Source organism: Stenotrophomonas sp. TWI602, from assembly GCF_039674045.1.
GTDB lineage: Bacteria > Pseudomonadota > Gammaproteobacteria > Xanthomonadales > Xanthomonadaceae > Stenotrophomonas.
Genome location: NZ_JBDJMT010000002.1, coordinates 1 through 229,454 on the forward strand (window position 1 = coordinate 1; position 229,454 = coordinate 229,454).

Here is a 229,454-nt window from a genome sequence, read left to right on the forward strand (position 1 = left end):
AAGTTGAAGTCCTGTTCCTTCGCGGTTGCCGCCTTGCGGTGGCCCCTGCGTCGGGGGAGGGAAAGTATGTCCCTATCCGGGGCGTTTGTGAAGGGGGGGGACGACATTTTTTCACGTCGTCTCTCCCACATTCATGCTGGAAGGGGTCCGGATCGCCCGAACCCCTTGTGCCACTTAGGCCGTGACCAGCAACACGCGTGCGAAGGTGCGCTTGCCGACCTGCAGCAGGCCTTCGAAACCGGGCACGAACACCTGCTGGGCATCCTCCACCACCTCGCCATCCACCTTCACCGCACGCTCTTTGAGCTTGCGGGAGGCCTCGGAGTTGCTCGGGGTGAGGCCGGCAGCCGTCAGCAGGGCGCCAATACGCAGGCCTTCGGCCGGAATGGTCACTTCCTGCAGCGGCAGCAGGGTCACATCGCCCTGCCCGGTCACCGCGGCATTCCAGCCGGCGATGGCCTGTTCGGCGGCCGCTGCATCGTGGAAGCGGGTGGTCAGCTCACGGGCCAGGCGCAGCTTCACCTCGCGCGGGTTCAACCCACCCGCCTCGACCTGTTCGCGCAGGGCCTTGGCCTCGGCCTGGCTGATATCAAAGGAGAGCAGCTCGATCCAGCGCCACATCAGGTCGTCGCCGATCTTCATGGTCTTGGTGACGATGTCGATGGCCGGCTCGCTGATACCAATATAGTTGTTGAGCGACTTGGACATCTTGGCCACGCCGTCCAGGCCTTCCAGCAGCGGCATGGTCAGCACGATCTGCGGCTTCTGCCCGTAGTGCTCCTGCAGGCCACGGCCCATCAGCAGGTTGAACTTCTGGTCGGTACCGCCCAGTTCGACGTCCGCTTCCAGCGCCACCGAGTCGTAGCCCTGCACCAGCGGGTACAGGAACTCGTGCAGGGCGATGGACTGCTGGGCGGCATAGCGCTTGGCGAAGTCGTCGCGCTCAAGCATGCGCGCCACGGTGTGCTGGCCGGCCAGGCGGATCATGTCGGCCGCGCCCATCTTGCCGAACCACTCCGAATTGAAGCGCACTTCGGTCTTTTCGCGGTCCAGCACCTTGAAGACCTGGTCTTCATAGGTACGCGCGTTGGCCAGCACGTCTTCCTTGGTGAGCGGCTTACGGGTGACGTTTTTGCCCGACGGGTCGCCGATCATCCCGGTGAAGTCGCCGATCAGGAAAATCACCTGGTGGCCGAGGTCCTGGAACTGGCGCAGCTTGTTCAACAGCACGGTGTGGCCCAGGTGCAGGTCCGGCGCAGTGGGGTCGAAGCCGGCCTTGACCCGCAGCGGACGGCCGCTTTCCAGACGCTGGCGCAGTTCGTCGGATTTGAGGATCTCATCGGCGCCTCGCCCGATCAGGGCAATGGCTTCTTCAATCGAGGACACGTGACAACTCCCGGCAATGCCTTATTTATATGAATGACGTTAAGTACAAGTTAACCGCAGGTGCTTCACAAAAGCCAATAGGCACAAGGGTTTGACGCGGTATTTATACCTGTCTATGTTACCGACGTTTGGGCCCGCGCTCCCGGGCCAGCCAGGAACAGACCGACGATGCTCAATTCCGATCAAGGCCGCGCGCGCAAGCAGCGCTTCAAGGAACGTCTCCACGTCCTCCACGACACCGCCCTCCATCGGAAGCTCAAACAGCATCTTCCCGCGGCCTTCAACCAGCGCTGGACCCGCCGCCACTGGATGCACGCCAGCCTGTTCGCCACCATCGGCGCCCTGGTGGCCACGATCGTCCCCGGCTTCTCGCACACCATCGACTCGCCCTACTCGGCCAGCCATTCGACCCTGGCGCTGCCGTTGCCGCCGCTGTCGCTGGAACGCCAGCAGCAGACCCCCGGCGACAGCTGGCAGGTGCTGCGCGTCCAGCGCGGCCAGACCCTGAGCAACCTCTTCGACCAGGCCGGCATCCCGGCCACGGTGATGCACCAGGTGCTGGAGCACCCCGGTGTGCGCGAATCGCTGACCAAGCTGCGCCCGGGGGCGGAGATCGCCTTCGACCTGCCGCTGTCCGGTGAGCTGCGCACGATCCGCTTCGACCGCGATGCCGACAACCGTGTAGAGCTGTCCCTGGCCGGCGACAAGATCACCGAAACGGTGAGCAAGCGCGAGAGCTCGACCCGGCGCGTGGTCGCCAGTGGCGAGATCACCAGCTCGCTGTATGCCGCCGCGCGCAAGGCGGGGTTGTCGCCCTCGGCGATCGCGACGATGACCGACGAGATCTTCAAGTACGACATCGACTTCTCCAAGGACCTGCAGCCGGGCGACCGCTTCAGCGTGGTGCTGGATGAAACCTGGCGCGAAGGCGAGAAGGTGGACACCAGCAAGATCCTCGCGGCGACCTTCAGCTCGGGCGGCAAGACCTACAGCGGCTTCCGCTTCGACCGCAACGGCAAATCCGAGTACTTCGATGCCAGCGGCCGGCCGCTGAAGAAGAGCTTCATCCGCATGCCGATCCAGTTCGCGCGCTTGAGCTCGAGCTTCGGCGCGCGCAAGCACCCGGTGCTGGGCAAGATGCGCATGCACAAGGGCGTGGATTACGCCGCGCGCACCGGCACCCCGATCATGGCCGCTGGCGATGCCCGCGTGCAGTTCGCCGGGACCCAGCGCGGTTACGGCAACGTGGTGATCCTGGATCATGGCCGCGGCCACACCACGCTGTACGGGCACATGTCGCGCTTCGGCAAGATCAAGACCGGCCAGCGCGTGGCGCAGGGCACGGTGATCGGCTATGTCGGCTCGACCGGCCTGGCGACCGGCCCGCACCTGCACTACGAATTCCGCGTCAACGGCGTGCACCGCAATCCACTGTCGGTGACGATGCCGCCGCCGGAGCCGCTGCAGGGCGCCGAGCTGGCGGCCTTCCGGGCGCAGACCGCCCCGGCCCTGGCGCGTATCCAGGGCATGGAAAAGCTGATCTACGCCGATGCCAGCCCGGCACCGGATGCCAAGGCCACCGATACGGCCACGGCGAAGGCCGGCAAGCCGGTCAAATCCACTCGCGGCTGATCGCTGCGATTGACGGCGGCAAGGGGTTGCGCGGAAGCTGCACGCAACCCGTTGGACCGCCTGACCATGACCGCTGCTGTTGACCCCACCACCCCGCTCTACCTGGGCCTGATGTCCGGCACCAGCGCCGACGGCATCGATGCCGCGCTGGTGCAGTTCCCCGCCGAGGGCGGTTGCCGCTTCGTCCATGGCCTGACCCACGACTGGGACCCGGCCATCCGCGCCGAGCTGATCGCACTGGGAGAAGGCGGCACCATCACCTCGCTTGATGCACTGGGCCGCCTTGATGCCCAGGTCGGGATCACGTTCGCCGCGGCCGCCAACCGCCTGCTGGACAGCGCGCGCATCGACCGCATCCAGGTGCAGGCGATCGGCTCGCATGGGCAGACCGTGCGCCATCGGCCGCTGGCCGACCCCGCCTTCACGATGCAGATCGGCGATGCCAACCGCATCGCCGAATTGACCGGCATCACCACCGTGGCCGATTTCCGTCGCCGCGACGTCGCCGCCGGCGGCCATGGCGCGCCGCTGATGCCGGCTTTCCACCTGGCGATGCTGGGGGACAGCGAGGAAGACCGTGCCGTGCTCAACCTGGGCGGCATCGGCAATCTCACCCTGATTCCGCGCGAGGGCACACCGCGCGGTTTCGATACCGGCCCGGCCAATGCGCTGATGGATGCGTGGTGCCAGCGCCATCGCGGCGAACCGTTCGATGCCGACGGCGCGTTCGCGGCCAGTGGCCAGGTGGATGCCGCGCTGCTGGCGCGCTGGCTGGCCGATCCGTGGTTCGCGCTGCCGCCGCCGAAGAGCACCGGGCGCGAGCAGTTCCACCTGGACTGGGCGCAGGCGCAGCTCGGCGAGGGGCAGGTGTCGGGCGCGGATGTGCAGGCCACCCTGCTGGAACTGACCGCCGCCACCGTGGCCGATGCGCTGCTGGCGCACCTGCCGGGTGCGAAGCGGGTGCTGGTGTGCGGCGGTGGGGTGCGCAACCCGCAGCTGCTGCGGCGCCTCGGCGCGCGTCTGCCGGGCGTGGTAATCGAGTCCAGCGCGATGCACGGGCTGGATCCGGATTATCTGGAGGCGATGGGGTTCGCCTGGTTGGCACAGCGCACGCTGGCCGGGCTGCCGGGCAACCTGCCGAGCGTCAGTGGCGCGCGGGGGCCGCGGATTCTCGGGGCGATCCACCTGGGCTGAGGGGCCACGGCGGGGGGCGCTGCGTGCGGCGGTGATCGCCGATGCGCCACTCGCGGCGTGCCGCCGTTACAGCCCCTGCGCGTCCGGCAACGCCTGCAGGGCGGCGATGGCATCGGCCAGCGCGTCGACCTCGGGATCGTGGAAGCCGCTGCGGACCTCCAGTTCGCTGGCGAACAGGCCTTGTTCCAGCAGCGCCACGCAGGTGTCCTCGCGGGTCCATCCGCGCGCAACCGCAATGCGGCGGATACGTTCCAGCAACAGCGGGTCCACCTCCCGCAGCAGTAGATCAGCCATCGCTCTCCCCGTTGGCGCGCCGCCATCCCCGCGGCCACTGTGCCGGCATGATCCATCAGGCGCTGCCGGCACGCAAACCCCTCAGGCCGTGCTGCGGTCCCGGATCCGTGGCCACAGCCAGACCAGCAGCAGCAGGGTCGGGATGACGGTGGTGGCGCTGAGGATGAAGAAGGTGCTGTAGGAGCTCGCCTCCACGATGTAACCGGAGACGCCGCCGACGAACTTGCCCGGCAGGTTGGCCAGCGAGACCAGCAGCGCGTACTGGGTGGCAGTGAAGTTGCGATCGGTCAGCGAGGACATGAAGGCGACCAGCACGGTGCCGGCAAAGCCCTGGAACAGGTTGTCCGCGCTCAGCGCCGCATAGAACGCCCACAGCTGGCCCGGGTTGTGCGCCATCAACAGGAACGCCAGGTTGGACAGCGCCACGCCCAGCGCGGCGACCAGCAGCATGCGGCGGAAGCCGAACGCGGCCACCGCGATGCCGCCGAGGAAGGCACCGCCGATGCCCATCCACACCCCGAACAGCTTGGAGACGGTGGCGATATCGGCTTTGGTGAAGCCCGAATCCAGATAGAACGGACCGGCCATCACCCCGATCACCTGATCCGGGAACTTGTAGAGCCCGACGAAGGCCAGCAGCACCAGCGCCAGCACCACGCCGTTGGTGCTGAAGAAGCTGGCGATCGGCTGCCAGAAGGCTCCGAAGAAATCGATCCGGCGCTGGATGCGCACTTCCGGCTGTTCCGGCTCGCGGCACAGCAGCGTGGTGATGATCGGCAGGATCATCAACGCGGCCATGGCCAGGTACGCCACGATCCAGCTCTCGAACTGGGCCAGGTACAACGCGCCCGCGCCGGCCAGGATCAGGCCGATGCGATAGCCCAGCGTGTAGGTCGCGGCGAGTGCCGCCTGCGCGCTCTCCGGTGCGATCTCGATGCGGTAGGCATCGACCACCGAATCCTGGGTGGCGCCGGCGAACGAGGCCACCAGCACCCACAGGACCAGTGGGGTGACGCCGAGTTCGGGGCGCACGAACGCCAGCGCGAACAACCCACCGGTGACCGCGATCTGCGAGGCGAGCAGCCAGGAACGGCGGCGGCCGAGGAAGCCGATCAGCGGAAACGCGTAGCGGTCGATCAGCGGCGCCCAGACGAACTTCATCAGATAGAAGAAGCTGGCCAGGCTGATCAAACCGATGCTGCCCAGGTCCAGGCCGACATCACGCAGCCGGGTGGACAGGGTCTGCGAGGCGATCAGCAGGAACGGCAAGCCGCTGCCGAAGCCCAGGAAGGCCATCGTCAGCGCCGAGGGCGTACCGAAGGCACGCTTGATCCCCGCCCAGCCCTTGTAGGACATCGGCTCGACCGCTTCACTCATGGGGCGTAGTCCACCGTGAACGGGGCATGGTCGGAGAAGCGCTCATCGCGATAGACCGAGCAGTTGCGCAGGCGCTCGCGCAGGCCCGGGCTGACGAACTGGTAATCGATGCGCCAACCGACGTTATTGGCGCGCGCCTGGCCGCGGTTGCTCCACCAGGTGTAGTCCTCGCCCTGCGGGTGCAGCAGGCGGTAGGCATCCGTCCAACCCTGGCCGGCGGCGATATCCAGCGCCTGGTCGGCATCCACGCACTGGCCGTTGAGCCAGTCGCGCTCGGGCGGCAGGCAGCCGGAGTTCTTCTGGTTGGATTTCCAGTTCTTGATGTCCAGCGCCGAGCGCACGATGTTCCAGTCGCCGCACAGGACGTAGTCGCGGCCACTGGCCAGCCACTCGGCCAGGATCGGGCGCAGCCATTCCATCACTTCGTACTTGAAGCCCTGGCGCAGGTCGCCCGAGCTGCCCGAGGGGATATAGAAGGAGACCACGCTGAGGTTGCCGTAGCGCGCCTCGATGTAACGGCCTTCATCGTCGAACGGGGCCCAGCCCAGCGAGGTGATCACCTGGTCCGGCTCGCGCTTGCTGTAGATGGCGACCCCACTGTAGCCCTTCTTGGTGATGGCGTCGCGGTAGAAGCAGTGGTGGCCGTCCGGGCGGAACATCGGGTCGGTCAGCTGGTCTTCCTGGGCCTTGGTTTCCTGGATGCACAGGACGTCGGCGTCCTGGGCGCGGAACCACTCGAGAAAGCCCTTGGTGGCGGCGGAACGGATGCCATTGGCGTTGAAACTGATGATGCGCATGCTGACCCGGGTCTGGAACGATACCCGCAAGAGCATACCGTTTCGGCCCTTGCAGGGGCTGGCTGGAAACGGACGCGATTACCGCGCGCCGGGGCCTTTGCAGGTTGTCGCACCGCCCCATGCGACACCGGGCCGCAGGGGCCGGCGAGCGGAAAAGTGCGGGCATGCATTAGGATTTGCGCTCCAAATGAATTGAATTGAGTCTTGATGAGCGACCATCGCCACCGTTTCCTGCAACTGGCCCTGACCGCCGATGCCCTGCGTTTCGGCCAGTTCACCCTGAAGTCCGGCCGTCTGAGCCCCTATTTCTTCAATGCCGGCCGGTTCGATTCCGGCGCGCGCATGTCCCAGCTGGCGGCCTGCTACGCCGATGCCGTGGAAGCGACCGGGCTGAAGTTCGACGTCGTGTTCGGCCCGGCCTACAAGGGCATTCCGCTGGCCACCGCGACCGCCTGTGAATTCGCCCAGCGCGGCCGCGACCTGCCGCTGTCGTTCAACCGCAAGGAAGCCAAGGACCACGGCGAAGGCGGCAACCTGATCGGCGCCGACATGAATGGCAAGCGCGTGCTGATCGTGGATGACGTGATCACCGCCGGCACCGCGATCCGCGAGGCACTGACGATCATCAAGGGTGCTGGTGGCACCCCGGCCGGCATCGTGGTCGCACTGGACCGCCAGGAGATCGCCTCGGAAACCGACCGCCGTTCGGCCGCGCAGTCCGTGGCCGAAGAAGCCGGCATTCCGGTGGTCGCCGTGGCCACGCTGGCCGACCTGCTTGATTTTGCCTCCGGAAATCCGGAACTTGTCGGCTACCGGCAGCCGCTGGAGGACTATCGTTCCCGCTACGGCAGCCGTCCTACGCGTTGAGAGCAGGGGGCTTTCACCATGTCCAGGTTTGCCACGTTCACCGTTGTCGGCCTGTTGCTGGCCGTGCCGCTGTTGCCTGCCCAGGCGCAGAAGCGCACGGCCGATGCGACGCCGAAGAAGCTGTACTGCTGGAACAAGGGCAGCGAGCGGATCTGCAGTGATGCCCTGCCCCAGGAGGCGGTGAACAGCGCGCGCGAGGAGTTCAACCTGCGCAGCGGCATGCGCAGTGGGCAAGTGCAGCGCGCGTTGACCGACGAGGAACGCGCCGACGCTGCTGCGCAGGCCGCGCAGCAGCGCCTGGACCTGGCGGCCGAGCAGACCCGCCAGCGCACCGAGCAGGCCATGCTGGCCACGTACGAGAACGAGGACGACCTGCGCCGGGTGTTCGCCGAGCGCAGCGGGATCCTGGACAACAACATCCACACCGCCAGTTATAACGTGGCCAGCGTGCGTGATGCGCTGGTCACGCTGCTGGCCAGCGCGGGCAACCGCGAGCTGGATGGGCAGCCGGTGCCGGACAAGCAGGCCGAGCGCATCCGTGAGCGGCATGCCGAGCTGGTGGCGCAGCGGCGCATGCAGGCATCGTTCGAGCAGCAGCGCCAGGCGCTGGATGTGGAGATCGAGAGCACGCTGCAGCGTTATCGGTTGCTGAAGGGTGTGGGGAGCGATCCGCGCGGGTAAGGGTGGATGTGCGATAGCGTTGAAACGAAGGCGGCCTTTTGGCCGCTTTTTTTGTGTTGTCCTCGCGGCAAGTGTGAAGCGCTCTGGACGTTCTCAAGCGCGGCGGTCGATGGGTCGGGCGCTGGGGCGCTATGCCCTTGTCGGCGAATGTCCCCCGGTGCCGGCCTGCGGCCGTCCCCTCCTCCTTGATTTCGCCCACAAGGGCATAGCACCCCGCGTTTACAGACCACTGGCGCCCAACAGCGAAGTCCGCTTTACCACACGCTGAGCTCCGTAGCGGCCGGCAGGTCCCTGGGCAAAATCAAGGAGGAGGCTGTCGCCGTCAGGCGGCGGCCGGGGGACATTTGCCGAGGGGCCTGCCGGTCGCTGCGGGGCGTAACGTTCGCACCAAAGACGCACCTTTTTATGCACTTTTTACGGGAGTCGCCGGTTTCGGGCGTGGAGCGTTTATGCCGGGCAGGCAGACCATGAGCGCCTGACGTGGAGTGGTTCCACCTGGACGTCCCATGCACCTGTATCTGCCTGTCTCCCCCGCCGGTGCCCCGTGCACCGCGCGCTCCCTTTCCCGCGTTTGAGGCCACGACCATGTCTGCCTGGCTTTCCCTGCTGTGCGGCGTGCTGGTGCTCGTTGCCGCCGCCTACCTGTTGTACGTCGTGCTTCGGCCCGAAACCTTCTGACCGGAGCCGACCATGACCGAGATCCTGTTGATCCTGCTGGCCAGCATCGTGCTGGCCTTTCCGCTGGGGCTGTACCTGGCCCGGGTGATGCGCGGTGGCCCGATGCGCGGCGACGCGCTGTTCGGGTGGATTGAAAAACCGCTGTACCGGCTGCTCGGGGTGAACCCGGCGCGCGGCATGTCCTGGCGTGGCTACGTGGGTGCCTTCCTGCTCAGCAACGTGGTGATCGCGGTGCTGGTGCAGGCGGTCTTCATGACCCAGGCCTGGCTGCCGTTCAATCCCGACCAGATTCCCAACATGCGCTGGGATACCGCGCTGCACACGATGGTGTCGTTCCTGACCAACACCAACCAGCAGCACTATTCCGGCCAGGCGCAGCTGTCCTACTTCGCGCAGATGACCGCGATCACCGGGCTGCAGGTGGTGACGCCGATGATGGGCCTGGCGCTCGTGGTGGCCACCCTGCGTGCACTGTTCAGTGCGCGCCCTGAGGACGTGCCGGCTGACCAGGCCGCGCTGCTCAGTGCGGACCGCCGTGTCGATGTGGGCAACTACTACGCCGATGTGGTGCGCGCGTGCGTGCGCTTCATGCTGCCGCTGTGCCTGTTGTGGGCGGTGCTGCTGACCAGCCAGGGCGTGCCCGCCACGTTCGCTGGTGGTCCGCAGGCCACGCCGATCGATGCCGCGGCCGGCGTGGACACGCAGAAGATTCCGCTCGGCCCGGTCGCGGCGATGGTCGCGGCCAAACAGCTGGGCACCAACGGCGGTGGCTGGTACGGCCCCAACAGCGCGATGCCGCTGGAGAACCCGACCCCGCTGTCCAATGCGCTGGAACTGATCGGCATCCTGCTGATCCCGATCGCGGTGATCTTCATGCTCGGCGCGTTCACCGGACGCAGGCGCCTGGCCGGGCTGGTGTTCGGCTGCATGCTGGCGATGTCCAGCGTGTCGATTGCCGCCACGGTGTGGCTGGAGGGTCACTCGGCCACGGCGGCCAGCCCGCTGCTGATGGAGGGCAAGGAAGTGCGCTTCGGTGCCGATGGCACGGGGCTGTGGGCCGCGATCACCACCCAGGTATCGAACGGTTCGGTCAACGGCATGCATGACTCGCTCAGTCCGCTGGCCGGTGCCGTGCCGATGGTCAACATGCTGGTGAATGCGATCTGGGGTGGCATCGGCTGTGGCCTGCAGCAGTTCCTCGTGTACCTGCTGCTGGGCGTGTTCCTGGCCGGGCTGATGACCGGCCGCACCCCGGAACTGTTCGGCCGCAAGCTGGAAACGCCGCAGGTGCGCCTGCTTGCGCTGCTGGTGCTGTTGCAGCCGATCACCATCCTGGGCTTCACCGCGCTGACCCTGGCGATCCCGTCGATCACCGGCACCTCCAACCCCGGCTTCCACGGCATCAGCCAGGTGTTCTACGAGTACACCTCGGCGTTCGCCAACAACGGCTCGGGCTTTGAGGGCCTCGGTGATGCCACGGTGTGGTGGAACCTGAGCTGCACCCTGGTGCTGCTGCTGGGTCGCTACCCCGTGCTGGTGATCCCGTTGATCGTGGCCGCGCAGCTGGCGGCCAAGCGGCGTGCGCCGGAATCGGCCGGCACGCTGCAGATCGAAACCCCGACCTTCGCGCTGACCCTGATCGCGCTGATCGTCATCCTCACCGTATTGCAGTTCATGCCGGCGCTGGTCCTTGGCCCGGTGGCCGACCACCTGTCGCTGACGCTGCACTGAGACCGCCTCCCATGAGTACGTATCCGTTGAACGTTTCTTCCCACCGCCGCCAGCGCCTGCTGGATGGTGCCGGCTGGCGCCGTGCCCTGCGCGATGCCGTGATCAAGCTCTCGCCGCGGCACCTGCTGCACAGCCCGGTCATGGCCGTGGTGATGGTCGGCACGGTGGTCAGCGCACTGGTGACGCTGAGCGGCAATGCGCCGCTGGGCTTCGGCCTGGCGGTCACCGCGATCCTGCTGCTGACCGTGCTGTTCGGCAACTTCGCCGAGGCTGTCGCCGAAGCGCGTGGCCGCGGCCAGGCGGCCTCGCTGCGGCGTGCCCGCCAGGACCTCACCGCGCGCCGGCTGGCCGCCGCGCATGCCGGGGCCAGTGAAACCCAGGTCCCGGCGGCCGAACTGCGCCCGGGCGATCACGTGATTGTCAGTGCCGGCGAGTTGATCCCGGCCGATGGCGAGATCGTGCAGGGCCTGGCCACGATCAACGAAGCGGCGGTGACCGGTGAATCGGCGCCCGTGCTGCGCGAGGCCGGTACCGACCGCAGTGGTGTGATTGGCGGCACCAAGGTGCTTTCCGACCAGATCATCGTGCGCATCACCGCCGAGCCGGGCCACAGCTTCCTGGACCGGATGATCGCGCTGGTGGAAGGCGCGAACCGCCAGAAGACCCCGAACGAGGTTGCCCTGACCCTGCTGCTGGCGGCGATGACGCTGACCTTCCTGGTGGTGGTGGCGACGCTGCCGGCGATCGGCGCCTTCGTGGGCGTACAGGTCGATCCGCTGCTGCTGATCGCGCTGCTGGTGTGTCTGATCCCGACCACCATCGGCGGCCTGCTGCCGGCCATCGGCATCGCCGGCATGAACCGTGCGCTGGCCGCCAACGTGCTGGCCAAGTCCGGCAAGGCGGTGGAAGTAGCTGGCGATGTGGACGTGCTGCTGCTCGACAAGACCGGCACCATCACCTACGGCGACCGCCAGGCCACGTATTTCCATGCCCTCGCCGGTATCGACGCCAGCCAGCTGCGCGAGGCGGCGCTGCTCTCCTCGCTGGCCGACCCGACCCCGGAAGGCAAGTCGGTGGTGCGGCTGGCGCGTGAGCAGGGCTGCACGACGGCCGAGCCGGACCGTGCGGACTATCTGGCCTTCAGTGCGCAGACCCGCATGTCCGGCGTCGATCTGGACGGCGGCCGCCGCATCCGCAAGGGCGCCTCCGATGCGATCACCGCGTATGTGCGTGCGCTGGGCGGCACGGTGCCGTCGGAGCTGACCGGACGCGTGGAACAGGTGGCACGCAACGGTGCGACACCGCTGGTGGTGTGCGAAGGCCGGCATGTGCTGGGCGTGATCGAGCTGTCGGACGTGGTCAAGCACGGCATGCGCGAGAAGTTCGCGCAGCTGCGCGCGATGGGCATCCGCACGGTGATGATCACCGGCGACAACCCGCTCACCGCTGCGGCGATCGCGGCCGAGGCCGGCGTGGACGATTACATCGCCGAGGCCCGCCCCGAAGACAAGCTGGCCCGCATCCGGGCCGAGCAGGCCGGTGGGCGGCTGGTGGCGATGGTCGGCGACGGCACCAACGATGCACCGGCACTGGCCCAGGCCGACATCGGGCTGGCGATGAACTCCGGTACGCAGGCGGCCAAGGAGGCCGGCAACATGGTCGACCTGGATTCGGATCCGGCCAAGCTGCTGGCGGTCGTTGAAGTGGGCAAGCAGCAGCTGATCACGCGCGGTGCGCTGACCACCTTCTCGCTGGCCAACGATGTCTCCAAGTATTTCGCGATCCTGCCGGCGCTGTTCGCCTCGACCCTGCCGGCGATGGCGGCGTTGAACGTGATGCACCTGTCCAGCCCGCGCAATGCAGTGCTGGCGGCACTGATCTTCAACGCCCTGGTGATCCCGGCGCTGATCCCGCTGGCGTTGCGCGGGGTGCGCTTCCGCCCGGCCACGGCCACGGCGCTGCTGCGCCGGAACATGCTGGTGTACGGCCTGGGCGGCGTGCTGCTGCCGTTTGCGGCCATCAAAGTGATCGACCTCTTCCTTGTCTCGGTATTCGGCGCATGAACCGCTCGCTTGCTACGTCCGTTCCCCGTTCCGCGCGCAGCCGCGCTGCTGCCCCTACCCAGCTGCAGCAGGACAGCGCCTGGCGCCCGGCCCTCGTGCTCGGCATAAGCAGCCTGCTGCTGCTCGGCCTGGCCTACGCGATGGCCACCACCAGCGTAAGCCGGCTGCTGTTTCCGGCGCAGGCCGATGGCAGCCTGCTGATCCGGGATGGACAGGTACGCGGTTCGCAGTTGATCGCCCAACCGTTCGTGGGCGACGGCTACTTCCAGGCGCGGCCGTCGGCGGCCAACTACGATCCGATGGCCGCCGCCGGCAGCAACATGGCGCGCAGCAACCCGGCGCTGCAGCAACGGGTGCAGGCGGCGATCACTGCGGTGGCCGCACGCGAAGGCGTGCCTGCCGCCCAGGTTCCCGGCGATCTGGTGACCCAGTCCGGCGCCGGCATGGACCCGGAGATCTCCCCGGCCGCCGCGCAGGTGCAGATTGCCCGGGTGGCACGCAGCCGTAGCCTGCCGGTGGAGCGCGTCGCCGCGTTGGTGCAGGCCAATACCCGGGGCCCGCAATGGGGCGTGTTCGGCCAGCCGCGGGTGAACGTGATGACGTTGAACCTGGCGCTGGATGATCTCAAGGCGCGACCGTGATGCCGGGATCGCGCGAACCGGCGCACAATCCCCGCCCATGAGCGACTCCCGTACCCGCCAGGCCGACGCCCTGGTCGACACCCTGCAGCGCGAAGCCGGCGGCAAACTCACCGTGTTCCTGGGTGCGGCACCGGGCGTGGGCAAGACCTTCAGCATGCTCACCCGCGCGCATGAGCAGCTGCGCCGCGGCGTGGATGTGGTGATCGGGCTGGTGGAAACCCACGGCCGCGCCGAGACCTCGGCGCTGCTGGCGGGCCTGCCGCAGGTGCCGTTGCTGCAGCGCGAGTATCAACAGCACGCACTGGAGGAGATGGACCTGGACGCGGTGCTGGCACGTCGCCCGGCGCTGGTGCTGGTGGACGAACTGGCGCATCGCAACGTGCCCGGCAGTCGCCACGAGCGGCGCTGGCAGGACGTGATGGAGCTGCTGGATGCCGGCATCGACGTGTGGACGACGGTCAACATCCAGCATCTGGAAAGCCTCAACGACGTGGTCATGCGGATCACCGGGGTGCGGGTCAGCGAGACCGTGGCCGATGCGGTGCTCGACCGCCTGCACGACATCGTGCTGGTGGACCTGCCGCCGCGCGAACTGATCGAGCGGCTGCAGCAGGGCAAGGTCTACGTGCCGGAGCAGGCGGCGCAGGCGTTGCAGGCGTTCTTCTCGCCGGCCAACCTGACCGCGCTGCGCGAGCTGGCCATGCAGGAAGCCGCCGATCGCGTGGACAGCAGCCTGCGCGAAACCCGTGCCGCGCGCGGCGAAGGCAACCTGCCGCTGCGCCGGCGGGTGCTGGTGGCGATCGATGGCGGCGGCCAGAGCGAGTACCTGGTGCGGGTCGGCCGGCGCATCGCCGAGCGGCGCGATGCGCCGTGGACGGTGGTGACGGTGCAGGCGCGCGCGCACGACGAGCAGACCCGGCGCGAGATCGATGCCGCCTTCGCCCTGGCCCGCCGCCTCGGGGGTGAAGCGGAGCTGCTGCATGGCTCCAGCATCGCCGATGCGCTGCTGGACCATGCCGCACACAACGGTGTCTCCACGCTGGTGCTGGGCCGCACACGCGAGCGGCCGCTGGCACGCATGCTCAACCGCACGCTGACCCAGCAGCTGATCCGACGCGGCGCGCATTTCGAGATCACCATCATCGGTACACCACAGGCACGTGCGCGGGCACGCCGGTCCGGGCTGTCGATACCCAGCCGCAGCGCCGGCAAGGATGCGCTGCTGGCAGTGGGGGCCACTGCGGCCGCCTGCCTGGTGGCGCTGGTCGCCGAACGCTGGATCGGGCTGTACGACCTGTCGATGGTCTTCATCGTGGCGGTAGTGATGGTCGCTGCGCGCAGCCGCACCAGTGCGGCGGTGATCGCCGCCGCGCTGTGTTTCCTCGCCTACAACTTCTTCTTCATCGCGCCGCGCTTCACCTTCGCGATCAGCGCGCGGCAGGGCGTGATCACGGTCTTCCTGTTCCTGGCCGCCGCCTTGGTGGCAGGGCGGTTGGCCTCGCGCCTGCGCATGCAGGTGGTGGCCTTGCGCGCCGCCAACCGGCACGCGCATGCGCGCCAGGCACTGGGCCGGCAGCTGGCCAGTGCGCCCAGCAACGAGCAGGTCGCGCAGGCCGGTCGGGAAGCGCTGGAGCAGGCGATGGATGCCCCGGCGTGGCTGCGCATCGGGCAGTACACCAGCGCCAGTGGCAGCGCCGCGCCAGGTGATACGGATCTGGCCGCGGCCGACTGGGCGCACCGGCACGGCCAGCCCAGCGGGCGCTTCACCGATACGCTGGCCGGTGCCGGCTGGTGGTTCCTGCCGCTGCTGGACGGCGACGACCGGGCGATCGGCGTGGCCGGCATGCGCTTCCCGCGCGAGGCGCCGCGGCTCACGCCCGAGCAGCGCCAGCTGGCCGAGGCGATGGTGGACGATATCGCGCAGGCTGCGCTGCGCACCCAGCTGGTGGCCGATCTGGAGAAGGCGCACGTGAGCAACGAGACCGAGCGGCTGCGCTCGGCGTTGCTGTCCTCGGTGTCGCATGACCTGCGCTCGCCGCTGGCGGCGATGATCGGCTCGGCCGACAGCCTCTCCAGCTACGCCGATGCGATGGATGCCAGTGACCGGCGCGCCCTGCTGGATACCATCCTGGTCGAAGGCGAGCGCCTGGACCGCTACATCCAGAACCTGCTGGACATGACCCGGCTCGGCCATGACGGCCTGCAGATCAACCGCGACTGGATCGGCGTGGATGAGCTGGTCGGTTCGGCCGCGCGCCGCCTGCAGCGCTATCAGCCCGACGTGCTGCTCAAGCTGGATATTCCCGCTGAACTGGCGCCGATCTGGGTGCATCCGGCGCTGGTCGAGCAGGCGGTGTTCAACGTGATGGAGAACGCGGCCAAGTTCTCCCCGCCCGGTGCGGCGGTGGAGGTGCAGGCGCGGCTGGTCGAGGGCGAATTGCGCATCGACGTGCTCGATGCCGGCCCCGGTATTCCCGACGACGAGCGGGCGCGCATCTTCGACATGTTCTACAGCGTGGAGCGCGGCGACCGTGGCCGGCATGGCACGGGCCTGGGCCTGACCATCTGCCAGGGCATGATCGGGGCGCATGGCGGCAGCGTGCAGGCGCTGCCGGGCCGCGACGGACGCGGTACCCTGATCCGCATCACCCTGCCCTTGCTGCAGCCCCACCCTGCCGATGACACCGATGATTCCTGAGGCTTCCCACGGCGTGCCCCCGGCGCGTGTGCTGGTGATCGACGATGAAGCGCAGATCCGGCGCTTCCTGGAGATCAGCCTGCGCGCGCAGGGCTACCGCGTGTCCCAGGCCGCCACCGGCCAGGCCGGGCTGGAAGCGCTGGTCGGCGAAGGGGCGGACCTGGTGATCCTGGATATCGGCCTGCCCGACATGGAAGGCCATGACGTGCTGGGCGAGCTGCGTCAGTGGAGCCAGGTGCCGGTGATCATGCTGACCGTGCGCGCCAGCGAGACCGAGAAGGTGCGGGCGCTGGATGCCGGCGCCAACGACTACGTGACCAAGCCGTTCGGCACGCAGGAGCTGATGGCGCGCGTGCGTGCCCTGCTGCGCTCGCGCACGGTCTCCAGCGAGGGCGTGCTGCCCCAGTTCGATGATGGGCACCTGCATATCGACCTGGTGCGGCGCGAAGTACATCTGGAGGGTGCGCCGGTGGCACTGACACGCAAGGAGTACGCGTTGTTGTCACTGCTGCTGCGCAATGCCGGGCGGGTCGTGACCCAGCCGCAGATCCTGCAGGACATCTGGGGGCCGACACACCAGCACGACACGCATTACCTGCGGATTCTGGTTGGCAAGCTGCGCCACAAGCTGGGCGATTCGGCGCTGGATTCGCGCTATCTGTTCACCGAGCCCGGCGTGGGGCTGCGGTTCAAGGGGTGATCAACGGCATCCACGCATGGCGTGGATCTACACGGTCCCGTGCACGACCATGCATAGGGCAGGTGCACAGGTTCCGACAGGGTAGATCCACGCCATGCGTGGATGCGCCCTCCTGGGGTCAGAAGCCCAGGTCCACACCCGGCAGCAGCGGTTGCAGCTGCGCGCGGAACAGGGCCTTGATGCGCTCCAGCGCCGCCTCGTCATCGGCCTCGAAACGCAGCACCAGCACCGGGGTCGTGTTGGACGCGCGCACCAGGCCCCAGCCATCGGGGAAATCGGCACGCAGGCCGTCGATGGTGGACAGGCGCGCGCCGGCGAACGGCGAGTCCTCCACCTGCACCGAGGACACGAACAGCGACACCAGCGCGTGCGGGGTGCCTGCGTCCACCGGCACCTTCAACTCCGGGGTGGAGACGCTGTCGGGCAGTTCGTCCAACACCTCCGAGGGGCTCTCTTCGCGCTGGGCCAGAATCTCCAGCAGGCGCGCGGCGGCGTACAGGCCATCGTCGAAGCCGAACCAGCGTTCCTTGAAGAAGAAGTGCCCGCTCATCTCGCCCGCCAGCTCGGCGTCGGTTTCGCGCATCTTCGCCTTCATCAGCGAATGGCCGGTCTTCCACATCAGCGGGCTGCCACCGTTGCGCAGCACGTAATCGGAGAGCTTGCCGCTGCACTTCACGTCGTAGATCACCAGCGCGCCCGGGTTGCGCATCAGCACATCGGCGGCGAACAGCATCAGCAAGCGATCGGCGTAGATGATCGTGCCTTCGCGGGTGACCACGCCGAGACGGTCGCCGTCGCCATCAAAGGCCAGGCCGATATCCGCATCGAAGCGCTTCACGGTCTGGATCAGGTCTTCCAGATTGCGCGGGTCACTCGGGTCCGGATGGTGGTTCGGGAAGGTGCCGTCCACATCGCAGTACAGCGGAATGACCTCCGCACCGACCGCTTCCAGCAGCGGCTGGGCAAGCTCGCCGGCCACACCATTGCCCGCGTCGGCGACCACCTTGAGCGGGCGATCCAGCTGCACGTCATCGGCGATGCGCTGGATGTAGTCGGCATTGACGTCGCGGGTCTGGAAACTGCCCGGCTCGGGGGCCACGTGCAGCTGACCATCGCGGATGCGGTGGTACAGCTCGGTGATCGCATCGCCGGACAGCGTTTCACCGCCGACCACGATCTTGAAGCCGTTGTAGTCCGGCGGGTTGTGGCTGCCGGTCACCGCCACGCAGCTGCCGGCGCGCAGGTGGTAGCTGGCGAAGTACACCACCGGCGTCGGCGCCAGGCCGATATCGGTGACGTTGCAGCCGGCGCGGCGCAGGCCTTCGATCAGGCCGGCGGTGAGCTCGGGGCCGGACAGGCGTCCATCGCGTCCCACCACGATGTCGCGCAGGCCCTGGACCTGCAGCACCGAACCGATCGCCTGGCCGATCAGGGCGGCGACCTTGGGGGTCAGCTCGCGGCCGACGATGCCGCGGATGTCGTAGGCGCGGAAGATCCCGGCCGCGACGGTCTCGCCCGGCACGGCCGGCGGCGGCGCGGCCGCTGCTGTTTCATCAACGCTCTCGACGGCGGCCACCGCGAGCGGTACCTGGGCGAGACTTTCACTCAAGGTGGGACCGGCGTCGGCACCACTGTCGGCGGCACCACGGCGACGCGGCAACGGCACCTTGCCTTTGCCCAGCACCAGCAGCACGGCAATCAGCAGCAACAACACGGCCACGATCGCACTGGAGATCGCCCCCAGGCCCAACGGGCCCGGTTCGATGTCCGGCACCGCGGCCGACAGGCGCAGGCCACTGGTGCCGATCGGACGTGCCAGCGCTTCAGCGCCGCCGGACAGCCCGCGGCTGCCCTGTTCAATCACGTTGTGATTGCCTTGGCGCAGGGCGAGATAGCCGGCGCCCGGCACGGCGACCTGGTCGAATATGCCGGTCAGCCGCAGCAGCGGCTGCCGCACGTAGACCACGGCCGCCCCCTGCGGGCCCAGCTCCACCGCCGCGGCCAGGCCGAGGCGCTGGCCGCCGGCATCGCGCACCACGCGACCGACGGGTGTGTCATCGGCGATGGCCGCCTCGAGCAGGGCCAGGCGCGAGTAACCGAAGGCCTTCGGATCGGCGTACGCCGCATCAAGATCGGCCGTGAGGATCTGGACGTCTTCCACGCCGGGCCAGCCTTCGCGGATGGCGACGGCCGCACCTTGTGCGTTGCCGCTGGCCAGTGCGCTGGCAACGCGCTCGGTCTTGAGCACCTTGCCCAGCTTGCCGAGCTGACCGGTCAGCGCCTTCTGCAGCCCCGCGACCACCTGGTCGCGGGAGTGTTCAAGCTCGGCGCCGACGGCGGCCTGGCGCCATTGGCGCACACCGCTCCACCCGAACCAGACCGCCAACAGCACCAGCAGCACGGCCAACAGCGGCACCGAGCGCCCTGTGGTCAACCGCGGCCGTCCTTCCGCCTTCGCCTTGCTCATGACGCTCCCCTGTCAGCGCACCCCGGTATGGCCGAATCCACCCGTTCCCCTGGCGCTGTCGGTGAAAGTATCCACTACCTGAAGCGCCACGCGTGCAATGGGCAGCACCACCAGCTGGGCGATGCGATCGCCGGGCTGCAGCGTGAACGGCTCGCGGCCGCGGTTCCAGGCGCTGATCAGCAGCGGGCCCTGGTAATCGGCATCGATCAGGCCGGTGCCGTTGCCCAGCACGATGCCGTGGCGATGGCCAAGCCCGGAGCGCGGCAGCACCACGGCGGCCAGGTTTGGATCGGCGATATGAATGGCGATACCACTGGGAATCAGCGCGGTGTCGCCCGGCTGCAGCGTGAGCTCGGTCTCCAGCGCAGCACGCAGATCGAGGCCGGCGCTGTGTTCGGTGGCGTAGGCCGGCAGCGGCCATTCGTCGCCGAAACGCGGATCGAGCAGCTTGACCTGCAACGGCTGGAGGGAGGAATCGATGGTCATGCGTGCAACCTCTGGGCAATCAGGGACAACAGTTGTTCGGCCAGCACGGCCTTGGAGGTGCCGGGGAACACCTGTTCGCCGCCCTGCCAGTAGGCCGTGGCCGCGTTTTCATCACTCTCGAAACCGCCGGTGCTGATCCCGACCTGGTTGGCGATCACCAGATCCAGGCGCTTGTCGACCAGCTTGCCGCGCGCGTACTTCTCCACATCGTGGGTTTCGGCGGCGAAGCCGACCACCAGCTTGAGCGCGTTGGTCTGCGTGGCCACCTCGGCCAGGATGTCCGGGGTGCGCACCAGCTCCAGGGTCAGGCTCTGGGTATCGGCGGTCTTCTTGAGTTTCTGCGGAGCGACCTGGCGCGGGGTGTAATCGGACACCGCGGCCGCACCGATATAGATGTCGGCCGGCAACGCACCGAGCACCGCTTCGCGCATCTGCGCGGCCGAGCGCACATCAACGCGCTGCACACCGGCAGGCGTGGCCAGCTGGACCGGGCCACTGACCAGCACCACCTGCGCGCCCAGGCGGGCGGCTGCGGCGGCCAGCGCGTAGCCCATCTTGCCGCTGCTGCGGTTGCCGACGTAGCGCACCGGGTCGATATCTTCATAGGTGGGGCCGGCGCTGATCAGCACGCGCAGCCCCTTCAGTTCACTGCTCGCCGGTGGCTCGGCGGGGGCCGGCGCGTGCAGCCGGGCCAGCGCGGCCACGATCGCGTTCGGTTCGGTGAGCCGACCGGGACCGGACTCGCCTTCGGCCAGCGGACCGTCTTCCGGCCCGATCACCTGGGCACCACGCTCGCGCAGCAGGGCGATGTTGGCCTGGGTGGCCGGGTGCAGCCACATGCGGTGGTTCATCGCCGGGCACACGGTCAGCGGCGCGGTCGTGGCCAGGCACAGGGTGGTGACCAGATCATCGGCGTGGCCGTTGGCCAGGCGCGCGAGCAGATCGGCGGTGGCCGGGGCGACCACGATGCGGTCGGCCCAGCGGGCCAGCTCGATATGGCCCATGGCCTGCTCGGCCGCGCTGTCCCACAGGGTGGTGCGGGTCGGCTGGCCGGACAGTGCCTGGAAGCTCAGCGGGGTGACGAACTGCTGGGCCCCGGCAGTCATCGCGACCTGCACCTGGGCCCCGGCATCGCGCAGGCGGCGCACCAGTTCCAGCGACTTGTAGGCAGCGATCCCGCCACCAACGCACAACAACAGCTTCTGGCCTTCCAACGGGCGCGCGGACGCCGGAGAAGCCTGGGGGGAGTCAGCCACCTTGGGTGTTCCTGTCGAACCGAGGCGATTAGCTTACCTGATGGGGTGCGGGCGGCTCATGCCCCAGGGGCATGAGGGGGGTGTTTTTGGTCATGAGGGTGCACGGGTGCCACCCTTGATTGTTGGCCTGCCCAGGAGATGGAACTGCCTGGGCAAGGGTGCCGACAACGGAAGGTGACTCCGTGGTTTTAGTCGTTAAAAAAGGATGCTTTAATAACGATCGCGGCTGGGAAAGGTTTCTTTCGCAGCTGAAACCGTATCCAAAGGAACCTTGTCATGCCGCGCATCACTGGGACCTGTGCCACAACCGCCGTTGGTGGCGAGAACGTTCACGCGTTCGTGCCTCACGCCCTCCCGCCCGGAGATCCGGTGCTTTCCCCCACCGCGTACGTGGAGCAGAACGCCCGCGCCGAAGTAGCGTTGACGCGCTTGTCCGGTATGGCCGGGCTGGTGGCCTCCAGCAACTGGCTGATCTATGCCGCCATCCGCAAGGAGGCCTTGCTTACCTCGCAGCTGGAAGGCACCCAGGCCACACTGACCGACGTGCTGGATGAGGAAGCCGGTATGACGGTGACCAATGCCCAGGATGTGGAAGAAGTTACGAATTACCTGCTGGCGTTCAACTACGCGCGCGAGCAGCTGCGTAGCCCTACCGGTCTGCCGGTATCACTGCGGCTGCTGACCGAGTCCCACCGGGTGCTGATGACGGGCGTGCGTGGCGCCACCAAGCAGCCACGGGCCGTGCGCACTACACAGAACTGGATTGGTGGAAGCCGACCAGGCAATGCGAGCTTCGTTCCACCGCCCGCGCAGGAAGTGGGGCCCGCACTCAGCGCGCTGGAGCGCTATATCCACCAGCCAGAGCACGCGTTGCCGCCCTTGGTGCGCGTGGCGTTGGTGCATGCGCAATTCGAAACCATCCACCCCTTCCTGGACGGCAACGGACGTATCGGCCGCCTGCTCATCGCCATGCTGTTGGAAGAGTGGAAGTTGATGCCCGAGCCGTTGCTGTATGTGTCTGGTTACCTGAAACGACACCAGCGGATGTACTACGACCGGCTTTCCGCCATTCGAAATGACGGTGACTGGGAAGGCTGGGTGAGCTTCTTTCTGGAGGCCGTGGAGGCCGCTGCTGATGAGGCGCAAAGCAGCATCGTTGCCCTTGCCGCATGCATCGCCGAGGATCGGAAGCGTGTGCTTGCGCTGGGTACCAGTACGTTGGCGACGCTTCGGTTGTTCGAGCTGCTTCCCACCATGCCGAGAATCAACATTGATCGTGCGGCGCAGGTGCTGGAGGTGAGTGCTCCAACTGCGGCGAAGGCCATCAATGGATTGCAGGTAGCTGGGGTGTTGGAGGAGACGACGGGCCGGGCGCGGAACCAGAGATTCTTGTATGCGCGGTATGTAAGGCTGTTGATGCAGTGATTGGAGTTCAATCGATCATGTGGCTTCTGATCTGCTTGAACAATTCCATATTCTGGCCACATTGAGAGACTGGAGTGACACGCCATGGATAAGAGAGTACGAATCACGAGGCCGAAGGGTGAGCTAGAGAGAGAACTGCAGGACCAAGTTGAACTGCTACAGCATGCATGCTCTTCATTCGACTCAGGCCTGGAGGCGATTGGCAAACACATCGCCCTATCACTCAGGGTCCTGTTGCACCATCGCGGAAATTCACAAGCACTGCTTGAACAACTCGGCCTACGCGACGGTCATTTTTACGATTCCGCTGGAGAACTGAATCCTCGCAATCTCCTTACCGAATGCAATTTGGTTATGTACCGAATGGATGCAAACGGCGCGGAGTATCTTCCTCTCGTCGCGGCAGGCGAATCACATAGACGCCCGAAACTCGTACCCTTCCCCACATGGTGGAACGAGCCGGTTCTGAAGGACAACAAGGGACGATTTCTTAGCAGGCGCGAGCTTGTGGGGAATGTGGCCGACACCGATGGCGGCGCGCATGTTGATCCACAGCTTGAGGAAAGGTACATGGACTTGTCACGAAACAATTCGCTGGGCTGGGTTTTTCATAGCAATGACATGGTTTCACCCCTAAAGGGACGCCCTGAGTTGGCTTGTATGAGGCAGATTGCCCATGAAGTATTACTCACGATGCGACGCAGACATCCCAAGGCTTTCAGAGATTGATATTCAAATCCGGGGATAGCACCTGCATCCATCCCTCCAGATTCTGACGCGCTATCGCGATCGCTTCTGATGGCGCCTCCACTCGTGCATCCCGACAATTGCTGATATGGCAATTAAAGACTGGCCCAAAGATGAACGCCCTCGCGAAAGGTTGCTGGCAAAAGGACCCGCTGCTTTATCTGACGTAGAGCTTCTGGTCTTATTCATGGGTACCGGCCGCAAGGGCCAGCATGTGCTGGAGAGCGCGAGTCAGCTGATGAAGATTCATGGTCCACTGCGGAAGTTATTGGACATGGATGCCGCAAAGCTCATGAAGCTTCCGGCACTGGGGCCTGCACGAGCATGCAAACTGGTGGCGGCGCTCGAACTCGCTAACCGTCACCTCCGCGCGCAATTGGATCGAGGCGACAGCATGCGCGACCCCGGCTCTGCAGCGCGTTACTTCAAGCAAAGACTGCGCTCCCGACCTCAAGAGGTATTTGCGGCCCTGTTTCTGGACACCCGCAACCGGACACTGGGCTATGAGGAGCTGTTCACCGGCACCATTGACGCGGCCGCCGTGTACCCGCGGGAGGTGGTTCGCCGGGCGTTATTGCATAACGCCGCAGCGGTCATCGTCAGCCACAACCACCCCTCCGGCAGCGCCGAGCCCTCTCGCGCGGATCGCGAGATCACCCAGCACCTCCAGAAGGCCTTGGATCTGGTCGACATCCGCCTCCTGGACCACGTAGTAGTAGGCGAAGGCACCCCCGTCTCCATGGCTGAACGAGGCTGGCTCGAACCCCCCCTCTCTTTTCGGGGCTGAACGCCCCAGTCAGTCCCAGAACCCCTGTCCGAAGCCCTGAAACCGCCCCCAACACCCCTCAAGCCCCCTGCCCCAACCCCGTTCAATGGATCGGCCCGCCATCTAGGCTAAAATTGCCGATTCCGCCGCTCCAGTCCCAAAGCAGGCCTTGTGAAAAATCTCCTCCGCGCCCTGATCAGCCAAGGCATCGAAGCCTTGCGCGCCAACGGCACTCTGCCGGCCGATACCCTGACCCCGGAATTCGTGGTCGAACGCCCGAAGACCCGTGAGCACGGCGATTTCGCCACCAATGCCGCGATGCTGCTGGCCAAGCCGGCGCGCAGCAACCCGCGCGCCCTGGCCCAGGCGCTGCTCGATGCCCTGCCCAAGAGCAATGATGTGCTGCGCGTCGAGATCGCCGGCCCGGGCTTCATCAATTTCCACCTCGCCCCCAGCGCCTACCAGCGCGAAGCGGCCGGCGTGCTCAAGGAAGGCGCCGATTACGGCCACAACCTGAGCGGCAACGGCCGCACCGTGGGCGTGGAATACGTGTCGGCCAACCCGACCGGTCCGCTGCATGTCGGCCACGGCCGCGCGGCGGCGATCGGTGACTGTCTGGCGCGCCTGCTGGAAGTAAACGGTTGGAACGCCAAGCGCGAGTTCTACTACAACGACGCCGGCGTACAGATCGAGAACCTGGCGCTGTCCACCCAGGCGCGTGCGAAGGGCCTCAAGCCCGACGACGCCGGCTGGCCGGAAGCCGGTTACCGCGGCGATTACATCGAGGATGTGGCCAAGGCCTATCTGGCCGGCGCCACGGTGGAGCTGGAAGGCCACTCGGTGGTCGGCGAGCGCGACCCGGACAATCTCGATGCGATCCGTCGCTTCGCGGTGGCCTACCTGCGCAACGAGCAGAACCAGGACCTGGCCGCGTTCGGCGTGGACTTCGACATCTACTTCCTGGAAAGCTCGCTGTACAAGGACGGCAAGGTCGAAGAGACCGTCGCCCAGCTCAACGCGGCCGGCCATACGTATGAGGAAGGCGGCGCGCTGTGGCTGCGCTCGACCGACTTCGGTGACGACAAGGACCGCGTGATGCGCAAGTCCGACGGCACCTACACCTACTTCCTGCCGGATGTGGCCTATCACCTCTCCAAGTGGCAGCGCGGCTACGAGCGCGCGATCACCGAGCTGGGCGCGGACCACCACGGTTCGCTGGCGCGCGTGCGTGCCGGCCTGCAGGCGCTGGACGTCGGCATCCCGAAGGGCTGGCCGGAATACGTGCTGCACCAGATGGTGACGGTGATGCGCGGCGGCGAGGAAGTGAAGCTGTCCAAGCGTGCCGGCAGCTACCTGACCCTGCGCGACCTGATCGAAGAGGCCGGCCGCGATGCCACCCGCTGGTTCCTGATCGCGCGCAAGCCCGATTCGCAGCTGACCTTCGATATCGATCTGGCCCGCCAGCAGAGCAACGACAATCCGGTGTTCTACGTGCAGTACGCGCATGCGCGGGTGTGCAGCCTGCTGCGCCAGGCGCAGGAGAAGAAGCTGAGCTACACGCCGGCCGAAGGGCTGACCGGGCTGTCCTCGCTCGGCGATGAGGCGTCGCTGTGGCTGATGGTGGAAATGTCGCGCTTCCCGGAAGTCGTTGAAGCGGCCGGCCTGGCGCTGGAACCGCACCTGATCGCGCAGTACCTGCGTGAATTGGCGCACGCCTTCCACACGTGGTATCACGGCACGCAGGTACTGGTGGCCGACGAAAGCGAACGCAATGCCAAGCTGACGCTGGCCTGCGCCGCGCGCCAGGTCCTGGCCAATGGTCTGAACATCCTGGGCGTTTCCGCCCCGGAAAAAATGTAAGCAGTGGAGAAGCAGTAAATGGCAGCACGACGCGGCAAGAGCCAGGCACGGCGCAACAGCAACCAGGGCACCCCGGGATGGGTGTGGCTGGTCGCGGGTGTCGCGATTGCGGCCGTGGTGTTCCTGGCGGCACCGAACCTGTTCAAGAACGACGGTGATGGCTTCCTGCGGGTCGGCCCGCAGCCGGACCCGAACGCCCAGCCGGCCCCGGTGAGCGACGCCGATACGGACGTCGGCACCGAGCTGCCCAAGCCCGGCGCCGCCAAGCCTGCCGAACCGGCCAAGCCGGCGGCGACGCAGTACGACTTCTACACCCTGCTGCCCGGCAAGGAAGTGGAAATGTCCGATGCCGAGCTGGCCGCCAGCGCACGCGCCGAAGATCAGCGCCGCGCCAAGGCCGATGCGCAGCGCGCGCAGGCGGCGCTGGAAGGCCGTCCGTTGCCGCCGGCACCGGCGCCGACCAGCACCGCCGCGACCACCACGCCTGCGCCGGTCAGTACCGCTGCGTTGCCAGCGCCGGTGAACGAACGTCCGGCCGCCACCCCGGCACCGGCGGCATCGGCACCGGCCACGGTGGCCACCGCGCCGAAGCCGGATGCAGCGGCCGCCACCGCCCCGGCTGCCGGCGCTGCAACCGCAGCGCCGGCCGCGGGCAACGTGCGTTACATCCTGCAGGCCGGTGCGTTTGGTGCCTCCGGCGACGCCGAGGCGACCAAGGCCAAGCTGGCGATGATCGGCCTGGCCGCGCGCGTGGAATCGGCCCAGATCAACGGCAAGACGGTGTACCGCGTGCGCATGGGGCCGTATGGCAGCGCGGGCGAGCTGGCCGAAGCCAAGCAGAAGCTGGATGGGACGGGGCTGCAGGCGATGGCGATCAAGGCGCAGTAAGGCGCGCTGCAACGTATACAGGAACGCCGGGCATTGCCCGGCGTTTTTTTTGATCGCCCAGAGCAGCCGACCCACGGTCGGCTCGACGGGTTATCGTCCCTGCATGTCTTCCCGCCCCGATTCTGATGACCTTCCCGGCGTTGCCGGTGCGACCGGTCGCTACCGCGAATGGGCGGCACCTGCTCCGTTGCAGGGCTGTTTCGGGCAGCTGTGGCGCAGCGATCTGCCGGTGGGCCATAGCGGTGAGGTTGCGGTGCTGCCTGATGGCTGCGTGGATATCCTGTGGCGCGAGGGGCGGCTGTATGCGGTGGGCCCGGATGTGGTGGCCGCCCACCCGCAGTTGATGCCCGGCGCGCAGGTGTTGGGCGCGCGCTTCCAGCCCGGCGCGGCGCGGGCGTGGCTGGGGGTGCCGCTGGACGAACTGGTGGGCACCGCCGTGGAGCTGGATGCGGTGCTGGGACCCCAGGCGCGGCAGTTGGCGGCGCGGTTGAATGACGTGGGCGATGGCGATGCGCGGCAGCGGTTGTTCGCGCAGGCGCTGGCTGGGTTGCCCCGCTCTACCGGTAGCCGCCACGCGGTGGCGGCGCGGGTGTTCGGGCAGGTGCGGGCCGGTGGTCATGATCTGGCCGCGATCGGTTCGGGGCTGCACATAAGCACGCGCAGCCTGCGCCGGTTGTGCCATGAGCAGTTCGGCTATGGACCGAAGATGCTGGAGCGGATTCTGCGGCTGCAGCGGTTCCTGACGCTGGCCCGGGCGAGACCGGGAGAGGGGCTGGCGGGGTTGGCGGCGGAGGTGGGCTACGCCGACCAGTCGCACCTGAGCCGCGAGGTGCGGGCGCTGGCAGGGATCGGGGCGGCGGCGTTGTGCGCGCAGTGGCGTGGCTGACTGGCCGTTTTGTTCAAGACCGGCGCGGCCGCAGTGGCGATGCTGGGGCTCCTTTCCACGAGAAGCGCCCATGAGCACCGCACACGGCAACGATCGCCGCATCGACAACATCGAATTCAATGTCACCGACATCGCGCGCAGCAAGGCGTTCTACGCTGAGGTCTTCGGCTGGACGTTCACCGATTACGGCCCGGCCTACACCGAGTTCAGCGATGGACGCCTGACCGGTGGGTTCACCACCGGCGAAGCGGTGCAACCGGGCGGACCCCTGGTGATTCTGTATGCCGATGACCTGGTCGCCACGCAGCAGCGGCTGCAGGCGGCCGGCGCGGCAATCTGCCGGGCCGCGTTTGATTTCCCGGGCGGCCGTCGGTTTCATTTCCGCGATCCGGATGGGTATGAGCTGGCGGTGTGGACGGCCGCCTGAGGTAGAGCCGACCGTTGGTCGGCTGCCAGGATGCAGGTAGAGCCGACCGTTGGTCGGCTGCCAGGATGCAGGTAGAGCCGACCGTTGGTCGGCTGCCGTCAGCGGTGGGTATGCGCCAAGGGCAGCCGACCAACGGTCGGCTCTACCGGTTTCGGGCGTGCGGCCGAGGTGTTGGCCCGTTCGGGCGTGCGGCCGAGGTGTTGGCCAGCGATGCCCTTGGATCAGTCGCGCGCGACCTGGAAGCCGGCGAACGACTGGCTGACCGGCATCACTTCGAGGCGATTGATGTTCAGGTGCGCCGGCAGCGAGGCGACCCAGAAGATCTGCTCGGCGATGTCCTCGGCGGTCATCGGGTTGGCGCCGGTGTAGAGCTTGTCCGAAGCGGCCTGGTCGCCATGGGTGCGGACCACGGTGAACTCGGTTTCAGCCATGCCCGGTTCGATCGTCGTCACACGCACGCCGCTGCCGTGCAGGTCCGAGCGCAGGCCCAGCGAGAACTGGCTGACGAAGGCCTTGGTGCCGCCGTAGGCGTTGCCGCCCGGGTACGGGTACACGCCGGCAACCGAGCTGATGTTGATGATCGCGCCCTTGCGCGCGACCAGCTGCGGCAACAGGCGATGGGTCAGCGTCACCAGGGCGGTGACGTTGGTGTCGATCATGGTGCGCCAGTCCTCCAGCGAGGCGCTCTGGGCCGGGGCGGTGCCCTGGGCCAGCCCGGCGTTGTTGACCAGCAGGTCGATGTCGGCGAACCCGGCCGGCAGGGCGGCCAGTGCCGCTTCCATCGCCACGCTGTCGCGCACGTCGAACACCGCGGCATGCACGCGCTCGGGACCGTAGGCATCGACCAGCGGCTGCAGGCGCTCGGCACGGCGACCGGTGGCGATCACGCGCCAGCCGGCCTGGGCGAAACGGTGGACAGCGGCGGCGCCAAAGCCGGAGGTGGCGCCGGTAATCAGAGCGGTACGGGTCATCGAGGTACTCCGTGGAGATCCCGACCATTTTCGCACCGATGCCCGCCCGGTGCAGCGCCGTGCGCTGCTCTGCTACCCGGTCCTGCGCGCCTTCGTCTCAGCGGATGCGGAACACCCGTGCCTTGGGCAGGTCTTCATCCACCTGCAGGAACCAGCGGCCGGCGATGCCCGGCACCACCACGATCTCGGGGTTGCTGCGGGCGGTCTTGAGCGTCATCTCGCCCTTGAGCACCTGCCACTGCTGGCCGTTGTCGAGGGTGAACACGGTGCCGGGGGCCCAGCCGCCCACCTCGCCGGTGACCTTGGCGGTGATGGGGCCGTCGTCCAGCCCGGGGAACAGGGGTGCCGGCGCCGGGGCCTCGGCCTCGGCTTGGCGCAGCAGGCGGTTCAGCGTCTGCAGCTGGGCCGGGGTCAGCCCGACCTCGGCCAGCGCCTGCGGATCCAGCCGCTGCTCCAGCGCCACATACGGAACCTGCGCCCCAGCCTGCCCCGCCAGCAACATGCCCACACACCCGAGTACCTGCCACCTGCGCATTGCCTGCTCCACTGCCTGTCGATGCCTGATCGCGGCACTGTGCTTCACTTTCATGGCAGCCAGATGACAGCGACCACCGGTCGCAGCCGGCGGCGCGCCCGGCACGGGGTAAAATGGCCGCCAGCCGCGCAGCCGCGCCGGCGGTATTGGACGTCCCATGATCAACAACGATGTACTGCGCAGCATCCGCTACATGCTCGACCTCAGCGACGGCATGATCGCCGACACCTGTGCCCTGGCCGATCCGGCCTTCGTGGTCGACAAGGCCGATGTGGCCGGCTGGCTGCGCAAGGAAGACGAAGAAGGCTTCGTGCCCTGCGACGACCGCACCCTGGCGCATTTCCTGGATGGCCTGATCGTACATTTCCGTGGCCGCGACGAGAGCCAGCCGGTCCGCCCGGTGGAAAAGCGCATCACCAACAACCTGGTGCTGAAGAAGCTGCGCGTCGCCTTCCAGCTGAAGGACGTGGACATGCACGAGGTGTTCGACGCCGCCGGTTTCTCGGTCTCCAAGCCGGAACTGTCCGCGCTGTTCCGTCAGCCGGACCACAAGAACTACCGCGCCTGCGGTGACCAGATGCTGCGCAATTTCCTCAAGGGCCTGACCCTGCGCGTGCGCGGCGCCTGAGTGAGGCCTTGGTGCGTGGCTCCGGTGCCGGGGCCACGTGCTGCAGCAGTTCCGCCATGAAGGCCCGCGCCGCCGGCGTGGGCAGGTGCGACCAGACCGCATGAACCCGCCGGGTCGGTGCACCCTGGATTGCCACACAGGCAACGCCGCTGAAACCGGCAGCGATCGCCTGCGGCACGATGCCGACCGCCAGACCCTGCTGCACGAAGCGCTCGACCAGCGCCATGTGATTGATCTCGAACGGCACCCGATGGGGCAGTCCGGCGGCGGCGAAGGCCTCGTCCGTCTGCCGACGGGCCCCACTGCCCTGCGGGAAATCCACCAGCGGCAGCTCGGCCAGCGTCGCCAGCGAGAGTCGTCTGCGCGTCGCCAATGGATGCGCCGGCGGCAGCACGGCGACCATCGCCTCCTCGGCCAGCAATCGGTGCTGGGCGCCCTCGATCGGGGTCCCCGGCGACAGGCCGACCAGCGCCACATCCAGCCGCCGCTCGCGCACGTCGGCCATCAGCACTTCGCTCTTGTCCATGCGCAGGCGGAACTCGACCTGCGGATAGCGCTGGTGAAAGGCCGCCAGGCAAGCGACCAGATCCACCGCGGTCAATGAGGTGATCTGGCCGATGTGCAGGATGCCGCGCACCTGGCCACCGACGGCGGCGACGTCATCGCGCAGATGCCGCAGTGACGCCAGCACCTGGCGTGCGTGCGTCAACAGTGCTTCACCGGCGGGCGTTACCCTGACCTGACGCGGCAGGCGCTCGAACAGCGTGGCCTGCAGTTCGTCTTCGAGATGGGCGATCTGGTGGCTCAGCGCCGACTGCACGACGTGACAGCGCTGCGCGGCTCGGGTGAAGTTGCCTTCCTCGGCCAGCGCCACCGCGAACTCGAGCTGCTTGAGGTTCATCGTGCCATCTCATTTTCAGATGCATCGGATGATAACTATTCATTTCCCTCATTTACCGATCGGGCGGACACTGGCGCCCCTTCTTTCCTGGAGCCCGTCATGACCCACGACGTGCCCTCGCCCCTCAGCCGCTGGCAGGTCCTGCTGATGGCCTTCGCCACCGGTGTGGCCGTGGCCAGCAACTATTACGCGCAGCCGCTGCTGCACACCATCGCCGGGCAGTTCGGGGTGTCCTTCGCGCGTGCCGGTACGGTGGTGACCGTGGCCCAGCTGAGCTATGCGGCGGGCCTGATCCTGCTGGTGCCGCTGGGCGATCTGTTCGAACGGCGCCGGCTGATCGTGGTGATGTCGCTGCTGTCGGCGGCGGGCCTGGTGCTGAGCGCGCTCAGCCATCAGTTCGTGTGGCTGCTGGTGGGCACCGCGCTGACCGGCCTGTTCTCGGTGGTGGCACAGGTGCTGGTGCCGTTCGCGGCGACGCTGGCGCGGCCGGAAGAGCGTGGCCAGGTGGTCGGCACGGTGATGAGCGGCCTGCTGCTCGGCATCCTGCTGGCGCGCACGGTAGCCGGGGCGCTGTCCTCGCTGGGCGATTGGCGCACCGTGTACTGGATCGCCGCGGCGGCGCTGGTGCTGACCACGGGCATGCTCTATCGGCATCTGCCGCGCTTCCATCAGACCGCCGGGCTGGGCTATCTGCAGCTGCTGCGCTCGATCGGCACGCTGTTCGCGCAGGAACCGGTGTTCCGCCTGCGCACCGTGCTGGGCGCGTTGAGCTTTGCGATGTTCGCGATCTTCTGGACGCCGTTGGCGTTCCTGCTTGCGGCCGAACCGTATGGCTACAGCGATGCGACGATCGGTCTGTTCGGGCTGGTGGGTGCGGCCGGCACGCTGGCCGCCGGTGTGGCCGGACGCATGGCCGACCGTGGCAAGGCCGCGTTGGCCACCACCGTGGCGCTGGTGCTGCTGGCCGCGTCGTGGCTGCCACTGGGCTTCTCCACGCACTCGCTGATCGCACTGGTGCTGGGCGTGATCGTGCTCGATCTGGCTGCGCAGTTGTTGCATGTGAGCAACCAGAACGTGGTGTATGCACTGCGCCCGGAAGCACGCAACCGGCTCAATGCCGGCTACATGACCGGCTATTTCATCGGTGGCTCGCTGGGCTCACTGGTCTCGGCGCAGGTGTTTGATCGCTTCGGCTGGACCGGTGTGTGCGTCACCGGTGCGGGCGTCGCGCTGGTGGCGATGGCGGTGTGGGCGGTGGCGGTGGTACGCCGGTAGAGCCAACCGTTGGTCGGCTGCATTGCGCGCCGCCTGGGGCAGCCGACCAACGGTCGGCTCTACCGCCTGGGGCAGCCGACCAACGGTCGGCTCTACCCGGGTTGACCCTACGTTAGAAGGCGGTTTGTACCGCGACCTCGACGCGCGATCCCGCGTTGCCCGGGAACAGCTGCTTCGCGGCACCGCCGGTGTCATGCCCGGTCACCCGCAGCTCCCACGGCCCGTGCACCCGCCACACCAGGCTGAGCTGGCCGTGCAGGTAATCCTCGGCCTGCGCGCTGTCCAGCCAGTAATGGCCCACCGCGCCCTCGATGCGCCACTGCCCGCCCAGCGGCAGACGCGCGCCGAGCTGCGCATAGGTGCCGCCGTGGCCACCGGCCAACGCGTTGTCGGAGACGCCGACCTGCAGCCACGCGCGTTGCCGCCAGGTCACCGTGCCGTTGAGCTCGGTCCAGTCCAGATCGACGGTGGTCGAGGGATACAGGTAGCGGGTCAGATTGACGTCCACGCTCCAGTCCGGCGTCACCGCGCCGCTCCAGCCGGCGATGAGATCGAATTCGCTGCGCGCGCCGTTGTCCGGGCGGAACGAGACGCCCGAGCCCCACGCCGAGGCATACCAGCCGGTGGCCGTACCGAGCTTCACGCCGGCCTGCGCGGCCGGATCGCCGTCGCTCTGGGAGCTGCCGCGCCAGACGTAGTCCGAGGTCAGCGTCGCATTGCCCTCCACCGCGGCCGCGGCCGCACCACTCATGACCAGCCCCACCAGCACCGCGCCGCAGCGCAGGCGCTGTTTCAAAGGTTTACCCACCACGTGCCCTGCTCCAGATGACGGCCGCGCCGTCGAGAGCGACAGTGTCGTCAGGCGGGGCGTAACGCCGCCATGGCGTACCCGGGCGATCGGCGCAACGTTTCTGTAAATCCTGCGTCAGGGTGGTGCCCGGAGGTGCGCGGTATCATGGCCGCTCTGACCTGTTGCGAGTAATGGCGTGGACGCGATCCTGACCCCGGTATCGATTGGCGAGCTGATCGACAAGATCACCATCCTGGAAATCAAGGCCGAACGCATCGCCGATGCGGGCAAGAACGCCAACGTCCGCAAGGAACTCGAGGGCCTCTGGCCGCTGTGGCAGCAGCAGGTAAGCGCCCAGCCGGGGCTGGAGGCGTTGAAGACGCAGCTCAAGGCAATCAACGAGCGCATGTGGGAGATCCAGGATCAGCTGCGCGACAAGGAAGCAGCGCAGGTGTTCGACGATGCCTTCATCCAGCTGGCGCGCGGTGTCTATGGCACCAATGGCGAGCGGGTCAAAGTCAAGAACGAGATCAACCGCATCGCCGGCTCGCAGCTGGTCGAAGAAAAGCAGTACCAGGGCGAGTAAGCCCGCGGGTACGCGCCGGGCTCAGTGCCCGGTCGCGGCCATGAAGCGTTCGCGGTCCTGCTGGGTACGCCGGCGGATTTCGGCCAGCGCTTCATTCTCGGTGGCTTCCAGCATCGATTCGAACAGCCGCTGGAAGTGGTTGCGCATGGCCGACCGCGCCGCTGCCGGGTCGCGTTGGCGCAGTGCATCCAGAATCCGGGTGTGTTCCTCGTCGCGGGTGTCATCGTCGTTGTGGCAGACGTTGGCGTAGACCTGCTTGACCCGCGGCAGCTCGTTGCGCATCCGCCAGATCAGCTGCACGCAGTGCTCCACCACCGGGTTGCCGGCGATCCGCGCGATCGACAGGTGGAACTGACGATCCGCCTCGCTGGCCGCCGCCTCGCCCGAATTCGGGTCGACCATGGCCGCGATCAGGCCGGCCAGGTCCTCCAGTTCGGCATCGGTGATGCGGCTGGCCGCCATCGCGGCGGCCTCGGCCTCGATCACCGCACGTGCCGCGGTCAGGTCGAACGCCGAGACGTCGGGCAGTGCGCCCGGCGCCTGCGACGGCTTGGCCTTCACGTAAACGCCGGAGCCGGTCTTGATGGTGATCAGGCCCTGCGCTTCCAGCGCGATTTCCGCCTCGCGCACCGTCACCCGGCTCACGCCCAGGCGTTCGGCCAGGTCGCGCTCGCCCGGCAGGCGCGAGCCCGGCGGGAATTCACCCTTCTCGATCAGCGCGACGATTTCGGCAGCAATGGACTGGTACAGACGGGGTTCGGACATCATCAAAGGCCTGCTGACAGGTGGCTGGGGACCGACACGCGACCGCGCCTTCAGAGAGCGGCGCGGTCGGGAAAACCGCGCCACTGACCTCAGAAGCGGTAGCGCACCCCCAGATAATACCGCCGCCCGTACGTGGTGTACTCGCGGAAGCTGCCGAGGATGGGCATATCCGACACCCGCGGCTCATCGGTGAGGTTGCTGGCCGACAGCGACAACGACAAGTGCTTGTTCACTTTGTAGGTGGCGCGGAAGTCCAGCGAGCCATTGTCCCGCACATAGCGGTTCTGCGACGGGTCGCCGACAAACTGCTGGTAATAGTCGGAGCGGTACTTGTAGATCGCCTGCAGATCGAGCTTGCCCAGGCCCCAGTACACCTGTGCCGACGCCACATGCTTGGACAACCCGAAGATATTGGCCGGCTCGACGATACCCGGGGTCACCACGCCGGTCGAGGGGTCGGTGGACTCGCCCAGGCGCAGGTCTTCGGTCTTGAAGTTGGAATCGGCGTAGTTGTAGCTGGCCTTCACGCCCAGTCCGGAGAAGATCCCCGGCAGGTAGGAGAAACTGTGCGAGGCGGTGAACTCCACGCCGAACAGATCGCTCTTCTGGTCGCTGGTGGCCAACTGCTCCACCGGCACGGTCACGCTCTGGCCATCGATATCGAATGATTCGTTGACGATCACCGGCATCGAGCCGCCGTTGAACTGCTTGTAGTACAGCGCACCGGACAACATGGTGTCTTCGTTGGCATACCACTCCAGCGAGAGGTCGCCGTTCCACGACATCAACGGCTTGGCGCGCGGGTTGCCGGTGGCGGTGATGCTGCGCAGCGCATCGCCCACGCTGTTGAACTCGGTATCCACCTCGCCCAGGTTGAAGGTGCGGCCAAAGCCTTCAGCGGCCAGGTCCGGACGCGACATCGCCCGATACGCGCCCACGCGCAGCAGCAGGTCCGGGCGCAGTTCGAAGGCCGCGTTGAAGCTGGGCAGCCATTCGGTATTGCTGGACTTGAGCACCTGCGAGGTGAAATCGCCGGTGGGCTCCAGGGTCACGGTGCCGTCGGGATTGTTGATCACATCCAGGCCGCTGCGCAGCCCGACCGAGCGCACCTCGGTGCGCACACCCCGCACGCCGATGTTGCCGGTCACCGGCAGGCCGAACCATTCGGCGCTGTAATCGCCCATCAGGTACAGCGCGCTGGTTTTCTCGGTGACATCGTTGTTGGCCGGGTTGCGCAGGTCCGCGCTCAGCCCGGTATCGTCCACGCCGGTGAAGGCCTTGAACAGGCAGCGGCTGTCGAAGCTGGCCCACTGGTCGATGGTGTTGCCACTGGCGTTGGCCAGGAAATCGTCCTGCGGGAACGCCTGGCGGCAGGCCAGGTTGGCAGCGCGGATCGCGGCGACATTGGTGGTGGTGACATCCACGGTGTCGGTGTAATCGGTGTATGTCGCCTCGGAGCGGCGCAGGCCCCCCTTGATCGCGGTGAAGAAGCCGCTTTCCGGGGTGAACGTGGCATCGAAGCGGCCGGCACGGATGGTGTGCTCGCGGTGCTGCTGACGTCGACGCACCAGCGCCGAATCGGTGAAGTTGTCCGGGTTGTTCACATCGAACGCCGGATCCAGGTAAATGCTCGGCACATCACCGCTGTAGTCATAGGTGTAATCGACGTAGCGGGTGTTCTTGATGCCGCCGACCGGCCTGCCGTTGACGTCGGTGCGGCCGGCACGCAGGCGGGTGCTGCGTTCGATCTGATCGCGCTCGGTGTTGGAGTAGGACAGATCGGTGGACAGCGTCCACGCCGGGCTCGGCCGGAAGATCACGTTGAGCCCGCCGCCGGTGTATTCCTCCTGGCGCTCCAGGAAATTGCCGGTGGAATCGACCGTGGTGCTGCCGGTGTGGTGCAGCAGCGCGCCATCGTCGGTGACGACGCGGTTGTTGAGGTTGCGCATCATCGAGGACAGCGACAGATCCGAGCGGTCTTCGGTGTAATCGCGCTTGGAGTGCTGGTAATCCAGGTTCACTTCCACCGTATCGCTGGGCCGCCACTGGAGTGCGGCGAACTGCGAATCGCGCTTGTCGTGCTCGATGAACTGGCGGTAGATGCGGCTGCTGGGCACCAGGTAATACGGCACGCCGTTGGCGACCTGGTTGCCGTTGACCTGGGTGCAGTTGCGCGTTGCGCCAACCACTTCACGGCCATCGCAGGCCACCCAGGTGGAGCTGCTGGAGAACATCTCTTCCGGGTTGCTGCCTTCCAGCGCCTGCACGCCGATGGAGACACCGAGCTTGCCGGCGTTGCCCATGTCGAACTGGTCGATGTAGCTGGCGGTACCGCGCCAGCCGACGCCGTCCTTGTCCTTCAGACGGTCATCGTAGTCCTGCCAGGTGCCCCGGCCATCGAGCTGGAACGTGCGCTTGCCGTACTCCAGTGGTTTGACCGTCTCCATGTTGATCGTGCCCGCCACGCCACCTTCGACGAAGTCGGCGCGCTGGGTCTTGTAGATCGCCACAGTGTTGATCAGCTCGGACGGGAACTGGTTGAAGTTCACCGAGCGGTCGCCACTGCCGTTGGTGGCCTCGCGGCCATTGAAGGTGGACGAACCGAGGAACGGGCCCAGGCCACGGATCGAGATTTCCGACGCACCGCCCTTTTCGCGGTGGGTGGAGGCACCAGTGATCGTTTCGATCGCTTCACCGATCGACAGCGCCGGCAGATCACCGATGTCGTCGGCGGCCAGCACATCGGAGACCACGGTTTCCTCGCGCTTCTTGTCGATCGAGGTCTGGATGGTGCCGCGGATGCCGGTCACCTGGACCTGATCCAGCGTGGTGGCTTGCCCCGGCGGCGAGGCCGGTGCATCGGCGTCCTGTGCGTGGGCCAGCGGCAGGGCCGCGGTGGCACACAGGGCATAGAACAGCGCGCTGTGCAGCGCGGTGCGGCGGAGGCCTCGTGGTGAGGCCGTACGGCGGTCATGCAACATCGTGATCTCCCTCCCAGGATGGATCGTCCGATTACACGGATTCGATCCGGAAGATTCACGACTGATGAACCAATGTCAATGAATTGGTACTAAAGTCTACCCCGCACCACCGTCCAGACCACTTTGCATGGAATTAATGTGCGGACGCAGCAGAAAAATGCGCAAACCACATACCACATGCACCTAAAGTGGTATGTGATCGTGGTTGACGTTCGCGCACGGCAACCTGTTAGGATCGTGGCTCGCGTCAGTCGCCACGGTTCATCTGGGAGGGTAAGCCCGTGACTTTGCAACACTCGCATGCGCCGTTGGCGCGGCGTCCTATGGCCAAGGCCTTGCTGTTGAGCCTGTCCCTGGCGGCATTCCCTGCCGTGGCGGCCGATTATCTGGTGCGCGACGCTGCTGCCTATGCCACCGCCGTACGCGCCCTCGCCCCCGGCGATACGGTGATCCTGGCGGACGGCGTCTGGCGCGACGTGGACCTGCTTTTCCGGGGAACCGGAAAAATTGGTCAACCAATTAAGTTGACGGCGCAGACCCCCGGCAAGGTGATTCTCAGCGGCCAGTCCCAGCTGCGTCTGGCCGGTGAGCACTTGGAGGTCTCCAACCTCGTCTTCCGCGATGGTTGGGCGCCGGGTGGCGAAGTGGTGTCATTCCGGCGGTCAGCCAGTGAGTGGGCCAACCACAGCCGGGTGACCGGGATCGTGATCGACCGCTACAACAAGCCGGATCGCCAGCAGTCCGATCACTGGGTGGCGCTGTACGGCCAGCACAACCGCTTCGACCACAACCAGCTGGTCGGCAAGACCAATGCGGGCACCACCCTGGTGGTGGTGCGCAACGCCACCAGCGGCCTGGACAACCAGCACCGCATCGACCACAACTGGTTCGGCCCGCGCCCCAACCTCGGTTCCAACGGCGGCGAGACGATGCGCATCGGCACCAGCCACGATTCGCAGTCCGATTCGCGCACCGTGGTGGAGAACAACTGGTTCGAGCAGTGCGATGGCGAGGTGGAGATCGTCTCCAACAAGTCCGGCGGCAACACGTACCGCGGCAACGTCTTCCAGGACTCGCGCGGCTCACTGGTACTGCGTCACGGCCATGGCAACCGGGTCGAACGCAATGTGTTCCTCGGCCATAGCAAGGCGCATACCGGCGGCGTACGCGTGATCAACCGCAACCAGACGGTACGCGACAACTACTTCGAAGGCATCGCCGGCGACAATTTCGCCGCGGCCTTGAGCGTGATGGCCGGTACCCACAACGCGCCGTTGAACCGCTACGAGCAGATCGATCACGCGGTGATCGAACGCAACAGCTTCATCCAGGTCGGCACGCTGTTGCTGGGCGCGGGGCTGGATGAGGAGCGCAACGCGATGCCAGTGAACAGCCGCATCGCCGGCAACCTGTTCATCGGCGATGGACACCGCGAGCTGCTGCGCACGCAGGGCGATCTCTCCGGCATCAGCTTCGCGGGCAATGTGCAGAGCCCTGCCGCGTCTGCCGGCTTTCCTGGTGGTGTCAGCGGCCAGACCCTGACCCTGCAGCGCGCGGCCAACGGCCTGCTCTACCCCACCGCCGCCATCGATGCCGGTGCCCCGCGCGATCTGACCCCGATTGCCCGCGACCAGGTCGGCGTGGACTGGTACCCCAAGACGCTGCCGACCACCGCCTTGGACAGCGGCGCGGTGCGCAGGGTCGCACCGGGCGAGGACACCCTCACCGCCGCCGTGGCCGCCAGCGCCCCGGGCGACCGGCTGCAGCTGCAGCGCGGCCGCTACACCGTGAGCCAGGTGCTGGCGGTGGACCATCCGCTCAGCGTGGTCGGCCCCGCACGTGGCCAGGCCAGCGTGCAGTTCTCGCGGCCGAGCCTGTTCGAGATCGGCGCGCGCGGTTCGTTGCGCCTGGCGCGGCTGGATATCGACGGCGCGCTCGCCCCGGATGCCGCCGGCAATGCGGTGATCCGCGTGCCGCCGGGCAGCCAGGCCTTCAACTACACGCTGCGCATCGAGGACAGCCGCGTACACGGGCTGACCGCCAACAAGGCCTTCGATGTGATCGCCACCGGCAAGGGCAGCCTGGCCGCGCGGATCGCACTGACCCACGTCACGGTGGAGGACATCACCGGCAGCGTGATCGCCGCGGCCGCCGAGACCGATGACCTGGGCACCTACAACGCCGAGCAGGTGGATCTGCTGGACTCCACGTTCCGCCGCATCGGCGGGCCGGTGGTGAACCTGTATCGCGGCGGCACCGACGAAAGCACCTTCGGTCCGGCGCTGCAGGTGCACGGCAACCAGTTCGAGCAGGCAGGGCTGGCCGATGACACCAGCCTGCGCCTGCATGGCGTGCAGTTCGCCAGCATCCGCGACAACCGCTTCGACCGCAGCGGCCGCATCCGTTTCAGCCATCGCGTCGGGGAACCGACCCTGCGCATGGGCGACAACCCGCTGACGGCCACCGCGCCGTTGCTGTCCGATACCCCTGTTGAGGCCCTGCCATGAATCACGCCCCGCCCCTGATGCTGCTGCTCGCCGCCACGCTTGGCGGGGCCGCGTTGCCCGCTGCGCAGGCCGCACCCGCCGCCCGGCAGGCGCCCGCGGCGTCCGCCACCGCACCGGTGCTGGTCACCGCCGCGCAGTGGACGCAGATGCGTGCCGAGGGTGCGCGCTCGCCACTGTTCGCCAAGGAACAGCAGCGTGCCGAACAGCGCGTGCGCGCGATGATGAAGGCCGGCATCGACGTGCCGGTGCCCAAGGACAAGGGCGGCGGTTACACGCACGAACAGCACAAGCGCAATTACCAGGCCATCCAGGCCGCCGGCGCGCTGTATCGGCTGACCGGCGACAAGGCCTATGCCACCTTCGCCCGCGACCTGCTGCTGGGCTACGCCAAGCTCTACCCGGGCCTGGGCGCGCACCCGCAGGGCCGCGGCCAGATTCCCGGCCGGCTGTTCTGGCAGACCCTCAACGATTCGGTGTGGCTGGTCAGCGCGGCGCAGGGCTACGACGCGATCCGCGACACGCTCAGTGAGGCCGACCGCAAGACGATCGACGACAACGTGTTCCGCGCGATGGCCGACTTCCTGTCCGGCACGCCGGAGAACTTCGACAAGATCCACAACCACGCCACCTGGGCGGTCGCTGCGGTGGGCATGACCGGCTACGTGCTGCGCGACACCAACTACGTCGACAAGGCGTTGCAGGGCAGCAAGCGCGATGGCAGTGCCGGCTTCCTGAAACAGGTTGATCAGCTGTTCTCGCCGGACGGGTATTACGAAGAAGGCCCGTACTACCAGCGCTATGCACTGGCCCCGTTCATCCTGTTCGCCAACGCCATCGAGCGCAACGAACCGCAACGCGGCATCTTCAAGCGCCGCGACGGCGTGCTGCTCAAGGCGGTCGATGCGCTGGTGCAGAGCAGCTACGGCGGCTACTTCTTCCCGATCAACGACGCCATTCTCGACAAGGGCCTGGACACCGAGGAACTGGTGGCTGGCATCGATATCGCCTACGCGCAGACCGGTGATGCACGCCTGCTGTCGGTCGCCAAAACACAGAAGCGCGTGCTGCTCTCGCCCGAAGGCCTGCAGGTGGCCCAGGCGCTGGCGGAGAACAAGGCCAAGCCGTTTGCCTTCGTACCGACCCTGCTGCGCGATGGCCCGGACGGCACCGAAGGCGCACTGGCGATCCTGCGCATGGGGGGCGAGAACGGCCAGGCGCTGGTGATGAAGAACACCAAGCAGGGCATGGGCCACGGCCACTTCGACAAGCTCAACTGGTTGTTCTACGACAACGGCCAGCGCGTGGTCACCGATTACGGCGCGGCGCGCTTCCTCAACATCGAGGCGAAGGCCGGTGGCATCTACCTGCCGGAGAACAGCAGCTGGGCCCGGCAGACCATCGCGCACAACACGCTGGTGGTGAACGAACAGAGCCACTTCGGCGGCGACTGGAAGAAGGGCCAGCCACTCGCACCGACGCCGCTGCTGTTCGCGGTCAGTGACGATACCCAGATCGCTTCGGCACGGATGGAGGGTGCCTACGACGGGGTCAGCTTCACCCGTACCCAGGCGCTGCTCTCGCACCCCTCGCTGGGCGAGCCGGTGGTACTGGATCTGCTGCGCGTCACCGGCAGCAAGGCCGCGCGCTATGACCTGCCGCTGCACTTCAACGGTCACATCATGGACGTGGGCTTCAAGAGCCAGTCCGCGCTCGCCGCACGTCCGGTGCTGGGCAAGGCCAACGGTTACCAGCACGTCTGGATCGATGCGGCGAGCGAGCCGACCCGTGACGCACGCAGCCTGACCTGGCTGCTGGACGGCCGCTTCTATACCTACCGTTTCGCCAGCACCGCGCCCTCACGTGCGTTGATCGGCGAGAGCGGCGCGAATGATCCTTCGTTCAACCTGCGCCGTGAGCCGATGCTGCTGCAGCGGGTGGATGGGCAGGCTGCCACCACGTTCTACGGCGTGCTCGAACCGCACGGCCAGTACGACGGCACCGCCGAAACCGTGCGGGGCGCCAACAGCCGCATCGACCGCCTCACCCACTACCGCGGCAAGGATGCAGACGTGCTGGTGCTCGACCTGGCCGGCGGCAAGCAGCTCGCCGTGGGCATCGCCGATGACCCGGCCAAGGGCGGATCGCATGAAGTGAGCGGCGGCGGCCACAGCTGGCGCTGGGACGGTGGCTGGAAGCGCTTCGATACCGGCACCCGCACCGGCAAGGACGGCAAATGAAGGTCACCACCCAGGCCCGCACCTATGTCCGTTGGCTGATCGTGGCACTGATCGCCATTGCCACGGTGATCAACTACATCGACCGCAACGCCCTGGCCGTGATGTGGCCGCAGATTTCCAAGGACGTCGGCGCGACCAAGGAAGACTACGCGCTGCTGGTCACGGTCTTCATGCTGTTCTATGCCGCCGGCCAGTTCGTGTTCGGCCGCCTGTTCGACATCATCGGCACGCGGCTGGGCTTTGCGCTGTCGATCGCGGTGTGGTCGATCTCGATCGCGCTGCATTCGGTCACCCACTCCATCCTGTCCTTCAGCATCGTGCGCGCCATGCTCGGCATCAGCGAAGCTGGCGCGTGGCCGGGTGCGGTCAAGGCCAATGCCGAGTGGTTCCCGGCGCGTGAGCGGGCGCTGGCGCAGGGCGTGTTCAATGCGGGCGCGTCGATCGGGGCGATCGTGTCGGCACCGCTGATCGCGGTGCTGTTCCTGTGGCTGGGCTGGCGCGGCACCTTCATCCTGATCGGTGCGATCGGCTTCATCTGGCTGCTGCCGTGGCTGATCATCTACCGCGCCGGCCCGGACAAGCACCCGTGGGTGAGCGCCGCCGAGCGCGCGTTGATCCTGGATGCGCCCACCGAACAACCGGCCGTGCCGGTCCCCGAGTACGTGCCCAGCATGCGCCAGCTGCTGGGCCATCGGCAGACCTGGGGCATCCTGATCTCGCGGTTCTTCCTGGACCCGATCTGGTGGCTGTTCGTGTCCTGGCTGCCGCTCTACCTGGCCGACACCTTCGGCTTCGACATCAAGCAGATCGGCATCTTCGCCTGGGTGCCGTATGTCGGCGCGATGATCGGCAGCCTTGGCGGCGGCTGGTTGTCCGGCCGCCTGATCGGCGCGGGCTGGAGCGTGGACAAGGCCCGCAAGGTGGTGATCACCCTGGGCGGCGCGATCATGGCCCCGGCGCTGCTGGGCGCGGTGCTGGCCACCGATCCGGTCTGGGCCGTGGTGACCATCGCCTTCGTGCTGTTCGGCTTCCAGATCGCCATCGGCAACATCCAGACCCTGCCCGGCGACATCTTCAGTGGCAAATCGGTCGGCTCGGTCGCCGGCCTGGGCGGCATGGCCGCGGTGGCCGGCACGCTGATCACCACGTGGCTGGTGCCGGCGATGACCCACGAATCCTATGCACCCATTTTCATCCTGGTGGCGGCCCTGGTGCCGGCCTCCCTGCTGGCGCTGTGGCTGGTCACCGGTCGCGTGGAAAAAATCCACGGCCCGGTCGAGCGCCGCTGAGCCCTCTTCTTCCCTTTCCCCCCAACGCATCACAGGAGTGTTTCATGACCCAATTCAAGGACAAGGTGGCCATCGTCACCGGTGGCGGCCGTGACATCGGCCGCGAGATCTCGCTCAAGCTTGCCTCGGCCGGTGCCAAGGTCTGCATCAACTACGCCAACGATGAGGCCAGCGCGCAGGAGACCCTCAAACAGGTTGAAGCCGCCGGCGGCACCGCGATCGTGCATCGCGCCGATGTCACCGATGCCAAGGCCGTGGCCGCGATGGTCGCTGCGACCCAGGCTGCGTTCGGCCCGCAGATCGATGTGCTGGTGAACGTCGCCGGTGGCATGGTCCAGCGCCGTCCGCTGGCCGAGATCGACGAGGCGTTCTTCCACAAGGTGATGGACCTCAACATGAGCTCGGTCTACCTGACCACGCATGCGGTGGTGCCGCACATGCCCGAAGGCGGCGCGATCGTGAACTTCGCCTCGCAGGCCGGGCGCGATGGCGGTGGACCGGGCGCGGCGATCTACGCCACGGCCAAGGCTGCAGTGATGACCTTCACCCGCGCCATGGCCAAGGAACTGGGCCCGCGCGGCATCCGCGTCAATGCGCTGTGCTGCGGCATGATCGCCACCCGCTTCCATGATGAATTCACCAAGCCGGAAGTGCGCACCGCGGTGGCCGGCAATACGCCGCTGCGCCGCCAGGGCCGACCGCAGGAAGCCGCCGATACCGCGGTGTACCTGGCCTCGGATGCAGCCGGTTTCATCACCGGTGCCAACGTCGACGTCAATGGCGGCACCTACTTCTCCTGATTGACCCGCTGACCGCCTGGGAGGGCCGCCATGCTGCGCTGGATCACTGCATTCTCTCTTGCACTTGCCACCAGCGCCGCGGCGCTGCCCGCCCAGGCCCAGGTCTGGGTGCCGGCCTGGACCGCCTCGCCGGCGCCGGACCGTCTTGATGGCACCCCCGAGGCCCCGGTGCAGTTCGCGAACCAGACCGTGCGCCAGGACATGCGCCTGGGCAGCTCGGCCCGCGCCCTGCGCTTCCGCATCAGCAATGAACTCGGCCAGGCCCCGCTGCATATCGGCGGGGCCTCGGCCCACCTCACCGGCACCGCCACGGCGGCCAGGCCGGTCACCTTCAATGGGCGTGGCGAGATCGTGGTGCCGGTTGGCGCTGCGCTGCTCAGCGACCCGGTCGCGATCACCGCGCCGGCGCTGGCCGACGTCTCGCTCACCGTGTATTTCCCCGATGCCACACGGCCGGCCGTGCGGCGTACCGCGCTGCGCATCGCCGATGGCCGCGCAGCTACTGTGGGCGACGCGGTCAAGCTCGCCTACCGCCAGAATGTGGTCTCCGCCGTGCTCGCCGAACGCGCCAGCAAGCCGGTGGTGGTGGTCGCCCTGGGCGACTCGATCACCGAAGGCGCCACTGCCACCCGCGGCAGCAACGGCGACTGGCCCGCACTGCTGTCCGCCCGTCTGCAGCAGGCGTGCCCGGACCAGGTGGTGGTGGTCAACGCCGGCATCAGCGGCAACAAGGTGATGGATCACGGCCGCAGCCACAGCGCGCTGGCGCGGCTGGACCGCGATGTGATCGCGCTGCCGAACGTGGACCGCGTGATCCTGTTCGAAGGCATCAACGACATCCGCCACGACGGTGGGACCCCGCCCGTGGCCGGCCGCAACGCCGAGGACATGGTGCTGGGCTACCGGCAGATCGCCGAACGCCTGCACAGCAACGGCATCCGCCCGATCGCTGCCACGATCACCCCCTTCGGTGGTTCGGACCGGTACGAGCCGATCGCCGCCGCCACCCGCACCACGCTCAACACCTGGATGCGCGGCGGGCGCAGCGGCTTCGATGGCCTGATCGACTTCGACCAGATCCTGCGCGATCCGTCCCACCCGGAGAACCTGCCCGAGGACATCACCCGCGACCACCTGCATCCCAACGATGAAGGCTACCGGCGGATGGCCGCGGGCATCGATCTGGCGCTGCTCGGGTGCCGGGCGCGATGAGTGCCCAGACCTTCCAGGTTGCGGCCGAGAACGGCCAGCGCTGGGACGCACTGGCGCTGGGCGAGGTGATGCTGCGCTTCGATCCCGGCGAAGGCCGGATCCGCAGCGCGCGCCAGTTCACCGTGTGGGAAGGCGGCGGCGAGTACAACGTCGCCCGCGGCCTGTGCAGCACCTTCGCCCATCGCACCGGGGTGCTCACCGCCCTGCCGCGCAACGAGCTCGGCCTGCTCGCCCAGCAGCTGATCCAGGCCGGCGGGGTGGATGCCAGCCAGATTGTGTGGCGCGACTACGATGGCATCGGCCGCAACACCCGGATGGGCCTGAACTTCACCGAGCGCGGCTTTGGGGTGCGTGCGCCGCTGGGTATGTCCGATCGCGCGTACTCGGCGGCCTCGCAGCTGCAGCCGGCGGCGTTCGACTGGGATGCGCTGTTCGGGCAGCACGGCGTGCGCTGGCTGCACACCGGGGGGATCTTCGCCGCGCTGTCCGAGCACAGCGCGCAGACCGCGATCACCGCGGTGCGGGCCGCGCGCCGGCACGGCGTGGCGGTCTCCTACGATCTCAACTACCGCGCCAGCCTCTGGAACAGCCATCCCGACCCGGATGCCGCGCGTCACGCCAACTGCGCCATCGCGGCCGAGTGCGACCTGTTGATCGGCGATGAGTATTCGTTCGCCGCATGCCTGGGCATGGACCTGAGCGATCTCGGTCGCCGCCACACACCGATGGATGTCGGTCCGGCCGAGGCGGCCGCCGTGCGCGCGATGACGCAGTTCCCGGCGCTGCAGGCGGTGGCGTTCACGCTGCGCGACGCCGCCAACGCCGCCCGCCACGGCTGGGCCGGTGCGCTGCGCACCCGGTCGCAACTGTATGTCTCCGCCGCACGCGAAGTAGACCTGCTCGACCGTGTCGGCGGTGGCGACGCCTTCGTGGCCGGCGTGGTGCATGCCCTGCTCAGCGGCAAGGGCGAGCAGGCAGCGGTGGAGCTGGGCGCCGCGCATGGCGCGCTGGCGATGTCCACGCCGGGCGACTGCGCTGTCACCAGCCTGGCTGAAGTGGAGGCCGTGGCGCGCGGCGATGGGGCGGCGGCACGACGCTGAGCGCCCTGCGCGCGAGGACTCAGTGCGCGATCGAGAGGTGTTCCAGGGCCTTGCGCGTAGAGAGCGTCAGCGGCGCGGGCAGTGCATCCGCGGTGAACCACCCCAGCCCGAGCAGAGCCTCGGGCTCCTGCACGGACGCGATCGTGGTGTCCTGCGCCCGCACCAGATACACCGGGGCGACCCAGTGCTGGCCAAGCGCCGGCTCGAAATGATCGACCACGCACAACAGACGCTCCACCGTCACCTGAAGTGCGGTTTCTTCCTCCACCTCACGGATCACCGCGTGTTCGACGGTTTCCATCCAATCGACCTTGCCCCCCGGCAACCCCCAATGCCCCTGCTCAGGCGGACGCCCGCGCTGGACCAGCAGGATCGCGCCGTCGGCGCGCTGGATGACGGCACCACAGCCGAGGCGAGGCTGCTGCAGATCGGTGGTTGGGGACATCGGGCATCTCCATGGAAGTGACTCATTATCCCTCGGGCCCCGTGCCTGGATAGCGCCCACGAAAAAGGCCCGGCGATGCCGGGCCTTTCCTGCCACGCCGATCAGGCACGTGGCGATGCGGTCACGCTGGAATTACCAGCTGAAGCGCGGGCCGACCGACCATTCCTTGTCACCGTGGCGATCCATCTTGATGTCGCCGTTGATGCCCCAGTTCTGGTTCAACTTCACCTGGCCACCCAGGCGGCCGTAGAACTGGCCATCCGGATTGACGCCGTGCTTCTTGCTGTAATCCTCGTAGCCGGCCATGGCATAGACTTCGGCGTGCTGGCCGAACGCGGTACGGATACCGGCTTCAGCGCTGTAGCCGTTGAAGTCCAGGCCTTCCTTCGGGTCGAACTTGTTGTAGGCAACGCGGCCCACGAAGTCGGTGCTGTTGCCGATTTCCTGGTTGTAGCCGACGCCGACGCGCCACTGGTCAACCTTGAAGTTGCCGATGTCGGTCTTCTGCTGGTTGTACTCACCGAAGGCGTGGAAGTTCGGCAGGAAGGCATAGGAACCCTTCACGCCCCAACCATCGGCCTTGCCGCCATCTGCGTCGGTCTTGACGTAGTCGGCTTCAGCGTAGTTGTAGGACAGGCCTTCAGCCGCCGAAGCGGTGAACGGGAGGGCGGCGGCCAGGGCCAGAGCAATCAACGAAGTCTTCATGGGGGTACACCTTTATGTCTTGGACTACTTGCACCCGGCATGGAGGCCGGACTGCATCGGGAATGTAAATTCTCCGTTATTCGACACAACCCGCCCTGAAGTTGACCGCGTCCACAAAAGTGAATTTTGGGGCGGCGTTCAGACGCGCTCTGGCATACGCGCGTGGCTTTTTTCAGGCGATGACGGCGTGAGTGCGGCCTGGCGGGATGATCACGCGGAGCCATCAGGCAGGGAGTCGCGGCGGGCAAGCCGGAAAGGATTCTGGTCACGACGGTGCCCTTTCGGGGCGTCACGCGCTGGGGAAGCCGCTCTTGGGGAGTTATCGGCTAACGCGTCCATCCTCCTGGATGCACCGAGGTCCGTGCCGTGGGGCGTTGGACCGCAGGGCGCCGTGGGGCGTCCTGCCCGGCAACCCCATCATGTGCTGAATACGTCAGCGCGCCTATCAGGATGTTCCGCACAATGACTCAGAGTTTTCTGACCTTTGTCCCGAAGGCGGCCGAAAATGTCCGATTGAATGCTGAATCTGTTCACCTCGTGTCCTGTCTGGACACATTCACCGGCCGCAAAGGCCACCGCGCGCAGTGTCGAGGTTCCGTCCCCCGGTTCGTCGTATGTCATGAAGGCGCCCATCCCGGCGCGTCATCTGGAGCACTGCCATGGCCTATATCGATGGTTTTGTACTTGCCGTGCCGAACGCGAACAAAGCGAAATTCCTGGAACACGCCCACATGGGCGATGCGATCTGCATCGAGCATGGCGCGCTGCGCGTGGTGGAGTGCTGGGGCGACGATGTCCCGCATGGCAAGCAGACCGACTTCCATCGTGCGGTGGCGGCCAAGGACGATGAGGCCGTGTTGTTCTCCTGGATCGAATGGCCGGACAAGGCCACGCGCGATGCCGGCATGCAGAAGATGATGGAGGATCCACGGATGAACCCGGAGAACAATCCGATGCCGTTCGACGGCAAGCGGATGATCTACGGCGGCTTCGTGCCGGTGGTGGAACTGAAGCAGTGAGCGGGGGCCAGGAGGGGCACGGCCGTTGCGGCAGCGCCGCTTGAGTGCGCGCTGGGGCACCGGCATGCTCGGTGCTCCAGGCTGACAGGGAGCACGCGCCATGATGACGATGCTGCCTGCCAGGCGACCGTCATCAGGGAGCGAGACGCATGGCCGCAGCACGTTCGGGAATGTTTCACTGCCTGCTCTTCCTGGGGCTGGCGGTCACCGCGACCGCCAGCCCGTCGGCCCACGCCGACGCGCCGGGCCTGATGCAGTACCAGCGCGCCGAACGTGTGCTCGACCAGCGGCTGCGCGGCAAGGTCCGCAATGCCACCGTCGCGCCGCGCTGGCTGGAGGACGGCCGCTTCTGGTATGCGCGCCAGGAGCACGATGGCCGCACCCGCTACCTGCTGGTCGATCCGGCGGCCTCCACGCGCACGGCGCTGTTTGACCAGGCCGTCATGCAGGCGGCACTGCAGGTTGCCGGGGTCGCCGATCCAGGCGCGGTGATGCAGCAGGTGGACCGCGTCGCCCTTAGCGGCGATGGAGTGCGGATCACGCTGCGCGTGGACCCACAGCGGGTGGTGATGTGCACGCTGCCGATGCCGTGCGAGATGCACGCGTTACCGGTCGCCGACCCGCGCGACCTGCCTGCGCCGGACGGTCGGCACAGCGTGCGGGTCGAGCAGGACAACCTCTGGCTGCGGCGCGGTACCGACGGTGAACGACGGGCGCTCACCGTGGATGGCGAGCCCTCGTACGGCTATGGGGTACTGCCCGATTTTGCATTGCGCGGAATTCCGCGGCGGGAAGGCCGGATGCAGATGCCGCCGTTCGCGGTCACCTGGTCGCCGGACAGCCAGCGCCTGTTCGGCGTGCGCTACGACGAACGTCAGGTCCTGCCCTATCCCTACCTGGCGACCGCGCCGACCACCGGGTTCCGCCCGGTCGTGCATGAAGTGCGCCTGGGCCTGCTGGGCGACGCCGAGCAGGTCCGCGATACCTGGTTCGTCACCGAGGTGGAGGGCGGCACACGCAGCATCGCCGTTCCCGAGGGCTGGCACACGTTGACCGAAGCCGGCGTGCTGGGCTGGTCGGCCGATGCCGGCAAGGTCTATACGGCGATCGTGCGCTATGACCCCCCCGCACGGCTGCGCCTGGTCGAGGTGGATGTCCGCACCGGCAGCGTGCGTACCGTGCGGGAAGAGCGCAGCGATACCCGCGTGCAGCTCAACAGCTATCCCTACAACCGGCCGGCGGTGCACGTCCTGCAGCACGACGATGGCATCGTCTGGTTCTCGCAGCGCGATGGCTGGGGCCATCTGTACCTGGTCGATCGCCGCGATGGACGTGTCGTGCGTCAGCTGACCAAGGGCGCATGGCTGGTGCGCGATGTGGTCGGCGTCGATGAGGTGCGTCGCCAGGTGCTGTTCACCGCCGGCGGGCGCGAGCCGGGCGATCCCTATCAGCGGCGCCTGTACCGCGTGTCGCTGGACGGTGGCGCCCCGGTCCTGCTCACCCCGGAGGCAGCCGATCATGCGATCGATGGCGGAACCGGCGTGCTCATGGGCGGGCGGCCCTCCCACCTGCTGTCGCCCTCCGCGGCTTACGTGGTCGACAGTTACTCGCGGGTGGACCAGGTGCCGGTCAGCGTGCTGCGCGCCACCAGCGATGGCCGTGCCTTACTGGAACTGGAACGCGCCGACGCCCACGCGGTGCAGGCCGCCGGCTGGACGCCCCCGCAACGGGTGAGCGTCCTCGCCGCCGATGGCCACACCGAACTGCAGGCCACGGTCTATCTGCCGCCCGGCTACCGCGAGGACGGACGTCATCCGGTCATCGATGCGATGTACGGCGGACCGCACATCACCAATGCGCCGGTCGGTTTCGTCGAGGCCACCGCGACGATGAATCCGGTCGCGCGCGCCAGCCTGGCCCAGCTCGGCTTCGTGGTGGTGAGCATCGATGCGCGCGGCACGCCCGGACGCTCCAGGGCCTTCCACGATGCCAGCTTCCTGACCGCAGCCGATCTGCAGCTGGATGATCACGTCGCAGCGATCGGGGACCTGGCCAAACGCTATCGGGGCATGGACCTGACACGGGTCGGCATCTACGGGCATTCCTTCGGCGGCTACAGCGCGGCGCGTGCCCTGCTGCGCCATCCGGCGTTCTACAAGGTCGGGGTGGCTTCGGCCGGCAGCCACAGCTTCCAGGGCATGTACGGTGGCGCGATCCACGGCATGGACCGCCTGGTCGGCGGCCAGCCGGTCTATGCCGACGGTACCGCGATGCGCCCACAACCGGATGCGGTGCCCGCGCTGTTCCAGCCGCTGGCCAACGATGCCCTGGCCGACCGCCTGCAGGGCCGGCTGATGCTGGTCTACGGCGACCTGGACGAGAACGCGATGCCGGCCCTGACCCTGCAGCTGGCGCGCGCCCTCACGCTGGCCAACAAGGACTACGATCTGCTGTACCTGCCCAACCAGGACCACGAACTGTTCCGCAACGATGATTACTACATGCGCCGGATGTGGGATTACTTCGTCACCCATCTGATGGGTGCGACGCCGCCACCGTACCGGATCGGGGCGGCGGCTTTGCCATGAGGTGATGCGGGCCGCTCAGCGGTGGGTATCGGTATCGTCCGGCCCGCCCCCCATGGCACCACCGCCCATTCCGCCCATTCCTCCCATACCACCGCCACCGCCGCCTTTACCGCCCCCCTTGTCACCCGCATCGCCCTTGCCCTTCGCACCGGCCGAAGGCCGTGCCGGGCCCTGGCGCGGGATGGCAACCGTGGTTGGAATCGGATCCAGGTCCAGTGCCTGACGGATGAAGTCGCGCAGCGACACCACCAGGTCGGCCGTAGGAACGACGCGGCCCTGGGCCATCTCGTTGGCGGCGTGCGCAGCCAGGCGCACCTGCTCATCCGTGCCCAGCAGCACGATGTCCGACAGGGCCGCTTCCACTGCATCACGGATCCGACGCGCACGCTCGCCACCGCTCTCGGCCTCCGCCGGCAGATGCAGCGCATCGCCTTCTTCGCTCCCCTCGGGCAGCGCGCGGAAATCGCGGCGATGGCGTGGATCGACATCGAGCGTGCCGGTGAACGATCCGCCGAGGACTTTGTAAGCCGCGATCAGCGTGCGCAGACGCTCGTTGATCTGGCGATTCTCACGCTCGCGGCGCTGCTGCATGGTCTGCATGACCAGCAGCCGGATGCCGACACCGATCAGGGTGATGACCGCCAGGCCGACCAGGGTCGAGAGCATGGCCTGCCAGGAGCTGAAATCGAGTCCGCGCATTGCGTCTTCCCGTGAACGTCTGCCGATCAGGTTAGCAAGGGACGCAGGGAGGTGATGGTGATGGCAGGGTCCGGGAGCCTGATCGCACAGTGACGCGATGCGCTCGACCGGGGATGCCGAAATGACCGGGAACGGGCAAATGACCGCGGGCGGACACAGGCCCACCCCACCATGCCGCTCCCGCCCTCAGGCAGGAGCAGCACGTTGCAACGCCTTACTTGCGGGCGCGCTTGGCCGGTGCCTTGCGGGCAACCGGCTTGGCGGCGGCACGCTTGGCGGGCGCAGCCTTGCGGGCCGGGGCCTTCTTGGCCACAGCCTTCTTGGCGGTAGCGACCTTCTTGCCGACGGTCTTCTTGGCGGCCGCGGTCTTCTTGGTCACGGCCTTCTTCGCGGTGGCGACCTTCTTGCCAACCGACTTGCGGGCGACGGCGGTCTTCTTGCCGGCCACCTTCTTGGCGGTCGCGGTCTTCCTGGTCACGGTCTTCTTGGCGGTCGCCGACTTCTTGGCAACGGCCTTCTTGGCCGTGGCGACCTTCTTGCCGACGGTCTTCTTGGCGACGGCGGTCTTCTTGCCAGCCACCTTCTTGACCGCTGCGGTCTTCTTGGTCACGGCCTTCTTGGCGGTCGCCGACTTCCTGGCAACAGCGGTCTTGGCAGCGGCGACCTTCTTGCCGACGGTCTTCTTGGCGGCAGCGGTCTTCTTGGTCACGGCCTTCTTGGCAGTCGCGGTCTTCTTGGCGACAGCCTTCTTGGCGGTGGCGACCTTCTTGGTCACGGTCTTCTTGGCAGCGGCGGCCTTCTTGGTCACGGCCTTCTTGGCGGTCGTGGCCTTCTTGCCGGCAGCCTTGGTGGTCTTGGTCACGGCCTTTTCAGCGGCGGCCTTCTTCTTGGCGACCTGCTTCTTGATGGCGGTGGCTTCAGCCTTGGCGTTCTTCTTGGCCGCTTCCAGCTTCTGCTTGGCGGTGGCCAGGGTCTTGCCGACCGACTTGGCCGCCTTGTCAGCCTTCTTGGCGACGGTCTTCTCGACCTTGGTCACGGCCTTTTTGACCTTGGCGACCTGGGTGGTGGCAGCCTTGCGTGCGCGCTTGGCGGTCTTCTTCACCGAAGCCACTGCATCCTCCGCAACGTGTGCGATGGTCTCGCCGACGTTGGTGGCGGTTTCTTTTGCATCTTCGACGGTCTGCGAGAGAACCGTGGTCACACCATTACCGTTGCTCATTGAGTGCCTCCTGAGGGGCCTGGTTAGTCAAATCGCTGGCGATGCTATACCGGCGCGGTCCATCGTGGAACGGTCTTGATGCGATGCTCGTGCCAAGCCGACAGTAGCACCCCCATCGTCGGCAGCAAGCAACGCACCAACCTCTTGCACGAAACCCCTTGAAAACAGCATCGGCGCTCCAGCGCGTGGCGCACGCGATGTGTCTCGATGCGCATGTCGGCTGCATTCAATGCGCCCATGATTGATCGTCGCACTTGATCCATTCCCTGCCCTCGTACCCGGCATTTGCGCTGGTTTCGATGACGCGGATGCGCCCTGCAGGCGCACGACCAGCGTTGCTTTGGACGTCGCCGAGCGCACTGCACCGCCCTGCTTGGCACCTCGCCACCGGCCGATTTCGGCACCGCCATCCGTGCCCAGGCTGCGTCACCGGATGGCCGACGACGCGGCGAATTTCATCCCGGGTTTAGCCGATTGCGGACACACTCATTCAGGTTGAATTACCGTATACGTGTTTTCCCTGCCCCGTCCCCTCCGACACGGAACCGCCGGACCATGCGACCGCTCCCGACCCTGCTCACGCTCGCCCTCGCCGCTGCCTTCGGCGGGTTCACCGCCACGGCCATCAACGCGCACCTGGACAACCGTGCCGAGGCGGCGCCGGCCGCATACACCATCCCGACCACAGCGGCGCTGCCCGCAGCGGTTGCCGGCCAGGCGGTGCCGTCGCTGGCACCGATGCTGGAACGGGTGATGCCGGCCGTGGTCAGCGTCAACACCAAGCAGGTGGTGCGCGTGCGCAACCCCTACTTCAACGACCCGTTCTTCCGCCGCCTGTTCCCCGAAGTTCCGCAGGAACGCATCAACGAATCGCTGGGCTCTGGCGTCATCATCGATGCCGCCGAAGGGCTGGTGTTGACCAACCACCATGTGATCGACAACGCCGACGACGTGCAGGTGACCCTGGCCGACGGGCGGACGGTGAAGGCTGAATTCATCGGCTCCGATGCCGATACCGATGTCGCGTTGATCCGCATTCCGACCGGCAACCTGACCGAGATCAAGCTCGGCGACAGCGCCCAGCTGCGCGTGGGCGACTTCGTGGTGGCGATCGGCAATCCGTTCGGTTTCAGCCAGACGGTCACCTCCGGCATCGTCTCGGCGGTGGGACGCAGCGGCATCCGCGGGCTGGGCTACCAGAACTTCATCCAGACCGATGCCTCGATCAACCCGGGCAATTCCGGCGGTGCGCTGGTCAATCTGCAGGGTCAGCTGGTCGGCATCAATACCGCCAGCTTCAATCCGCAGGGCAGCATGGCCGGCAACATCGGCCTGGGCCTGGCGATCCCTTCCAACCTGGCGCGCGATGTGGTCGACCAGCTGGTCAAACACGGCGTGGTGGTGCGTGGCACGCTCGGCATCGAGGCGCAGAACCTGACCCAGCAGATCGCGCAGGGCCTGGGCCTGACCGAGACGCGGGGCGCGCTGGTGACCCGCGTGCTGGCCGGGTCCAGTGCCGCGGCCGCCGGGCTCAAGCCGGGCGACGTGGTGGTGTCGGCCAACGGCCAGCGCGTGGACAGCGCGCAGGCGCTGCACAACGTGGAAGGCCTGCAGCCGGTCGGCAGTACGCTGACCCTGGACGTGCGCCGCGAGGGCAAGCCGCTGCAGATCAAGGCCACGCTGAAGGAACAGGCACGCGCGGTCACCGGCGAGTCGCTCGATCCGCGCCTGGGCGGGGCCACCTTCGTCGACCTGCCCGAATCGCTGCGCCAGGCCGGTGTCAGCGGGGTATTGGTCAGTGACGTCAAACGCGGCAGCCGCGCGGCAGCCTCCGGGCTGGCGCAGGGTGATGTGATCACCGCGGCAACGGCAGGTGAGTTTGCCGACCTCGCCAGCTGGCGCGCCAACTTCCAGCAGCGCCCGGCACAGCTGGTCCTCAGGATCATCCGTGGCAATGGCGGCGGCCAGCTGGTGATGCGCTGAACGCGGCGTCAGCCGTAACGTCGCTTACACCCGGCCGATGCTATTACCTTGTGTTCGTTGCCGTCGGATCGTCCGCGGTCACCTTCCCCATCGCATAGCAGGAGATACACGATGAGCCCCACCAATACCGAGAATCTGAAGGAACACCTGGGCGAAGCCGGCTCGCACCTGAAGTCGGCGGCCACCGCTGCCGGCGGTGCGATCAAGGGCGCCACCGGCGCTGCCGGTGATGAGCTGCGCATCGGCAAGGCCAACGTCAAGGCCGAACTGTCCGATACCGCGCTCTCCGGCCTGGCCGCGGCCGAGTTCGGCGGTGCCGCCGCCAAGGAACAGGTTGATGCACTGATGGACAAGGGCAAGGACCTTGTCGACAGCGCCGCTGAACTGATCCGTGAGCGTCCGCTGGCGTCGTTCGGCGTGGCCTTCGCAGCCGGCTGGATCATCGCCAAGCTGGCCCGCAGCGGCGGCGACAAGTAAGCAGCGGCGTGAGCGATCAAGCCCAGTCGAGCGCTGCCGGTGGCGCGGATATCCCGCCACCGGACAGCGGTGAAAAAGCACCGCGCCTGGACGAGAGCATCCGCCAGGTCGGTGAGGCCGGCCGTGAGACCGTCGATTCGGCCAAGCACACCCTGCGCTCCCTGCGACGGTTGGCTTCGGCCGACTTCGCACTGGCGCGCAGCGCATTTGGCCGGGCATTGGCCTGGGCGGGCGTGGCGATCGTGTTCGGCGCGTCGGCCTGGTTGTTGCTGGCCGGCACGCTGATCGCCCTGATGCAGCGCTGGGGCCTGTCCTGGTTCCATTCGCTGTTGATCACCTCGATCGTCAGCCTGCTGGTGACCGGCTACGCGATGTGGCGGGTGTCGTTCTTCTTCCGCCATACCGGCATGCATGCCACCCGCCGCCAGCTGTCGCGGTTGGGGCTGTATGACGAGCCCAGCGAGGAAGATCCCGATGCCGACGTCGATACCACGGGGGTGAAGCGATGAACTTCGAAGCCTTGCGGCAACGCGTCCAGCGCGCCGAGCTGGTGGTGGCGGTGCGGGTCGAGAAGACCCGCAGCAGCTGGTCCACCCTCAGCACCGTCTGGCGGACCGGATGGACGCCGCTGCGCATCATCACCGTGGGTCTGGCCGGCGGTTTCCTGGCCGGCAAGCTGGAGCCCACCGGCCTGGGCGCGAAGGTGCAGGGCGCGCGGTGGCTGCAGATGATCGGCTCGGTCTCCAATCTGGTGGCCAGTACCCAGGCCGCGTTCGCCTCGATGCAGGCCAGCGAAGCGGCCGATACCGCCGAGCAGGCTGCTGACAAGGTGGATGAGGCCACCGATGAGGCGCCGCGTCAGGCGGCTCCGGCTCCGAGGCCTGCGGCCCCGGCAACGCCACGGCTCAACCCGGAACGGCGTGCCGAACCGGCCTCGCCCCATCAGCCGCAACCGGCCGAAGCGGCCACGGACCTGTCCGAACGCTGATCGCAGTGCGGTCGGCAGCAACATCCGAAGGCCCTGCGGCACCCGCCGCGGGGCCTTTCTTCGTCTGCACGTACCCCACACGCCATGCGCACCCGGCTTGCCCAATAATGGCGCTCCTTTCCCGTGTGCGATCCGAATGAGCGTCCCGGTTCCCCCTTCTGCCGAAGCCGTCGTCGCACCGCCTGCGCCGCGCCCGCGCGCGCCGATGTCGCTGGTGATCCTGGCCACCCTGGCGGTAGCCTTTACCCTGTGGGCGGCACAGGACGTGGTGCTGCCGATCCTGCTGGCCATGTTCTTCGCACTGGTCGGCAACCCGATCCTGCGGATGCTGCAGAAGATCTGGATTCCCCGGTTTCTCGGCGCGGTGCTGGTGCTCGGCGTCGGCCTGAGTGGTGCCGCCGCGCTCGGCGTGCAGCTGGTCGGCCCGGCGATGGAATGGGCCCAGGAAGCACCGCAGCAGCTGCGCAAGGTCGCCCGCCAGGTGCAGAACCTGACCAAGCCGGTGCAGCAGGCCAACCAGGCCGCCGAGAACTTCGCGCGCGTCGCCGGTGGCGAAGGCAGCCGCCGCGTGCAGATCGTGCGCACCCAGCTCGATGATCCCTACAAGGTGCTGACCCGCGCGCCACGCCTGGCCGCCTCGGTGCTGGCGGTGGTGCTGTTGACCCTGTTCTTCATGATCTACGGGCAGAACCTGCAGAAGCATGCCATCGCGCTGTTCCCCAGCCGCCAGCAGCAACGTTTCACCACGGACATCCTGCGCTCGATCGAGCGCGAGGTTTCCCGATACGTCCTGACCATCACCGTGATCAACACGCTGGTCGGCCTGGTGTTCTCCGGCATCCTGCTGCTGCTCGGCATTTCGCTGCAGGAGGCGCTGCTATGGGGCACCGTGGCGGCCCTGCTGAACTTCGCGCCCTACGTCGGCCCGCTGATCGGCGTGGCCCTGATGCTGCTGATGGGGTTCGTGGAGTTCAGCGATCCCTTCAAAGCACTGCTGCCCGCGGCCTGCTACCTCGCGCTGCACACCATCGAAGGCCAGGTGGTGACCCCGATCGTACTGGGCCGGCAGATGGCGATCTCGCCGCTGATCCTGATCCTGGCGCTGATGGTGTTCGGCTGGCTGTGGGGCATGGTCGGCCTGCTGCTGGCGGTGCCGTTGCTGGTCTGCATCAAGCTGGTGCTGGCGCGGCTGGATGGCACCCAGGGCTGGGCCAAGCTGCTGGAATAAGCCGTCAAGGCCAAGGGTACGGCTGGCTGCGCGATCCCCGGTGGTGCCAGAATACCGGCACCTTTTCGGATGGATCCCGGCCCTGATGTCTTCCCTCGCTACCCGTTGCCTGGCCCTCGCCGGCCTTGTCACCCTCGCTGCCCCGACGTTGGCCGCTCCCCCACCCAGCCCCGAGGTGGCCAGCCGCCAGCTGGTCGAGGCGGTCACCTGCAAGCGCCACCTGACGCCTGCGCAGTTCGCCGCGCTGGCGAAGGTGCTCAAGCCGACCGAGCTGCAGGCGTACGGCGAACTGTCCGATGGCGAGTATGCGCTGACCACGCCGCTGCTCGTGCTGGGCCAGCCAGTGAACCGCCTGCACCTGTACGACGGTGCCAACGGCGAGGACAGCATCGACAGCTATACCGCCTACTTCAGCACAGCCGGTATCGAACAGATCGCAGCGCTGGCGAAGATTCCGCGCAACGAAGCCGGCGACTACACCCTGGAAGTGGGCCGCCACGACCTGAGCGTGCGGCAGGACGAGGGCCAGGCCTCCATCGCCTGCTCCTACGACCTGCGCTGAAGCACCTCACCTCGGCGCCTGCGCTCGCCATGAAAGCCCGCGCGCGCAGGCGTAGAATGGCGGGGTGAATTTCCCCGTCCAAGCCATCACCCTCGACCTCGACGACACCTTGTGGCCGTTCGCCCCCATCGGCGCCCGCATCGACCAGGTGTTGTACGAGTGGATGCTCCAGCACAGCCCCGCCACCGCCGCGATGTACCCGGTGGCGGCGATGCGCGAACTGCGCGAGCGCTCCTTCCATGACAACCCGCACCTGCACTACGACCTCAGCGCGCTGCGCCGGTTGACGCTGAGCGAGGCGCTGGAGAAAAGCGGCGCCGATCCGGCCCTGCTGGAACCGGCCTACGAGGCGTTCTACGCCGCGCGCAACCAGGTCGAGTTCTATCCGGATGCGATGGACGCGCTGGCCCGGATCGCCGCACGCGTACCGGTCGCCGCCCTCAGCAACGGCAATGCCGACCTGCAGCGCATCGGCGTGTCCCACCATTTCACCTTCCAGCTCGGCTCGCGCGAGCACGGCGCGGCCAAGCCCGCAGCGAGCATCTTCCATGCGGCCTGCGAGCGCCTCGCGGTGGCCCCTGCCCACGTGCTGCACGTCGGCGACCACGCCGAGATGGACGTGGTCGGTGCGATGCAGGCCGGCCTGCGCGGCTGCTGGATCAACCGCGAAGAACACCCCTGGACCCACCCTTCACTGCAGCCCGATCTGCAGTTCGACACCCTGACCGGGCTGGCCGACTGGCTGGATGCGAACGCATCCGCCCAGCACGCGTAAGCCGCCGCCCAAGGAGCACTCGAGTCCCATGTCCCAGATCAACGGTTTCACGTCCGACACCTCGCATGCGCTGCCGCTGCATGTGATGACCCGCGAGCAGTACGCCGGCTGGCGTGCGCAGCAATCCGACGCGCTCGGCGCGTGGCTGGACGCGCAGCGCTTCAACGGCAGCGGTGGCAGCGTGGTGCTGCTGCCGGGCGAGCACGGCCTGGCCGGCGCGATCGTCGGTGTTGGCGACCCGGGGGATGTCTACAGCTACGCGCACGCGCCGTTCGCGCTGCCGGAAGGCACCGTCTGGACACTGGCGGATGCACTGGCGCCGGAGATCGAGACCCTGCTGCAGATCGGCTGGGGCCTGGGCAGCTACCGCTTCGCGCGCTACCGAACGCCCAACCGCGCGCCGGCCCAGCTGGCTGCCACGCCTTCGGCCGAAGTGCGCGATGTGATCATCGCCAGCCTGCGCGTGCGCGACTGGGTCAACACCCCGACCGAGGACATGGGTCCGCAGCAGCTGGAAGATGCCGCGCGCGAACTGGCCACCGCGCATGGTGCGCAGATCGACGTGATCACCGGCGATGCGCTGCTGGAGCAGAACTTCCCGTCCATCCACGCCGTGGGCCGCGCCTCGCATCGCGCGCCCCGCCTGATCGTGCTGCGCTGGGGCAACGCAGGCCAGCCGCACGTGGCGCTGGTCGGCAAGGGCGTGTGCTTTGACACCGGCGGGCTGGACATCAAGCCGGGTGACGGCATGCGCAACATGAAAAAGGACATGGGCGGCGCCGCGCACGCACTGGGCCTGGCCGGCCTGATCATGGCCCAGCAGTTGCCGGTGCAGCTGACCCTGCTGATCCCGGCGGTGGAAAACGCGATCGGTCCGGATGCGTTCCGCCCGGGCGAAGTAATCGCCACCCGCAAGGGCCTGAGCATCGAGATCGACAACACCGATGCAGAAGGGCGCGTGATCCTCGCCGATGCGCTGACCTACGCCAGCGAGCAGCAGCCGGAGATCGTGCTCGATTTCGCCACCCTGACCGGCGCGGCCCGCATCGCGCTGGGCCCGGACCTGCCGGCACTGTTCAGCAACGACGACACCCTGGCCCAGCAGTGGCTGCAGGCCGGTGAATCGGTGCGCGATCCGGTCTGGCGCATGCCGCTGTGGCGCCCGTACCTGCGCTACCTGCACAGCAACATCGCGGATCTGGCCAACGCCGGTTCGCGCATGGCCGGCTCGGTCACCGCCGCGCTGTACCTGGAGCGGTTCATCGCCGAAGGCCAGACCTGGGCGCATCTGGATGTCTACGCCTGGAACGACGGCGAACGCCCGGGCCGTCCGGCCGGTGGCGAAGCGCTGGCGCTGCGTTCGGCGTGGGCGATGCTGAAGACGCGGTACGCCTGAGGCTGCACCGGGTAGTACCCGGAACGCGCTGTTCCCACGATCCCCGCTCCGGCGGGGATCGTCGTTTCTGCAGAGTTGGCGAAAATGTGAATATCGGCCTGCGCCGGGTTCTGACACCATGCTCCTGTCGCCCACCCACACACATCGTGAAGGCAGGAATCCGGACATGTCGCTCTTCGGCTATACCCGCGCTGGTCGCGAACCGGGCGCTCCACGCCCTCAATCACCGCTGCTGTGGATCGCGCTGATCGCCCTGATCGCGGGTGGCCTGGTGCTGGCCTTCGCCTGGCTGGCCGGCTGGATCGGCCGCGACCGCGTCACCGCGCAGACCTTCACCGATGCCATCGAGGCGACCGGCCCCCCGCAGCCCGGCTTCCGCCGCGCGCATACCAAGGGGGTCTGCGTCAGCGGTGTGTTCCAGGGCACGCCGGAAGGCGCGGCGCTGAGTTCGGCCCGCGTGTTCCGGCAGCGCCAGGTACCGGTGTTGGGCCGCCTGTCGATCGGCGGCGGCGACCCGCATGGCGCCGACAACAAGGCCCGCGTGCGCAGCATGGCGCTGCAGCTGGTCAGCGACGATGGGCAGGAATGGCGCATGGCGATGAACAGCTTCCCGTTCTTCGCGGTGCCCACCGCCGAGGCCTTCCTGGAACAGACCCGCGCCGGCACGCCGGACCCGGCCACCGGTAAACCGGACCCGGCAAAGATGGCCGCCGTGCTGGAGAAGTACCCCTCCGCGCGTGCCTTCCAGCAGTGGGCCAAGACCGCCCCGTGGTCGAACAGCTGGGCCAACACCCCCTACAACGGCGTCAACAGTTTTCGTTTCACCGCCGCCGATGGCAGCCACCACTTCGTGCGCTGGAGCATGCGCCCACAGGCGCCCTTCGAGGACATGACGCCGGAACAGCGCGCGCAGTCCGACGATGATTTCCTCAGTGAGGAGTTCGCGCAGCGGCTGGCACAGGGCCCGGTGCGCTGGGACATGTGGGTGACGATCGCCAACGACGGCGACCCGATCAATGACCCCTCGCAGGTGTGGCCGGAAGACCGCCGCCAGGTGAAGGCCGGCACGCTGACCCTGAGCAGCATGCAGCCGCAGGCCACCGGTGCCTGCCGCGACCTCAACTACGATCCGCTGATCCTGCCCAGCGGCGTGGCCGGCACGGATGATCCGATCCTGGCCGCACGCTCGGCGGTGTATTCGCAATCGTTCAATCGCCGCGAGCGCGAAATCGCCAGCGGCAAAGCGCCCGCCGCCACGGGCAAGGAAGGTGCGCGATGAACCGTGATGCCGGCCATTTCAATCTCCTCGCGCGCATCCTGCACTGGCTGATGGCGGCGATGATCCTGACCATGCTGTTCGTCGGCGTGACCATGGTCGCATCACTGCACTGGCGGCCGATGCTGATCGACCTGCATCGGCCACTCGGCATCGCCATCCTGCTGCTGGTGCTGGTGCGCCTGTACAACCGCCTGCGGCATCGCCCGCCGCCGCTGCCGGCCGACCTGCCCGCCTGGCAGGCCGCGGCGGCGCATGCCTCGCACTGGGTGCTGTACGGGCTGATGCTGGCCATGCCGCTGGTCGGCTGGGGCATGCTCTCTGCCGGCGGCTACCCGATCGTGATGGGCGGCGGCGTGCACCTGCCCGCGATCCTGCCGCACAACCCGGCGCTGTACGCGGCGCTGCGCAATGCGCACAGCCTGCTCGCCTATGTGCTTTTCGCCACGGTGGTGATGCATCTGTCAGCCGCGCTGTTCCACCTGTGGGTGCGCCGCGATGGCGTGTTCCAGGCGATGGCGAAGGGGCCGGGCCGCACCTCCCCCACCGACACCGATCCCCGGTAGCCACCGACCGTTGGTCGGTGGTATCGGATCGCATGCATCGCTGGCACCCCGGTAGTGCCGGCCGCTGGCCGGCTCCCGTTGTTCTCGACAGAGAGGGTGCAGAGCCGGCCAGCGGCCGGCACTACAGCCAGCCTTTCTGCCGCGCCAGCCGATACGCTTCGATGCGGTTGGCCACGCCGAGCTTGCCGATGCATTCGGACAGGTAGTTGCGCACCGTGCCGTGCGAGAGCCCGAGCTGGGTGGCGATCTCGCTGGCCGAGCGGCCGTCGCCGGACAGGCGCAGCACCTGGCGCTCGCGGTCGTTGAGCGGATCGGCCTGCGACCAGGCATCCAGCGCCAGCTGCGGATCGATCGCGCGGCCGCCGTGCTGCACCTGGCGCAGTGCATCGGCCAGGCGTTCGGCCGGGGCATCCTTGAGCAGATAGCCGCAGACGCCGGCATCCAGCGCGCGGCGCAGGAAGCCGGAGCGCGCGAAGGTGGTGACGATCACGACCTTGATCGGCAGGCCCTGGCGGGCGATCCGCTGCGCCAGTTCCAGCCCGGACAGACCGGGCATTTCGATATCGGTGACCAGGATGTCCGGCTGCAGCTGCTGCAGCATCCGCCACGCGGCTTCGCCATCGGCGGCGCTGCCCAGCACCTCGATGTCCGGCTCCAGCCCGAGCAGCGCGGACAAGGCGCCGCGCACCATCGCCTGGTCTTCGGCGAGCACGATGCGGATCATGATGCACCCCCGGCAGGCAGCGACGGCGCTGTCGGCACCTCCACCGGCGCCACCACGGCGGTGGTCGCGGCCGGCAAGGTGACCCGCACCGTCACGCAGGTGCCCTCCCCTTTTGCGGACTGCACCGCCAGGGTGCCACGCAGTGCAGCGACGCGTTCGCGCATCCCGGTCAGGCCGTTGCCATCGACGTGGGCACCGCCGCGCCCGTCATCACGGATCTGCATCAACAGACTGCGCCCGTCCTGCTCGAAGGTGATCCACGCCTGCCGCGCCTGTGCATGACGGGCGACATTGGTCACCGCCTCGCGCAGCACCAGCGACAGCGCACGCTCCGTATCGACCGGCATCGGCGGCGGTGGCGCGTAGTGCAGATGCACATGCTGGTACTCCAGCAGCAACCGCGCCGAGGCGAGTTCGGCCGCCAGATCGCTGGCGCGGATACCGGTGACTGCACTGCGCACTTCGGCCAGCGCCTGCCGCGCGATCGTTTCAGCCTCGTCCACTTCGCGGCGCGAGCCGGCTGGATCGCGGTCGGCCAGCTTGCGCGAGAGCTCCAGCTTCAAGGTGATCAAGGACAGCGTATGCCCCAGCAGATCGTGCAGATCGCGGCCAATGCGCTCACGTTCGGCCGTTGCCGCCAGCCGACGCACTTCGTCCTGGGACAGCTGCAGCGCTGCATCCTGTTCATGGCTCGCGGTTTCGAAATTGACCACCAGGCTGATGATCATCGCCATGCTCGGGATCCAGATCAGCGCCTGCCATGGATAGTGGGCCAACAAACCCACCACCACGAACAACGCGTTCAAGCCCACCAGCTGCAGCAGATAGCGCCCATAGCCACTGCGGCGCGAGACGCGCAGGGTGACACAGCCGAAAATGAAGTAGCTCACCGCCGAGGGGTACCACGCCAGCGGCACCAGCCCCAGTACCACCATCGACAGCGCATAGCGCGGCGCGTGGCAACGCGGTGCGAGCAGCACACCGGCGTACAGGACCAGGAACACCGGGTAGGTCAGCAGGGTCAGCGCCGCCCATCGCCACGTGTAGCCACCGCCGAACAGCGGCGTCAGGAACACCCACAGCGTCCACAGCAGGTGGATCGCATCGACCCACGGCGATCTGCCGCGCCGCAGGTTCTCGGCCACGGCCGAATCCGGCGCGGGGCGCAGCAGGGAGGCGAGCCGACTGAAGGGCACGGACGATTCCAAGGCAGAACGAACAGGCGCGATCATGCCACTTCAGCCGATCCGCCGCAGGCGGCGCCGTGACAGCCCAAGCGCCACGACGGTAATGCAAAGCAGTACGGCCACGTGGACCCAGGCACTGCCCTGCGCCGGCTGACCGACCGCCGGCAATGCCAGCTGGGCCAGATGCCAGGTCGGCCACAGCGGCGCCATGGCGCTGAACAGCGGTGGCAGCATCGACAGCGGCAGCCACAGCCCGGACAACAACGCCAACGGCAGATAGACCAGGTTGACCACCGCCGGCGCCGCGTTGGCGCTGACATGGCTGCCGATCAACAGGCCGATCGCGCCCAGCGGCAGCGCCGCGAACGCCGCCACCGCCAGCAGATGAAGCGCGGCCCAAGGGGTGACAGACACACCAGCGCCCATCGCCACCGCCATGAGCAGCATCGCCACCAGCACCGCGAACAGGACGGCCATCAGCAGACGCGCGAGCAGGGGTGCCATCGGTGGCATCGGCAGTGCACGCTTGAGTGTGAGCAGGCCGCCCTCGCGGTCCAGCGCCAACTGCACGCCGAAGCCGAACAGCGCCGGCGCCATTGCACCGAACACGCAGTAGGTGGCCAGCAGATAGATCGAGGCCTGGCCGCGACCGAGCAGCACACCGAACAAAGAATAGAACAACACCGGGAACAGCAGCGACGGCAGCACGAAGCCCGGGTAGCGCCAGGCACGCCGCAGTTCGCACACGATCTCGGCGCGGTAGATCGGCCACGCGGGCACGCGGGCGGACGTGGCGGATACGGTTTCAGTCACGGTGTTCATGCGGCCTCCCGGGTCAGTTCAACGAAGGCGTCGGCCAGCCCGCCGCCATGCACGTCCAGTTCCTGCAGCTGCGGATCTTCGGCGAGCAGCCGCGCGACCACCGGCTCGGCCGGTTCGGCCAGCAGCTGCAGGTGCAGGCCATCGCGCACCGCCTCGCGCACGCCCGGCCAGGTCTTCAGCGTCTCCACGTCCAGTGCGCTGCGGCAGCGGATGCGACGCGGCGCGAGCTGCTGGCGGAACTGCGCCAGCGGACCATCGGCCAGCACCCGGCCCTGTTCGATGACCACCACGCGCTGGGCCAGCGCCTCGGCTTCTTCCAGGTAATGCGTCGTCAGCAGCACACCGCGACCCTCGGCCGCCAGCTGCCGGATCGCCTGCCAGAGCTGCTGCCGTGCCTGGATGTCCAGGCCGGTGGTCGGCTCATCGAGGAACAGCAACTGCGGCCGCCCGCAGACCGCGATGGCGAACTGCACCCGGCGCTGCTGGCCGCCGGACAGCGTTCCGTAGCGACGCCGGGCAAGATCGGTCAGCCCGGCCAGTGCAAGGCAGTCCGCCAGTGAGCGCGGATCGACGTAACAGGTGCGCGCCAGATCAATCAGCTCCCGGACCTGCAGCACCGGTGGCAACGCGGTGGCCTGCAGCATCACCCCGATGCCGCCGCGACGGTCCCGATCCTGCGGGTCGCCGCCGAGCAGCTCCACCCGACCCGCATCCGCGCGGCGCAGGCCCAGCAGCAGCGAAATGGCCGTGCTCTTGCCGGCGCCGTTGCGGCCGAGCAGGGCCAGCACTTCACCGCGGTGCAGCGAGAAACTCACGCCCTGCAGGGCGGCGACGTCACCGTAGTGGACCTGGACGTCGTGCAGACAGGCCAGTGGCGAGGCAGTGGATTCAGTCATGGCGGACTCCCGGAGAGGACACCCACAGCTTCTGCTGCCGGCCGCGGCCACCCCAGTGGCCGTCGTCAGCCCATGCGGGTGACAGCTGTCACTGCCGCCGCCGCAGGCCGCCGGGCATGCTGTGCACCACCCCGGCCACCGTGCCGGTTTGCCCCCCGGCCGCCGATGCGGTCACACTCGGCCCGATTCCCCGTCCAGACTCACGATGAACGCATCCGCTGAACTGCTCAAGGAACTCCGCATCGACCGCAAGGCCGGTTCCCCGCCCCCGTCGCCCTCGCGACGCGGCCGCTGGATCGTGTTGGCGATCGTCCTTCTCATTGTGTTGGCCGGCCTGGCCTGGTTCGTGCTCGGTCGCGAGCGCCCGATCGCCGTGACCACCGCGCCCGTGGTGGCGATCCAGCAGGGCGGTGCCAGCAGCTCGGTGCTCGACGCCAGCGGCTATGTGGTCGCCCGGCGCATGGCCACGGTCTCGGCCAAGATCACCGGCAAGGTGCGTGAGGTGATGATCGAAGAAGGCATGCGCGTGGAAGAGGGCCAGGTGATGGCCACGCTCGACCCGATCGATGCCAACGCCCAGCGCAGCCTCTCGGCCTCGCAGCTGGAGGCGGCGCGCAGCCAGCTCGCCGGTCTCCAGGCCCAGGTGGCCCAGGCCGATGCCGAAGCCGGCCGCCTGCAGGCACTGGTCGGCCAGCAGCTGGTCTCGCGCTCGCAGTACGACCTGGCCATCGCCCAGCGCGACAACCTGCGCGCGCAACTGCGTACTGCCCAGCGCAACACCACCGTGGCCAGTGATTCGCTGGCGATCGCCGACCTCGGCGTGGACAACAACATCGTGCGCGCGCCGTTCTCTGGCGTGGTCACCGCCAAGGCCGCGCAGCCTGGCGAAATCGTCTCGCCGCTGTCGGCGGGCGGCGGGTTCACCCGGACCGGCATCGGCACCATCGTGGACATGGAGTCGCTGGAGATCGAAGTCGAGGTCGGCGAATCCTTCATCGGCCGCGTGCAGCCGAAGATGCCGGTCGAAGCCACCCTCAATGCCTACCCGGACTGGAAGATTCCGGCCGAAGTGATCGCGATCATTCCCACCGCCGACCGCGGCAAGGCCACCGTGAAAGTGCGCGTGGCGCTGAAGACGAAGGACCCGCGCATCGTTCCCGAGATGGGCGTGCGGGTCAGCTTCCTGGAAAGCGCCCAACCGGCCGAAGCGACCAAGCCGCAGGGCGTGCGCGTGCCGGCTTCGGCGATCGTGGAGCGCGAGCAGAAGACCGTCGCCTTCGTGGTCAAGGACGACGCGCGGGTGGAACAGCGCGCGATCACCGTGGGCACCACGCTCAACAACGACCGTCAGGTCACCCAAGGCCTGAGCGCCGGCGAGGTCGTGGTAACCACCCCACCGGCCGAGCTCCATGACGGCAGCAAGGTCACCGAAACCCCCTGACGGGCCAGCAGCTGCGTCACGCGAGCCGCTCTCACGCTCGCGGCAAGTGCGATTCCCTCGTGCCGTCACGGCGCGCACGGTGGCGGCTGTCCGTCACCGCGGAACCCGGCGGCCCTCGCCCGGGCGCGCCGTACGCCCTTTCTTCCCGATCCACGGAGAACCACCCATGTCCACCCTGGTTTCGCTCCGCAACATCACCAAGACCTACCAGCGCGGCCCCGAGAAAGTGCAGGTGCTGCACGGCATCGACCTGGACATCCAGGCGGGCGATTTCGTCGCGTTGATGGGCCCCTCCGGCTCGGGCAAGACGACCCTGCTGAATCTGATCGGTGGGTTGGATACGCCCACCGCCGGCGAGATCGAGATCGAAGGCGAGCGCATCGACCGCATGAGCGGCGGCCAGCTCTCGACCTGGCGCAGCCACCACGTCGGCTTCGTGTTCCAGTTCTACAACCTGATGCCGATGCTGACCGCCCAGAAGAATGTGGAGCTGCCGCTGCTGCTCACGCACCTGGGCGCAGCGCAGCGCAAGCGCAACGCCGAGATCGCGCTGACCCTGGTCGGCCTGGCCGACCGCCGCAGCCACCGCCCGAATGAACTCTCCGGTGGCCAGCAGCAGCGCGTGGCGATCGCCCGTGCGATCGTTTCCGACCCGACCTTCCTGATCTGCGATGAGCCCACCGGTGACCTGGACCGCCAGTCCGCCGAGGAGATCCTGGGGCTGCTGCAGCAGCTCAACCGCGAGCACGGCAAGACCATCATCATGGTCACCCATGATCCCAAGGCCGCCGAGTACGCCACGCACACGGTGCACCTGGACAAGGGCGAACTGGCCGACGCGCCAGCGGCCCACTGACGGAGGAGGCGGCGATGAAATACTTTTCGCTGGTCTGGGCACAGCTGTTCCGCAGCAAGACCCGCACCCTGCTGACGTTGTTGTCGGTGGTGGCGGCCTTCCTGCTGTTCGGCATGCTCGATTCGGTCCGGGTGGCGTTCAACTCCGGCGGTGACACCATCGAAGGCGCCAAGCGGCTGGTGGTCTCCTCCAAGCTCTCGATCACCCAGAGCCTGCCCCTGCGGCTGCTGCGCGATATCGAAGCCACCCCGGGCGTGCGCAAGGTCAACTACGCCATGTGGTTCGGCGGCATCTACCAGGACCAGAAGAACTTCTTCCCGAGTTTCTCGGTCTCGGACAACTACATGGACCTGTACCCGGAGTTCGAGCTGCCGCCCGAGCAGGCCGAGGCATTCAAGAACACCCGCACCGGTGCCCTGGTCGGTGAAGCCCTGGCCAAGCGCTTCGGCTGGAAGCTGGGCGACACCATTCCGATGCAGGCCACGATCTTCCCGCGCAAGGGCAGCAACGACTGGCCGCTGGAATTGACCGGCATCTTCCGGGCCAGGGACCGCAACAACGCCGGTGCGGAGAACCAGATGATGCTGCACTGGAGCTACTTCGATGAATCCAACGACTACATCAAGAACCAGGTCAGTTTCTATACCGTGCAACTGGAGAACCCTGCCCATGCCTCACGCGTGGCGCAGGCGATCGATGCGCTGTCGCTGAACTCCGATCATGAGACCAAGTCGCAGACCGAGGCCTCGTTCTCGCAGGCCTTCGCGAAACAGTTCGCCGATATCGGCCTGATCGTCACCGGCATCATGGCCGCGGTGTTCTTCACCCTGGTGCTGCTGACCGGCAACACCATGGCCCAGGCCGTGCGCGAGCGCATCCCGGAGCTGGCGATCCTCAAGACGCTGGGCTTCAAGGATGGCACCGTGCTGGTCCTGGTGATGGTCGAATCGGTGCTGCTGATCGTGCTCGGCGGGCTGATCGGCATGGGCCTGGCCTCGATCGTGATGCCGGTGATCAGCGCCAGCAGCCAGGGCATGATCAGCCTGCCCGGCGTGCCAGCGCAGACGTGGGGGGTGGCGCTGTGCCTGATGGCGGTGATCGGAATCGTGGTGGGCCTGCTGCCGGCATTGCGGGCGCAGCGGTTGAAGATCGTCGATGCATTGGCCGGGCGCTGAGGAGACCACCATGAAAACGCACTGGATGTGGAACGTAGTGACCGTGGTAGCGCTGCTGGTCGCCCTGGTGGTGTGGATCGTGCTGCCGTGGTGGATGGTGCTGGCGATCGCCGTGCTGCTGGCCGCGTGGCTGGTGCTTACCCGCAATGGCCGCTTGTCGCTGGCAGTCGCACGGATCGGCATCGCCAGCCTGCCGCAGCGCTGGGGTGCCTCCTCGGTGATCGTGGTCGGCATCGCCGGCGTGGTCGGTGTGCTGGTGGCGATGCTGGCCATGGGCGATGGCTTCAAGGCCACCCTGGAGCGCAGCGGCAGCGATGACGTGGCGATCGTGCTGCGCGGCGGCTCGCAGGCGGAAACCAACTCGGTGATCATGCGCGACCAGGTCCCGTTGATCGAGAACCTGCCCGGCGTGGCCCGTGGCAACGACGGCAAGCCGCTGATCTCCGCCGAGCTGTCGCAGGTGATCAGCCTGCTCTCGCGCAGCGACCACAGCGATACCAACGTGCAGTTCCGTGGCGTCGGCGAGCAGGCGTGGGCGGTGCGCGACAACGTGCGCATCATCGCGGGCCGCAGGTTCAAGCCCGGCCTGCGCGAAATCGTGGTCGGCAAGGGCGCGCAGGCACAGTTCGAGGGCCTGGAGATCGGCAAGACCCTGCAGCTGGGCAAGCAGGAATGGACCGTGGTGGGCGTGTTCGCCTCCAACGATGTGCACGAGTCGGAGCTGTGGTCGGACACGCAGACGCTGTCCACCACCTACAACCGCAGTGCGTATCAGTCGGTCAACGTGCGCACCGAGGGGGCGGCGGGCTTCAAGCAGTTCAAGGACGCCATGGAGGCGGACCCGCGCCTGAAGCTGGATGTGGAAACTACCCGTGACTACTACCGCAAGCAGTCCGGCGGCCTGAGCAAGCTGATCAGCATTCTGGGCACGGTGATCGGCGCGATCATGGCGATCGGCGCGGTGTTCGGTGCGCTCAACACGATGTACGCGGCCGTGGCCACGCGCGCGCGCGAGATCGCCACCATGCGCGCGATTGGATTCCGCGGCGTGCCGGTGGTGACCGCGGTGATGCTGGAGACGATGCTGCTGGCCCTGCTCGGCGGCCTGCTCGGTGGGCTGGTGGCGTGGCTGGTGTTCAACAACTACACCGTCTCCACGCTGGGCAACAACTTCAGCCAGGTGGTGTTCCAGTTCCAGGTTTCCCCGCAGCTGCTGTGGACGGGCCTGAAGTGGGCACTCGGCATCGGCCTGGTCGGCGGCCTGTTCCCGGCACTGCGCGCGGCGCGGCTGCCGATCACCACGGCATTGCGCGAGACCTGAGCGATACGTTTGAACAACGCGCGTGCGCGTGATCGCGCACGCGAAATACCAAGTCTGGAACCGCACTTGCAAGAGTGCGGTTCTTTTTTTGTGCGTGCGTGTTCACTGCACGTTTAGCTGTCGATCGCGCAGCTGTACGCGCGCTGCGACGACACGCCGCACGCACTCAAGTTGCCTCGCACGTCGCCGCTATTGCTGCCTCGGCCCACTGCGAGGGTGCTGTTGTCTTCGCGCTGCACGACGATGTGAAAAAGGTTTCGTCTGAATGCGTGGTTTTGTCAGCCATCGTTCATTTACAGCGGTTTTTACGCTTTCAAATGAAAGTAAAAAATTTGAAAAGTCATTAGACTCCCGCCCCCCACGTCGTGGTGTGTTGTTCCCCACGCCGCCCCAACGGGCGAATGTTTTTACAGAGAAAGAGAAACGCACGGATGTATTTGAAGACCAATCCGCTGCGCAACGCGATCGCCATCGCGCTTGTCGCCAGCTGCAGTGCCCCCGCCTTCGCACAGAGTGCCGATGACGGCACCACCAACCTGGATCGCATCGAGATCACCGGCTCGCGCATCCGCCAGGCCAGTGTCGAATCGGCCCAGCCGGTCGTCGCGCTGAACCGCGCCGAGATCGAGAAGAAGGGCTACGTCAACGTCGCCGACATCCTGCAGGACGTCACCGCCGCCGGTTCGCCGAGCATGAGCCGTGCCTCCTCGCTGGAATCGGGTCGCGACTTCGGCGGCATGTACGTGAGCCTGCGCAACCTGGGCCCGGAACGCAGCCTGGTGCTGATCGACGGCCGCCGCATGGGCGTCAGCGCTGGCGGTTACTCCGATCTGGCCTCGATCCCGTCCTCGATCGTGGAGCGCGTGGAAGTGCTGACCGACGGTGCCTCGGCCCTGTACGGCTCGGACGCCATTGCCGGCGTGGTCAACATCATCACCCGCAAGAACTTCGACGGTGCCGAAGTCAGCGCCTACGTCGGCCAGTACAGCGAAGGCGACGGCCAGAAGACCGCCTACAGCGCGACCTTCGGCAAGACCTTCGACCGTGGCTGGGTCACCGTGGGTGGCGAGTACACCGACGAAGATCCGGTCCTGGGCGGCGCGCGTGCGTTCACCGCATACCCGAACGGCCCGCGCCACACCGGCGACGGCCTGAGCGGCGTCACCCCGTGGGGCTACGCGACCGTGGATGGCAGGAACCTCAGCGTGGGCCCGGGCGGCGATCCGACCCAGCTGGGCAATTTCAAGCCGGCGGACAAGGCCAACGACGCCAACACCAAGACCAACATGAGCCTGGTCACCGGGCTGCAGCGCAAGTCGGTGTTCGCCAACGGTGGCTTCTCGATCACCGATGACCTGCGCCTGGTCGCCGATGCACTGTACAGCGAGCGCGAGTCCAGCAAGCAGCTGGCCGGCTACCCGTACCAGAGCACCGGTTCGCGTGCGCTGCTGTCCAAGGACAGCGCGTTCAACCCGTTCGGTCGTGACGTTGCCTTCGCGCATCGCACCGAAGAGCTGCCGCGCGGCACCGAAAACAACCTGACCACCAAGCGCGCCAGCCTGGGCCTGGAAGGCAGCTTCGAGACCGGTTCGCGGTACTGGGACTGGAACGTCAGCTACATGTACAACCGCAATGAAGGCGAGCGCATCGGCACGGGCAGCATGTACCAGCCGAACGTGAACCAGTCGGTCGGCCCGTCGTTCCTGGATGCCAACAACGTCGCCCATTGCGGTAGCGTCGGCAACGTGATTGCCGGCTGCACCCCGTGGAACCCGCTGGCCCCGATGGGCTATACCGGCCCGGGCTCGCTGAGCAACCAGGACGTGCAGGACTTCCTGTTCACCCGCTTCACCGACAAGATGCAGAGCACCACCAAGGTGGCCAGCGCCAACATCTCCGGCTCGCTGTTCAGCCTGCCGGCCGGTGACATCCTGGGTGCACTGGGCGTGGAGCACCGCAGTGAAGAAGCCAGCTACTCGCCGGACCTGATGGTCCAGAAGGGCCAGATCGCCGGCACCACCGGCCAGCCGACCCAGGGCGATTACTCGCTCAACGAGGTCTACCTGGAACTGCAGGTCCCGCTGCTGGCCGACATGGCCTTCGCGCGTGAACTGTCGCTGGACATGGCCGGTCGCTATTCGGACTACAACAACTTCGGCTCGACCACGAACACCAAGTTCGGCCTGAAGTGGAAGCCGATCGACAGCCTGCTGGTGCGCGCCACCTACGGCACCGGCTTCCGTGCACCGACCGTGGAAGATCTGTACGGCGGCACCACCAGCACGCGCGATTCGTACACCGATCCGTGCGACACCAGCTTCGGCGCGGCTGCCAACAACCCGCAGGTCCTGGCGCGCTGCCTGGCCAACGGGGTCCCGGCCAACTTCCGCCAGCTCGCCGCTGACGGCACCGCCGCGACGGTACCGGGCCAGCAGGGTGGCACGGACTTCAGCTCGGGCTCCAACGCCGCACTGAAGCCGGAAACCGCCAAGACCTGGACCGTGGGCGTGGTCTACAGCCCGGAGTTCGTCTCGGGCCTGGACCTGAGCCTGGACTGGTGGAAGATCCGCATCAACGACGTGATCGTCGGTGAGTCGGCCACGGACATGCTCAACCAGTGCTACGTGCTGGGTGTGGATGCCGCATGCGACCGCTTCACCCGTGCCAAGTCGGGCCGCACCATCGGTCAGGTCAACGGTCTGGACCGCACGCTGTTGAACGCGGGCTACCAGGAAACGGCCGGCTATGACCTGTCGGTCCGTTACCGTCTGCCGGAGCTGGCGATCGGCAAGTTCGCGGTCTCCTGGAACACTACGTACGTGGACTACCTGGAGCGCAAGAACGACAACGTCGACACCACCCCGGTGCATCAGTACACGGGCTGGGAGGGCAACTTCCGCGTGCGTTCGAACCTCAATCTGGACTATCAGTACGGCAACTTCGGCCTCGGCTGGACGGCGCGTTACTACTCCAGCATGAAGGAGAACTGTGCGTACACGACCGAGTGCAGCAATCCGGGCTTCAGTTCGGCGTACACGGGCCGCCAGGGCATCAACAAGGTGGGCTCGAACACGTTCCACGATATCCAGGTGCGTTATGTGCTGCCGTGGAATGGCACGGTCTCGATGGGCCTGAACAATGTGTTCGACCATCAGGGTCCGATCATGTACAGCCAGCCGAACAGCAGCTTCACGTACTACGGTGGGTTCGATATCGGCCGCTATATGTACATGAAGTATCAGCAGCGTTTCTGATCGGGTTCGCCTGATCACCCTTTTCTGATCTGCGGCTTACTCTCTCCAAGCCGCTGAGTGGAAGTAAGACGGCGCCTTCGGGCGCCGTCTTTTTTTTGATCTCGCGAGACTGCAGGAGGTGTGAGTTGAGACGCAACAGCAGAGCAACAGCGCAAAAGCGCAAAAGCGCGTAGGGCTGCGGTCGCGCTGGTTGGGGCGGGCACGGGTGGGTTCGCGGGACCCGCTGCAAGTACGTCCATGTAAGCTCGTATGCCGCCATCCATGGCGGCATACGGTCCCGCCAACCCACCCGTGCCCACCCTTTGACAGTGGGCTGGTGCGCAATGGAACAGCAGCACCGCGGCTGCGGCTTTTGATCTGCCCGGCTTTGATCTGCGCGGCTTTCATCTGCTCAGCGTTGATCCGCCCAGCTTGATGGGCTCAGCGTTGCTTTGCTCTGCCTCACAGACTCCGCTCCACCTGCTTGGCTACGCTCTGTCGTGGCTGCGCTCTATCCTGGCCGCCCTCTGTCTTGGCTGCGCTATGACTTCGCTACGCTTCGACGGGCGTTGCTTCCACCGGATCAATACGCTCGGCGCTGCAGCAATGGCGCCGCAGCGCCGTGCCGCCTGTCGCTTTGACTTTGGCCACCAGCCCACTGTCGGAGGCGGGGTGTGGGTGGGTGCGCGGGACCATATGCCGCCATGGATGGCGGCATATGAGCCCCCATGGATGGGTTCACGGCGGGTCCCGCGCACCCACCCACACCCCGCCTGGCCACGCACCCCGGCAAACCAGGGCTCAGGCTTTCAGGCTTTCAGCCTTCAGCGCTTCAACGCACCACCCACCCGCGACCGCCACACTCCGTCGCCGATGAACAGCAGCAACCCGGTCCAGATCGCCGCGAAGCCCACCGCCTTGGCCGTATCGAACGGCTCGCGGAAAAAGAACACGCCCAACAACAACCCGATACTGGGCGCGATGTACTGCAGAATCCCGACCAGCGACAACGGAATCCGTTTCACCCCGTACGCGAAGCCGATCAACGGCAACGCCGTCACCGCACCGCCGAAGATCAACAGCGCATCATTGCGCCAGCCCCAGCCGCTGAAGAAACCGCCCCCGTGCCCGTTCTCGCTCCACAGCGCGAACCCGATCGCCGGCAGGAACAGATACAGACTCTCCACGCCGAGGCCGGCCACCGGGTCCACCGAGATCATCTTGCGCAGCAGTCCGTACAGGCCGAACGAACAGGCCAGCCCCAGCGCGATCCAGGGCGGCGTTCCCGCATCGAGGGTCAGCCATGCCACACCGAGGGCCGCGCAGCCCACCGCGAGCCACTGCAGGCGGCGCAGGCGCTCTTTGAGCACCACCACGCCGAGCACCACGCTGACCAGCGGGTTGATGAAGTACCCCAGGCTGGTCTCGATCACGTGCCCGGCGTTGATCGCCCAGATGTACAGGCCCCAGTTGAACGCGATCGCCACGCTGCTCAGTGCCAGCGTCGGCAGCGCGCGCGGCTGCGCGGCGATGGCCTTCCACCAGCCCACTCCGTTGCTCAGCAGCAGCCAGGCCACCACCAGCACCGTGCTCCAGATGATGCGGTGCGCGATGATCTGCTGCGAAGGGACCGCCTTGAGCAGGTGCCAGTAGACCGGCACCAGGCCCCACAGGGTGAAGGTGAAGGCAGTGATCGCGAACCCGCGGCGTTGTTCCTGCAGGCTGTGTTGGGCGGGCAGGCTCACTTCGCGCGCGTCCGGGCCAGGGTCAGCACCACCACGCCGGCCAGGATCACCGCCATCGCGAGGAAGTCACGGCCGCCGAAATGCTCGTTGCCGATGATCACGCCCAGGATCACCGCGATCACCGGATTGACGTAGGCGTAGCTGGCCACCAGCGCCGGGCGCACGTTGTGCAGCAGCCACACGTAGGCGGTGAAGGCGACGATCGAACCGAACATGCACAGGTAGGCCACCGCCAGCAACCCATTCATGCTGGGCCAGGTGGTCGGGCGTTCGCCACTGAGCAGGCCGAGCACGATCAGCATCGCGCCACCGCAGAGCATCTGCCCGGCGGCGGTCATGAACGGGCTGGGCAGATCCAGGCCGCGCGCCCAGATCGAGCCGAAGGCCCAGCCGATCGGGGCGATCAGCAGCAGGATCAACCCCTGCGGCGTAGCGGTCAGGCTGCTGCCGGCGTTGAGCCAGACCACGCCGAGGAAGCCGATCGCGATGCCCAGCCACTCGCCACGGCTGGCGTTCTGCCCGCGCATCGCGCCGAACAGGGCCATCCACAGCGGCACCGAGGCCACGGCGGTCGCGGCCAGGCCCGAGGACACCGTGCGCTCGGCCAGCACCACCATGCCGTTGCCCAGCACCAGCATGGTCAGGCCCATGATCGCCAGGTTGCGCCACTGGCGCCGGGTCGGGGCAGGCGAGCCACGCCAGCGCAGCACGGCGTACATCAGCGAGCCGGCGATGATGAACCGGCCGCCGGAAACCATCGTCAGCGGCAGCGCGCCGCCCTCCAGCGCCAGCCGGATCCCGAGATAGGTGGACCCCCAGACCACGTACACCAGCAGCAGCGCCAGGACGACCAGGCCGCTGCGGGGAGCGGCCGACGGGGATTCGGGTAGGACGGCCATGGGCCACCACAGTGCGGGGGAACACGAATTCTAGGCCGTTGCCGATGGCGCGGCACCCCTTGTGCTGGCACGCTGATTTCACCGGGCCGCCTCGTGCTGCCTGACACGCACCCGTTTTTGACGTGCGGTAAGGTAACAAGAGCAATCCACGCTTCCCCGCCAGGACCCCCTACCCTGTATGAGTACATCCGTCCCCGCCACCGCGGCACCTTCCGACCGGGCCGCCCTGCGGCGTTCCATCTCCAATACCCTCAAAGGCTCGGCCGGCAATCTGGTCGAGTGGTATGACGTCTACGTCTACTCGGTCTTCGCGGTCTACTTCGAATCCCAGTTCTTCTCGGCCGCCGACAAGAACTCCACGATGTACGTGTGGGCGATCTTCGCCGCCACCTTCCTGATGCGCCCGATCGGCGCGTGGTACTTCGGCCGCTTCGCCGACCGCTACGGCCGCCGGCTGGCGCTGACGGTGTCGGTCACGGTGATGGCCGCCTGTTCGTTCCTGATCGCGATCACCCCGACCGCCTCGCAGATCGGCATCTGGGCGGCGGTGATCCTGCTGTTCGCGCGCCTGCTGCAGGGCTTCGCCACCGGCGGCGAGTACGGCACCAGCGCGACGTACATGTCCGAGGCCGCCATCCCCGGCCGGCGCGGCTTCCTGTCCTCGTTCCACTACGTCACGCTGGTCGGTGGCCACGTGCTGGCGCAGCTGACCCTGCTGGGCATGCTGACCTTCTGGGACAAGCCGGAGATCTCCGCCTGGGGCTGGCGCGTGGCGTTCGGCATCGGCGGCATCGCGGCGATCGTGGTGTTCTGGCTGCGCCGGAGCATGGACGAATCGCTGCAGACCGATTCCATCGAAGCCGCACGCGATGGCCGCGCCAAGGCCTCCGGCTCGATGCGTGAGCTGTTCGTCAACCAGTGGCGTCCGCTGCTGCTGTGCTTCCTGATCACCGCCGGCGGCACCGTCGCGTTCTATACCTATTCGGTCAACGGGCCGAAGATGATCCAGAGCGCATTCGCGGGCGATGACGTCATGACCGGCACGATGATCAACCTCGGCGTGCTGACCTTCCTGATGGTGCTGCAGCCGATCGGCGGCTGGCTGTCGGACATGGTCGGGCGCAAGAGCCTGCTGGTGTTCTTCGGCATCGGCGGCGTGCTGTACAGCTGGTACCTGATCACTGAACTGCCCAACCAGCACGATCCGTTCATGGCCTTCCTGGTGCTGGGCATCGGCTTCGTGATCCTGACCGGCTACACCTCGATCAACGCCGTGGTCAAAGCCGAACTGTTCCCCACCCATGTGCGCGCACTGGGCGTGGGCTTTGGGTATGCGATGGCCAACTCGCTGTTCGGTGGTACCGCGCCGCTGCTGTACCAGGGCGCGCTGAAGACCGGCCAGGTCGGCATGTTCGCGGTATACGTCACGGCGATCATCGCCGTCTCGCTGGTGGTCTATATGTTCTTCCTGACCAACAAGGGCCCGAACTGGCTTGATGGCACGCGCAAGTAACCGCGGCACGGCCCACCCCGCGATCGCGCGGGGTGGGGGGATGCTCGCGATGCTGGTCCCGGGCTTCGCCCAGGCCGGCACCGCTGCTCATGCAATCAGCGCCCCTGCGGGCGCTGCATTGTTATGGGGGGCTGCCCTGCTCGCCACCGGCACGACCGTGGCGTGGGTGCTGGGTCGGCCATCGGCACAGGCCCGCTGGCCGCGTATCGGTTTCGGCCTGGCGCTGCTGGCGGTGATGGTCGCCCTGGCCCTGCAACTGGCGGCCGACCTCGGCAGCGGGCACAGCGCGCTGCAGCTGCGTTTCGGCCGGCATGCCGCCAGTGCCGACACCCAGCCGGCGCGGTTCGGCTGGATGATCGCCTGTTACCTGGCCGCGCTCGTGGCCAGCGGCTGGGGCGCCTGGCGTCTGTTGCGGCGGCGCTGAGCGCCGCCGACGGTACGCCTCAACGGCGCGCCGATTCGCTCTTCTCGCGCTCGGCGCGGAATTCGGAGCCTTCTTCCCACTGCGGCCAGCGACGGCTGTTGGCCAGCTCTGCGCCCAGGTCGTAGACCAGCAGGGTATCGGCGGCGTGGCCGCTCGGATCCCAGCTCGGGGTCCACGCATCGCAGGCCTGGTGATAGCAGGCAGCGAAGTAGGCATCGCGCAGCTCTCGGCCCTTCTCGATCCCGCCCTCACGCATGTCCAGCCCCGGCCCGATGGTGATCGCCGGCACGCCGAGGCGGGCGAAGGCGAAGTGGTCGGCGCGGTAGAAGAAGCCCGCTTCCAGGTTCGGATCCGGCGAATAGGTGCGGCCACGGGCCTTGGCCACGCGCTCCAGGTCGCCTTCCAGCGACACCCGGCCCTTGCCCCACGACGCGATATCGCGGGTCGGGCCATCCGGGCTGAACATCTCGATGTTCAACACCGCGGCGGTCTTGTCCAGCGGGGCCAGCGGGTGCGCGGCGTAGTAGCTGGCACCGAGCAGGCCCTTCTCTTCGGCGGTCAGCGCCACGAAGTACAGCGTGCGCTGCGGCTGCGGGCCGGCAGCGAAGACGCGGCCCAGCTCGAGCACGGTGGCCACGCCGGTGGCGTTGTCGATCGCGCCGCGACGGATGCGGTCGCCCTTGGCATCAGGCTGGCCGATACCGAAGGCATCCCAATGCGCGGAGAAGATCACCGCTTCATCGGCATGCGCGCCGCCCGGCAGCTTGGCCACCACGTTGCGGGTGATCACCTGCTCGCGCTTGAGCTTGAAGTCCACCGAGAGCTGCGCATCGCCCAGCGCGACCGGCTTGAAGGCCGGGGTCATCGCACGGCGCTTCTCGGCCTCGAAATCCAGGCCCGCATCGCGGAACAGCTGCTCGGCCAGGCTGCGCTGCATCCAGCCGCGCACCGGCACGTGCTGGGCCAGGGCCTGCTCGCGGGTGCGTTCGATATCGAACAGCGGCGAGGTGCCCGAACTCTTCACCGTGGCCCAGCCATACGCGGCCGGCGCGGTCTCGTGCACGATCAGCACGCCCTGCGCACCGCGGCGCGCGGCCTCTTCGAATTTGTAGGTCCAGCGGCCGTAATAGGTCACCGCCTTGCCATCGAACGCGCCCGGCTGGTCGGCCTCGAAATCGGCGTCGTTGATCAGCACCACCGCGATCTTGCCGTGCAGATCGACGTCCTTGTAATCGTTCCAGTGGCGCTCGGGCGCATCGATGCCGTAGCCCACGAACACCAGCGGAGCGTTCTTGATCGCCACCGCATCCTGCGGACGCAGGCTCTGCAGGGTCACGTCTTCGCCATTGACCAGGGCGCGCTGCTTGCCCTTCTGGCGCAGCTGCGCACGCACCGGGCCATCGACCTGCGCACGCACCATCGGCACCGGCTGCACCCAGCTGCCGTCGACGCCGCCGGGCTGCAGGCCGTACGTCTTGAACTCTTCGATCAGGTACTGGACGGTGCGCTCTTCACCCGGCGTGGCCGGCGCGCGGCCTTCGAACGCGTCCGAGGCCAGGATGCGGACATGCCGCGACAGGGCCTGGGGATCGATGCCGCCACCGGGCAGGTCATTGGCGGCGTGGGCCAGGCCGCCCACGAACAGGCAGGACGACAGCAGCAGCATGCGCATCGGATTCACGGCAGACACCAGGACGGAAAACAGGACACCGGAGTGTAACGTGACACCTCCGTGACCGTGCACTAGCGCCGATCGCGATCCAGCCAGCAGGCCAGGCCCTGGGCGTTGAGTTCGATGTCCATCGCCAGCACCCGGGTCACCGCCTCATCATCGAGCGGGCAGCCATGCGCCTGCGCGCGTTCCAGGTACAGCGCGGTCAGCGCCGCGACCAGGCAGCGATGCCGATCCGGCCGACCATCGCATTGGCGACCGATCTCGACCATCGCATCGATCTGCTCGACAAGATCCGCCGCCAGTTTCCGCGGCGGTGCCACGCGCCCGTAGTGGGTCAGGTACATGGCCTGTGGATCGTAGGCCAGCATCTTCGCGATCGACTGCTTCAGCGGCTCGGGATCGAACTGCACCGGCGATGAGGTCGGCACGATGAAGGCCCCCTGCGCGCTGTCCAGCTCGCGGTAGGACAGCCCGAAGGTATCGCCGGTGAACCAGCTGCGGCTGCGTGCATCCCACACGCACAGATGATGACGCGCGTGCCCGGGCGTATCCACGCACAGCAGCGGGCGGCCGGCCAGATCCACGGTGTGGCCCTCCTCGGCAATCACCACCCGGTCGGCAGGGACCGCCAGGATCGGCCCATAACTGCGCGCGATCTCCGCTTCGCCATAGACCTCGGTGGCACCGGCGATCAGCCGGGCCGGATCGATCATGTGCGGCGCGCCGCGCGGATGCACCACCAGCGTGGCGTTGGGCAGCTGCTGCATCAGCAGGCCGGCACCCCCGGCATGGTCCAGATGCACGTGGGTGAGGATCAGCCAGTCGACCTGCTCGGGTGTGCAGCCGGCGCGCGCCAACGCGGCGAGCATCGCCGGCACGGCCAAGCCGGTACCGCAATCGATGAAGGCCGCCCGGCCGTTCTCGACAATCAGGTAGGCGGCATCGAAATCATCGCGCTGGAACGCGGTGTCAATCGTATGAATGCTGGGCTCGGAGTGCATCAACACATCCCTGGCACGAAACGCCTCCATCTTACGTCGATCAGTGCAGCGGCTTCGATGCGGCTTTGGTCGCAGTCGCGCTCAGCAGTGGCCCACGCAGCAGCACCGCGGCCACCATCACCGCCAGGAATGCACCGTAGGCATAGAGCACCGCCAGCACCTGTCGCCAGATCGGTCCGGCATCGTTCTGGACCACGCCGATGTGGTGGCCCCACAGCATCGCCAGGATGCTCAGCACGAAGGCCAGCACCAGCGCAGCACCATCGAACACGCGGCGCGCGGTGCCACGCGGCTGGCGCGGAAACAGCCAGTACAGCGTGCCCAGCAGCACGAACCAGGGCAGGAACAACAACAACGACAACCAGGCCATCGCAGTCTCCCGTGCAGGAACACGCCCCTGCGGCGTGCAGGGGCATCATGCCATAGCGGTTGCATCGACCCACGGTCGATGCCTGCGTGATGGGGCGTTCGCCTGGTTGCCGGCCAGCGGCCGGCACTACGTGATGCTGCGGTTACCTGGTCGCCGGACAGCCGCCGGCATTACCCGCGCAGCGCCTGGAGTGCGGCCAGCACCACGTCCACCTCGGCCTCGAGCTTGAACAGCTCACTCTGCAGGCCGTCGCCATGTTCGGTCTGCTTGAGCACGCCGATCAGCTGGCCGGCGTCACGCGGCGAATCAAAGCCTTCGCTCTGGATCAGCAGCGTGCCGTCACTGGCCTGCAGCTTGAAGTAGAAGCGGCCATCCTGTTCGCGGTACTGCTTGAACAGCGGCGGTGCAGCGCGTGCGGCCCCGCTTTCCTCGCTGGGCACGTCACCGGCGGTGGAGAGATCGCGCAGGCCGACCGCATGACGCAGCTCCTTGAGCAACGGCACCGCGAACTGCTCGCGCAGCTGCTGGCCACGACGACGCAGCAGCGCCTCGATCTTTTCCGGCTCGGCCATCAGCGCGTCATAGCGCTCGCGCAGCGGGGTGATCTCGCTGTCGATGCGCTCGAACAGCTGCTGCTTGGCATCGCCCCAGCTGATGCCCTCGGCGAAGGCCTGCGCGAACGCCGCGGTCTGCTCCGGGGTGGCGAACGCCTGGTACATCTGGAACAGCGCCGAGCCTTCGGTGCTCTTGGGCTCGCCGGGTGCGCGCGAATCGGTCAGGATCGAGAACACCAGCTTCTTCAGCTCCGCGCGCGGGGCGAACAGCGGAATGGTGTTGTGGTAGCTCTTGCTCATCTTGCGGCCGTCCAGGCCCGCCAGCGTGGCGACCTGCTCATCGATCACGACCTCCGGCAGCGGGAAGAACGCCTGGCCGTAGACATGGTTGAAGCGCTGCGCGAAATCGCGCGCCATCTCGATGTGCTGGATCTGGTCGCGGCCGACCGGCACGCGGTTGGCCTTGAAGATCAGGATGTCGGCGGCCATCAGCACCGGGTACATGAACAACCCCGCGCTGACCCCGGCGTCGTCATCCAGCTGCTCCTCGCGGTTCTTGTCCACGGCCGCCTTGTAGGCGTGCGCGCGGTTGAGGATGCCCTTGCTGGCGATCACGGTCAGGAACCACATCAGCTCGGTGGTTTCCGGGATGTCGCTCTGCCGGTAGAACCACACCTTGTCCGGATCCAGCCCGCACGCCAGCCAGCTTGCCGCGATCTCCAGCGTGGAGCGCTGGGTGCGCTCGGGCTCCTGCGCCTTGATCAGGCTGTGCAGGTCGGCCAGGAAGAAGAAGCTCTCGATCTCCGAGGCCTGGCTGGCGGTGATCGCCGGACGGATGGCGCCGACGTAGTTGCCCAGGTGGGGCGTGCCGGAGGGGGTGATGCCGGTAAGAACGCGGGTAGTCATGGGGAATCGATGCGGACAGATGAACCGCCCCAGTTTACCTGCCCGCGCTCGACCCCGTTGGCCGGGGCCGTGCGTTTGATCCTGCACCTGCCCTGCGGAGCCTTCCCATGAAACACCTGATCCTGCCCCTGCTTGCCGTGCTGGCCCTGTGCGGCTTCAAACCGTCGGTCCCGCTGCGTCACGACACCGGTCCGATCCACCTGACGGTGATCGACCGCGACAGCGGCCAGGCCCTGACCCAGTACCGCAAGGACGGCCAGCGCTGGATCGCGGGGCAGCAGGGCCACCGTTACAGCGTGCGCCTGCGCAACGGCAGCGCCGAGCGGGTGCTGGTGGTGCTCTCGGTGGATGGTCTGAATGCCATCAGCGGCGAGGTGGCCGCGCCCCACCAGACCGGCTACGTGCTCAACCCGTGGCAGACCACCGATATCCACGGCTGGCGCAAATCCGCCGAGGAAGTCGCGCAGTTCGTGTTCACCGATCCGGACCGCAGCTACGCCGGCCGCACCGGGCGCCCGGCCAACATCGGCGTGATCGGTGTGGCGGTCTTCCACGAAGCCGGGCGCGTGTCCTGGGACGCCGCGCCCGCCGTGGCCGGCGCGGCCGATGCCAAGGCGCGCCCCCAGGCACGGTCGTCTTCCATGGAGACCGCCCGCGTGACCGGTTCCACCACCGCGCCGGCACCGCAACTGGGCACCGGCCATGGCCAGCGCGAGCCGTCGCGGGTGCGCAACACCACATTCGAGCGCGATACCGCGTCTCCGGCGCAACAGGTGCAGGTGCGCTACGACAGCGAACGCAACCTGGTGGCACGCGGCATCATTTCGCGGGTGAACGGGCCCGTGCGTGGCGAGCCACAGGCCTTCCCCGGCCAGTACGTGCCCGATCCACCGCTGTATCGTCGCCGCTGATCGCCAAGGCACCCCAACAAAAACGGGCCGCTCTCGCGGCCCGTTCCGGTTTCAACCCCCGACGGCGGTGCCGTCGTCACGGATTACCCCTCAGTGGTAATCCGGATAATCCTTGCGCATGGCAGCTTCGAAGTCGCGGACTTCGGTTTCAGCACGGTCGCGTGCCCAGCCATAGCGTTCCTGCAGGCGGCCTGCGAGGTACTCGGCGTTGCCTTCGGCCACCTTGAAATCGTCGTCGGTCAGGTCGCCCCACTTGGCCTGCGCCTTGCCCTTGAGCTGCGTCCACTTGCCGGAAATGATGTCTTTGTTCATGGGTTCGCTTCCTCGATTGCAACGGCAATCTCGCCGTGGGATCAGAATGCGCCCGCCCGCGTTGGCACGCGGTCAAGCGACGATGAAGCGCACACTCACGAGCTTGAATGGATTCACCACACACGTTGCGCGGTCATTTTCTGGACATGAAAAAGGCCGGGAATCCCCGGCCTTTTCCGTTGACGCCTGATCCGTGGATCAGTTGCCCTTGGCAGCGCCTTCGACCGTTTCACCGGCCTTCTGCACGTCCTTGCCAGCACCAGCAACGGTGTTGCAGCCGGACAGCATGGCGACCGAGAACATCGACAACAGCATCAGTGCGATAACACGCTTCATAGGGTTCTCCTGGTTGATCAAATTCAATACCGGAATCCGGTCCCGCCTGTCAGATGAGCACGCCAGCGCAACTCCTCTTCCTGACCTGCAGCGCTGTGGGTCGAAACACACGGCGCCGCGTGACGTGCAATCTGGCGGGAGAGGCGTGCAGCGGATGTGAATGCAGGAAAACGCTGTTCAGCCAGACGTCCTCAATCACGCATCAGCGTCGACTTGCCGAACAGGCTTTCGACCAGATCCACCGCCAGCTCCGCGGTGGCGTTGCGGTTGTCCAGCAGCGGATTCAGCTCCACGATGTCCAGCGATCCCATGCGCCCGGTGTCGGCGATCATCTCCATCACCAGCTGTGCTTCGCGGTAGTTCACCCCGCCCGGCACCGTGGTGCCGACGCCGGGTGCAATGCTGGGATCCAGGAAATCCACGTCGAAGCTGACGTGCAGGTGCGTGTTGGCATCGATGCCGGCCAGCGCTGCCTCCATCGTGCGCTTCATGCCGGCTTCGTCGATGTAGCGCATGTCATAGACATCCACCTGGTGCTGCTTGATCAGGCGCTTCTCTTCCTGGTCCACCGAGCGGATGCCGATCTGGTGCACCTGCTGCGGGCGGATCGCCGGCGCATCGCCACCCAGCCGGGTCAACGCGTCCGGGCCGAGCCCGCACAGGCAGGCCACCGGCATGCCGTGCACGTTGCCTGACGGGGTGACCTCGCTGGTGTTGAAATCCGAATGCGCATCCAGCCACAGCACGCGCAGGTCCTTGCCCTGCTCGCGGCACCAGCGCGCGACCGCGGTGATCGAGCCGATGCCCAGGCAGTGGTCGCCGCCGAGCATGATCGGCATGCGCCCGGCCTGTAGTTCGCCGTAGGTCGCGTCCATCAGCGCGCGGTTCCAGGCCACCACTTCGTCAAGATGGCGGTAGCCGTGCACCGGTGCCGTCCACGGGTTGCGCGGACCGGCCAGGTTGCCAAGGTCGCGCACGTCCACGCCGCGCGCGGCCAGTGCATCCCCCAGCCCGGCAATGCGCAGGGCGTCCGGTCCCAGACCCGCGCCACGGTGGCCCGCACCGATATCGGTGGGCACGCCAATCAGGGAAACCGGGGAATACATCGCCATCGCTGTTGCCTCCGTTGCAAAGAGGCCCAGCATAGCCAGCGCGGCGTGATACGACTCGCGGCGCTGCAGCAGTCGTCATCGACCGTGCATCAATGGTGCCGGCACCCGGATTCGAACTGGGGACCTACCGCTTACAAGGCGGTTGCTCTACCAACTGAGCTATGCCGGCATCGGCATCGCGGCGGGACGACCCGTCGCGGAGCCGGGATTCTAGCGCAAGCGCGCGCATTCCAGCGAGCGGTGCTGGGCCGCGCCGCTGCGCTGGCGGGCCACGGCGGTGCCGGTACCGTCGGCCAGGGTCGCATCCAGCCACCACTGCGCGCTGCCATCGCCTCCGCTGGCGACCATGGTTGCCTTGAAACCGGCCGCGCTCAGGGCGGCCAGGCGGCGATCGGCGCCTTCGCGATTGCGGTACTGGCCCAGGGCGATGGCGTTGGTGTCCTCGCCCTGGGCAATGATGTAGTAGTCGCTCACGCCCGCTGCCACGATCCGCTTGACCGTGGCCTGCGCCGCCTCCCGGCTGGCGGCGGGCGGCAGCAGCACGCGGTAACGGGTGGCGCCGGCATCGGCCACCTCCCGCAGCTTGGCCCCACGCAGGGCAGCCCCGGCGCGCGACTGGGCGGCCTGGGCGGCAGCGCGGTCAGCGAAGGGCCCCAGGCTCACGCACTGTGCGGGTGCGGGTGCGGGCGGTGCGGTGACGGGTGCGGGTACGGCGGGCGGTGCGGGTGCGGCGGCCACCGGAGCGGGCGCAGGCACGCTGGCGGCGGGCCTGGGCGCAGAGGTGTCAGCCACGGCGGTCGCCGGCGCGGAGGCGGGCGTCACGTCCTGCAGGGCTGGCGTGGCATCCGGGGAAGCCACCATGGTCGTCGGCGCCTGGGTGGCCGGCAACACCTCCAGCTGCGCCACACCGGCCGGCGAGGCCGGCGGTTCGCTGGCCGGTTCGCCACGCAACAGCCACCACAGCGCGACACCGAGGTTGAGAATGACCAGGACGACGATCAGGGCACGGGTAAGCATCGGCTGATCCTAGCCTGCCGATGGCGGTTGATGCACGGCCCAGCGGGCCAGCCCATCAAGCACCAGCGAGGGCTGGAATTCGGCATCGCCGAGCAGCGGCAGCAACGCGGGCGCACCGCCGCCGTGCACCAGCAGATGCGGCAACGCACCGAGCCGTTCGCCGCCCTGCACGCGGCTGCGTTCGATCAGCGCCACCGCGGCCCCATCGCAGCCGGAGGCCAGCGCATCGGCGGTGTCGTTGGCGAACTCGCTGTAGTCACCGCCCGCGGCCGGCAGCTGCACGGCACGCGCGTGCAACGCTTCGCGCATGGTGGTCGGCGAGGCCGAGATGCGCCCGCCGTGGTGCTGGCCCTCGGCGTCGAGCAGATCGATGGTGAGCGCGGTGCCGACGCCGGCGATCAGCACCGCCTGGCCACGTGCAGCCACCGCCAACAGCGCCAGATAACGGTCCACGCCGAAGCGGGCGGGGTCGGCATAGGCGATCCGCACACCGGCGTACTCGGCTTCGGTACGTGCCACGCGGACATGGCGGAAGCGCGCCTGCAATACGTCCAGCATGGCCGCGGTCAACGAAGGTGCGGCGACACTGGCAACGTAGGCGGTGTCGCCTGACGGCAGCGCATCCAGTGCCGCGGCCGGCATCGCTTCAGCGCCATGCGGCCACGCCTGCACGTCGCCCGCGCGCACGCCCTGCAGCGGCGCGAACTTGAAGCGCGAATTGCCCAGATCAAACAACCAGTCGCTCATTGCGCCCTCACGCTGACTTCGCCCGCATGGAAAACCCGTTCGTTGCCGTCGATGCGCACGCGCAGCGCCCCGTCGTCGGCCAGACCCAACGCCGTGCCGGCAAACAGCACGCCGCCTTCTTCCACCTGCACCTCGCGCCCGGCCAGGCTGTCCAGCGCGGCATAGCGCGCGAGGAACGGTGCCAGGCCGTCCTGCTCGAACGCATCCAGCGCCGGCAGCAGGCCGGCCAGGATGCGCGCGACCACCACGTTGCGCGACGTCTGTGCGCCGGACAACGTGTCCAGATCGGTCCAGGGCTGAGTGATCTCCGCGGCGAACGCAGCGGGCATGCGCACGTTGACGCCCAGGCCGATCACCGCACGTGCGGGGCCGGCGAACTCACCGCCGCCCTCGATCAACAGGCCGCCGAGCTTATGCCCGTCGACGACAAGGTCATTGGGCCACTTCAGGGCGACGTCCGGATAGCCGGCCTCGCGCAGTGCCTCGGCCACCGCGACCCCGGCGACCAGGCTCAGCCCGCCCAGCCGCGACAGGCCACCGGCAAACCCCCGCAGCACCGAGAGATAGACATGCGCCGCCAGCGGTGAGGCCCATGCCCGCCCACGGCGGCCACGGCCGCGGGTCTGGCGCTCGGCCAGCAGGACGATCGCGCCGCGCTCCGGCGCGCTGCAGCGCAGCAATTCACTGTTCGTTGACGCGACCGACCAGGCCGTCTGCAGGGAGCTCAGCTGGTCGCCGACGGCGGCCGGCAACGCCGCCTGGATGGCCTCGGCGTCCAGCAGATCCAGCGGCTGCTGCAACTGGTAGCCGTCACCGGCGCGGCCGTCGATATCGACGCCAGCCGCCCTAAGTCCTTGAATCCGCTTCCAAATCGCGGCGCGGGTCTGGCCCAGTTCGCGCGCCAGCGCGTCGCCGGACAGGCGCCCGGCGCCCAGTTTGGCCAGCAGTTGGCGGTCGTCCACGGCAGCTTCCATCGGGTAAACGGGAAAAGTATGCGGGAAAGCCGCCGCCAGCGCCCGCCCGGAGGCCTTCCAATCCTCCGGCCGAATCGGGCTAGAATCGAGAACTTGACCCGCCGCTGGATGTTGACGATGCGCCCGTTCGCCCATTGCCTGCTCCTCCTGATGGCCCCGCTGGCCGCGCACGCTTCCGATGCGCTCACCACTGCGGGTCGCGGTGCGTGTGTCTATTCGGCAGGCGAGAACGAGCGCAGTGCACCGGCCTCGGCCTCGGCCGCCGCCGCACCGGCCACGGTCAAACCCAGCGCCAGCAGCGGAACCAGCACCGGCGGTGGTGGCGATGACGACGTGCTGCCGCGCCTGCGCGCACCCAAGTGGCACAGCTTCCTGCCGGGTATGTTCCGCTGATCGAACGACTGTTGGGCTGGCTGCGCCGTACGCCACGCGAGATCGACCCTACCCTCTGGGACACCACCTGCCGCCGCGCCGCCTGGCTGCAGCACTTGGACGCTGCCCGCCGCGAACGCCTGCGTGCCCTCGCCGCCCGCTTCCTGCACGAGAAGACCATCAGCCCGGCCGCCGAACTGCAGCTGGAGGACACCGATGGCGTGTTGCTGGCCGCGCTCTGCTGCCTGCCGCTGCTGGAACTGGGCGAGATCGGCCTGCGTGGCTGGTCGCAGCTGATCGTCTATCCCAACGCATTCCGCGTGCACCGCAGCCAGGTGGATGCGGCCGGCGTGCTGCACGAATGGGACGATGCGTTGATCGGCGAATCGTGGGACAGCGGTCCGCTGATTCTGTCGTGGGCCGACATCCAGGCCGACATCGCCGATCCGGAGGCCGGGTTCTGCGTGGCGGTGCATGAGATGGCGCACAAGATCGATGCGCTGGACGGGGCGATCGACGGCACGCCGCCGTTGCCGCGCGCGTGGCAGAAACAATGGGCGGCGGATTTCCAGCAGGCCTATGACGCGTTCTGCGCCGAGGTGGACCAGGGCCGCGAGACGCTGATCGATCCGTATGCGTCCGAGGCGCCGGAAGAATTCTTCGCGGTGGTGAGCGAGTACCACTTCTCCGCACCGGCTCTGCTCGCGCGCGAGATGCCGGCGGTCGCCGGGCATCTGCAGCGGTTCTATGGTCCGTCACCGCTGATGCGGTGACGCGCGCCACGACCAACGGTCGTGGGCTACCTGTCCCGTGGGAATGCCGGGGTACGGGCCATCGGCAGGTACCGACCGTTGGTCGGTACGGCGCTTACGGCCCGGGCGGCAGCTTCACTTCGAAGCGTGCACCACCCAGTTCCGGAGAACGCTTCACCTGCAGTTCGCCGCGGTAATCCTTGATCAGGTCCTGCACGATCGACAGGCCGATGCCGTGACCCTGCACCCGCTCATCGCCGCGCACGCCACGCTGCAGCACCTTGGCGATGTCTTCCGGTGCGATACCCGGGCCATCGTCATCCACCGACAGCACCAGGCCGGCGCGACGCGCACCGGGTGCCGGCAACGGATGCGCGGTCAGCAACACGCGACGCTTGGCCCACTTGAAGGCGTTCTCCAGCAGGTTGCCGAGCAGTTCCTGCAGATCGCCGGGCTCGCCGTGGAAACGCGCGGCCGGGTCGATATCGAATTCGCACAGCACGCCCTTGGACGCGTACACCTTCTCCAGACCCCGCACGATTTCTTCGGCGTTGGATTCAATCGGCAGCGGGGCGGAGAACAGCTTGTGACCGGAGGATGCCGCGCGCGCCAACTGGTAGGACACCAGGTTGTTCATGCGTCGCAGCTGCACGTCGAATTCCTCGCGCAGATCCTCATCGCGTGCGCCGCTGTCGAGCTGCGTACGCAATACCGCAAGCGGCGTCTTCAGGCTGTGCGCGAGATCGGCCAAGGTGTTGCGCTGGCGTTCGAGGTTCTCGCGCTCGCTCTCGATGAAGGCATTGATGCTGTCGGTCAGCGGTTCCAGCTCGCGCGGATGGCGTTCGCTCATGCGCTCGGTTTCACCGCGCTGGACCTTGGTCAGTTCATTGATCACGCGCCGCATCGGACGCAGGCTCCACTGCAGAATCACCGTCTGCAGCAGCAGCAGGATCAGGCCGATGCCGCCGAGGTAGAACCACACGCGCCCGCGGAATACGCGCAGCTGTGCGCCCAGCGCGCGCGAGTCTTCGAGCACGTAGATCGTGTACGGGAATTCGGTGGCCGGGTCGGCGTCGGCATCCCAGACCAGGCCCATGCCATAGCGGTAGGCCGAGCCCTCGCTGCCATCGATCTGGATCATCGGCAACGGGCCTTCGAAGACCTCCTGGCGCGGGGCCAGCATGCCGCCGCCTACCGTGGGCAGCATCGGGCCCTCGGCGGACATGGAGTTGCCCTTGCCGTCCGGCATCACGACCTGCAGATAGAGGCCGCTGCCCGGGACGTCAAAGCGCGGATCCGGTGGCTGCTCACGGATGTACAGCGAGCGGTCACGGGTGAAGTCGATGCCGGCCGCATACGCGGTGGCGTAGTTCTTCAGACGCTCGCGCAGGTTGGCCTTCGCGGTATCGGCGAAGGCGGCGTCCAGCGCGTAGCCGGCCAGGGCCAGGAAGGCCACCAGGCCCACCGAGGCGGCCAACAGCTGGCGCGCCTGCAGTGAGCGCGGCCGCCAGCGTTTAAAGAACCACAGACGGCCGGACATCATCTATCGCCAGCCGCAGCTCAGCCTTCGTTGCGCGGAATGGCGAAGCGGTAACCGCGGCCACGCACGGTTTCGATCGGCTTGAGTTCGCCGTCGGCATCGAGCTTCTTGCGCAGGCGGCCGATGAAGACCTCCAGCACATTGGAGTCGCGGTCGAAGTCCTGCTGATAGATGTGCTCGGTGAGGTCGGCCTTGGAGACCAGCTCACCGGCATGCATCATCAGGTACTCCAGCACCTTGTACTCGTAGCTGGTGAGATCCACGTTGCTGCCGTTGACGCTGACCGTCTGTGCAGCAAGATCCAGCGCGACCGGGCCGCACTCCAGCGTCGGCTTGCTCCAGCCGGCGGCACGGCGCAGCAGCGCATTGACGCGAGCCAGCAGCTCTTCGACGTGGAACGGCTTGACGAGGTAATCGTCGGCGCCCTGCTTGAGGCCTTCGACCTTGTCCTGCCAGCTCGAACGCGCGGTCAGGATCAGCACCGGGAATTTCTTGCCCTCGTCGCGCAGGGCCTTGATCAGCTCCATGCCCGACATCTTGGGCAGGCCAAGATCGATGATGCCGACGTCGAACGGAACTTCGCGGCCCATGTACAGACCTTCCTCACCGTCCTGCGCAGCATCGACGGCAAAGCCTTCGCGCTTGAGCCGGGCTGCCAGTGTTTCCCGCAGCGGGGCTTCGTCTTCGACCAGAAGGATACGCATGAACTCTCCCTAGTGTCCTGGGTATGGCCCCATGGGGCCAGTGGGTAATGCAGATGACTACGGACAACTATCCCTGTTCAGGGGTTATCGCCGCGTAGTGATGACATATCCGAGCGCGGCGTGCGGGGCTGTGAACGCGATGTCGCCGGATCGTCCATATAGCGGACGCGACCGCGGTCATCCATGTACTTCACCCGGTTGATATCGCGCCCATCGAAGGGCACGCGCTCGGCGCCAAGGATGTGTCCACCGGTAGTACGTTGAACCCGACGCACGGCATCGGACAGCGAGCGCTCCTGCGGACCGCCGCGTTCGGCCGTACGCATCATCTCGGCACGGGCCGCTTCCGGCGGCGGCATCTGCGCCCACGCACTGGTGGAGGCAGCTGCGCCCGTCGCCAGAAGGGCGAAGGCGGCAATGCGGCGGTGGCGGGTCACGGAGAACATCGGTCTGATCCTAGCGGAGCGCGGCTAAACGTTCAAAAGTTGTGAATCGGCAACCGCCAGCCTGGGCCGGCGCTTTACGAATCTTTAGCGAATTCTTGGTTTTAGCCAGTGAATCCGGTCTGAACTTTTCCGCCTGCCTCCCCGCTTTGTTCATCTAAGTGAACATTGGCGGCTAAACCGGGGTCCTTGTCAAGCTGACAAGGTGACGCGGCTCACGCCGCGACGCGCTCGGCCTGGGCACGGGTCACCGCCAGCGCCTGCTCGATCAGGTTCCAGTCGGCCCCGACGCGGTGCGAGCCTTCGCTCAGGATCTGGCGGAAGGCGCGCCCGCCCGGCTGGCCGTGGAACAGGCCCAGCAGGTGGCGGGTGATGTGCTTGAGCGCCAGCCCACGGGCCAGCTGGGCCTCGATGTAGGGCTGCATGGCGCGCAGCAGCGCCTCGCGTGACTGCAACGGTGCACCGGTCTGGGCGGACTCCAGCTGATGCAGCACGTAGGGGTCGTGGTAGGCCGCACGGCCCAGCATCACCCCATCCAGCGCCGGCAACTGGGCCTGCGCGGCCTCGACCGTAGCCAGGCCGCCGTTGAGGACGATCTGCAACTGAGGGCGGTCGGCCTTGAGCCGGTGCGCCCAGTCGTAGCGCAGCGGCGGCACTTCGCGGTTTTCCTTCGGCGAAAGGCCCTTCAGCCACGCATTGCGGGCATGCACCACGAACATCGCGCTGCCGGCGTTGGCCGATTGATCGACGAAGTTCAGGAAGGTTTCGTAGTCGTTGTCGTCATCCACGCCCAAGCGGCACTTGACCGTGACGGGGATGTCCACCGCGGCGACCATCGCGCCCACGCACTCGGCCACCAAGGCCGGCTCGCGCATCAGGCAGGCACCGAAGCGCCCGGCCTGGACCCGATCGGAGGGGCAGCCGCAGTTGAGGTTGACCTCGTCGTAGCCCCACTCCTGCGCGATGCGCGCGGCTTGGGCCAGCAGGGCCGGATCGCTGCCACCGAGCTGCAGCGCGAGCGGATGCTCGCTGCCGTCGAAGCCCAGCAGACGCTCACGGTCGCCGTGGATCACCGCGTTGGCGTGCACCATCTCGGTGTACAGCCGTGCGCCCGGTGCCAGCAACCGGTGGAAGTACCGGCAATGGCGGTCCGTCCAGTCCATCATCGGGGCGACGGACAGGCGCAGGGAGGCGGCGTAACGCGCGTTGGCGTCGGTGGCGGGCTGGGTGGTCATCGGCTGCAGGTGCATCTGGAATCACTGGCATTGCCAGCGCAATCAATAGTTTACCCGCTTCCAATGAACGCTGCCCGAGAGGCGCTGTGGGCATCAACGCGCCCAACCAGTACACGCCTGCAACGACGGCAGTAGACAATGCAGCCCTGCACGTCCCTCCCAGGCGCCCATGCCCGCGTTCCGTTTACCCAGCTTCGACCCCACCACAGAACAAGGCGTCCTGCGCCTGTCGATCGCCGCCTCCTTTGCGATGGCCGCCGCAGCGGTGGCCTTTGGCCTGCTCGCCAACTCCTCGCTGATCATCTTCGACGGCATCTACGGCCTGATCGACGTGGTGATGACCTGGCTGTCGCTGCTGGTGGTGCGCCTGATCAGCCTGTCGACCCACGTCGATACCCTGCAGTCGCGCTTGAACCAGCGCTTCACCATGGGCTTCTGGCATCTGGAACCGATCGTGCTCGGGGTCAGCGGGACGTTGATGATCGGCGCGGCGCTGTACGCGGCGGTCAACGCGGTGGACGCACTGATGTCCGGCGGGCGCGAGATCGCGCTCGGGCCGGCGATCCTGTTTGCGGTGATCTCGATCGTGGCCGAAACCGGGCTGGCACTGTTCGTACGGCGGGCGAACCGGTCGATCGGCTCGGACTTCATCGCACTCGATGCCAAGAACTGGGTGGTCGCGGCGAGCATGTCGGCGGCGTATCTGGTCGCCTTCGTCGGCGGCTACGTGCTGGGTGGCACGCAGTGGGCGTGGCTGGTGCCGTACATCGATCCGGCGATCCTGCTGGTGGTCTGCCTGTTCGTGGTGGTGGCGCCGATGGGCACGGTGCGCCAGGCGTTGTCGGACATCCTGCTGATCACCCCGCTGGATCTGCAGACCCACGTGGACGAGGTGGCGCGCGACATCGTGGCCAGGCACGGTTTCCTGGAATACCGCAGCTACGTGGCCAAGGTCGGGCGCGGTGAGCAGATCGAGCTGTTCTTCGTGGTGCGCGCCGATGATCCACCGCGGGCGCTGATCGAATGGGATCGCCTGCGCGATGAGATCGGCGAAGCGCTGGGTGAGGAGTCGCCGGACCGCTGGCTGACGATCATGTTCACGACGGATCGGGAGTGGGCGATCTGAGCGACGTCGGCGTGCATCGCGTTATCGTTCGGTGGCCACACTGCCCTGTTTCCACTGCCGCGGCGACTGCCCTGTCTGCGCCTTGAACGCGCGCGACAACGCTGCTTCGCTGCCGTAGCCCACGTCGATGGCGATGCGCTTGAGCGGATGGCCGCGGCGCAGCGCCTGCTGCACCAGGCGGGTGCGCCAGCCCTGCAGGTAATGACCGGGCGTACTGCCGATGGTGTCGCGGAAGCTGTCGGCGAAGGCGCTGCGTGACATGCCGGCGCGCTGCGCAAGCGACTCCAGCGTCCACTCGTCGGCGGGCGCTTCATGCATCGCCACCAGCGCGTGACGCAGGCGCGGATGGGCCATGCCGGCGAGCAGGCCGACGCGGATCTGACCGCTTTCCATCAGCGCGCGCAGGATCTGGATGAGCACGACTTCAAACAGACGATCCAGCAGCGCCTGGCGGCCGCAGCGCTGCGCGAAGGCTTCTTCGAACAGCAGTGACAGCACCGGCTGGCCGCCGTACAAGCCCTCCAGCGGCAGGCACACGATCGGCGGCAGCGCAGCGGCGACCGGGTTGTTGGCGCCCCCTTCGAACTGCAGGTTGGCGCACGCGAAATCCGCGCCCCGCGTGGCATCGGTGACGAAGCGGTGCGCGAGCGGGCGCGGGTACAGCAGCACGCTGGGCGTGGTGATCTGCAGCGTGCTGCCATCCGGGTGCTCGACGCGTACATGGCCCTCGCGGATCAGATGCAGTTGACCACGCTCGCCATCGCCGGGCAGATCGTTGATGCCGCACAGCGCGCCCGCGTGGAAGACCTCGGCAGACACCGCGAAACGGTCCAGCAGGGATTGCAGTCGGTCGACCATGGCGGACTCCAGATCAAGTTTTCTGGACGAAATGTTGCCACAAGTACGATGCGGGCGCGCACAGTACACCTGCCATCTGGCCCACCCTTTTCACTCCGCAGGAGATTCCCATGTCCATTGCCAACGTTCTGTATACCGCCCAGGCCACTGCCAACGGCGGCCGCGACGGCCGCGCCGTCTCTTCCGACAACGTGCTGGACATCCAGCTCTCCACCCCGCGCGAGCTGGGCGGTGCGGGCGGCCCGGGCACCAACCCGGAGCAGCTGTTCGCCGCGGGCTACTCGGCCTGCTTCCTGGGCGCGCTGAAGTACGTGGCCGGCCAGGCCAAGGTCGCTCTGCCGGCCGAGACTGCGATCACCGGCAAGGTCGGCATCGGCCAGATCCCGACCGGCTTCGGCATCGAAGTGGCGCTGGAAATCTCGGTCCCGGGCCTGCCGCGCGAGCAGGTCGAAGCGCTGGTGCAGAAGGCGCACATCGTGTGCCCGTACTCGAATGCGACCCGCGGCAACATCGACGTGACGCTGACGGTGGTCTGATCCCCCCGCATGACCTGCCGTGGCGACGGGCACACATCCCCGTCGCCACCGTAGACTGGCCAGACGATCCTCACTGGCAAACGGACATGCACAGGATTCTGGTCGCGCTGTTGCTCAGCGGTTTTCTGGGGGGCTGCGCTACCGCTCCCATCGCGCCACCCGAGGCGATCGCCTCGAACGGGATGAACGCGCTGTCTCTCTTCGGCGGCGCCGGGTTCGTGCACGTGGTGACCGATCTGTATCTGCCCGGCACGGCTGCACCCGGGCTGCCAGAGACCTACGCCTGCCCTGACGCGGCAACCCGCATCCGGATCGCGGCCTATCCGCCGGCGACCCTGCCGGCTACCGATGCCTGCGCCCTGATCGATGCCGCTGCACGCCACGCCCAGCAGTGGTATCCCGAGCGACGCGCGGCCTATACGGCACTGCTCGTGCCCCACGGAACGCGCCTGAACCTGCGCACCCGATCGCTGCGCTTCCGCGTGCCGCATCTGACCTTGGCCATGCGGGTGTACGAAGCGCGCGCGCGGACCGAGGCCAATCTCGTGGACCTGGTCGCGCATGAAACCTTCCACGCCCTGGGCTTCGCCGCCGGTGATCGCGGTGCAGTTGACGAGCGCACTGCCTACTACGCCGGTCTGTGCACGCAGCTGGCGGTCCTGGGCAGGATCCCGGAGGCTGCGCTGCCGGGTGCCCCGCTCGCCAGCGACAATACAGACGTGGTCGAGTCAGCCGATGCGGCGTATCGCGTGCGGCGCGAAATCTACGGGTGGTTGCAGGACGGGGAGATCCGTGCCGGCACACCCGGTGGCGAGCATATGCAGGCACGCTGCCGGGACTTGCCGGGCGCGCCGGCGACGGCCGAGTGACCCGAAAAAAAAATGGGCGGCTGCCTGACGCAAACGTCTGGCAACCGCCCATCCCACCGCGGTGGATCCCGTGGGCGTACCCATGGGATGCATCTTGTTCCGTTGCAACGACCAACGGTCGTTGCCTACCGGTGAAGCCGGATGTCGCCGGTTTCGATAGTGAAGTTGCCGGCCAGCGGCCGGCACTACCCGCTACTTGTCGTGCGTGATCAGTTGCACCACGCTGGAGAAATCCAGCTTGCCGCGACCGGCCTGGTGATTCATCGAATACAGGTTGCGGGCCAGCTCGCCCAGCGGGATCGAGGCACCGACACTCATCGCTGCTTCCACCGCCAGGCCCATGTCCTTGAGCATCAAATCGCTGCCGAAACCGCCGCTGTAGCCGCGCGAGGCCGGGGCGTTTTCCAGCACGCCCGGCCACGGGTTGCATACTTCGGTGGCCCAGCTGCGGCCGGTGCTGACCGCCATCATCTGCGAGAGCACCTTCGGGTCCAGCCCGTGTGCCACGCCCAGGGCGATGGACTCACCGGTCACCGCCATGATCACGCCCAGCGCCATGTTGTTGCACAGCTTGGCGACCTGGCCGGCACCGCTGGCACCGACGTGGAAGATGTTCTTGCCCATCGCCTGCAGCAGCGGGCGCGCACGCTCCAGCGCCTCGGCTTCGCCGCCGACGATGAAGGTCAGCGTGCCGGCCTGGGCACCTGCGGTACCGCCGGACACCGGGGCATCCAGCATCTGCAGGCCACGCGCGGCGGCCGCTTCGGCGACCTTGCGGGCGGTGGCCGGGGCGATCGTGCTGCAGTCGATGACCAGCGCGCCACCGGGGATATCGCCCAGCAGGCCATCATCACCGAGGTAAACGCCTTCCACGTGGCGGCTCGCGGGAAGCATCGAGATGACGATCTCGGCGTCGATCAGCGTATCCAGTGCCGAGCTGGCGGCGGTGGCGCCGGCATCGACGGCGGCCTGCACGGCGGCGGGCACCAGATCGAACACGCGCACGGCGTGACCGGCCTTGGCCAGGTTGGCGGCCATCGGGCCACCCATGTTGCCCAACCCGATGAATGCAATACGGCTCATGCGTGGCTCCTTTCAGGGACGGTGGCACCGAGGTCGGCCAGCGGATGCGCGGCATCGGACCACGGCGAAACGAAGAAGGTGCGGGCCCACTCGGCCGTGGCGTCCGCCAGCGTGCGCGGCTGCCACTGCGGGGTGCGGTCCTTGTCGATCAGCAGCGCGCGGATGCCTTCGGCGAAATCCCCGTGGGCAGCCGCATGCAGTGCTGCGATGTACTCGATGCGGTAGACCTCGGCCAGCGTTGCGCCGTCGGCGAGGCGCTGCAGCTCGAACGCCAGACGCGCCGAGCCGGGTGCACCGGCGGCCAGCGTGGCCTGCGCGGTCTTCAACCAGGCGTCCTCGGTCTCCAGGGCAAGAATCGTCTCGACGATCGCACCAACGTCGTCACCGGCGCACAGCGCATCCACGGCGGCGGCATTGCGCAGCAGCGGGCCGGTGGCCGCATCGCTGGCGTGCTGCTGCAGCAGCGCGGTCAACTGTTCGTGATTGCGCTTGGCATCGCGGCTCCAGTGCACGTCCGCCAGCGCGTTGAACACGGTCTCGCGCTGTGCCTCGGCGATGTGGATATCGGCCAGGCCGGCATAGATCGCATCGCCGGCGTTGAGCGGCGCACCGGTCAGGGCCAGGAACAGGCCGCCCTTGCCCGGTACGCGCGGCAGCAGCCAGCTGCCGCCCACGTCCGGGAACAGGCCGACGGTGATCTCCGGGAACGCCAGCTTGGAGCGCTCGCTGACCACGCGGTGGCTGGCGCCGGACATCAGGCCGATGCCGCCGCCCATGACGATGCCATGGCCCCAGCACAGGATCGGCTTGGGATAGGTGTGGATCGCGTAGTCGACGCGGTACTCGACGTCGAAGAATTCAGCGGCGTAGGCGTTGTCGCGGATGTCGGTCTTTCCGCTCTCGCGGTAGTCGACCATGCTGCGGTACAGGCTGTGCAGGTCGCCGCCGGCGCAGAACGCTTTTTCGCCCGCGCCCTGCAGCACGACCAGCGCGATGCCATCATCGAGCGCCCAGGCCTCCAGCCGCTCGCGCAGCAGGTGCGCCATCGGCAGCGAGAACCCGTTGAGGGTGCGGGCGGCGTTGAGCGTGGCGATGCCGATGCGCGTGCCATTACCGGCGGTGCGCTCTTCGAACAGCACCGGTGCCTCGTCGCTGGCGGCCGGCGTGCTCATGCGTTCTTCCACTCTGCAGCGCGCTTTTCCAGGAAGGCGTTCACGCCTTCGGCCTGGTCGGCACTGTCGAACAGATCGACGAAGGCCTCGCGCTCGGCCACCAGCGCCGAGGCGTGGGTACCGGTGCGGGTGGCCTGCACCAGCGTCTTGCACGCGGCGATGCTGGTCGGGCTCTGCTTGCCCGCCTTGTGCGCCCACGCCAGCGCCAGTGCCTTGGCTTCGCCCTTGGCGACCTTTTCTTCGACCAGGCCGATACGCAGTGCGGTATCCGCATCGATGCGCTCGCCAAGCAGGATCATGCGCTTGGCCCAGCCTTCGCCGACCAGGCGCGGCAGGTTCTGGGTGCCGCCGGCGCACGGCAGCAGGCCGACGGTGGCCTCCGGCAGCGCCACCTGGGCGTGTTCTTCGATGATGCGCAGGTCGCAGGCCAGCGCGCATTCCAGGCCGCCCCCCATCGCGTAGCCGTTGATCGCCGCGATGGACACGCCACGGAAGCCGGACAGCGCTTCAAAGGCTTCGCCGAAGCGACGTGCAGCTTCGCGTGCGGCGGCCTTGTCGCCGGAGGCGAACTGCTTCAGGTCGGCACCGGCGGAGAAGAACTTCTCGCCATCGCCGGTGATCACCAGCGCGTAGACATCGCGGTCTGCATTGAGCGCGCCGACCAGATCGCGCAGCGCGGACAGGCTGTGCACGGTCCAGGTATGCGCCGGCGGATTGTTGAGGGTGATGACCGCGACGTGGCCATCGGCCTCGACCTTCAGGCCGACATGATCATGCTGGCGCCACTCCATCATCGCAGTTCCTCTTCAGTGTTGAGCAGGTGGCGGGCCACGATCACACGCATGATCTCGTTGGTGCCCTCCAGGATCTGGTGCACGCGCGAATCGCGCAGCAACCGTTCAATCGGGTATTCGCGGATATAGCCGTAGCCGCCGTGGATCTGCAGCGCGTCGTTGCAGATGTTGAAGCCGGCGTCGGTGGCGAAGCGCTTGGCCATCGCGCACCACACGTTGGCATCGCTGGCACCGGCGTCGAGCTTGCGCGCCGCGGTGTGCACCATCTGCCGGGCGGCGACCAGCTGGGTGGCCATGTCGGCCAGCTTGAACTGCAGCGCCTGGAATTCCGACAGCGCCTTGCCGAACTGGCGGCGCTCGCCCATGTAGCGGCGGGCGGCATCCAGTGCGCCCTGGGCAGCGCCCAGCGAACAGGCGGCGATGTTGATGCGACCGCCGTCCAGGCCCTTCATGGCCAGCTTGAAACCACTGCCTTCCTCGCCGAGCAGATGGCTGACCGGCACGCGCACGTTCTCGAACGTGATGCCACGGGTCGGCTGGCTGTTCCAGCCCATCTTCTCTTCTTTGCGGCCGTAGCTGATGCCCGGCAGGTCGGCCGGCACCGCGATCGCGCTGATGCCGCCCGCGCCTGGACCGCCCGTACGCGCCATCACCACCAGCAGTTCGGTGGCACCGGCGCCGGAGATGAAGGCCTTGGAGCCATTGAGTACGTAATCGTCGCCGTCACGCACCGCGCTGGTTTTCAGCGAGGCCGCGTCCGAGCCGGCACCCGGCTCGGTCAGGCAGTACGAGGCCAGCTTGGTGCCGGAGGAGAGGTCTGCGCCCCACGCGGCACGCAGGCTCTGCTGGCCCCACTTGGCCACCATCCACGACGCCATGTTGTGGATGCTGACATAGGCCGCCGTGGACGGATCCACATTGGCGAGCTCCTCGATGACGACGGCGGCGTCCAGACGGCTCAAGCCGCTGCCACCGACCTCGGGATCCATGTACAAACCACAGAACCCGAGTTCCCCTGCCTTGGCGATCGCCTCGCGCGGAAAGATGCCCTCCGCATCCCATCGCGCGGCGTGCGGCGCCAGTTCGGCCTGGGCGAAGTCACGCGCTGCCTCTCTATAGGCCTGCTGCGCTTCGTCGAGTTCCGTCGTCATCGAGTGGCTCATGGTCGAACTCCGTTGTTGCTGTTGCTTACTTCAGGCTGATGGTGGTGTTGACGCCATGACCCAGCGTCTCGTCATCGAACCAGCGCGAGGTGATGGTCTTGGTCTGGGTGTAGAACATCACCACCTGCTTGCCGTACGGGCCCAGGTCGCCGAGCTTGGAGGCACGCGAGCCGGTGAACGAGAACAGCGGCACCGGCACCGGGATCGGCACGTTGATGCCGACCTGGCCGACGTCGATGTCTTCCTGGAACTTGCGGGCGGCCGCGCCGGACTGGGTGAACAGCGCGGTGCCGTTGCCGTTGGGGTTGGCGTTGATCAGTGCGATGGCATCTTCCAGGGTGTCCGCTTCCAGGATCACCAGCACCGGCCCGAAGATTTCCTCGTCGTACACGCGCATCCCCGGCGTCACGCCGGCGAAGATGGTCGGACCAACGAAGTTGCCCTTCTCGAAGCCATCGACCTGCGGGTTGCGGCCATCGAGCACCAGCTTGGCGCCCTGCTCCACGCCCGAGGCGATCAGGCCTTCGACACGCTCACGCGCGGCGCAGGAGATCACCGGACCGACATCGGTACCGGCGACACTGCCGCCGCTGACCTTCAGCGTCTTGGCCTTGGCCACCAGGTCCGGCACCCACTCGCGTGCTTCGCCGACCAGCACCAGGGTGGAGGCGGCCATGCAGCGCTGGCCGGCCGCACCGAAGGCGGCACCGACCATCGCGTTGAGGCTCTGTTCCTTGTTCGCATCCGGCAGCACCACGGCGTGGTTCTTGGCGCCCATCATGCACTGCACGCGCTTGCCGGCCAGCGAGGCGCGGTTGTACACGTGGGTGCCGACGCGGGTGGAACCGACGAACGAAACGGCCTTGATATCCGGGTGGTCGCAGATCGCGTTGACCACCTCTTCGCCGCCGTGCACGACGTTCAGCACGCCCTTGGGGATACCCGCTTCCAGCGCCAGTTCGACCAGGCGCATGGTGACCATCGGGTCCTGCTCGGACGGCTTGAGGATGAAGGTGTTGCCGGTGGCGATGGCCATCGGGAACATCCACAGCGGAATCATCGCCGGGAAGTTGAACGGGGTGATGCCCGCGCAGACGCCGAGCGGCTGCAGCAGGGTGTAGGTGTCCACGCCGTTGGCCACGTTGTTGGCCAGCTCACCGAGCTGCAGGTTGCCGATCGCGGCAGCGTGCTCGACCACTTCCAGGCCACGGAACACATCGCCCTCGGCATCCGGCACGGTCTTGCCCTGCTCGGCGCTGAGGATGTGGGCCAGCTCGCTCATGTTCTCGCGGATCAGCTGCTGGTACTTCAGGAAGATGCGCGCGCGGGTGCCGATCGGGGTCTTGCGCCAGGTCTTGAACGCTTCCTTGGCCGAGGCGACGGCGGCGTCGACTTCGCTGGGGGTGGCGAACGGGACCTGGGCCAGGACGTCCTGGGTGGCCGGATTGACCACGTTCTGCCAATGCGAGCTGGTCGATTCGATGAACTGGCCATCGATCAACATGCGGATACGGGGCGCTGCAACAGTCATGGACAATCCCGGCGGGTCGAAAGTTGTTGGCATTATTCACAGTGCCACCCTCGATTTCCGGCCTGTATGCGCTTAATCTGGCCAATGCCCGCTACGATTCTTGTGAATTCTGTGAATAGCCAGCCCGTCCAACGCCAGATCGGCCTGCGCCTGCTCAAGCTGCGCGAGCAGCGCGGCTACAGCCAGCTTGCCCTGGCCAGGGCGCTGGGGCTGTCGGCCAGCTACCTGAACCAGATCGAGCGCAACAAGCGGCCGCTGACCCCGGCGGTGCAGGGCAAGCTGCGTGCCGTACTGGGCGACGTCAGCGAGCTGTTCGAGGTCGATGACCCCGGCGCGCTGCAGGAATCGCTGGGCGAGACCCTGCGCGACCTGGGCCTGGCCGATGTCAGCAGCACCGAACTGCGCGCGATGGCGGGCAACCTGCCGCAGATCAGCCGTGCCCTGCTCGACCTGCACCGCCGCCACCTGATGCTGCGCGAGCATGCCGCCGCGCTGGAGTTCCAGCTGGGTGATGTGCACGCCGGGCAGGCGTTGCCCGCGGGCGATCAGGTCCGCGATTTCTTCAACCGCATGCACAACCACATCCCCGAGCTGGATGACCTGGCCGAGCAGCTGTTCGGCGAATGGGGGCTGGTAGCCGGGCACGTGGCGCCGCGCCTGCGCCAGCTGCTGGCCGACCGCCATGGCGTGCTGGTGGAAGTGGGGCCGCTGCAGGCCGGGCGCGAGAAGCGCGTCTACGACGGCGGCAGCCGCACCTTGTGGCTGCCCGACTATCTGGAGCCGGGCCAGCAGGCATTCCAGATGGCCGCCGAGCTGGCGTTGCTGGGCTATGCGGCGCAGATCGATGCGGTGATCGCCCGCGCGGGCTTCGGCGAAGCGGAGCAGATCGCGCAGGCGCGGATCGGCATGTCCAACTACTTCGCCGGTGCGCTGGTGATGCCGTATGCGCAGTTCCTGCGCGCCGCCGAGCACAGCGCATACGACATCGATGCGCTCGCCCATCGCTTCGGCGTGGGCTTCGAGGCGGTCTGCCATCGCTTGAGCACGCTGGCGCGACGCAGCGCGCCCGGCCTGCCGTTCTTCTTCATCCGTGTGGACCGCGCCGGCAATGTCTCCAAACGGCATTCGGCCACCGATTTCCACTTCTCACAGGTGGGCGGCTCGTGCCCGCTGTGGATCGTGTACGAAGCCTTCAACCAACCGGGGCGCGTACTGACCCAGACCGCGCGCATGCCTGACGGACGCCGCCACTTCTGGCTGGCGCGGCAGGTCAGCAGTGGGCCTATCGGGCACGGGCAACCGCGCAAGACCTTCGCGGTGGCGCTGGGCTGCGACCTGCAGCATGCCGAACGGCTGATCTACACACGTGGGCTGGATATCCAGAGCCCGGGCAACTCGGTCTCGATCGGCCCGGGCTGCCGGGTGTGCCCGCGCGAGGATTGCATGCAGCGCGCGTTCCCGCAGCTGCCGGGACGCGGGTAGCGTCGACCGTTGGTCGACTTGCGTCCGATGCCGCGAGTGTTGGCACCGTTGCGAAGAGCTGCCGACCAACGGTCGGCTCTACCGGTCATGTGACGTTTAACGGGAAGCCGACCAACGGCGGGCAGGTCGGATCGGGATGCGGTCCATCGCCGACTCAGTAGATTGGCGTGACCTTCATCTGCGGCAGCGGGCGCGGTGCGCCGTCGGTGAGGTCCGGCCCGAGGTCTTCCCAGGTCTGGCCCTGCTCGACCATGTGCCGCCACAGCTGCTGCGATTCGCGCCGTTTGTCTTCCGAACTCAATCGGTAGGACGGCGGCACCGGCATGCCGGTGGCCACACTTTGATACGCCGCTTCGTATGCCGCCACGCGTTGTGCAGGGTCATCGGTGCGTGCCACATCCAGCGTGTAGCGCTGGTAGGCCGAGGCCAGATTGCGCCAGCGGATCCAGTAGTGGTTGGCAAAGGAGAAATCGCAGAAGCGCTCCCCGGCGATGCTGCCCTTGTCGGCGATGCGGCTGAGCACGGCCTGCGGCATGTCCAGGTTCATGCCGCCCTCGTCGCCCTCCAGCGCGACATGCACGATGCGGTCGCGGTAGCCCGGCGCGCGGGCCTGCAGCACATCACGCCAGTTCTGCATGGTCGATACGATCGAAAACAGGAAACCGGACATCTCCGCCGCGGCCATCGGCTGCGCGATGGCGTGGTAGGTGCGTTGCCAGCCATGGCGGTTCTCGGTGGGCAGGAACACGGCCTGCTCCGCGCGCGCATGCGCGTCGCCCTCAGCCACCACGCTCACGGCGTCGGCAGGCTGCGCGTAGACCAGATTGATGCCGAAGGTCGGCCAGCGCGGCAACGCGGCGTCGAACAGGTGGATCGGGAAGTTGCTGCTGATGCCGCCATCGGAGAACCAGCACACACGGAACGCGGTGATCACCGGGCCGCAGTTCTGGCCACCGCTGGTGAGCCCTTCCATGCTGTCGGCGACGTTGGTGTTGTCGCGCCGGGGTTCGGCATCGGCCACCGGCTCACAGCGGCGTTCGCGACGGGCCGGCTCATGCAGCGGTACCGCGCTGATCAGCAGCGGGAAGCTCAGGCTCATTCGCGTGGCGACCAGCACCGGCAGATCCTCGCCATCAACCAGGCGGTAGTAGTCGCGCCCATCGACCTGTTGCGGAGGGCCCGCCCGTGCCATCAGCCACTCGACCACGCTGGCCGGAAACAGCTGCGCGAATTCCTCGCGCAGGAACCAGAAGTGCGCCGCGTTGAACGGCAACGTGCGCGGCTCACTGTGCGACACGCAGGTGGTGATCATCTGCAGCGTGATCGCATGCGCGCCGCTGGGCTCGCCGGGATAGCGTGGCGCCGTGTGCAGATCGCCGAAGGTCAATGGCTGGTCATGCGGCTTGCCGGCCAAGGCCTGCAGCTGGGTGTGCAGCCAATCCGTCAACGCCGGCGCGGAGGCGTTTGGCTGGGTGCTGCCATTGCACAGGCCGAGCAGGTTGCGGCGGGCGACGCGGGCAACGCGCAGCGCCGAGGCCAGTACACCGGCCCCGTAGGCGCACAGCAGCGAGGGCAGCAACGTTGCCCAGATGCCGTCGATGCCCCCTGCCAGATAACCGATCCCGAGCAGGCCGGCCAGTGAGACCAGCAGCTCCACCGGCGCGATGGCGAATACCGCGGCGAGCAGACAGGCGACCTTGCGCAGCAGGCCCGCCTTGCCGGTGAGCATCACCAGCAGGCGATACGCGGTACGCGCGCCATACGCCGGTTGGAACAGGCTGTGGATGAAGCCCTGCCGGGACAGCTGCGCGGACACGTCGGCCAGCCCCGGAAAGCCCACCGCCGCCGCTAGCGGCTCCCCGGCCTGGCGACGCCGATCGCCCAGCGCGGCCGCGGCGGCCACGGCGGCCGCAATGGCGCCGGCCGAGGTACCGCCGATGCTCTTGAAGCGGTACTCACGGGCCAGCGACAGCACCGCGTTGGGATACACGATGCCGCTGGTGATGCCGCCCTTCATGACCAGATCGCAGTACTTGTCCGCCACGTTGCCGTCCTCTGTCCGCCCGTGCGTGGCCGATCCACGCACCCTCCCCAGCGGTACCCACCACGAGGCAGGCAACCGGAAGATCGATGCCGACAGTATCGCCTGCGCGCTTCTCAGGGCCTGAGAAGCGCGGCACGGAACCGCTTATTCAGCGTTGCCGGACTGCGGCACGCGCCGCACCTGGGACAGGTCGTAACCGAGCGCGGCGATGCGGGTCATGGCCGCTTGATAGTCGGCATCGGAGATGGTCGGGGTGCGCGCCATCAGCCACATGTAGTCGCGCTTGCTGCGACCCACGATGGTCTGCTTGTACTCCGGATCCAGGTCCACGATCACGTACTCGGCCTGGATCGGCCAGATGAACTGCATGCCCCAGATCGCGCCGCCGGTGCCTTCCTTGACCGTCCCGACCGGGTGCATGGTCTTGATCGGTGCCTGGAAGCTGCCCTTGCGATAACGGAAGGTGGTCTGGATGCGGCCGTCCGGACGCAGTGCGTAGGACTCCACGGCATCGAACGCCTCACGCTCGGGTCGGCTGGGGATATGCGCGATCACGTACCAGTCGCCCATGAAGCGCGGCACGTCCACATGCGCCACGGGCGGGATCGGACGGGTGTTGCCGCTGCAGCCGCCGAGCATCATGCCGACAACCAGCAGGGGAACGAGAGCACGGATGGACATGACAGCTTCCTCCAGGAACGTGGGGTGATCACGGACGGTTGAACAGGTAGTGGGCCACCTGCCACTGCTGGCCCTGCTGGTAGCCGAACAGCTCTGCGCAGGCCATCCAGAACATGCGCCAGCGCTGGTGCCACAACGCGGCCGAGGCATCGCCGTAGGTCTGGCGCAGCACAGCCATCACCGCCTCTTTCTCGCGGTCCTGGTTGGCCAGCCAGTGGTTGGCGGTGCGCTCGTAGTGGGTGCCATCCAGCAGCCAGCGCTGCTGCAGCTGCAGATGCTGCTGGAAGAACAGCAGGGTGTCGGCGGCAGGCATCAGGCCACCGGTGAAGAAGTGGCGCCCCATCCAGTTGTCGTCGCCCTCGGTTTCGAACGGGTACATCAGCGTGCGGTGCACGAAGATGTGCACGAACAGCTTGCCTTCCGGCCGCAGCCACGCGTGGATGCGCTGCAGCAGCTGCGGGTAGTTGCGCATGTGCTCGAACATCTCGATCGAGACGCAGCGGTCGAAGGTCTCGGCATCGAGCGTCAGGTGATTCACGTCACGGGTCAGCACGGTGACGTTGATCAGGCCACGTGCACGACACTGCCCCAGGATGTACTCGCGCTGGCTGTTGGAGTTGGAGACGGCGGTGATCTGCGCGTTCGGATAGCGCTCGGCCATCCACAGCGTCAGCGAACCCCAGCCGCAGCCCAGCTCAAGAATATGCTGCCCATCGGCCAGCTGCGCGCGCTCACCGTACAGCGCGAGCATCGCCTCTTCGGCCTCGTCCAGGGTTTCAGTGCCCGTGGCGTAGTAGCAGCTGCTGTACTTCAGGCGCTTGCCGAGGCAGCGGTGGAAGAATTCGGCCGGCACTTCATAGTGCTGGCGATTGGCCGCATCCACGTGCAGCGCCACCGCGCTGCTGGCCAGCCCGGCGATGCGCGCCGCAAAGCGCTGCGACTGCACCTGCTGACCGCCGGCCAGCTCTTCGCGCAGGCGCTGCTCGCACTGGCGGCGGATGCCCAGCCGCAACAGCGCATCGGGCAGCACCCCGCGTTCGGCCAGGCCGGTCAGGCCCGGTGCGTAGTCCGGCAGCGGAAGACGGTCACTGGCGACATTCATGGTGAAGATTCCTTGCGGGCAGACGACGAACGGGAGGGGAACCACGGAAACAGCATCGGCGTGGTGCGTTGGTACTCGCGGTAATCCTCACCGCGCGAGCGCAGCGCCTGCGCCTCGGTGAAGGGAATGCCGCTGACCCAGCGCAGGAACACGTACATCACCAGCGGGCCGGACCACGCCAGCCACCACAACGGCGACTGCACGGCCAGCAGCACGTAGGTGAACCAGTGCAGCCATTCGAAGAAATAGTTGGGATGCCGCGAGTAGCGCCACAGCCCATCGCGGCAGGTCTTGCCCTTGTTGGCCGGATCGGCACGGAAGCGCGCCAGCTGACGGTCGGCCAGCGATTCGCCGCCCACGCTCAGCAGCCACATCGCCACGGCCGCGATCACCCAACCCCAGCCATGTGCTTCCGGATTCACCGACACCGCCACGAAGGGCAGCGCGAACAGCACGATCAGCACTGCCTGGAACTGGAAGAAACCGAAGATCTTTCCCTGATGGCCGTTCCAATGCTTGCGCAGATGCTGGTAGCGACCGTCCTCGGGCTCGCTGCGCACGCGGTGCCACAGGTGCAGCGCCAGACGTGACCCCCACAGGCCGCCCAGCACCGCCAACGCGATCCGCGGCATCGCCGCGCCATCGCCGAGCAGTGCCAGCAACAGGGCAGACGCACCCACACCCTTGGCCCACAGCACATCGACCACGCCGATGTTCTGGTGCCGGCGCTGCCACCACCAGCCCCAGGTCATGATCACGGCGGCGTACAGCCACACCACCCACAGCATCTTCATCGTGTGTCTCCTGGAGCAAGGGTGGCGAGCGGTACCGCGCGGGTCTGCCAATGACGGGCGCACGCCGCAAGCACCGGCAGTGCGATCGCCCAGCCGAGGCCGAGCAGCAGCACACCGCGCCACTGCGGTGTGGCGAACACCACCGACGACCAGCCGCGCGCGGCGGACAGATACGCCAGCGGCGCCAACAGCAGACCGACCAGCGCCGCAAGGCGCAGATGCCGCTGCAGCGTCGCGAACGACACCGTGAGCGTCATTGCGAAGGCAGCCCACAGCGCGAGGATCCAGACCGGGGCCAGCCACGCCGGATCATTGCCGGCCGCGTACGTCACCCAACCGGAGGCGCCGGCCAGCCCGTCTACGACCAACCCGCAGGCGATCGCCACCAGCATCAATCTGATCTCCACTGACGGCTGCGCGGACCAGGCCAACTGAGTGCCCACGTAAGCCGCCGCTGCCAACAGCGCGGGCCAGCGCAGCCCGTGACCGGCCCCGATCACGGCGCAGAGCCAGACCAGCTGGTTGCCGATCACGTTGGCCCAGAAGCGTGGCACGTCAGGCCTCCCCGGCCATCAGCGCGGGCCGGTAGCCCGGGCGCGCCATCAACAGGTGCGAGACGCCGATCGAGCGCTCCAGGAAGCCACCTTCGCAATACGCCAGGTAGAACTCCCACATGCGGATGAAGCCCGCATCGAAGCCCTGTGCGCGCACCGCCGGCAGCTGGGCCAGGAAGCGCTGGCGCCACGCGCGCAGCGTGAGTGCGTAGGAGGGCCCGAAGTCGTGCTGGCCGATCAGCTGCAGATCACTGCTGCGGGTCTTGGCGGCCACGATGGCGTTGATCGAGGGGATGAAGCTGCCGGGGAACACGAAGCGCTTGATGTAATCGACGCTGCGCCGCGCCTGCTCGTAACGCTGGTCTTCGATGGTGATGGCCTGCAGCAGCGCCAGACCGTCATCCTTGAGCAGGCGGGTAAGCGTGGCGAAGTAGGTGTCCAGGTACTGCGCGCCGATCGCCTCGATCATTTCGATGGACACCAGCTTGTCGAACTGGCCCTCCAGATCGCGGTAATCCTTGAGCAGCAGGGTGACCTTGTCCTGCAGCCCGGCCGCCTCGACCCGCTGCCTGGCCAGCGTGTACTGCTCCACCGAGATGGTGGTGGTGGTGACGTGGCAGCCGATATGGCGCGCCGCGTACAGCGCGAAGCCGCCCCAGCCGGTGCCGATCTCGACCACGCGATCAGACGCGGTGAGCTGCAGCTGCTCGCAGATGCGGGCCAGCTTGCGCTCGGACGCAGCCTCGAGCGTATCTTCCGGGCTGGCATACAGCGCCGAGGAGTACATCAGGTCCGGGGACAGGAACAGCGAGAAGAACGGATTGCCGAGGTCATAGTGCGCGGCGATGTTGCGGCGGCTGCCTTCGCGCGTGTTGCGACGCAGCCGGTTCCAGCCTTTCAGCAGCCAGCCGCCGATGCGAGCCGGGCCGCCCTCCATGCCATCGAGCAGATCGCGGTTGCGTACCAGCAGCTGCACCAGCGCGACCAGGTCATCGCAGCGCCAGTCACCGCGGATGTAGGCCTCGCCTGCACCCACGCTGCCCTGTGCGGCCACCGCGCGGTAGAAACCGGGATCGTCCACCCAGACCGTCACCTGGGGCGCGACGTCCGGATCGCCGATCACCACATCGCCCACCGCATCGCGCAGCCGCAGGTGCCCGCCGCGCAGCGGTGCCAGCTGCGCCAGCAGGCGCCCGCGCAGGAACCCTTCAAGGGCGGACGGTTGCGGTACGGCCACCGCACGGGTCATGTCGTTCATGGGGATTTTCCAGCAAGAGAAGGATGGTCGTGAACGGGGTTGCGCTTGAGCCACAGGCGCAGCGCCTGCCAGTGGATCGCGGCCACGACCTTGAGGGTCATCAGCGGGTAGCGCAGCAGCACGCCGGCCAGGCCACGACCGGTGAGCGGATGGCGCTGCATCACCAGGTCGGCGTCGAACTGGCATGCGCCCTCGCGCCAGACCTGCATGTGCACGTGCAGGTCATCGCCCGGCGCGGTGAAGCGCCAGCGGTACTCGCAGTCCATCTGCATGAAGGGAGAGACGTGGAACTGCTTGTGGAAGGACCAGCACAGCGCGCGGCCCTGGGCATCGGCCTGCGCCACCGGCAGCACGTAGGCGTGGCGCTCCTTCCAGGGCGTGTTGGTGATCTCCGCCACGATGCTGTCCAGCGTGGTGCCATCAGCGGCATAGCAGTAATAGAAGCTCACCGGATTGAAGACATGGCCGGCATACCGCGGATGCGTCAGCAGGCGGATCGGCCCGGCGGGCGCGTGGCCCAGTGCCTCGGTGATGCGTGCACGTACGGCATCGGCCAGCGGCTGATCGGGCGCACCGAGATAGTCGCTGCGGCGGAACTCGACCACGTTGCGGCGACCCACCGACCACAGCCAGCGCCGCTCGAACAGGCGCGGCAGTTCGTCCAGGTCCAGCAGCAGCTGCGCGATCGGGTAGCCGAACGCGTGCGCGTGCGGCGCGTGCCGCCGATGGCGCATCCAGCCGCGATAGATCGCACTGGCGGTCATGCTGGCAGTGCCTCGGCCAGCGGCCAGTAGGACTCGGCATCCAACGCCTGCAATGCATCGACCACGCGGCGGGCACTGCGGATGCCATCCTCGTGGAAGCCCCAGCCCCAGTACGCACCGGCGAACCAGGTCCGGCGATGGCCCTGGATTTCCGTCCAGCGCTGCTGCGCCCGCACCATCGCGTGGTCGTGCACGGGATGGGCATACTGCAGGCGGCGCAGCACGGTGGCCGGATCGACCGCCTCGCTGCGGTTGAGGGTAACCACCAGGGGCGTGGGGGTATCGATGCCCTGCAGCAGGTTCATGCAGTAGCTGACCGTGCACGGCGCAAGCGGGTCGCGCGGCACATGCGCGTTCCAGGCGGCCCAGGCCTTGCGGTCACGCGGCAGCAGGCTGGCGTCGGTATGCAGCACCACCTCGTTGGGCTGGTAACGGATCGCGCCCAGTACCGCGCGCTCGGTGAGATCGGCATCGGACAGCAAGGCCAGCGCCTGGTCGCTGTGACAGGCCAGCACCAGCTGATCGAAGCCTTCCAGCCCGGCAGCGCTGTGCACGCGCACGCCATGCTCGTGGCGCTCCACGCCGAACACCGGGCACTCCAGGCGCTCACGCACCTGCCAGCGGCGGCGGAGCGCGTCGACATACCGCGCTGAGCCGCCCTGCACCACGCGCCATGGCGCGCGCCCGGTCATCTGCAGCATCTGGTGATTGGCCATGAACTGCACGAGGTAGCGCGCCGGGAAGGCGGCCAGGCTGGCCGTCGGCGACGACCACAGCGCCGAGGCCATCGGCAGCAGATGTTCGTCGATGAAGGTGCGGCCGTAACGGCCCTTGTCCAGGAACTCGCCCAGCGAGGGACCTTCATCGTCGCGCGCAAGCAGCGCCGGCGCCTCGCGGTAGAACCGGCGCAGGTCGCGCAGCATGCCCCAGAAGCGCGGCGAGACCAGGTTGCGGCGCTGACAGAACAGGGTGTCCAGCGAGGTCGCGTTGTACTCCAGCCCGCTGCGCTCGCTGTGTACCGAAAAGCTCATCGTGGTCGGCTGCGACGCCACCCCGAGCTCGTCGAACAGCCCGGTCAGCAACGGATAGTGCGCGGGGTTGAACACAATGAAGCCGGTGTCCACCGCCTGCGTGCGCCCATCGACCTCCACCTCATGCGTATGGGTGTGACCCCCGAGGTAGTCATTGGCCTCGAACAGCGTCACTTCGTGCTGCTGGCTCAGCCACCACGCACTGGAGAGGCCGGCGATACCCGATCCGATCACGGCGATCCGCATGTCAGTGCTCCGCCTTGGCCAGCACCCAGGCCGGCACGGGTTTGAGATCACGCACCAGCCCGAGCGCGGCCATCGCACGCAGGCCATACCAGGTGACATCCACTTCCCACCAGTAGAAGCCCTGGCGCGCGGTGCCCGGGAAGAAGTGATGGTTGTTGTGCCAGCCTTCGCCAAACGTCAGCAGGGCGAGCCACAGATTGTTGCGGCTGTCGTCACCGGTGTTGAAGCGCTGGCGGCCGAAACGGTGCGCGAGCGAGTTGATGGTCACCGTGGCGTGGAACAGCACCACGGTGGAGATGAAGAAGCCCCACACCAGCATCTGCCCACCGGTGGTGCCCCACGACGGCGCGATGCGCTCCAGCAGCGCACCCAGGCCGAACAGTGCCGCGGCCAGCGCGATCGGCACCAGGGTGTCGAAGCGATCCAGCCAGCGCAGTTCGGGATACTTGGCCAGATCGGGAATGCGCGACCAGTCGGTACGGAAGCCTTCCACCGTCAGGAACCAGCCCATGTGGCTCCACCAGAAGCCATGCACCGAGGGCGAATGCGGATCGGCCGCCGTGTCGGTATGGCGATGATGGTTGCGGTGATGCGCGGCCCACCACAGCGGGCCGCGCTGCACGCTGGAGGCGCCGATCAGCGCGAAGAGGAACTGCACGGCGCGCGAGGTGCGGAAGGTACGGTGCGAGAAGTAGCGGTGGTAGAAGGCGGTGATCGCGAACATGCGCACCGCGTACAGTGCCACCGCCACGCCGACCGCGACCCAGGACACACCCACCCAGATCACCGCCAGGCAGGCCAGGTGCATCGCCGCGAACGGGATGGCCCGCACCCAGTCCACCCGCTGTGGCTGGCCGGTCGCAGCCGCCGCATCCGTGCTGGTATCGAACCAACGCCACAGCGTGGCCCAGCGGCGTCGCTGTGCGGTGCGTCCTGCGTCGGGGGTGGGGCTGACCGACATGACTCGCTTCTCCTGAGGCGTTATCAGGAGATACGGGAGCGGGCGCCGTTTGGATGCACGGATCCGGAAAAAAAACCGTGCGTCCGTGCGATTACAGGTTGGCGATGTCGCCCTTGGCGATGATCGGGCCGGTCGGAATGCCTTGCGGCGCACCGGTTGACGGTTCCAGTGTGATCGCCAGCACCGAGCCATTCACAAGTGCATCACGCAGCGTGGCCGGCACCGCAACAGTGTGCGCGCGGTTGATCGAGACCAGGCCCAGCGAACGCGGGGTGCCGCCGGCCGGGATCAGCCACAGCTCGGGTGCACGGCCGGCCGCATCGGCCGCGGCCGGGACCGGCACCATCAGCACCTTGCCTTGGGCCTTGTCGACGGACGCCAGCCAGCCCGGCGTACCGTCGTCGTGCAACAGCGGCGTGACCGGCTTGGTGGCCTGCTCCGGCTCGGCCGGTGTCGTCGGCGGGGTCGGCGTGACCGCCACGGGCGTAGGCGACGGTGTGGTCGGCTCCAGATCGCGGCGGCTGAACACCGCCACCAGTGCCAGCGCGGCGGCCAGCGCGGTCATGCCCTGCCAGAAACCGGTGCGCTGCCAGACCCGTGGCGAGGCGGTCGTTGCGGCGGGCCAGCCCAGCGAGGTGCGGATGCGCGGCCACAGATGCGCGGGCACCGCTTCGGTACCGAGCGATTCGAGCAGGGGCGCAAGGCGGTTCTCCCACTGGGCGACCAATCGCGCGAAGCCGGGATCGCTGGCGATGCGGCGTTCAACCTCGGCACGCTGCGCGGCATCGAGCACCCCCAGCACGTACTCACCGGCGAGGATGTCGGCGCTCGGCGGTTCGCCGTCGTCATGCAGATCATGGAGGTCGCGGGCGTTCATCGTTCCAGGCACACCCGCAGTTGGCCCAGGCCCCGGCGGATCCAGCTCTTCACCGAGCCCAGCGGCGAACCAATGCGGCGCGCCAGTTCCTCATAGCTGGCGCCATCGAGGAAGGCCAGCCGGATCAGCGAGCGACGGCGCGGCTCCAGCGTATCCAGGCAGTCCTGCAGGCGCTCGTGATCCGACGCCTGTTCGGCCACCTGGGCCGGCTGCGGCGCGACATCGGGGAGTTCCTCGGCCACCGACAGATCATCCAGCGCGCGCGGCGGCGCGGCGCGGAGACGGTCGATCGAGCGGTTGCGGGCCAGCATCGACAGCCAGGTCATGGCCGCCGCCTTGGCGCGGTCGAACTGCGCCGCCTTGTTCCAGACCGTGGTGAACACGTCCTGCAGTACCTCTTCGGCATCGCCGCGGTCGCGCAGCACCTGCAGGCAGATCGCGAACAGGCGGCCGGAGGCCAGCTGATAGACCGATTCGAACGCCTGGCGATCACCGCCGGCGACCCGGACGAGCAGCTCGTCCAGACGATGTGATGCAGCGGTAGCGGCGGCGTCCAGCTCGGGCATTGCAGGCTCAATGTCGATAACGGGCGTATCGGCATCCTCCTTGCTCCCGGCGCCATCTGCAAGGGGGCGCTCAGGCACCGCATGTCTTCACCAGCGGCTGCGTGCGGGCAGCGGCGAGCTCGGCGGCGGGCGTTGCAACCGGTGCGGCGGGAAACTCGACCCGCACCTGCGGGTACTTGCCCTTCTCATCGCGGACGTTGCCGGTGCCGGTGAACTGCAGCAGGCGCTGGTCTGCGGTGGCATACACCAAGGTGACCGCGGGCACGGCGAAACCGAACCAGGCATCGAGCTTCATCTGCAGCTGTTCGGCCGGTTGACCCTGCCAGGTCACCGCACCCGTGCGTTGCAGTTTCAGCGGCACCAGGCGCTGGCGGCTGGGCAGCAGGAACTGGAAGGCCACGCTCTGCCCGGCCTGCAACGCGGCCCAATGGCTGCGCACGGCCGCGTCGAACCCGGCATCCACCACCGCCCCCGAGGGGATCGTGATGGCCCTGCTGAAGGTCGGTGCCTGCGCGCTGGCGCGGACCGATACCTGGCGGGTAGCGGCACCGCCGCGCACACCTTCCTGATACCCATCGCGTCCATCGTCCAGGGTGAAATCCGGCGTCTGCGGGCTGCCCTGCGGGGTCATCCACTTGCGCGCAAACGGGCGCCCGTCGCTGCAGCGGTACAGCACCAGCCGCGACTGTGCGCTTGCCGGCCCCTGCAGCCAATGGGTCTCGCGGTAGAGAAGGCGCCCATCGGCGGTGGCGTACGCGCGCCCTTCCTGGCGCTGCACGGTCTGATCGGCGGCACTCACGGGGGGGGCGATCACCGACAGCAGCAGGATCAGGCAGGACAAGGGCTGGCGCATGGGAGTCCAAACGGGCGGGCTTGCAGGGAGATACGCAGGTGGCAGTGGTTTGGATGCAGTGGGATGAATCGGACAGACTTGACCATCGCCCGCCTTCGGCCTACCTTGTGCTCGCCGAAGGTATCCATCGCTTCATGCAGATGAAGGGATGGATTTAAACGGGAATCCGGTGAAGGCGCCTCGCGCGCCCATTCCGGAGCTGCCCCGCAGCGGTGAATGGAAACGACTCCTGCCAACAGCACTGGGCCTTCGCGCCTGGGAAGCGGCAGGTACTAGGTGGGCGTCCGCGCCCGTGTCCATCAGCCCGAATACCGGCCCCGGCCGGAGGACATGACCGTCCTCCGATTCGACCTGGAACGTCCGCGGGGAGGTTGCCGGGGCCTGCCGCCATGCCGCCTGCATGGCGCTGCCCCCGTGCGTCCGCTTCACGGCATCCGGTTCGCCCGCGGGGGCGAAGGTCGCTGGCGGGGCGGAACGGGCTGCAAGGCCCCGGACGGCGCGCGGTTCCTTCGTTCCTCAATGCCCCTACGCAATGAGGACACGTTCCAATGACCACTGTTACCACCCTGGGTTTTCCGCGCATCGGTGCCAAGCGCGAACTCAAGCGCGCGCTCGAAGCCTTCTGGTCCGGCGAGAGCAGCGCCGCGTCGCTGCAGGACACCGCGGCCGAGCTGCGTGAACGCCACTGGCAGCTGCAGCGCGAGGCCGGCGTGGATGTGCCGCCGAGCAACGATTTCAGCCTGTATGACCAGGTGCTGGATGCGGCCTTCCTGTTCGATGCGATCCCGGCCCGTTACCGCGCGCTCGCCGATGCCGAACCGCTGAGCGGCTACTTCGCGATGGCGCGGGGCCTGCAGCGCGATGGCATCGACCTGCATGCGCTGGAAATGACCAAGTGGTTCGACACCAACTACCACTACCTGGTGCCCGAACTGCACGCCGGCCAGACCTTCGCGGTGCGCGGCGACAAGCCGCTGGCCGAGTACCGCCAGGCCAAGGCGCTGGGGATCGAGACCCGCCCGGTGCTGATCGGGCCGGTGACCTTCCTGCGGCTGTCCAAGACTACCGATGGCAGCAACGCCCTGGACCTGCTCGATGCGCTGCTGCCGGTGTACGTGCAGCTGCTGGGCGAACTCAAGGCCGCCGGCGCGGCGTGGGTGCAGCTGGATGAGCCGCTGCTGGTGCAGGACCTGGACGAGGCCACGCGGGCCGCGTTCGAGCACGCCTATGCGGTGCTGGGCCAGGTCGCCCGCCCCAAGGTGCTGGTGGCGACGTACTTTGGTGCGCTGGAAGACAACCTGGCGCTGGCTGCCTCGCTGCCGGTCGATGGCCTGCATGTGGATCTGGTCCGTGCGCCGGAACAGCTCGATGCGGTGATCAAGGCGCTGCCGGCCGGTCGCGTACTGTCGGCCGGGCTGGTCAACGGCCGCAACATCTGGCGCACCCACCTGGACAACGCCCTGGTGCTGGCGCGCTACGCGCACGGTCATGTCGGCAGCGATGCGCTGTGGCTGGCGCCATCGTGTTCGCTGCTGCACAGCCCGGTCGATCTGGACCACGAAAAGAAGCTGGACGACGAACTGCGCAGCTGGCTGGCGTTCTCCAAGCAAAAACTCGCCGAGCTGCGCGTGCTGGCCGACGCGATCGATGCGCCGGCGCGTGCCGAGGCACCGCTCGCGCATTCGCGTGCGTGCATCGAATCGCGCCGCCGTTCGCCGCGCGTGCACAACCCGGCCGTCGCCGCGCGTCTTTCCTCGCTGACCCCGGCCGATGCACAGCGCCACAGCCGCTACCCGCAACGCCACCTGGCCCAGGCCGCCGCGCTGAAGCTGCCGCGCTTCCCGACCACCACGATCGGGTCGTTCCCGCAGACGCTGGAGGTGCGTGAGGCCCGCGCCCGCAACAAGTCCGGCAAGCTCTCCGATGCGGATTACGATGCGTTCCTGGCCACCCAGACCGAGCACTGCGTGCGCGTGCAGGAACAGATCGGGCTGGACGTGCTGGTGCATGGCGAGTTCGAGCGCAACGACATGGTCGAGTACTTCGGCGAGCAGCTCGATGGCTTTGCCTTTACCAAGAATGGCTGGGTGCAGAGCTACGGCTCGCGCTGCGTGAAGCCGCCGGTGATCTTCGGCGATGTGACCCGTCCGCAGCCGATGACAGTGCGCTGGTCGCAGTATGCGCAGTCGCTCACGCAGCGGCCGATGAAGGGCATGCTGACCGGGCCGGTGACGGTGCTGCAGTGGTCGTTCGTGCGCGATGACCAGTCCCGGGCGGACACCTGCCGCCAGATCGCACTCGCCCTGCGCGATGAAGTGACGGATCTGGAGGCGGCCGGCATCGGCGTGATCCAGATCGACGAGCCGGCCATCCGTGAGGGACTGCCGCTGCGCCGTGCGCAATGGCGCGAATACCTGGACTGGGCGGTGGAAGCGTTCCGGATCAGCGCCAGCGGCGTGCGCGATGCGACCCAGATCCACACGCACATGTGCTATTCCGAGTTCAACGACATCATCCACTCGGTGGCCGCAATGGACGCGGACGTGATCTCGATCGAAACCTCGCGCTCGCGCATGGAACTGCTGGATGCCTTCGTGCGCTTCCAGTATCCCAACGAGATCGGGCCGGGCGTGTACGACATCCACTCCCCCCGCGTGCCTGACAAGGCCGAGATGCTGGCGCTGCTGCGCAAGGCCGCCGAAGTGCTGCGACCGGAGCAGATCTGGGTCAATCCGGATTGCGGCCTGAAGACCCGCGGCTGGCCGGAAACCCGTGCCGCGCTGGAAGCACTGGTGGCCGCCGCGCGCGAACTGCGCGAGGAAACCGCCGACGCCAACGCCGCCTGATCGGCCCTTTGTAGACTGACCCAAGGACCCCATCGCCGCCGTTGCCGGCGGTGGGGTCGACGAGAAACGCATGAACCCGCATGACCTGACACCGATCGACCGCCCCACCCTGTCCCTGCCCGACGGCCACACCAAGCTGCTGCTGCACTCGTGCTGCGCGCCGTGCTCGGGCGAAGTGATGGAGGCGATCACCGCCTCCGGCATCGACTACACGATCTTCTTCTACAACCCCAACATCCACCCGGTGAAGGAATACGAACTGCGCAAGCAGGAGAACATCCGCTTCGCCGAGAAGCATGGCGTGCCGTTCGTCGACGCCGACTACGACACCGACACCTGGTTCTCGCGCGCCCGCGGCATGGAGAACGAACCAGAGCGCGGCATCCGCTGCACGATGTGCTTCGACATGCGCTTCGTGCGCACCGCGCTTTACGCGCATGAGAACGGCTTTGCGGTGATCAGCAGCTCGCTGGGCATCTCGCGCTGGAAGGACATGAACCAGATCAACGACTGCGGCCACCGCGCCGCCGCGCACTATCCGGGCCTCCAGTACTGGGATTACAACTGGCGCAAGGGCGGCGGCGCCGCGCGGATGGTGGAGATCAGCAAGCGCGAGCAGTTCTACCAGCAGGAGTACTGCGGCTGCGTGTACTCGCTGCGCGACGCCAACCGCCACCGCCGCGAGACCGGGCGCGAGCGGATCAAGCTAGGCGTGCTGTATTACGGCGATGGCACCTCGAAGCAGGGCGACGCCGACTGACCGCTGCAGGGGCGTCGGCTAGACTGGGCGCCCCTACAGCCGTGAAGCCGCCATGAGCCGTTACCCCGCCGATGTCGCCCTGGTCGTGATCGACCTGCAGCCGGACTTCATGCCCGGTGGCGCACTGGCCTGCGTGGACGGCGATGCGATCGTGCCGGACATTGCCGCCCTGCTGGCCGAACGCCGGTACGCCACCGTGGTGGCGACCCAGGACTGGCACCCGGCCGACCACGCCTCCTTCGCCAGCCAGCACCCGGGGCATCTGCCGTTCGAAGCGATCCTGCTGCACGCCCAGCCGCAGACCCTGTGGCCGGACCACTGCGTGCAGGGCAGCGATGGCGCCGTGCTGCATCCGGGCGTGGACTGGACGGTGGCTGACCTGATCCTGCGCAAGGGCACCCGGCGCGAGGTGGACTCATACAGTGCTTTCCGTGAAAACCATGGTCCCGACGGCACCCGCCCCGCCACCGGCCTGGCCGGCTGGCTGCATGAGCGCGGCATCCGCGAGGTACATGTGTGCGGCCTGGCGCGCGATTACTGCGTGCTGTGGAGCGCGCAGGACGCGATGAAATCCGGGTTCCGGGTGAAGTTCCTGTGGGACCTGACCCGGCCGGTGACCGAGGCCAACGATGGGATGGTGCGCGAGGCGTTGGCCAAGGCGAAGATCGCGGTTATCTGACGGGCGACCTCCGGGCGCCAGCCGGAACGGCGTACCGACCAACGGTCGGTACCTACCGGATCAAAGAACGATCGGCGGGTGCTGGCCGTGCGCTGGTAGTGCCGGCCGCTGGCCGGCTCCCGATACCGTTTGGGGCGTGCGATGAGCCGGCCAGCGGCCGGCACTACCGGAGCGTCGTACCCACCAACGGTGGGTACCTACAGTCAGTCGTACCCACCAACGGTGGGTACCTACAGGTCAGTCGTACCGACCAACGGTGGGTACCTACCGATCAGCGGAAGACGACGGTGCGATGCCCGTTGCGCAGGATGCGGTGCTCCACATGCCGGCGTACCGCGCGGGCCAGTACCTGCGATTCGGTGTCGCTGCCCAGCCGCACCAGGTCGCGCGGCGTCATCGCGTGATCCACGCGCGCCACGTCCTGTTCGATGATCGGGCCTTCGTCCAGATCCGGGGTCACATAGTGCGCGGTCGCGCCGATGATCTTGACCCCGCGCGCGTGCGCCTGGTGATACGGCTGCGCGCCCTTGAAGCTGGGCAGGAAGCTGTGGTGGATGTTGATCGCCCGCCCGGCCAAGGCCTCGCACAGGCGCGGCGACAGAATCTGCATGTAACGCGCCAGCACCACCAGGTCGATCTGCTCGCGCTCGACCAGATCGATGATCTGCTGCTCCTGCACGGCGCGGTTGTCCGCGTTGACCGGCAGGTGATGGAACGGCACGCCATAGGAGCCGGCCAGGGCAGCGAAGTCCTCGTGATTGGAGGCCACCGCCGCGATATCCACCTGCAGCTGCCGGCTGTGCGCGCGGAACAGCAGGTCATTGAGGCAATGCCCCTGCTTGCTCACCAGCACCAGCAGCCGTGCGCGGCGGCGGGCGTCATGCAGCTGCCAGTCCATCCCGAACTCGGCGGCCAGGGTGGCCATGCGGGCTTCCACATCGCCCAGTGACCGCTCGGCGGCACGATCGAAATGCACGCGCAGGAAGAACCGGCCGCTCTCGTCGTCGCCGAACTGCTGGGCATCGAGGATGTTGCAGCCCAGCTCGAACAGCAGGCCGGACACACGGTAGACGATCCCGGTACGGTCCGGGCATGAGAGGGTGAGGATGGAATCGGGGCGCATCCGGCCAGTGTAAGCGAGCACCGCCGGGCTGCGGTCGATGCTCTCAGATGCAACCAAGGGCAGTGGCCCAGCCCCTACACCGCCGCCGGGTCCACCTTCTCCACATCAATGCCGTACCGGTCGATCGCCACCTGCAGCTGGCCGCGTTCGATCCGGCCGTCATCGGCCAGCGACTTGAGCGCGGCGAGCACGATGAAGTGGCGGTCCACTTCAAAGAACGTACGCAGTGACTCGCGCGTATCCGAGCGGCCGAAGCCATCGGTGCCCAACGCAGTGAAGCGGCGGCCGTCGATGAAGGGCCGGATCTGGTCGCCGACGATCTTCATGTAGTCGGTGGCCACGATCACCGGGCCCGGGTGCGCGGCCAGGCATTGGTGCACATACGGCACCCGCGGCTCCTCCACGGGGTGCAGCAGGTTCCAGCGCTCGGCCGCCAGGCCATCACGGCGCAGTTCGGTGAGGCTGGTGGCGCTCCACACATCGCTGGCGATGCCGAAATCCTGCTGCAGCAGCGTGGCCGCGGCTTCCACTTCGCGCAGGATCGCGCCACTGCCCATCAGCTGCACACGCAGCGCCGGGTCGCTGTCGGCGGCAGCGGGGTGCAGCAGGTACAGGCCCTTGAGGATGCCCGCTTCGCTGCCTTCCGGCAGTGCCGGGTGCGGATAGGCCTCGTTGAGCACGGTGATGTAGTAGTAGATGTCCTCCTGGTCCACGTACATCCGGCGCAGGCCGTCCTGGATGATCACCGCCAGTTCGAAGTTGTAGGTGGGATCGAAGGACACGCAGCTGGGGATCACCGAGGACAGCACGTGGCTGTGGCCGTCATCGTGCTGCAGGCCCTCGCCCATCAGCGTGGTGCGGCCGGAGGTGGCGCCGAGCAGGAAGCCGCGGGTGCGTGCATCGGCAGCCGCCCAGGCCAGGTCACCGACGCGCTGCAGGCCGAACATCGAGTAGAAGATGTAGAACGGAATCGTGGCCAGGCCGTGGTTGCTGTAGGCGGTACCGGCGGCGATCCACGAGCAGATCGCGCCGGATTCGTTGATGCCTTCCTGCAGGATCTGGCCGTCCTTGGCTTCCTTGTAATAGCTCAGCTGGCCGGCATCCTGCGGCGTGTACAGCTGGCCGAGGTAGGAGTGGATGCCGATCTGGCGGAACAGGCCTTCCATGCCGAACGTGCGCGATTCATCGGGCACGATCGGAATGATCAGCTTGCCCAGTTCCGGGTCCTTGAGCAGCGTGGTGAGGATGCGCACGAAGCCCATCGTGGTGGACTGGCCGCGTTCGCCACTGCCCTGCAACTGGGTGGCGAACGCCGACAACGCCGGCACCGGCAACGGATCGACGTGGGTCACCCGCGCCGGCAGCTGGCCGCCCTGGGCCTGGCGGCGCTGTGCGAAATAGCGCGCCTCTGCACTGCCCGGCGCGGGGCGCAGGTACGGCATGTCTTCCAGCTGGTCGTCACTGACCGGCAGATCAAACCGATCACGGAACGCACGCACGGCATCGGCGCTCATCTTCTTGAGCTGGTGATTGATGTTCTGGCCTTCACCGGCCTCGCCCATGCCGAACCCCTTGACCGTCTTGGCCAGGATCACGCTCGGCCGGCCGTTGCCGGCGACGGCCTGCGCGTAGGCGGCATAGACCTTCTGCGGATCGTGACCGCCGCGCGCAAGCGCCCAGATCTCGTCATCGCTCATCTCCGCGACCAGCGCCAGCAGTTCGGGATACTTGCCGAAGAAATGCTCGCGCACGTAGGCACCGTTCTGCGACTTGAAGGTCTGATAGTCGCCATCCACGCATTCCATCATGCGCTGGCGCAGCAGGCCGGTGCGGTCCTTGGCCAGCAGCGCATCCCAGCCGCCGCCCCAGATGACCTTGATGACGTTCCAGCCGGCGGCGCGGAAGGTGCCTTCCAGTTCCTGGATCACCTTGGCGTTGCCGCGCACCGGGCCGTCCAGCCGCTGCAGATTGCAGTTCACCACGAACACCAGGTTGTCCAGGCGCTCGCGGCCGGCCACAGAAATGGCGGCCAGCGATTCGGGCTGGTCCATTTCACCATCGCCAAGGAAGGCCCATACCTTGCGGCCCTGGTGCTCCTTCAGCCCGCGGTATTCCAGGTAGCGCATGTAACGCGCCTGGTAGGCGGCGGTGAGCGGGCCCAGCCCCATCGAGACGGTGGGGAACTGCCAGAAGTCCGGCATCAGCCGCGGGTGCGGATAGGAGGACAGGCCATCGCGATCAGATTCGCGGCGGAAGTTGTCCATGCGTTCGGGCGCGATGCGGCCTTCGACGAATGCGCGGCCGTAGATGCCGGGCGCCGAGTGGCCCTGGATGTAGATCATGTCGCCATCGAAGGTGTCGGTACGGCCACGGAAGAAGTGATCGAAGCCGACGTCGTACAGCACCGCCGCGGACTGGTACGTGGCGATGTGGCCACCCACGTTGGAGTGCTTGCCGGCGCGCAGCACCATGACCATCGCGTTCCAGCGGATCATCGCGTTGAGGCGGCGCTCGATGCCGAGATCGCCCGGATAGGCCGGCTGGCGCTCGACCGGAATGGTGTTGGTATACGCCGTCCAGACGCGGCCATGCAGATCCCCATGGCGGGCCGTGTCCAGCTCGGTCAGCTGGTCCATCAGGTAATGCGCGCGCGGGCGGCCGGCGGCGTGGATGACCGCCTCCAGCGACTCACGCCATTCCTGGGTTTCCTGCGGGTCGGTATCGAGGGGGGCGAGCGCTGGGTTCATGTCATCTCCGGGGAAGGCGGCCAGGCCGTGCGCAGGACGCGACGGCAGCGGGGGCGGCACAGCGCGGAAGCGGCGTCGCCCGGGCAACAGAGCCGGGCGAGCGGGCAACCTGGCGGTTGCGGGACAGGCACGATAAGCAGGGGGCCGCAGGGCGGGTAGACCGGATGGACTTGGCGCTTTATAAAGAAATTCTTTCCAATGGAGCGCGAGAATGGCGGCCAGCATGAACATTCTCCAGTCAATCCGCAGCTTCATCCGGACCGCCGACGCGGGCAGCCTGGCTGCGGCCGCGCGCACGCTTGGGGTGAGCCCGGCGGCGGTCGGGCAGAACATCGCCCGGCTGGAGGCGCATCTGGGCGTGCGCCTGCTCAACCGCACCACCCGTACCCTGGCCCTGACCGAGCGCGGTGCGCTGTACCTGGCCCAGGTGCGCCACATCGAACGCGACCTGCAGCGCGCCCAGGCCGCCGTGACCGACCTCGATGCCACGCCTGAAGGACGGTTGCGGATCGCCAGCAGCACCGCGTTCGGCCGCCACGCGCTGGCCCCGTTGCTGCCCGCGCTGCAGGCCCGCTTCCGCCGCCTGGCGATCGAGCTGCTGCTCACCGACCGCAGCGTGGACCACGCGCACGAAGACGTGGACGTGAGCATCCGGATCGAACCGCAGCTGGAGGAAGGCCTGGTGGCGCGGCCGATCGCGCAGGTGCCGTTCGTGTTCTGCGCGGCACCGTCGTATCTCGCGCGGGCCGGGATTCCGCTCACACCGGAGGCGCTGCGCGAGCATCGTTGCCTGCTGCTGCGCTACCCGCTGGACGGGCGCTATCTGCCGTGGGGCTTCGTCCGCGACGGCATGCGCTTCGATGCCGAGGTGGCCCCGGCGCTGGTGAGCGATGACGTCGATGCACTGGCCGCGATGGCGGTGGCCGGCGGCGGCATCACCCGGCTGGCGGCGTTCGTGGCCGCGCCCTATCTCGCGCGCGGCGAGCTGCAGGCGCTGTTCGAACCCGGCGATGCGCAGAGCACCCAGGCCTCACCGGAGCCGATGCGGTTGTTCCTGTGCGTCAGCGATCGCCGCGATCTGACCCCGAAGGTGCGGGCGCTGATGCAGCACATCATCGAGGGGCTGCCGCCGGCGTGGCGGGTGGATGTCGGCTGAGCACAGGGTCACCCGGATGCCGGCCAACGGCCGGCACTACCGTCAGCGTGTCAGCGTTCCGGCGCGATGAACACACCGCGGGCTTCGCGCGGTTCGCAGCGCAGGTACTGCGGTGCCGGAGCGACCGAATCGCCCAGTGCGGCGGCGGCATGCCACGGCCAGCGCGGGTCGTAGAGGATGCCGCGGGCCAGCGCGATCGCATCGGCATGGCCATGGCGCAGGATCGATTCGGCCTGCGAGGGCTCGGTGATCAGGCCCACCGCGATGACCGGCATGCGCAGCTTGTGCGCCTTGATCGCCTGCGCGAACGGCACCTGGTAGCCCGGCGACAGCGGAATCTGCTGGCGCGGGTCGTTGCCACCGCTGGAGACGTGCAGGAACTGGCAGCCGCGCGCATCCAGCACGTGCGCCAGAGTCGTGGTCTGTTCGATATCCCAGCCACCGGCCACCCAGTCGCTGGCGGAGATGCGCACACCCACCGCGATGCGGTCCGAGACGGCCTCACGCACGGCATCGAACACGCGCACCAGCAGGCGCATGCGGTTTTCCAGCGAGCCACCGTAGTCGTCCTCGCGGCGGTTGCTCAGCGGCGACAGGAACTGGTGCAGCAGATAGCCGTGCGCGGCGTGCAGTTCGATCAGGTCCATGCCGACGCGCTCTGCGCGACGGGCGGCGGCCGCGAAAGCCTCGACCACGGCATCGATGCCGGCCAGATCCAGTTCGGTCGGGGTCGGGTCGGTCTTGGCGAACGGCAGCGCGGACGGTGCGACCGTGGGCCACGCACGCGGATCGGACGGGTCCATCGCACCGCCGCCTTCCCAGGGCTTGTTGACCGAGGCCTTGCGCCCGGCATGGCCCAACTGCACGCCCAGCGGCATCGGCGACCACTGCTTGACCGAGGCCACGACCGAGGCCAGCGCGGCTTCGGTGGCGTCATCCCACAGGCCCAGGTCGGCCCAGCTGATGCGGCCTTCCGGCAGCACGGCGGTGGCTTCCAGGATCAGCAGGCCGGCGCCGGATTGCGAGAGCTGCCCGAGATGGATGCGGTGCCAGTCGTTGGCAAGGCCGTCGACACAGGAGTACTGGCACATCGGCGCGATCACGATGCGGTTGGGCAGGGTCAGCGGACCGAAGGGGATGGAGGAGAAGAGCTGGCTCAAGGGGGGAACTCGGGAAGAGGAAATGGAACCGGGCGCCATTGCACTCCTGTGCGGCGGCGGAGGCAACCGTGCCAATGGATCAGTGTTTCGTAGCGGCTCAGGCGGCGGCGGTTCCTGGCAGCAGGAAGGCCAGCGCGTCGGCGCAGGACTGGTCGACTTTCAGGCTCAGCAGCGCGTCGGCGCGGGTAAGGCCGCGGTTGAGCGCGGCGATCGGCAGCCCGGCCTGGGCCGCGGCCTGCACGAAGCGGAAGCCGGAATAGACCATCAGCGAGGAGCCGACCACCAGCACCGCATCGGCCCGCTGCAGATGGTCGTGGACGGTCGCGACCCGCTCGCGCGGCACGCTTTCGCCGAAGAACACCACGTCCGGCTTGAGCACCCCGCCGCATGCCGGGCAGGCCGGCACCTGGAAGGCGGAGAAATCCACCTCCAGATCGGCATCGCCGTCGGGCGCCTGTCCGGCCTCCAGATGCTCCCAGCCGGGGTTGAGCGCCAGCAGCCGGTGCTGGAATGCCTCGCGCGTGGTGCGCGCTTCGCAGCCCATGCAGCGCACCTGGTCCAGCCGCCCATGCAGGTCGATCACCGCCTCGCTGCCCGCCCGCTGATGCAGCCGGTCGACATTCTGGGTGAGCAGCAGCTCGACCTGGCAACGGGCTTCCAGCGCGGCGAGCGCGGCATGCGTGCCGTTCGGCCGGGCCCAGCCGAACCGGGGCCAGCCCAGCAGGCTGCGCGCCCAGTAGCGCTGGCGGGTGGCCAGCTCGCCCATGAAGGCCTGGTAGGTGACCGGCGGCGTCCGCTTCCACTGGCCATCGGCATCGCGGTAATCCGGGATGCCCGAATCGGTGCTGCAGCCCGCGCCGGTCAGCACGAACAGGCGCTGGGCGCGGTCGATGAACTCGGCGAGGGGTGTGCTCATGATCAGCAGATGGGGGCGCAGGTGCGGAGAGGCAATCGCGGGCCGCTTACGGGCCCGGGATGTCACCCGGCAGCGACGGGACGCTGGTCGGATGGCCGTCGGCATCCAGCGCGATCATCACGAAGTGTCCGCGCGTGCACAGCTTGCGCTCACCGGTGTGGAGGTCTTCGGCGATCAGTTCAACCTCCACCTTCATCGAGCTGCGCCCGACGTCCACGATGCGGCCGACGGTCTCCACCATCTGGCCGATGCGGATCGGCAGCTTGAAATCGACCTGGTCCGAGCGTGCGGTGACCACGGTGCGGCGCGAGTAGCGGGCCGCGGCCAGGAACGCCGCCTTGTCCATCCATGCCAGGGCCTGGCCACCGAACAGGGTGCCCAGGTGATTGGTGTGGTTGGGGAACACGATCTCGGCCATGCGGACTTCGATGGGCGGGATGGTTTCGGGGATCGAGGTCATGGCGGGGGCCGGGAATGCTGTGGGATGGCGCGGATGATACGACAGGGGGGCATCCATGCCGCTTAACGGTCCTGCAAAGGGACCCCCGACCTCCTCTAGATAGTTTGCTTATGCGCGGTGGGGAGAGCGGCTTTGGCGAGTGCTTACGCGACGTGGTGTGGGAGAGGAAGAGCAGCCGAGCATGGCTCGGCTCTACACGACGTGTTGATACCAAGGTCTTCATTGATAGTCAGCGCACGTTGGTAGCAACCGCCTTTCCAACCGCAATGGAAGATCCATGGGACGTGACCCGGGTAGGCGAATGCAGGACCGTTGGGCCGCATGGATGCGGCCCACGAGCCTACACGGACGTATTCACGGCGGGTCCAGCATTCGCCTGCCCGGGTCACTTCTACTCGCAGCATCCGGACGCCAACGCTGTTGCCTCAACGCTTCAACGCTCAAGCAAGCAGAGCGCAAACAAAAAGCCCCGGAACATGTCCGGGGCTTTTCGAAATCACGACGTGAGCGTCAGATCAGAACGACATGTCGAACGACACTTCGCCCTTCACGCCTACCTGGTAGGCCGAGGAACGGCGCTCGAAGAAGTTGGTCAACTCCTGCACGTCCTGCAGCTCCATGAAGCTCAGCGGATTGCGCACGTTGTACTTCTTCTCCATGCCCAGGCGATGGAAATGATTGTCCGCGCAATGCTGCAGATACTGGCGCATGTCGCGCGTCGAAATGCCCGCCACGCCGCCCGACAGCACGTCCTCGGCGAACTGCACTTCGCACTCGATCGCGTCGGCCAGCATGTCGTAGACCTCCTGCTTCATCGCATCGTCGAACAGGTCCGGCTCTTCCTCGCGGATCACGTCCACGCACTCGAACGCGAACTCCATGTGCGCGCTCTCGTCGCGGAACACCCAGTTGGTGCCCGAGGCCAGACCGTTGAGCAGACCGCGCGAACGGAAGTAGTAGACGTAGGCAAAGGCCGCGAAGAAGAACAGACCCTCGATGCACGCCGCGAAGCAGATCTGGTTGAGCAGGAACTGGCGACGCTCGTCACGGGTCTCGATGCGCTTCAGGTTCTGGATCGAATCGATCCACTTGAAGCAGAAGTCCGCCTTCTTCTTGATCGAGTCGATGTTCTCCACCGCGTCGAACGCCTTGGCGCGCTCGTCCGGATCGGGCAGGTAGTTGTCGAGCAGGGTCAGGTAGAACTGCACGTGCAGCGCTTCTTCGTACAGCTGGCGCGACAGGTACATGCGCGCTTCCGGCGCGTTCAGATGCTGATACAGGTTCAGCACCAGATTGTTGGACACGATCGAATCGCCGGTGGCGAAGAACGCGACCAGGCGGTGGATCAGGTGGCGCTCGCCCGGCGACATCTTGCCGTGCAGGTCGCTGATGTCGATCTGGAAGTTGATTTCCTCGACCGTCCAGGTGTTCTTGATCGCGTTGCGATACATGTCATAGAACTGCGGGTAGCGCATCGGGCGCAACGTCAGTTCAAAACCTGGATCGAGCAGCATTTGAGTCGGCTTGTCGGCCATGGTGTTTCGTCCTTCTTGGCGACTACCGACCAACGGTCGGTAGCTACCGAATGTGTGATTTTCCGTCCGTGCACCCGGCGGTGCCGGCCCGGTGGGCCGGCACGCCTTGGTTACTGGCACGCCTCGCAGCTTTCCGGGTTTTCCAGCGAGCAGGCGACGGCTTCGACCGGGGTGTAGCTGCTGACGGTCGTCTTGGCGATCTTGGTCGCCGGGCGCGAACGCAGGTAGTACGTGGTCTTGATGCCCTGCTTCCAGGCGTACATGTACATGGAGGACATCGCGCCGATGTTCGGGCTTTCCATGAACAGGTTGAGCGAGGCGGACTGGTCGATGAACGCGCCGCGGTCGGCGGCCATGTCGATCAGCGAACGCATCGGCAGTTCCCAGGCGGTGCGGTAAATGTGGCGCAGCGTTTCCGGGATCTGGGTGATGCCCTGGATCGAGCCTTCGGCCAGCTTGATCGCGTCGCGCATTTCCGGGGTCCAGTGGCCGAGCTTCTTCAGCTCGTTCACCAGGTAACGGTTGACCTGCAGGAAGTCGCCGGACAGCGTTTCGCGCTTGAACAGGTTGGAGACCTGCGGCTCGACGCACTCGTAGCAACCGGCGATCGAGGCGATGGTCGCGGTCGGGGCAATCGCGATCAGCAGCGAGTTGCGCAGGCCGTGTTCCTTGATGCGCTCACGCAGGGCGTCCCAACGGGCGGTGTCTTCGGGCACCACGTTCCAGGCATCGAACTGCAGCTCGCCGCTGGCCGCACGGGTGTCGGCGAAGGACGGGTGCTTGCCGCGTTCCTGGGCCAGCTCGCACGAGGTTTCCAGCGCGTGGAAGTAGATCGTTTCGGCGATCTGCCTGGACAGCGCGCGGGCTTCGGCACTGTCAAAGGCCAGACGCTTGCGGAAGAACACGTCCTGCAGGCCCATGCAGCCCAGGCCGACCGGACGCCAGCGCAGGTTGCCGCGGCGGGCGGTTTCGATCGGGTAGAAGTTCAGGTCGATCACGCGGTCGAGCTGACGCACGGCCAGGCGCACGGTGTCGGCCAGCTTCTCGAAATCGAACTCGCCGTGGCCGTCGAAATGATTGCCCAGGTTGATCGAGCCCAGGTTGCACACCGCGGTCTCTTCGGCCGAGGTGATTTCCAGGATTTCGGTGCACAGGTTGGACAGGTGGATCACGTTGCCCGGACGCAGGGTCTGGTTGCTGGCGCGGTTGCACTTGTCCTTGAAGGTCATCCAGCCGTTGCCGGTCTCGGCCAGGGTACGCATCATCCGCGAGTACAGCTTGCGTGCGGAGATGGTGCGCTGGGCCTTGCCCTGGGCTTCGGCCTGCAGGTAGGCCTGCTCGAACGCTTCACCGAACAGATCGGTGAACTCGGGCACCACGCTCGGATCGAACAGCGACCATTCCTGGTCGGCCTCGACGCGCTGCATGAACAGGTCGGGGATCCAGTTGGCCAGATTCAGGTTGTGCGCACGGCGCGATTCGTCGCCGGTGTTGTCACGCAGTTCGAGGAAGTCCTCGATATCGGCGTGCCAGGTTTCCAGGTACACACAGGCCGCGCCCTTGCGCTTGCCGCCCTGGTTCACCGCGGCCACGGACGAATCCATGGTCTTGAGCCACGGCACGATACCGTTGGAATGGCCGTTGGTCGACTTGATCAGCGAACCACGCGAACGCACGCGGCTGTAGCTGACGCCGATGCCGCCGCTGAACTTGGAGAGCTGGGCGATATCGCCGTACTTGGCGTAGATCGACTCCAGCGAATCCTGCGGCGAATCCAGCAGGAAGCACGAGGACAGCTGCTCGTGGGTGGTGCCGGAGTTGAACAGGGTCGGGCTGGAGGGCAGGTAATCCAGGTTGCCCATGCGCTTGTACAGCGCGAGGGTTTCCGGCACGTCTTCGCTCAGCGCGCTGGCGATGCGCAGGAAGAACTGCTGCGGGGTCTCGATCACCTTGCGGGTGTGCGGATGACGCAGCAGGTAACGGTCGTACAGGGTACGCAGGCCGAAGTAATCGAAATGCAGGTCCAGCGACGGATCGATCGCGTCGTTGAGCTTGCGGGCGTTGACCTGCACGAACTCCAGCAGGCGTGCGTTGATCAGGCCGACTTCGTGGCCGCGGCCGACCGACTGCGAGAACGCATGGATTTCCTGGCCGGACACTTCCTTGGCGATGAAGTTGGCCAGCAGGCGCGCGGCGAGGCGGCCGTATTCGGGTTCTTCACCGATCAGCAGCGCCGAGGTGCGGATGGACAGTTCGTCCAGCTCCTGGGTGGTCGCGCCGTTATACAGGCCGGAGATGGTGCGGGTCGCAACGCGCATCGGATCCACCGCATGCAGACCTTCGCAGCAGCGCTGTACGGCGCGCACGATCTTGTTCAGGTCCACCAGTTCGGTCGTGCCATTGCGCTTGGTGACGCTCATGGCGGTCGCCGTGGGCGGCGAGGTCAGCAGGAATTCGCTTTCCTTATCGATAGCTGCGCTGGTTTCGGTGCTCACGGCGTTTTCCTCTTGGCGTGATTTGGGGTGGTGCAGCGTGGGTCTGCCTGGCAGGCGCCGGAACCGATGCAGAGATGCTCAGGGTGGACTATCGGCGTCGCAGGAGCCGCGACCCGGGCAGGCAAGCCTGCGGGCGGTTCCCCTGCGTCACCGGTCCTCTCCCCCCGGAGAATCCTGCGACCGGCACCACACGCTGTACTTCGTGCGGTTGTCAGTAGGTCTTCAGGCCATCGGCGTGAAGGCGATACGCCCGTCGACTTGTGGTCGGCGGTACCGACGGCCACAAGATAGTGGGGGTACCAGGTGTCGTCAACGCCAAATGTAGTGAATTTCCCTAATCCCTTGCGGCGCAAGGACCGGGCCGGAAAGGCGTCCGACGAACGGTCTGGACCTGTCGAAAGCGAGTGCGCAGTCAAGGCCAAAACGCCGGTGCCGGATGCGACGCAGGGGCGCGAAAAACGGAACAGCGGCCTCACATGGCCCTAACGAATGGCCGCCGGTCAGGGTGACTTCCGACCCGCGCCGGGGCCGCCCCGGGGTGCGACGCTCCAACGCGTCTCCTTTCATATGAACGCGACCATGCGCCTGCCCCTGACTGGATGTCTGTTGCTGGGCCTGACCCTGGCCGGCACCGCCGCCGCCGATGGCCAGACCAAGGCGCCGGCCCTCTCCTCGCGCCAGTGCGGGGTGAGCACGCCCTACAACGTGCTGGTGGACAGCGGCGGGATCTGGCTGCGCAACCGCGAGCAGGTGCCGGCGGAGATTTTCTTCCACGATGGCGAGCTGAACATCGATCGCCAGCCGATCCCGGTCAGTGACGCCGATGCCCAGCGCCTGCGCCAGCTCGAGTGGGGCACCCGCCAGCTGGTGCCTGCGGTGGCCGGGGTGGCCGGCGAGGCCACGGACATCGCCTTCGATGCGCTGGGGGCGACGGTGGAGATCATGACCGGCAGCGGCCGCAAGGCGCGCGAGGTGGAAGGGCTGCGCAGGGATGCCCACGAATACGTTGGCCGTACGCTGGGCCGCGGGATCTGGGAGCAGGACCTGTTCGGCGAGCAGTTCGAGGCGCGCATCGAGCAGGCGGCCGAGTCGATGTCGGCCTCGCTTGCCCGCGGGGTGCTGTGGACGATGCTGACCGGCGGCTCTGGCCGGATCGAGGCGCGCGCCGAGAAGATGGAGGCCGACCTGGAGCACCGCATGGAGTTGCGTGGCAAGGCGCTGGAGGCGCAGGCCCAGTCGCTGTGCACGCAGGTGCTGGCGCTGGACGCGATCCAGCAGTCGCTGGAGGTGCGCTACCAGGGCAGGCCGCTGGCAATGATGGTGATGGACCGCAACGAGGACGCGGCCGCGCCGATCGCGCACGAACAGCCGCGCGGGGACGCGTTGGTGTTGCCGCCGTTGTAGAGAGCATCCACGCATGGCGTGGATCTACGTTGCACGGCCTATCCACGCATGGCGTGGATCTACATCACGGCCTGTCCAGGCCCGGCGTGGAGCTACGCGCGGTGCGGGGTGCCCAGGTACTCGGCGCTCTGCATTTCGATCAGGCGCGAGGCGGTACGTTCGAACGCGCCCTGCAGGCGGATGCCCGAATACAGCCCGACCGGTGAATCGGTCGCGGTGCAGACCAGGTTGACGTGGCGGTCGTACAGCTCGTCGATCAGGTTGACGAAGCGGCGCGCGGCATCTTCGTTGAGTGTGTCGAAGTGCGGGATGTCACCGAGCAGCACGGTGTTGAACTCGTGCGCGATCTCGATGTAATCCGACGGGCCGCGTGGGCCTTCGCATAGCGCCTTGAAATCGAACCAGACGATGCTCTTGCCGCGGCCGCGCACCGGAATCTTGCGCGCCTCGATCTCGATGTTGCCCGCCTTGGCCGGTTGCCCACCACTGAGCTCGGCCCAGCGGCCGGCCAGCCAGGCATCGCTGCCGGCATCGATCGGGGACTGGTACACCGGCGAGCGGGTCAGCGCGCGCATGCGGTAGTCCTCGGTGCCTTCGGCGTAGAGCTCCACGCAGTAGGTCTGCAGCAGTCCGATCGCGGGCAGGAAGCTGTCGCGCTGCAGGCCGTTGAGGTACAGGTTTTCCACCGCGGTGTTGGAGGTGGTCACCAGGGTCACGCCCTCGGCGAACATGCGTTCGAGCAGGCGCGCCAGCAGCATCGCATCGCCGATGTCAGTGACGAAGAATTCGTCCAGCACCAGCACGCGCAGTTTGCTGCGCCACTCCTGGGCGATCTTCGCCAGCGGATCGCTTTGCCCCTGGTGCTCGCGCAGGCGCTCGTGGATGCCGCGCATGAAGCGATGGAAATGGGTGCGGTACTTCTGTTCGATCGGCAGGCCGTCATAGAACAGATCGACCAGGAAGGTCTTGCCGCGCCCCACCCCGCCCCAGAAGTACAGGCCCTTGACCGGCTCGGGCTTCTTCCAGAATGCGGAGAGGCGGTCCAGCCAGCCGTCCTGGGCGCTGTCGACCAGCGCCAGATGGATGCGGTCCAGCTCGGCCAGGGCGGCGTGCTGGGCCGGGTCGTTCTGCCATTCGCCCCGGGCCACGCCATCGGCGTAGCGCTGCGACGGGGTCATCACGGTGTCGCTCATGCCGCGTCGGGGGCGGGGTTGGGCAGCCACTGCTTGACGCCATGGATGAGCGCGCCGCGCAGGTCGACGATCTTGCGGTGGAAGAAGTGGCTGGTATCGGGCATGCGCACCAGTTCATGCGGTGCATCCATACTGTCCAGCCAGTCATAGACCGCCTGCGGGTCGACGATCTCGTCTTCCTCGCCCTGGATCACCAGCCACTGGGCCGGCGGCTGCATGCCCTCGAAATCCCAGCGCCCGGCCGGCGGCGCGATCGAGATCAACGTGGTCGGCTGCAGGTCGCCCGCCGCGCGCAGCGAGACGTACGCGCCGAAGCTGAAACCGGCCAGCCACAGGGCCTGGCCCGGCCGCTGCGCACGGACCCAGGCGGCGACGGCCTTGAGGTCGTCCTGTTCGCCCACGCCGTTGTCGAACGTGCCGGCCGAGTCGCCGACGCTGCGGAAGTTGAAGCGCACGGTGGCGATGCCCAGGTCGCGCAGCGAGCGCGCGGCCATGGTCACCACCTTGTTGTGCATGCTGCCGCCCTCGGTGGACAGCGGATGGCAGACGATCGCCACCACCGGCTGCACCGCGACATCGGCCTCGGGCAGATCAACCACGACATCCAGCGGACCGACCGGTCCGTCCAGCGTCAGCGCACCGCTTTCTTGGGGAAATGGGGGATTGTGCATGGCGTCATAATACCGTCCCTCCGCGTGCTTCACCGCCGCCCCGCCGGATCCGTACATGCACTTTCTGGTTTTCAGCGTTCTCTGCAGCGTGCTGGTCTCGGTCCTGCTGAAGCTGGCGCCGCGCCAGCGGCTGGACATGCCGCAGGTGGTGACGTGGAATTATCTGGTCGCCAGCGTGCTCAGCGCGGTGCTGCTGCAGCCCTCGCTGGCGTCACTGCAGACCGCGCATGCGCCGTGGGCCGCCCTGCTCTGCCTGGCCGTGGCGCTGCCGGCGATCTTCCTGATGATGGCCCGCGCGGTCACCCGCGCCGGGATCGTGCGCAGCGACGTGGCCCAGCGGTTGTCACTCCTGCTTTCGCTGCTGGCCGCGTTCCTGGTGTTCGGGGAGACCGCCAACGGCTGGAAGCTGGCCGGCCTGGGGTTGGGCCTGCTGGCGATCCTGGGGATCAGCGTGCGCCCGCGCGCCGGTGCGGCCGAGCCCACTGGCGGGCGGGCCTGGCCGTGGCTGCTGGCGGTGTGGGTGGGCTATGCCCTGGTGGACATCCTGCTCAAGAAGGTGGCGTTGTCGGGCACGCCCTCGATGGCCGCGCTGCTGGCCAGTTTCAGCCTGGCCTTCGTGCTGATGCTGGCGTTGCAGCTATGGCGTCACCTGCGCGGCATCGCCCGCCTGCAGTGGCGCAACGGGGTCGGCGGCGCCCTGCTCGGGCTGCTCAACTTCGGCAACATCCTGTTCTACGTGCGCGCCCACCAGCATCTGCCGGACAGCCCGGCGGTGGTGTTCGCCGGCATGAACATCGGCGTGGTGGTGCTGGGCGCGCTGGTGGGCATCGTCGGTTTCGGCGAGCGCACCAGTGTGTGGAACCGGGTGGGCCTGGGATTGGCCGTGGTGGCGATCGGGTTGATCGCGTGGGGCACGTGGTAACTGGTTGATGCGGTGCCGGCCAGCGGCCGGCACTACCCGGGCAACGCGACGGTGGCCGGGCGTGCCGGCGCACCCGTGCGGTATCAGCGATCAAACCCCAGCAGCAGCGGATCATGGTCCGAGCTGCGCCACGGGCCCGCTTCGTTGCGGTCGCGGTAGCCGACATCGTCGGCCTCATCGGCATTGATGTGCCACTCCGCGGCCGCGCGCAGGCGTTTGGCCATGCCCGGGCTCAACAGCGCATGGTCCAGCCGGCCGGTCATGCCGTTGTAGACATAGCTGTAAGGCCGTTCGACCTTCGCCACCGCGAACGCATCCCGCCAGCCGGCCGCGTGCAGGGTGCGGATCGGGTCTTCCATCGCGTAGGCGTTGAAGTCGCCCAGCAGCACCGCATCGCGGGTACCCGCAGCGGTGGGATCGGTCGCCAGCCACTGGTCCAGCAGCGTGGCCGAGGCGACCCGGGTGGCATTCCAGCAGGCCTGGCCGTCCTTCTGATCGGCATCGGCGCCGGTCGCTTCGGAGCAGCCCTTGGATTTGAAGTGATTGGCCACGACCACGAACGGCGCGCCCTTGCCCGCACGGAAGGCCTGCGCCAGCGGCACGCGGCTGCGCTCGCCGAAGGGCTCCTTCTCCAGCACGGCGGGGGCGCCGACCGGGGTCACGCGCGAGGCGCGATAGATGATGCCGACCCGGATCGGGTTGTCACCCGGGCCCTGCCGGGCATCGATGAAACGCCAGTCGGCACCTTGGCCCCGGTCCGCATTGAGCGCATCAACCAGCTGGGCGATCGCCGACTGCGGGCCGTAGCCATCGTTCTCCAGTTCCATCAGCGCGGCGACATCGGCGCCGAGCGCGTTGATGGTGGCGACCAGCTTGGTCTTCTGCGCCTGGTGTTCGGCCAGGGTACGGGCGCCACGCAGGGTCGGGAAACCGCCGCCCTGGCCGTCGCCATTGAAGAAGTTCTCCAGGTTGAACGCCGCCACATGCAGAGCCCCGGCCACCACCGGTACGGCCGGGCGCTCCAGCGCCGGCAGGTTCAGCGGGCGGGTCACCTGCAGGCGGGTGTTGCCCTTGGGATCGACGCGGACGATGCCTTCGATATTGCGCAGGACCATGCCGGTGCGCAGGTTCGCGGCCGCCGGCAGGTAGGCCACCGGGCCGGGATCGCGGGCGTCGCTGCCATCGTCCAGCACCAGCCGGCGATGCAGGTTGTCGGCCACCACCTGGGCATGCCCGGCGGTGCCGGGTGCGGCCACTTCGCTCGGCTGCCACAGGCGACCACCAAAGGCCACGGTCAACTCACCGAAGCGCGACAGGCCATCGGTGCCGGCCAGGGTCAGCGGCGCGGCGATGCGGACCTGCTGGCCATCCAGCGTGCGCCAGTCGGTGGGCGGCGCGGTCAGGGTGACCGTGGCCGACGTGGTCGGCGCCGGGCGCGCCTGCGGCGAGGTGGCGGGCTGCGGCTGGGCGGCATGGACCGCGCCGGACAACGCCAGCGCGAGAGCGAACACGAGGGGGGTACGGCGCATCGGAAGCGGGACTCCAGGGAAGTGCGACAAGGCTAACCACATAAAGTGAGACGCCGCCCTTCGGCGGCGTCGGTGGCCTGATCCGGCAAAGCCGTCATTTCAGGTTGGCGAGCATCCAATCGACCGTGGCATGGATCTGCTCCTCGGTCAGCGCCGGATTACCGCCCTTGGGCGGCATGATGCCACCGTCCGGGCCGGTATAGCCCTCCACTGCGTGCTTGTAGAGCGTGTCCTTGCCCTGGGCGATGCGCGCATCCCAATGCCCGTGATCCAGCGTCGGCGCCTTGCCGACGCCATTGGTATGGCAGGCGGTGCAGAGGTTGTCGTAGATCACCTTGCCGTCGGTGGTGCCACCGTAGGCGACCTGCGAGGCGGCTTTGACCAGCGCGGCGGCATGGGCGGCGGCCTGCGCGGCGGCACCGGTGCTGCCGGCGTACACCGCACCGGCCGGCGCGATGCGCTGCTCGGTACGTTTGGCCGCCATCGGCGAGACTTCAGGGGGAATGCTGGTATGCAGGTAGGCCGCAAAGATGATGAGGCCGAGTGTGATGGCCATCAGCAGCGCGATGACCATGGAAAAGCGTTTCAGGAACTCGAGGTCGTAATTCCGCACTCTCTATACCCCTGGCTGGTAGTCGTTGGACCACGGCTTGTCGGCCGAGTATGACCAGCGTCGGCGGCGCTGCGCAAGCGACCGCCGGGTGTCGCAATGCAGCATCGGCGCGGCTCAGGCGCCCGCGGCACGCAGGCAGAAAACACAGATCGACTCGACCAGCGCATCTTCGTCGCCGTGCGCGTCGCGGCTCAGTGCGGTCGGGCCGACCAGCGCCTCGGTGAACGCGCCGACGATGCAGGCCGCTGCGACATGGGTGTCCTGCGGCGGGAAGGTGCCTGCCTCCACGCCATCGGCGACGATGCGCCGGAACACATCGCCGAACAGACGGCGGCAGCGGATGCGCTCGGCTTCCACTTCCGGATCGACCGGCTCGGCGATGAAGGCATAGGCCAGCCCGGGCCCGGCCAGCGCGCGGCGCACGAAGGCGGTGATCGCCCGGCGCAGGCGCTCCGGCGCGGGCAGCGGCTCGGCCGCGATCGCCTCGAAGATGCGCAGCTCGTGCTCGACGGCGGCGGTGAGCACCTCCACGAACAGTTCGGCCTTGGAGGGGAAGTGCCGGTAGATCAGGCCGGTGGAGACCCCGGCTTCGGCCGCCACCGCGGTCACCGGGGCGTTGCGGTAGCCGCCGGCCGCCACCAGCACACGGGTCGCCAGCAGGATGCGTTCACGGGCGCCGGCAAGGCGTTCTTCCATCAGGGCGGAGCGTTTATAGGCCATTTGTTGATTCTATGTTCAATTTTTGAATTTGTGTTCACTTCTTTGTCGAACCCGGCTACGCTGGGGGTACATCGCCCGCGGGACGGCCCTGTCAGCCCGTCCATCCCTCCCGGCGCGTCCCATCCCTTGTTGTTGCGGAGTCGCCCATGCACGTCCCGACCATGAACTTCGATCTCGGCGAAGAGATCGACCTGCTGCGCCAGAGCGTGGCCCATTTTGCCTCCGCTGAAATCGCCCCGCTGGCGGCCCAGGCCGACGAAGAGAATCTGTTCCCCAATGCGCTGTGGCGCAAGCTCGGCGAACAGGGCCTGCTCGGCCTGACCGTGGAAGAGGAATACGGCGGCAGCGGCATGGGCTACCTCGCGCATGTGGTGGCGATGGAAGAGATCTCGCGCGCCTCCGGTGCCATCGCGCTGTCCTACGGTGCGCACTCGAACCTGTGCGTGAACCAGCTGCGCAAGAACGGCAATGAAGATCAGAAAAAGCGCTACCTGCCCGGCCTGTGCAGCGGCGAGCTGGTCGGCGCGCTGGCCATGAGCGAACCGGGCGCCGGCTCGGACGTGGTCTCGATGAAGCTGCGGGCGGACAAGCGCGGCGATCACTACGTGCTCAACGGCAACAAGATGTGGATCACCAACGGCCCGGATGCCGATGTGCTGGTGGTCTATGCCAAGACCGATCCGGATGGCGGCGCCAAGGGCATCACCGCGTTCCTGATCGAAAAGGGCATGAAGGGCTTCTCCACGGCGCAGAAGCTGGACAAGCTCGGCATGCGCGGCTCCAACACCTGCGAGCTGGTCTTCCAGGATTGCGAAGTACCCGAAGCCAACGTGCTTGGCGTGGTCGGCGGTGGCGTCAAGGTGCTGATGTCCGGTCTGGACTATGAGCGCGTGGTGCTGTCCGGTGGCCCGCTCGGCCTGATGGCCGCCGCGATGGATGTGGTGATGCCGTACGTGCACGAGCGCAAGCAGTTCGGCGAGGCGATCGGTACCTTCCAGCTGATCCAGGCCAAGCTGGCCGACATGTACGTGGGCCTCAATGCCTGCCGCGCCTATGTCTACGCGGTGGCACGCGCCTGCGACCAGGGCCGCACCACGCGCCAGGACGCGGCCGGCGCGATCCTGTATTCGGCCGAGAAGGCCACTTGGCTGACCGGCCAGGCGATCCAGATCCTGGGCGGCAACGGCTACATCAACGAGTACCCGACCGGGCGGTTGTGGCGCGATGCCAAGCTGTATGAAATCGGCGCCGGCACCTCGGAGATCCGCCGCATGCTGATCGGCCGCGAACTGTTCCAGCGCACCAAGTAAGGGCCCTGCCATGACCGTATTGAGCACCCAGCTGCAACCGGGCAGCGACACCTTCGAGGCCAACCGCGCCGCGCTGCAGGCGGTGGTCGACGACCTGCGCGCCACCCTGGCGCAGACCGCGCTGGGCGGCAGCGAAGCGGCACGCGCCAAGCACACCGCACGCGGCAAGCTGCTGGTGCGTGACCGCATCGATGCCCTGCTCGACCCGGGCAGCGCCTTCCTGGAAATCGCCCCGCTGGCCGCGCACGGCATGTATGGCGACCCGATCCCCAGCGCCGGCGTTGTCGCCGGTATCGGCCGGGTCTCGGGCGTGGAGTGCGTGATCGTGGCCAACGATGCCACGGTCAAGGGTGGCACCTACTACCCGATGACGGTCAAGAAGCACCTGCGCGCGCAGGAAGTGGCCGAGCAGAACCGCCTGCCCTGCATCTACCTGGTGGATTCCGGCGGTGCGTTCCTGCCGCTGCAGGACGAGGTGTTCCCGGACCGCGACCATTTCGGCCGCATCTTCTACAACCAGGCCAACCTGTCCGCGCAGGGCATTCCGCAGATCGCCTGCGTGATGGGCAGCTGCACCGCCGGTGGCGCCTACGTGCCGGCGATGAGCGATGAAACGGTGATCGTGCGCGAGCAGGGCACCATCTTCCTCGGCGGCCCACCGCTGGTGAAAGCGGCCACCGGTGAAGTGGTCACCGCCGAAGAACTGGGCGGTGCCGATGTGCATACGCGCATCTCCGGCGTGGCCGACCACATGGCCGACAACGACCTGCAGGCGCTGGCCCGGGTCCGCGCGATCATCGCCCAGCTCAACTGGCGCAAGCCCGAGCCGGCACTGGCGGTGCAGGCCCCGGTGGAACCGCGGCATCCGGCCCACGAGCTGTACGGCGTGATCCCGGCCGACACGCGCAAGCCGTACGACGTGCGCGAAGTGATCCTGCGCCTGGTCGACGATTCGCGCTTTGATGAGTTCAAGCCGCGCTACGGCAACACCCTGGTCACCGGCTTCGCGCACCTGCATGGCTACCCGGTGGGCATCATCGCCAACAACGGCATCCTGTTCTCCGAGTCCGCGCTGAAGGGCGCGCACTTCATCGAACTGTGTACCCAGCGCGGCATTCCACTGGTGTTCCTGCAGAACATCACCGGCTTCATGGTCGGCCGCAAGTACGAGCACGGCGGCATCGCCAAGGACGGGGCCAAGCTGGTGATGGCCGTGGCCTGCGCCAAGGTGCCCAAGTTCACCGTGGTGATCGGCGGCTCGTTCGGTGCCGGCAACTACGGCATGTGCGGCCGCGCCTACTCGCCCAACTTCCTGTGGATGTGGCCGAACGCGCGCATCGGCGTGATGGGCGGCGAGCAGGCCGCCAGCGTGCTGGCCACGGTCAAGCGCGACGGCATCGAAGCCAAGGGCGGGCAGTGGTCGGCCGAGGAAGAAGACGGCTTCAAGTCGCCGATCCGCGCGCAGTTCGAATCGCAGGGCCACCCGTACTACGCCAGCGCCCGCCTCTGGGATGACGGCGTGATCGATCCGGCCGACACCCGTCGTGTGCTGGGCCTGGCGCTGTCAGCCAGCCTCAACGCCCCGGCGAAGAAGACCGACTTCGGCGTGTTCCGCATGTAATGCACGGGCGGTGCCGCCTGGCACCGCCGTCCCTGGCCCGCGCAACGAGACCACCATGTTCACCAAGATCCTGATCGCCAACCGTGGCGAAATCGCCTGCCGCGTCATCGCTACCTGCCAGCGCCTGGGCATCGCCACCGTGGCGGTGTACTCCGACGCCGACCGCAACGCGCGCCACGTGCGCCTGGCCGACGAGGCCATCGCGATCGGCCCGGCGCCGGCGCGCGAGAGCTACCTGCGCGGCGACGCCATCCTGGCCGCCGCCCGCCGCACCGGCGCGCAGGCGATCCATCCTGGCTACGGCTTCCTCTCGGAGAACGCCGGCTTCGCGCAGGCCTGTGCCGAGGCGGGCATCGTGTTCATCGGCCCCTCCGCCGCGGCGATCCGCGCGATGGGCGACAAGAGCGCGGCCAAGGCGCTGATGCAGCAGGCCGGCGTGCCGCTGACGCCGGGCTACCACGGCGACGAGCAGATCCCCGAGTTCCTGCGCAAGCAGGCCGACAGCATCGGCTACCCGGTGTTGATCAAGGCCAGCGCCGGCGGCGGTGGCAAGGGCATGCGCCGCGTGGATGACAGCGCCACCTTCACCGAGGCGTTGGCCAGCTGCCAGCGTGAAGCGCAGTCCGCCTTCGGCAACGCACACGTGCTGGTCGAAAAGTATGTCGAGCGTCCGCGCCACATCGAGATCCAGGTGTTCGGCGACAGCCACGGCAACGTGGTGTACCTGTTCGAGCGCGACTGCTCGGTGCAGCGCCGCCATCAGAAGGTGCTCGAAGAAGCGCCTGCGCCCGGCATGACGCCCGAGCGCCGCGCCGCGATGGGCAAGGCCGCCGTCGATGCCGCGCGCGCGGTCAACTACGTCGGCGCCGGCACGGTGGAATTCATCGCCGGCCCCGATGGCGACTTCTACTTCATGGAAATGAACACGCGCCTGCAGGTGGAGCACCCGGTCACCGAGTGCATCACCGGCACCGACCTGGTGGAATGGCAGCTGCGCGTGGCCAGTGGTGAGCCACTGCCGCTGCAGCAGGATCAGCTGCAGATCCGCGGGCATGCACTGGAAGCCCGCCTGTACGCCGAAGATGCCGACCGCGGTTTCCTGCCCTCCACCGGCACCCTGCGCCACCTGCGCCTGCCGGCCAACACCGCGCACGTGCGCGTGGACGCCGGTGTCGAGCAGGGCGATGCGATCACCCCGTTCTACGACCCGATGATCGCCAAGCTGATCGTCTGGGATGTCGACCGCGACGCCGCGCTGCGCCGCATGCAGCAGGCCCTGGCCGAGTGCGAAGTGGTCGGCGTGACCACCAATGCCGCCTTCCTGCGCCGGCTGGTGATGACCGATTCGTTCACCCAGGCCAAGCTGGACACCGCGCTGATCGAGCGCGAGCAGGCCGCCCTGGCCCCCAACGACGGCGACAGTGATCCGGCGCTGTTGGCGCTGGCCGCGATTGCCGGCGTGGCCACCAGCGAAGCCGCCCGCCGTGATGCGCGTGACCCGCACTCGCCGTGGCAGGCCCAGGACGGCTGGCGCCTCGGCGCGGCCGCTGCACGCGCGCTGACGCTGGAGCACCGGGGCGCGCAGCGCAGCGTCACCGTGCAGGGCGCGGGCGCGGGCGCGGGCGAACAGTGGACCGTCCACATGGACGGCAACGCGCTCGCGGGCAGCGGTGGTTTGGACGGTGATGCACTTCGCGTACAGATCGGCGAGCAGCTGCACCGCGCCACCGTCATCCGCGACGGCAACGAGCTGTACCTGTTCGGCAGCGAAGGCGTGCAGCGCTTCACCCTGCATGATCCGGTCAGCGAAGCGGACCAGTCCGTTGCCGATGCTGGCAGCCTGGTCGCGCCGATGCCGGGCCGTATCGTCGCCACACTCGTGTCACCGGGCACGGCGGTCAAACGCGGCGCGCCGCTGCTGGTGCTGGAAGCGATGAAGATGGAGCACACGCTGCAGGCACCCGCCGATGGCACCGTGCAGGGCTACCGGGTGAAAGCCGGAGACCAGGTGGGCGATGGGGCGGTGCTGGTGGATTTCGAGGCGGGGTGAGTCACCCGGTTGGCGGCTCGGCAGTGAGTACCGGCGTCCACACCTGGCCGCCGGGGTCGAACTCAGAGGTCGACATCTGCTGTGCGCGCCAGCCTACGCCACACACGGCGAGCGGGCTGAGCTGCATGGGATCCATGCCGAGCACCTGCTCGATATCCTGTTCGTTGATCGCGGCCGTAACAAAGGCCCCCAGGCCCTGTTCGGTCGCGCAGGTCAGCAGCAGCTGCGAGATGTGGCCAACATCCAGGATCACCGCGCGGTAGGCCTTGGGATGGTGGCGGTACTTCCAGTAGGTGCGCGCGAACCGGGGGGCCAGCACGATCAGCACCGGCGCATCGGCAAACCAGTGTTGGCCTGCGGTGAACAACGCCGCCAGCTCTGCCATGGACCGCGCATCGGAAGGCAGGGCGGACACGCCGTGCGAGGCAGGATCGTAGTGATACAGACCCGCCTGGAGACCCTCGACATGCTGCACCAGCAGATACGCTTCGGTGGGATGCAGGCCCCCGGCGGACGGTACGTTCTTTTTGAGAAACACCGCGTCTTCTTCGACCACCTGCCGTCCAGTTTCAGCCAGGGTGCGCTGCAGCAGTCGTGACAGCTCGGCCAGCGGCAGTGGCTGCGCCGTATCGAAGTTGCGGCAGGTGCTGCGCTCGCGCAGGCTGCGGTCGAACGCCTCCTCGGGCTGGCGTGGCAGGCGACGAGGTTCTCCTGCGTGGGGAGCCAACGCGGGCGGTGGCGGCCCAAGGTGTGCACGCAGCCCCGCCGCGGTGTGCAGTCCCGCCGATTCCAGGGCTTTCACGCTGTCCTGGCCCTGCCAGCGGCCCTGCCAATGGAGCATCGCGGCAGGTCCCCACCACGGCACCTGCCGCAGCTGCGCTTCACGTTCAGCCAACGCGTCGCGATCTGCGCCCTGTGCCTGGACCAGCCCATGCGCCAGCAGGTAGCGCAGATCGCTGTCATCTTCCCCGGCGGGCCGTGGCTCCCATCGCTCCGGGTCGAGACGTCCCAGCAGCAGCACCTGTGACTCATTGAGCTCGACCGGCGCCGGCAGGTGCGGTGCCAGCGCCGTCCAGACACTGCGCAGGGTCATGCCCGTACCACCGGATACCAGCGCGCGCAGATCGAAGGAGGTCTGCTGTCGGGGCTCGAGGTAGAGGGTGCGGCATCGGCGCAGGTGGAGGGTATCGTGCATGGGCAGCCAGAAAGGGAAGCATCGCGTGTTCCAGTGTGTCGGCCGGGATCGCCAAAGATGAAGGCCGATGATCATCGGGCGACTCAAGCGCTTCACGCGCCGGCCGCTATCGATCGCGGCTGTAACGTCACACCCCGGCCTGCGCGTACGCCCCCTCCTTCCCTCCGCTATCTCCGAGACATCCCACATGACCAGCACTTCTCCGCCGCTTTCCTCCAACGATGCCGTACAGCTGCTGGATCTGCTCAGCAGCGACGATACGTTCCGTACCCTGTTCCAGGCCGATCCCGCCGCCGCGCTGGCGACCATCAGCGCCGAGGCGGGCGCGGCATCGTGCGACTGCGAATCAGGCGGTCCGCTGGCCAGCAAGGAAGAATTCCTGGCCGCTCGTACGCGCCTGCTCGCCCACCTGACCGCCACCAGCTCGTTCAGCTTTCCGCACTGTTTCGTCAGCGGTGACATCGACTCACAACTGCAGCGCAAGCCGCAGCCCTGAGGTCTGGCGGTTACTGCAACGACGTCGCGTCCAGACGTCGTTGTGCGGCCCGGCTGTCATGGACATTCAGCGCCTGCAGGAGATAGGAACCGGCGTTCTCCGCGTAGGCCCTGCCGCGTTGTGTCGCCAGCCAGCGTTGCTCGGCGGCGGCAGCCACCTGGTCCCCGGCGGCCACCAGGCTGTCCTGCAGGGCGACGTGGACCTGGAACAACTCGCTGCCGTCGATGAGCGCGCGCAAGCGCTGCACCGATTGCGCAGCCCGGCCATCCACGCGATCCTGGTTGGCCACCAGCACCGCCACCATCTGCGTTCCACGCGGGTCATCCAGTGCCTTGGCAAGTCGCTGCAGATGCGGCAACTGGCGACGTGCCACGTCATAGAGCTCGGCGCGTTGCGCGAGATAGGCCGAGGCAGCGGCCATGTACAGCCACTCTCCCCGCTCGCCTGCCGCAGGATCGGCCGCCTGCGCGATCATGGTGGCGATAAGCTGCTCATATTCGTGTGCGCCGGCCTTTCGCACGGCAATGCTGGCCAGCGAAAGCGACTGCGCCTGGAACATTCCGCAGATCCGCGCATTGTCACCACAGTGGCGCAGCGCACCTGCATTGGCCCGCAGTGCCGCCGCCGGCTCGCCTGCGTCCAACGCGACGGCGGTGCCCTCCAGGTGCATGGCAAGATCATCCTCCCGAGCGGCGGCAAGCATGCGCTGGGCGCCCACCAGGTCGCCATGAGCGGCGAGCGCGGCGACCATGTGGCGGTTCACTGACCATTGACCGATCCGTGCGGATTGGCGATAGCTGCGCAGTGCCGCATCGGCGTGATTCTGCGCCAGCTCGGCGCGACCGAGCGCCTGCAACGCCATGGCCTGCAACGGGTTCTGTGCGACAGCGGCCTTGCGTGCAGCCTGCTCGGACTCGCTATACCGCCCCACGCTCAGCATGGACCAGGCGTAGTTGGCATGGGCGCCGTGGTAATCGGGATAGAGATCGCCCAAGAGCTTCCACTTTTCGGCCGTGGCGAGTGTTCCGGCGCCGTTGAGATCGGCATCCCAGGCGTCCATGTACAGCCGATCCCGCCCTGACAAGCGACCGGCAGCGCGTTTTGCCGCGGCCAGCGATTGCCGGGCCCCTTCGGGATTGCCCCGGCCCCACTGGATGCGCAGCTGTGCCAGGTAGGCGAACGCGAAGTCCGGATCGAAACGCACCGCCTGCCCGAAAAACCGCTGCGCGTCGTCATAGCGTCCATCGCCGTATGCTTTGACGCCCATCGCGTAGGCATGCAGCGCATCCAGGCTGGCCGTCGCCACCTTGGGCAGCGGCATCGAGTCCCGCGAGATGTCATGCATGGCCTCGCCGAGCTCCACGCGCATCTGAGCCACGACGTCATCGGTGGATCCCAGCAGGGATTCCATGCCGCGGCCATCGGCATGGTCGGACCACGCCGTATTGCCGGTGTTGGGATCGATCAGTTCCAGTGAAACACGCAGCCGCCCATGCACTTCGGCCACGGTGGGTACGATCACGGCTCTGGCACCCTCACGCAGCGCGACCTCGATCGCCGCGTCGCGGTCCAGCGCTCCACCTTCGCGACGCATCCGCTCCAGCGTTTCCTGCACCTTCATGTCGCTGAGCACATTGACGTAACGCGACTGCTCCAGAGAAATGCGGAACGCCTGTTGAAGACTGTCGTCCAGCAGTGCATTGCCGGTCAGGTTATGGAGGTTGCCCAGTACCACCCAATCCCGTTCGCCGAAGGCAATGGCCGGCGTCGGGCGTAGAAAGGCCCAGGTGCCGAAGACCATGCCTGCCACCAGCGCCACCTCGGCCAGCAGTGTCATCGGCCGGCGCCACAGCGGCACGGCACGGCGGGCCTTGGGGCTGCCGCGTGGGGCACGCAGCGGCGCAAACTCCGGTTCGCCCACTTCATGGATGTCCTGGCGACCGGGCATGCCCTTGAACCGCCAGCCGCCGTGCGATTTCCACACCAGTCGCTCGCCACGCTCCCCCAGCTCGCCCACCGCGCGATGGGTCAGCGATTCGGCCACGGCCGAGAGCAGGATCTGCCCGGGCCGGGCAAGGGCCATCAGGCGCGCGGCCATCGGCTTGGCCAGGCCCTCGACCTCCAGCGATTTGGCCCCAACCTTGATCGCCTCGGGGCTGTTTTCCCAGGTCAGCACTTCGCCGACGTGCAGGCCCGCGCGTGCGCGCAGCACGATGTTGCGTTGCTTGCCGATCTCCTGCAGGCCGCGCTGGTAATCCAGCGCAAAGCCGAGACCATCGATGGCGCGCTCGAACAACAGCAGCAGGCCATCGGAACGATCGATCAGGCGACCATTCCACTGTTGCTGCAACACCAGCACCAGCCGGTCATGCGCCTGGAACAGCTCCGCCGCCGCCGCATCGCCAATCCGCTCCACCAGGATCAACGAGTCGCACAGATCGGTGAACAGCAGCGCCCGCATCTGCGGGGCCTGGGTCGACGTTCCGTTGTCGCCGTTCATGCCGATCTCCCGATCAGGGTGTGGCGGTCGCTGATCGCGACCAGTGCAATCGGTTGCCGCCCAGCCGTTTGGCCTGGTACAGCGCATTGTCGGCGCGGGCGTACCACTCGCTCCAGTCGGTCTGCGGGTCGATCAGACAGACCCCGATGCTGACCGGGCACACATGCGGCACGCCATGCGCACGGTCGATCAGGCCATGCACCGCGCTGAGAATGAACTCGGCGGCGTGCTGCAGGCTGTCCTGGTCGGCGCTGCGCAGCAGCAGGCAGAATTCGTCGCCGCCCAGCCGGCAGGCCACGTCCGGCTCGGTGGCCACCGAGCGCAGGATGTTGGCCACGCTCTGCAGCACGCGGTCGCCGGCCTGGTGGCCGTGCACATCGTTGACCTGCTTGAACTGGTCGCAGTCGATCAGCAGCAGGCCCTGCGGCGCGCTGTTTTCCTGCGCACGGCAGTCCTGCAGGTAGAGCGCGAGGCCACGCCGGTTGTGCAGGCCGGTCAGCTCGTCGGTGCGCACCAGCTCGCGCGTGTGGGTGAGCTGGTGAGTGGTGACGTAGAGGTTGTCCAGCGCGGTTTCGAGATCGTGGTTGCGGCGGCGCAGCTGGCGGATCAACACCTGCTCGTTGCTCACCACCCGCATGATCGTGCGGCGCAGGAAGTAGGCCAGCAGACCAGGGTCGCGGTCGACCAGACGCTGGAAATCGTCGTGGTCCAGTTCCAGCACGATGCTGTCCTCGACCGCACGCGCGCCGGCCGTGCGCTGGTGGTCGCCGATCAGCAGGCCCAGCTCGCCGAAGAATTCATTGGGACCGAGTGACTTCACGACGAGGTCTTCGCCGAAGTCCAGTTCGATGCAGCCGCTGACGATCACGTACATCGTGTTGCCGGCGTGGCCGCGATGGAACAGATGGGTGCCTGAGGGCAGCTTGCGTTGCCGGCCGAATTCGGAGAACAATGCGGACTCGCCGTTGCTCAGGATGGCGTGCACGATCTCAGCCATCGCCTTGCGGTCGATGTCTGGTTCCTGTTCGCACATGATCGCCGCCGCACCCTTGCCGGTCATTTCCGAACACCCGCTTTTCAGCGTCCCCCTGGTGAGCGATGGAGGATAGCACTCCTCAAAACTGTGCGCCCTATCCCATTTCCGACTTTTACCCCCCAAGATCGTGAAAACACGCGTGTTCTACCGCGTGTGACGATGTGAAGAGGCGGGTCCCGAGACGACGCAGGGCGGCCGATCCCCGACCGGCCGCCCTGTGGGCCTTCCTTGGCCGCCCTTCCTGGATCAGGCCGCCCGTTCGGCGTTGAACTGCTCTTCCTCGGTGGACCCGCTCAGGGCGGTGGTCGAGGACTGGCCCTGCTGGATCGCCTGGGTCACCGCGTCGAAGTAGCCGGTGCCGACCTCGCGCTGGTGCTTGACCGCCGTGAAGCCGCGGTCGGCGGCGGCGAACTCGGCTTCCTGCAGCTCCACGAAGGCGCTCATCTGGCGGCGGGCGTAGCCGTGGGCCAGGTTGAACATCGAGTAGTTCAGGGCGTGGAAGCCGGCCAGGGTGATGAACTGGAACTTGTAGCCATATTTGGCGATCTCCTTCTGGAAGGTCGCGATGGTGGCGTCGTCCAGGTTCTTCTTCCAGTTGAAGCTGGGCGAGCAGTTATAGGCCAGCAGCTTGCCCGGGAACTTGGCGTGGATCGCTTCGGCGAACTTGCGGGCGAACTCCAGGTCCGGCTTGCCGGTCTCGCACCAGATCAGGTCGGCGTAGGGGGCGTAAGCCAGGCCGCGGCTGATGGCCTGGTCCAGGCCGTTGCGGGTCTTGTAGAAGCCTTCCACGGTCCGCTCGCCGGTGGTGAACGGCTGGTCGTTGCCATCCACATCGCTGGTCAGCAGGTCGGCCGCCTCGGCATCGGTACGTGCCACCAGCAGGGTCGGGACGCCCATCACGTCGGCGGCCAGGCGCGCGGCGTTGAGCTTCTCGATGGCCTCGCGGGTGGGCACCAGCACCTTGCCGCCCATGTGCCCGCACTTCTTCACCGAGGCCAGCTGGTCCTCGAAGTGCACGCCGGCCGCGCCGGCCTCGATCATCGCCTTCATCAGTTCGAAGGCGTTGAGCACGCCGCCGAACCCGGCTTCGGCATCAGCCACGATCGGCTGCAGGAAGTCGATGTCATCCTTGCCCTCGGCATGGTGCAGCTGATCGGCGCGCAGCAGGGTGTTGTTGATGCGCTTGACCACCGCCGGCACCGAATCGGCCGGGTACAGCGACTGGTCCGGGTACATCTGGCCGGCCAGGTTGGCATCGGCGGCGACCTGCCAGCCGGACAGGTAGATCGCATTCAGGCCGGCCTTGACCTGCTGCATGGCCTGGTTGCCGGTCAGCGCGCCCAGCGCGTTGACGAAGTCCTTTTCCTGCAGGTACGTCCACAGCTTCTCCGCGCCCAGCCGCGCCAGCGAGTGCTCCACGTGCACGGTGCCACGCAGGCGCACCACGTCGGCGGCGGTGTAGTTGCGGGTGATCCCGGCCCAGCGCGGGTCGGTGTTCCAAGCGTGCTGGATCTGTTCGGCGGTCTGCAGGGTGCTCATGTCGAATCTCCAAAGGGAACGGATGCGGTAACAGCAGGTGGATGGCGGGTGGTCAGTCGAGGCGGTCGTAGGCCGGCAGGGTCAGGAAGTCGGTGAGCTCCTCGCGGCGGCTGAGGTCGGCCAGCAGCGAGATGGACTCGGGGATGCGGGCGCTGCCGGGCAGCGCGGCGCTATCGCCCAGCCGCGCCGGCAGCTGGGCCAGGGTGGCGTCGAGCAGGGCCAGGTCGATGGCGGTGCCGTCGTCCAGGTGCTGGCCGGGGGTATGCAGCCACTGCCACAGCTGGCTGCGGCTGATCTCGGCGGTGGCCGCGTCTTCCATCAGGTGGTGGATCGGCACGCAGCCGTTGCCGTCCAGCCAGGCGGCCAGGTAGCGCACGCAGACCTCGACGTTGCCCTCGAAACCGGCGCGGGTGATGGTGCCGGTGGGCGCGGCGATCAGGTCATCGCGGCCCACCTGCACGTCGTTGCGCAGCACGCGGTGCTGGTTCGGTCCGGGCATGTGCTCGTCGAAGATCGCCTGCGCGACCGGGATCAGCGCGGGGTGGGCGACCCAGGTGCCGTCATGGCCGGCGGTGACTTCGCGCAGCTTGTCCGCCCGCACCCGCGCCATCGCCTGCTCGTTGGCGGCCGCGTCGTGGTTGATCGGAATCTGCGCGGCCATGCCGCCCATCGCATGCGCGCCACGGCGGTGGCAGGTGCGGATCAGCAGCTCCGAATAGGCCTTCAGGAACGGCTGGGTCATTGTCACCTGGCCGCGCTCGGGCAGCACCTTGTCGGCGTGCCGGCGGAAGGTCTTGATGTAGGAAAAAATGTAATCCCAGCGGCCACAGTTCAGGCCGACGATGCGGTCGCGCAGCGCATGCAGGATCTCATCCATCTCGAACACCGCCGGCAGCGTTTCGATCAGCACGGTGACCTTGATCTGCCCATGCGGCAGGCCGAGCATGCCCTCGATGTGCGACAGCGCGGTCTCCCACAGTGCCGCCTCTTCCATGCTCTGCAGCTTGGGCAGGTAGAAGTACGGCCCCCGCTGCCTGCACATCAGCGTACGGGCGTTGTGGAAGGCGAACACCGCCGCATCGAACAGGCCACCGGCAATCGGCTGGCCATCGATGCGCACGTGCTTCTCATCCAGGTGCCAGCCACGCGGGCGGACGATCAGCACGGCCTGCTCGTTGAACGGCCGCAGCGTGTACTGCTTGCCCGGCTTCCCATCGACGGACGGGCCGGTGTAGGTCAGATCGCCCCGCACCGCGCCGATCAGCGCCTGCTGGCCGGCCAGCAGGTTGCGCCAGGCCGGGGCGGTGGAATCCTCGAAGTCGGCCATGAACACCTTGGCGCCGGAGTTCAGCGCGTTGATGACCATCTTCGGGTCGGTCGGGCCGGTGATCTCCACCCGGCGGTCCTGCAGCGCCTCCGGCAGCGGGGCGACGTGCCAGTCGCTGGCGCGGATCTCGGCGGTATCGGCACGGAAGTCCGGCAGGCCGCCGCCATCGAAGAACGCTTGGCGGGCCACCCGTGCCTGCAGCCGGCGCTGACGCTCCGGCTCCACCGCCCGGTGCAGCGACACCAGCAGCGCCAGTACCCCCGCCGGCAGCAGCGCGGACTGGCCAGCCAGCTGGGTGGTGAGGGCGATGCCGGGGGTGGCCGGTGCATCGGCGGGGGTGGGCTGGGCGGTGGCGTAAGCGACGGCGGACATGGCGGGCTCCTGCGGTGCGGTTGAGCTCCACCGTGCGCCGCCGCGCCGATATTTGACAAAGCAGTTATTGCAATGGCTTACATAAGGTGTGCTTATACTCATGACGCCATGCCCACGCCGCGCACGCCAAGTCCCCGGTTTTCCTACAAATCCGACCGGCTCAAGCCGCTGCGGGCGTTCTGCCAGACGGTCCGCCTCGGCTCAGTCTCACGGGCAGCTGAGGCTTTGTTCGTCAGCCAGCCGGCCATCAGCCAGCAACTGCAGGCGCTGGAGCGCGAGTTGGGCGTCAGCCTGTTCGAGCGCAGCGGCCGCCGCTTGGTGCCCAGCCGCGAAGGCCAGCTGCTGTATGAGATGGCGCTGCCGCTGGTGGAGAACCTGGACGGGCTCGAGGCCAGCTTCCGCGACAAGGTGAAGGGGCTGGATGCCGGCGAGCTCAACATCGCGGCCAACAGCTCGACCATCCTGTACCTGCTGCCGCGCATCGTGGAGCGCTTCCGCCAGCGCCACCCGGATGTCCGCCTGACCCTGCACAACGCGATCAGCGCCGACGGCACCGACCTGCTGCGCAGCGATGCGGCGGACCTGGCGGTGGGCTCGATGACCGACGTGCCGGCCGACCTCAGCTACGCCCCGGCCTACCGCTTCGAGCAGGTGCTGATCGCCCCGCCCGATCATCCGCTGGCGCATGGCGAACTGAGCCTGGAGGCGATCTCGCAGTACCCCCTGGTGCTGCCGCCCAAACGCCAGATCACGTACCGGCTGGTGGACCAGGTGTTCCAGCGGCATCGGCTGCCCTACACCGTGGCGCTGGAGGTGGGTGGCTGGGAAGTGATCAAGCAGTACGTCGCGATGGGCATGGGCATCTCGATCGTGCCGGCGCTCTGCCTCCACGATGCTGATCGCGAGAAACTGGTGACGCGCTCGATGAGTGCGTGGTTCCCGGAGCGCAGCTATGGGGTGATCGTGCGGCGCGGGCGTTTCCTGTCACCGCAGGCGCGGGCGTTCATCGAGCTGATCCAGCCGGACCTGTTCAGTCCGCGCAGCTATGATGAAAGTGGTCATTCCGAGCGCTGACGCACGCCCCATGTCCATCGAACTCCGCCACCTGCGCTACTTCCTGGCCGTCGCCGAGACACTGCACTTCGGCCGCGCGGCCGAGCGGCTGGGGATGTCGCAGCCACCGCTCAGCCAGCAGATCCGTCAGCTGGAAACGCTGCTCGGCGCGCGGTTGTTCCTGCGTGCGAACCGCCGCGTGGAACTCACCGACGCCGGGCGCGTGCTGCAGGAGCAGGCGCGCGAGGTGCTGGCGCGGGTGGATACCGCGATCGATCTGACCCAGCGCGCGCAGCGCGGGGAAACCGGCGAACTGCGCATCGGTCTGACCCGGGCCACCCCGCTGTCCACGCAGATTCCGCGCGCGATCTTCGCCTACCGCCAGCAGTTTCCGCAGGTGCAGTTGAAGCTGCGCGAGATGAACACCCTGCAGCAGATCGATGCGCTGATGGCCGGCGAACTGGATGTCGGGTTGATCCGCAAACGTGCCCTGCCCGCGCCGCTGATGTCACGCAAACTGTTCAGTGATCCGCTCGCGCTGGTGGTGCACGACCAGCATCCGCTGGTACGTGAGTTGCCGGCCGATGCGGCGGTGGCGCTGCGGCTTTTCGCGCATGAGCCGTTCGTCGGGTTCCTGCGCGAGGTCGGCGCGGGCATCCACGATCACTTCATCGCGTTGTGCCGGGGCGCCGGCTTCACGCCGCGCATCGTGCAGGAAGCCGGGGAAGCCTCGACACTGATCAGCCTCGCGGCCTCAGGGTTGGGGGTAACGGTGCTACCCGCCTCGTGCAGCCATATCCAGGTGGACGGCGCGCGCTTCGTCGCACTCAGTGATCGAGCAGCCAGTTCGGAAGTGCACGTGGCTTGCCGCCGCGGCACAGCTTCGCCGTTGATCGGTCACTTCACCCGGCTGCTGCAGGGTGTCAGCGGCTGAGCGCGAGCGCGGCGGCGGCCGGTTGCACGCGCTGGCCCAGGCGCCAGGCGATCACGCCACCGGCCACGGTCAGTACGCCGACGAAACCGCACACGCCCAGCCAGTCCCAATGCGTGTAGAACACACCGCCAAGCACACCGGCCACGCTGGAGCCCAGGTAGTAGGCGAACAGATACAGCGCGGACGCTTCGGCGCGCATCGCGCCGGCGCGGCTGCCGACCCAGCTGCTGGCCACCGAGTGGCCGCCGAAGAAGCCGAACGTCACCAGCGCGATGCCGGCCGCCATGCAGCCCAGCCACGGCATCGCCAGCAGCACGATGCCCAGCGCGATCAGTCCGTAGCAGATCGCCAGCACGCGGCTGCGGCCATGGCGGTTGGCCTGCTGCCCCATCCACGCCGAGCTGAAGGTGCCGACCAGGTACACGCTGAAGATCAGGCCGACCACGGTCTGGCTGAGGCCATACGGCGGCGCGAGCAGGTGGAAGCCGAGGTAGTTGTAGAGGGTGACGAACAAACCCATCAACACGAAGGCGGTGGCGAACAGCCACGGCAAGCCGGGATCGCCGAACAGGCTGCGCCAGCGCGAAGGCAGTTCGCGCAGTCCCCCGCGACGGCTCTGGAAGTGGCGTGACGGCGGCAGCTGGATCCATAGCAGCACGGTACTGAGCAGTGCGATCAGCGAGACCACGCCAATGCCCCAGCGCCAGCCCCAATGGTCGGCAACGATGCCCGCGATGAGACGACCGCTCATGCCCCCGATCGCGTTGCCGCCGATGTACAGGCCCATCGCCAGGCCCAGCGCGCGGCTGTCCATTTCTTCGGCGAGGTAGGTCATGCCCACCGCCGGTACGCCACTGAGCGCGATGCCGAGCAGCGTGCGCAACACCAGCAGCGTGGTCCAGTCATCCACCATCGCGGTGGCGACAGACAACACGCTGGACGCCAGCAACGCCGCGACCATCACGCTGCGGCGCCCGATGCGGTCGGAGATCAATCCCGCGATCAGCATCGAGACCGCCAGCAGACCGGTGGTCAGCGACAGGGTCAGCGCACTGTTGGCTGCGGAGACGCCGAAGTGGCGACTGAATTCGGGCAGCAGCGGCTGCACCGTGTAGAGCAGCCCGAAGGTGGAGAAGCCGGCCAGGAACAGCGCGGCCGCCGTGCGCCGGAAGGCCGGGGTGCCCTGCTGGATCTGATCGCCGTCCGCCGCTGCGGTGGCCGGGGAGCTGCGATCGGGGACCGCTGCGGTGTCGCCATTCATGCCGGTAAGGCCCGCGTGGACGGGCCGGAGCGAGGAGTCAGCGCTCAGGATAGGCAGCGCCGGCAGGTCGATCCATAACCTGATAGATCTGAATCGAGACGATCCAGATATCGATTTAGATCGTGGCCGGGATTACAGCGCCTGCCAGGTCAGGCCTTCCCCACGGCGGTAGTAGACGTGCGACGCCTTGCCATACAGCGCGCTGGCCTGGACCAGGCCGAAGAAGCGGCCGTCGGCGCTGTTGCCGCGGTGGTCGCCGAGCATCAGCACCTCGCCCGCCGGGACGGTCAGCCCGGTGATATCGGGCCCGCCGCCCTGGCCCAGATCCAGCTGCGCCAGATGCTGGCCGAAGTCTTCGATCTCGCCGACCCCGGCCTGGGCCAGCGGATGGCCATTGATGCTCAGGTGACCATCGTGCAGCTCGACCCGATCCCCGCCGACCGCCGCGATGCGCTTGATCAGGCGGGTGCCGTCCTGCGGTGAATCGAACACCGCCACGTCACCCCGCTGCGGCTGGCCGGTGTGCAGCAGCTCCATCGAGGTGAACGGCAGGCGCACGCCGTAGGCACGCATGTCCACCACCACCCGGTCGCCCGGCATCAGCGTGTGCTGCATCGAGCCGCTGGGCACCTGGTAGTGATTGGCCAAGGTGTCGCGCGCCGCGGCGAGCAGGCCGAGCATCACCAGCAGCGGCAGGGCTTCCTTCTTCAGCCAGCGCAGCAGGCGATGGTCGGTGGGGGCAGCGGCGGCGGGGGTGTCCATACGGGCGCTCCAGGAAGTGTGTGGCTGTGACCGGATGGACGGCGGGCAAGTTCCCTGCCCCGCGCTGAAAAAGCTACGCACTGTTTACGCAGGGGCCGTCCGGTCGGCATCGCGGTTTTACGGGGCGCGGCCGCATCGTGGCGACACCGCGCCAAAGGGCGCTTCGAAGAGACGTTCCATGACCATCCTGCTGATCCGGCACACACCGTCGAACGCCGTGCCGGACGCGTCGCCGCTGCCTGCGCGGGTCGCCGGGCACCGCCTGGCCTGCCGCGACTGCGACTCCCTGCCGGCCCTGGTGCGCTGCCTGCAGCGTGCCCAGCGCAGCCGCCCGGCGCTGGTCCTGATCGCCACCGCGGCGGTCGATGCACCGCAGTGGGCTCGTTATGGCCAGGCGCTGCGCACCGCGCTGGAGGACCTGCCGGCGCCGTACATCGAGATGGCCAGCAACGACGACGACGCGCTGGACGAGCACCTGCATCCGCAGCATGCCCCGGCCGCGCGGGTGGTGTGCAGCAGCGGCCGCCAGGATGCCTGTCGCCTGTCGTTGGCGATCGCTGCCCATCGCCTGCAGGCCGTGGAGGGCTGAGCCATGTCGATCTTCATCATCCGGGGGCCGGAAGCGGCCGGGCAGCTGATCCGTACTGCGCAGCCGCTGCCGCCGCTCGTTCTCAAATCCCTGGTGCACCGTGCGATCGATGCGGGCACCACGGTGGCGATCCGCGCGTGCGGCTCGGAGCAGGAGTTGCTGGATGCCCTGCGCGTGGCCGATCACAGCCGCGGCGAAGTCACCCTGCTCGATCCGGGTGCGTGCGTGGACAGCGCGCGCCTGCAGCGCCTGCTGCCGCATCTGCACAACGCCTACGTGGAAGTGCACGACGACGATGCGCGCGCACCGGAAGCGTGCTTGCCAGCGGAGGTGGGCCAGCGCATCGGCGTGGCGCGCGGCTACTGCGCGCAGAGTTACATGCACGCGCTGGAGATCGCGCTGGATCACCTGGGGTGCAGTGAGATCGCCGAAGGCGTGCACGTGGGGACGTGATGCGCGGAGTCGGTGGGGCGGGTGCTGGGCCCCTATGCCCTTGGAGGCGAAATAAAGGGGGAGGCGGCGGCCGCAGGCCGACGCCGGAGGACATTCGCCGGAAAGGGCATAGGGGCCCAGCGCCCGCCCCAGCGGAGCCGCAACCAAAAAAAACGGCAGGGTTTCCCCTGCCGTTTTCGTTTCAGCGTGTACCGGTGGCAGGCGTATCGGCCAGTCACCGGCGTACCGACCAACGGTCGGTACCTACCGGGATGCCGCGATTATTTCAGGCCACGATTGACCAGCAGCGGCTCCACCGACGGATCCTTGCCGCGGAACTCGCGGTACAGATCGGCCAGCTCCACGCTGTTGCCGCGCGAGAGGATCTTGTCGCGGAACACCTGGCCGTTCTCCGGGGTCAGGCCGCCGTTCTCCTTGAACCACTCGAAGGCGTCATGGTCCAGCACTTCGGCCCAGAAGTAGGCGTAGTAGCCGGACGAATAACCGCCGCCCCAGATGTGGTCGAAGTAGCTGGTGCGGTAGCGCGGCGGCACCTGCGGCAGGTCGACCTTGAACTTCTTCAGCGCGGCCGCTTCAAACGGCGCCACGTCCTGCAGCTTGGCGTCGGCCGGCTGGGTGTGCCAGGCCAGGTCGAGCAGGGCCGCCGAGAGATACTCGGTGGTCGCATAGCCCTGGTTGAAGGTGCGGGCCTTGAGGATCTTGTCGACCAGCGCCTGCGGCATCGGCTCGCCGGTCTTGTAGTTCTTGGCGTAGTTGGCGAAGACCTTCGGGTCCAGCGCCCAGTGCTCGTTGAACTGCGAGGGGAACTCGACGAAATCGCGCGAGGTGCTGGTACCGGCGATGGACGGGTACTTCACCTTCGAGAACATGCCGTGCAGCGCATGGCCGAACTCATGGAACATCGTGGTCACGTCATCGAAGCTCAGCAGCGCGGGCTGGCCAGCGGCGGGCTTGGTGAAGTTGCACACGTTGTAGACCACCGGCTTGGCACCGGTCAGGCCGTCCTGTTCGACGAACACGTCCATCCAGGCGCCACCGGACTTGCTGTCACGCTTGAAGTAGTCGGTGTAGAACAGGGCCAGCGAGGTGCCGTCCTTGTCGAACACTTCGTAGACCTTCATGTCCGGGTGGTAGGTGGGGATATCGGTACGCGGCTTGAAGGTGATGCCGTACAGCTGCGTGGCGGCGTAGAAGACGCCGTTCTGCAGCACGTTGTCCATCTCGAAATACGGCTTGATCTGCGATTCGTCCAGGTCGTACTGCGCCTTGCGCACCTGTTCGGCGTAGAAGTCCCAATCGGAGGCAGCGAGCTTGAAACCGCCCTTCTGCGCATCGATCACCTTCTGCATTTCGCTGATCTCGCCACGCGCCTTGGCAGTAGCGGCCGGCACGGTGTCGGTCAGCAGCTTGAGCGCGGCGGCCGGGGTCTTGGCCATCTGGTCGGCCAGGCTGTAGGCGGCGTAGTTCTCGAAGCCGAGCAGCTTGGCCTTCTGCGCGCGCAGCTGGGCCAGGCGCTGGATGGTCTCGCGCGTGTCGTTGGCGTCGCCCTTTTCAGCACGGGTTTCCGACGCCTTGAGCACGGCGGCGCGCTGCTCGCGGTCGCTCAGCGAGCCGAGCACCGGCTGCTGGGTGGTGTTCTGCAGCGGCAGCAGGTACTTGCCATCGAGGTTGCGGGCCTTGGCATCGGCGGCGGCGGTGTTGATCGCATCCTCGTCCAGGCCGGCCAGCTTGGCCTTGTCATCGACCACCACGGCACCGGCGGCGGTCGCGGCCACCAGACGGGTGTGGAACTGCGTGGCCAGTGTGGTTTCTTCCACGTTGAGCTTGCGCAGCGAGGCCTTGTCGGCATCGTTCAACTGCGCGCCGGCGCGCACGAATTCCTGGTAGTCACGCTCGACCAGGCGCTTCTGCACCGGGTCCAGACCCAGCGCATCGCGCTGGTCGTAGATGGTCTTGATGCGGGCGAACAGCTTCGGGTCGAGGTTGATCTCGTCCTGGTGCTCGGCCAGCTTCGGGGCGACTTCTTCCTGCACCTTCTGGCGTGCATCGTTGGTGTCGGCCTGGACCAGGCCGAAGAAGATGCGCGACACGCGGGTCAGGGTCTCGCCGCTGCGCTCCAGCGCTTCGATGGTGTTGTCGAAGGTGGCCGGCTCGGGGTTGTCGGCGATCTTGCGGACTTCGGCCAGGTGCTGCTTCATGCCTTCGTTGAAGGCCGGCAGGTAGTCACTGTCCTTGATCTTGTCGAACGGCGGCGCCTGGAACGGCAGCGTGCTGGCGCTCAACAGCGGGTTGGCGGACGCATCGGCCGGCTGCTGGGTCGGGGCGGGCTGGGTATCGGTCACGGGGGTGGACTCCTTGCCGGAACAGGCCGCCAGCGCCAGGCTGATGGCAGCGGCCAAAACTACGGTACGCGACATGAAACGGGCTCCTTGGATGAGGGCGCGGGACGGAAAATCCCGCAGCCGATCACCCTACTCCCAAAGCCCGCAGGCGGCATGTGCCGGTCGTGGCGCGTGGCTGTGCGGGCCGTGGGGGCTACTCCGCCCGACCCGCCCGGCGGCGCTCAGACGGTGCCGCGGGTCTTGCCCTGCCAGGGGCGATAGTACGCGCGGATCGCGGCCATGTCGGCCACGTCGTTGCCGGTGGGATGGAACAACGGGCCGATGCCGATGGTCTTTTCCGGGTAGTGGAAGTACGCCGCCAGCACGGGTACATCGGCCATGCGCGCGATCTTGAGGAAGCCGGCCTTCCAGTGCTGCACCGCCTTGCGCGTGCCTTCCGGCGTGATCGCATACCACAGGCGGTCCGAGCCCCGGATCAGGCTGACCGCCTGCTCCACGGTGCCCTGCGGTGAGCTGCGGTCCAGCGGGATGACGCCGAGCTTGCGCAGCAGCGGGCCCAGCGGCCACCAGAACAGCGAGGCCTTGCCGAGCACCTTGACCTGCATGCCCAGCGCGATCTTCGCCGCCATGCCCCAGAAGCCGTCCCAGTTGGACGAATGCGGGGCGATGATGAACACCACTTTGGGCACATCGGGCAGGGTGCCGGTCACTTTCCAGCCGCCCAGGCGCAGCGTGCAGCGGGCCAGCCAGCGGAGGAAACGGTTCGGTTTGACCTGCGGCATGTTCGGCGGAACCACCGGCAACAACGGACTTCGGTTGTTCAAGCAATCACTCCCAATTGCGTGTGGTGCGCCCGCGCTTGATCTGCGCGCGCCCCTTTTTGGCGTCCAGACGACGCAGTTTCGACCCGTAGGTCGGCTTGGTGGCCACGCGTGCCTTGGGCACGCTCAGCCCCGCCTGGATGAAGGCGGCCAGTCGATCGCGCGCGTCTTCGCGGTTACGGTCCTGGGTACGGAAACGCTGTGCATCGATGACCAGCACGCCTTCGCCGGTCATGCGCCGGTCGCGGCGGGCCAGCAGGCGCGCGCGCAACGGCTCGGGCAACGAAGGCGAGCCGGCCACGTCGAAGCGCAGTTCGACGGCGGTGGAGACCTTGTTGACGTTCTGGCCACCGGCGCCGCTGGCGCGCACGAACCGCTCGACGAGTTCCGTATCCGGAATCGTCAGGTGCGCGCTGATGGTGACTGGCCCGTTGCCCATGGGCGGCATTGTAAGGGGAGGACCGCCGGTCGGGTGACTGCAACGTGCGTGGATGTCGCCGATAACGTCCTCAATTACGGCCTGATGACGCCATCGCAGGTATTCTCCGGAGTCCACGCAACGCAGGATGCTCCGCCATGTCCCTGATCCGCCCGTTGGCCCGCCGCGGCCTGACCCGCCTCACTCTGGCCCTGGCGCTGGGCCTGGCCGCGATCGCGCCGGCCTTGGCCGCGCCGCCGTCGGATGCCGACATCAACCGCCTGCTGGCCGCCTCGCGCGCGCAGAGCATGCTCGATACGATGCTGCCGCAGATCGAGGCGATGCAGCGCCAGCAGTTCCAGCAGGTGGCGCAGCAGCGTCAGCTGGATGCGACACAGCAGGCCCAGCTGCAGCGGATCGAGCAGCGGACCAGCCAGACCGTGCGTCAGGCGCTGTCCTGGAAGGAGCTGCGGCCGATGTACGTGGATCTGTACAAGCAGACCTTCAGCAAGGAAGACGTGCTGGCGATGGCGGAGTTCTATGAGAGCTCGGCGGGGCAGAGCCTGTTGGACAAGACGCCGGCACTGATGCAGAACGTGATGGTGGCGATCCAGGCCAAGATGCAGCCGCTGTTCGTGGATCTGCAGAAGGACCTGGAAGCGATCGTCAATGAGCCGGCGCCGGCAAAAAAATAACCGGTAGAGCCGACCGTTGGTCGGCTGTCGTGAAGTAGAGCCGACCGTTGGTCGGCTATCGCACGACCCAACCAAACAGATCCATCGCCTTGCAGAATTCGCCGTCCACGGGCGCGCTGATGTCCATCGGCGTGCCGTCCGGGTGCGGGAAGCGCAGGCGCTCGGCGTGCAGGAGCATGCGGTGGATGCCCTGCATGCGGAAGCTGCGGTTGTGGCGACCGTCGCCGTGGCTGGTGTCGCCGATCAGGTGATGCGAGAGGTGCTTGAGGTGGCGGCGGATCTGACGGAACCGACCGGTCTGCGGCTGGCAGCGCAGCAGGGCGTAACGTGAGGTCTCGAACTCGCCCATCGGAATGGCGATCTCGCCCACGGCGACGCGCTGGAAGTGGGTGATCGCCTGCTTCTTGACCGGCTTGCCGGGGCCGCCATCGAGGTCATGGTCGACGGTAAAGGCCTCGTCGGCCGGCCAGCCGCGGCAGATCGCGAGGTAATCCTTGGTGACGTCGCCGCCCATCAGCGATTTGCCGAGCACGCTGGCGCTTTCGCGATCAAAGGCGAGCAGCAGGCAGCCGCTGGTGGCGCGGTCCAGGCGGTGGACGAGGAAGATCGGCTTGCCGAGCTGTTCGCGCAGGCGGTCGGCGAGGAAGTCGTCTTCGCCCCGGGCGAGCTTGCTGTCGTGGACCATCAGCCCGGCGGGCTTGTTGACCACGGCAAGCTGGTCGTCCAGGTGCAGCAGTTGCAGGGGCGGAAGCGCAACAGGCGCCTCGGCGATGGCCTCTGCCTGCAGCTCGATCGCGCTCATCGGCGCCACCAGGCACTGGCCAGCGAGAACACGCCCGCCGCGCCGGTCACCCAGCTCCACACCGGGGCATCGCCGAAGTACCAGCCACCTGGCTGCAGGCCATACAGCACCGCAGCGACGATCATCAGGCCGACGCCGGCGATCGCGGCCACCGCGCGCTTCTGCAGCTTCTGCACGCTGACGTTCAGCGCCGCCAGATCGCGCGAGCGCATCGACAATTCGTGGTCGCCTTCCACCTGCTGGCGCAGCCAGGCGTGGACCAGGCGCGGCATGTCCGGCGTATGCGTCATGATTTCAGGCAGGCGCTTGCGCACTTCCTTGAGCACGCGGCGCGGGCTGTAACGCTCGCGCAGGATGCGTTCCAGCACCGGCCGCGCGACCGCCCAGATGTCCAGTTCCGGATCGAGCTGACGGCCGACACCTTCGATGTTGAGCAGTGTCTTCTGCAGCAGGATCAGCTGCGGCTGCAGCGTGAGCTCGTAGCGCTGGGCCACGCGGAACAGCTTGATCAGCACCTCGGCCAGCGAGATCTGCGACAGCGGGCGGGTGAAATAGGGTTCGCACACCGAACGCGCGGCCGCTTCGAGTTCATCGATGCGCACGTTGTTGGGCATCCAGCCGGCCTCGACATGCAGCGCGGCCATGCGCCGGTAATCCTTGTTGAAGATGGCCATGAAGTTCTCGGCCAGGTAGTACTGATCTTCTTCGGACAGCTGGCCCATGATGCCGAAATCCAGCGCGATGAAGCGCGGGTTGTCGCGGCGCGCCGGATCGGTGTCGACCCAGATATTGCCGGCGTGCGCATCGGCGTGGAAGAAGTTGTCGCGGAACACCTGGGTGTAGAACACCCGCACGCCCTTGGCGGCCAGCGCCTTGCGGTCGATGCCGGCCTTGTCCAGCGCGACGATGTCGTCCGAGGGAATGCCCCACACGCGCTCCAGGGTCAGCGCGCGCTCGGCGGTATGGCTCCAGATCACTTCCGGTACGTACAGATCGTCCGAGTCGATCCAGTTGCGGCGCAGCACGCTGGCATTGGCGCCTTCGCGCTGCAGGTCCAGCTCGGCGGCCAGGGTGTTTTCGACTTCGGCGACCACCTCGCGCGGGCGGATCTTGTCGGCGCGCGGGTGCGCGCGCTCGATCAGCGCGGCGGCCGACTTGAGCAGCGCGATGTCGGCGTCGATCTGCTTTTCGATGTCCGGGCGCAGCACCTTGACCACCACCTGGCGCCCATCGGCGAGCGTGGCCGCGTGCACCTGCGCGATCGAGGCCGAGGCCAGCGGCTGCAGATCGAAGCTGGCGAACGCTTCGCTGACCGGGCGGCCCAGCGCACGCTCGACGATGGCCTGCGCGGCGGCGCCATCAAACGGTTTGACCCGGTCCTGCAGCAGGGTGAGTTCGTTGGCGACATCGGCCGGGATCAGGTCACGGCGGGTGGAGAGGATCTGGCCGAATTTGACGAAGATCGGGCCCAGGTCCTGCAGCGCCAGGCGCAGGCGCGCACCGCGCGACTGTGCGGCGATGTCGGCCGAGGCACGTGGCACGAACGGCTTGGCCAGGCGCAGCCAGCGTTCGGCCGGGGTGCCCTGGAGCAGATCGTCGAGGCGGTAGCGCAGGATGATGCGGCCGATGCGGTTGGCCCGGAAGATCGCCTTCATGCGCCCACCTGCCGCAGGCGCTGGACGCGCACGGCCATGCGTTCAACGTCGTCGCGCATCACGTCCACATCGTCGTGGAAGGCATCCAGTTCTGCTCGGGGTACCACGTCGCGCGACTCCTCGGTGACAAATTCAGCGGCGCTGTGCGCCAGGTCGGACGCGCCGCGGCGGGCGTGCTGCAGTGCCGAGCGCAGGGTATTGGCGATCTGCACGCCCATGACCTCGCCGAACACGCGCACGAACGGCTGCTGCCAGTCCGGATCGAAACGGGTCGCCAGCTGCTGCAGGCGGCGGGCCAGCTCGGCATCGCCGGAGACCTTGACCCGCCCGGCCGGCGCATCACCGCCACGGCGTGCATTGGCCAGGAACGGCAGCTGGGCCAGCACCCCGCCCAGCGTGCTGCGCACGGCCAGGTCCGGCTCCTGCTGCGGATCGACCGGGCCGACCGTGAGCCGCTCACCGTCCACCCCGATCCGCATCGCCAACGCAGGCGATTCCAGGGTCAGGGCGATGTGGCGGCCATCCAGCGCGGCCAGCGCGCTGCGGGTGTCCGGGTCCAGCGCCAGCGCGCGGTTGAGCGTGAGCTGCAGCGCATTGCCAGCCAGCGGCTTGAGGGAAGAGAGCAGGGAACGGGCCATCACCGCATTCTACCGTGCCCCCTTGAACGGCGGGCGTCCGCGGGCATCACGCGTTGCGCGTTTTGCCATGCACCGCGCGCCGGTCCATCCTGTGTGGTTCCAGAAGAGGCAGGAGCGGCAACAGGCATGGGCAAGACCCGGGTAGGCATCATCTTCGGCGGCCGTTCGGCCGAGCACGAGGTCTCGCTGCAATCGGCGAAGAACATCCTCGATGCACTGGACAAGGACCGCTTCGAGGTCAGCCTGATCGGCATCGACAAGCAGGGCCAGTGGCACGTCAGCGACCCGCGCGACTTCCTGCTCAATGCCGGTGACCCGGCACGGATCGCGCTGCACCGCTCGGGCAATGCGGTGGCGGTGCGGCCGGGCCTGGAGCGCCAGCAGCTGGTCCCGACCGATCCGGCCACCGCGCTGGAGCAGATCGACGTGGTGTTCCCGATCGTGCACGGCACGCTGGGCGAGGATGGCTCGCTGCAGGGCCTGCTGCGCATGGCCAACCTGCCCTTCGTGGGCTCGGGCGTGCTCGGCTCGGCGGTGGCGATGGACAAGGACGTGGCCAAGCGCCTGCTGCGCGATGCCGGGCTGGCGGTGGCGCCGTTCGCCTGCTTCAACCGGGTCACGGCGGCCCGGGCCGATTACCCCGCGCTGGTCGCCGCGCTGGGCACGCCATTGTTCGTGAAGCCGGCCAACCAGGGCTCCTCGGTGGGCGTGAGCAAGGTGCGCACTGAAGCGGAATTCCATGCCGCGCTCGCGCTGGCACTCTCGTTCGATCACAAGGCGCTGGTGGAATCGGCGATCGACGGCCGCGAGATCGAATGCGCGGTGCTGGGCAACGAGCACCCCGAAGCCAGCGTCTGTGGCGAGGTGGTCGTGCACGATGATTTCTATTCCTACGACACCAAGTACATCAGCGAAAGCGGTGCGGACATCGTGGTGCCGGCGGCCATCACCGATGCGGAGCAGTCCCGTATCCGGGAAATCGCCGTGCAGGCCTACCAGGCACTGGATTGTGCCGGCCTGGCACGCGTGGATGTGTTCCTGACCTCGGCTGGCGAGGTGGTGATCAACGAGATCAACACGCTGCCCGGCTTCACCCGGATCAGCATGTACCCGAAGTTGTGGGCGGCCAGTGGGCTGGATTACACCGCGCTGATCACGCGGCTGCTGGAACTGGCGATGGCGCGGCACGCGCACGAGCGCGATCTGCGCAGCTCCATCGCAACGACGGCCTGAACATCGTTGCCGATGTCAGGCCGTCGTGATTTCCGCAGCGCGTCCCACGCCGGAGAGAGGTGGCGCGGGACGCGCCGGACACTAGGTCCGCTTGCGGAACATCGACACCACCGCCAGGATCAGGAAGACGACGAACAGGATCCAGGCAACGTTGCTGGCAGCGCCGGCAATGCCCGAGAAACCCAGTACCGCCGCGATGATGGCGATGACAAAAAAGATGACGGCGTAATGCAGCATGTCGACCCTCGCGTTGATGCGTGCCGGAGTTGGCGTGGGGCCATGTTCACCAACCTGCGGTGTTCAGGGAGTGATGGAATCCTGTGCGTTCGATGAAGATGCCAGCCGGGCCAGCCCTTCTTCGATGCTGACCCGGGGCACATAACCGAAGTCGCGGCGCGCCGGTTCCATGCTGTACCAGTGCGGGGTGCACAGCTGCTCGGCCAGGAAGCGCGTCATCGGCGGTTCGCCGCGCAGGCGCAGCAGCGGCCACAGCCGCTCGCAGACCGCGCCGATCCGGTAGGCCGCCTTGAAGCTGATCGACTTCCTCACCGGCGGGGCCTCCACGGCGGCCAGCAGCTTGTTGAGCAGCTCGCGCATCGGCAGCGGCTCGCCGTTGGAAATGAAGTACGCCCTGCCGGCGCAGGCCGCGCCCGGGGCCAGGTGTTCCAGAGCCAGGAAGTGGGCGAGTGCGGCGTTGTCGATGTAGGTGGTATCGACCTTGTTCTGCCCATCACCGACAAAGCGCAGGCGGCCGGCCCGGGCGCGCTCGGCCAGGCGCGGCACCAGCTGCTGGTCACCCGGGCCCCAGATCAGCCGGGGCCGCAACGCGACGGTGGCCAGCTGCGCATCGTTGGCGGCCAGCACGCGCTGCTCGGCGATGGCCTTGGTGGCCGCATACGGTGCCTGGAAGTTTTCGCCATACGGCACCTCGTCCGCACCCAGGCCCTCGACCGGATGGGTGGCGCGATGGGTCACGCTGGGCGTGGAGGTGTAGACCAGCTTGCCCACGCCGTGCGCGCGGCAGGCCGCGATGACGTTGTCGGTGCCGACCACGTTGGCCTGGTGGTAGCTGTCATAGCTGCCCCACGCACCGGCCTTGGCCCCGTTGTGGAGGACCGCATCGACCCCGGCCACCGCATGCATTACTGCCTGCGCATCGGCCAGATCACCGCGGATCTGGCCCACGCCCATCGCCTGCAGCGCGGGGTAATGGCCGCGGTTGAACGCCAGTACCTGGTGACCGCGCTCGATCAGCCCCTTGCACAGGGCCTGGCCGAGGAAGCCGCCGCCACCGGTCACGAGGATCTTCATGCGTGCTGCTCCAGTTGCGCGGTGGCCCAGACCGCGAGCTTCTCGCGGCCGATCTTTGCGTTGTGGCGGATGTCGACCGGGAAGCCCGGGTGGAGCAGGAAGCGCTCGATGCGCGCGGTATGCGCGTGCGCGGCGGCCTCGCGGCGCAGCCGCTCGACCAGCGCGGGGGAATCGACGGTACCGGGCAGCAGCTCGTAGCACAGCACCGGCACCTGCCGGCCCGGTGCACCCACGCCGACCAGCGCGGTGCGGGCGAGGCCATCGAGCGCGTTGAACACCGGCTCGACCTGCTCGGTGTAGAGCGGGCCCTGCGCGGTTTCCACGCGCTGGGTCTTGCGCCCACAGAACCACAGCCGGCCCTGCGCATCGAAGTAGCCGACATCGCCCATCCGGTGCACGACACGCGTGCTGCCATCGGCCAGGGTTTCGGTGATCTTCGCCGCCGCGGTGGCCTGCGGGCGGTTGAAGTAGCTGTCGGTGGCGGTCGGGCCGGCCACGGTGATCTCGCCCACCTCGCCGGCGGCCAGCACGCGCGCCTGCGACCAGCCCGGCAGCGGCGCGTCATCGATGGCGATGATGCGCACCTCGTTCGGCGCGACCACGCGGCCGACACAGGTGCCCGCGCCGGCCTCGGTGGCCTGGCGGGTGTTCTCCAGCTCGCGGCCTTCGATCACGGCCACCGGCAGGCACTCGGTGGCGCCGTAGGGGGTCCAGAACTGGGCGTCATCGGGCAGCAGGCGGCGGATGCGCGCGACCACGTCGGGCGGCACCGGCGCACCGGCCGAGGTCACCCGGCGCACGCTCGGCAGCGGCTGGCCGTGATCGGCCAGCACCCGCATCAGCGCCGGCGAGCCGAACAGCTGGGTGACGCCGAAGCGGTTGATGGCGTCATGCAGCTTGCGCGGATCGGCCTGGGCCGGGCGGGTCGGGTCCATGTCCGGGATCACCGAGGTCAGCCCCAGCGCCGGATCGAACAGCGCGAACGGCGGGAAGGTCGGCAGGTCCACCCCGCCCGGCGCCATCCCGAAGGCGGCGCGCAGCAGCTCGACCTGGCCGACGAAATGACGGTGGCGGTAGACCACGCCCTTGGGCACGCCGGTGGAGCCGCTGGTGAACAGGATCGCCGCGACATCCTCGCCATCGGTCGGGGCCAGCGCAGGTGCCGCCGTGGCGCCCTGGGCTTCCAGCCGGGCCAGGGTGGTGCCACCCCAGCCCCAGCGACGGCCGACGGTCACCAGCAGACGCGCAGAGCGGCACCAGCGCAGCACCAGGCGCGCCATGTGGGCCAGGCCGATGCCGATGAAGGCCTCCGGCTGCGCCTCGTCCAGGCATTGCTTCAGCGCGCGCTTGTCGATGCCCGGGTCGACCAGCACCGGGACCGCGCCGTTCTTGAACAGCGCGAACATCAGCAGGAAGAATTCCGGCGAGGGCCGCACCATCACCACCGCGCGCACGCCGCGGCCGATGCCGTGCGCGGCCAGCCCGGCCGCCATCGCATCGCTGCGGGCGTTGAGGGTGCGGTAATCCAGGGTGACGTCATAACGCGCCATGCCGCCGGGCCCGGGCTTGCCGGGGCAGCGGATGGCGATCTGGTCGGGGCGTTCACGGGCCAGCTCGGGCAGGCGCGCGGCGATATTGATGGCGCTGTTCATCCGTTCATTGTCGCCGCTGCAGAAAAATCTTGCGCGCCGGCCAAGGGCGTGGAAAATTCGCGGCCTTCCCACCCATCCACGCATGGCGTGGATCTACGTGTATTCAGCCGGTGCCCCATGCCCCATCCCTGCCTCACCTGCGGCGCCTGCTGCACCCAATACCGTGTGGCCTTCCACTGGATGGAATCGGACGAGGTCACCCCCGGTGGCGTCCCGCACGAGCTCACCCAGGTGCTGGACCCGCACCGGCTGTGCATGCGCGGCACGCTGTCCAAGCCGGTGTACTGCGTGGCGCTGGATGCGGAGATCGGCGTGTACTCGCGCTGCAGCATCCACCCCAACCGCCCCAGCGTCTGCCGTGAGGTGGATGCCTCGTGGGAGTACGGCAAGGCCAGCCCCCAGTGCGACAAGGCGCGCGTGGCGCACGGCATGCCGGCGCTGACCCTGGCCGATTGGCGCTGGCGGGACGAGGCGGACAATGACGATGATCATCCCGATGACAACGGCAATTCCCCGGCACCGCCGCAGGCACCGATCGCAGCGTAGTTGGGGGCGCCGGGTGTTATGACGCCGGGGCAGAAGCAGCCGACCAGAAAGCAGCCGACCAACGGTCGGCTCTACCGACGGGGTCGGATGCGACCCAGCGTCAATACCAACGGCTCAGATCGGGTTCGCGTCCAGAAACGCGCGGATCTTCGGCACCAGCACCTCGTGCTTGTCTTCCAGCACGTAATGCCCGGCATCCTCGAAGGCATGCACCTGCGCCTGCGGCAGTGCGGCCTGGAAGCCGGCCAGGAAGTGGTGGTCGAACACGAAGTCACGCAGGCCCCAGCCGATGAAGGCCGGGCGGTCGGCGAACGAAGGCAGCGCCTCACCGGCGCGCGCCAGCAGCGACCAGGCCTTGTCGGCCGGTGACAGCGGGATGTCCTGCATGAAGCGGATGGTGCTGATGCGGTTGGCGTAGCTGTTGTACGGCGACACGTAGGCGCGGCGCACCTCGGCCGGCATCTTCCGCTCCACGCCCAGCCACGAGGCACCGGACGAGAAGGCGTTGAAGGTGCGGATGATCCACTCACCCACCGTCCAGTGGCGGCCCAGCGCGATCTGCCACGGCATTTTCTTCGCGGCCGGCATCGGGAAGGCGGCGGTGTTGAGCACCACCAGGCGCTTGACCTGCGCGTGGTGCGACAGCGCCCAGCCGAAGCCGATCATGCCGCCCCAGTCGTGCACGGCCAGGGTCACCGGGCCGGTGATGCCCAGGTGCGCGAGCAGCGCGTCGAGGTCATCCACGCGCGACTGCAGGGTGTAGTCGTAGTGCGCGTCATCGGGCTTGTCCGACAGGCCCATGCCGATATGGTCCGGCACGATGCAGCGGTATCTGTCCGACAACCCGGCCACCAGGGTGCGCCAGTAATAGCTCCACGACGGATTGCCGTGGACCATCACCACCACCTCGCCATCGCGCGGGCCTTCGTCGAGATAGTTCATCGACAGGCCGGGGCGCACCTCGAAGCGGTGCGGATGGGCGGGGTAACCGGGCAGCTGGGGCATGCAAACGCACCTGTGAAAAGGGCCGGCAGAACCGGCCCTTGATGTTCAATTCCAACGCCGCAGCAGCCTGCGGCGACTGGTTTACCAGACCACTTCGGCCATCGAGCAGTTCAGGCCCGAGCCGATGCCGAGCAGCGCGATGCGATCGCCCTTCTTCAGCTTGCCCAGCTGCTTGAGCTTGCTCAGCACGATCGGCACCGAAGCCGGGCCGATGTTGCCGTGCTCGCCGAAGATCGTCATCACCTTCTTCGGGTCGATGCCGAAGTTCTTGATGAAGGCGGCGGTGTGCGGCTGGCTGACCTGGTGGATGACGAACTGGTCCAGTTCCTCCACGGCCCAGCCCAGCGCTTCACGGGCGGCCACGAAGGTCTTCTGTGCCAGCTTGATGCCTTCGATCAGCAGCATGCGGGTGTCGGTGACCATGCGGTCCAGGTTGCCCCGGCACAGCTGGTTCCACTCGGTGGCCGAGCGGGTCACGCCACCGCGGTAACGCGGGGCATCGGGCACCAGCTCGGTGCGCGCCATGACCATCGCCGCGGCACCGCAGCCCAGGGTCAGCGCGGCCATCTCGTTGCGGAAGTCATCGGCGGTCACGCCCGGCAGGGCCATGCGCTCGAGGGTCTTCTCGTACACCAGGTTGGCGGTTTCACCGTCGACGATCAGCGCGTAGTCGATCTCGCCGCGTTCGAGCATGCGGGCGGCGATGTCCATGCCGTTGATGAAGGCCAGGCAGGCATTGGCGACGTCGAAGGTCATGCATTCATCGCCGACCCCCAGGTTGCCCGAGACGATGCTGGCCGTGGACGGCTCCAGGTAGTCGCGGCTGACCGAGGTGTTGACCAGCAGGCCGATCTTGTCGGCGCCGATCCCGGCGTCTTCCAGTGCTTTGCGGGCGGCCAGCGTGGCGGCGTCGGAGGCCAGCATGTCGGCATCCCACAGGCGGCGGGCGTGGATGCCCGCGATATCGCCGAGCACATCGGTACGGATGCCAAGTCGATCCAGCGTCGGCTTCAGCCGTTCGTTGATTTCCTTGGACGTCAGCGTGTGCGGCGCGTCGATGTGCGCCAAGCCGGCGATCGATACATTCTTGAAGAGCATCAGTTAGCGCCAAGGCTCAGGCAAAGGGGGCGCTATTGTAAGCCGGCACGGCTTTCACCGCACCTTTACGAATTCACGCCCGGGCGTATGGTCCGGGCGCGGGGTGAAGGGTTCAGCGTGGCGGGCACTGGAAGGCCAGGAAACGTTGGCTGCCATCGGCGGGCAGGCCCGAGGCCTGCACGGCGTTGGCACCGGCGCTGGGCGCCTCGTTGCGGGCCAGGGTTTCCAGCTCCTCCTGCACGCGCAGCGGGTTGCGGTTGTAGAAGCCGACCTTGCTCTTCACGGTCACCACCACCTCGCCCTTGCTCTGGCAGCCGCTGGGAACCGCACCGGCCGGCAGCACGCGGACCGTCTTGCCGGAGGACTCGATCGGCACCCAGGTGCAGGCGGAAACGCTGAGGATCAGGGCGGACAGAAGCAGAATGCGCATGGACAAGGCCTGGCTGGAATACGTAAGGGAGTGTGCGGGAAACAACTGAATCGGGGGTGATCAGGGGCCGGGATGGTTCCCGGCACCTGAGGGGCGGGCCAGCGCGATGGCTGACCCGCTGTCGGCATCACCGGGCCTTGGGGGCCGCGGCCGGGGCCGCCGCCGCCGGAGCAGCCGGAGCCACCACCTTGCCTTCGGCATCGATCACCTGCACCTGGCCGAGGTTGAGCGCACGCACCGGTGCCTCGGTCTGCTTGAGGTCACCGACCACCACCCAGGTCAGCGCGTTCGGGTCCAGCGTGGCCGCGGCCTGCTGCACCTGGGCCGGGGTCATCGCCTCGATCTCGGCCTTGCGCTGGACCACATAGTCGTCCGGGCGCTGGTAACGCACGATCCCGCTGATGGTCCCCATCACCGCGCTGGCGGTCTCGTAGGCGCCGGGCAGGCTCAGGTTCTGGATGTTGCGGATGCGCGCCACTTCGGCCGGGGTGGCCGGCTTGGTACCGCTGGCGAACTCGGCGATCTCCTTGCGCATCTCCTGCATCGCCTCGGCGGTCTTGTCGATCTGCACCGGTGCGCGGGCGCCCCACGGGCGCTGGCCCAGGGTGTTGCTGGCGCTGCTGCCGGCACCGTAGGACCAGTGCTTCTGCTCACGCAGGTTCATGTTCAGGCGCGAGGTGAAGTCCCCGCCGAGCACGCCATTGGCGATGTCGAAGCGGGTCGAACCCGGGTCCTTGGACGAGGGCACCACCTGGCTGGCGAACAGGTTGGCCTGCACCGCGCCCGGCTGGTCGATCAGGTACACCCGGGCCTGGGTCGGCCGTGCCACGTCCACCGGGGCCTTGACCTGCGGCGCCGGACCCTCGGCCTTCCAATTGCCGAGCTGGCGTTCCAGCAAGGGCACGATTTCCTTCAACGTGGTATCGCCGACCACGATCAGGGTGCCCTGCTCCGGGCGCAGCCAATCGCGGTGGAAATCGACCAGGTCTTCGCGGGTCATGGACTGGATGTCCACTTCATTGCCGCTGCCGGTGAACGGGATCGCATACGGATGACCGGCGCCGTACAGCAGGGTCGGCATCACGCGCATCGCAACCGCGCTGGGGTTGACCTTCTCCTGCTGGATGCCGGCGATCCAGGTGGCCTTGACGCGATCGATCTCGGCCTGGTCGAAGCGCGGCTGGCGCAGCATGTCCGCATACAGGGCCAGCGACGGGGCCAGGTTTTCCTTCAGCGCGGACAGGTACACGCTGGTGCTGTCCAGCGAGGCGGAGGCATCGAGCTTGGCACCCAGTGCATCGGCGGCATCGGCGAACGGCAGCGCGCCGAGCTTGCCGGCGCCCTCGGTGAGCAGCCCCATGGTGAAGTTGGCGGTGCCGGACTTGCGGCCCTGGTCGGCGGTGAAGCCACCCGGGAACTCATAACTGAACTGCACGACCGGGATGTCGTGACGCTCGGCGAGGATCACCTGGGTGCCGTTCTTCAGCGTGGCGCGGTGCAGTTCCGGGAATTTCAGATCCGGGAAGGTCTTGGTCTGCGGCACGCCGGTGCTGCGGTCGACCTGCTTGGCCAGGGTCGTGAAGCTGGGGTCCACGGCGGGCACGGTGAACGGCTTGGGCGTTTCCGAAGGCAGTTCGGCCAGCGCAACGCGCGCGCCCGGCTCGACCACGATGGTGTGGTCGCCGGCGCCCAGCCACTTGGCACCGACATCGCGCACCTGCGCGGCAGTGGCCCCATCGATGGTGGCCAGCGACGTGCGGAAGCAGCCCGGGTCGCCTTCGTACACGGTGCACTCGGCCAGCGCGTCGGCCTTGCCGCCGAAGCCACCGATGCGCTCGATGCCGCGGATGAACCCGGCGCGGAAGGCGGTCTTGCCACGGCTGAGCTCATCGGCGGTCGGACCGTCCCTGGTCAGGCGCTTCACCTCTTCATCGATGATCGCCTCGACCTTGGCCGGGTCCACGCCCTGCTTCACGCTGGCCATGATCACGAAGTTGGAGCCCAGCTGCGAGCTGTAGGCGCCGGCGCTGATGTTGTCCACCAGCTTGTCCTGGTGCAGCAGGCGCTGATCCAGACGCGAGGACTTCGCACCGCCGAGGACCTGCGCGAACAACTGCAGCTGGTCGATGTCGGTGGTGCCGACCTGGGCGACGTTCCACGCGCGATAGATGCGCGCCTGCGGCACCTTGTCGGTCATCACTTCGCGCGTGCTCTTCTCGCGCTTGGCCACGTCCACCTTGGGCTGGGCCATGCTCGGGCCGGCCGGGATGTCGCCGAAGTACCTGGCGACCTTTTCTTTCGCGGTGGCCACGTCGATGTCACCGGCCAGCACCAGCACGGCATTGTTGGGGCCGTACCAGGTGCGGAACCACGTTTTCACGTCGTCCAGCGAGGCCGCGTTGAGATCGTTCATCGAGCCGATCACGCTGTGGTGATACGGATGGCCTTCCGGATACATCGCGCGGGTCAGCTTTTCCCAGACCTGTCCATACGGCTGGTTCTCGCCCTGGCGCTTCTCGTTCTGGACCACACCACGCTGTTCGTCCAGGGCCGCCTGGTCGATCGCGCCGAGCAGATGGCCCATGCGGTCGGACTCCATCCACAGCGCCATGTCCAGCGCGGTGGTCGGCACGTTCTCGAAGTAATTGGTGCGATCGGTGTTGGTGGTGCCGTTCTGGCCGGTGACACCCACCTGCTTGAAGGGCTCGAAATACTCGCCGTCGTGGTTCTCGCTGCCCTGGAACATCAGGTGTTCAAACAGGTGCGCAAAGCCGGTGCGGCCGGCCGGTTCGTCCTTGCTGCCCACGTGGTACCAGATGTTGACGGCCACGATCGGCGCCTTGCGGTCGGTGTGCACCACCACGCGCAGGCCATTGGGCAGGGTGAACTGCTCGAACGGAATATCGACCTTGGCCACCGTGGCCGGCTTGGCCAGGACCGGTGCCGGCGCGAGTGAGCCCAGTGCGGCGGAGAGCGCTACAGCCAGCAGCGCGGCACGCGGTCGAAGTTGGACGGCCATTCCGGTTCCTTGGTCATGAAAGTGAAGCCGGATGCTAGCGCGCCGTCCGGGCAAAAGGCATCGGCCAACAGTCATTGGGGGGGAAACGGACAGCGCACACGCCTGCCAGCGGACACCTGTCCGGACGGCGGACACCCCCATTCCCCCGAAAAATCCTTTGAAATCAACGTTGAAAAGTTGGCACGCGTCCTGCGTGGTACTGGGCGAAGGAAACAGGGATCAAACCGAAACTGACTGGACGCTGAACAAAACCAAGAAAGACCAAATTGTTCTTGCAAGCCCCGAATCGGTGTACTACCTTACTACCACACCACTGCTCACCAACACTAAACAGGACCTCGCCATGAACACCAAGACGCTCGCCATCGCCATCGCCCTCGCCGCCGGCTCCGCATTTGCTTCGTCGGTGCAGGCCGCTCCCGCCATCGTCACCCTGGACACCGTGCAGGTCCGCCCGTCGGCCGACCAGATCGCCCAGGCCGAGGTTGAGCGCACCAGCAGCATCCCGACCCTGGCCGTCGTGGAAGTGCGCCCGACTGTCGGCCTGATCGCCGATTACCGCGCCGAACTGGCCGCCAACCGCCGCGTCACCACGCTGGCCGCCGTTGAAGTGCGCCCGACCGCCGAACAGCGCCAGGCCCTGGCTGCCGAGCAGACCCGTGACCGCGGCTACGTCGCCACCTTCACCGCTGCCGCCACCGCCGTCGCCAACGAAGTGATCATCAACCTGCCGACCCTGCAGGTGCGTCCGTCGGCTGCCGATCTGCAGGCCCTGGCCCTGGAAACCGCCGCTGCCGCCGCCTCGACCCTGATCCGCCAGTAAGCCGTAGCTGCGGTCCCCCGCAGCCACGGCGTACACTTCGCCGATGACTGCCACGCCCACGTTCCATGTCGTTCTGTTCCAACCCGAAATCCCGCCGAACACCGGCAATGTGATCCGCCTCTGCGCCAACACCGGCGCGCGGCTGCACCTGATCGAGCCGCTCGGTTTCGACCTGAGCGACAAGCAGCTCAAGCGCGCCGGCCTGGACTATCACGAATACGCCCGACTGCAGGTCCATCCAGATCTTGAGACCGCCCTGCAGGTGATTGCGCCCAAGCGCCTGTTCGCGCTGAGTACCCGCGGCAGCGTGCGTTACGACACCCAGCAGTTTGAAGATGGCGATGCCTTCCTGTTCGGCCCGGAAACCCGCGGCCTGCCCCAGGACCTGCTCGACAGCCTGCCCCACGGCCGCCGCCTGCGCCTGCCGATGCAACCGGGCAACCGCAGCCTCAATCTGTCCAACACTGTCGCGGTGGTGATGTACGAGGCGTGGCGCCAGAACGGGTTTGCCGGCGGGGAATAAGATGCCGTGCCGACCAACGGTCGGCACCTACCGGTGACACAGGCACCTGCCGGCCGCGTAGCACCTGACCGTTGGTGTAGCACCTGACCGTTGGTGTAGCACCTGACCGTTGGTCAGGTGACCTCAGAACGCATTGATCCCGGTCAGCTCGCGCCCGATCACCAGCTGATGCACGGTCTCGGTGCCCTCGTAGGTGATCACCGATTCCAGATTGAGTGCATGCCGGATCGCCACATGCTCGGTGGTGATGCCGGCGCCACCGAGCAGGTCGCGGCACTCGCGCGCGATGTCGATGGCCATGCGGCAGTTGTTCCACTTGGCCAGGCTCACCTGCTGCGGCTGCAGCTGCCCGGCGTCCTTCAGGCGCCCCAGCTGCAAGGCCAGCAGCTGCGCGGTGGTGATCCGCCGCGCCATGTCGGCCAGCTTGATCTGCGCACTCTGCGTGGCCGCTACCGGCCGGCCAAACAGCACGCGCTGCTTGGTGTAAGCCAGCGCTTCATCCAGGCAGGCCACCGCGGCACCGATCGGGCCCCAGCTGATGCCATAACGCGCCTGGTTCAAACAGCCCAGCGGGCCTTTGAGGCCCTGCACGTTGGGCAGGCGGTTACGGTCGGGCACGCGCACATTGTCGAAGAACAGCGCGCCGGTGAGCGAGGCACGCAGGCTCATCTTGTGCTTGATCTCCTGCGTGCTGTAGCCGGCCATGCCCTTCTCGAGCACGAAGCCCTGGATGCCGTCTTCGGTGTGTGCCCAGACGATGGCGATGTCCGCCACCGGCCCGCTGGTGATCCACATCTTGCTGCCGTTGATCAGCCAGTCACTGCCATCGCGCACCGCGCGGGTCTTCATCGCCGCCGGATCGGAGCCGCCATGCGCCTCGGTCAGGCCGAAGCAGCCGATCACCTTGCCGGTGGCCATGTCCGGCAACCAGCGCAGGCGCTGTTCTTCGCTGCCGTAGGCGTAGATCGGGTACATGCACAGCGAGCTCTGCACCGAGACGAAACTGCGCAGGCCCGAATCGCCACGCTCCAGTTCCTGGCAGATCAAGCCGTAACTCACCGCGTTCAGTCCGCCGCCGCCGTACTGCTCGGGCAGGCTGGAGCCGAGCAGACCCAGTGCAGCGATCTCGGGGATCAGTTCGTCCGGAAAGCGACCTTCATCAAATGCATCACCGATGATCGGCAGCACCCGGGTATCAGTGAAGCGCGCCACTGTCGCCTGCACCGCGCGCTCCTCCTCGCTCAGCAGCGAACGGATATCGAACAGATCGAACGGATTGAGTGACATGGCATCCCGGCAGGTGGCGGTGGAACAGGCCCCCATTGTGGTCGTTGTGCAGGAAGCGGCCAAGGGACGGCGCCGCAGCGCGGTTGCTGCGCCGCAGCATCCCGGTATCCAGCACGCGCCGACACCGCTCTCATCGTCGGCGATCTAGGCTTACATGCGCCGTGCCGGTACTCTGGCGCACTGATCCACCGTTTCGCCGTGGTGTGACACGCGCGATTCCCAGGCAACCGCCGCCGTTCAACCCGCGGCACTACCCAAGAGTTACGCAGCCCCATGAGCGAAGAAATCAACGTCCTGCCCCCGCGTGAAGTGATGGAATTCGATGTGGTGATCGTCGGTGGCGGCCCTGCTGGCCTGGCCACGGCGATCCGGCTGCGCCAGCGCGCCATCGAGGCTGGCCGCGAGCTGTCGGTCTGCATCCTGGAGAAGGGCTCCGAACCCGGCGCGCACATCCTGTCCGGCGCGGTGATGGACCCACGCGCGTTGACCGAACTGTTCCCGGACTGGGCCGAGCGCGGCGCGCCGCTGAAGCAGAAGGTCACCCGCGACGAATTCCTGTTCCTCAATGAAACCGGGTCGCGCAGCACGCCCAACGCGTTGCTGCCGGAGTGCTTCCACAACGAAGGCAACTACATCGTCAGCCTGGGCGAGGTCACCCGCTGGCTGGCGCAGCAGGCCGAAGCGCTGGAGGTGGCGATCTTCCCCGGCTTCCCGGCAGCGGAAGTGCTGTACAGCGACGACGGCGCGGTGATCGGCGTGGCCACCGGCGACATGGGCATCGAGAAGAACGGTCAGCCCGGCCCGGCGTTCGAGCGCGGCATGGCGCTGCACGCCAAGTACACGATCTTCGCCGAAGGCTCGCGCGGCCATCTCGGCCGCCAGCTGATCGCCCGCTTCCAGCTCGATGCCGGCAAGGATCCGCAGGCCTACGGCATCGGCATCAAGGAACTGTGGCAGATCGATCCGGCCAAGCACGAACCGGGCCTGGTGGTGCACGCCGCCGGCTGGCCGCTGGACAACGCCACCTACGGTGGCGCGTTCCTGTACCACGCCGAGGGCGGCAAGGTGTCGATCGGCTATGTGGTCGGCCTGGACTACAGGAATCCGTGGCTGAGCCCGTTCGAAGAGTTCCAGCGCTTCAAGACGCACCCGGACATCCGCAAGCACCTGGAAGGGGGCAAGCGCATCGGCTACGGCGCACGCGCGATCACCGCCGGCGGCCTGATGTCGCTGCCCAAGACGGTGTTCCCCGGTGGCGCGCTGGTCGGCTGCGAGGCCGGCTACCTCAACGTCAGCCGGATCAAGGGCAGCCACGCCGCGATCAAGACCGGCATGCTCGCCGCCGATGCGGCCTTCGATGCGCTCGCCGCTGATCGCCAGCACGACGAGTTGAGCGCCTATCCGAAGGCGTTCGAGAGCAGCTGGCTGCATGCCGAGCTGCAGCAGGCCAAGAACTTCAAACAGTGGTTCAAGAAGGGCCAGACCGTGGCCACGCTGATGACCGGCATCGAGCAGTGGCTGCTGCCCAAGCTGGGCATCCGCAACCCGCCGTGGACGCTGCGCCACAGCACGCCGGACCACGCGTGCCTGGAGCCGGCGTCGAAGCACGCGAAGATCACTTATCCCAAGCCCGATGGCGTGCTCACCTTTGATCGGCTCAGCTCGGTGTTCCTGAGCAGCACCAACCACGCCGAAGACCAGCCCAGCCACCTGACGCTCAAGGACGCCAGTGTGCCGGTGCGGATCAACCTGAGCGAATACGCCGGGCCGGAAGCGCGTTACTGCCCGGCGGGCGTGTACGAGTTCGTCGGCAGCGATGGTCATGAGCAGTTGCAGATCAATGCGCAGAACTGCGTGCACTGCAAGACCTGCGACATCAAGGATCCGACCCAGAACATCGTCTGGGTGACCCCGCAGGGCGGCGGCGGCCCGAACTACTCGGGGATGTGACCGGCCCGACCTGCGACCACCGGTCGCAGGTCATCGGATGCGGCAGGCGCCACCGCGCTCGCTATCCTGAGCGTCCTGTTGGACCTGACCGTTGCGCCATGGCCCCTGCTTTCCGATCGACATTGGCGTTACTGGCCTGCCTGCTGCTGGCAGCGTGTTCGCGCACCCCGCAAACGCCGGAGCAGGCCCATCAGCAGGATCTGCAGCGCGCGTTCGCGATCTGCGCCGGCTGCCACACGGCCAGCCCCGGGGGTGTGCACCGCTTCGGCCCGAACCTGCACGGCGTGATCGGCCGGCGCGCCGGCAGTGTCACCGGCTACCCGTACTCCACCGCCATGCGCGAGGCCGGGCTGACCTGGAACGAGCAGACCCTGGATGCGTTCCTGCGCTCGCCGACCCACGTGGTGCCGGGCACCCGCATGGTCAACACCACCGCCGACCCGGAGCGCCGGCGGCAGGTGATCGAATACCTGCAGCAGCAGCGATGATCGGCAGGGCGCCGGTCAGGACGCCTGCAGCTGCACCAGATAAGCGCGCAACGCCGCATCGAATGCGCTGACCGCCTCGGCGTGCGCCGCCACGCCTTCGTCGTCGACGCGTTCCATCAGGCTGCGCGCCTGTAGCGCCAGCGCATCGGCCCCCAGCGTTGCCACGGCCCCCACCAGCCGGTGCAGCACATTCACCAGCGCGGGCCCGGCCTGCGCATCCAGGGCTGCCTGCAGCTTCACCAGATCCTCGGCCGAGGCCGTGCACAGGCTCTCGATCAGCACGCCAGCCACGTGCTCCGAACCAAACCGGCGCACGAGCGCGGCCCGGTCCGGCGGTGCGTCATCCGTACCCGATGCCTGCACCGCGCCGGACGGCGGGCGATCCCCGTCCGGCAGCCACTGCACCAGTGCCTGGCGCAAGGCGCCCAGTGCGACCGGCTTGGCCAGCAGATCGTCCATGCCGGCCTCGCGGCAGCGCTGCAGATCGTCCTCCATCGCGCTGGCGGTCAGCGCGATCACCGGCAGCCGGGCGCTGCCGCGGTCGCGCTCCTGCTCGCGGATGCGGCGGGTCATGGCATAGCCGTCCATGACCGGCATCCGGCAGTCGGTAAGGACCAGGTCGAAACGGGTACGCGCCAGCAGCGCCAGTGCCTGTTCGCCGTTCTCGGCCAGCACGTGTGGCAGGCCCAGCTGTTGCATGCGCCACCCCATCAGCGCCTGGTTGGTGGGATGGTCCTCCACGATCAGGATGCGCCGCTGCTGCACTGCGGTAGGCAACGGCACCGCCTGCGTGTGTTCTTCCGCGGCGCCGGGCGGTTCGTCCACCGGCACCACCGGTACGGTCAGCAGCACCTCCACGCGCGTGCCCTCACCGGGCACGCTGTGCAGCGTCAGCGTGCCATGCATCATCGCCACCAGGCGCTGGCAGATGCTCAGCCCCAGCCCGGTGCCACCGTACTGGCGGCTGGTCGCCGCGTCGGCCTGTACGAACGGCGCGAACAGCCGTTCGCGCTGCTCGGGCGAAATGCCGATGCCTGTATCGCGAACGGTCAGGCGCAGCCGCTGCGCGCCGTCGGCCTCACCGTCGAGCACCGCCAGCGCGATGCCGACCTCGCCGGCACGCGTGAACTTGATGGCATTGCTGAGCAGGTTGAATGCGATCTGCCGCAGGCGCATGCCATCGATCAGGTGCATGGCCGCGAGCGCGTCGTCGATCTGGATCTGCAGGTCCAGTCCCTTGGCCACCGCCTGTGGGGCAAGCAGCTGCTGCACATTGCCAAGCAATGCGCGCAGCGCGACCGGATGCGGTTGCAGCGACAGCGCGCCGGCCTCGATCTTGGAGTAGTCCAGCAGGTCATCGAGGATCTGCCGCAGCATCTGCGCCGAGTCCTCGATCACGCTGATGATGCGGCGCTGCTCGCCATCCAGCGAGGTATGCGAGAGCACCTCCACCATGCCCAGCACGCCGGACATCGGCGTGCGGATCTCGTGGCTCATCGTGGCCAGGAATTCGGATTTGGCGGCGGTGGCGCGCTCGGCGGCCGCCTTGGCCAGCGCCAGCGCGTCGGCCTGGGCGCGCGCATCGGTCACATCGATCCAATAGCCGCTCCACAGCAGCACCCCGTCCTCGGCGTCGTAGGGCAGCGCGCGCGAACGTACCCAGCGCAGCATGCCACTTGGGCGGGTGCGGAATTCCATGTCCAACGGGGCGAAGTCACGCGCGGCGCTTTCCATGGCCTGGCGCACACTGGCGCGATCACGCTCGTCGATGCGCGCCATCAGCGCGCTTTCATCGGCCATCGCCTCGGCCGCGGTGAGCCCGAACAGCGCTTCGGTGTCACCGGCGATATACGGCAGCGACAGCCGGCCATCCCGTTCGCGACGGCCCTGGTAGACGATCGCCGGCAGGTTGTCGGTGACGTCGGCCAGGCGCTGCTCGGCACGGCGGCGCATCGCCACTTCACGGCGCAGGCGCCAGTGGCCCCACCCATGGACGAGCAGTGCGGTCAGCAGCACCAGGGCCAGCGGCACCGCCCAGCGCGCGATCCTGCGCCAGTCCAGATCGCTGCGGTACTCGGCCGACAACCAGTCGCTGCGGATCGCTTCGTGCTCGCGCGCGCTCATGTTCAACAGCAGGCGGTCGAACGTGGTGGCCAGCGGCGCGTACTGGCGTTTGACCGCCAACGACAGGCGATCGCTGAATCCTGCCGGCGCTGCCACCTGCAGCTGCGCGGGATAGTGATCACGCACGATCCGATCGATGACGGCCAGGTTGCCGATGTAGGCATCGGCGTCTCCCTTGGCCAGCCGTGCCAGCGCCAGTTCGGCGCTGCGCGCGGGCACGATGCGCGCATTGGGGGCCTGCTGCAGGACATACCCGCGCAACCGCTCCGGATCGGACAGCAGGATGCTGCGGCCATCCAGATCGGGCACGCCCAGCACCGATGCACTGCCACTGGCTGTCACCACGACGTCGGGAACGGTGATGAAGGGCTGGCTGAACACCCAGCCGTCGCCCAGGTAGTTCGAATCGTTGGGGATGCCCATGATCGCGTCGACCTCGCCACGGCGCAGCTGCTCGCGCACATCGAACCAGTCGTGCGCCGGCACCCGCGTGAGCTGCGCCCCCACCGTGCGCAGCAGGCGCAGGTACTCGGCCGAGACACCGCTGGGCCGGTCGGCACTGTCGATGAAGGCCAGCGGTGCCGCGTTCGGCGCGAAAGCAAGGCGCAGCGGCGTTTCCAGGACACGCCTCTCCGCGTTGCCCAGGATCACCTGCGACTGCACCGACCATCGCGGCGTCGGGAGCCAGCGCCGTTCCAGGCGCTCGCGCTCGCTCTCGGCGAGCGCGGCCAGGCCCATGTCCAGCGCTTCAGCCAAGGGCTGCTTGGCGTTGGGCACACCGAAATGCAGCCGCTCCGGTGGCAGGTCGCTGGGGCGCAGCAGGCTGACATCGGTCAGCCGTCGCTCGGCGATCAGGGTCGTGGCCACATAAGCGTTGCCGATGTAGACATCGGCCTCGCCCCTGCCGACCATGGCCAATGCGGCGGCGGTGCTGGCCGCGGTCACGCGCCGGGCTTCGGGAAAGCGCGCGCGCACTTCGTCGCTGGTGACGAACTCGCGCTCGGTGACCACGCGCAGGCCGCGCAGGTCAGGATCAGACGATGCCCGGGTTTCGCCGGGGCGGCCCACCAGCGCCAGTGGCGCATGGGCATAGGGGCGGGTGTAGACCATGCAGCGCGTGCGATCAGCGGTGAGGGTGATGTTCATCACCACATCGACTTCGCCCCGACATGCCGCCTCCAGGACGTCGGTCCAGTCGCGATACATCCGCACCTGCACCTGCACCCCCAACTGCCGGGTCAGCAGGCTGAGATAGTCGTAGCCGAGGCCGACCGGCGTGCCGTCGCGCATGGACTCGAATGGCGGCCAGCCGCTGTCGTACATACCCAGGATGATGGTAGGGTGCCTGCCAAGCCACTCGCTCTGGTGGGCGGGCAAGGGAGGCGACGAAGCAGCGGATGCCTGCATGCCCATCGCCATCGCGAGCACGAACAGAACCAGCCAGCGAACGACGTGGGTACGCATGCTGCCTGATCTCCGTAGAATGACATTCCCATCCCGGCACGGCCCGACGGCTGCCTCACAGGCAATACTAGTCCATGACCCTGCGCATTATCATTGCCGATGACCATCCAGTCGTACGGATCGGCACGAAGGCCGTGATCGAATCCAGCGGCGTTGGCCAGGTGGTGGCCGAGGCCAGCACCGTGGCCGAGCTGATGACCGCACTGGGCGACCACGAGTGCGATGTCCTGGTCACCGACTACTCCATGCCCGGCGGCGCGCAGGCCGATGGCTTCGCGATGATCGCCATGATCCGCCGTCGTTTTCCCGAGCTGCCGGTGCTGATGCTCAGCGTGTCCAACAATCTGGCGATCCTGCGCATGGTCGTCGCTACCGGCGTGCTGGGGCTGGTCGACAAGACCTCGTCGATGGACGAACTGCCGCTGGCGATCCAGACGGTGCAGCGTGGCATGTCCTACGTCAGCCTGTCGCTGAAGGAACGCATTGACGCAATCGGCACGGAGAGTGTCGAGGAAGGCGAAGCCCGTCCCCTGTCACCGCGCGAAGTGGAAGTGCTGCGTCTGCTCGGCAGCGGCATGACGGTCAAAGAGATCGCCATCCATCTGCACAAGAGCGTGAGCACCATCAGCCGCCAGAAAGGCGATGCGATGTTGAAGCTCGGTCTGAAAGGCGACGCCGAGTTGTTCGATTACCTGCGCGACGGCGAACGCTGATCCCAGACGCCCGATAGCGGGCGCGTTTCTCATTTTTCTGCGCCGGCGATGCACCGTCATCGTCGTCATGCAGTGCGCGCGTGCATAGCAGATTAGCCATCTCCCCATAGTTTGGACGCCACCTAGAGCAATAGTTGCGACGTTTCGGAGAGATTTATGCACTGACTATGCTCACAGCTGAGTACATAGCTTGGCACACGACTCCATAGGCCATTGATTTTAAAGGCGATTGACGCATAGTTCGTGCATCCGGCAGCAAATGCACAGACTATGCGCAGATGACAGATAGCCACCGCCCAATCGAGGTCGCTGTCTGATGCTGGGAGTTGGGAAGTTTGATGAAGTCGCCCAAGGATTGCGGGACGTGCTAGATGGTTGCGAACCGTCCAAATATCGATCTATTTGGCACCCAAAGGGTAAGCGTGAAGGGCCGCTCCATTCAATCGATTGATTCACAAGACTTTTTTCGACATCCGGCGGGTCCCCTCTGTAAGGCTAGTAACACAGTCACCAGATTGCTACAGGGCGTGCATCACTGTGAGTGTGTGGTATACGTCTTGTGAAGAAGCTATAGACACGGAAGCTGAATTGGGGGCAGCTGGAGATGGCAATTGAAACGAGACCGTATACCGTGGCTTCGCTCTGCGACGGCAATGAGTGGTCAGTCCCGGATGCAGACCTCTTGGCAGTTCAGATTGCCATGGTCGCCTTAGGTCAAGCGGATCATTTGGCAGAGATCCTAAAGGCCTCCGGAGTTCCGCAAGTGGAAGCAGACGGTATCGCCAGATCGGAAGCCATTAAACTCGTCACGGCCAGCGCAGATAACCCTTACCACCGCGATGGCTGGTTGTTCCAAGTCATGTCGTGGATATGCGCGCATCGCCTCAATGCAAACTCAGCTATCCGAACACCACACATGATTCTTGCCCACAAAGGGCTGGACGGCCTGCAAGTTGAGGCAGGTGAGAATGGAATTAGCCATGTCGTAATCTTCGAGGACAAGGCGACAGATAATCCCCGGGATGTGATCCGTGATGAGGTCTGGCCAGAATTTCGCGAACTGGAGTCTGGGTCCCGTCAGAACATGATTGCTGCAGAAGTGGTTTCCCTACTCAAGAGTTCTGGCTATCCAAACGCCACCGATGCAGTTAAGAGCATCATCTGGAGAGAAGCCAGGGTGTTCAAGGCATCCATCACGGTTGGAGACTATCATGCATCGCCGCGAGGTCTGAGTTCACTCTTTATGGACTATGACGAAGTTGTCAAAGGCGACATGAGCCGACGTAGAGGGGACATCTTTCATGTCGCCGACCTGCGAGGATGGATGCAGGAGCTAGCCGAGAAAGTAGTCGCCATTCTTGATTCCGGGGTGAAGAGTGTTTGATCGAGAGACCCTGGATCTAATAGCATCCGCCCCCAGCCTTCAGGGGCTTGAGTCCCGGGATTTGGCGAAGGAGCTAACCGCTGCTTACACAAGGATCGTTGCCGCACGAATAAGGCTTCGTAGTGGTGAAGAGGCTGATCACGGCATCGACAGCCTAATTGACGAGATGCGAAGGCTTGCATTCGTACAAGAGTCGCTGGTTTCTCTGGCCCCAGAGTCTGATATCAGGAGGTCAGCGGCGTTTGTCGCAGGGACCGCGCATCATGTGGTTTTTCAAGCAGAGGCACTCTCTGCTGAAGCATCTGCCAGCTGGGAGCTTAGGCTGGACGCGATACCGGCGGGCATTTCCTCTTCGCTGCTGTTTCTAATTGCGCAGTCTCATGCGGACGCGGTGGAAATGACGAAGACGATGGCTCCGCCTGAAAGCTCCGGGAGTGTAAGTTCGTCGCTCATCGACGCACTTCGACGCCTCATCAGAGGCGATCTTGCGACAGTGGCTACCGGTAGCAACTCGACAAGCAGTTGGATGGAGAGCCCTTCGCCTAGCATTGGCCTGGGTGCCACTGCTCTCTACGGCATGATACTTGACGGGGTCAGACTTCTTTCGAGCGAGCTGATGGGAAGGCCGGAGCCGGTCAGGAGCAGCAATGAGATTTTTTCACGTGTGGCCGAGCTATCCATTCGAAAAACAGAATCGACCAATCTCTCCAACCGGCCTGTAGTCTCTGAAAGTACTTACCCAGGGCCATTTCATCTGGCATCTTTGCTCTTGGCGGCAGGAACAGAACTCCGAGCGTCCTCGCTCGTATCGATCAAGCCGCCATCAGGAGTTCCAGAAGACAGGTGGCGCGAGAAAATGGGGTTGATTGCAGGTAGTAGACCCTATCTCTGGAAGAACCATCTACAGGCAGTTAGTAGAGGTTATCTTGATAATGGAGTTTCATCCGTAGTCAGCTTCCCAACCGGCGCAGGCAAATCCACTCTATCTGAGCTAAAGATCGCAAGTACGCTGCTGGCGAATCGGAAGGTGGTGTTCCTTGCGCCCACGCTTGCTTTGGTAGATCAGGTCGCCCGTTCTTTGGGGGCGGCTTTCCCATCTGGAGAAATTCAGAAGGAACGGAGTTCAGATTCTGTTGAAGACATCGTCAACGAGGGACTTCCTGAAATTTCAGTGATGACCCCTGAGCGTTGCTTGGCACTCCTCGGATACGAGCCCGCCGCGTTCGCTGAAGTTGGTCTTCTGACGTTCGACGAATTCCACCTCATCCACTCTGCCGGAGTTGGCCGTGACAGGAGATCCATCGATGCAATGGTTTGTCTACTGAACTTCACGCTTGCGGCTCCTTCTGCAGATCTTCTGTTGATGTCCGCAATGGTCAGCAATGCTTCGCAAGTGGCAGCATGGGTTGAAAACCTAACCAGCAGGCCATGCCTTGCACTGGATTTGAACTGGAAGCCCACTCGGCAGGTACGCGGTGTCGTGCTTTACCAAGCTGCCGAGGTCGCGTCGAGCCAGGCTGTGTTAGCTGCTGCAGCGAGGGCCAGAAGGACGGCGGCGCCTCCTGTCTCAGTAAGACGCCAATTGCAGGTTAAACCCTACGGCTTTATGGGCCTTCAGCAAACGTGGATGACCAACCATATAAGTGATTACCTCCTCGTTCCGCTGCTAGACCGAAATGTCAAGCTGGGTGCGGCGGGCACACGCACGTCGGACTGGTACCTTACCCCGAACTCCACCGAAGTTGCGGCAGAAATTGCCATCGGTGCAGCCACACGTTCTGCAAGCGAGACCTTGAAGACGCTGGTCTTTACCCAAACCATCCTTTGGGCAGCCAGTATCGCGAGGAAGGTTTCAGATGCGCTCCCAGTACGAACGATTTCACTGAACCAGTCTGAGCGGCAAAATTTTGACGCGGCACTCACCGAGCTGGGCGAACGTAGTGCTCTGTATGCTGACGTTGGCGACGGACACGATCTGAGAAGTCGGGCCCTTACGCATCATGGCCTGTTACTTCCGCAGGAGAGGGCCCTTCACGAATCACTTTACAGGCGGCCCGATGGGGTTGATGTCGTCGTAGCGACCTCAACCCTAGCACAAGGGATGAATCTACCAAGCCAAGTCGTGATCATATCCAGTGATCAGAGATTCGACGCCGACTCGGAGCGAATGGGGACTCTGGAGGCTCATGAGCTGCTGAATGCAGCGGGCAGGGCCGGGCGGGCGGGGGAAAATTCATTTGGCTTCGTCCTAGTTATCCCTGGTAGGGTTATGCGTTTCGACGGTGAGTCCAACACTATCAGTCGTTACTGGAATCAGCTTAGGGAGGTGTTCTCTCAAAGCGACCAGTGTTTGGCAGTTGAGGATCCGCTTGCTCGAGTGCTTGACCGGATGCATGCATCCACAGACGAGTTGGATGAAACCGCCCGATACATGCTTCGACGACTCCCGATTTCCTTTGATCGCGAGTCTTCTAGATCTGCCGTTCGCGAGTACCTTGGAAGAACGATGGGAGCCTTCTCAGCAAGTGCCCAAGGAGGCCAAGACTGGGTGGACGTAAGCTCCGAGGTAGTAGCTAGGTTCCGAGACGAATTCGGGGCTGAGCAGAATCCAGACTGGATAGACAAGTTGGCGGCTTCAACGGGAGTTGAGCCCACTGTCATCAGGGGCTTGGAGGCTCGTATGCAGAGGAACTGCCCAGGTGATTTCGCCAATGTGAGAGAGTGGACCGAATGGGTCTTTGACTGGCTTGCAGAAGACCCCTCTCTGGTCCCGCAGCTAGTGAGGAAGGGAAATCTTGAAGGCCTCTTTGAAAGAGACTACGCGCGATTTAGCTCAGACCGAGAAAAAGGGCAGTGGGCTATACCCCGGCTTCAAGAGTTGTTGCTCATGTGGATGGAGGGTAGGTCATTTGTAGAGATGGAAGTTTCGCAGGCCATCGGAGCTAGTAGTGCTGGCAAATGTAAATGCTCGCGGATATTTGCCTTGAGGGTAGTTCCCGACCTTTCATTCATCTTTGGCCTTCCGGAGCAGTTAATCAGAGCTAGGCGGAGGACTGCCAATGACGATGGCGAGTCCGCGGCAAGTGCTTCGAAGCTCTCTGCCTGCGTCAAAGAGGGCTACGCAGAGGTTGAACTTCTTGCACTGTCTTATGTAAAAAATCTTTCTATGGTCCGTCGTGCGGTTCATGAACTCTGGACCGATGTTGAGCGAATCGCACTGTCGCCAATACATCCTGAAAGGTGGGCTGAGACACTGGCTCGAGTGCGGTCGGCCCATCAGGTATACGAAGAGCTGAGGTAGTCATGAGAGGTGCAGCAGACATGCTCTCGTCTCGCTCCCGTGGCGACATCACTCTTGCCTGTCTACCCCAACAGTTTCACCGTAACTGACGGGGGGCTGGTGTGACATCCAACCTATTCTCACTGTTGTTGAAGTCGAGTTGACCGCGCGCCTTTGGCTCAGCTCGTGCCAAGTGCTCTCGATCAATGCCCCCATTTCGGCTTCTTTCATTCACAAGTGAACAAGGGAGCAAGTGTGAGCCGGCTTCAAGTAATGCTTGCCACCTACGTGCTTCTCACCGCCTGCGGACGCCACGGCGACTACAACGATTACGAAGCTGATGCAGAGGTGGCAGCTGCCGCGGCAGAGGATGCAACGCAAGCGACATACGAAGAGTACGGGGCCGACAGTGAAGGTACGGGGGCTGATCTCAGCAGTGTTGATCCTTACGCCATAGAAGACAGCGGCAACTATACTTGCACGCAAGATTGCTCAGGTCATGAAGCCGGCTTTGCGTGGGCACAGGCAAACGACATCTCTGACACGTCGGAGTGTGGCGGCAACTCTCAGCCCTTCATCGAAGGATGCGAAGCCTTCGTCGAGAATCGCCAGGAGTACGCCGATAAACAAGCACAGGAAGCCGCTTTGCAAGCGGCTGAGGCTGCCGGCAATGAAGCTGAGGAGTACGAAGACGATCGCGGGCACCTGATCGACGGGCGCTATTAGCGCAAGCGTTGGCTAGCTCGCTATCTGGCCAATCGCTAGTACTCATCCATAGGACTGAGCCGCCCAAGCTTCTGTGGACACCTAGCACACGTAATGGACTGGCCCCACCACTTCTCGCCGGCAGGGAAGCTGTCCGCGCAATCTGCAAAGTAAGGCCACAAAAGGCGCCATCCCGAAGGCGTCGGCTGTTACGCGTAAGCCTTTGATTTGATGGAGCCCATAACCATTTATGGCTCCTAATGGCCTGCCGAACCCAGATCGCTTGCAACGGACCGTGGATTCCGTATGTTTCGGTGGCATGAGCACCCTTTCACTACCAAGAGCAGCACTTCAATCCCAGTCCGAGGATGAACTGCTAGGGACGATCGTGGATGAGTTTGGACTCTACGTACGTATTGCCGATGCTTGGCAGGCCCTGGGCTTCCGCAGTCTCGAGGCAGCAAGGCGTGCCGCCGTCCAAGGCCGCCTAGGCGTTGACGTGGTGCATATGCCCGGCCGTCGAGGTCGCGTAGTCCCTTCACAAGCCCTCGCCCGCTGGCTCTTCGTGGCCTCAAGAAGCAGGACCCAATAACCTGCTCGCCCTCATTTCCGCAGCGACCGTACAGGAGAGCACCCATGCGATGAGCTGAGTTCAACCACTAGGGTAGAAACAACAAACCCCGGCTTGCAGGCCGGGGCTTGTGTGCAGCTAGCGTTTGGATCCGCTGAGCTGAATCTACCCCCGTCCCGTACTTCTTTCAAGTACCCGCGCGGCCGGGAGGGTGAGGTATTGCCCTCGCCCAGCCAAGGGAGGCCTAGATGACGCCAGATGAACTGCAAAACCACCTAAGAACCTTGGATCTTTCTTTAGAAGACCGGGCATTCGCGTTTGACCTGTACGGCCATGGTGCCGGGCGAACCGTCGGCGCCTATGCACTAGACAATGTGATTGTCGATTTCAGTTCCAAGAAGTGTCGCGCAATACGCCGGCTCGAAAGCCACACAGTTGAGCAGACATATGCCTTAGAGCTTGAGCTGGACCCCGACGTAATTTCGTATGTCTGCCAAGTCAGGTGTCACGGCATACGACGAGGACGCCACATAAGCACCGCACACGCAGATTTCTTCGTGATTCGGAGGTCGAATGTTGAGGTGGTCGAGTGCAAGTCGATCACCAAGCTTGATTCGCTGGTTAAGAAGAAGCCAGATGAGTGGATTCGGGATGGCAGCCATTACCGTAACCTGGCGTATGAGCGATGGGCGGAGTCGCATGGAATTACGTACGTCGTGCGGGCCACCTCCCCATACAACAGCCGCTACCTCCGGAACCTGCAGTTCATCTATCAGAGCTGGGATGAGGAGCTATCACTCGCCCGCCGCGAGGGATTCATAGAAGTCCAGAAGCGACTCACCGCAGGGCCTAAAAGCATCTCAACGTTGATGGTAGAGATAGCTTGGTTCAATGCCGGAATTGCCGCCGCCCTGCTCGCCGATAAGCTTCTTTTCGGCCCGATAGAACATGTGCCTCTCATAGACGTACGGAACTTCTACCTTAGCCTTAATCCGGAACAGGCGCTGGCCATCGGTGTGGAGTTCAGTAAAGGCATCGACGCTCTCTATCTGGACGCGAGCGATCCAATGTCACTCGCCAGTTCAACCGACGTGGAAAAAGCGGTTGCAAGACTCAAGAAGCTCGACCGAGTCATCGCAAGTGGAGAGCCCTTGCCTCGCCGCATGCGGGCTCTGGAAAGGAAAGTTAGGGCCGCACGCGCGGAGGGGCGAAATCCGCTGCAAGAAGCGCTTACCAAATATGCAAACTCCGGGAACAGGTCAAGCCGCCTCACGTCCACCCAAACGGAGGTTCTCAACAAAACAATCAAGTCCCACTGGCTAGGTGGCTTGGTGACGAGCAAGTCTGATCTACATCGAGAGCTCGTCGGCCAGTGTGAAAAGCTCGGCATAGTTGCGCCCGGTTATAAGGCGCTCCTAAGCCGAGTGAAGAACACGTCCCGAGCGGTTCGCGATCTTGCGGTTGGCGGAAAGCGTCGATATCAGGCAAATAAGCCTCGCTCTGACGCGCGCGTAAGATCGGGATCCGCACTGGCCGTACATTCCGTGCTTCACGTTGATGCGACAAAGATCGACCACAGAACATTCATCCAAGGACAAGAAGGCATGGAGGACCAGTGCCCGCTGCTCTATTGCGGACGCGACGAAGCTTCTGGACACGTCATGGCGCACGCGTTTGTCTTCGGTCCAGCCAGGCGGGATGGAATTCTCATACTCTTGCGGAACTATGTTCGAAAGCACCAGAAGCTCCCTCATTCAATACTGATCGATCGGGGCTCTGACCTAAAGTCCGTCCGATGTGAGGTCTGCCAGATACCTGGAGTAACATTTCTTACGGCGCCGACTGGCGGAAGCCGATATAACTCTGAGTGCGAGACCATCCAAGGCCAGATCAATGCGATGGTGAGTCATCGGTTGATCGGCAGCACGAAGCCCGATCAGGCCGGAAGAAGCGTCGACGGAAAGTTCAAGAGCCGCTCGACCGCTCGAATGGAGTTCTCGACCACCGAGTCCGAGATCAATGAGCTCCTGTACGGCCTGCTCCCACGGCTCCCTGGCGCAGATCACTGCGGATCTGGTGAGCGCATGGAAGAACTCATCCGCTTGGCACCTAACTCAGGCCTCCCCATCGTCTTGAACGACGACCTGCTTTTCCGCACCGCTGTGAAGCTTAAGTCAACGTCTTATGAGACAACGCGCGGATTCCGCTTCTGCGGAAGAAACTACACAAATTCAGAACTCTGTAGCCGCCTAGCCTCTGAGAAGATTCTGGAGGCGCGTCGGGACCCAGAAGATACAACATTCGTATGGATTCAGACGACCGCCAGGCGCTACAAAGCGTGGTGTTCTGAGGTTACCAAGATCGGCCACTACACGCCTGAAGATCGATTGTTCGAGGCAATGTGGGATCAGTTCCTTCGCCCGGAAACGGTGATTAGGAAGGAAGACATCCAAAGGCAGAACTACGAAAGGACCAGCGCGGCTAATGCAAGACAGCGCTCTTTGGATGCAGAGCAAAGGAAGGGTGAGAACAGTGCGCCTCCTCTTAGGAAATCAAAGCCGCTCAAAGCGGATGGCGGTCTGAAGATTGACTTCAGTGCTCTTCCTGACCTGGTCACCGAAGGTAGTCGCGATGAGCATTGAGTTTCCGTTGGTCAATCTGCTCTGTAACGAGTCACTTCCCTTCATTCCACACGAACGGTTCGTGACAGCTGAGCGCGAGATGCTTGGCTCCATTGCACGCGCGAGGCCCGGGGAGTTCGTATGGCTTGTTGCCCCGTCGTGGTCAGGCAAGAGTGAGCTGCGACGTCGTCTTATGCCATCGCTTGCAGGCCGACCTAAGCACTGGCCTATCGGCAGCATCCCCTTGATCTCAGTAAGAGCTGTCCTGAACCAAGGCGACAAGTTCAACCCCAAGGATTTTGCCTTGAGGCTCCATCAGGAGATCACAGAACCTGAGATAGGTTGGCTAGAGCCTGACTCCCATCTTGGCAGTCCCCACAGGTTTGACGAGTCTGCTGAAGAACGCGCGTCCTCTCATTTCTGGCAAGACGTTCGATCGCGTCGAGCGGAGAGAGAGCTCCGACTCTCCTTTGAAAGAATGGCGAAGGTTCGCGGCCTAAAGTACATAGTCATCGACGAAGTCGCAAATATCTGTCGAGTCACAAGGACGCAGAGTGCTCGCAACTACATGCTTGGAATCATGGCCCTCATCGAGGAGATCGGCTGCGCGGCGGTCATGTTCGGTACGCATGAGGCCTCTCCCCTCTATGAAGATGCTCAGGAAATCTTCAACCGCTCGGACATCGTCTACATGCGACCGTACAACCTGAAGATGCAGCAGGACCTAGTAGGCTACGCGACGTTGGTAAAGGCAATCGGCGCAGGCTTTCCGTTATCCCATCCCACTCTGCTTCAGGACAACCTGGAGCTGGTTGCATTGAATGGAGGAGGAATATTCGGCCCAACTGTAAGATATCTCCGACGTGCAAATGAGCTGAGGTGCAGAGCTGGATGCTCGAAGCTGACTTCTGACCACCTCAAATCGGCTTCAGGCACACCAAAGAACCACAGCTCGTTCTGGCGAGACATCGATCATTTCAATCGTCTTGCGAGCTCAAAGCCTACAACGTCACTAGCCGACTACTTGAACATTGAGCCTAGCGCTGACGGTGCGGCCGGCGCATGACAGTTCACATTCCAAACTGGACGAAGCTTCCACCCCTAAAGCTCATTGGGGCTGGGACCTCCGGCACTGAGTCCCTCAGTAGCTACTGCCTGCGACTAACGACCCTGTGCGCAGTTCCTTGGTCATCGTTTATCGCTCTTCTCGATGCTGCATCAGGGTCTGAGCCAGGCACTTACAACGATTGCTCGAGGCTATCCGGCTCCGGTCCTGTAGTGCGCAGGCGAGCGAAAGCGCTGGAACGATTAACCGGTCAGTCACTTCTAGGGGGAACGCTCCTAGGAATCGGTGAGCTTGTCTCAGGGAAGTCAGCGACGCTTTGCAAGGGTGCATCGTGGTGTCCAAGATGTCTAGTCGATAGCGTCCAGGAAGATGATTTTCCATATTCGCGTTTGATCTGGCGCTTCGCTGCGTACTCTCACTGTGCCACGCACGGAGCGAGAATTGAAAACACCTGTCCACACTGCGGCAGTTCTGGGTTCAGAGCTGTGAACATCTTAGTGTGTCCAGGATGCAAGGGCTCACTCACCGTCGGCGCACGCTTCGATCCTCCAAACCGTGCTGAGAAATGGACAAACCACTGCGTCGAAGAGCTAATCCAATGGACCGCCGATGACCCCGCTCGGGTTCTGGAAAGATCCAGGCTGTTAGCGTTTGTCCAAGCCGTGGACGATGTTGGCGAGGCCAAGAACCAACGTTACCGGCCACTCAAGACGCATAGAGAGGATTTCGTTCGCTACATGGTATGGCGCGACGCCAATGTTCCGACATTGAGATTGCGACCAAACATTGGGCGAGTAGACTTGGGGGACCTTCTCAGGGCGGCAGCGAGACAGTGTGTCTCTGTGCTGGACATGTTGCTCAGACCAGCAGAGTGCGCATCTGCGCTGCTGCCAGGGGTTCACTATTCCGTCGACATCCCACTTGGACGCGCAAATCTTCCCGATGCGTGGATAGCATTCTCCAAGACAATCGAGGCGTTGATTTCAGACACGGCTTGCCTCCTGCCCTCAATGCAGGAGTTGGCTCGCACTTGCGGGATTCGTGGCTACGACAGCAAATGTTTTCCCGGTCAGGTTGCCCGCTATTCCGCCCAGCTGCGCATGCAACGTACGCTGTATCGGGACGTTCCACCCCATCGCGTGAATGCTGCCTTTCATCAGTCCGTGCGACAGCTTAAGGAGGGCCTCACACCGCAGCAGGTGCATGGAGCGATTCAACGATCGTTGCCGGCGAACAGTGCGACTACCCGGCAGATTGTTCGATCAGCATCTATCGTGTATCAGTCCATGTTTCTCCTACGTACGCCATGAGGAGCGAAGGTAGTGAAGGAGATTGCGGGTGACTTCGCTTTTCAGCCCGAGTGTGGGGGCATCGACTTGAATCGAGCGTTCTGCGTCCTTATCGCTCCAAGTGACTTTCAGATATGGCTTGCGTCCTCGCGTCCGCTTTCGGCCAGAAGCAGAAGCCGCTTATAGAAGGACGTCCGTCGTCATCGTCGACTTAAAGTGATTGCGCAGCTGCATTTCCTGGGAGTGAGATGTCGTCCCATGCCTGTATCCGGCTCTGGATTCAGTCGCGCGACGCAAACTCAGTATGACTGTTTACCAGCAACAGTAGTGTTGCAGGCCAAGGTCTACGCCAGCGAAGACCGAACGGCTCTGACATGGAAGGGCTGGCGACGGGGCGAAGCGCTTCACCGGCTCGCATGTGTCAGGGACTTTTCCAGCCGCCTTCTGTTGGGAAGCCACCCCATTGAAATAGTAACGCTGCTCTGGACGGGGCAAGTCCCGCAGGAAGCCGGACAGCAAAATGCAGCGAGGACTGCTTGACGGCGTCTCCTTGATCTTTCATGCGGGCCAATCTGTCCATGGGGAAGGCGCTGGAAGTGGCCACCTCTGCGCCACATCGCCACATCGCCACATCGCCACATCGCCACATCACCTTATTCGCGCACGCCTGTCACATCTGAAGCGTGCAAGCATCACAGAACGAGACATCTGTTCCGTGAGCACGGCTGGAAGTTGCCGCCCGATGGATTAAATCACAAGGCCCTCACCCGCTCCGTAGCCAATATCCAGATTCCTGAGCAAGGATAAGCCGCGCCTTCGAAGTGGCATTTATCCATGCAATCCCGAACACCATTGTCGAAGGAGTGAAATGCATGGATCTCGCTCTCCTTGAGAAACCCCGCTGTCGGGGTAGAAGTGTGGTGCTGGCAGATGACCACACTTTGGTGGCCCAGGGGATCGAGCGGCTGCTGATGAATTCCTTTGAATCAATTGTGTTGGTATCCGACGGGGAAAAGCTGATCGAGACGGTCGAGCGCGACCCGCCAGACGTGGTGGTCGCAGACATTAGCATGCCCGGCATTAGCGGAATCGACGCAATGAAAGAGATTCTGGAGCGAGGCTGCAGAGTTCCCTTCGTGTTCCTGACCATGCACGATGAGCCGTCTCTGGCTGCCGGGGCCATCCGCGCGGGGGCACGGGGCTTCGTGCTCAAGAGCGCCGCCGGAGAGGAACTGATCTTTGCCATTAAAGAGGTCTTGAACGGAAATACATATGTATCGGCAAGCGTTGCCGCGCAGGCCATCATTCATGGATCCACGACGCAATACATCCCGACAGATAAGCAGCTGCGTGTGCTCGAGCTTCTAGCGCTCGGGCTTCGTGCCAAGCAGATTGCGCATAAATTGGGACTCTCGGTCCGAACGGTCGAATCACACAAATACGCGATGATGCAAGAGCTGGGTGTGCACGGGACTATTGAGCTCGTGCGTAAAGCCGAGGCTCTCGGGGTAGTTTTTCTTCGGACCGAAGGGTAGAACGTCGTGGATCAGATCGACGAAAAATAGCTCGGACCAGCTAGGCCACCGAGCTTAACCCTTGGCACCAGTAAAAATACTGAGCGGAACACAGTGAATACGCTCTTGCCAACCCTGCGGCAGGGAGAACAGAGTGGAGATACACCCTCTCATGCGCCTCGCGGGAAAGAGCCGCACTGGTGTCGCCAGCATCGGCTGCGCTTGCGAGCAACAATTTTCATCACCATACCCCGCCTACTCGAGCCCATTTCCATGCGCCCAATGCCTCGTGGTTCGTCCCTCTTGCTGATGTCAGTCCTGTTTCTTCCAGCATGCCAGCGGCCTGAGAGCCAGCCCAATCGAGTGGAACCGACGACGGCTCCAGATACACGATCGGCCGCGGCAGACGAACAGGACGAGGCAGAGGCGCGCGTGATCGCGAAAGATGCCTACATCTATGCGTTTGCGATGCTCGAGAACTACAACACGCTCTACAAGCAAGTGGCCTCGCCTGATGCGCCCGAATACATCGGCGGCTTCGGCAAATTCAGGCACTATTCGCAGCTCTACACGCCGGATAACCACGATGTCGTTACGCCCAATAATGACACGCCCTATTCCTGGGCCTGGCTGGATTTGCGGGCTGAACCTTGGGTCGTCACGGTGCCCAAGGTGCCCGAAGGACGTTACTACGTTCAGCAGTGGGTAGATCTGTTCACCTACAACTTTGCCTACATCGGGTCGCGCGCCACCGGCAACGGCGCCGCCAGCTACCTGATCGCCGGGCCCGGCTGGCAGGGCGATACGCCTGCTGGCATCAAGCAGGTTTTTCCTTCGGAGACCTCGCTAGTATTGACGCTCACACGCACCGCCTTGAACGGACCCGACGACATCGGCAACGTCAAGAAGATCCAGGAAGGGATGAAGCTGCAGCCCTTGAGCAGCTACCTGAAGACGCAGGCCCCTTCGGCGCCGCCAGAGATTCAGTTCCCCGCTTATGACGCCGATAAGGTCCATTCCCACGATTTCATCGCCTATCTGAATTTCCTGCTGCAGTTCACACAACCGACGAATCCGAGCGAAGCAGGCCTTATGGAGCGTTTCGCGAAAATCGGGATCGGCCCAGGACGACCGTTCGACGCCAAGTCCCTGAGTCAGGCTCGCTTGTCGGCGATCGATGCCGGCGTAGCCGATGCGAAAGCCGCAATGGCCGAGAAGGCCAAGGCAACGCTATCGTCCAACGGACTGTTTGGATCGCGCGCGGTTCTGAAGGACGACTACCTCACCCGTTCCATTGCCGCCGAGAAGGGACTATATGGGAACTCCATCGAGGAAGCGTGGTATGGCGGGTATGTAGGCGACGGCAATACTCCTTCGGTGATCCACTTCAGCAAGGATGCCATCCCGCCTGCGAAGTTCTTCTGGTCGGTCACGCTGTATACCTTGCCGGACCGGTTCCTCTACGCCAATGAACTGAAGCGGTATTCCATCGGCGACCGGACCCCCGGGCTCAAATATGACCCCGATGGCGGACTGACCCTCTACGTCGCCCACGTCTCGCCTGGGAAGGAAAAGGAGAGCAACTGGCTTCCCGCGCCGGCCGGTCCTTACAGTGCTGTTGGGCGTGTTTACGGCCCGAGCCGCGCCGCCATCGAAGGCAAGTGGAACCTGCCTCCCCTGCAGCCGGTGCCGACCCCGACCCCCTGATTCAAGGAGAGATGCATGTACCACCATCGAATTCGATCGGCTACGGGAATCGGGATGCTGCTTGCCCTGGCCAGCGGCATGATGCTCAGCGCCTGCGGCGAGCGATCGTCCGGCAATGAGAAGGACCGCGACGCCGCGGCAGGTCACGCCCCTGCCGCATCCCCTGCTGCTCCCGCTGCATCGGCAGACACTGCTGCGCTGGAAGAGGCCAGGACCATCGCGCGCGAGGCCTACGTCTACGGTGTCCCGATGGTGGACACGTACAAGACCGTCTATGCGTTCAACGTCAACACCTCCAACCCGCAGTACAAGGGGCCGTTCAACGCCATCCTGAACATCGCCCGCGTGTTCACTCCGGACGACACTGCCTTCGTGACGCCGAATTCGGACACCCCCTACTCCTTTGCCATGCTGGATCTGCGGGCAGAGCCGGTGGTGATCACCGTGCCCAGGATGGCGAAGGATCGATACTTCGTCTTCCAGCTGATGGATCTTTACACCTTCAATTTCGACTACATCGGCAGCCGCACGACTGGCAATGACGGCGGCAGCTTCCTGATCGTCGGGCCGGGCTGGAAGGGGGAAGCGCCCAAGGGCATCACCAAGGTGATCCGCTCGGAGACCGACCTGGTCAGCGTGGTTGGCCGCACCCAGCTCTTCAACGCAGCAGACCTGGAGAACGTGAAGAAGATCCAGGCCGGCTACAAGGTGCAGCCGTTGTCAGCCTTCGCCGGGACACCAGCGCCGCCGCCGGCGCCCGCCATCGCATGGATCACGCCCACGCCGCCGGCGCAGGATCGGACGTCGCTGGAGTTCTTCAACCAGCTGGCGTTCCTGCTGCAGTTCGCGCAGCCGCCGCATCCAAGCGAGGCGGCCCTGCGCGAGCGCTTTGCCACGCTGGGTATCGAGCCGGGCAAGCCCTTTGATGCGAACCGCCTGCCGCCGCCGATGCAGGCCGCGCTCAAGGAGGGCATGGCCGAAGGGCAGAAGCAGATCGATGACAAGCGCGCCTCGCTGGGCGGCAGGACCGATGCCCTGTTCGGTAGCCGGGACTTCCTGAAAAATGACTACGTCGCCCGTGCGACCGGGACCCAGGTGGGCATCGGTGCGAACTCCCGCGAAGAGGCGATGTACCCCATCCTGGACAAGGATTCCGAAGGCCAGCCCCTGGACGGCAGCAAAGGCGCCTACACCCTGCGCTTCGCCAAGGACCAGCTGCCGCCCGTGGATGCCTTCTGGTCGGTCACCATGTACGGACTGCCGCAGCAGCTGCTGGTCAAGAATCCGATCAACCGCTATCTGATCAACTCGCCGATGCTGGCTGGATTGAAGAAGGATCCTGACGGTGGGCTGACGATCTACATCCAGGCGGATTCGCCCGGCAAGGAGAGGCAGGCCAATTGGTTGCCCGCGCCCAAGGGACCGTTCGTGATGTTCATGCGCTACTACCGTCCCAAGCCGGAGTTGCTGGACGGCCGCTGGACCACACCCGAAGTGATCAAGACGCCGGACGGCACCAAGCAGTAATTGCGCTCATCTGCAGCGAGGCGAGCATAGCAGAACTACCCCTCCAGCATTGCCAGGATCGGATTCTATGGCGCTCGAGCTTTCTTATGCCATCACCAATCAGGAGACCCTCTCATGACCGTCATAGCAAAGCTGATGGTCCTCGGCTGTGTGCTCCTAGCCGCCGAAGCTGCCGCGCAGAGTGCAGCTCCTGATGTAGGAGCGTCCAGCGACGACATCGCCCGCAAGCTAGCAGATCCCGGCGCGGCATTGATCTCCGTACCCTTCCAGTACAACTACCTGGGCTCGGTGGGCCCGGGAGGGGACTTTCACAACCAGCAGCTGAAGATCCAGCCAGTGATACCCTTCGTTGGGGAGAACGGCAAATTCATCCTACGGCCTATACTGCCGCTGAGCTGGAACCAGTTCCCCGAAGACAAACACGGCACCGGCGATTTGTTCGTGCAGGGATATTACATCCCCAAGACCGCCGCCGAGGCGGGTGGCACAGAGTTCGGTTTTGGTGCCGCCGCGTTGCTCGATACTGCCTCACACAACAGTCTGGGCACCGGAAAGTACTCACTGGGACCAGCGTTTATCGTCGTCCACAAGACCAAATCGTGGACGGTAGGCGCACTGGCCAACCACATCTGGTCGATTGGTGGCGATAGTGACCGCGACGATGTCAGCAGTACCAGCGTGCAGCCCTTCGTTACCCGTAACCTGCCCGATGGCTGGTCGCTCAGTTTCACATCGGAGACCAATTACAACTGGAAAGCCGCCAGTGGCGATGCGTGGACCGTTCCATTAGGCGCCACCGTTTCCAAGGTTCTGCGCTTCAGGCACACCCCGGTAAGCCTGGGCATAGGCGGGTTCTACAACGTGGACCGTCCGCAGTACGCCAGTCGATGGACAGGGCGCTTTTCGGTCACTCTTGTTTTCCCCGAGTAACCGACGTCGCTCCGTTGTGTTCTGCTACCGTCCCAGCGACTTGGGGGCTCTCTGGGTGTCCTAGCTGTTGAGTAGACTGCCCGTAGCCTTGTCGGTACTTGGCGCACCGCCGACCCAAGCGTGGAAGGCTTCCGCTGAGACACGAAGGCCCCCAAGTTGGGGCCTTCGTGTCGATCAGGCTCTCAGGCCCCGCCGCTCATAAGTAGCAGCTAGAGCGCCCGCTTTTGCACAGCGGGGCAATTGCTAATCCCTGCGTCACTGCGGGGAGCCGCCAGATGAGTGAGAGTCGGGACGTGCGGCGGGTCATCTCGGCAATCACATAAACATGCGCTTTTATGCGAAGGGGCGATGGATCCGGCGAGGCTGAAGCAGATGGAGAAGAAAAGTGCGATCAAAGCCGGTGTTTTCATCGAGGCGCAGTGCGGTGAGGTACTGCTTCTTGTATGACATCCTCAGGCGACGATCGCTGTAAGTCCAGAGCCGCCTGATGTCCACGGCAAACACGACGCGGGCTTGGTAGCGGCGCTGCAAACTCCCGACATGCGCTCTCCGTCTTCGTCACCAGTTCCAACGCATGCCCACCTTGCTGTTCCAAGATGTCTCAGCGCCGTTGAAGCTCCACGTGTAATCCACGTCCGCGAACAGGTAGCCGGTATCACTTACCTGCCACGTACCCCCCAGGCCGACCTCGCCCCAGCTGTCGCCGAGATCAGCCGTAAAAGGCACATACCCTGTCGCGCTGGAGAACTCTGTCCTGGGCGATCCGTTGAACTCGTGCCAGGCGTTCAGGCGAAGCCACGCATCGCTGGCCCGGGCGCCGCCGTTGCGGCCCTGGCCACTGCCGATGCGGTTGAGCCGGATGCCCAACCTGCCCACCGTGGAATCGCCGTCACTGTAGCGTACGCGCGCGATGTCATCGACCAGGTCGTCGACGTCCACGCGCTGCCAGATCACCTGCGCCTGGGGTCCGATTCTCCAACCGGTCAGATCTTCCGCGGTGTCACCCGAACCCAGGGCGAAGGGCCACCCGCCCTCCAACGAAAGAACCGTGCCATTGCCGTTGGTGAAGGTGTCGGGCAACCGTGTCGATCGCGCGCGCAGGTCATATGACGTGTATTGGGCCACGGCATCCAAGTAGCCGCCGCGGGCGTTGAACCCGGTCCAGTAGGCGCCGATCGTGCGGGCATCGAACTCGTCGCTGCCGGCGTGGAAGTCATGATCCAGGATGTTGTGGCGAACGTCTCCCTTGCCCTTGCCGTAGGCCAGGTAGCCACCTGCGTGCTGACGGTTGCCCTCCGAGTCGATGGAGCGGTAGAAGTCCAGCCCGATTTGAAGCGCTTGGAATCGGTAATCGAAGCCCGGGCCACGGTTTCCGTAGATTCCCTGGTTCCCGCCGTCCCGCTCGCCGTCGTGGGCCAGCACTCTCACCCATGCGCCATTCAAGCCGGTCCGGTCTTCGTCCAGATCGGTGCGCTGCCTCAGCAGGTGTTGGTCACCGACGCGCTCGTGCAGGGTGTCCACCAGCGCCCGGCCATACAGCGCGGACATGACCGGCAAGGCGGCGGCAAGCGACACCTCTTGCCGATATGCAGGCGTCGGTGGCACCGGTGGCATAGGGGGTGTCGGCGGCGGAACGGGCGGAGGGTCTGGCGGTGCCGGGCACGGCGGGACCGGAGCACCGGGGGCGGCGCAGTCGATTGTCGACCGCAGGAACCAGCTGTTCTGGTTGTCGGCCGAGCCGACGCCACTGGCACCTCCGCGGTAAAGGAAATACTCATACGGCCCGGCCACGACCGGGGCCGAAAGTGCGAATGTGTCAGCGGCTGTGGTCGCGTTGATCGCTTGGACCAACAAGATGCCGTCAGCGGCGGTAAGCGCGCCTACCCCGCCGGTGTTTCGCACCTGGATGGTGCCCGGCCCCGTCCCTGTGCCATCGAGGATGACCAGGCGATCAGAGGGCGAGTCATCGGCAGCGAGCCAAGCGTTCATCGCCAGCGTCCCATCGCCGGCATAGCGGTTCACGGTAAGCGTCTTGTAGCTGCTGGCCAATGTGGGTGAGCCGACAGGGGGAGCGAAATCGATCACGCTGGGGTCGTTGACCAGGTCGGTCAGCACCGACGAGCCGGTGAGGAACCACGTGCTGTCGATGAGCGTGACTGAGGACGTGCTGCCAAGGGCAGTCTGAGCGGAGCCTGTCAGCGTGGAGCGGGCGATGGTCAGGATGCCATCGGCCGCCGCGGAGCCGCCGGCAGCGGGGCCCACGTCCAGCCATTGCCCACTGCCACCTACCTGGGTATCGCTTAGATCAACCAACGCCCCAGTCCCGTCTATGGTCACCGTGCCGCCTTGGGCATTGCCCAGGCTCCCGCGGGCGAACCGGACTGAGGCATCTGCTCCCGTGAGCAACAGCGCAGGCACGGCAGCACCAGTAGCCGCAGAGTTCACCACCACGTTGGTCGCGTCCAGGGTTGCTGCATCGCTGACCTGGATTACCGGGGCGCCCGCCCCACCACCGCTGGCAGTCCCTCCACCCGACAGCACTGCGCTCGTGCCGCTGCCGTTCGCCGAGAGAGCGGTGCCGGGACCGGAGACGGCGATGCTGCCCGCATGGTTGAAGACAGCAGCATTGGTGAGGGAGATGCCGGTGCCCGTTGAGCCACTTGCCGAGACGGCCAATGACGAACCCCCGGCACCAGTAAACGTGCTTGCATCCAACTGGATGGCCGTCGCCGCGTTTTGTCCGACGCCTACCCGAAGCGTGCTCCCGGACTGAAGTTCGAAGGTGCTTGCGGCGATGCCGTTCAAGCCGAGATCACCGCCCGTGATGTCCGGAGTGCCCGGGCCAAACACGACGTCTCCAGAGTCGTTCCGAATGCCGACAGACCCTGCTCCGGTCGCAGTGATAGCACTGGTTCCATCGATGGTCAGGCTGGTGCCGTCATGCATCAGGGCACCAAAGCTGTTCGCGCCCGCTGAAACCGTCGTGTTCGTAAGGCGCCCGACAGCGCCCGTGGCCATGAACAGGCCCCAGCTTCCGGTGCCGACCTTGAACTGGCTGTCGGTGGCGGTGAGGCGGGCCGGTGCGAGTGCGCCATTGCCCCACCACCCCACGCTGTCATTGCCGAGCGTGATCGAGCTGCGGAGGACATTTGATCGGGAGCCTGCGATGGCGCCTGTGTAGGACCCGGCGAAGTAGTTGTAGATGCCGAGCGAGTAGCTGCCTGCGGTAATCGTGCTGTCGGTCAGGTTCAACTCGGCCTCGCCCCCGACCAACGCTCCACGGGTCCGGCCGGTGCCAGCGATTCCATCGCCCAACGTGACGGTCATGTTCGACGCATTGATCTGGCCCAGAGCACTTTGACCCGGCAGACCGCCCCCAGGTCCGGAGTTGGTGATCTGGAACGCGGTGGCCAACGTGGTGGGCAGGTTGACCACCGTGCCGTTGGCGTTGACCACACCGCCTCCGAACGCCGTCAGCGCTGCGAGGGTCATGGTCGGCGAGTAGGTGTTGGCGGGATTGAGGCCCACTACCGTCCCCGCCCCCAGGTTGAGCACGCCCCCCGTGGTCGCGATGGCGTTGGCCAGGGATTGGGGTGCCATGTAGATCGTGGTGTTGGTGAACGTGCCGGTTGCGACCGCATAGGCGCCATCTGGCCCACTGAACACGGTGATTGGGCTGAAGAAGCCCGCGCCGCCGGTCGGTATCTCGGCCACGATGTTGTAACCGTTGAATGTGGCCGTGGTGCCATACCCCACCCGGACCACGTCCCAGGTCGTCCCGGGGATTGTTGCATCGGGTAGCTCGTGAGCGGCTCCATCGCACAGCGATACCACGCGGGGGGTGGTCTGGATGCCTTGACAGCCAACCCCCTCTGACGGTGCGGTCAGCAGCGTCGTTCCCGACAGCGTCGGCAAAGGCTCCAAACCATCGTCCGGGGGCGGGGCCGCGAATGTTGCGTAGCTCATGAAGCACGCGGATGCCAACGCGGTCAGCCGCAACGCCTCTCGAGAGCGCCCCCGGACATCCCCCGTCCCTATTGCCATACCCATCGGCTTAGATGACATGTCGAGCTCCACTTGGGAACATCGAGTCTATTTTTGCCTCCCGCCACGCGCATCCGCACAACTGCCGGTTATTCGCCAGTATGTTTACTGATTTCCGGTGTGCCAACCAGCTCCTACACGCCACTCAGAGACGAATCGTGAGCACCCTAGCCATGATAACGATCCCTAATCACCCACGACGACCGCATATCCGCTTTCGGCCAAGAGACGACGTGCACAAGATTTGGCTCAGTAGGAACAGTGACGTAGATCAAGTGCAAGTTGAGCTGGTTCGCGGATCCCCGCCCGCCGCCCGCCGCCCGCCGCCCGCCGGGGAGGATCACTGGTCAGAGCGACAGGCTCACTGGTAATGGTTCGATTTTCGCCACGAACTCAGTGACGATGCAGCCACCCTGCCCGCAAAAGTGGCGCGTTTGACCTGTTGAGTGTGCTATTTCTTCACGATGTAGCTATAACGCCCGCAGTTGTGCGCCTTTGCCTTCGGTAACATTGTCAGTGGCTGAGCTATGAGGCTGGAGCTGTTGTCCGGTCTCCAGTCACTCGCAATGAATACCTTGCAATGACCAGGCTACCTGCTCTCGCCTTTTTAGCGTAGCGGTTGCTCGAAATGAATTCGGCACCTGCCAAGCCTACCGAACATGGTCCTTCGTTGATTTGGGCTGCACCACTCTCATTGAGGCAGAGGCAAATGGAGAACTTGAGCACCTTTGCTCAGATGAGCATCGTTGCTGGCATCGTCTTGTCGTTTCCGGTTTCTGTAGTGATCGTGGTCCTACTGGTCGTTCGCTCATATAGCCGGTCCGAAGCAAGTCGCCCACCCAAGCGCAGAAGACGACCGCGGCGACGCGCTAAAGCGCGTTATGCGACAAAGTGGCCTACGAAAGCTGCTAACGATGATTGAAGCTGCCGCGTCCACTCATCAGGAGCCTCGATGGAGCAAACCACTGCAGCGGCCAGACCAGCCATGTGGAGCTTGCTCAAACCTAGGGCAGTAGCAAGCCCGCGTTCAGGCTAGGGTTCGCTCCCCCATAGTCTGTGCAGGCTCGCTCCCCCATAGTTTGTCCAATCCGCACGAACTATGGGGTCATGGCTAAGATCGCGTCGGCAAAGTTCCCTGGAATGCCCTTGTATTTATGTACTGCTCAGTTTGATATTCAGGGCTAATTGGGGTGACTAACGGATAATTCACACCTGTCGCCAGCAGCGATTTCCCCTCCCCTCTGCTGGCGGACAAAACCAAAAAATACAAAGGTGTCCCCGAAAATGAAGACTTCCCTGCTTGCTCTGGGTCTGCTGGCTGCACTGCCGTTCGCTGCGTCGGCAACCGACGGTCTGTCGTACAACTATGTTGAAGGCGGCTACGTGAACACCGATGCCAAGGGCGGCGACGCTGATGGTTGGGCGGTGAAGGGCTCGGTCGCCGTGGCGCCGAACTTCCACATCTTCGGTGACTACAACGCGCAGGAAACCAAGCGCGGCAGCAACGATGTGGACCAGTGGAAGGTCGGTGTCGGCTACAACTACGGCATCGCCCCGACCACCGATCTGGTCGCCCGCGTTGCTTACCAGAAGTTCGATCCGAAGCACGGCCTGGACTTCAACGGCTACTCGACCGAAGTCGGCGTGCGCAGCGCGTTCACCCCGAACTTCGAAGGCTACGTGATGGCCGGTTACGAGGATTACAGCAAGAAGCACGGCATCAACCCGGACGGCGAGTTCTACGGCCGCGTCGGCGCCCAGGCCAAGCTCAACCAGAACTGGGGCCTGGCCGGCGAAGTGAAGCTGGCCAAGGGCGGCGACAAGGAATGGTTCGTCGGTCCGCGCTTCACCTGGTAATACGCGATACGCAACACCGCGGTACGTTGTTGGATGGCGCGGTCTCTCTCCCCTGCGCCATGAAGCCCGGCTCACGCCGGGCTTCACTTTTACAGCAGCCGACCAACGGTCGGCTCTACCTGCACGGCCGTCGCGGTTTTTTTGCGGTTGGCATGGCGACACCCTCGTCGGTACGCCACGAAACAACCCGGCCACGTGCCGGGTTGTTTCGTTCTGGCGTGGCCCAGCGCCCGACCCATCCGCCGTCGCGCCTGAAGGGACTCAGAGCGCGCTTCATGCCTGCAACGCGGATGGAAGAAGAACCCAAAAAAAACCCCGGCGTCTGCCGGGGTTTTTCGTGCCTCACTTGAACAGCGTGTCCGGATACTCCGGCTTCTGCTCGCGTGCCAACAGCGCACGCAATCCTTCTTCCGGCGTCTGCTCACCGTGCAGCACCGCGCGCACGCGGTCGGAGATGGGCAGGTCGATGCCGTGACGCCGCGCCTGGCGCATCACCTCATCGGCGGTCTGCACCGATTCCACCACCTGGCCGATCTCACGGACCGCATCGGTCAACGTCTGGCCGCGACCCAGGGCCAGGCCCAGGCGACGGTTGCGTGACAGATCGCCGGTGCAGGTCAGCACCAGATCGCCCAGCCCGGCCAACCCCATCAGGGTCTCCGGCTTGGCACCGATCGCCGCGGCCAGCCGCAGCATTTCGTTGAGGCCACGGGTGATCAGGCCGGCACGGGCGTTGAGGCCCAGCTGCATGCCATCGGCGACGCCGGTGGCCACGGCCAGCACGTTCTTCATCGCACCGCCGAGCTCGGCACCGACCATGTCATCGCCGGTGTAGGCGCGGAACGCCGGACCGTGCATGGCATCGGCCACCTGCTGGGCGAAGTCCGGCGCGTCACCGTGCACGGTGATCGCGGTCGGCAGACCCTGGGTGACCTCCTTGGCGAACGACGGACCGGTCACCACCGCCAGCGGCACGTCCGGCCCGAGGACCTCACGTGCCACTTCGTGCAGGAACCGACCGGAGCCGGGCTCGAAGCCCTTCGTCGCCCAGGCCACGCCGGCATCGGCCGGCCGCAACGGTGCCAGCGCACGCACGGTTTCACCGAAGGCGTGCGAGGGCACCACCACCAGGATCCAGGCAGCGTCCTTGACGGCAGCGGCCAGATCGGTGGTCGCGCGCAGCGACTCGGGCAGCGGAATGCCCGGCAGATAACGGGTGTTCTCGTGGCGCTGGTCGATGGCCTCGACCATCGCCGCATCGCGCCCCCACAGCACGGTCGGATGACCGTGCCGCGCGAGCAGGCTCGCCAAGGCAGTACCCCAGGAGCCGGCGCCGAGAACCGCGATTTTGTCTGCGTGGTTGCTCATCCGTACTGCAGCGCCGATCAGGCGTTGCCGGCCGGCTCGGAATCGGCGAGCGAGGTTTCGCCCTGTTCCTGGCGCTGGCGCAGGGTTTCGGCGTACAGGCCTTCGAAGTTGATCGGCTGCAGGAAGAACGGCGGGAAGCCGCCGGCCTGGATCAGCTCGCTCACCAGCGAACGCACGTACGGGAACAGGATGTTCGGGCACTGGGTGCCGAGCAGCACGTCGATCGACTGCGGGTCCAGGCCGACCAGGCCGAACACGCCGGCCTGCTGCACTTCGGCCACGTAGGCGGTCTTCTCGCCGGCCTTGCAGGTCAGGGTCACGGCCAGCACGACTTCGAAGGCGCTCTCGCCCAGGCGCTGCACGCGCTGGTTCAGGTTGAGCTGCAGTTCCGGCTGCACGGCGTCATTGAAGACGGCCGGAGCGTTCGGCGATTCGAACGAAACGTCCTTGACGTAGATCTTCTCGACGGTGAACGAGGGACCGGTTGCGGCGTCGACCGGCGCGACAGCGCCGTTGGTGTTCTCTTCGGACATTTCCTGTTGCTCCAAAAATGAATGCTGTAAAAACGGATTGTTACATGCCCTGCGATGGGGGCGCTGTGCGCCGCGTACAAGGCGTGCGCTGCAATCCGATGGGGATCAGTTGCGGCCCTTGACCAGCGGCAACTCGGCCTGCTGCCACGCCGGGATGCCACCGTCGAGCACGTTGACCTGGGTGAAACCGGCCTTCTTGAGCGCCTTGGCGGCCGTCTCGGAGGCATTGCCACTGCGGCACACCAGCACCACCGGGCTCTGCTGGGCCTTGGCGACCAGCTTGTGCTCCGGACCGAACTGCGCCGGCTGCACGTTGCGGCTGCCCGCGATATGGCCCTTCTCGAAATCGCTGCTCGAAGACAGATCGACCACGATGGCGCCACCGGCATTCATCAGCTGGGTCAGTTCGGCCGGCTTGAGCGACTTGAAGCCGCGGAACAGGCGGCGGACTTCGGTCACGATGATGGCCACGGTCAGGCCGACCAGGGCCATCGACAACATCGGGTTTCGGCCGGCAAAGGCCAGCAACTCTTCGTAATTCACTAAGATCACGGGTCGATAAGCGGGCGCCGATTGTCGCACATGCGGGCGAATCGGCGTCCAGCCCCGTGCGGGCGGGGGTCAGCGTTCCTGCCAGAGGTCCGGCAGGCCGTTGGCCTGGAGCCAGCGCTTGCCCTCGGCGTCCCAGCGCCAGATCTCCCGGACCCGTACCGTCCGCTCTGACTGGGTGTTGTTGTTGATCACCCGCACCTCGGCGTTGCGCCCGACCCGGCCATCGGGCAGCGGCACGTTGTCGCCGGCGCGATAGCTGGAGATCTTCACCTGCTCGAAGCGGCGCAGTTCCAGGTCGGTCATCGGGTGGGCACGGGCATAGTCGGGATCCAGGTACGGCAGCGCGTCCTCGACGGTGCCCCAGCGCATCGTGGCGTCGTACTTGACCTGGGTCTCCTCCAGTTCCTTGCGCTGCTTCCTGGTGGTCTTCTGCTCGGCAGCCAGTGCGCTCACGCTGGTCAGCGCGAACAAGGCGATCAGCAGGATCTGAAGCGTACGGCGCATGCGAATTCCCCAATAGGCAAGGCGCCCATCCTACCGCCTGGCGAAGGCCACGAAACGGCCGCTCAGTTCCGCCGCGGCCTTGTCGCCCTCGCCCGGCTGGCGGGCGGTGAGGCTGATGCGGGCCTTGCCACGCTGGGCGAAGGTGGCCAGGAAGCTGTCCCAGTCGGTTTCCGCATCGGCCTGGGCCTGTGCGTGCAGATCGCCATAGACCGGGGCGAGGTAGCGGATATGGCTGTCGGCGACGTAGACATCCGCATCGAACCCGGCCAGGCGCAGGCGCAGGGTCACCAGCGCCCACCCGGACAGGGTCAGGGCCGAGGCCAGGCTGCCACCGAAGGCATTGCCCTTGTCGTTGACGTTGGCCGCCAGCGGAGCGTGGATGTGCAGGACGCCATCGCGGTAGTCGTGGACCCGGATCTGCATGGCCGCCACCGGCGGCATGGCATCCAGGACATGCTGCAGCGCGGACAACTGCGCCGGCAGGGAATCGGTTGCGGACATCTGGCTGATCACGTCACATCGAAGGGCTCGCATAATGCCCGCAATGAACACCGAAACGAAAGTCGCGCCCTGGACCCTGATCTCGCTGCGCCCGCGCGGCCAGCATGCGCCGCTGCGGCGTGCGGCGAAGGCGGCGGGTGCCCACCTCATCGCGCTGTCGCCGTGGGCGCTGCAGGCCCAGCGCGATACTGCCACCCACGTCGACCTCACCGCCGCGCTGGCGGCCGAGCGGGTGGTCTTCAGCAGTCCCGCCGCGGTGCAGGCCGCCGCGCGCCTGGTGGATCTGGCCGCACCCCACCCGGGGCAGTGGCTTGCCGTGGGCGCCGGCACGGCGGCGGCGCTGCACCGCCAGGGCGCGCAGGACATCGCCGCACCGGCACGGATGGACAGCGAGGGCCTGCTTGCGTTGCCGGCATTGGCTGACCTGCACGGCCTGCGCGCGGGCCTGGTCACCGCCCCCGGCGGCCGCGGGGTGATCGCGCAGACCCTTGAGCAACGTGGTGCCCAACTGCTGCGCGCCAACGTCTATGCGCGCCAGCCGCTGCCGCTGGCCCCGCGCACCCTGCAGCGCCTGCGCCGTGCGGCCATGCCCTGGGTGCTGGCGCTGAGCAGCGGCGAGGCCCTGGCGCTGTTGCTGGCGCAGTTGCCCGACGATCTGCAGGCACCGCTGCGCGCGGCCACCGTGGTGGCCGCCAGCGAGCGGCTGGCCGCACAGGCGCGCGCCGCAGGCTTCGGGCAGGTGCGGGTCGCCGCCGGGCCGATGCCGGCACAGCTGGTTGCGGCTGCACACGCCGCGCTCATCCCGCCCGCATCTTCCTGAACAGGGAGCCGGGGCGGTCTTGCAGGGGCCTTGGGCGGCGGGCGATGCTGTGTGCCACGTCGCTCGCCAGCCAAGCGGATTGCCCGGCGCGCGCGACAAGGATGCCCGTATGAATGACCCTGTTTCGCCCCCCTCTCCGAGCCGCCCCCTGCGCTGGATCGTGCCGATCACGGCGCTTGTCGTGTTGGCCGGCGGCGGCGCCTGGGGCTGGACGCAGTGGCAATCGCGACAGGCGCAGGAACGACTGCGGGAAGAGAACGACCAGCTGCAGGTGCAGGGCCTGCTGGACAGCGTGGAAGCACTGCGCCGCGACCAGCGTTCGACCTCCCAGCGCGTGCAGGACGCCGCCGCCACCAACCGCGTGCTGCGCGATGAAATGCTCGGCCTGAGCCAGCGCAATGCGCTGCTTGAAGAGAACATGGCCAAGCTGGCCGACAGCACCCGCCACGGCGCGCAGGCACTGCAGCTGGAAGAAGCCGAACTGTTGTTGAGCCAGGCCGGCCAGCGGCTGGCCTATGCCGATGACGCAGAAGGCGCCAAGCGCCTGTACGCGTTGGCGGCCGCCTCGCTGGACGATGTGCAGGGCAACGAGTATCTGAACCTGCGGCAGGCATTGATGCAGGAGCGCAATGCGGTGGACGCGCTCGGCCCCGGGGTGCGCGCGCAGACCCAGGCACGGTTGGGCCGGTTCGCCCAGGCCCTGACCACCCTGCCCGAACAGATCGACGCCCCCGCCGATACCGCTGGCGCCACGCCCTGGTGGCACCAGGTGCTGGCGCCGTTCGTGACCATCACCCCCACCCGCCTGCAGGGCCCGCTGACCGAAGCCGACCGCGTGGCCGCGTGGGATTCGCTGCAGCTGGAACTGACCTTGGCGCGGGCAGCGGTGGAGCGCGGCGATCAGCCGGGGTATCTCCAGGCGCTGGACCGCGTTGCCCTGTGGCTGCCGCGGCTGTGGCCGGATTCACCTGCTCTGCGCGAGCAACGTGCTGAACTGCAGCAACTACGCGCCTGCGAGCTGCGTCCATCGCTGCCCGAACTGGGCAGCACCCTGCAGCAACTGCGCTCGATGCGTAACGGGAGATAATCGATGAAGCCCTTTCAATCTCTGGTGGTCCTGCTCCTGGCCGTGGCCTTGGGCGTGATCGCCTCACAGTGGCTCGGCACCGAACAGCTGCGCCAGTTCGGCGAAGTGATCTACCGCTACGGCGGCACCGACTACCGCTCCACCGTGCCCCAGGTCGCCCTGATGGTGCTGGTCGGGCTGCTGGTGCTGTGGCTGCTGTGGAGTCTGCTGGCCTCGCCGTTCCGCGCCTGGGGCCGCTACCGCCGCAAGCAGGGCCGCGCGCGCCTGACCGAAGGCCTGCAGGCGCACGAACACGGCCACTGGCAGCGTGCGGAAAAACTGCTGACCAGTGCGGCTGAAGACAAGGAAGTGAGCGCTGTCGCCATGGTGACCGCGGTGCGCAGTGCGCAGGCGCGCGATGACGATGCTGCGGTCAATCAGTACCTGCAGCGCCTGGCCACCGAAGATGCCACCAGCCATGCCCTGCTGCTGGCCGAGCGCCTGCTGGTGCAGGAACGCCCGGTCGATGCGATCAACGTGCTGGACGTTGCCGCGATCCAGCCGCTGCCGCCGCGTGGCCTGTGGCTGCGCACCGAAGCGCTGGCACGTGCCGATCGCGCGCATGAGGCCTATGGCCAGCTGGGCGCACTGCGCAAGCAGAAGGTCCTGCCGGATGCAGCCGTGGCCGAGCTGGAAATCCGCCTGGCCGCACAGTCGCTGCTGGAAGCCGGTGACGTCAACGCGCTGGCCGCACAGTGGGAAGCCACGCCAAAGGCCCTGCGCAGCGATCCCGATGTCGTCTCCGCCTATGCGCTGCGCGCAGTGGCACTGGACTGGGACGAACCGGCCCTGCTCAACCTCGAACAGGCACTGGACACGCGCTGGGACGAATCGGTGGTGACGCTTTACGGCCAGATGCCGGTGGAAAAGCTGGCCACGCGCCAAGCCAATCTGCAACGCTGGTTGACCACGCAGCCCTCCAGCCCCGCACTGCTGCTGGCGCTGGGCCGCATTGCCGCCCGTCAGCGCCAGCACACGCTGGCCGAGGATTACCTGCACCGCGCGATCGCCGCCGGCGCCGGCCCGGCCGCGTGGGAAGCGTTGGGCGAGGTGTTCCTGGATCGCGGCGAGACCGCACTGGCCTCGCAGTGCTTCGCCAATGCCCTGCGCCAGCAGCGCGGCGACGACAGCGTGGCGCTGGCCCGTGCATCGGCCACCCCTCCGCTGGATCCGATCGTGCCCGAGCGCGCCACCATCGAAGAGCAATCACTGATGGGCGAACCGGCCCCGGTGCAGGATCGCCTGCACGTGGAACAGGGGCGCGTGCACGTCGAAGAAGATCGCCTGCACGTGGAACGCGACGAGTTCGGCAATCCGCGCCTGCCGTAAAGGGCGACGCGGCACCCGGTAGTGCCGGCCGCTGGCCGGCAATGCGGGGCCTCTGAGACGGTGTGGAGGAGCCGGCCAGCGGCCGGCACTACCAGAGCCCAATGGTGCACATCTCCGCCAGATACAAAAAAAGAAGGCCGCCCCGGGGCGGCCTTCTTCGTTCAATGCAGCCGGCGATCAGCGCTCGACGATCGCCACCACGCCCATGCCACCGGCGGTGCAGATCGAGACCAGCGCGCGACCACCGCCGCGTTCGGCCAGCTGCTTGGCCGCCGTGGCGATCACGCGGGCGCCGGTGGCGGCGAACGGGTGGCCGGTGGCCAGCGAGGAACCCAGCGGATTGATCTTGGCCGGGTCGATCTTGCCCAGCGGCGCATCCAGGCCGAGGCGGTTGCGGCAGTAGTCTTCGCTTTCCCACGCGCGCAGCGTGCACAGCACCTGGGCGGCGAACGCTTCGTGGATTTCGTAAAGGTCGAAATCCTGCAGGGTCAGGCCGTTGCGCTTGAGCATCTCCGGCACGGCGATGGTCGGCGCCATCAACAGGCCTTCGCCGTGCACGAAATCAACGGCCGCCACCTGCGAATCACGCAGGTAGGCCAGCGGTTCGTGGCCGCGCGCGCGCGCCCATTCCTCGCTGGCCAGCAGCACCGCCGAGGCGCCGTCGGTGAGCGGGGTGGAGTTGGCGGCGGTCAGCGTGCCGCGGCCGGAGACCTTGTCGAACGCCGGCTTCAGCGTGGCCAGCTTTTCCAGCGAGGTATCGGCGCGCAGGATGTTGTCGCGCTCCACGCCGCGGAACGGCGCGATCAGATCGGTGAAGAACCCGCGCTCATAGGCAGCGGCCAGCTTCTTGTGCGAGGACACTGCCCACTCGTCCTGCGAGTCGCGGGAGATGTTCCACTCCTTGGCCATGTCTTCGCAGTGGTCGCCCATGCTCTTGCCGGTACGCGGCTCGGCCACGCCGGGGAATTCGGGCTTGAGCTCGCTGAGCTTGAAGCCGCGGGTCAGCGCCTTGAGCTTGTCGCCGGTGCTCTTGGCGCGGTTGGCCGCCAGCAGGCGCGCACGCAGCTTCTTGCCGTACACGATCGGCACGTCGGAGGTGGTGTCCGAGCCGCCGCCGATGCCCGAGTCGATCTGGCCCAGCGCGATCTTGTTGGCCACCGCGATGATGGTGTCCAGCGAGGTGCCGCAGGCGCGCTGCATGGTGATGCCGGGCGTCAGCGGAGACAGGCCCGAGGACAGCGTGGCTTCGCGGCCCAGGTTCCAGTCGCTGGAATGCTTGATCACCGCGCCCATCGCCACTTCGCCGAGCTGCTGGCCGTGCAGGCCGAAGCGTTCGACCAGCGCACCGAGGGTGCGCACCGACATACCGAGGTTGCCGACGTCCGAATAAGCCGTGTTCTGGCGACAGAACGGAATGCGGACGCCGCCGAGGATGGCGACGGGACGGGCGTTGGGCATGGAGATACCTGGCATGGGAGGGGTGTCTGCAACATGGCCTGCACGAAGGAGCAGGCATAATGGGGCCAAGTGTAGCTGCCGCCCTGTGATGGGCCAACCGTGAAACCATGAGCAAACCCGACCACGGCATGAATGCCATTGGCGTACTGGCATTGGAACTGGCCGGCGGCGACGCCCCGCGCCATGCCGCGCTGTCCTCCGAACAGGCTGGTGAACTGGCCGAGCGCGTCGGCCGCGATCTGGCCAAGCTGGTGCCCGGCGTCAGCGGGCTGGACTTCGTGTTCGCCGGCGCCCATTTCGATCCGGCGGAAATCCTGCGCCCGGGCTGGCCGGTGCACCGGCGCCTGGAAGAACTGCAGATGCGCGCCCCGGGCCGCAACCAGGGCCCGCGCGTGCTGGCCTTTGGTGCCGGCGCCGACGGCGATGTGCCGTTGCCGTTCCAGGCCGATGCCAGCCTGACCGGTGGCGGCCTGCGGGTCGTCCCGTTCCTGCTGACCGGCACCGAAGTCGTCCAGACCCAGGCCGTGGCCGAAGCACTGGAAGAGGTGCTGCTGGCCCAGGGCATGGCGCAGGCCGATACCGCGCTGCAGGCGCAGAACGCCTTCGGCGCGCAGATCGAGCATGCCCGCTATTTCACGGTGAATGATCTCGCCGCGATGATGTCGATGCAGTACGACAACCAGGGCCTGGCGATTCTGTGGCCGCTGATCGAAACTGCGCTGATGGCACCGCACGTGGAAGAGTGGCTGGATGCCGCGCCGGAGCCGCTGCTTCGATACGCTGATGGCGAAGTGCGTATGGCGCTGTTCGATCCCGCCGGCTGGTGTGCGTACTACAACCACGGCACCGGCGACTGCGATCGCCTGCAGGGCATCTACGACCAGTACCTGATCCGCCAGCGGCAGATGGCCGCCGTGCTCGAAGCGCATGGCCTGCCGGTGCTGTTCGTGCATTGCGAGGCCGGACAGGACGCGCGCGAACTGCTCACCCGCTAACGGTAGTGCCGGCCGCTGGCCGGCTCCCTCGGGAAAATCGATATCGCTCATTGCAGCCACGCATGGCGTGGCTCTACCAACGTTCAAAAAAAACGCCGGCTTTCGCCGGCGTTTTTCGTCAAACACGGCCCGGATTACGGGGCCGCTTTGATCACCGCGCAGGCCAGCCGTGCACCGGCATTGCCGGTCGGCTGGGTCTTGTAGTCATCCGCGTCGGCATGGACGATCAGGCCGCGGCCGATGATGTCAAAGCCATCCCCCTTGCCGATGTTGACGTTGGTCGACACCGGGGCGTCGACCACGGCGTTGCCCTGGGCGTCGGCCTTGATGTTGGGCATGTCGCCACCGTGATGCGGTTCGCTGGCCACGCTGCCATGGTCTTCCTGGCCCGGGTTGAAGTGGCCGCCGGCGCTGGCGCCGTCCGGCGCGCTGCAGTCGCCCTTCTCATGGATGTGGAAGCCGTGCTCGCTGTTCGGCTTCAGGCCGCTGACCTGGCCTTTCACGTGCACCTTGCCGTCAACGACGCTGAAGGTCACGGTGCCTTTGACGTCATTGCCCTGGGTGGCCGCGAGATCGGCACTGGCGGTGTGGTTGGCATGGGCTTCGCTGGTCATCGCCGGCGGTGCCTCGGGGGTCGCTTCAGCGGTCGGCTGGGCGGCAGTGGCTTCGGCGGCCGGGGTGGCTTCCGGGGTGGTGTCGGCCGGCTTGTTGCAGGCGGTCAGGCCGAGCGCGGCGATGGCAGCGAACAGCGTGGTGTGGATCAGGCGCATGTGGATCTCCTTGCGGGTAGCGTTGGAAGAAACGACGTCGTGGGAGGGCGCGATCAGCGCACGACCCGGATGACGCCGCAGGCAATGCGGGCGCCGGCGTTGCCGGCCGGCTGGCTGCGGTAATCGTCGGCGTTGGCGTGCACGATCAGTTCCCCCCCCGCGCTATCGGTGGCTGCGCCGCCGCCAAGCGTAACCGCTGGCAGGCGGATGTCGACGTTGACGCGACCCTGCGCATCGGCGCGCAGGTTGTCCATGTCACCGGCGTGATGCGCACCGGCACTGTTGCGGCCGTGCGGCTGACCGGCGGGATTGAAATGCGCGCCAGCGCTGCTCGCATCGACCGCACCGCAGTCGCCGCGCTCATGCACGTGGAACCCGGCCACCTGCAGCGGCTGCAGGCCACCGATGACCCCGGTGATGTGCACGCCACGGGCATCCGGCACCAGCGCCAGGCGACCACTGACCAGACTGGCCGAGGCCGGCGACAGGTTGGCCTCGGCCATCTGCGCGGTGCTGACCACCGGTACGACGGGGGCGACGGGGCGCGGCGGCGGTGTGCTGCCGCAGGCGGCCAGACCGACCGTGATCGCCGCAGCGAGGACGACATGGGAACTGCGCATGGGAATACTCCTTGGTTGCAAACTAACCGTGTGCTCGTCCACAGGCCATGAAAGCGGCCCGGACATGGCGCACACGCGGTGTGGACATGCGGTTCATCCGCCGCGACGGCGGCCGGCGCCGAGCTTGCGGGTCAGGGTGTTGCGGCCCATGCCCAGCCGCGCGGCGGCCTCGGCACGGCGGCCGTGGGTGATCTGCAGCGCCGCTTCGAGCAGGGCCTGGTCGACCCGATCGCGCACCTGCGCGTGCAGGCCTTCGGCCCCTTCGGCCAGACGCTGGCGCGCCCATGCCGAGAGCAGCGTTTCCCACTGCCCCGGATCGCCGGCACTGCGCGAGCGTGGCGCACCCGCACCGCGATGCAGCGCGCTGTCCACGTCGGCCACGCCGATGCTGTCGGCCGCGGCAAGCGCCGCCATGCGCCAGCAAACGTTCTCCAGCTCACGCACGTTGCCGGGCCAATCGTGTTCGCGCAGCGCCTGCAGCGCCGCCGCGGTCAGCCGCTTGGGTGGCGTATCCAGTTTGCGCGCGGCCGCGGCCAGGAAGGTCTCGGCCAGTTGCGCGACATCGTCGCGACGCTCACGCAGCGGTGGCAATCGCAACCGCACCACATCCAGCCGGTGCAGCAGATCGGCGCGGAAGCGCCCCTGCGCGACCAGCGTTTCCAGATCCTGATGGGTCGCGGCGATCACACGCACATCGACCCGGATCAACTCGCGCCCGCCGACGCGGAAGAACTCGCCCTCGGCCAGCACGCGCAGCAGCCGTGTCTGCAGCGGCAACGGCATGTCGCCGATTTCATCCAGGAACAACGTGCCGCCATTGGCCTGCTCGAAGCGGCCGATGTGGCGACGCTGCGCACCGGTGAACGCACCGGCCTCGTGGCCGAACAACTCGCTTTCCAGCAGTTCGGACGGAATCGCCGCGGTATTGAGGGCGACGAACGGCCCCTGCACCCGCGGCGACTCGTGGTGCAGCGCATGCGCGACCAGCTCCTTGCCGGTGCCGGTTTCGCCGTTGATCAAGACCGACAACGGCGCCTGCGCGAGGCGCCCGATCGCGCGGAACAACGCGCGCATCGCCGGCGTATCGCCGACCAGCTGCGGACGCTGATCGGGCGGTGTCGTGCTGGCGGTCTCGCTCGGCTCGGCCAAGGTGACATCCGGGGCCGGCAGGACGCGCTGCGCCAGGGCGACCGCATCGTCCAGATCGAATGGCTTGGACAGGAACTCCTGTGCACCGCCGCGGAAGGCACCTGCGGTGCTCGCCACATCGGTATAGGCCGACATCACGATCACCGGCAGCTGCGGATGCGCTGCCTTGAGCTTGTCGAGCAACACCAGCCCATCATCGCCGGGCATGCGGACATCGGTGAACAGCAGATCCGGCGGCGCCTGCTCGGCAAGCATCGCCAGCGCGGCAGCCGCACCGTCGAACCCTTCGACACGGTAGCCGGCCTCGCGCAGCGCGGTGCACAGCACGAACCGCACCGCGCGGTCATCGTCGACCACCCAGACGCGCTGGGCGGTGGTGTCGACCTGGTCAGCCATGGGCGGCAGTGTCCTCGGCGGGGGTGCCCTGCCCGATCGGCAGCAGCACGGTGAAAACGGTATGGCCCGGGCGCGAGCGGTAGGTCAGGGTGCCGCGATGCTCGCGCGCGACCTGCTGCGCCAACGCCAGGCCCAGCCCGGTGCCTTCGGCGCGGCCGCTGACCAGCGGCAGGAACAGATGCTCGGCCAGGTCTTCGGGCACGCCACGGCCGTCATCCGCGATTTCCAGCCGCAGCGCCAGCGGATGCAGTTGATCGGTGATGCGCACGCCGTGCTCCACGCGCGTGCGCAGGGTGACGGTGCCCGCACCGGCCTGGATCGCATTGCGGACCAGGTTCCACACGGCCTGGGTGAGCCGGTCCGCATCGCCATCAAACTCGGGAATGCTGGGGTCGTAATCGCGCTGGATCCGGACCGCCCAGCCGCCTTCGCTCTCGGCCAGGCGCAGGACGCGTTCCAGCGAGGCATGAATGTTGAGCGGTGCATGCGGCGCGGCCGGCGCGGGTGACAGCAGTTGCTCGAGCAGGCCGTTCAGGCGCTCGATCTCCGAGCCGATCAGCTCGATCAGTTCACGCTCGTCCGGATCGCGCTGCGCGTTGCGCCGCGCCAGCAGCTGGGCCGCGCCCTTCAAGCCGGCCAGCGGATTGCGCAGCTCGTGCGCCAGGCCCTTGAGCGCGGCACTGAGTGCGCTGGGCAGCGCCTGGGTGGGGTCCAACCCCGGGAACTCATCGACCGGATGCGCCTCCAGCAGCCAGCCGCCCTCGTCCCAGCGGCTCAGCCACCCCTCGGCAAAGCGCGGCGCATCGCCCGGCAGCGCCAGGGCCAGCCGGTGCAGGCGCAGGGTGTCGCGCTCATCGCGGGCCAGAAAGTGGGCCAGGGCGTCGCCCTGTGCCTCCAGCGAGGCCAGCGGCTGGCCCAGCAGGCGCCGCACGCTCACGCCCAGCCAGCGGGCGAAGGCGGGATTGCAGCCCACCAGGCGGCCACTGGCATCGGCCCAGGCGACCGGGGTGCCGAGGGCGTCGAGGGCGGGAGGCGGGAGCGTGGTGGTCATTGCACCAATGTAGTGCAAAACGGCAGGCGTGTTGATCTTGCGCTGCGCGCAGCCGACAGCTGACAAACGCTCGGGGAGAGCGTACCCGCCGTCAGTTGGCGGGGTCCGGCGCCTTCGGCAACGCCACACCCTTCGGCCACAGCATCCAGATCGTGCCCTTCTGCTTCATGTGCCCGGCCAGCTCGCCCGCAGCATCGCCGGTGCCCCAGAACAGGTCCGCGCGCACTTCGCCGGTGATGGCACCGCCGGTATCCTGCGCGGCGACCGGGCGCACCAGCGCGGTACCGTCCGGACGCGTGGTGGACAACCACAGCAGGCTGCCCAGTGGCACGACGTTGCGATCCACCGCGACGCTGTAGCCGGCAGTCAGCGGCACGTTCAACGAGCCGCGCGGGCCGTCATCGCTGTCCGGGCCACGGGTGAAGAACACATAGCTGGGGTTGCTGGCCAGCAGCTCGGGCACGCGCGCGGGATGGGCATCGGCCCAGGCGCGGATGGCGGCCATGCTCACGTCGGCCTGCTTCAGCTCACCCTGCTCCACCAGCCAGCGGCCGATCGGGCGGTAGGGATGGCCGTTCTGGTCGGCGTAGGCGATACGCAGCTGACGGCCGTCGGCCAGCTGGACGCGACCGGAGCCCTGGATCTGCAGGAACTGCAGGTCCATCGGGTGGGTCAGCCAAGCCAGTACCGGCGCTTTGACGCCGTTCGTGGCGATCCGCGCGGCATCGTCATACGGTTTGAGCACGCGCCCTTCCACCCGGCCGCGCAGGCGCTTGCCCTTGAGTTCGGGGTAGAGGCTGTCGAGCTGGACGCTGACCATGTCGCCCGGCACGCCGTACACCGGCACCGATGCCTTGGCGGTACGCGTGAGGCTGCCCGCGTAGATGGGCTCGTAGTAGCCGGTGATCAGGCCGTCAGCCCGGTTGTTGGCGGCGCGCAGCGCATAGACGTCGAGATTCGCCTGCAGGAACTGGCGGATGGCGGCCGGCGTGGTGGCAACCTTGGCCGCCGCTACGCAGGTAGGTGCCCAGTTGGCCTCCGTCTTCAGGCGCGGGCAGGCACTGCGCCAGGCCGCGAAGCCGGCTTGCAGATCGGCGTCCGCGACGGCGGGCAATGCGCTCCAGTTTGCCTTCGCATAGGTGCTGGTTGGCGCTGGCGCTGGTGATGCCGGGCGCTGCGGCGCGACCGCGCACGCGCTCAACAGCGCCAACCCGACGCCCATCAGCGCGGCGTGCTTGAGTGTGGACAGGACGGGCGTGAACTTCATGGGCGGCGTTCCTGTTGCAGCAGCAGCGAGTGCAGGATGCGGGCGTCTTCGGCATCGAGATCCGCGGGGAGATCATCGCGGCCGCGGAAGCGGCGATGGAAGGCGCCGACGGCAGCAGCGCGGTCGTCCATCGGGTAACCGAACGTCTGCAGGGCCATCCAGGGATCGAAGCCGACCGGTGCCGGGCCATCGGCTGCGCGCGGCCACACGCCGAAACCGGCTTCGGCCAGTTGCTGCCACGGGAAGAAGCGGCTGGGATCCTGCTTGCGCGACGGGGCCAGATCGGCATGCGCGATGATCTGGCTGCGCGGGATGCGCAGGCGCGTGCACAGGTCATCCAGCAAGCGGATCAAGGCCGCGATCTGTGCCGGTGCGAACGGTGTGTCGCCGTCGTTGTCGATCTCGATGCCGATCGAGGCCGAGTTGAGATCGGTGATGGTGCCCCAGCGCCCGGGACCAGCATGCCAGGCGCGGCGGTCATCGCCCACCAGCTGGTAAATGTGGCCATCGGCGCCGACCAGGTAGTGCGAGCTGACCTTGCCGCCGCTGTTGGCACTACGCAGCGTATCCAGGCTCTGCTGCACGGAGTGCTGATCGGTGTGGTGCAGCACGATCACGACCGGCGCGCGCGCGTTGTGGTTCGGCGACGGCACCCAGGTGGCGAGCGGGCTGCGGACGGTGGTACTGGCGCAGGCGGCGAGCAGCAGAAGGGCGAGCAGTGCGAGGGAAGTACGGGTCACGTGCATGCCTGCATTGTGCGTGATTGCACGATCAGCTGCCAAAGCGCGGTAATGCCCGGCAGGCGCCCACAAAAAAGCCGGCGACCCGAAGGCCGCCGGCGAAGGTAAAGCATCTCTCTCTCGTTTCTAATGCGGTATCGCGCAGCTCAGGCCTCGTAGGCCGACTCGCCGTGCGAGGTGACGTCCAGGCCGGTGCGCTCTGCTTCTTCGGTGACGCGCAGGCCGAACACCATGCGTACCACCAGCAGGATCAGCACGGTGGCCACGGCACACCAGACGATGGTGAAGCCGACGCTGACCAGCTGCACCCAGACCTGGTGGCCGATGTCCAGATCGGCCTTGGTGCCGCCCAGCGATTGCGCGCTGAACACACCGGTGAGCAGTGCACCGACGATGCCGCCGATGCCGTGCACGCCGAACACGTCGGCGGTGTCATCGACCTTGAGCAGGCGCTTGAGACCGGTGACGCCCCAGACGCAGACCACGCCGGCGACCAGGCCGATCACGATCGCGCCCAGCGGACCCACGGTGCCGCAGGCCGGGGTGATGCCGACCAGGCCGGCCACGGCGCCGGAGGCGGCGCCCAGCGCGGACGGCTTGCCCTTGCTGACCGCTTCGACCAGGGTCCAGCCCAGCACGGCAGCAGCCGTGGCGAGGATGGTGTTGATGAAGGCCAGCGAGGCGACGGTATCGGCCGCGGCGGCCGAGCCGGCGTTGAAGCCGAACCAGCCCACCCACAGCAGCATCGCCCCGATGTAGGTGAACGGCACGTTGTGCGGCTTCAGTGCCGTCTGGCCGTAGCCGATGCGCTTGCCGACGAAGTACGCGCCCACCAGGCCCGCCACGCCGGCATTGATGTGGACCACGGTGCCACCGGCGAAGTCGATCGCGCCCATCTCACCGAGATAGCCGCCGCCCCACACGATGTGCGCCATCGGGATGTAGCTCAGGGTGAACCACAGGGCCGAGAACAGCAGCACGGCCTTGAACTTGATGCGCTCGGCGAACGCACCGACGATCAGGGCGGTGGTGATGCCGGCGAAGGTCGACTGGAAGGCGACGAACAGGTAGTCCGGCAGGCCGGCGATCGGCGTGTTGCCGACGGTGTCCGGGCCGAAGCCGTTGAGGAAGGCGAACTGCGTGAACGAGCCGAAGAAGGCGTTGCCTTCACTGAACACCGCGCTGTAGCCATAGGCCACCCACAGCATCAGCACCAGCGAGAACACCACCAGGATCTGGCTGAGGATGGACAGCACGTTCTTGGAGCGGACCAGGCCGCCGTAGAACAGGGCCAGGCCCGGCACCACCATCAGCAGCACCAGCAAGGTGGAGGTCAGCATCCAGGCGACATCGCCGTGGTCGAAGGTGGCTGCAGCGGCGGCTTCGGCGACCGGGGCAGCCGTGGCCTCCGGCGCAGTCGGCAACGGCTCGACCGCGACCGTCTCCGACGGTGCCGGGGTGACCTGCGCCTGGGCGTGCGCGCTGCTGGAGAAAGCACCAACGGCCAATGCGCTGAGCAACATCATCAGGCACACGGCATGGAACCGGGCTTGCCACCCGGTGAACAAAGAGGTCTTCATTGTGGGCTCCGAGTGGGGTTAGAGCGCGTCAGCGCCGATTTCGCCGGTGCGGATGCGGACGACCTGTTCGACCGCGGTGACAAAGATCTTGCCGTCGCCGATCTTGCCGGTGCCGGCCGCGGTCTGGATGGCCTCGACGACGGCCTCCAGGCGATCGTCGGTCACGACGGTCTCGATCTTGATCTTCGGCAGGAAATCCACGACGTACTCCGCGCCGCGATACAACTCGGTGTGGCCCTTCTGGCGCCCGAAGCCTTTGACTTCGGTCACGGTGATGCCCGACACGCCAGCGTCGGAGAGGGCCTCGCGGACCTCGTCGAGCTTGAACGGCCGGATGATGGCGGAGATCAATTTCATGCGCATATCCCGATGGTGGATGGAACCGGCCCACGTGGGACCGATGTCAGGTCAACCGGCGGCCACTTGCACATGGCCGCCGGTCGTTGCGCCGAACGTTGCATGGGCCACGCCGTTGCCGACGCCCGAAGGGCGACGCCAGCGGTGACGCGGGAGGGAGGAAGGGCCCATGACACGCGTCCGGTCTCTCTTGCCCCTGGTGGTGAAGCGGACCAACGGTCCGCTCTACCCTTTCATAGCGGACCAACGGTCCGCTGTACGACGTACCTTGCCGGCTCCCCAGCCGGAAAGGCGGCGACGATGACGAAGGGTGGGAGGGATATCCTTCGTCATCGTCACCTGTTGCTCAGTTCGCGTAGTACATCTGGTACTCGAGCGGATGGGTCGCCGCGCGGAACTTGGTGACTTCCTGCATCTTCAGTGCGATGTAGCCGTCGATGAAGTCGTCGCTCATCACGCCACCGGCCTTGAGGAACTCGCGGTCCTTGTCCAGCGCTTCCAGGGCCTGGTCCAGCGAGGAGCAGACCTGCGGGATCAGCTTCTCTTCTTCCGGCGGCAGGTCGTACAGATCCTTGTCGCTCGGTGCGCCCGGGTCGATCTGGTTCTTGATGCCGTCCAGGCCGGCCATCATCAGCACGGTGAAGGTCAGGTAGCCGGACTGGATCGGATCGGGGAAGCGCATTTCGATGCGGCGCGCCTTCGGGTTGGACACCCACGGAATGCGGCACGAGGCGGAGCGGTTGCGGGCCGAATAGGCCAGCATCACCGGGGCTTCGAAGCCGGGCACCAGGCGCTTGTAGCTGTTGGTGCCGGAGTTGGCGAAGGCGTTGATCGCCTTGGCGTGCTTGAAGATGCCGCCGATGTACCACAGCGCCAGCTGGCTCAGGCCGCCGTAGCCGTCACCGGAGAACAGGTTGGTGCCGCCCTTGGAGAGCGACTGGTGCACGTGCATGCCGCTGCCGTTGTCGCCGACCAGCGGCTTGGGCATGAAGGTGGCGGTCTTGCCGTTGCGGTGGGCGACGTTCTTGATGACGTGCTTCATGCGCAGCAGTTCGTCGGCCTTCTGCACCAGGGTGCTGAACTTGGTGCCGATTTCGCACTGGCCGGCGGTGGCCACTTCGTGATGCTGCACTTCCACTTCGATGCCGACCTGTTCCAGCGTCTTGCACATTTCCGCACGCAGGTCGTGCAGCGAATCGGTCGGCGGGACCGGGAAGTAGCCGCCCTTCACGGCGGGACGGTAGCCGCTGTTGGCGCCGTCGTACTTGTCACCGGTGCTCCAGGCCGCTTCTTCGGAATCGATCTTGAAGAAGGTGTGGCCCATGTCGTTGGCGAAGCGGACCGAGTCGAAGATGAAGAACTCCGGCTCCGGACCGAAGAAGGCCTGCTCGGCGATGCCGGAGGACTTCAGGTAGGCCTCGGCGCGCTTGGCGATGCCGCGCGGGCAGCGGCCGTACGGCTGCATGGTGGCCGGATCGAGGATGTCGCAGCTGATGACCAGGGTCGGGTCGGCGTAGAACGGGTCGATGTAGGCACTGGACGGATCCGGCAGCAGAACCATGTCCGATTCGTTGATGCCCTTCCAGCCGGCGATCGAGCTGCCATCGAACATCTTGCCTTCTTCAAACAGCGACGGCTCCACGATGCTGACCGGGAAGGTGACGTGCTGCTCGATACCACGCATATCGACGAAACGCAGGTCGATGAACTCGATCTGGTTGTCCTTGATCAGCTTCTCAACATTTTCCACGGACATCGGTGAAACCTCAGATGGGTGATTGCGTAGGTAGATACAGCAAACCCCGTGCCAACTTTTCAGCGTTCACAAATCCTTGATTTCACTGGCCTGGCGCGCCGCGCGTCGCGTGGGCGGACGCACCAAAGCAGTGCAAACGCTGCACCACGCACACCTTTGGTGCGATGCGCGATGCTCTATGCTTTACGCCCACGGGCCGTCGACAGGCGACGTTGGCCACAGCGTCCCGCTGTCGCCGCTGCCCGATTCCTCCCTTCCGCGAGCTCCAGTACCGCCGATGTCCGACCTGTTCTCCGCCCTCCTTCTGGGCATTCTTGAAGGCCTCACCGAATTCCTGCCGATCTCCAGCACCGGCCACCTGCTGATCGCCCAGCACTGGCTGGGGGCACGCTCGGATTTCTTCAACATCATCATCCAGGCCGGCGCGATCCTGGCGATCACGCTGGTGTTCCGGCAGCGGCTGTGGTCCCTGGCGACCGGCCTGCATGAGCGCGCCAACCGGGATTACGTGCTCAAGCTCGGGACCGCCTTCCTGGTCACCGCCGTGGTTGGCCTGCCGGTCCGCCTGGCCGGCTGGGAGCTGCCCGAGACGGTCACGCCGGTGGCCTGGGCGCTGATCATCGGTGGCCTGTGGATGATCCTGGTGGAGGCCTACACCGCGCGCCTGCCCGAGCGCGATGAGGTGACCTGGAAGGTCGCCATCCTGGTCGGTGTGGCGCAGGTGGTGGCGGGTGTGTTCCCGGGCACCTCGCGTTCGGCGGCGGCGATCTTCATCGCGATGCTGTTCGGCCTGAGTCGCCGCGCGAAAGCCACCGAGTTCGTGTTCCTGGTCGGCATCCCGACCATGTTCGCCGCCAGCGGCTATGCCTTCCTGGAACTGGCCAAGGACGGCAAGCTTGCCAGCGAGAACTGGACCGATGTGGGCGTGGCCTTCCTTGCCGCGGTCGTCACCGGCTTCATCGTAGTGAAGTGGTTGCTGGGCTACATCAAGTCGCACAAGTTCACGGCGTTCGCGGTTTACCGTATCGCACTGGGCGCGGCATTGCTGCTCTGGTTGCCGGCTGGCAACTGAACGGCCCGGCGCCGACGTCACCCCGTTGTGGCTGCGCCGGCGTTTTTCCCCAGGTTCCCAAGGAGATGTACATGAAACGCACCCTGATGCTGATCCTGCCGCTGGCCCTCATGGCCGCCTGCAGCAACCCCTCCACCGCCCCGGCCGGCCGCGATGACCTCGCCCCGGCACCGACCGCCGCCGCCGACCAGGCCGCCGTGGCCCGTCTGGACGTGCAGCGCCTGCAGGGCAGCCATTGGCGCCTGGATTCGGCCACCGACGCCGGCGGCAAGCGCATCGATGCGCTGTTCGCCCGCGCCGACAAGCCGGTCACGCTGGACTTCAAGGATGACCGCATCGCGATCAGCAACACCTGCAACCGCATGGGCGGCGGCTACACGCTGGCCGATGGTTCGCTGACCATCTCGCCGATGGCCTCGACCATGATGGCCTGCACGGACAAGCACCTGATGGCGCTGGACCAGGCCGTCGGCAGCCGCCTGGAAGGCGCGCTCAAGACCGAACTGGGCGATGCCGGCCAGCTGACCCTGCGTACCGCCAACGGGGATGTGCTCGTGTTCACCCCGGAACCGACCGCTGAAACCCGCTACGGCGGCGAAGGCGAAACGGTGTTCCTGGAAGTGGCCGCGCAGACCAAGCCGTGCCCACACCCGATGATCCGCGACAAGCAGTGCCTGCAGACCCGCGAGATCCGCTATGACGCCAACGGCATCAAGCAGGGCGGGCCGGGCGAGTGGCAGAACTTCTACGACGTCATCGAGGGCTACACTCACGAAGACGGCGTGCGCAACGTGGTGCGCGTGAAGCGCTACACGATCGCCAACCCGCCGGCCGATGCCTCGTCCAACGCCTATGTGCTGGACATGGTGGTCGAGTCCGCGAACGAGACAAAGTAAGACGCAGAAGGGCGGCCACCGGCCGCCCTTCTTCATCCCGTAGTGCCGGCCGCTGGCCGGCTCCCGACTGTAGTGCCGGCCGCTGGCCGGCTCCCGACAGCGCAGTACCGACCAACGGTCGGTACCTACCGGGGCGCGCCGACCTGCGGTCGGCACGTATCACCTCACGCCAGCGCCGGATTCAACGTGTAGGTGCCATGCAGCGAGGCTTCGGCCAGCACGTGCCCGTGCATGGCATGCAGCACATCCGCGGCGGTGAACGGCGTGGGCAGCACCAGCTGGGCCACGTCCAGCGCGAACACACGGAAGAAATAGCGGTGCACGCGCTCATCGTTGAACGGCGGGTACGGGCCGTCGTAGCCCAGGTACTGGCCGGCCATGTCCGGATTGCCGGCGAACCAGCCGGTGAAATCGTTCAGGCCCTGGCGGCAGCCTGCCGGGCCCGCCGGCTGCGTCTTGCCGCCCACGGTGAAGCCATCGCTGCAGCTGCCCGCGGCCAGCGCGCGCACGTCGGCCGGGATATCGGCCATCGCCCAGTGCGCGAAGTGCGCACGCGGCTGATCGCGCGGCACCGTGCAATCCTGGCGGCCGACCGTGTCCGGCACGGTCGGCACATCCGGGTCGATGCACAGCAGCGCGAACGACCGGGTGCCGGCCGGCACATCGTGCCAGGCCAGCTGCGGGTTGCGGTTGGGCGCGAAGCCCTCGGCATCGCCGGCCGCGAAGGTGGCGGCGATCGGTTGGCCGTTGGTGATGCTGTCACTGCTCAGATGCATACCGGTCTCCTCATTCTTCCGGGTAGCCCAGGCGCACGGCGACCGAGGTCAGCAGCGCGAAGGCCGGGCCCATTTCATCGCGGTAATCGCGCCAGTGGCCCGGTGCCATGCGGGCCGGGCCAAGCGTGGGTGCGGGCGGGAAACGCATGCCGAACTGGGCGCCGAGGTACTCGGCCATCGCCTGCGGATCGTTGCCGATGTCGTCGATCTTCAACAGCGCGTGCGGGTACAGGCTCTGTTCGTGCAGGGTGGCGACCTGGGCCAGCGAACGCGCCAGCCATTCGGCCGCTTCGTGCACCGAGGTCACCGCGAGCGGCGCCGGGGCGCTGAAGGCGATCCACTCCAGCAGCATGTCGCGCGGATCGCGCAGCACGATCACCAGGCGTGCTTCCGGCAGCTGCGGGCGCAGCGCCCACAGCAGTGCGTTGTCCCACCACAGCAGCCAGTCGATCACCGCGCCTTCGGCGATGCCCCGGGCCGGCAACTGGCTGCGCCACTGCTCCACCAGCGCCTCGGGCGTGAGCTTGCCGGTCGAGAGCTCCTGCAGCGTGTGATAGCGCTGGAAGGGATCGTTGGGCGGCGTCGGCCCGAAGCGGTCACCGCGCATCACCGGGCTGGCGGCCGCCATCGCGGCGACCACCCGCTCCACCCCGGAGCCCGGCGCACCCCAGATGAACAGCGGGGCGATGGCATTGTCCTCAGCCACCGGCGCCAGCTCCGGCCAGCTCAGCGGGGCTTTGGCCTGCGGCGGCAACGGCAGGCGCTGGGGTGCCTCGGCCGCATGCAGGTCCACCCACGTCCGCAGCGCATCGTGGTACTGGCCGGCACGGTCCTGGACGGACCCCAGCCACGCGCGCAGCCCGGCCTTCGCTTCTTCAGGTGCGTTG

At 66.6% G+C, this 229,454-nt stretch carries 197 protein-coding genes, 1 tRNA gene and 1 riboswitch (1 of these 199 running past the window's edge); of the genes, 90 read left to right on the top strand and 108 right to left on the bottom strand.

The window, feature by feature from the left end; all coding sequences use genetic code 11:
* Positions 1–174 precede the first annotated feature (174 nt).
* Complete coding sequence (tyrS, locus tag ABE483_RS02655; protein ID WP_313208793.1) at positions 175–1,386, bottom strand: tyrosine--tRNA ligase; 1,212 nt, start codon at positions 1,384–1,386, stop codon at positions 175–177.
* 168 nt (positions 1,387–1,554) lie between these two features.
* Between tyrS and ABE483_RS02660 the strand changes: the two genes are divergently transcribed.
* Positions 1,555–3,018, top strand: a complete 1,464-nt coding sequence (locus ABE483_RS02660) for a peptidoglycan DD-metalloendopeptidase family protein (protein WP_346464600.1) — start codon at positions 1,555–1,557, stop codon at positions 3,016–3,018.
* Between the two features lie 66 nt (positions 3,019–3,084).
* Complete coding sequence (locus ABE483_RS02665) at positions 3,085–4,212, top strand: anhydro-N-acetylmuramic acid kinase (protein WP_346481062.1); 1,128 nt, start codon at positions 3,085–3,087, stop codon at positions 4,210–4,212.
* A 66-nt stretch (positions 4,213–4,278) separates the two neighbouring features.
* Here the strand turns inward: ABE483_RS02665 and ABE483_RS02670 are convergent, their stop codons facing one another.
* From ABE483_RS02670 to ABE483_RS02680, 3 genes are all read right to left on the bottom strand, one after another.
* On the bottom strand, positions 4,279–4,506 hold the full coding sequence (locus ABE483_RS02670) for a hypothetical protein (RefSeq protein ID WP_046272989.1): 228 nt from the start codon (positions 4,504–4,506) through the stop codon (positions 4,279–4,281).
* Positions 4,507–4,587: 81 nt separating this feature from the next.
* Positions 4,588–5,883: an MFS transporter gene (locus tag ABE483_RS02675; protein ID WP_313208796.1), complete on the bottom strand. Its 1,296-nt coding sequence runs from the start codon at positions 5,881–5,883 to the stop codon at positions 4,588–4,590.
* Positions 5,880–6,680 (bottom strand): exodeoxyribonuclease III, encoded by an 801-nt coding sequence (locus ABE483_RS02680; RefSeq protein WP_346481063.1) that lies wholly within the window; start codon positions 6,678–6,680, stop codon positions 5,880–5,882. The genes ABE483_RS02675 and ABE483_RS02680 overlap by 4 nt, the downstream gene beginning before the upstream one ends.
* Before the next feature lie 207 nt (positions 6,681–6,887).
* On the opposite strand from ABE483_RS02680, the gene pyrE reads away from it, so the two are divergent.
* The 8 genes from pyrE to ABE483_RS02720 all read left to right on the top strand — a co-directional run bounded on the left by pyrE (position 6,888) and on the right by ABE483_RS02720 (position 16,739).
* Positions 6,888–7,547, top strand: coding sequence for an orotate phosphoribosyltransferase (gene pyrE, locus ABE483_RS02685; protein ID WP_346481064.1), 660 nt, complete (start codon positions 6,888–6,890; stop codon positions 7,545–7,547).
* An 18-nt stretch (positions 7,548–7,565) separates the two neighbouring features.
* A complete protein-coding gene (locus ABE483_RS02690) occupies positions 7,566–8,228 on the top strand; it encodes a hypothetical protein (protein WP_313208798.1) in 663 nt (220 codons plus the stop codon).
* A gap of 585 nt (positions 8,229–8,813) precedes the next feature.
* Positions 8,814–8,906: a potassium-transporting ATPase subunit F gene (locus ABE483_RS02695; RefSeq protein WP_019183961.1), complete on the top strand. Its 93-nt coding sequence runs from the start codon at positions 8,814–8,816 to the stop codon at positions 8,904–8,906.
* A gap of 12 nt (positions 8,907–8,918) precedes the next feature.
* Positions 8,919–10,637 carry a potassium-transporting ATPase subunit KdpA gene (gene kdpA / locus ABE483_RS02700; protein ID WP_346481065.1) on the top strand — a complete coding sequence of 573 codons (1,719 nt, stop codon included), beginning with the start codon at positions 8,919–8,921 and terminating at the stop codon, positions 10,635–10,637.
* 11 nt (positions 10,638–10,648) lie between these two features.
* On the top strand, positions 10,649–12,700 hold the full coding sequence (gene kdpB, locus ABE483_RS02705) for a potassium-transporting ATPase subunit KdpB (RefSeq protein WP_346481066.1): 2,052 nt from the start codon (positions 10,649–10,651) through the stop codon (positions 12,698–12,700).
* Positions 12,697–13,341, top strand: a complete 645-nt coding sequence (kdpC, locus tag ABE483_RS02710) for a potassium-transporting ATPase subunit KdpC (protein WP_313208801.1) — start codon at positions 12,697–12,699, stop codon at positions 13,339–13,341. Before kdpB ends, kdpC begins: the two co-directional genes overlap by 4 nt.
* A gap of 37 nt (positions 13,342–13,378) precedes the next feature.
* Complete coding sequence (locus tag ABE483_RS02715) at positions 13,379–16,039, top strand: sensor histidine kinase KdpD (protein ID WP_346481067.1); 2,661 nt, start codon at positions 13,379–13,381, stop codon at positions 16,037–16,039.
* A complete protein-coding gene (locus ABE483_RS02720; RefSeq protein WP_313208803.1) occupies positions 16,020–16,739 on the top strand; it encodes a response regulator transcription factor in 720 nt (239 codons plus the stop codon). Before ABE483_RS02715 ends, ABE483_RS02720 begins: the two co-directional genes overlap by 20 nt.
* A gap of 118 nt (positions 16,740–16,857) precedes the next feature.
* Here ABE483_RS02720 and ABE483_RS02725 read toward each other — a convergent pair whose 3' ends face one another.
* From ABE483_RS02725 to coaBC, 3 genes are read right to left on the bottom strand one after another with little or no spacing between them, the layout of a single operon-like run.
* Positions 16,858–19,206 carry a phosphomannomutase/phosphoglucomutase gene (locus tag ABE483_RS02725; protein WP_346481068.1) on the bottom strand — a complete coding sequence of 783 codons (2,349 nt, stop codon included), beginning with the start codon at positions 19,204–19,206 and terminating at the stop codon, positions 16,858–16,860.
* A gap of 12 nt (positions 19,207–19,218) precedes the next feature.
* The gene (gene dut, locus ABE483_RS02730; protein WP_046272982.1) at positions 19,219–19,692 is read right to left on the bottom strand and encodes a dUTP diphosphatase; all 474 of its coding nucleotides are present in this window, start codon (positions 19,690–19,692) and stop codon (positions 19,219–19,221) included.
* Positions 19,689–20,948: a bifunctional phosphopantothenoylcysteine decarboxylase/phosphopantothenate--cysteine ligase CoaBC gene (gene coaBC / locus ABE483_RS02735; RefSeq protein WP_313219933.1), complete on the bottom strand. Its 1,260-nt coding sequence runs from the start codon at positions 20,946–20,948 to the stop codon at positions 19,689–19,691. Before coaBC ends, dut begins: the two co-directional genes overlap by 4 nt.
* A gap of 276 nt (positions 20,949–21,224) precedes the next feature.
* Here coaBC and ABE483_RS02740 point away from each other — a divergent pair, with 276 nt between their 5' ends.
* The 7 genes from ABE483_RS02740 (at position 21,225) to ABE483_RS02770 (ending at position 27,947) form a co-directional block, all read left to right on the top strand.
* Positions 21,225–22,373: a Fic family protein gene (locus ABE483_RS02740; protein WP_346481069.1), complete on the top strand. Its 1,149-nt coding sequence runs from the start codon at positions 21,225–21,227 to the stop codon at positions 22,371–22,373.
* A gap of 84 nt (positions 22,374–22,457) precedes the next feature.
* Positions 22,458–23,102 carry a hypothetical protein gene (locus tag ABE483_RS02745; RefSeq protein ID WP_346481070.1) on the top strand — a complete coding sequence of 215 codons (645 nt, stop codon included), beginning with the start codon at positions 22,458–22,460 and terminating at the stop codon, positions 23,100–23,102.
* Between the two features lie 106 nt (positions 23,103–23,208).
* Positions 23,209–23,907: a DNA repair protein RadC gene (gene radC, locus ABE483_RS02750; protein ID WP_346481071.1), complete on the top strand. Its 699-nt coding sequence runs from the start codon at positions 23,209–23,211 to the stop codon at positions 23,905–23,907.
* Between the two features lie 150 nt (positions 23,908–24,057).
* Entirely contained in the window at positions 24,058–25,746 is a 1,689-nt protein-coding gene (gene argS, locus ABE483_RS02755) for an arginine--tRNA ligase (protein WP_346464610.1), read from the top strand.
* Positions 25,747–25,764: 18 nt separating this feature from the next.
* Positions 25,765–26,634: an SPOR domain-containing protein gene (locus ABE483_RS02760; protein WP_346466700.1), complete on the top strand. Its 870-nt coding sequence runs from the start codon at positions 25,765–25,767 to the stop codon at positions 26,632–26,634.
* 103 nt (positions 26,635–26,737) lie between these two features.
* Entirely contained in the window at positions 26,738–27,520 is a 783-nt protein-coding gene (locus ABE483_RS02765; RefSeq protein WP_346466699.1) for a helix-turn-helix domain-containing protein, read from the top strand.
* A gap of 70 nt (positions 27,521–27,590) precedes the next feature.
* A complete protein-coding gene (locus ABE483_RS02770) occupies positions 27,591–27,947 on the top strand; it encodes a VOC family protein (protein WP_313208812.1) in 357 nt (118 codons plus the stop codon).
* Positions 27,948–28,168: 221 nt separating this feature from the next.
* Here the strand turns inward: ABE483_RS02770 and ABE483_RS02775 are convergent, their stop codons facing one another.
* Positions 28,169–28,918, bottom strand: a complete 750-nt coding sequence (locus tag ABE483_RS02775) for an SDR family NAD(P)-dependent oxidoreductase (RefSeq protein ID WP_176990950.1) — start codon at positions 28,916–28,918, stop codon at positions 28,169–28,171.
* 97 nt (positions 28,919–29,015) lie between these two features.
* A complete protein-coding gene (locus tag ABE483_RS02780; protein ID WP_346481072.1) occupies positions 29,016–29,453 on the bottom strand; it encodes a hypothetical protein in 438 nt (145 codons plus the stop codon).
* Positions 29,454–29,610: 157 nt separating this feature from the next.
* Between ABE483_RS02780 and ABE483_RS02785 the strand changes: the two genes are divergently transcribed.
* Positions 29,611–30,081 carry a DUF1456 family protein gene (locus tag ABE483_RS02785; protein ID WP_088432353.1) on the top strand — a complete coding sequence of 157 codons (471 nt, stop codon included), beginning with the start codon at positions 29,611–29,613 and terminating at the stop codon, positions 30,079–30,081.
* Here ABE483_RS02785 and ABE483_RS02790 read toward each other — a convergent pair.
* Positions 30,047–30,982 carry a LysR family transcriptional regulator gene (locus tag ABE483_RS02790; protein ID WP_346464612.1) on the bottom strand — a complete coding sequence of 312 codons (936 nt, stop codon included), beginning with the start codon at positions 30,980–30,982 and terminating at the stop codon, positions 30,047–30,049. The genes ABE483_RS02785 and ABE483_RS02790 overlap by 35 nt on opposite strands.
* Positions 30,983–31,081: 99 nt before the next feature.
* On the opposite strand from ABE483_RS02790, the gene ABE483_RS02795 reads away from it, so the two are divergent.
* Positions 31,082–32,257: an MFS transporter gene (locus tag ABE483_RS02795; RefSeq protein ID WP_313208815.1), complete on the top strand. Its 1,176-nt coding sequence runs from the start codon at positions 31,082–31,084 to the stop codon at positions 32,255–32,257.
* Between the two features lie 112 nt (positions 32,258–32,369).
* On the opposite strand, the gene ABE483_RS02800 is transcribed toward ABE483_RS02795, so the two are convergent.
* Positions 32,370–33,008 (bottom strand): TorF family putative porin, encoded by a 639-nt coding sequence (locus tag ABE483_RS02800; RefSeq protein ID WP_313219949.1) that lies wholly within the window; start codon positions 33,006–33,008, stop codon positions 32,370–32,372.
* 235 nt (positions 33,009–33,243) lie between these two features.
* On the opposite strand from ABE483_RS02800, the gene ABE483_RS02805 reads away from it, so the two are divergent.
* Positions 33,244–33,633, top strand: coding sequence for a DUF6165 family protein (locus tag ABE483_RS02805; RefSeq protein ID WP_259260470.1), 390 nt, complete (start codon positions 33,244–33,246; stop codon positions 33,631–33,633).
* A 21-nt stretch (positions 33,634–33,654) separates the two neighbouring features.
* Here ABE483_RS02805 and ABE483_RS02810 read toward each other — a convergent pair whose 3' ends face one another.
* Together ABE483_RS02810 and ABE483_RS02815 are read right to left on the bottom strand one after the other, a co-directional pair.
* Positions 33,655–34,398, bottom strand: coding sequence for a FadR/GntR family transcriptional regulator (locus tag ABE483_RS02810; protein ID WP_088432357.1), 744 nt, complete (start codon positions 34,396–34,398; stop codon positions 33,655–33,657).
* A gap of 89 nt (positions 34,399–34,487) precedes the next feature.
* A complete protein-coding gene (locus ABE483_RS02815; RefSeq protein ID WP_346481073.1) occupies positions 34,488–37,379 on the bottom strand; it encodes a TonB-dependent receptor in 2,892 nt (963 codons plus the stop codon).
* A gap of 281 nt (positions 37,380–37,660) precedes the next feature.
* On the opposite strand from ABE483_RS02815, the gene ABE483_RS02820 reads away from it, so the two are divergent.
* The 6 genes from ABE483_RS02820 to ABE483_RS02845 are packed head-to-tail and all read left to right on the top strand — an operon-like array spanning position 37,661 to position 46,524.
* On the top strand, positions 37,661–39,886 hold the full coding sequence (locus ABE483_RS02820; RefSeq protein ID WP_346481074.1) for a polysaccharide lyase 6 family protein: 2,226 nt from the start codon (positions 37,661–37,663) through the stop codon (positions 39,884–39,886).
* A complete protein-coding gene (locus ABE483_RS02825; RefSeq protein ID WP_346481075.1) occupies positions 39,883–42,123 on the top strand; it encodes an oligoalginate lyase in 2,241 nt (746 codons plus the stop codon). Before ABE483_RS02820 ends, ABE483_RS02825 begins: the two co-directional genes overlap by 4 nt.
* On the top strand, positions 42,120–43,412 hold the full coding sequence (locus ABE483_RS02830; RefSeq protein ID WP_313208819.1) for an MFS transporter: 1,293 nt from the start codon (positions 42,120–42,122) through the stop codon (positions 43,410–43,412). The genes ABE483_RS02825 and ABE483_RS02830 overlap by 4 nt, the downstream gene beginning before the upstream one ends.
* A gap of 44 nt (positions 43,413–43,456) precedes the next feature.
* Entirely contained in the window at positions 43,457–44,212 is a 756-nt protein-coding gene (locus tag ABE483_RS02835; RefSeq protein ID WP_346464174.1) for a glucose 1-dehydrogenase, read from the top strand.
* A 30-nt stretch (positions 44,213–44,242) separates the two neighbouring features.
* Complete coding sequence (locus ABE483_RS02840) at positions 44,243–45,424, top strand: GDSL-type esterase/lipase family protein (protein WP_346481076.1); 1,182 nt, start codon at positions 44,243–44,245, stop codon at positions 45,422–45,424.
* Complete coding sequence (locus tag ABE483_RS02845; RefSeq protein WP_346466210.1) at positions 45,421–46,524, top strand: sugar kinase; 1,104 nt, start codon at positions 45,421–45,423, stop codon at positions 46,522–46,524. Before ABE483_RS02840 ends, ABE483_RS02845 begins: the two co-directional genes overlap by 4 nt.
* A 19-nt stretch (positions 46,525–46,543) precedes the next feature.
* Here the strand turns inward: ABE483_RS02845 and ABE483_RS02850 are convergent, their stop codons facing one another.
* Complete coding sequence (locus ABE483_RS02850) at positions 46,544–46,969, bottom strand: NUDIX domain-containing protein (protein WP_346481077.1); 426 nt, start codon at positions 46,967–46,969, stop codon at positions 46,544–46,546.
* 132 nt (positions 46,970–47,101) lie between these two features.
* Positions 47,102–47,674 (bottom strand): Ax21 family protein, encoded by a 573-nt coding sequence (locus ABE483_RS02855; RefSeq protein WP_121044142.1) that lies wholly within the window; start codon positions 47,672–47,674, stop codon positions 47,102–47,104.
* Between the two features lie 659 nt (positions 47,675–48,333).
* On the opposite strand from ABE483_RS02855, the gene ABE483_RS02860 reads away from it, so the two are divergent.
* Positions 48,334–48,693, top strand: coding sequence for a DUF1428 domain-containing protein (locus tag ABE483_RS02860; RefSeq protein WP_313208823.1), 360 nt, complete (start codon positions 48,334–48,336; stop codon positions 48,691–48,693).
* Positions 48,694–48,842: 149 nt separating this feature from the next.
* On the top strand, positions 48,843–51,281 hold the full coding sequence (locus tag ABE483_RS02865) for a DPP IV N-terminal domain-containing protein (protein WP_346481078.1): 2,439 nt from the start codon (positions 48,843–48,845) through the stop codon (positions 51,279–51,281).
* Between the two features lie 15 nt (positions 51,282–51,296).
* On the opposite strand, the gene ABE483_RS02870 is transcribed toward ABE483_RS02865, so the two are convergent.
* Both ABE483_RS02870 and ABE483_RS02875 read right to left on the bottom strand, forming a co-directional pair.
* Positions 51,297–51,980, bottom strand: a complete 684-nt coding sequence (locus ABE483_RS02870) for a hypothetical protein (RefSeq protein ID WP_313219924.1) — start codon at positions 51,978–51,980, stop codon at positions 51,297–51,299.
* 214 nt (positions 51,981–52,194) lie between these two features.
* Positions 52,195–53,199, bottom strand: a complete 1,005-nt coding sequence (locus tag ABE483_RS02875) for a histone (protein WP_346481079.1) — start codon at positions 53,197–53,199, stop codon at positions 52,195–52,197.
* Positions 53,200–53,754: 555 nt separating this feature from the next.
* On the opposite strand from ABE483_RS02875, the gene ABE483_RS02880 reads away from it, so the two are divergent.
* The 10 genes from ABE483_RS02880 (at position 53,755) to ABE483_RS02925 (ending at position 62,450) form a co-directional block, all read left to right on the top strand.
* A complete protein-coding gene (locus tag ABE483_RS02880; RefSeq protein WP_313219918.1) occupies positions 53,755–55,182 on the top strand; it encodes a Do family serine endopeptidase in 1,428 nt (475 codons plus the stop codon).
* A 111-nt stretch (positions 55,183–55,293) separates the two neighbouring features.
* Positions 55,294–55,659 (top strand): hypothetical protein, encoded by a 366-nt coding sequence (locus ABE483_RS02885; protein ID WP_019185548.1) that lies wholly within the window; start codon positions 55,294–55,296, stop codon positions 55,657–55,659.
* 8 nt (positions 55,660–55,667) lie between these two features.
* Positions 55,668–56,168: a phage holin family protein gene (locus ABE483_RS02890; protein WP_313208834.1), complete on the top strand. Its 501-nt coding sequence runs from the start codon at positions 55,668–55,670 to the stop codon at positions 56,166–56,168.
* Entirely contained in the window at positions 56,165–56,647 is a 483-nt protein-coding gene (locus tag ABE483_RS02895) for a protein sip-5 (RefSeq protein WP_313208835.1), read from the top strand. Before ABE483_RS02890 ends, ABE483_RS02895 begins: the two co-directional genes overlap by 4 nt.
* A gap of 136 nt (positions 56,648–56,783) precedes the next feature.
* Positions 56,784–57,875 (top strand): AI-2E family transporter, encoded by a 1,092-nt coding sequence (locus ABE483_RS02900; protein WP_313208836.1) that lies wholly within the window; start codon positions 56,784–56,786, stop codon positions 57,873–57,875.
* Positions 57,876–57,960: 85 nt separating this feature from the next.
* Positions 57,961–58,437, top strand: coding sequence for a hypothetical protein (locus ABE483_RS02905; RefSeq protein ID WP_346481080.1), 477 nt, complete (start codon positions 57,961–57,963; stop codon positions 58,435–58,437).
* A 64-nt stretch (positions 58,438–58,501) separates the two neighbouring features.
* Positions 58,502–59,212 carry an HAD family hydrolase gene (locus ABE483_RS02910; protein ID WP_102788871.1) on the top strand — a complete coding sequence of 237 codons (711 nt, stop codon included), beginning with the start codon at positions 58,502–58,504 and terminating at the stop codon, positions 59,210–59,212.
* Positions 59,213–59,240: 28 nt separating this feature from the next.
* Positions 59,241–60,608 (top strand): leucyl aminopeptidase family protein, encoded by a 1,368-nt coding sequence (locus ABE483_RS02915; RefSeq protein ID WP_313208838.1) that lies wholly within the window; start codon positions 59,241–59,243, stop codon positions 60,606–60,608.
* Positions 60,609–60,774: 166 nt separating this feature from the next.
* The gene (locus ABE483_RS02920) at positions 60,775–61,887 is read left to right on the top strand and encodes a catalase family peroxidase (protein WP_313208839.1); all 1,113 of its coding nucleotides are present in this window, start codon (positions 60,775–60,777) and stop codon (positions 61,885–61,887) included.
* Positions 61,884–62,450: a cytochrome b/b6 domain-containing protein gene (locus ABE483_RS02925; RefSeq protein ID WP_313208840.1), complete on the top strand. Its 567-nt coding sequence runs from the start codon at positions 61,884–61,886 to the stop codon at positions 62,448–62,450. The genes ABE483_RS02920 and ABE483_RS02925 overlap by 4 nt, the downstream gene beginning before the upstream one ends.
* A gap of 121 nt (positions 62,451–62,571) precedes the next feature.
* Here the strand turns inward: ABE483_RS02925 and ABE483_RS02930 are convergent, their stop codons facing one another.
* Genes ABE483_RS02930 through ABE483_RS02945 form a run of 4 tightly spaced genes read right to left on the bottom strand, consistent with a single transcriptional unit; the run spans position 62,572 to position 66,079 of the window.
* The gene (locus ABE483_RS02930) at positions 62,572–63,174 is read right to left on the bottom strand and encodes a response regulator transcription factor (RefSeq protein WP_123731154.1); all 603 of its coding nucleotides are present in this window, start codon (positions 63,172–63,174) and stop codon (positions 62,572–62,574) included.
* Entirely contained in the window at positions 63,171–64,406 is a 1,236-nt protein-coding gene (locus ABE483_RS02935) for a sensor histidine kinase (protein ID WP_346481081.1), read from the bottom strand. The genes ABE483_RS02930 and ABE483_RS02935 overlap by 4 nt, the downstream gene beginning before the upstream one ends.
* Positions 64,407–64,412: 6 nt before the next feature.
* The gene (locus ABE483_RS02940) at positions 64,413–65,183 is read right to left on the bottom strand and encodes an ABC transporter permease (RefSeq protein WP_346481082.1); all 771 of its coding nucleotides are present in this window, start codon (positions 65,181–65,183) and stop codon (positions 64,413–64,415) included.
* On the bottom strand, positions 65,180–66,079 hold the full coding sequence (locus ABE483_RS02945; protein WP_346481083.1) for an ABC transporter ATP-binding protein: 900 nt from the start codon (positions 66,077–66,079) through the stop codon (positions 65,180–65,182). The genes ABE483_RS02940 and ABE483_RS02945 overlap by 4 nt, the downstream gene beginning before the upstream one ends.
* A gap of 205 nt (positions 66,080–66,284) precedes the next feature.
* On the opposite strand from ABE483_RS02945, the gene ABE483_RS02950 reads away from it, so the two are divergent.
* From ABE483_RS02950 to ABE483_RS02970, 5 genes are all read left to right on the top strand, one after another.
* On the top strand, positions 66,285–67,520 hold the full coding sequence (locus ABE483_RS02950) for an efflux RND transporter periplasmic adaptor subunit (RefSeq protein WP_346481084.1): 1,236 nt from the start codon (positions 66,285–66,287) through the stop codon (positions 67,518–67,520).
* A 166-nt stretch (positions 67,521–67,686) separates the two neighbouring features.
* Entirely contained in the window at positions 67,687–68,376 is a 690-nt protein-coding gene (locus ABE483_RS02955; protein ID WP_102788867.1) for an ABC transporter ATP-binding protein, read from the top strand.
* A 14-nt stretch (positions 68,377–68,390) separates the two neighbouring features.
* Positions 68,391–69,551 (top strand): FtsX-like permease family protein, encoded by a 1,161-nt coding sequence (locus tag ABE483_RS02960; protein WP_313208847.1) that lies wholly within the window; start codon positions 68,391–68,393, stop codon positions 69,549–69,551.
* 10 nt (positions 69,552–69,561) lie between these two features.
* Positions 69,562–70,872, top strand: a complete 1,311-nt coding sequence (locus ABE483_RS02965; protein ID WP_346481085.1) for an ABC transporter permease — start codon at positions 69,562–69,564, stop codon at positions 70,870–70,872.
* 431 nt (positions 70,873–71,303) lie between these two features.
* Positions 71,304–74,126, top strand: coding sequence for a TonB-dependent receptor (locus tag ABE483_RS02970; RefSeq protein ID WP_346481086.1), 2,823 nt, complete (start codon positions 71,304–71,306; stop codon positions 74,124–74,126).
* An 803-nt stretch (positions 74,127–74,929) separates the two neighbouring features.
* Here the strand turns inward: ABE483_RS02970 and rarD are convergent.
* Both rarD and yedA read right to left on the bottom strand, forming a co-directional pair.
* On the bottom strand, positions 74,930–75,850 hold the full coding sequence (gene rarD, locus ABE483_RS02975) for an EamA family transporter RarD (RefSeq protein ID WP_313219913.1): 921 nt from the start codon (positions 75,848–75,850) through the stop codon (positions 74,930–74,932).
* The gene (gene yedA, locus ABE483_RS02980; protein ID WP_313219912.1) at positions 75,847–76,749 is read right to left on the bottom strand and encodes a drug/metabolite exporter YedA; all 903 of its coding nucleotides are present in this window, start codon (positions 76,747–76,749) and stop codon (positions 75,847–75,849) included. Before yedA ends, rarD begins: the two co-directional genes overlap by 4 nt.
* Before the next feature lie 178 nt (positions 76,750–76,927).
* Here yedA and ABE483_RS02985 point away from each other — a divergent pair, with 178 nt between their 5' ends.
* Together ABE483_RS02985 and ABE483_RS02990 are read left to right on the top strand one after the other, a co-directional pair.
* On the top strand, positions 76,928–78,262 hold the full coding sequence (locus ABE483_RS02985) for an MFS transporter (protein WP_313208852.1): 1,335 nt from the start codon (positions 76,928–76,930) through the stop codon (positions 78,260–78,262).
* Positions 78,246–78,686 carry a hypothetical protein gene (locus tag ABE483_RS02990; protein ID WP_346481087.1) on the top strand — a complete coding sequence of 147 codons (441 nt, stop codon included), beginning with the start codon at positions 78,246–78,248 and terminating at the stop codon, positions 78,684–78,686. The genes ABE483_RS02985 and ABE483_RS02990 overlap by 17 nt, the downstream gene beginning before the upstream one ends.
* A 19-nt stretch (positions 78,687–78,705) precedes the next feature.
* Here the strand turns inward: ABE483_RS02990 and ABE483_RS02995 are convergent, their stop codons facing one another.
* The 4 genes from ABE483_RS02995 to ABE483_RS03010 all read right to left on the bottom strand — a co-directional run bounded on the left by ABE483_RS02995 (position 78,706) and on the right by ABE483_RS03010 (position 83,192).
* On the bottom strand, positions 78,706–80,358 hold the full coding sequence (locus ABE483_RS02995) for a M28 family metallopeptidase (protein WP_346481178.1): 1,653 nt from the start codon (positions 80,356–80,358) through the stop codon (positions 78,706–78,708).
* Between the two features lie 71 nt (positions 80,359–80,429).
* Positions 80,430–81,362, bottom strand: a complete 933-nt coding sequence (locus ABE483_RS03000; protein ID WP_313219911.1) for an MBL fold metallo-hydrolase — start codon at positions 81,360–81,362, stop codon at positions 80,430–80,432.
* Between the two features lie 40 nt (positions 81,363–81,402).
* Complete coding sequence (locus ABE483_RS03005; protein ID WP_019185526.1) at positions 81,403–81,732, bottom strand: hypothetical protein; 330 nt, start codon at positions 81,730–81,732, stop codon at positions 81,403–81,405.
* A 170-nt stretch (positions 81,733–81,902) separates the two neighbouring features.
* Entirely contained in the window at positions 81,903–83,192 is a 1,290-nt protein-coding gene (locus tag ABE483_RS03010; RefSeq protein WP_313208855.1) for a tryptophan--tRNA ligase, read from the bottom strand.
* A gap of 107 nt (positions 83,193–83,299) precedes the next feature.
* On the opposite strand from ABE483_RS03010, the gene ABE483_RS03015 reads away from it, so the two are divergent.
* Positions 83,300–84,103 (top strand): hypothetical protein, encoded by an 804-nt coding sequence (locus tag ABE483_RS03015; protein WP_346481088.1) that lies wholly within the window; start codon positions 83,300–83,302, stop codon positions 84,101–84,103.
* Positions 84,104–84,193: 90 nt separating this feature from the next.
* Here ABE483_RS03015 and ABE483_RS03020 read toward each other — a convergent pair whose 3' ends face one another.
* From ABE483_RS03020 to birA, 7 genes are all read right to left on the bottom strand, one after another.
* Positions 84,194–84,415 (bottom strand): CsbD family protein, encoded by a 222-nt coding sequence (locus tag ABE483_RS03020; protein WP_019185523.1) that lies wholly within the window; start codon positions 84,413–84,415, stop codon positions 84,194–84,196.
* A 198-nt stretch (positions 84,416–84,613) separates the two neighbouring features.
* Positions 84,614–84,751 carry an entericidin A/B family lipoprotein gene (locus ABE483_RS03025; RefSeq protein WP_019185522.1) on the bottom strand — a complete coding sequence of 46 codons (138 nt, stop codon included), beginning with the start codon at positions 84,749–84,751 and terminating at the stop codon, positions 84,614–84,616.
* A 191-nt stretch (positions 84,752–84,942) separates the two neighbouring features.
* Positions 84,943–85,863: an arginase gene (gene rocF / locus ABE483_RS03030; protein ID WP_313208857.1), complete on the bottom strand. Its 921-nt coding sequence runs from the start codon at positions 85,861–85,863 to the stop codon at positions 84,943–84,945.
* 93 nt (positions 85,864–85,956) lie between these two features.
* Positions 85,957–86,032 (bottom strand) — tRNA-Thr (locus ABE483_RS03035).
* A 41-nt stretch (positions 86,033–86,073) separates the two neighbouring features.
* Positions 86,074–86,880, bottom strand: a complete 807-nt coding sequence (locus tag ABE483_RS03040; RefSeq protein WP_346481089.1) for an SPOR domain-containing protein — start codon at positions 86,878–86,880, stop codon at positions 86,074–86,076.
* A gap of 9 nt (positions 86,881–86,889) precedes the next feature.
* The gene (locus tag ABE483_RS03045; protein WP_346481090.1) at positions 86,890–87,627 is read right to left on the bottom strand and encodes a type III pantothenate kinase; all 738 of its coding nucleotides are present in this window, start codon (positions 87,625–87,627) and stop codon (positions 86,890–86,892) included.
* On the bottom strand, positions 87,624–88,589 hold the full coding sequence (birA, locus tag ABE483_RS03050; RefSeq protein WP_313208860.1) for a bifunctional biotin--[acetyl-CoA-carboxylase] ligase/biotin operon repressor BirA: 966 nt from the start codon (positions 88,587–88,589) through the stop codon (positions 87,624–87,626). The genes ABE483_RS03045 and birA overlap by 4 nt, the downstream gene beginning before the upstream one ends.
* A 129-nt stretch (positions 88,590–88,718) precedes the next feature.
* On the opposite strand from birA, the gene ABE483_RS03055 reads away from it, so the two are divergent.
* Positions 88,719–88,994: a hypothetical protein gene (locus ABE483_RS03055; protein ID WP_121044234.1), complete on the top strand. Its 276-nt coding sequence runs from the start codon at positions 88,719–88,721 to the stop codon at positions 88,992–88,994.
* On the top strand, positions 88,961–89,746 hold the full coding sequence (locus ABE483_RS03060; RefSeq protein WP_346464207.1) for a M90 family metallopeptidase: 786 nt from the start codon (positions 88,961–88,963) through the stop codon (positions 89,744–89,746). The genes ABE483_RS03055 and ABE483_RS03060 overlap by 34 nt, the downstream gene beginning before the upstream one ends.
* A 94-nt stretch (positions 89,747–89,840) precedes the next feature.
* Here ABE483_RS03060 and ABE483_RS03065 read toward each other — a convergent pair whose 3' ends face one another.
* The 4 genes from ABE483_RS03065 to dusA form a co-directional block, all read right to left on the bottom strand.
* A complete protein-coding gene (locus ABE483_RS03065) occupies positions 89,841–91,265 on the bottom strand; it encodes a sensor histidine kinase (protein ID WP_070474511.1) in 1,425 nt (474 codons plus the stop codon).
* A gap of 20 nt (positions 91,266–91,285) precedes the next feature.
* Entirely contained in the window at positions 91,286–91,969 is a 684-nt protein-coding gene (locus tag ABE483_RS03070; RefSeq protein ID WP_019185514.1) for a response regulator transcription factor, read from the bottom strand.
* Between the two features lie 77 nt (positions 91,970–92,046).
* The gene (locus tag ABE483_RS03075; protein ID WP_313208862.1) at positions 92,047–92,415 is read right to left on the bottom strand and encodes a hypothetical protein; all 369 of its coding nucleotides are present in this window, start codon (positions 92,413–92,415) and stop codon (positions 92,047–92,049) included.
* Between the two features lie 212 nt (positions 92,416–92,627).
* Positions 92,628–93,647, bottom strand: coding sequence for a tRNA dihydrouridine(20/20a) synthase DusA (gene dusA / locus ABE483_RS03080; RefSeq protein ID WP_346481091.1), 1,020 nt, complete (start codon positions 93,645–93,647; stop codon positions 92,628–92,630).
* A 169-nt stretch (positions 93,648–93,816) separates the two neighbouring features.
* Between dusA and ABE483_RS03085 the strand changes: the two genes are divergently transcribed.
* Positions 93,817–94,773, top strand: a complete 957-nt coding sequence (locus ABE483_RS03085) for a cation transporter (RefSeq protein ID WP_346481092.1) — start codon at positions 93,817–93,819, stop codon at positions 94,771–94,773.
* Positions 94,774–94,794: 21 nt separating this feature from the next.
* Here ABE483_RS03085 and ABE483_RS03090 read toward each other — a convergent pair whose 3' ends face one another.
* Positions 94,795–95,631, bottom strand: coding sequence for an AraC family transcriptional regulator (locus ABE483_RS03090; protein ID WP_346481093.1), 837 nt, complete (start codon positions 95,629–95,631; stop codon positions 94,795–94,797).
* Positions 95,632–95,741: 110 nt separating this feature from the next.
* Here ABE483_RS03090 and ABE483_RS03095 point away from each other — a divergent pair, with 110 nt between their 5' ends.
* Entirely contained in the window at positions 95,742–96,167 is a 426-nt protein-coding gene (locus ABE483_RS03095) for an organic hydroperoxide resistance protein (RefSeq protein WP_346464218.1), read from the top strand.
* An 86-nt stretch (positions 96,168–96,253) separates the two neighbouring features.
* Positions 96,254–97,036 carry a hypothetical protein gene (locus ABE483_RS03100; RefSeq protein ID WP_346481094.1) on the top strand — a complete coding sequence of 261 codons (783 nt, stop codon included), beginning with the start codon at positions 96,254–96,256 and terminating at the stop codon, positions 97,034–97,036.
* A 192-nt stretch (positions 97,037–97,228) separates the two neighbouring features.
* Here ABE483_RS03100 and mmsB read toward each other — a convergent pair whose 3' ends face one another.
* Genes mmsB through ABE483_RS03125 form a run of 5 tightly spaced genes read right to left on the bottom strand, consistent with a single transcriptional unit; the run spans position 97,229 to position 102,779 of the window.
* Positions 97,229–98,119, bottom strand: coding sequence for a 3-hydroxyisobutyrate dehydrogenase (gene mmsB / locus ABE483_RS03105; protein WP_346481095.1), 891 nt, complete (start codon positions 98,117–98,119; stop codon positions 97,229–97,231).
* On the bottom strand, positions 98,116–99,291 hold the full coding sequence (locus ABE483_RS03110) for an enoyl-CoA hydratase/isomerase family protein (protein ID WP_346481096.1): 1,176 nt from the start codon (positions 99,289–99,291) through the stop codon (positions 98,116–98,118). The genes mmsB and ABE483_RS03110 overlap by 4 nt, the downstream gene beginning before the upstream one ends.
* Positions 99,288–100,085: an enoyl-CoA hydratase gene (locus ABE483_RS03115; protein ID WP_346481097.1), complete on the bottom strand. Its 798-nt coding sequence runs from the start codon at positions 100,083–100,085 to the stop codon at positions 99,288–99,290. The genes ABE483_RS03110 and ABE483_RS03115 overlap by 4 nt, the downstream gene beginning before the upstream one ends.
* Positions 100,082–101,248 (bottom strand): acyl-CoA dehydrogenase family protein, encoded by a 1,167-nt coding sequence (locus ABE483_RS03120; RefSeq protein ID WP_121044261.1) that lies wholly within the window; start codon positions 101,246–101,248, stop codon positions 100,082–100,084. The genes ABE483_RS03115 and ABE483_RS03120 overlap by 4 nt, the downstream gene beginning before the upstream one ends.
* 25 nt (positions 101,249–101,273) lie before the next feature.
* Positions 101,274–102,779 (bottom strand): CoA-acylating methylmalonate-semialdehyde dehydrogenase, encoded by a 1,506-nt coding sequence (locus ABE483_RS03125; protein WP_313208873.1) that lies wholly within the window; start codon positions 102,777–102,779, stop codon positions 101,274–101,276.
* 84 nt (positions 102,780–102,863) lie between these two features.
* Here ABE483_RS03125 and ABE483_RS03130 point away from each other — a divergent pair, with 84 nt between their 5' ends.
* On the top strand, positions 102,864–104,261 hold the full coding sequence (locus ABE483_RS03130) for a short-chain fatty acyl-CoA regulator family protein (protein ID WP_346481098.1): 1,398 nt from the start codon (positions 102,864–102,866) through the stop codon (positions 104,259–104,261).
* A gap of 154 nt (positions 104,262–104,415) precedes the next feature.
* On the opposite strand, the gene ABE483_RS03135 is transcribed toward ABE483_RS03130, so the two are convergent.
* From ABE483_RS03135 to ABE483_RS03190, 12 genes are all read right to left on the bottom strand, one after another.
* The gene (locus tag ABE483_RS03135) at positions 104,416–106,305 is read right to left on the bottom strand and encodes a patatin-like phospholipase family protein (protein ID WP_313219895.1); all 1,890 of its coding nucleotides are present in this window, start codon (positions 106,303–106,305) and stop codon (positions 104,416–104,418) included.
* 144 nt (positions 106,306–106,449) lie between these two features.
* Positions 106,450–106,986, bottom strand: coding sequence for a lipocalin family protein (locus ABE483_RS03140; RefSeq protein ID WP_313208876.1), 537 nt, complete (start codon positions 106,984–106,986; stop codon positions 106,450–106,452).
* Positions 106,987–107,014: 28 nt separating this feature from the next.
* Positions 107,015–108,088 carry a class I SAM-dependent methyltransferase gene (locus ABE483_RS03145; RefSeq protein ID WP_346481099.1) on the bottom strand — a complete coding sequence of 358 codons (1,074 nt, stop codon included), beginning with the start codon at positions 108,086–108,088 and terminating at the stop codon, positions 107,015–107,017.
* On the bottom strand, positions 108,085–108,882 hold the full coding sequence (locus tag ABE483_RS03150) for a DUF1295 domain-containing protein (RefSeq protein ID WP_346481100.1): 798 nt from the start codon (positions 108,880–108,882) through the stop codon (positions 108,085–108,087). Before ABE483_RS03150 ends, ABE483_RS03145 begins: the two co-directional genes overlap by 4 nt.
* Complete coding sequence (locus tag ABE483_RS03155) at positions 108,879–109,436, bottom strand: DUF2878 domain-containing protein (RefSeq protein WP_346466235.1); 558 nt, start codon at positions 109,434–109,436, stop codon at positions 108,879–108,881. The genes ABE483_RS03150 and ABE483_RS03155 overlap by 4 nt, the downstream gene beginning before the upstream one ends.
* A gap of 1 nt (position 109,437) precedes the next feature.
* Entirely contained in the window at positions 109,438–110,694 is a 1,257-nt protein-coding gene (locus ABE483_RS03160) for a cyclopropane-fatty-acyl-phospholipid synthase family protein (RefSeq protein WP_313219891.1), read from the bottom strand.
* The gene (locus ABE483_RS03165) at positions 110,691–111,458 is read right to left on the bottom strand and encodes a DUF1365 domain-containing protein (protein WP_346481101.1); all 768 of its coding nucleotides are present in this window, start codon (positions 111,456–111,458) and stop codon (positions 110,691–110,693) included. Before ABE483_RS03165 ends, ABE483_RS03160 begins: the two co-directional genes overlap by 4 nt.
* On the bottom strand, positions 111,455–112,735 hold the full coding sequence (locus ABE483_RS03170; protein WP_346481102.1) for an FAD-dependent oxidoreductase: 1,281 nt from the start codon (positions 112,733–112,735) through the stop codon (positions 111,455–111,457). Before ABE483_RS03170 ends, ABE483_RS03165 begins: the two co-directional genes overlap by 4 nt.
* A gap of 1 nt (position 112,736) precedes the next feature.
* Complete coding sequence (locus tag ABE483_RS03175) at positions 112,737–113,696, bottom strand: acyl-CoA desaturase (protein WP_070474347.1); 960 nt, start codon at positions 113,694–113,696, stop codon at positions 112,737–112,739.
* Positions 113,697–113,787: 91 nt separating this feature from the next.
* On the bottom strand, positions 113,788–114,573 hold the full coding sequence (locus ABE483_RS03180; RefSeq protein WP_313208883.1) for an anti-sigma factor: 786 nt from the start codon (positions 114,571–114,573) through the stop codon (positions 113,788–113,790).
* Positions 114,570–115,139: a sigma-70 family RNA polymerase sigma factor gene (locus ABE483_RS03185; protein ID WP_313208884.1), complete on the bottom strand. Its 570-nt coding sequence runs from the start codon at positions 115,137–115,139 to the stop codon at positions 114,570–114,572. Before ABE483_RS03185 ends, ABE483_RS03180 begins: the two co-directional genes overlap by 4 nt.
* Positions 115,140–115,209: 70 nt before the next feature.
* The gene (locus ABE483_RS03190) at positions 115,210–115,992 is read right to left on the bottom strand and encodes a hypothetical protein (RefSeq protein ID WP_346481103.1); all 783 of its coding nucleotides are present in this window, start codon (positions 115,990–115,992) and stop codon (positions 115,210–115,212) included.
* A gap of 101 nt (positions 115,993–116,093) precedes the next feature.
* Positions 116,094–116,327: riboswitch (cobalamin riboswitch) on the top strand.
* A gap of 213 nt (positions 116,328–116,540) precedes the next feature.
* Between ABE483_RS03190 and metE the strand changes: the two genes are divergently transcribed.
* The 3 genes from metE to pncA all read left to right on the top strand — a co-directional run bounded on the left by metE (position 116,541) and on the right by pncA (position 120,277).
* Positions 116,541–118,838 (top strand): 5-methyltetrahydropteroyltriglutamate--homocysteine S-methyltransferase, encoded by a 2,298-nt coding sequence (gene metE, locus ABE483_RS03195; protein WP_346481104.1) that lies wholly within the window; start codon positions 116,541–116,543, stop codon positions 118,836–118,838.
* A gap of 70 nt (positions 118,839–118,908) precedes the next feature.
* Complete coding sequence (locus ABE483_RS03200; protein WP_346481105.1) at positions 118,909–119,598, top strand: epoxyqueuosine reductase QueH; 690 nt, start codon at positions 118,909–118,911, stop codon at positions 119,596–119,598.
* A gap of 52 nt (positions 119,599–119,650) precedes the next feature.
* Positions 119,651–120,277, top strand: a complete 627-nt coding sequence (gene pncA, locus ABE483_RS03205; protein ID WP_313208888.1) for a bifunctional nicotinamidase/pyrazinamidase — start codon at positions 119,651–119,653, stop codon at positions 120,275–120,277.
* A gap of 271 nt (positions 120,278–120,548) precedes the next feature.
* Here the strand turns inward: pncA and purU are convergent, their stop codons facing one another.
* Both purU and aceE read right to left on the bottom strand, forming a co-directional pair.
* Positions 120,549–121,400: a formyltetrahydrofolate deformylase gene (purU, locus tag ABE483_RS03210; protein WP_313219882.1), complete on the bottom strand. Its 852-nt coding sequence runs from the start codon at positions 121,398–121,400 to the stop codon at positions 120,549–120,551.
* A gap of 74 nt (positions 121,401–121,474) precedes the next feature.
* Positions 121,475–124,147 carry a pyruvate dehydrogenase (acetyl-transferring), homodimeric type gene (gene aceE, locus ABE483_RS03215; RefSeq protein ID WP_346481106.1) on the bottom strand — a complete coding sequence of 891 codons (2,673 nt, stop codon included), beginning with the start codon at positions 124,145–124,147 and terminating at the stop codon, positions 121,475–121,477.
* A gap of 223 nt (positions 124,148–124,370) precedes the next feature.
* Here aceE and ABE483_RS03220 point away from each other — a divergent pair, with 223 nt between their 5' ends.
* Complete coding sequence (locus tag ABE483_RS03220) at positions 124,371–125,303, top strand: LysR substrate-binding domain-containing protein (protein ID WP_313208891.1); 933 nt, start codon at positions 124,371–124,373, stop codon at positions 125,301–125,303.
* A gap of 50 nt (positions 125,304–125,353) precedes the next feature.
* Here ABE483_RS03220 and ABE483_RS03225 read toward each other — a convergent pair whose 3' ends face one another.
* The 5 genes from ABE483_RS03225 to ABE483_RS03245 all read right to left on the bottom strand — a co-directional run bounded on the left by ABE483_RS03225 (position 125,354) and on the right by ABE483_RS03245 (position 131,869).
* Entirely contained in the window at positions 125,354–126,502 is a 1,149-nt protein-coding gene (locus ABE483_RS03225; RefSeq protein WP_313208892.1) for an NADH:flavin oxidoreductase/NADH oxidase, read from the bottom strand.
* A gap of 58 nt (positions 126,503–126,560) precedes the next feature.
* A complete protein-coding gene (locus tag ABE483_RS03230; RefSeq protein WP_346481107.1) occupies positions 126,561–127,379 on the bottom strand; it encodes an NAD-dependent protein deacetylase in 819 nt (272 codons plus the stop codon).
* Positions 127,380–127,425: 46 nt separating this feature from the next.
* Positions 127,426–127,839 (bottom strand): acyl-CoA thioesterase, encoded by a 414-nt coding sequence (locus ABE483_RS03235; protein ID WP_346481108.1) that lies wholly within the window; start codon positions 127,837–127,839, stop codon positions 127,426–127,428.
* 515 nt (positions 127,840–128,354) lie between these two features.
* A complete protein-coding gene (locus ABE483_RS03240) occupies positions 128,355–129,374 on the bottom strand; it encodes a ribonucleotide-diphosphate reductase subunit beta (RefSeq protein ID WP_313208894.1) in 1,020 nt (339 codons plus the stop codon).
* A gap of 110 nt (positions 129,375–129,484) precedes the next feature.
* Positions 129,485–131,869, bottom strand: coding sequence for a ribonucleoside-diphosphate reductase subunit alpha (locus ABE483_RS03245; protein WP_313219878.1), 2,385 nt, complete (start codon positions 131,867–131,869; stop codon positions 129,485–129,487).
* A 579-nt stretch (positions 131,870–132,448) separates the two neighbouring features.
* Here ABE483_RS03245 and ABE483_RS03250 point away from each other — a divergent pair.
* Complete coding sequence (locus ABE483_RS03250; RefSeq protein WP_346481109.1) at positions 132,449–133,273, top strand: DUF2884 family protein; 825 nt, start codon at positions 132,449–132,451, stop codon at positions 133,271–133,273.
* 92 nt (positions 133,274–133,365) lie between these two features.
* On the opposite strand, the gene zapE is transcribed toward ABE483_RS03250, so the two are convergent.
* Both zapE and ABE483_RS03260 read right to left on the bottom strand, forming a co-directional pair.
* Positions 133,366–134,466 carry a cell division protein ZapE gene (gene zapE / locus ABE483_RS03255; protein WP_313208897.1) on the bottom strand — a complete coding sequence of 367 codons (1,101 nt, stop codon included), beginning with the start codon at positions 134,464–134,466 and terminating at the stop codon, positions 133,366–133,368.
* Positions 134,463–135,137: a CocE/NonD family hydrolase gene (locus tag ABE483_RS03260; RefSeq protein WP_313208898.1), complete on the bottom strand. Its 675-nt coding sequence runs from the start codon at positions 135,135–135,137 to the stop codon at positions 134,463–134,465. Before ABE483_RS03260 ends, zapE begins: the two co-directional genes overlap by 4 nt.
* Positions 135,138–135,192: 55 nt before the next feature.
* On the opposite strand from ABE483_RS03260, the gene ABE483_RS03265 reads away from it, so the two are divergent.
* Entirely contained in the window at positions 135,193–136,059 is an 867-nt protein-coding gene (locus ABE483_RS03265) for an EamA family transporter (RefSeq protein WP_346462711.1), read from the top strand.
* A gap of 83 nt (positions 136,060–136,142) precedes the next feature.
* On the opposite strand, the gene ABE483_RS03270 is transcribed toward ABE483_RS03265, so the two are convergent.
* From ABE483_RS03270 to ABE483_RS03280, 3 genes are all read right to left on the bottom strand, one after another.
* A complete protein-coding gene (locus ABE483_RS03270; RefSeq protein WP_346465421.1) occupies positions 136,143–137,588 on the bottom strand; it encodes an ExeM/NucH family extracellular endonuclease in 1,446 nt (481 codons plus the stop codon).
* Positions 137,589–137,682: 94 nt separating this feature from the next.
* Positions 137,683–138,201 (bottom strand): c-type cytochrome, encoded by a 519-nt coding sequence (locus ABE483_RS03275; RefSeq protein ID WP_070474313.1) that lies wholly within the window; start codon positions 138,199–138,201, stop codon positions 137,683–137,685.
* A 114-nt stretch (positions 138,202–138,315) separates the two neighbouring features.
* Complete coding sequence (locus ABE483_RS03280; protein WP_121044348.1) at positions 138,316–138,921, bottom strand: TetR/AcrR family transcriptional regulator; 606 nt, start codon at positions 138,919–138,921, stop codon at positions 138,316–138,318.
* Positions 138,922–139,067: 146 nt separating this feature from the next.
* Here ABE483_RS03280 and ABE483_RS03285 point away from each other — a divergent pair, with 146 nt between their 5' ends.
* From ABE483_RS03285 to ABE483_RS03295, 3 genes are read left to right on the top strand one after another with little or no spacing between them, the layout of a single operon-like run.
* Positions 139,068–140,231: an isovaleryl-CoA dehydrogenase gene (locus ABE483_RS03285; RefSeq protein WP_121044350.1), complete on the top strand. Its 1,164-nt coding sequence runs from the start codon at positions 139,068–139,070 to the stop codon at positions 140,229–140,231.
* Positions 140,232–140,241: 10 nt separating this feature from the next.
* Positions 140,242–141,852, top strand: a complete 1,611-nt coding sequence (locus tag ABE483_RS03290) for a carboxyl transferase domain-containing protein (RefSeq protein WP_070426393.1) — start codon at positions 140,242–140,244, stop codon at positions 141,850–141,852.
* A gap of 55 nt (positions 141,853–141,907) precedes the next feature.
* On the top strand, positions 141,908–143,902 hold the full coding sequence (locus tag ABE483_RS03295) for an acetyl/propionyl/methylcrotonyl-CoA carboxylase subunit alpha (RefSeq protein WP_346465419.1): 1,995 nt from the start codon (positions 141,908–141,910) through the stop codon (positions 143,900–143,902).
* A gap of 1 nt (position 143,903) precedes the next feature.
* Here ABE483_RS03295 and ABE483_RS03300 read toward each other — a convergent pair whose 3' ends face one another.
* Positions 143,904–145,172 carry a putative peptide maturation dehydrogenase gene (locus tag ABE483_RS03300; protein WP_313219874.1) on the bottom strand — a complete coding sequence of 423 codons (1,269 nt, stop codon included), beginning with the start codon at positions 145,170–145,172 and terminating at the stop codon, positions 143,904–143,906.
* Positions 145,173–145,284: 112 nt separating this feature from the next.
* On the opposite strand from ABE483_RS03300, the gene ABE483_RS03305 reads away from it, so the two are divergent.
* Positions 145,285–145,593 (top strand): NHLP-related RiPP peptide, encoded by a 309-nt coding sequence (locus ABE483_RS03305; protein WP_167390353.1) that lies wholly within the window; start codon positions 145,285–145,287, stop codon positions 145,591–145,593.
* Between the two features lie 10 nt (positions 145,594–145,603).
* On the opposite strand, the gene ABE483_RS03310 is transcribed toward ABE483_RS03305, so the two are convergent.
* The 4 genes from ABE483_RS03310 to aceB form a co-directional block, all read right to left on the bottom strand.
* Positions 145,604–148,093, bottom strand: a complete 2,490-nt coding sequence (locus ABE483_RS03310; protein ID WP_346462715.1) for a putative peptide modification system cyclase — start codon at positions 148,091–148,093, stop codon at positions 145,604–145,606.
* Positions 148,094–148,106: 13 nt separating this feature from the next.
* Positions 148,107–149,153: a GGDEF domain-containing protein gene (locus ABE483_RS03315; protein ID WP_346481110.1), complete on the bottom strand. Its 1,047-nt coding sequence runs from the start codon at positions 149,151–149,153 to the stop codon at positions 148,107–148,109.
* 222 nt (positions 149,154–149,375) lie between these two features.
* The gene (gene aceA / locus ABE483_RS03320) at positions 149,376–150,668 is read right to left on the bottom strand and encodes an isocitrate lyase (protein WP_284128539.1); all 1,293 of its coding nucleotides are present in this window, start codon (positions 150,666–150,668) and stop codon (positions 149,376–149,378) included.
* A gap of 52 nt (positions 150,669–150,720) precedes the next feature.
* Entirely contained in the window at positions 150,721–152,367 is a 1,647-nt protein-coding gene (aceB, locus tag ABE483_RS03325; RefSeq protein ID WP_346481111.1) for a malate synthase A, read from the bottom strand.
* A gap of 108 nt (positions 152,368–152,475) precedes the next feature.
* Between aceB and ABE483_RS03330 the strand changes: the two genes are divergently transcribed.
* Both ABE483_RS03330 and ABE483_RS03335 read left to right on the top strand, forming a co-directional pair.
* Complete coding sequence (locus ABE483_RS03330) at positions 152,476–153,441, top strand: LysR substrate-binding domain-containing protein (protein ID WP_346481112.1); 966 nt, start codon at positions 152,476–152,478, stop codon at positions 153,439–153,441.
* 10 nt (positions 153,442–153,451) lie between these two features.
* A complete protein-coding gene (locus tag ABE483_RS03335) occupies positions 153,452–154,354 on the top strand; it encodes a LysR substrate-binding domain-containing protein (RefSeq protein ID WP_123731080.1) in 903 nt (300 codons plus the stop codon).
* On the opposite strand, the gene ABE483_RS03340 is transcribed toward ABE483_RS03335, so the two are convergent.
* The gene (locus ABE483_RS03340) at positions 154,344–155,615 is read right to left on the bottom strand and encodes an MFS transporter (protein WP_346481113.1); all 1,272 of its coding nucleotides are present in this window, start codon (positions 155,613–155,615) and stop codon (positions 154,344–154,346) included. The two genes, ABE483_RS03335 and ABE483_RS03340, sit on opposite strands and share 11 nt — an antisense overlap.
* Positions 155,616–155,747: 132 nt before the next feature.
* On the bottom strand, positions 155,748–156,377 hold the full coding sequence (gene lepB, locus ABE483_RS03345; protein ID WP_313219868.1) for a signal peptidase I: 630 nt from the start codon (positions 156,375–156,377) through the stop codon (positions 155,748–155,750).
* A 178-nt stretch (positions 156,378–156,555) separates the two neighbouring features.
* Between lepB and ABE483_RS03350 the strand changes: the two genes are divergently transcribed.
* Positions 156,556–156,966, top strand: a complete 411-nt coding sequence (locus ABE483_RS03350; protein ID WP_046272279.1) for a hypothetical protein — start codon at positions 156,556–156,558, stop codon at positions 156,964–156,966.
* Positions 156,967–156,969: 3 nt separating this feature from the next.
* Entirely contained in the window at positions 156,970–157,419 is a 450-nt protein-coding gene (locus ABE483_RS03355; protein WP_346465407.1) for a 3-dehydroquinate dehydratase, read from the top strand.
* Between the two features lie 260 nt (positions 157,420–157,679).
* Here ABE483_RS03355 and dcp read toward each other — a convergent pair whose 3' ends face one another.
* From dcp to arfB, 3 genes are all read right to left on the bottom strand, one after another.
* Positions 157,680–159,836: a peptidyl-dipeptidase Dcp gene (gene dcp, locus ABE483_RS03360; protein WP_046272277.1), complete on the bottom strand. Its 2,157-nt coding sequence runs from the start codon at positions 159,834–159,836 to the stop codon at positions 157,680–157,682.
* Between the two features lie 146 nt (positions 159,837–159,982).
* Entirely contained in the window at positions 159,983–160,543 is a 561-nt protein-coding gene (locus tag ABE483_RS03365; protein ID WP_313208918.1) for a lysophospholipid acyltransferase family protein, read from the bottom strand.
* Between the two features lie 46 nt (positions 160,544–160,589).
* Positions 160,590–161,021, bottom strand: coding sequence for an alternative ribosome rescue aminoacyl-tRNA hydrolase ArfB (arfB, locus tag ABE483_RS03370; protein WP_121044396.1), 432 nt, complete (start codon positions 161,019–161,021; stop codon positions 160,590–160,592).
* Between the two features lie 137 nt (positions 161,022–161,158).
* On the opposite strand from arfB, the gene ABE483_RS03375 reads away from it, so the two are divergent.
* Complete coding sequence (locus tag ABE483_RS03375) at positions 161,159–161,695, top strand: DUF2059 domain-containing protein (protein WP_313219865.1); 537 nt, start codon at positions 161,159–161,161, stop codon at positions 161,693–161,695.
* A gap of 55 nt (positions 161,696–161,750) precedes the next feature.
* Here the strand turns inward: ABE483_RS03375 and ABE483_RS03380 are convergent, their stop codons facing one another.
* From ABE483_RS03380 to ABE483_RS03390, 3 genes are read right to left on the bottom strand one after another with little or no spacing between them, the layout of a single operon-like run.
* Positions 161,751–162,497, bottom strand: coding sequence for a pseudouridine synthase (locus ABE483_RS03380; protein WP_346481114.1), 747 nt, complete (start codon positions 162,495–162,497; stop codon positions 161,751–161,753).
* Positions 162,494–164,152 (bottom strand): ubiquinone biosynthesis regulatory protein kinase UbiB, encoded by a 1,659-nt coding sequence (gene ubiB / locus ABE483_RS03385; protein ID WP_346481115.1) that lies wholly within the window; start codon positions 164,150–164,152, stop codon positions 162,494–162,496. The genes ABE483_RS03380 and ubiB overlap by 4 nt, the downstream gene beginning before the upstream one ends.
* A complete protein-coding gene (locus ABE483_RS03390) occupies positions 164,149–164,790 on the bottom strand; it encodes an SCP2 sterol-binding domain-containing protein (RefSeq protein WP_019184871.1) in 642 nt (213 codons plus the stop codon). The genes ubiB and ABE483_RS03390 overlap by 4 nt, the downstream gene beginning before the upstream one ends.
* Positions 164,791–164,916: 126 nt before the next feature.
* On the opposite strand from ABE483_RS03390, the gene ddlA reads away from it, so the two are divergent.
* Positions 164,917–166,023: a D-alanine--D-alanine ligase gene (gene ddlA / locus ABE483_RS03395; protein ID WP_346465399.1), complete on the top strand. Its 1,107-nt coding sequence runs from the start codon at positions 164,917–164,919 to the stop codon at positions 166,021–166,023.
* Between the two features lie 81 nt (positions 166,024–166,104).
* Here the strand turns inward: ddlA and ABE483_RS03400 are convergent, their stop codons facing one another.
* The 3 genes from ABE483_RS03400 to oleC form a co-directional block, all read right to left on the bottom strand.
* Positions 166,105–166,260, bottom strand: coding sequence for a DUF1328 domain-containing protein (locus ABE483_RS03400; protein ID WP_019184873.1), 156 nt, complete (start codon positions 166,258–166,260; stop codon positions 166,105–166,107).
* A 63-nt stretch (positions 166,261–166,323) separates the two neighbouring features.
* Positions 166,324–167,334 carry a 2-alkyl-3-oxoalkanoate reductase gene (gene oleD, locus ABE483_RS03405; protein ID WP_313208914.1) on the bottom strand — a complete coding sequence of 337 codons (1,011 nt, stop codon included), beginning with the start codon at positions 167,332–167,334 and terminating at the stop codon, positions 166,324–166,326.
* Positions 167,331–168,986 (bottom strand): olefin beta-lactone synthetase, encoded by a 1,656-nt coding sequence (oleC, locus tag ABE483_RS03410; protein WP_346462725.1) that lies wholly within the window; start codon positions 168,984–168,986, stop codon positions 167,331–167,333. The genes oleD and oleC overlap by 4 nt, the downstream gene beginning before the upstream one ends.
* 117 nt (positions 168,987–169,103) lie before the next feature.
* On the opposite strand from oleC, the gene ABE483_RS03415 reads away from it, so the two are divergent.
* On the top strand, positions 169,104–169,532 hold the full coding sequence (locus ABE483_RS03415) for a YkgJ family cysteine cluster protein (RefSeq protein ID WP_152154128.1): 429 nt from the start codon (positions 169,104–169,106) through the stop codon (positions 169,530–169,532).
* A 114-nt stretch (positions 169,533–169,646) separates the two neighbouring features.
* Here the strand turns inward: ABE483_RS03415 and ABE483_RS03420 are convergent, their stop codons facing one another.
* The 4 genes from ABE483_RS03420 to ABE483_RS03435 form a co-directional block, all read right to left on the bottom strand.
* Entirely contained in the window at positions 169,647–170,537 is an 891-nt protein-coding gene (locus tag ABE483_RS03420; RefSeq protein ID WP_346462726.1) for an alpha/beta fold hydrolase, read from the bottom strand.
* Positions 170,538–170,618: 81 nt separating this feature from the next.
* Positions 170,619–171,635, bottom strand: a complete 1,017-nt coding sequence (locus tag ABE483_RS03425) for a 3-oxoacyl-ACP synthase III (RefSeq protein WP_019184878.1) — start codon at positions 171,633–171,635, stop codon at positions 170,619–170,621.
* A 112-nt stretch (positions 171,636–171,747) separates the two neighbouring features.
* A complete protein-coding gene (locus tag ABE483_RS03430; RefSeq protein ID WP_046272272.1) occupies positions 171,748–172,065 on the bottom strand; it encodes a DUF4156 domain-containing protein in 318 nt (105 codons plus the stop codon).
* A 127-nt stretch (positions 172,066–172,192) separates the two neighbouring features.
* Entirely contained in the window at positions 172,193–175,084 is a 2,892-nt protein-coding gene (locus ABE483_RS03435) for a pitrilysin family protein (protein WP_346481116.1), read from the bottom strand.
* A 343-nt stretch (positions 175,085–175,427) separates the two neighbouring features.
* Here ABE483_RS03435 and ABE483_RS03440 point away from each other — a divergent pair, with 343 nt between their 5' ends.
* Positions 175,428–175,907, top strand: a complete 480-nt coding sequence (locus ABE483_RS03440) for a hypothetical protein (RefSeq protein ID WP_346481117.1) — start codon at positions 175,428–175,430, stop codon at positions 175,905–175,907.
* A 43-nt stretch (positions 175,908–175,950) separates the two neighbouring features.
* Complete coding sequence (trmL, locus tag ABE483_RS03445; protein ID WP_346481118.1) at positions 175,951–176,430, top strand: tRNA (uridine(34)/cytosine(34)/5-carboxymethylaminomethyluridine(34)-2'-O)-methyltransferase TrmL; 480 nt, start codon at positions 175,951–175,953, stop codon at positions 176,428–176,430.
* A 123-nt stretch (positions 176,431–176,553) separates the two neighbouring features.
* On the opposite strand, the gene ABE483_RS03450 is transcribed toward trmL, so the two are convergent.
* Positions 176,554–177,717, bottom strand: coding sequence for an acyl-CoA dehydrogenase family protein (locus tag ABE483_RS03450; RefSeq protein WP_313212637.1), 1,164 nt, complete (start codon positions 177,715–177,717; stop codon positions 176,554–176,556).
* A 273-nt stretch (positions 177,718–177,990) separates the two neighbouring features.
* Here ABE483_RS03450 and ABE483_RS03455 point away from each other — a divergent pair, with 273 nt between their 5' ends.
* Both ABE483_RS03455 and ABE483_RS03460 read left to right on the top strand, forming a co-directional pair.
* A complete protein-coding gene (locus tag ABE483_RS03455) occupies positions 177,991–179,667 on the top strand; it encodes an electron transfer flavoprotein-ubiquinone oxidoreductase (protein ID WP_313219857.1) in 1,677 nt (558 codons plus the stop codon).
* Between the two features lie 98 nt (positions 179,668–179,765).
* Positions 179,766–180,155: a c-type cytochrome gene (locus ABE483_RS03460; RefSeq protein ID WP_346481119.1), complete on the top strand. Its 390-nt coding sequence runs from the start codon at positions 179,766–179,768 to the stop codon at positions 180,153–180,155.
* Positions 180,156–180,170: 15 nt separating this feature from the next.
* On the opposite strand, the gene ABE483_RS03465 is transcribed toward ABE483_RS03460, so the two are convergent.
* Positions 180,171–183,743, bottom strand: coding sequence for a transporter substrate-binding domain-containing protein (locus tag ABE483_RS03465; protein WP_346481120.1), 3,573 nt, complete (start codon positions 183,741–183,743; stop codon positions 180,171–180,173).
* A gap of 74 nt (positions 183,744–183,817) precedes the next feature.
* On the opposite strand from ABE483_RS03465, the gene ABE483_RS03470 reads away from it, so the two are divergent.
* The 10 genes from ABE483_RS03470 (at position 183,818) to ABE483_RS03515 (ending at position 201,050) form a co-directional block, all read left to right on the top strand.
* Positions 183,818–184,456 (top strand): response regulator transcription factor, encoded by a 639-nt coding sequence (locus ABE483_RS03470; RefSeq protein WP_313212641.1) that lies wholly within the window; start codon positions 183,818–183,820, stop codon positions 184,454–184,456.
* Between the two features lie 604 nt (positions 184,457–185,060).
* On the top strand, positions 185,061–185,840 hold the full coding sequence (locus ABE483_RS03475; protein ID WP_346465387.1) for a hypothetical protein: 780 nt from the start codon (positions 185,061–185,063) through the stop codon (positions 185,838–185,840).
* Positions 185,833–189,141, top strand: coding sequence for a DEAD/DEAH box helicase (locus ABE483_RS03480; protein ID WP_346465385.1), 3,309 nt, complete (start codon positions 185,833–185,835; stop codon positions 189,139–189,141). The genes ABE483_RS03475 and ABE483_RS03480 overlap by 8 nt, the downstream gene beginning before the upstream one ends.
* Before the next feature lie 252 nt (positions 189,142–189,393).
* Positions 189,394–189,846 carry a hypothetical protein gene (locus tag ABE483_RS03485; protein WP_346465383.1) on the top strand — a complete coding sequence of 151 codons (453 nt, stop codon included), beginning with the start codon at positions 189,394–189,396 and terminating at the stop codon, positions 189,844–189,846.
* Between the two features lie 798 nt (positions 189,847–190,644).
* On the top strand, positions 190,645–193,038 hold the full coding sequence (locus ABE483_RS03490) for a hypothetical protein (protein ID WP_346465381.1): 2,394 nt from the start codon (positions 190,645–190,647) through the stop codon (positions 193,036–193,038).
* Positions 193,028–194,083: a hypothetical protein gene (locus tag ABE483_RS03495; protein ID WP_346465379.1), complete on the top strand. Its 1,056-nt coding sequence runs from the start codon at positions 193,028–193,030 to the stop codon at positions 194,081–194,083. The genes ABE483_RS03490 and ABE483_RS03495 overlap by 11 nt, the downstream gene beginning before the upstream one ends.
* A 2,161-nt stretch (positions 194,084–196,244) precedes the next feature.
* The gene (locus ABE483_RS03500; protein WP_346465377.1) at positions 196,245–196,907 is read left to right on the top strand and encodes a response regulator transcription factor; all 663 of its coding nucleotides are present in this window, start codon (positions 196,245–196,247) and stop codon (positions 196,905–196,907) included.
* Between the two features lie 342 nt (positions 196,908–197,249).
* Positions 197,250–198,593, top strand: coding sequence for a DUF1254 domain-containing protein (locus ABE483_RS03505; protein ID WP_346465375.1), 1,344 nt, complete (start codon positions 197,250–197,252; stop codon positions 198,591–198,593).
* A 54-nt stretch (positions 198,594–198,647) separates the two neighbouring features.
* Complete coding sequence (locus tag ABE483_RS03510; RefSeq protein WP_346465373.1) at positions 198,648–200,120, top strand: DUF1254 domain-containing protein; 1,473 nt, start codon at positions 198,648–198,650, stop codon at positions 200,118–200,120.
* Between the two features lie 114 nt (positions 200,121–200,234).
* Entirely contained in the window at positions 200,235–201,050 is an 816-nt protein-coding gene (locus tag ABE483_RS03515) for a hypothetical protein (RefSeq protein ID WP_346481121.1), read from the top strand.
* 558 nt (positions 201,051–201,608) lie between these two features.
* Here the strand turns inward: ABE483_RS03515 and ABE483_RS03520 are convergent.
* Positions 201,609–205,115, bottom strand: coding sequence for an autotransporter outer membrane beta-barrel domain-containing protein (locus ABE483_RS03520; protein WP_346465370.1), 3,507 nt, complete (start codon positions 205,113–205,115; stop codon positions 201,609–201,611).
* A 1,263-nt stretch (positions 205,116–206,378) separates the two neighbouring features.
* Between ABE483_RS03520 and ABE483_RS03525 the strand changes: the two genes are divergently transcribed.
* Positions 206,379–206,951, top strand: coding sequence for an Ax21 family protein (locus ABE483_RS03525; RefSeq protein ID WP_313212642.1), 573 nt, complete (start codon positions 206,379–206,381; stop codon positions 206,949–206,951).
* 342 nt (positions 206,952–207,293) lie between these two features.
* On the opposite strand, the gene ABE483_RS03530 is transcribed toward ABE483_RS03525, so the two are convergent.
* From ABE483_RS03530 to ABE483_RS03550, 5 genes are all read right to left on the bottom strand, one after another.
* Complete coding sequence (locus tag ABE483_RS03530; RefSeq protein WP_121044455.1) at positions 207,294–208,319, bottom strand: NAD(P)H-dependent glycerol-3-phosphate dehydrogenase; 1,026 nt, start codon at positions 208,317–208,319, stop codon at positions 207,294–207,296.
* A 17-nt stretch (positions 208,320–208,336) separates the two neighbouring features.
* Complete coding sequence (secB, locus tag ABE483_RS03535; RefSeq protein WP_019184891.1) at positions 208,337–208,852, bottom strand: protein-export chaperone SecB; 516 nt, start codon at positions 208,850–208,852, stop codon at positions 208,337–208,339.
* A gap of 105 nt (positions 208,853–208,957) precedes the next feature.
* Positions 208,958–209,395: a rhodanese-like domain-containing protein gene (locus tag ABE483_RS03540; protein WP_121044459.1), complete on the bottom strand. Its 438-nt coding sequence runs from the start codon at positions 209,393–209,395 to the stop codon at positions 208,958–208,960.
* A gap of 78 nt (positions 209,396–209,473) precedes the next feature.
* Positions 209,474–209,908 (bottom strand): hypothetical protein, encoded by a 435-nt coding sequence (locus ABE483_RS03545; RefSeq protein ID WP_121044462.1) that lies wholly within the window; start codon positions 209,906–209,908, stop codon positions 209,474–209,476.
* A gap of 30 nt (positions 209,909–209,938) precedes the next feature.
* Positions 209,939–210,409, bottom strand: a complete 471-nt coding sequence (locus tag ABE483_RS03550) for a YiiD C-terminal domain-containing protein (protein WP_026070058.1) — start codon at positions 210,407–210,409, stop codon at positions 209,939–209,941.
* Between the two features lie 43 nt (positions 210,410–210,452).
* On the opposite strand from ABE483_RS03550, the gene ABE483_RS03555 reads away from it, so the two are divergent.
* The 3 genes from ABE483_RS03555 to ABE483_RS03565 all read left to right on the top strand — a co-directional run bounded on the left by ABE483_RS03555 (position 210,453) and on the right by ABE483_RS03565 (position 213,684).
* A complete protein-coding gene (locus ABE483_RS03555; protein ID WP_346481122.1) occupies positions 210,453–211,229 on the top strand; it encodes a uroporphyrinogen-III synthase in 777 nt (258 codons plus the stop codon).
* A gap of 109 nt (positions 211,230–211,338) precedes the next feature.
* On the top strand, positions 211,339–212,316 hold the full coding sequence (locus tag ABE483_RS03560) for a uroporphyrinogen-III C-methyltransferase (protein WP_346481123.1): 978 nt from the start codon (positions 211,339–211,341) through the stop codon (positions 212,314–212,316).
* A 3-nt stretch (positions 212,317–212,319) separates the two neighbouring features.
* Complete coding sequence (locus ABE483_RS03565) at positions 212,320–213,684, top strand: heme biosynthesis HemY N-terminal domain-containing protein (RefSeq protein WP_346462734.1); 1,365 nt, start codon at positions 212,320–212,322, stop codon at positions 213,682–213,684.
* A 177-nt stretch (positions 213,685–213,861) separates the two neighbouring features.
* On the opposite strand, the gene ABE483_RS03570 is transcribed toward ABE483_RS03565, so the two are convergent.
* Positions 213,862–215,157: an acetyl-CoA C-acetyltransferase gene (locus tag ABE483_RS03570; protein ID WP_346481124.1), complete on the bottom strand. Its 1,296-nt coding sequence runs from the start codon at positions 215,155–215,157 to the stop codon at positions 213,862–213,864.
* Positions 215,158–215,249: 92 nt separating this feature from the next.
* Between ABE483_RS03570 and ABE483_RS03575 the strand changes: the two genes are divergently transcribed.
* Complete coding sequence (locus ABE483_RS03575; RefSeq protein WP_346462735.1) at positions 215,250–216,137, top strand: hypothetical protein; 888 nt, start codon at positions 215,250–215,252, stop codon at positions 216,135–216,137.
* A 134-nt stretch (positions 216,138–216,271) separates the two neighbouring features.
* On the opposite strand, the gene ABE483_RS03580 is transcribed toward ABE483_RS03575, so the two are convergent.
* The 9 genes from ABE483_RS03580 to glnA form a co-directional block, all read right to left on the bottom strand.
* The gene (locus ABE483_RS03580; protein WP_102788809.1) at positions 216,272–216,907 is read right to left on the bottom strand and encodes a superoxide dismutase family protein; all 636 of its coding nucleotides are present in this window, start codon (positions 216,905–216,907) and stop codon (positions 216,272–216,274) included.
* 53 nt (positions 216,908–216,960) lie between these two features.
* Positions 216,961–217,527, bottom strand: coding sequence for a superoxide dismutase family protein (locus ABE483_RS03585; RefSeq protein WP_346481125.1), 567 nt, complete (start codon positions 217,525–217,527; stop codon positions 216,961–216,963).
* 93 nt (positions 217,528–217,620) lie between these two features.
* On the bottom strand, positions 217,621–219,072 hold the full coding sequence (gene ntrC / locus ABE483_RS03590; RefSeq protein WP_346465363.1) for a nitrogen regulation protein NR(I): 1,452 nt from the start codon (positions 219,070–219,072) through the stop codon (positions 217,621–217,623).
* Positions 219,065–220,123 carry an ATP-binding protein gene (locus tag ABE483_RS03595; RefSeq protein ID WP_346481126.1) on the bottom strand — a complete coding sequence of 353 codons (1,059 nt, stop codon included), beginning with the start codon at positions 220,121–220,123 and terminating at the stop codon, positions 219,065–219,067. Before ABE483_RS03595 ends, ntrC begins: the two co-directional genes overlap by 8 nt.
* A gap of 91 nt (positions 220,124–220,214) precedes the next feature.
* A complete protein-coding gene (locus ABE483_RS03600) occupies positions 220,215–221,390 on the bottom strand; it encodes an MltA domain-containing protein (RefSeq protein WP_346481127.1) in 1,176 nt (391 codons plus the stop codon).
* The gene (locus ABE483_RS03605; RefSeq protein ID WP_313211220.1) at positions 221,387–222,136 is read right to left on the bottom strand and encodes an N-acetylmuramoyl-L-alanine amidase; all 750 of its coding nucleotides are present in this window, start codon (positions 222,134–222,136) and stop codon (positions 221,387–221,389) included. The genes ABE483_RS03600 and ABE483_RS03605 overlap by 4 nt, the downstream gene beginning before the upstream one ends.
* A 140-nt stretch (positions 222,137–222,276) precedes the next feature.
* Positions 222,277–223,710, bottom strand: a complete 1,434-nt coding sequence (amt, locus tag ABE483_RS03610) for an ammonium transporter (RefSeq protein WP_346481128.1) — start codon at positions 223,708–223,710, stop codon at positions 222,277–222,279.
* An 18-nt stretch (positions 223,711–223,728) separates the two neighbouring features.
* Entirely contained in the window at positions 223,729–224,067 is a 339-nt protein-coding gene (locus ABE483_RS03615; RefSeq protein ID WP_019184907.1) for a P-II family nitrogen regulator, read from the bottom strand.
* Positions 224,068–224,413: 346 nt separating this feature from the next.
* Entirely contained in the window at positions 224,414–225,823 is a 1,410-nt protein-coding gene (gene glnA, locus ABE483_RS03620; protein WP_121044004.1) for a type I glutamate--ammonia ligase, read from the bottom strand.
* 277 nt (positions 225,824–226,100) lie between these two features.
* On the opposite strand from glnA, the gene ABE483_RS03625 reads away from it, so the two are divergent.
* Positions 226,101–226,895, top strand: coding sequence for an undecaprenyl-diphosphate phosphatase (locus tag ABE483_RS03625; RefSeq protein WP_313211218.1), 795 nt, complete (start codon positions 226,101–226,103; stop codon positions 226,893–226,895).
* Between the two features lie 71 nt (positions 226,896–226,966).
* Positions 226,967–227,791: an META and DUF4377 domain-containing protein gene (locus ABE483_RS03630; RefSeq protein WP_346481129.1), complete on the top strand. Its 825-nt coding sequence runs from the start codon at positions 226,967–226,969 to the stop codon at positions 227,789–227,791.
* 164 nt (positions 227,792–227,955) lie between these two features.
* Here ABE483_RS03630 and ABE483_RS03635 read toward each other — a convergent pair whose 3' ends face one another.
* Positions 227,956–228,567 (bottom strand): YbhB/YbcL family Raf kinase inhibitor-like protein, encoded by a 612-nt coding sequence (locus tag ABE483_RS03635; protein WP_313211216.1) that lies wholly within the window; start codon positions 228,565–228,567, stop codon positions 227,956–227,958.
* Between the two features lie 10 nt (positions 228,568–228,577).
* On the bottom strand, positions 228,578–229,454 hold the final stretch of the coding sequence (locus tag ABE483_RS03640) for a tetratricopeptide repeat protein (protein ID WP_346481130.1). Its footprint extends 1,193 nt past the window's final position; the window shows 877 of its 2,070 coding nt (coding positions 1,194–2,070); the start codon falls outside the window, past its right edge — the gene reads right to left on this strand; it ends in the stop codon at positions 228,578–228,580.

Excerpts from the sequence above, each read along its gene's own strand:
- ABE483_RS02660 (WP_346464600.1), top strand. The coding sequence starts at position 1,555 with ATGCTCAATTCCGATCAAGGCCGCGCGCGCAAGCAGCGCTTCAAGGAA.
- ABE483_RS02665 (WP_346481062.1), top strand. The coding sequence starts at position 3,085 with ATGACCGCTGCTGTTGACCCCACCACCCCGCTCTACCTGGGCCTGATG.
- ABE483_RS02670 (WP_046272989.1), bottom strand. The coding sequence starts at position 4,506 with ATGGCTGATCTACTGCTGCGGGAGGTGGACCCGCTGTTGCTGGAACGT.
- ABE483_RS02675 (WP_313208796.1), bottom strand. The coding sequence starts at position 5,883 with ATGAGTGAAGCGGTCGAGCCGATGTCCTACAAGGGCTGGGCGGGGATC.
- ABE483_RS02680 (WP_346481063.1), bottom strand. The coding sequence starts at position 6,680 with ATGCGCATCATCAGTTTCAACGCCAATGGCATCCGTTCCGCCGCCACC.
- pyrE (WP_346481064.1), top strand. The coding sequence starts at position 6,888 with ATGAGCGACCATCGCCACCGTTTCCTGCAACTGGCCCTGACCGCCGAT.
- ABE483_RS02690 (WP_313208798.1), top strand. The coding sequence starts at position 7,566 with ATGTCCAGGTTTGCCACGTTCACCGTTGTCGGCCTGTTGCTGGCCGTG.
- ABE483_RS02695 (WP_019183961.1), top strand. The coding sequence starts at position 8,814 with ATGTCTGCCTGGCTTTCCCTGCTGTGCGGCGTGCTGGTGCTCGTTGCC.
- kdpA (WP_346481065.1), top strand. The coding sequence starts at position 8,919 with ATGACCGAGATCCTGTTGATCCTGCTGGCCAGCATCGTGCTGGCCTTT.
- kdpB (WP_346481066.1), top strand. The coding sequence starts at position 10,649 with ATGAGTACGTATCCGTTGAACGTTTCTTCCCACCGCCGCCAGCGCCTG.
- kdpC (WP_313208801.1), top strand. The coding sequence starts at position 12,697 with ATGAACCGCTCGCTTGCTACGTCCGTTCCCCGTTCCGCGCGCAGCCGC.
- ABE483_RS02715 (WP_346481067.1), top strand. The coding sequence starts at position 13,379 with ATGAGCGACTCCCGTACCCGCCAGGCCGACGCCCTGGTCGACACCCTG.
- ABE483_RS02720 (WP_313208803.1), top strand. The coding sequence starts at position 16,020 with ATGACACCGATGATTCCTGAGGCTTCCCACGGCGTGCCCCCGGCGCGT.
- ABE483_RS02725 (WP_346481068.1), bottom strand. The coding sequence starts at position 19,206 with ATGAGCAAGGCGAAGGCGGAAGGACGGCCGCGGTTGACCACAGGGCGC.
- dut (WP_046272982.1), bottom strand. The coding sequence starts at position 19,692 with ATGACCATCGATTCCTCCCTCCAGCCGTTGCAGGTCAAGCTGCTCGAT.
- ABE483_RS02740 (WP_346481069.1), top strand. The coding sequence starts at position 21,225 with ATGCCGCGCATCACTGGGACCTGTGCCACAACCGCCGTTGGTGGCGAG.
- ABE483_RS02745 (WP_346481070.1), top strand. The coding sequence starts at position 22,458 with ATGGATAAGAGAGTACGAATCACGAGGCCGAAGGGTGAGCTAGAGAGA.
- radC (WP_346481071.1), top strand. The coding sequence starts at position 23,209 with ATGGCAATTAAAGACTGGCCCAAAGATGAACGCCCTCGCGAAAGGTTG.
- ABE483_RS02760 (WP_346466700.1), top strand. The coding sequence starts at position 25,765 with ATGGCAGCACGACGCGGCAAGAGCCAGGCACGGCGCAACAGCAACCAG.
- ABE483_RS02765 (WP_346466699.1), top strand. The coding sequence starts at position 26,738 with ATGTCTTCCCGCCCCGATTCTGATGACCTTCCCGGCGTTGCCGGTGCG.
- ABE483_RS02770 (WP_313208812.1), top strand. The coding sequence starts at position 27,591 with ATGAGCACCGCACACGGCAACGATCGCCGCATCGACAACATCGAATTC.
- ABE483_RS02775 (WP_176990950.1), bottom strand. The coding sequence starts at position 28,918 with ATGACCCGTACCGCTCTGATTACCGGCGCCACCTCCGGCTTTGGCGCC.
- ABE483_RS02780 (WP_346481072.1), bottom strand. The coding sequence starts at position 29,453 with ATGCGCAGGTGGCAGGTACTCGGGTGTGTGGGCATGTTGCTGGCGGGG.
- ABE483_RS02785 (WP_088432353.1), top strand. The coding sequence starts at position 29,611 with ATGATCAACAACGATGTACTGCGCAGCATCCGCTACATGCTCGACCTC.
- ABE483_RS02790 (WP_346464612.1), bottom strand. The coding sequence starts at position 30,982 with ATGAACCTCAAGCAGCTCGAGTTCGCGGTGGCGCTGGCCGAGGAAGGC.
- ABE483_RS02795 (WP_313208815.1), top strand. The coding sequence starts at position 31,082 with ATGACCCACGACGTGCCCTCGCCCCTCAGCCGCTGGCAGGTCCTGCTG.
- ABE483_RS02800 (WP_313219949.1), bottom strand. The coding sequence starts at position 33,008 with ATGAGTGGTGCGGCCGCGGCCGCGGTGGAGGGCAATGCGACGCTGACC.
- ABE483_RS02810 (WP_088432357.1), bottom strand. The coding sequence starts at position 34,398 with ATGTCCGAACCCCGTCTGTACCAGTCCATTGCTGCCGAAATCGTCGCG.
- ABE483_RS02815 (WP_346481073.1), bottom strand. The coding sequence starts at position 37,379 with ATGTTGCATGACCGCCGTACGGCCTCACCACGAGGCCTCCGCCGCACC.
- ABE483_RS02825 (WP_346481075.1), top strand. The coding sequence starts at position 39,883 with ATGAATCACGCCCCGCCCCTGATGCTGCTGCTCGCCGCCACGCTTGGC.
- ABE483_RS02830 (WP_313208819.1), top strand. The coding sequence starts at position 42,120 with ATGAAGGTCACCACCCAGGCCCGCACCTATGTCCGTTGGCTGATCGTG.
- ABE483_RS02835 (WP_346464174.1), top strand. The coding sequence starts at position 43,457 with ATGACCCAATTCAAGGACAAGGTGGCCATCGTCACCGGTGGCGGCCGT.
- ABE483_RS02840 (WP_346481076.1), top strand. The coding sequence starts at position 44,243 with ATGCTGCGCTGGATCACTGCATTCTCTCTTGCACTTGCCACCAGCGCC.
- ABE483_RS02845 (WP_346466210.1), top strand. The coding sequence starts at position 45,421 with ATGAGTGCCCAGACCTTCCAGGTTGCGGCCGAGAACGGCCAGCGCTGG.
- ABE483_RS02850 (WP_346481077.1), bottom strand. The coding sequence starts at position 46,969 with ATGTCCCCAACCACCGATCTGCAGCAGCCTCGCCTCGGCTGTGGTGCC.
- ABE483_RS02855 (WP_121044142.1), bottom strand. The coding sequence starts at position 47,674 with ATGAAGACTTCGTTGATTGCTCTGGCCCTGGCCGCCGCCCTCCCGTTC.
- ABE483_RS02860 (WP_313208823.1), top strand. The coding sequence starts at position 48,334 with ATGGCCTATATCGATGGTTTTGTACTTGCCGTGCCGAACGCGAACAAA.
- ABE483_RS02865 (WP_346481078.1), top strand. The coding sequence starts at position 48,843 with ATGGCCGCAGCACGTTCGGGAATGTTTCACTGCCTGCTCTTCCTGGGG.
- ABE483_RS02870 (WP_313219924.1), bottom strand. The coding sequence starts at position 51,980 with ATGCGCGGACTCGATTTCAGCTCCTGGCAGGCCATGCTCTCGACCCTG.
- ABE483_RS02875 (WP_346481079.1), bottom strand. The coding sequence starts at position 53,199 with ATGAGCAACGGTAATGGTGTGACCACGGTTCTCTCGCAGACCGTCGAA.
- ABE483_RS02880 (WP_313219918.1), top strand. The coding sequence starts at position 53,755 with ATGCGACCGCTCCCGACCCTGCTCACGCTCGCCCTCGCCGCTGCCTTC.
- ABE483_RS02885 (WP_019185548.1), top strand. The coding sequence starts at position 55,294 with ATGAGCCCCACCAATACCGAGAATCTGAAGGAACACCTGGGCGAAGCC.
- ABE483_RS02895 (WP_313208835.1), top strand. The coding sequence starts at position 56,165 with ATGAACTTCGAAGCCTTGCGGCAACGCGTCCAGCGCGCCGAGCTGGTG.
- ABE483_RS02900 (WP_313208836.1), top strand. The coding sequence starts at position 56,784 with ATGAGCGTCCCGGTTCCCCCTTCTGCCGAAGCCGTCGTCGCACCGCCT.
- ABE483_RS02905 (WP_346481080.1), top strand. The coding sequence starts at position 57,961 with ATGTCTTCCCTCGCTACCCGTTGCCTGGCCCTCGCCGGCCTTGTCACC.
- ABE483_RS02915 (WP_313208838.1), top strand. The coding sequence starts at position 59,241 with ATGTCCCAGATCAACGGTTTCACGTCCGACACCTCGCATGCGCTGCCG.
- ABE483_RS02920 (WP_313208839.1), top strand. The coding sequence starts at position 60,775 with ATGTCGCTCTTCGGCTATACCCGCGCTGGTCGCGAACCGGGCGCTCCA.
- ABE483_RS02925 (WP_313208840.1), top strand. The coding sequence starts at position 61,884 with ATGAACCGTGATGCCGGCCATTTCAATCTCCTCGCGCGCATCCTGCAC.
- ABE483_RS02930 (WP_123731154.1), bottom strand. The coding sequence starts at position 63,174 with ATGATCCGCATCGTGCTCGCCGAAGACCAGGCGATGGTGCGCGGCGCC.
- ABE483_RS02935 (WP_346481081.1), bottom strand. The coding sequence starts at position 64,406 with ATGATCGCGCCTGTTCGTTCTGCCTTGGAATCGTCCGTGCCCTTCAGT.
- ABE483_RS02940 (WP_346481082.1), bottom strand. The coding sequence starts at position 65,183 with ATGAACACCGTGACTGAAACCGTATCCGCCACGTCCGCCCGCGTGCCC.
- ABE483_RS02945 (WP_346481083.1), bottom strand. The coding sequence starts at position 66,079 with ATGACTGAATCCACTGCCTCGCCACTGGCCTGTCTGCACGACGTCCAG.
- ABE483_RS02950 (WP_346481084.1), top strand. The coding sequence starts at position 66,285 with ATGAACGCATCCGCTGAACTGCTCAAGGAACTCCGCATCGACCGCAAG.
- ABE483_RS02955 (WP_102788867.1), top strand. The coding sequence starts at position 67,687 with ATGTCCACCCTGGTTTCGCTCCGCAACATCACCAAGACCTACCAGCGC.
- ABE483_RS02960 (WP_313208847.1), top strand. The coding sequence starts at position 68,391 with ATGAAATACTTTTCGCTGGTCTGGGCACAGCTGTTCCGCAGCAAGACC.
- ABE483_RS02965 (WP_346481085.1), top strand. The coding sequence starts at position 69,562 with ATGAAAACGCACTGGATGTGGAACGTAGTGACCGTGGTAGCGCTGCTG.
- ABE483_RS02970 (WP_346481086.1), top strand. The coding sequence starts at position 71,304 with ATGTATTTGAAGACCAATCCGCTGCGCAACGCGATCGCCATCGCGCTT.
- yedA (WP_313219912.1), bottom strand. The coding sequence starts at position 76,749 with ATGGCCGTCCTACCCGAATCCCCGTCGGCCGCTCCCCGCAGCGGCCTG.
- ABE483_RS02985 (WP_313208852.1), top strand. The coding sequence starts at position 76,928 with ATGAGTACATCCGTCCCCGCCACCGCGGCACCTTCCGACCGGGCCGCC.
- ABE483_RS02990 (WP_346481087.1), top strand. The coding sequence starts at position 78,246 with ATGGCACGCGCAAGTAACCGCGGCACGGCCCACCCCGCGATCGCGCGG.
- ABE483_RS02995 (WP_346481178.1), bottom strand. The coding sequence starts at position 80,358 with ATGCGCATGCTGCTGCTGTCGTCCTGCCTGTTCGTGGGCGGCCTGGCC.
- ABE483_RS03000 (WP_313219911.1), bottom strand. The coding sequence starts at position 81,362 with ATGCACTCCGAGCCCAGCATTCATACGATTGACACCGCGTTCCAGCGC.
- ABE483_RS03005 (WP_019185526.1), bottom strand. The coding sequence starts at position 81,732 with ATGGCCTGGTTGTCGTTGTTGTTGTTCCTGCCCTGGTTCGTGCTGCTG.
- ABE483_RS03010 (WP_313208855.1), bottom strand. The coding sequence starts at position 83,192 with ATGACTACCCGCGTTCTTACCGGCATCACCCCCTCCGGCACGCCCCAC.
- ABE483_RS03015 (WP_346481088.1), top strand. The coding sequence starts at position 83,300 with ATGAAACACCTGATCCTGCCCCTGCTTGCCGTGCTGGCCCTGTGCGGC.
- ABE483_RS03020 (WP_019185523.1), bottom strand. The coding sequence starts at position 84,415 with ATGAACAAAGACATCATTTCCGGCAAGTGGACGCAGCTCAAGGGCAAG.
- ABE483_RS03025 (WP_019185522.1), bottom strand. The coding sequence starts at position 84,751 with ATGAAGCGTGTTATCGCACTGATGCTGTTGTCGATGTTCTCGGTCGCC.
- rocF (WP_313208857.1), bottom strand. The coding sequence starts at position 85,863 with ATGGCGATGTATTCCCCGGTTTCCCTGATTGGCGTGCCCACCGATATC.
- ABE483_RS03040 (WP_346481089.1), bottom strand. The coding sequence starts at position 86,880 with ATGCTTACCCGTGCCCTGATCGTCGTCCTGGTCATTCTCAACCTCGGT.
- ABE483_RS03045 (WP_346481090.1), bottom strand. The coding sequence starts at position 87,627 with ATGAGCGACTGGTTGTTTGATCTGGGCAATTCGCGCTTCAAGTTCGCG.
- ABE483_RS03055 (WP_121044234.1), top strand. The coding sequence starts at position 88,719 with ATGCGCCCGTTCGCCCATTGCCTGCTCCTCCTGATGGCCCCGCTGGCC.
- ABE483_RS03065 (WP_070474511.1), bottom strand. The coding sequence starts at position 91,265 with ATGTCCGGCCGTCTGTGGTTCTTTAAACGCTGGCGGCCGCGCTCACTG.
- ABE483_RS03070 (WP_019185514.1), bottom strand. The coding sequence starts at position 91,969 with ATGCGTATCCTTCTGGTCGAAGACGAAGCCCCGCTGCGGGAAACACTG.
- ABE483_RS03075 (WP_313208862.1), bottom strand. The coding sequence starts at position 92,415 with ATGTTCTCCGTGACCCGCCACCGCCGCATTGCCGCCTTCGCCCTTCTG.
- dusA (WP_346481091.1), bottom strand. The coding sequence starts at position 93,647 with ATGACCACCCAGCCCGCCACCGACGCCAACGCGCGTTACGCCGCCTCC.
- ABE483_RS03085 (WP_346481092.1), top strand. The coding sequence starts at position 93,817 with ATGCCCGCGTTCCGTTTACCCAGCTTCGACCCCACCACAGAACAAGGC.
- ABE483_RS03090 (WP_346481093.1), bottom strand. The coding sequence starts at position 95,631 with ATGGTCGACCGACTGCAATCCCTGCTGGACCGTTTCGCGGTGTCTGCC.
- ABE483_RS03095 (WP_346464218.1), top strand. The coding sequence starts at position 95,742 with ATGTCCATTGCCAACGTTCTGTATACCGCCCAGGCCACTGCCAACGGC.
- ABE483_RS03100 (WP_346481094.1), top strand. The coding sequence starts at position 96,254 with ATGCACAGGATTCTGGTCGCGCTGTTGCTCAGCGGTTTTCTGGGGGGC.
- mmsB (WP_346481095.1), bottom strand. The coding sequence starts at position 98,119 with ATGAGCCGTATTGCATTCATCGGGTTGGGCAACATGGGTGGCCCGATG.
- ABE483_RS03110 (WP_346481096.1), bottom strand. The coding sequence starts at position 99,291 with ATGAGCACGCCGGCCGCCAGCGACGAGGCACCGGTGCTGTTCGAAGAG.
- ABE483_RS03115 (WP_346481097.1), bottom strand. The coding sequence starts at position 100,085 with ATGATGGAGTGGCGCCAGCATGATCATGTCGGCCTGAAGGTCGAGGCC.
- ABE483_RS03120 (WP_121044261.1), bottom strand. The coding sequence starts at position 101,248 with ATGAGCCACTCGATGACGACGGAACTCGACGAAGCGCAGCAGGCCTAT.
- ABE483_RS03125 (WP_313208873.1), bottom strand. The coding sequence starts at position 102,779 with ATGACTGTTGCAGCGCCCCGTATCCGCATGTTGATCGATGGCCAGTTC.
- ABE483_RS03130 (WP_346481098.1), top strand. The coding sequence starts at position 102,864 with ATGCCCGCTACGATTCTTGTGAATTCTGTGAATAGCCAGCCCGTCCAA.
- ABE483_RS03140 (WP_313208876.1), bottom strand. The coding sequence starts at position 106,986 with ATGTCCATCCGTGCTCTCGTTCCCCTGCTGGTTGTCGGCATGATGCTC.
- ABE483_RS03145 (WP_346481099.1), bottom strand. The coding sequence starts at position 108,088 with ATGAATGTCGCCAGTGACCGTCTTCCGCTGCCGGACTACGCACCGGGC.
- ABE483_RS03150 (WP_346481100.1), bottom strand. The coding sequence starts at position 108,882 with ATGAAGATGCTGTGGGTGGTGTGGCTGTACGCCGCCGTGATCATGACC.
- ABE483_RS03160 (WP_313219891.1), bottom strand. The coding sequence starts at position 110,694 with ATGAACGACATGACCCGTGCGGTGGCCGTACCGCAACCGTCCGCCCTT.
- ABE483_RS03165 (WP_346481101.1), bottom strand. The coding sequence starts at position 111,458 with ATGACCGCCAGTGCGATCTATCGCGGCTGGATGCGCCATCGGCGGCAC.
- ABE483_RS03170 (WP_346481102.1), bottom strand. The coding sequence starts at position 112,735 with ATGCGGATCGCCGTGATCGGATCGGGTATCGCCGGCCTCTCCAGTGCG.
- ABE483_RS03175 (WP_070474347.1), bottom strand. The coding sequence starts at position 113,696 with ATGTCGGTCAGCCCCACCCCCGACGCAGGACGCACCGCACAGCGACGC.
- ABE483_RS03180 (WP_313208883.1), bottom strand. The coding sequence starts at position 114,573 with ATGAACGCCCGCGACCTCCATGATCTGCATGACGACGGCGAACCGCCG.
- ABE483_RS03185 (WP_313208884.1), bottom strand. The coding sequence starts at position 115,139 with ATGCCCGAGCTGGACGCCGCCGCTACCGCTGCATCACATCGTCTGGAC.
- ABE483_RS03190 (WP_346481103.1), bottom strand. The coding sequence starts at position 115,992 with ATGCGCCAGCCCTTGTCCTGCCTGATCCTGCTGCTGTCGGTGATCGCC.
- metE (WP_346481104.1), top strand. The coding sequence starts at position 116,541 with ATGACCACTGTTACCACCCTGGGTTTTCCGCGCATCGGTGCCAAGCGC.
- ABE483_RS03200 (WP_346481105.1), top strand. The coding sequence starts at position 118,909 with ATGAACCCGCATGACCTGACACCGATCGACCGCCCCACCCTGTCCCTG.
- pncA (WP_313208888.1), top strand. The coding sequence starts at position 119,651 with ATGAGCCGTTACCCCGCCGATGTCGCCCTGGTCGTGATCGACCTGCAG.
- purU (WP_313219882.1), bottom strand. The coding sequence starts at position 121,400 with ATGCGCCCCGATTCCATCCTCACCCTCTCATGCCCGGACCGTACCGGG.
- aceE (WP_346481106.1), bottom strand. The coding sequence starts at position 124,147 with ATGAACCCAGCGCTCGCCCCCCTCGATACCGACCCGCAGGAAACCCAG.
- ABE483_RS03220 (WP_313208891.1), top strand. The coding sequence starts at position 124,371 with ATGAACATTCTCCAGTCAATCCGCAGCTTCATCCGGACCGCCGACGCG.
- ABE483_RS03225 (WP_313208892.1), bottom strand. The coding sequence starts at position 126,502 with ATGGCGCCCGGTTCCATTTCCTCTTCCCGAGTTCCCCCCTTGAGCCAG.
- ABE483_RS03230 (WP_346481107.1), bottom strand. The coding sequence starts at position 127,379 with ATGAGCACACCCCTCGCCGAGTTCATCGACCGCGCCCAGCGCCTGTTC.
- ABE483_RS03235 (WP_346481108.1), bottom strand. The coding sequence starts at position 127,839 with ATGACCTCGATCCCCGAAACCATCCCGCCCATCGAAGTCCGCATGGCC.
- ABE483_RS03240 (WP_313208894.1), bottom strand. The coding sequence starts at position 129,374 with ATGGCCGACAAGCCGACTCAAATGCTGCTCGATCCAGGTTTTGAACTG.
- ABE483_RS03250 (WP_346481109.1), top strand. The coding sequence starts at position 132,449 with ATGCGCCTGCCCCTGACTGGATGTCTGTTGCTGGGCCTGACCCTGGCC.
- zapE (WP_313208897.1), bottom strand. The coding sequence starts at position 134,466 with ATGAGCGACACCGTGATGACCCCGTCGCAGCGCTACGCCGATGGCGTG.
- ABE483_RS03260 (WP_313208898.1), bottom strand. The coding sequence starts at position 135,137 with ATGCACAATCCCCCATTTCCCCAAGAAAGCGGTGCGCTGACGCTGGAC.
- ABE483_RS03265 (WP_346462711.1), top strand. The coding sequence starts at position 135,193 with ATGCACTTTCTGGTTTTCAGCGTTCTCTGCAGCGTGCTGGTCTCGGTC.
- ABE483_RS03270 (WP_346465421.1), bottom strand. The coding sequence starts at position 137,588 with ATGCGCCGTACCCCCCTCGTGTTCGCTCTCGCGCTGGCGTTGTCCGGC.
- ABE483_RS03280 (WP_121044348.1), bottom strand. The coding sequence starts at position 138,921 with ATGGCCTATAAACGCTCCGCCCTGATGGAAGAACGCCTTGCCGGCGCC.
- ABE483_RS03285 (WP_121044350.1), top strand. The coding sequence starts at position 139,068 with ATGCACGTCCCGACCATGAACTTCGATCTCGGCGAAGAGATCGACCTG.
- ABE483_RS03290 (WP_070426393.1), top strand. The coding sequence starts at position 140,242 with ATGACCGTATTGAGCACCCAGCTGCAACCGGGCAGCGACACCTTCGAG.
- ABE483_RS03295 (WP_346465419.1), top strand. The coding sequence starts at position 141,908 with ATGTTCACCAAGATCCTGATCGCCAACCGTGGCGAAATCGCCTGCCGC.
- ABE483_RS03300 (WP_313219874.1), bottom strand. The coding sequence starts at position 145,172 with ATGATCATCGGCCTTCATCTTTGGCGATCCCGGCCGACACACTGGAAC.
- ABE483_RS03305 (WP_167390353.1), top strand. The coding sequence starts at position 145,285 with ATGACCAGCACTTCTCCGCCGCTTTCCTCCAACGATGCCGTACAGCTG.
- ABE483_RS03310 (WP_346462715.1), bottom strand. The coding sequence starts at position 148,093 with ATGAACGGCGACAACGGAACGTCGACCCAGGCCCCGCAGATGCGGGCG.
- ABE483_RS03315 (WP_346481110.1), bottom strand. The coding sequence starts at position 149,153 with ATGACCGGCAAGGGTGCGGCGGCGATCATGTGCGAACAGGAACCAGAC.
- aceA (WP_284128539.1), bottom strand. The coding sequence starts at position 150,668 with ATGAGCACCCTGCAGACCGCCGAACAGATCCAGCACGCTTGGAACACC.
- aceB (WP_346481111.1), bottom strand. The coding sequence starts at position 152,367 with ATGTCCGCCGTCGCTTACGCCACCGCCCAGCCCACCCCCGCCGATGCA.
- ABE483_RS03330 (WP_346481112.1), top strand. The coding sequence starts at position 152,476 with ATGCCCACGCCGCGCACGCCAAGTCCCCGGTTTTCCTACAAATCCGAC.
- ABE483_RS03335 (WP_123731080.1), top strand. The coding sequence starts at position 153,452 with ATGTCCATCGAACTCCGCCACCTGCGCTACTTCCTGGCCGTCGCCGAG.
- ABE483_RS03340 (WP_346481113.1), bottom strand. The coding sequence starts at position 155,615 with ATGAATGGCGACACCGCAGCGGTCCCCGATCGCAGCTCCCCGGCCACC.
- lepB (WP_313219868.1), bottom strand. The coding sequence starts at position 156,377 with ATGGACACCCCCGCCGCCGCTGCCCCCACCGACCATCGCCTGCTGCGC.
- ABE483_RS03350 (WP_046272279.1), top strand. The coding sequence starts at position 156,556 with ATGACCATCCTGCTGATCCGGCACACACCGTCGAACGCCGTGCCGGAC.
- ABE483_RS03355 (WP_346465407.1), top strand. The coding sequence starts at position 156,970 with ATGTCGATCTTCATCATCCGGGGGCCGGAAGCGGCCGGGCAGCTGATC.
- dcp (WP_046272277.1), bottom strand. The coding sequence starts at position 159,836 with ATGTCGCGTACCGTAGTTTTGGCCGCTGCCATCAGCCTGGCGCTGGCG.
- ABE483_RS03365 (WP_313208918.1), bottom strand. The coding sequence starts at position 160,543 with ATGCCGCAGGTCAAACCGAACCGTTTCCTCCGCTGGCTGGCCCGCTGC.
- arfB (WP_121044396.1), bottom strand. The coding sequence starts at position 161,021 with ATGGGCAACGGGCCAGTCACCATCAGCGCGCACCTGACGATTCCGGAT.
- ABE483_RS03375 (WP_313219865.1), top strand. The coding sequence starts at position 161,159 with ATGTCCCTGATCCGCCCGTTGGCCCGCCGCGGCCTGACCCGCCTCACT.
- ABE483_RS03380 (WP_346481114.1), bottom strand. The coding sequence starts at position 162,497 with ATGAGCGCGATCGAGCTGCAGGCAGAGGCCATCGCCGAGGCGCCTGTT.
- ubiB (WP_346481115.1), bottom strand. The coding sequence starts at position 164,152 with ATGAAGGCGATCTTCCGGGCCAACCGCATCGGCCGCATCATCCTGCGC.
- ABE483_RS03390 (WP_019184871.1), bottom strand. The coding sequence starts at position 164,790 with ATGGCCCGTTCCCTGCTCTCTTCCCTCAAGCCGCTGGCTGGCAATGCG.
- ddlA (WP_346465399.1), top strand. The coding sequence starts at position 164,917 with ATGGGCAAGACCCGGGTAGGCATCATCTTCGGCGGCCGTTCGGCCGAG.
- ABE483_RS03400 (WP_019184873.1), bottom strand. The coding sequence starts at position 166,260 with ATGCTGCATTACGCCGTCATCTTTTTTGTCATCGCCATCATCGCGGCG.
- oleD (WP_313208914.1), bottom strand. The coding sequence starts at position 167,334 with ATGAAGATCCTCGTGACCGGTGGCGGCGGCTTCCTCGGCCAGGCCCTG.
- oleC (WP_346462725.1), bottom strand. The coding sequence starts at position 168,986 with ATGAACAGCGCCATCAATATCGCCGCGCGCCTGCCCGAGCTGGCCCGT.
- ABE483_RS03415 (WP_152154128.1), top strand. The coding sequence starts at position 169,104 with ATGCCCCATCCCTGCCTCACCTGCGGCGCCTGCTGCACCCAATACCGT.
- ABE483_RS03420 (WP_346462726.1), bottom strand. The coding sequence starts at position 170,537 with ATGCCCCAGCTGCCCGGTTACCCCGCCCATCCGCACCGCTTCGAGGTG.
- ABE483_RS03425 (WP_019184878.1), bottom strand. The coding sequence starts at position 171,635 with ATGCTCTTCAAGAATGTATCGATCGCCGGCTTGGCGCACATCGACGCG.
- ABE483_RS03430 (WP_046272272.1), bottom strand. The coding sequence starts at position 172,065 with ATGCGCATTCTGCTTCTGTCCGCCCTGATCCTCAGCGTTTCCGCCTGC.
- ABE483_RS03435 (WP_346481116.1), bottom strand. The coding sequence starts at position 175,084 with ATGGCCGTCCAACTTCGACCGCGTGCCGCGCTGCTGGCTGTAGCGCTC.
- ABE483_RS03440 (WP_346481117.1), top strand. The coding sequence starts at position 175,428 with ATGAACACCAAGACGCTCGCCATCGCCATCGCCCTCGCCGCCGGCTCC.
- trmL (WP_346481118.1), top strand. The coding sequence starts at position 175,951 with ATGACTGCCACGCCCACGTTCCATGTCGTTCTGTTCCAACCCGAAATC.
- ABE483_RS03450 (WP_313212637.1), bottom strand. The coding sequence starts at position 177,717 with ATGTCACTCAATCCGTTCGATCTGTTCGATATCCGTTCGCTGCTGAGC.
- ABE483_RS03455 (WP_313219857.1), top strand. The coding sequence starts at position 177,991 with ATGAGCGAAGAAATCAACGTCCTGCCCCCGCGTGAAGTGATGGAATTC.
- ABE483_RS03460 (WP_346481119.1), top strand. The coding sequence starts at position 179,766 with ATGGCCCCTGCTTTCCGATCGACATTGGCGTTACTGGCCTGCCTGCTG.
- ABE483_RS03465 (WP_346481120.1), bottom strand. The coding sequence starts at position 183,743 with ATGCGTACCCACGTCGTTCGCTGGCTGGTTCTGTTCGTGCTCGCGATG.
- ABE483_RS03470 (WP_313212641.1), top strand. The coding sequence starts at position 183,818 with ATGACCCTGCGCATTATCATTGCCGATGACCATCCAGTCGTACGGATC.
- ABE483_RS03475 (WP_346465387.1), top strand. The coding sequence starts at position 185,061 with ATGGCAATTGAAACGAGACCGTATACCGTGGCTTCGCTCTGCGACGGC.
- ABE483_RS03485 (WP_346465383.1), top strand. The coding sequence starts at position 189,394 with ATGCTTGCCACCTACGTGCTTCTCACCGCCTGCGGACGCCACGGCGAC.
- ABE483_RS03490 (WP_346465381.1), top strand. The coding sequence starts at position 190,645 with ATGACGCCAGATGAACTGCAAAACCACCTAAGAACCTTGGATCTTTCT.
- ABE483_RS03495 (WP_346465379.1), top strand. The coding sequence starts at position 193,028 with ATGAGCATTGAGTTTCCGTTGGTCAATCTGCTCTGTAACGAGTCACTT.
- ABE483_RS03500 (WP_346465377.1), top strand. The coding sequence starts at position 196,245 with ATGGATCTCGCTCTCCTTGAGAAACCCCGCTGTCGGGGTAGAAGTGTG.
- ABE483_RS03510 (WP_346465373.1), top strand. The coding sequence starts at position 198,648 with ATGCTGCTTGCCCTGGCCAGCGGCATGATGCTCAGCGCCTGCGGCGAG.
- ABE483_RS03515 (WP_346481121.1), top strand. The coding sequence starts at position 200,235 with ATGACCGTCATAGCAAAGCTGATGGTCCTCGGCTGTGTGCTCCTAGCC.
- ABE483_RS03520 (WP_346465370.1), bottom strand. The coding sequence starts at position 205,115 with ATGTCATCTAAGCCGATGGGTATGGCAATAGGGACGGGGGATGTCCGG.
- ABE483_RS03525 (WP_313212642.1), top strand. The coding sequence starts at position 206,379 with ATGAAGACTTCCCTGCTTGCTCTGGGTCTGCTGGCTGCACTGCCGTTC.
- ABE483_RS03530 (WP_121044455.1), bottom strand. The coding sequence starts at position 208,319 with ATGAGCAACCACGCAGACAAAATCGCGGTTCTCGGCGCCGGCTCCTGG.
- secB (WP_019184891.1), bottom strand. The coding sequence starts at position 208,852 with ATGTCCGAAGAGAACACCAACGGCGCTGTCGCGCCGGTCGACGCCGCA.
- ABE483_RS03545 (WP_121044462.1), bottom strand. The coding sequence starts at position 209,908 with ATGCGCCGTACGCTTCAGATCCTGCTGATCGCCTTGTTCGCGCTGACC.
- ABE483_RS03550 (WP_026070058.1), bottom strand. The coding sequence starts at position 210,409 with ATGTCCGCAACCGATTCCCTGCCGGCGCAGTTGTCCGCGCTGCAGCAT.
- ABE483_RS03555 (WP_346481122.1), top strand. The coding sequence starts at position 210,453 with ATGAACACCGAAACGAAAGTCGCGCCCTGGACCCTGATCTCGCTGCGC.
- ABE483_RS03560 (WP_346481123.1), top strand. The coding sequence starts at position 211,339 with ATGAATGACCCTGTTTCGCCCCCCTCTCCGAGCCGCCCCCTGCGCTGG.
- ABE483_RS03565 (WP_346462734.1), top strand. The coding sequence starts at position 212,320 with ATGAAGCCCTTTCAATCTCTGGTGGTCCTGCTCCTGGCCGTGGCCTTG.
- ABE483_RS03570 (WP_346481124.1), bottom strand. The coding sequence starts at position 215,157 with ATGCCAGGTATCTCCATGCCCAACGCCCGTCCCGTCGCCATCCTCGGC.
- ABE483_RS03575 (WP_346462735.1), top strand. The coding sequence starts at position 215,250 with ATGAGCAAACCCGACCACGGCATGAATGCCATTGGCGTACTGGCATTG.
- ABE483_RS03580 (WP_102788809.1), bottom strand. The coding sequence starts at position 216,907 with ATGCGCCTGATCCACACCACGCTGTTCGCTGCCATCGCCGCGCTCGGC.
- ABE483_RS03585 (WP_346481125.1), bottom strand. The coding sequence starts at position 217,527 with ATGCGCAGTTCCCATGTCGTCCTCGCTGCGGCGATCACGGTCGGTCTG.
- ntrC (WP_346465363.1), bottom strand. The coding sequence starts at position 219,072 with ATGGCTGACCAGGTCGACACCACCGCCCAGCGCGTCTGGGTGGTCGAC.
- ABE483_RS03595 (WP_346481126.1), bottom strand. The coding sequence starts at position 220,123 with ATGACCACCACGCTCCCGCCTCCCGCCCTCGACGCCCTCGGCACCCCG.
- ABE483_RS03600 (WP_346481127.1), bottom strand. The coding sequence starts at position 221,390 with ATGAAGTTCACGCCCGTCCTGTCCACACTCAAGCACGCCGCGCTGATG.
- ABE483_RS03605 (WP_313211220.1), bottom strand. The coding sequence starts at position 222,136 with ATGCACGTGACCCGTACTTCCCTCGCACTGCTCGCCCTTCTGCTGCTC.
- amt (WP_346481128.1), bottom strand. The coding sequence starts at position 223,710 with ATGAAGACCTCTTTGTTCACCGGGTGGCAAGCCCGGTTCCATGCCGTG.
- ABE483_RS03615 (WP_019184907.1), bottom strand. The coding sequence starts at position 224,067 with ATGAAATTGATCTCCGCCATCATCCGGCCGTTCAAGCTCGACGAGGTC.
- glnA (WP_121044004.1), bottom strand. The coding sequence starts at position 225,823 with ATGTCCGTGGAAAATGTTGAGAAGCTGATCAAGGACAACCAGATCGAG.
- ABE483_RS03625 (WP_313211218.1), top strand. The coding sequence starts at position 226,101 with ATGTCCGACCTGTTCTCCGCCCTCCTTCTGGGCATTCTTGAAGGCCTC.
- ABE483_RS03630 (WP_346481129.1), top strand. The coding sequence starts at position 226,967 with ATGAAACGCACCCTGATGCTGATCCTGCCGCTGGCCCTCATGGCCGCC.
- ABE483_RS03635 (WP_313211216.1), bottom strand. The coding sequence starts at position 228,567 with ATGCATCTGAGCAGTGACAGCATCACCAACGGCCAACCGATCGCCGCC.